Origin of the sequence: Amycolatopsis sp. NPDC098790 (assembly GCF_044759945.1) — a bacterium.
GTDB lineage: Bacteria > Actinomycetota > Actinomycetes > Mycobacteriales > Pseudonocardiaceae > Amycolatopsis.
On sequence record NZ_JBIWAI010000008.1, the window covers coordinates 298,078 to 511,908 of the forward strand.

General features: G+C 69.3%; 162 protein-coding genes, 1 tRNA gene and 3 pseudogenes. 98 read left to right on the forward strand and 68 right to left on the reverse strand.

Annotated elements, in window-relative coordinates:
- Positions 1–283 precede the first annotated feature (283 nt).
- Complete coding sequence (locus ACIQWX_RS44880) at positions 284–1,024, reverse strand: TetR/AcrR family transcriptional regulator (RefSeq protein WP_400884877.1); 741 nt, start codon at positions 1,022–1,024, stop codon at positions 284–286.
- Between the two features lie 70 nt (positions 1,025–1,094).
- Between ACIQWX_RS44880 and ACIQWX_RS44885 the strand changes: the two genes are divergently transcribed.
- The 11 genes and pseudogenes from ACIQWX_RS44885 to ACIQWX_RS44935 all read left to right on the forward strand — a co-directional run bounded on the left by ACIQWX_RS44885 (position 1,095) and on the right by ACIQWX_RS44935 (position 29,081).
- Positions 1,095–1,502 (forward strand): hypothetical protein, encoded by a 408-nt coding sequence (locus ACIQWX_RS44885; protein WP_400884879.1) that lies wholly within the window; start codon positions 1,095–1,097, stop codon positions 1,500–1,502.
- Positions 1,503–1,644: 142 nt separating this feature from the next.
- Positions 1,645–1,878, forward strand: coding sequence for a hypothetical protein (locus tag ACIQWX_RS44890; protein WP_400884881.1), 234 nt, complete (start codon positions 1,645–1,647; stop codon positions 1,876–1,878).
- 14 nt (positions 1,879–1,892) lie between these two features.
- Positions 1,893–2,651, forward strand: a complete 759-nt coding sequence (locus ACIQWX_RS44895) for an ABC transporter ATP-binding protein (RefSeq protein WP_400884883.1) — start codon at positions 1,893–1,895, stop codon at positions 2,649–2,651.
- Positions 2,648–5,197: an ABC transporter permease gene (locus ACIQWX_RS44900; protein ID WP_400884885.1), complete on the forward strand. Its 2,550-nt coding sequence runs from the start codon at positions 2,648–2,650 to the stop codon at positions 5,195–5,197. The genes ACIQWX_RS44895 and ACIQWX_RS44900 overlap by 4 nt, the downstream gene beginning before the upstream one ends.
- A 97-nt stretch (positions 5,198–5,294) precedes the next feature.
- Entirely contained in the window at positions 5,295–6,116 is an 822-nt protein-coding gene (locus tag ACIQWX_RS44905) for a nucleotide disphospho-sugar-binding domain-containing protein (protein WP_400884886.1), read from the forward strand.
- A 257-nt stretch (positions 6,117–6,373) separates the two neighbouring features.
- A pseudogene (locus ACIQWX_RS44910) lies at positions 6,374–11,503 on the forward strand (SDR family NAD(P)-dependent oxidoreductase); the annotation flags it as partial.
- A gap of 26 nt (positions 11,504–11,529) precedes the next feature.
- Positions 11,530–16,209, forward strand: coding sequence for a type I polyketide synthase (locus ACIQWX_RS44915; RefSeq protein WP_400885349.1), 4,680 nt, complete (start codon positions 11,530–11,532; stop codon positions 16,207–16,209).
- A gap of 14 nt (positions 16,210–16,223) precedes the next feature.
- The gene (locus tag ACIQWX_RS44920) at positions 16,224–26,492 is read left to right on the forward strand and encodes an SDR family NAD(P)-dependent oxidoreductase (RefSeq protein ID WP_400884889.1); all 10,269 of its coding nucleotides are present in this window, start codon (positions 16,224–16,226) and stop codon (positions 26,490–26,492) included.
- A 121-nt stretch (positions 26,493–26,613) separates the two neighbouring features.
- On the forward strand, positions 26,614–27,540 hold the full coding sequence (locus ACIQWX_RS44925; protein WP_400884891.1) for an ATP-binding cassette domain-containing protein: 927 nt from the start codon (positions 26,614–26,616) through the stop codon (positions 27,538–27,540).
- Entirely contained in the window at positions 27,537–28,367 is an 831-nt protein-coding gene (locus ACIQWX_RS44930) for an ABC transporter permease (RefSeq protein WP_400884894.1), read from the forward strand. Before ACIQWX_RS44925 ends, ACIQWX_RS44930 begins: the two co-directional genes overlap by 4 nt.
- A 135-nt stretch (positions 28,368–28,502) precedes the next feature.
- Positions 28,503–29,081, forward strand: a complete 579-nt coding sequence (locus tag ACIQWX_RS44935; protein WP_400884897.1) for a hypothetical protein — start codon at positions 28,503–28,505, stop codon at positions 29,079–29,081.
- 63 nt (positions 29,082–29,144) lie between these two features.
- Here the strand turns inward: ACIQWX_RS44935 and ACIQWX_RS44940 are convergent, their stop codons facing one another.
- Entirely contained in the window at positions 29,145–29,861 is a 717-nt protein-coding gene (locus ACIQWX_RS44940; protein WP_400884900.1) for a BTAD domain-containing putative transcriptional regulator, read from the reverse strand.
- Between the two features lie 330 nt (positions 29,862–30,191).
- Between ACIQWX_RS44940 and ACIQWX_RS44945 the strand changes: the two genes are divergently transcribed.
- Positions 30,192–30,806 carry a ScbR family autoregulator-binding transcription factor gene (locus ACIQWX_RS44945; protein WP_400884903.1) on the forward strand — a complete coding sequence of 205 codons (615 nt, stop codon included), beginning with the start codon at positions 30,192–30,194 and terminating at the stop codon, positions 30,804–30,806.
- 86 nt (positions 30,807–30,892) lie between these two features.
- Here ACIQWX_RS44945 and ACIQWX_RS44950 read toward each other — a convergent pair whose 3' ends face one another.
- Positions 30,893–31,522: a ScbR family autoregulator-binding transcription factor gene (locus tag ACIQWX_RS44950; protein ID WP_400884906.1), complete on the reverse strand. Its 630-nt coding sequence runs from the start codon at positions 31,520–31,522 to the stop codon at positions 30,893–30,895.
- A gap of 215 nt (positions 31,523–31,737) precedes the next feature.
- Between ACIQWX_RS44950 and ACIQWX_RS44955 the strand changes: the two genes are divergently transcribed.
- The gene (locus ACIQWX_RS44955; protein ID WP_400884909.1) at positions 31,738–32,694 is read left to right on the forward strand and encodes a ScbA/BarX family gamma-butyrolactone biosynthesis protein; all 957 of its coding nucleotides are present in this window, start codon (positions 31,738–31,740) and stop codon (positions 32,692–32,694) included.
- Positions 32,691–33,905, forward strand: a complete 1,215-nt coding sequence (locus ACIQWX_RS44960; RefSeq protein WP_400884912.1) for an NAD-dependent epimerase/dehydratase family protein — start codon at positions 32,691–32,693, stop codon at positions 33,903–33,905. Before ACIQWX_RS44955 ends, ACIQWX_RS44960 begins: the two co-directional genes overlap by 4 nt.
- 74 nt (positions 33,906–33,979) lie before the next feature.
- Here the strand turns inward: ACIQWX_RS44960 and ACIQWX_RS44965 are convergent, their stop codons facing one another.
- From ACIQWX_RS44965 to benA, 4 genes are read right to left on the reverse strand one after another with little or no spacing between them, the layout of a single operon-like run.
- On the reverse strand, positions 33,980–36,622 hold the full coding sequence (locus tag ACIQWX_RS44965) for a LuxR C-terminal-related transcriptional regulator (RefSeq protein ID WP_400884914.1): 2,643 nt from the start codon (positions 36,620–36,622) through the stop codon (positions 33,980–33,982).
- 16 nt (positions 36,623–36,638) lie between these two features.
- Positions 36,639–38,675, reverse strand: coding sequence for a benzoate 1,2-dioxygenase electron transfer component BenC (gene benC, locus ACIQWX_RS44970; RefSeq protein ID WP_400884917.1), 2,037 nt, complete (start codon positions 38,673–38,675; stop codon positions 36,639–36,641).
- Between the two features lie 9 nt (positions 38,676–38,684).
- The gene (gene benB / locus ACIQWX_RS44975; RefSeq protein ID WP_400884919.1) at positions 38,685–39,191 is read right to left on the reverse strand and encodes a benzoate 1,2-dioxygenase small subunit; all 507 of its coding nucleotides are present in this window, start codon (positions 39,189–39,191) and stop codon (positions 38,685–38,687) included.
- Positions 39,188–40,549, reverse strand: coding sequence for a benzoate 1,2-dioxygenase large subunit (gene benA / locus ACIQWX_RS44980; RefSeq protein WP_400884922.1), 1,362 nt, complete (start codon positions 40,547–40,549; stop codon positions 39,188–39,190). Before benA ends, benB begins: the two co-directional genes overlap by 4 nt.
- A gap of 169 nt (positions 40,550–40,718) precedes the next feature.
- Between benA and ACIQWX_RS44985 the strand changes: the two genes are divergently transcribed.
- From ACIQWX_RS44985 to ACIQWX_RS45015, 7 genes are all read left to right on the forward strand, one after another.
- Positions 40,719–41,624 carry a LysR substrate-binding domain-containing protein gene (locus ACIQWX_RS44985; protein ID WP_400884925.1) on the forward strand — a complete coding sequence of 302 codons (906 nt, stop codon included), beginning with the start codon at positions 40,719–40,721 and terminating at the stop codon, positions 41,622–41,624.
- Positions 41,624–42,727 carry a mandelate racemase/muconate lactonizing enzyme family protein gene (locus ACIQWX_RS44990; RefSeq protein ID WP_400884927.1) on the forward strand — a complete coding sequence of 368 codons (1,104 nt, stop codon included), beginning with the start codon at positions 41,624–41,626 and terminating at the stop codon, positions 42,725–42,727. Before ACIQWX_RS44985 ends, ACIQWX_RS44990 begins: the two co-directional genes overlap by 1 nt.
- A gap of 14 nt (positions 42,728–42,741) precedes the next feature.
- Positions 42,742–43,587, forward strand: a complete 846-nt coding sequence (gene catA, locus ACIQWX_RS44995) for a catechol 1,2-dioxygenase (protein ID WP_400884930.1) — start codon at positions 42,742–42,744, stop codon at positions 43,585–43,587.
- Positions 43,587–43,862, forward strand: a complete 276-nt coding sequence (catC, locus tag ACIQWX_RS45000) for a muconolactone Delta-isomerase (RefSeq protein ID WP_400884931.1) — start codon at positions 43,587–43,589, stop codon at positions 43,860–43,862. Before catA ends, catC begins: the two co-directional genes overlap by 1 nt.
- A gap of 85 nt (positions 43,863–43,947) precedes the next feature.
- Positions 43,948–44,838, forward strand: a complete 891-nt coding sequence (locus ACIQWX_RS45005; protein WP_400884934.1) for an alpha/beta fold hydrolase — start codon at positions 43,948–43,950, stop codon at positions 44,836–44,838.
- On the forward strand, positions 44,835–45,854 hold the full coding sequence (locus ACIQWX_RS45010; RefSeq protein ID WP_400884937.1) for a VOC family protein: 1,020 nt from the start codon (positions 44,835–44,837) through the stop codon (positions 45,852–45,854). The genes ACIQWX_RS45005 and ACIQWX_RS45010 overlap by 4 nt, the downstream gene beginning before the upstream one ends.
- Positions 45,851–47,404, forward strand: a complete 1,554-nt coding sequence (locus ACIQWX_RS45015; RefSeq protein ID WP_400884939.1) for a bifunctional 3-(3-hydroxy-phenyl)propionate/3-hydroxycinnamic acid hydroxylase — start codon at positions 45,851–45,853, stop codon at positions 47,402–47,404. Before ACIQWX_RS45010 ends, ACIQWX_RS45015 begins: the two co-directional genes overlap by 4 nt.
- Here ACIQWX_RS45015 and ACIQWX_RS45020 read toward each other — a convergent pair.
- From ACIQWX_RS45020 to ACIQWX_RS45040, 5 genes are read right to left on the reverse strand one after another with little or no spacing between them, the layout of a single operon-like run.
- The gene (locus tag ACIQWX_RS45020) at positions 47,394–48,002 is read right to left on the reverse strand and encodes a TetR/AcrR family transcriptional regulator (protein ID WP_400884942.1); all 609 of its coding nucleotides are present in this window, start codon (positions 48,000–48,002) and stop codon (positions 47,394–47,396) included. The two genes, ACIQWX_RS45015 and ACIQWX_RS45020, sit on opposite strands and share 11 nt — an antisense overlap.
- A 4-nt stretch (positions 48,003–48,006) precedes the next feature.
- Positions 48,007–49,530, reverse strand: coding sequence for a bifunctional 3-(3-hydroxy-phenyl)propionate/3-hydroxycinnamic acid hydroxylase (locus ACIQWX_RS45025; RefSeq protein ID WP_400885351.1), 1,524 nt, complete (start codon positions 49,528–49,530; stop codon positions 48,007–48,009).
- Positions 49,531–49,535: 5 nt separating this feature from the next.
- On the reverse strand, positions 49,536–51,404 hold the full coding sequence (locus ACIQWX_RS45030; RefSeq protein WP_400884944.1) for an acyl-CoA synthetase: 1,869 nt from the start codon (positions 51,402–51,404) through the stop codon (positions 49,536–49,538).
- Positions 51,401–52,330 (reverse strand): fumarylacetoacetate hydrolase family protein, encoded by a 930-nt coding sequence (locus ACIQWX_RS45035; RefSeq protein ID WP_400884947.1) that lies wholly within the window; start codon positions 52,328–52,330, stop codon positions 51,401–51,403. Before ACIQWX_RS45035 ends, ACIQWX_RS45030 begins: the two co-directional genes overlap by 4 nt.
- On the reverse strand, positions 52,327–53,451 hold the full coding sequence (locus ACIQWX_RS45040) for a VOC family protein (RefSeq protein WP_400884949.1): 1,125 nt from the start codon (positions 53,449–53,451) through the stop codon (positions 52,327–52,329). Before ACIQWX_RS45040 ends, ACIQWX_RS45035 begins: the two co-directional genes overlap by 4 nt.
- Positions 53,452–53,571: 120 nt before the next feature.
- Between ACIQWX_RS45040 and ACIQWX_RS45045 the strand changes: the two genes are divergently transcribed.
- Positions 53,572–54,258, forward strand: a complete 687-nt coding sequence (locus ACIQWX_RS45045) for a TetR/AcrR family transcriptional regulator (protein WP_400884951.1) — start codon at positions 53,572–53,574, stop codon at positions 54,256–54,258.
- Here ACIQWX_RS45045 and ACIQWX_RS45050 read toward each other — a convergent pair.
- Positions 54,201–54,854, reverse strand: coding sequence for a TetR/AcrR family transcriptional regulator (locus ACIQWX_RS45050; RefSeq protein WP_400884954.1), 654 nt, complete (start codon positions 54,852–54,854; stop codon positions 54,201–54,203). The two genes, ACIQWX_RS45045 and ACIQWX_RS45050, sit on opposite strands and share 58 nt — an antisense overlap.
- 110 nt (positions 54,855–54,964) lie before the next feature.
- On the opposite strand from ACIQWX_RS45050, the gene ACIQWX_RS45055 reads away from it, so the two are divergent.
- From ACIQWX_RS45055 to ACIQWX_RS45070, 4 genes are all read left to right on the forward strand, one after another.
- Positions 54,965–57,637: an MMPL family transporter gene (locus tag ACIQWX_RS45055; protein ID WP_400884957.1), complete on the forward strand. Its 2,673-nt coding sequence runs from the start codon at positions 54,965–54,967 to the stop codon at positions 57,635–57,637.
- Complete coding sequence (locus ACIQWX_RS45060) at positions 57,637–59,580, forward strand: YhgE/Pip family protein (protein WP_400884960.1); 1,944 nt, start codon at positions 57,637–57,639, stop codon at positions 59,578–59,580. Before ACIQWX_RS45055 ends, ACIQWX_RS45060 begins: the two co-directional genes overlap by 1 nt.
- A 19-nt stretch (positions 59,581–59,599) precedes the next feature.
- A complete protein-coding gene (locus tag ACIQWX_RS45065; protein WP_400884962.1) occupies positions 59,600–60,571 on the forward strand; it encodes an amidohydrolase family protein in 972 nt (323 codons plus the stop codon).
- A gap of 326 nt (positions 60,572–60,897) precedes the next feature.
- The gene (locus ACIQWX_RS45070) at positions 60,898–62,331 is read left to right on the forward strand and encodes an amidase (RefSeq protein WP_400884964.1); all 1,434 of its coding nucleotides are present in this window, start codon (positions 60,898–60,900) and stop codon (positions 62,329–62,331) included.
- Here the strand turns inward: ACIQWX_RS45070 and ACIQWX_RS45075 are convergent, their stop codons facing one another.
- From ACIQWX_RS45075 to ACIQWX_RS45085, 3 genes are all read right to left on the reverse strand, one after another.
- Complete coding sequence (locus ACIQWX_RS45075; protein WP_400884967.1) at positions 62,332–63,273, reverse strand: FkbM family methyltransferase; 942 nt, start codon at positions 63,271–63,273, stop codon at positions 62,332–62,334. It lies immediately after the preceding gene.
- A 52-nt stretch (positions 63,274–63,325) separates the two neighbouring features.
- Positions 63,326–63,907: a dihydrofolate reductase family protein gene (locus tag ACIQWX_RS45080; protein WP_400884969.1), complete on the reverse strand. Its 582-nt coding sequence runs from the start codon at positions 63,905–63,907 to the stop codon at positions 63,326–63,328.
- Between the two features lie 64 nt (positions 63,908–63,971).
- Positions 63,972–64,793, reverse strand: coding sequence for a helix-turn-helix domain-containing protein (locus tag ACIQWX_RS45085; protein ID WP_400885353.1), 822 nt, complete (start codon positions 64,791–64,793; stop codon positions 63,972–63,974).
- Between the two features lie 214 nt (positions 64,794–65,007).
- On the opposite strand from ACIQWX_RS45085, the gene ACIQWX_RS45090 reads away from it, so the two are divergent.
- The 3 genes from ACIQWX_RS45090 to ACIQWX_RS45100 are packed head-to-tail and all read left to right on the forward strand — an operon-like array spanning position 65,008 to position 72,455.
- Positions 65,008–65,577, forward strand: a complete 570-nt coding sequence (locus ACIQWX_RS45090; RefSeq protein ID WP_400884971.1) for a hypothetical protein — start codon at positions 65,008–65,010, stop codon at positions 65,575–65,577.
- Between the two features lie 6 nt (positions 65,578–65,583).
- Positions 65,584–67,593, forward strand: a complete 2,010-nt coding sequence (locus ACIQWX_RS45095) for a flotillin family protein (RefSeq protein ID WP_400884974.1) — start codon at positions 65,584–65,586, stop codon at positions 67,591–67,593.
- The gene (locus tag ACIQWX_RS45100; protein WP_400884977.1) at positions 67,590–72,455 is read left to right on the forward strand and encodes a DNA repair ATPase; all 4,866 of its coding nucleotides are present in this window, start codon (positions 67,590–67,592) and stop codon (positions 72,453–72,455) included. Before ACIQWX_RS45095 ends, ACIQWX_RS45100 begins: the two co-directional genes overlap by 4 nt.
- A gap of 278 nt (positions 72,456–72,733) precedes the next feature.
- Here the strand turns inward: ACIQWX_RS45100 and ACIQWX_RS45105 are convergent.
- A pseudogene (locus tag ACIQWX_RS45105) lies at positions 72,734–73,495 on the reverse strand (ROK family protein); the annotation flags it as partial.
- 414 nt (positions 73,496–73,909) lie between these two features.
- Here ACIQWX_RS45105 and ACIQWX_RS45110 point away from each other — a divergent pair.
- The 7 genes from ACIQWX_RS45110 to ACIQWX_RS45140 all read left to right on the forward strand — a co-directional run bounded on the left by ACIQWX_RS45110 (position 73,910) and on the right by ACIQWX_RS45140 (position 88,411).
- The gene (locus ACIQWX_RS45110; protein WP_400884980.1) at positions 73,910–74,905 is read left to right on the forward strand and encodes a beta-propeller fold lactonase family protein; all 996 of its coding nucleotides are present in this window, start codon (positions 73,910–73,912) and stop codon (positions 74,903–74,905) included.
- A 1,391-nt stretch (positions 74,906–76,296) separates the two neighbouring features.
- On the forward strand, positions 76,297–81,180 hold the full coding sequence (locus tag ACIQWX_RS45115; RefSeq protein WP_400884984.1) for a caspase family protein: 4,884 nt from the start codon (positions 76,297–76,299) through the stop codon (positions 81,178–81,180).
- Positions 81,173–81,505, forward strand: a complete 333-nt coding sequence (locus ACIQWX_RS45120; RefSeq protein ID WP_400884987.1) for a hypothetical protein — start codon at positions 81,173–81,175, stop codon at positions 81,503–81,505. The genes ACIQWX_RS45115 and ACIQWX_RS45120 overlap by 8 nt, the downstream gene beginning before the upstream one ends.
- The gene (locus ACIQWX_RS45125; protein ID WP_400884989.1) at positions 81,502–82,095 is read left to right on the forward strand and encodes a hypothetical protein; all 594 of its coding nucleotides are present in this window, start codon (positions 81,502–81,504) and stop codon (positions 82,093–82,095) included. The genes ACIQWX_RS45120 and ACIQWX_RS45125 overlap by 4 nt, the downstream gene beginning before the upstream one ends.
- Before the next feature lie 611 nt (positions 82,096–82,706).
- Positions 82,707–83,969, forward strand: a complete 1,263-nt coding sequence (locus tag ACIQWX_RS45130) for a tyrosine-type recombinase/integrase (protein ID WP_400884992.1) — start codon at positions 82,707–82,709, stop codon at positions 83,967–83,969.
- Positions 83,970–84,693: 724 nt separating this feature from the next.
- Positions 84,694–87,267, forward strand: coding sequence for an NB-ARC domain-containing protein (locus ACIQWX_RS45135; protein WP_400884995.1), 2,574 nt, complete (start codon positions 84,694–84,696; stop codon positions 87,265–87,267).
- 415 nt (positions 87,268–87,682) lie between these two features.
- Positions 87,683–88,411, forward strand: coding sequence for a transposase (locus ACIQWX_RS45140; RefSeq protein ID WP_400884998.1), 729 nt, complete (start codon positions 87,683–87,685; stop codon positions 88,409–88,411).
- A gap of 154 nt (positions 88,412–88,565) precedes the next feature.
- On the opposite strand, the gene ACIQWX_RS45145 is transcribed toward ACIQWX_RS45140, so the two are convergent.
- Genes ACIQWX_RS45145 through ACIQWX_RS45165 form a run of 5 tightly spaced genes read right to left on the reverse strand, consistent with a single transcriptional unit; the run spans position 88,566 to position 91,912 of the window.
- Positions 88,566–89,234 carry a hypothetical protein gene (locus tag ACIQWX_RS45145; protein ID WP_400885000.1) on the reverse strand — a complete coding sequence of 223 codons (669 nt, stop codon included), beginning with the start codon at positions 89,232–89,234 and terminating at the stop codon, positions 88,566–88,568.
- Between the two features lie 27 nt (positions 89,235–89,261).
- Positions 89,262–90,143: a hypothetical protein gene (locus ACIQWX_RS45150; RefSeq protein WP_400885003.1), complete on the reverse strand. Its 882-nt coding sequence runs from the start codon at positions 90,141–90,143 to the stop codon at positions 89,262–89,264.
- Positions 90,144–91,208 carry a WXG100 family type VII secretion target gene (locus tag ACIQWX_RS45155; protein ID WP_400885005.1) on the reverse strand — a complete coding sequence of 355 codons (1,065 nt, stop codon included), beginning with the start codon at positions 91,206–91,208 and terminating at the stop codon, positions 90,144–90,146.
- Positions 91,205–91,552 carry a hypothetical protein gene (locus ACIQWX_RS45160; protein WP_400885008.1) on the reverse strand — a complete coding sequence of 116 codons (348 nt, stop codon included), beginning with the start codon at positions 91,550–91,552 and terminating at the stop codon, positions 91,205–91,207. The genes ACIQWX_RS45155 and ACIQWX_RS45160 overlap by 4 nt, the downstream gene beginning before the upstream one ends.
- A 3-nt stretch (positions 91,553–91,555) precedes the next feature.
- Positions 91,556–91,912, reverse strand: coding sequence for an SAV_915 family protein (locus ACIQWX_RS45165; protein WP_400885010.1), 357 nt, complete (start codon positions 91,910–91,912; stop codon positions 91,556–91,558).
- 4,068 nt (positions 91,913–95,980) lie between these two features.
- Between ACIQWX_RS45165 and ACIQWX_RS45170 the strand changes: the two genes are divergently transcribed.
- Together ACIQWX_RS45170 and ACIQWX_RS45175 are read left to right on the forward strand one after the other, a co-directional pair.
- Positions 95,981–96,211, forward strand: a complete 231-nt coding sequence (locus tag ACIQWX_RS45170) for a hypothetical protein (RefSeq protein WP_400885012.1) — start codon at positions 95,981–95,983, stop codon at positions 96,209–96,211.
- Between the two features lie 91 nt (positions 96,212–96,302).
- Positions 96,303–96,764: a helix-turn-helix domain-containing protein gene (locus ACIQWX_RS45175; RefSeq protein ID WP_400885015.1), complete on the forward strand. Its 462-nt coding sequence runs from the start codon at positions 96,303–96,305 to the stop codon at positions 96,762–96,764.
- Between the two features lie 198 nt (positions 96,765–96,962).
- Here ACIQWX_RS45175 and ACIQWX_RS45180 read toward each other — a convergent pair whose 3' ends face one another.
- Positions 96,963–99,365: a choice-of-anchor L domain-containing protein gene (locus tag ACIQWX_RS45180; protein WP_400885018.1), complete on the reverse strand. Its 2,403-nt coding sequence runs from the start codon at positions 99,363–99,365 to the stop codon at positions 96,963–96,965.
- A 650-nt stretch (positions 99,366–100,015) separates the two neighbouring features.
- Between ACIQWX_RS45180 and ACIQWX_RS45185 the strand changes: the two genes are divergently transcribed.
- The gene (locus tag ACIQWX_RS45185; RefSeq protein WP_400885021.1) at positions 100,016–100,213 is read left to right on the forward strand and encodes a hypothetical protein; all 198 of its coding nucleotides are present in this window, start codon (positions 100,016–100,018) and stop codon (positions 100,211–100,213) included.
- Between the two features lie 886 nt (positions 100,214–101,099).
- On the opposite strand, the gene ACIQWX_RS45190 is transcribed toward ACIQWX_RS45185, so the two are convergent.
- The 3 genes from ACIQWX_RS45190 to ACIQWX_RS45200 form a co-directional block, all read right to left on the reverse strand.
- Positions 101,100–102,734, reverse strand: coding sequence for a hypothetical protein (locus ACIQWX_RS45190; RefSeq protein ID WP_400885024.1), 1,635 nt, complete (start codon positions 102,732–102,734; stop codon positions 101,100–101,102).
- Positions 102,734–104,305, reverse strand: a complete 1,572-nt coding sequence (locus ACIQWX_RS45195; protein ID WP_400885026.1) for a VWA domain-containing protein — start codon at positions 104,303–104,305, stop codon at positions 102,734–102,736. The genes ACIQWX_RS45190 and ACIQWX_RS45195 overlap by 1 nt, the downstream gene beginning before the upstream one ends.
- A 614-nt stretch (positions 104,306–104,919) precedes the next feature.
- Positions 104,920–105,669: an ANTAR domain-containing protein gene (locus ACIQWX_RS45200; RefSeq protein ID WP_400885029.1), complete on the reverse strand. Its 750-nt coding sequence runs from the start codon at positions 105,667–105,669 to the stop codon at positions 104,920–104,922.
- Positions 105,670–105,910: 241 nt separating this feature from the next.
- Here ACIQWX_RS45200 and ACIQWX_RS45205 point away from each other — a divergent pair, with 241 nt between their 5' ends.
- The 5 genes from ACIQWX_RS45205 to ACIQWX_RS45225 all read left to right on the forward strand — a co-directional run bounded on the left by ACIQWX_RS45205 (position 105,911) and on the right by ACIQWX_RS45225 (position 109,124).
- The gene (locus tag ACIQWX_RS45205; RefSeq protein ID WP_400885032.1) at positions 105,911–106,171 is read left to right on the forward strand and encodes a hypothetical protein; all 261 of its coding nucleotides are present in this window, start codon (positions 105,911–105,913) and stop codon (positions 106,169–106,171) included.
- Between the two features lie 443 nt (positions 106,172–106,614).
- A complete protein-coding gene (locus tag ACIQWX_RS45210) occupies positions 106,615–106,767 on the forward strand; it encodes a hypothetical protein (protein ID WP_400885034.1) in 153 nt (50 codons plus the stop codon).
- Positions 106,768–107,278: 511 nt separating this feature from the next.
- Entirely contained in the window at positions 107,279–107,653 is a 375-nt protein-coding gene (locus tag ACIQWX_RS45215; RefSeq protein ID WP_400885037.1) for an STAS domain-containing protein, read from the forward strand.
- Between the two features lie 600 nt (positions 107,654–108,253).
- Complete coding sequence (locus tag ACIQWX_RS45220) at positions 108,254–108,580, forward strand: ANTAR domain-containing protein (RefSeq protein ID WP_400885040.1); 327 nt, start codon at positions 108,254–108,256, stop codon at positions 108,578–108,580.
- 124 nt (positions 108,581–108,704) lie between these two features.
- Positions 108,705–109,124 carry an ATP-binding protein gene (locus ACIQWX_RS45225; protein WP_400885042.1) on the forward strand — a complete coding sequence of 140 codons (420 nt, stop codon included), beginning with the start codon at positions 108,705–108,707 and terminating at the stop codon, positions 109,122–109,124.
- Positions 109,125–109,141: 17 nt separating this feature from the next.
- Here ACIQWX_RS45225 and ACIQWX_RS45230 read toward each other — a convergent pair whose 3' ends face one another.
- The 4 genes from ACIQWX_RS45230 to ligD form a co-directional block, all read right to left on the reverse strand.
- Positions 109,142–109,369 carry a DUF2188 domain-containing protein gene (locus tag ACIQWX_RS45230; RefSeq protein WP_400885045.1) on the reverse strand — a complete coding sequence of 76 codons (228 nt, stop codon included), beginning with the start codon at positions 109,367–109,369 and terminating at the stop codon, positions 109,142–109,144.
- 75 nt (positions 109,370–109,444) lie between these two features.
- Positions 109,445–109,876: an STAS domain-containing protein gene (locus tag ACIQWX_RS45235; protein ID WP_400885048.1), complete on the reverse strand. Its 432-nt coding sequence runs from the start codon at positions 109,874–109,876 to the stop codon at positions 109,445–109,447.
- Between the two features lie 138 nt (positions 109,877–110,014).
- A complete protein-coding gene (locus ACIQWX_RS45240; protein WP_400885051.1) occupies positions 110,015–110,272 on the reverse strand; it encodes a YrhK family protein in 258 nt (85 codons plus the stop codon).
- A gap of 299 nt (positions 110,273–110,571) precedes the next feature.
- A complete protein-coding gene (gene ligD / locus ACIQWX_RS45245) occupies positions 110,572–112,635 on the reverse strand; it encodes a DNA ligase D (protein ID WP_400885054.1) in 2,064 nt (687 codons plus the stop codon).
- A 284-nt stretch (positions 112,636–112,919) separates the two neighbouring features.
- On the opposite strand from ligD, the gene ACIQWX_RS45250 reads away from it, so the two are divergent.
- Together ACIQWX_RS45250 and ACIQWX_RS45255 are read left to right on the forward strand one after the other, a co-directional pair.
- A complete protein-coding gene (locus ACIQWX_RS45250; protein WP_400885057.1) occupies positions 112,920–113,624 on the forward strand; it encodes a hypothetical protein in 705 nt (234 codons plus the stop codon).
- Positions 113,625–113,676: 52 nt separating this feature from the next.
- A pseudogene (locus tag ACIQWX_RS45255) lies at positions 113,677–114,111 on the forward strand (GNAT family N-acetyltransferase); the annotation flags it as partial.
- Between the two features lie 170 nt (positions 114,112–114,281).
- On the opposite strand, the gene ACIQWX_RS45260 reads toward ACIQWX_RS45255, so the two are convergent.
- The 4 genes from ACIQWX_RS45260 to ACIQWX_RS45275 are packed head-to-tail and all read right to left on the reverse strand — an operon-like array spanning position 114,282 to position 117,374.
- Positions 114,282–114,776, reverse strand: a complete 495-nt coding sequence (locus ACIQWX_RS45260; RefSeq protein ID WP_400885060.1) for an NUDIX hydrolase — start codon at positions 114,774–114,776, stop codon at positions 114,282–114,284.
- Between the two features lie 56 nt (positions 114,777–114,832).
- Positions 114,833–115,648 carry an endonuclease/exonuclease/phosphatase family protein gene (locus ACIQWX_RS45265; RefSeq protein ID WP_400885063.1) on the reverse strand — a complete coding sequence of 272 codons (816 nt, stop codon included), beginning with the start codon at positions 115,646–115,648 and terminating at the stop codon, positions 114,833–114,835.
- A complete protein-coding gene (gene tmk, locus ACIQWX_RS45270; protein ID WP_400885066.1) occupies positions 115,639–116,271 on the reverse strand; it encodes a dTMP kinase in 633 nt (210 codons plus the stop codon). The genes ACIQWX_RS45265 and tmk overlap by 10 nt, the downstream gene beginning before the upstream one ends.
- Complete coding sequence (locus ACIQWX_RS45275) at positions 116,268–117,374, reverse strand: radical SAM protein (RefSeq protein ID WP_400885069.1); 1,107 nt, start codon at positions 117,372–117,374, stop codon at positions 116,268–116,270. The genes tmk and ACIQWX_RS45275 overlap by 4 nt, the downstream gene beginning before the upstream one ends.
- A 176-nt stretch (positions 117,375–117,550) precedes the next feature.
- Here ACIQWX_RS45275 and ACIQWX_RS45280 point away from each other — a divergent pair, with 176 nt between their 5' ends.
- The gene (locus ACIQWX_RS45280; protein WP_400885072.1) at positions 117,551–118,591 is read left to right on the forward strand and encodes a LysR family transcriptional regulator; all 1,041 of its coding nucleotides are present in this window, start codon (positions 117,551–117,553) and stop codon (positions 118,589–118,591) included.
- Here the strand turns inward: ACIQWX_RS45280 and ACIQWX_RS45285 are convergent.
- The 3 genes from ACIQWX_RS45285 to ACIQWX_RS45295 all read right to left on the reverse strand — a co-directional run bounded on the left by ACIQWX_RS45285 (position 118,567) and on the right by ACIQWX_RS45295 (position 120,425).
- Positions 118,567–119,364, reverse strand: coding sequence for a Scr1 family TA system antitoxin-like transcriptional regulator (locus tag ACIQWX_RS45285; RefSeq protein ID WP_400885074.1), 798 nt, complete (start codon positions 119,362–119,364; stop codon positions 118,567–118,569). The two genes, ACIQWX_RS45280 and ACIQWX_RS45285, sit on opposite strands and share 25 nt — an antisense overlap.
- Positions 119,361–119,735 carry a hypothetical protein gene (locus ACIQWX_RS45290; RefSeq protein WP_400885076.1) on the reverse strand — a complete coding sequence of 125 codons (375 nt, stop codon included), beginning with the start codon at positions 119,733–119,735 and terminating at the stop codon, positions 119,361–119,363. The genes ACIQWX_RS45285 and ACIQWX_RS45290 overlap by 4 nt, the downstream gene beginning before the upstream one ends.
- 105 nt (positions 119,736–119,840) lie before the next feature.
- Complete coding sequence (locus ACIQWX_RS45295) at positions 119,841–120,425, reverse strand: AAA family ATPase (RefSeq protein ID WP_400885079.1); 585 nt, start codon at positions 120,423–120,425, stop codon at positions 119,841–119,843.
- Between the two features lie 193 nt (positions 120,426–120,618).
- Between ACIQWX_RS45295 and ACIQWX_RS45300 the strand changes: the two genes are divergently transcribed.
- Positions 120,619–121,878, forward strand: coding sequence for a helix-turn-helix transcriptional regulator (locus ACIQWX_RS45300; protein ID WP_400885082.1), 1,260 nt, complete (start codon positions 120,619–120,621; stop codon positions 121,876–121,878).
- Here ACIQWX_RS45300 and ACIQWX_RS45305 read toward each other — a convergent pair whose 3' ends face one another.
- From ACIQWX_RS45305 to ACIQWX_RS45330, 6 genes are all read right to left on the reverse strand, one after another.
- The gene (locus tag ACIQWX_RS45305) at positions 121,879–122,526 is read right to left on the reverse strand and encodes an HAD family hydrolase (RefSeq protein WP_400885084.1); all 648 of its coding nucleotides are present in this window, start codon (positions 122,524–122,526) and stop codon (positions 121,879–121,881) included.
- 40 nt (positions 122,527–122,566) lie between these two features.
- Positions 122,567–123,745: an amidohydrolase family protein gene (locus tag ACIQWX_RS45310; RefSeq protein ID WP_400885086.1), complete on the reverse strand. Its 1,179-nt coding sequence runs from the start codon at positions 123,743–123,745 to the stop codon at positions 122,567–122,569.
- 14 nt (positions 123,746–123,759) lie between these two features.
- A complete protein-coding gene (locus ACIQWX_RS45315) occupies positions 123,760–124,206 on the reverse strand; it encodes a hypothetical protein (protein ID WP_400885089.1) in 447 nt (148 codons plus the stop codon).
- A complete protein-coding gene (locus tag ACIQWX_RS45320; protein WP_400885091.1) occupies positions 124,203–125,327 on the reverse strand; it encodes an MAB_1171c family putative transporter in 1,125 nt (374 codons plus the stop codon). Before ACIQWX_RS45320 ends, ACIQWX_RS45315 begins: the two co-directional genes overlap by 4 nt.
- On the reverse strand, positions 125,324–125,875 hold the full coding sequence (locus ACIQWX_RS45325; RefSeq protein WP_400885093.1) for a hypothetical protein: 552 nt from the start codon (positions 125,873–125,875) through the stop codon (positions 125,324–125,326). The genes ACIQWX_RS45320 and ACIQWX_RS45325 overlap by 4 nt, the downstream gene beginning before the upstream one ends.
- 82 nt (positions 125,876–125,957) lie before the next feature.
- On the reverse strand, positions 125,958–126,368 hold the full coding sequence (locus ACIQWX_RS45330) for a helix-turn-helix domain-containing protein (protein WP_400885096.1): 411 nt from the start codon (positions 126,366–126,368) through the stop codon (positions 125,958–125,960).
- 221 nt (positions 126,369–126,589) lie between these two features.
- Here ACIQWX_RS45330 and ACIQWX_RS45335 point away from each other — a divergent pair, with 221 nt between their 5' ends.
- Together ACIQWX_RS45335 and ACIQWX_RS45340 are read left to right on the forward strand one after the other, a co-directional pair.
- Positions 126,590–128,878 carry a helix-turn-helix domain-containing protein gene (locus ACIQWX_RS45335; protein ID WP_400885099.1) on the forward strand — a complete coding sequence of 763 codons (2,289 nt, stop codon included), beginning with the start codon at positions 126,590–126,592 and terminating at the stop codon, positions 128,876–128,878.
- A gap of 1,085 nt (positions 128,879–129,963) precedes the next feature.
- The gene (locus ACIQWX_RS45340; RefSeq protein ID WP_400885102.1) at positions 129,964–130,302 is read left to right on the forward strand and encodes a DUF6355 family natural product biosynthesis protein; all 339 of its coding nucleotides are present in this window, start codon (positions 129,964–129,966) and stop codon (positions 130,300–130,302) included.
- Positions 130,303–130,388: 86 nt separating this feature from the next.
- Here ACIQWX_RS45340 and ACIQWX_RS45345 read toward each other — a convergent pair whose 3' ends face one another.
- Positions 130,389–131,012 carry a prepilin peptidase gene (locus tag ACIQWX_RS45345; protein ID WP_400885104.1) on the reverse strand — a complete coding sequence of 208 codons (624 nt, stop codon included), beginning with the start codon at positions 131,010–131,012 and terminating at the stop codon, positions 130,389–130,391.
- A gap of 162 nt (positions 131,013–131,174) precedes the next feature.
- Here ACIQWX_RS45345 and ACIQWX_RS45350 point away from each other — a divergent pair, with 162 nt between their 5' ends.
- From ACIQWX_RS45350 to ACIQWX_RS45435, 18 genes are all read left to right on the forward strand, one after another.
- A complete protein-coding gene (locus ACIQWX_RS45350; RefSeq protein WP_400885107.1) occupies positions 131,175–131,738 on the forward strand; it encodes a hypothetical protein in 564 nt (187 codons plus the stop codon).
- Positions 131,726–132,709 (forward strand): hypothetical protein, encoded by a 984-nt coding sequence (locus ACIQWX_RS45355; protein WP_400885110.1) that lies wholly within the window; start codon positions 131,726–131,728, stop codon positions 132,707–132,709. The genes ACIQWX_RS45350 and ACIQWX_RS45355 overlap by 13 nt, the downstream gene beginning before the upstream one ends.
- A 227-nt stretch (positions 132,710–132,936) precedes the next feature.
- A complete protein-coding gene (locus tag ACIQWX_RS45360; RefSeq protein ID WP_400885112.1) occupies positions 132,937–133,509 on the forward strand; it encodes a hypothetical protein in 573 nt (190 codons plus the stop codon).
- The gene (locus ACIQWX_RS45365) at positions 133,509–134,363 is read left to right on the forward strand and encodes a carbon monoxide dehydrogenase maturation protein (RefSeq protein WP_400885115.1); all 855 of its coding nucleotides are present in this window, start codon (positions 133,509–133,511) and stop codon (positions 134,361–134,363) included. Before ACIQWX_RS45360 ends, ACIQWX_RS45365 begins: the two co-directional genes overlap by 1 nt.
- A complete protein-coding gene (locus tag ACIQWX_RS45370; protein WP_400885116.1) occupies positions 134,360–135,712 on the forward strand; it encodes a CpaF family protein in 1,353 nt (450 codons plus the stop codon). The genes ACIQWX_RS45365 and ACIQWX_RS45370 overlap by 4 nt, the downstream gene beginning before the upstream one ends.
- The gene (locus ACIQWX_RS45375; protein WP_400885119.1) at positions 135,709–136,581 is read left to right on the forward strand and encodes a type II secretion system F family protein; all 873 of its coding nucleotides are present in this window, start codon (positions 135,709–135,711) and stop codon (positions 136,579–136,581) included. The genes ACIQWX_RS45370 and ACIQWX_RS45375 overlap by 4 nt, the downstream gene beginning before the upstream one ends.
- Entirely contained in the window at positions 136,578–137,468 is an 891-nt protein-coding gene (locus ACIQWX_RS45380; protein WP_400885122.1) for a type II secretion system F family protein, read from the forward strand. Before ACIQWX_RS45375 ends, ACIQWX_RS45380 begins: the two co-directional genes overlap by 4 nt.
- 21 nt (positions 137,469–137,489) lie before the next feature.
- Positions 137,490–137,684 carry a hypothetical protein gene (locus ACIQWX_RS45385; protein WP_400885125.1) on the forward strand — a complete coding sequence of 65 codons (195 nt, stop codon included), beginning with the start codon at positions 137,490–137,492 and terminating at the stop codon, positions 137,682–137,684.
- A gap of 1 nt (position 137,685) precedes the next feature.
- Entirely contained in the window at positions 137,686–138,108 is a 423-nt protein-coding gene (locus ACIQWX_RS45390; protein WP_400885128.1) for a TadE/TadG family type IV pilus assembly protein, read from the forward strand.
- Between the two features lie 17 nt (positions 138,109–138,125).
- Positions 138,126–139,001, forward strand: coding sequence for a hypothetical protein (locus tag ACIQWX_RS45395; RefSeq protein ID WP_400885131.1), 876 nt, complete (start codon positions 138,126–138,128; stop codon positions 138,999–139,001).
- Positions 138,998–139,456: a TadE/TadG family type IV pilus assembly protein gene (locus ACIQWX_RS45400; protein WP_400885134.1), complete on the forward strand. Its 459-nt coding sequence runs from the start codon at positions 138,998–139,000 to the stop codon at positions 139,454–139,456. Before ACIQWX_RS45395 ends, ACIQWX_RS45400 begins: the two co-directional genes overlap by 4 nt.
- Entirely contained in the window at positions 139,456–139,890 is a 435-nt protein-coding gene (locus tag ACIQWX_RS45405) for a pilus assembly protein TadG-related protein (protein WP_400885137.1), read from the forward strand. Before ACIQWX_RS45400 ends, ACIQWX_RS45405 begins: the two co-directional genes overlap by 1 nt.
- Positions 139,891–139,909: 19 nt before the next feature.
- Positions 139,910–140,317, forward strand: a complete 408-nt coding sequence (locus tag ACIQWX_RS45410) for a hypothetical protein (RefSeq protein ID WP_400885139.1) — start codon at positions 139,910–139,912, stop codon at positions 140,315–140,317.
- 99 nt (positions 140,318–140,416) lie between these two features.
- Entirely contained in the window at positions 140,417–142,891 is a 2,475-nt protein-coding gene (locus ACIQWX_RS45415) for a BTAD domain-containing putative transcriptional regulator (protein WP_400885141.1), read from the forward strand.
- A 1,018-nt stretch (positions 142,892–143,909) separates the two neighbouring features.
- Positions 143,910–145,136: an AAA family ATPase gene (locus ACIQWX_RS45420; protein WP_400885144.1), complete on the forward strand. Its 1,227-nt coding sequence runs from the start codon at positions 143,910–143,912 to the stop codon at positions 145,134–145,136.
- A 41-nt stretch (positions 145,137–145,177) separates the two neighbouring features.
- Positions 145,178–146,944, forward strand: a complete 1,767-nt coding sequence (locus tag ACIQWX_RS45425) for a VWA domain-containing protein (protein ID WP_400885146.1) — start codon at positions 145,178–145,180, stop codon at positions 146,942–146,944.
- Between the two features lie 44 nt (positions 146,945–146,988).
- Entirely contained in the window at positions 146,989–147,957 is a 969-nt protein-coding gene (locus ACIQWX_RS45430) for a hypothetical protein (protein WP_400885149.1), read from the forward strand.
- Positions 147,958–147,994: 37 nt separating this feature from the next.
- Positions 147,995–148,417, forward strand: a complete 423-nt coding sequence (locus tag ACIQWX_RS45435; protein ID WP_400885151.1) for a hypothetical protein — start codon at positions 147,995–147,997, stop codon at positions 148,415–148,417.
- A gap of 118 nt (positions 148,418–148,535) precedes the next feature.
- Here ACIQWX_RS45435 and ACIQWX_RS45440 read toward each other — a convergent pair whose 3' ends face one another.
- The 10 genes from ACIQWX_RS45440 to ACIQWX_RS45485 all read right to left on the reverse strand — a co-directional run bounded on the left by ACIQWX_RS45440 (position 148,536) and on the right by ACIQWX_RS45485 (position 160,895).
- Positions 148,536–148,835, reverse strand: a complete 300-nt coding sequence (locus tag ACIQWX_RS45440) for a hypothetical protein (protein WP_400885154.1) — start codon at positions 148,833–148,835, stop codon at positions 148,536–148,538.
- A gap of 245 nt (positions 148,836–149,080) precedes the next feature.
- The gene (locus ACIQWX_RS45445; RefSeq protein ID WP_400885157.1) at positions 149,081–149,707 is read right to left on the reverse strand and encodes a MarR family transcriptional regulator; all 627 of its coding nucleotides are present in this window, start codon (positions 149,705–149,707) and stop codon (positions 149,081–149,083) included.
- Positions 149,708–149,883: 176 nt separating this feature from the next.
- Positions 149,884–150,846, reverse strand: coding sequence for a C40 family peptidase (locus tag ACIQWX_RS45450; RefSeq protein WP_400885159.1), 963 nt, complete (start codon positions 150,844–150,846; stop codon positions 149,884–149,886).
- Positions 150,847–150,864: 18 nt separating this feature from the next.
- The gene (locus ACIQWX_RS45455) at positions 150,865–151,944 is read right to left on the reverse strand and encodes a replication-relaxation family protein (protein WP_400885161.1); all 1,080 of its coding nucleotides are present in this window, start codon (positions 151,942–151,944) and stop codon (positions 150,865–150,867) included.
- A gap of 20 nt (positions 151,945–151,964) precedes the next feature.
- Positions 151,965–154,460, reverse strand: coding sequence for a type IV secretory system conjugative DNA transfer family protein (locus tag ACIQWX_RS45460; protein ID WP_400885162.1), 2,496 nt, complete (start codon positions 154,458–154,460; stop codon positions 151,965–151,967).
- The gene (locus ACIQWX_RS45465; protein ID WP_400885165.1) at positions 154,457–156,283 is read right to left on the reverse strand and encodes a VirB4 family type IV secretion system protein; all 1,827 of its coding nucleotides are present in this window, start codon (positions 156,281–156,283) and stop codon (positions 154,457–154,459) included. Before ACIQWX_RS45465 ends, ACIQWX_RS45460 begins: the two co-directional genes overlap by 4 nt.
- Before the next feature lie 5 nt (positions 156,284–156,288).
- Positions 156,289–157,326 carry a PrgI family protein gene (locus ACIQWX_RS45470; RefSeq protein ID WP_400885167.1) on the reverse strand — a complete coding sequence of 346 codons (1,038 nt, stop codon included), beginning with the start codon at positions 157,324–157,326 and terminating at the stop codon, positions 156,289–156,291.
- A gap of 12 nt (positions 157,327–157,338) precedes the next feature.
- Complete coding sequence (locus tag ACIQWX_RS45475; protein WP_400885170.1) at positions 157,339–159,090, reverse strand: hypothetical protein; 1,752 nt, start codon at positions 159,088–159,090, stop codon at positions 157,339–157,341.
- A gap of 444 nt (positions 159,091–159,534) precedes the next feature.
- On the reverse strand, positions 159,535–159,822 hold the full coding sequence (locus ACIQWX_RS45480; protein ID WP_400885356.1) for a pilin: 288 nt from the start codon (positions 159,820–159,822) through the stop codon (positions 159,535–159,537).
- Between the two features lie 197 nt (positions 159,823–160,019).
- Positions 160,020–160,895, reverse strand: a complete 876-nt coding sequence (locus ACIQWX_RS45485) for a sigma-70 family RNA polymerase sigma factor (protein ID WP_400885171.1) — start codon at positions 160,893–160,895, stop codon at positions 160,020–160,022.
- Positions 160,896–161,280: 385 nt separating this feature from the next.
- Between ACIQWX_RS45485 and ACIQWX_RS45490 the strand changes: the two genes are divergently transcribed.
- From ACIQWX_RS45490 to ACIQWX_RS45520, 7 genes are all read left to right on the forward strand, one after another.
- On the forward strand, positions 161,281–162,159 hold the full coding sequence (locus tag ACIQWX_RS45490; protein WP_400885174.1) for a hypothetical protein: 879 nt from the start codon (positions 161,281–161,283) through the stop codon (positions 162,157–162,159).
- A 29-nt stretch (positions 162,160–162,188) separates the two neighbouring features.
- Positions 162,189–163,154: a TRM11 family SAM-dependent methyltransferase gene (locus ACIQWX_RS45495; RefSeq protein WP_400885176.1), complete on the forward strand. Its 966-nt coding sequence runs from the start codon at positions 162,189–162,191 to the stop codon at positions 163,152–163,154.
- Between the two features lie 1,377 nt (positions 163,155–164,531).
- Complete coding sequence (locus tag ACIQWX_RS45500) at positions 164,532–165,227, forward strand: hypothetical protein (protein WP_400885178.1); 696 nt, start codon at positions 164,532–164,534, stop codon at positions 165,225–165,227.
- A gap of 931 nt (positions 165,228–166,158) precedes the next feature.
- Positions 166,159–166,629: a hypothetical protein gene (locus ACIQWX_RS45505; protein WP_400885180.1), complete on the forward strand. Its 471-nt coding sequence runs from the start codon at positions 166,159–166,161 to the stop codon at positions 166,627–166,629.
- On the forward strand, positions 166,619–166,996 hold the full coding sequence (locus tag ACIQWX_RS45510; RefSeq protein WP_400885183.1) for a hypothetical protein: 378 nt from the start codon (positions 166,619–166,621) through the stop codon (positions 166,994–166,996). Before ACIQWX_RS45505 ends, ACIQWX_RS45510 begins: the two co-directional genes overlap by 11 nt.
- Before the next feature lie 359 nt (positions 166,997–167,355).
- Entirely contained in the window at positions 167,356–167,727 is a 372-nt protein-coding gene (locus ACIQWX_RS45515; protein ID WP_400885186.1) for a hypothetical protein, read from the forward strand.
- Positions 167,672–170,311 (forward strand): Hsp70 family protein, encoded by a 2,640-nt coding sequence (locus ACIQWX_RS45520; protein WP_400885188.1) that lies wholly within the window; start codon positions 167,672–167,674, stop codon positions 170,309–170,311. Before ACIQWX_RS45515 ends, ACIQWX_RS45520 begins: the two co-directional genes overlap by 56 nt.
- Positions 170,312–170,518: 207 nt before the next feature.
- Here ACIQWX_RS45520 and ACIQWX_RS45525 read toward each other — a convergent pair whose 3' ends face one another.
- From ACIQWX_RS45525 to ACIQWX_RS45535, 3 genes are all read right to left on the reverse strand, one after another.
- Positions 170,519–171,655 (reverse strand): hypothetical protein, encoded by a 1,137-nt coding sequence (locus tag ACIQWX_RS45525; RefSeq protein ID WP_400885191.1) that lies wholly within the window; start codon positions 171,653–171,655, stop codon positions 170,519–170,521.
- Entirely contained in the window at positions 171,652–172,185 is a 534-nt protein-coding gene (locus ACIQWX_RS45530) for a DUF4365 domain-containing protein (protein ID WP_400885192.1), read from the reverse strand. Before ACIQWX_RS45530 ends, ACIQWX_RS45525 begins: the two co-directional genes overlap by 4 nt.
- Positions 172,186–172,633: 448 nt before the next feature.
- Positions 172,634–173,254, reverse strand: a complete 621-nt coding sequence (locus ACIQWX_RS45535) for a DUF2625 family protein (RefSeq protein WP_400885195.1) — start codon at positions 173,252–173,254, stop codon at positions 172,634–172,636.
- 676 nt (positions 173,255–173,930) lie between these two features.
- Here ACIQWX_RS45535 and ACIQWX_RS45540 point away from each other — a divergent pair.
- Both ACIQWX_RS45540 and ACIQWX_RS45545 read left to right on the forward strand, forming a co-directional pair.
- On the forward strand, positions 173,931–175,217 hold the full coding sequence (locus ACIQWX_RS45540) for a hypothetical protein (protein WP_400885197.1): 1,287 nt from the start codon (positions 173,931–173,933) through the stop codon (positions 175,215–175,217).
- A complete protein-coding gene (locus ACIQWX_RS45545; protein ID WP_400885200.1) occupies positions 175,193–176,506 on the forward strand; it encodes a hypothetical protein in 1,314 nt (437 codons plus the stop codon). Before ACIQWX_RS45540 ends, ACIQWX_RS45545 begins: the two co-directional genes overlap by 25 nt.
- A 230-nt stretch (positions 176,507–176,736) precedes the next feature.
- Here ACIQWX_RS45545 and ACIQWX_RS45550 read toward each other — a convergent pair whose 3' ends face one another.
- The 3 genes from ACIQWX_RS45550 to ACIQWX_RS45560 form a co-directional block, all read right to left on the reverse strand.
- Complete coding sequence (locus ACIQWX_RS45550; protein ID WP_400885203.1) at positions 176,737–177,936, reverse strand: tyrosine-type recombinase/integrase; 1,200 nt, start codon at positions 177,934–177,936, stop codon at positions 176,737–176,739.
- Positions 177,937–178,056: 120 nt separating this feature from the next.
- Positions 178,057–178,377 carry a helix-turn-helix domain-containing protein gene (locus ACIQWX_RS45555; protein WP_400885206.1) on the reverse strand — a complete coding sequence of 107 codons (321 nt, stop codon included), beginning with the start codon at positions 178,375–178,377 and terminating at the stop codon, positions 178,057–178,059.
- A 1,054-nt stretch (positions 178,378–179,431) separates the two neighbouring features.
- Positions 179,432–179,504: transfer RNA gene (locus tag ACIQWX_RS45560), tRNA-Ala, on the reverse strand.
- 274 nt (positions 179,505–179,778) lie between these two features.
- On the opposite strand from ACIQWX_RS45560, the gene ACIQWX_RS45565 reads away from it, so the two are divergent.
- From ACIQWX_RS45565 to ACIQWX_RS45610, 10 genes are all read left to right on the forward strand, one after another.
- Positions 179,779–181,959: an RICIN domain-containing protein gene (locus ACIQWX_RS45565; RefSeq protein ID WP_400885207.1), complete on the forward strand. Its 2,181-nt coding sequence runs from the start codon at positions 179,779–179,781 to the stop codon at positions 181,957–181,959.
- Positions 181,960–182,108: 149 nt separating this feature from the next.
- A complete protein-coding gene (locus tag ACIQWX_RS45570; RefSeq protein ID WP_400885210.1) occupies positions 182,109–182,663 on the forward strand; it encodes an HdeD family acid-resistance protein in 555 nt (184 codons plus the stop codon).
- Positions 182,664–182,677: 14 nt separating this feature from the next.
- Positions 182,678–183,592 carry a ribonuclease Z gene (locus ACIQWX_RS45575; protein WP_400885212.1) on the forward strand — a complete coding sequence of 305 codons (915 nt, stop codon included), beginning with the start codon at positions 182,678–182,680 and terminating at the stop codon, positions 183,590–183,592.
- A 22-nt stretch (positions 183,593–183,614) separates the two neighbouring features.
- Positions 183,615–185,267 carry an FAD-dependent oxidoreductase gene (locus ACIQWX_RS45580; RefSeq protein WP_400885214.1) on the forward strand — a complete coding sequence of 551 codons (1,653 nt, stop codon included), beginning with the start codon at positions 183,615–183,617 and terminating at the stop codon, positions 185,265–185,267.
- Entirely contained in the window at positions 185,264–186,685 is a 1,422-nt protein-coding gene (locus tag ACIQWX_RS45585; protein WP_400885216.1) for an ATP-binding protein, read from the forward strand. Before ACIQWX_RS45580 ends, ACIQWX_RS45585 begins: the two co-directional genes overlap by 4 nt.
- Positions 186,685–188,178, forward strand: coding sequence for a carboxylesterase/lipase family protein (locus tag ACIQWX_RS45590; protein WP_400885218.1), 1,494 nt, complete (start codon positions 186,685–186,687; stop codon positions 188,176–188,178). The genes ACIQWX_RS45585 and ACIQWX_RS45590 overlap by 1 nt, the downstream gene beginning before the upstream one ends.
- An 82-nt stretch (positions 188,179–188,260) precedes the next feature.
- Positions 188,261–189,337 (forward strand): hypothetical protein, encoded by a 1,077-nt coding sequence (locus ACIQWX_RS45595; RefSeq protein WP_400885220.1) that lies wholly within the window; start codon positions 188,261–188,263, stop codon positions 189,335–189,337.
- Position 189,338: 1 nt separating this feature from the next.
- Positions 189,339–190,466 carry a toxic anion resistance protein gene (locus tag ACIQWX_RS45600; RefSeq protein WP_400885223.1) on the forward strand — a complete coding sequence of 376 codons (1,128 nt, stop codon included), beginning with the start codon at positions 189,339–189,341 and terminating at the stop codon, positions 190,464–190,466.
- The gene (locus ACIQWX_RS45605) at positions 190,463–192,067 is read left to right on the forward strand and encodes an extracellular solute-binding protein (RefSeq protein WP_400885225.1); all 1,605 of its coding nucleotides are present in this window, start codon (positions 190,463–190,465) and stop codon (positions 192,065–192,067) included. Before ACIQWX_RS45600 ends, ACIQWX_RS45605 begins: the two co-directional genes overlap by 4 nt.
- Positions 192,064–192,630 (forward strand): hypothetical protein, encoded by a 567-nt coding sequence (locus ACIQWX_RS45610; RefSeq protein ID WP_400885227.1) that lies wholly within the window; start codon positions 192,064–192,066, stop codon positions 192,628–192,630. Before ACIQWX_RS45605 ends, ACIQWX_RS45610 begins: the two co-directional genes overlap by 4 nt.
- 59 nt (positions 192,631–192,689) lie before the next feature.
- Here ACIQWX_RS45610 and ACIQWX_RS45615 read toward each other — a convergent pair whose 3' ends face one another.
- The 4 genes from ACIQWX_RS45615 to ACIQWX_RS45630 all read right to left on the reverse strand — a co-directional run bounded on the left by ACIQWX_RS45615 (position 192,690) and on the right by ACIQWX_RS45630 (position 195,772).
- Positions 192,690–193,502: an LmeA family phospholipid-binding protein gene (locus tag ACIQWX_RS45615; RefSeq protein WP_400885230.1), complete on the reverse strand. Its 813-nt coding sequence runs from the start codon at positions 193,500–193,502 to the stop codon at positions 192,690–192,692.
- A 336-nt stretch (positions 193,503–193,838) separates the two neighbouring features.
- Positions 193,839–194,093 (reverse strand): hypothetical protein, encoded by a 255-nt coding sequence (locus tag ACIQWX_RS45620; protein ID WP_284749574.1) that lies wholly within the window; start codon positions 194,091–194,093, stop codon positions 193,839–193,841.
- Between the two features lie 140 nt (positions 194,094–194,233).
- Complete coding sequence (locus ACIQWX_RS45625; RefSeq protein WP_400885234.1) at positions 194,234–194,695, reverse strand: transposase family protein; 462 nt, start codon at positions 194,693–194,695, stop codon at positions 194,234–194,236.
- A 183-nt stretch (positions 194,696–194,878) separates the two neighbouring features.
- Positions 194,879–195,772, reverse strand: a complete 894-nt coding sequence (locus ACIQWX_RS45630) for an ornithine cyclodeaminase family protein (protein ID WP_400885235.1) — start codon at positions 195,770–195,772, stop codon at positions 194,879–194,881.
- Positions 195,773–195,815: 43 nt separating this feature from the next.
- On the opposite strand from ACIQWX_RS45630, the gene ACIQWX_RS45635 reads away from it, so the two are divergent.
- The 4 genes from ACIQWX_RS45635 (at position 195,816) to ACIQWX_RS45650 (ending at position 200,484) form a co-directional block, all read left to right on the forward strand.
- Positions 195,816–196,427: a pentapeptide repeat-containing protein gene (locus ACIQWX_RS45635; protein WP_400885238.1), complete on the forward strand. Its 612-nt coding sequence runs from the start codon at positions 195,816–195,818 to the stop codon at positions 196,425–196,427.
- A 27-nt stretch (positions 196,428–196,454) separates the two neighbouring features.
- Positions 196,455–197,054, forward strand: a complete 600-nt coding sequence (locus ACIQWX_RS45640; RefSeq protein WP_400885240.1) for a sulfite oxidase-like oxidoreductase — start codon at positions 196,455–196,457, stop codon at positions 197,052–197,054.
- Positions 197,024–197,767 carry a ferredoxin reductase gene (locus tag ACIQWX_RS45645; protein WP_400885242.1) on the forward strand — a complete coding sequence of 248 codons (744 nt, stop codon included), beginning with the start codon at positions 197,024–197,026 and terminating at the stop codon, positions 197,765–197,767. The genes ACIQWX_RS45640 and ACIQWX_RS45645 overlap by 31 nt, the downstream gene beginning before the upstream one ends.
- A gap of 89 nt (positions 197,768–197,856) precedes the next feature.
- Positions 197,857–200,484, forward strand: coding sequence for a fibronectin type III domain-containing protein (locus ACIQWX_RS45650; protein ID WP_400885244.1), 2,628 nt, complete (start codon positions 197,857–197,859; stop codon positions 200,482–200,484).
- 467 nt (positions 200,485–200,951) lie between these two features.
- Here ACIQWX_RS45650 and ACIQWX_RS45655 read toward each other — a convergent pair whose 3' ends face one another.
- Positions 200,952–203,354, reverse strand: coding sequence for a LuxR C-terminal-related transcriptional regulator (locus tag ACIQWX_RS45655; RefSeq protein ID WP_400885246.1), 2,403 nt, complete (start codon positions 203,352–203,354; stop codon positions 200,952–200,954).
- Positions 203,351–204,481 carry a molecular chaperone DnaK gene (locus ACIQWX_RS45660; protein ID WP_400885249.1) on the reverse strand — a complete coding sequence of 377 codons (1,131 nt, stop codon included), beginning with the start codon at positions 204,479–204,481 and terminating at the stop codon, positions 203,351–203,353. Before ACIQWX_RS45660 ends, ACIQWX_RS45655 begins: the two co-directional genes overlap by 4 nt.
- Positions 204,482–204,783: 302 nt before the next feature.
- On the opposite strand from ACIQWX_RS45660, the gene ACIQWX_RS45665 reads away from it, so the two are divergent.
- From ACIQWX_RS45665 to ACIQWX_RS45675, 3 genes are all read left to right on the forward strand, one after another.
- Positions 204,784–205,773: an IniB N-terminal domain-containing protein gene (locus ACIQWX_RS45665; RefSeq protein ID WP_400885251.1), complete on the forward strand. Its 990-nt coding sequence runs from the start codon at positions 204,784–204,786 to the stop codon at positions 205,771–205,773.
- 101 nt (positions 205,774–205,874) lie between these two features.
- Positions 205,875–207,659, forward strand: a complete 1,785-nt coding sequence (locus ACIQWX_RS45670) for an isoniazid inducible protein IniA (protein WP_400885253.1) — start codon at positions 205,875–205,877, stop codon at positions 207,657–207,659.
- A complete protein-coding gene (locus ACIQWX_RS45675; protein ID WP_400885256.1) occupies positions 207,656–208,858 on the forward strand; it encodes a GTPase in 1,203 nt (400 codons plus the stop codon). Before ACIQWX_RS45670 ends, ACIQWX_RS45675 begins: the two co-directional genes overlap by 4 nt.
- Here ACIQWX_RS45675 and ACIQWX_RS45680 read toward each other — a convergent pair.
- Entirely contained in the window at positions 208,855–209,241 is a 387-nt protein-coding gene (locus tag ACIQWX_RS45680) for a RidA family protein (RefSeq protein WP_400885258.1), read from the reverse strand. The two genes, ACIQWX_RS45675 and ACIQWX_RS45680, sit on opposite strands and share 4 nt — an antisense overlap.
- Positions 209,242–209,333: 92 nt before the next feature.
- Here ACIQWX_RS45680 and ACIQWX_RS45685 point away from each other — a divergent pair, with 92 nt between their 5' ends.
- The 3 genes from ACIQWX_RS45685 to ACIQWX_RS45695 all read left to right on the forward strand — a co-directional run bounded on the left by ACIQWX_RS45685 (position 209,334) and on the right by ACIQWX_RS45695 (position 211,900).
- Complete coding sequence (locus ACIQWX_RS45685; protein ID WP_400885261.1) at positions 209,334–209,696, forward strand: winged helix-turn-helix transcriptional regulator; 363 nt, start codon at positions 209,334–209,336, stop codon at positions 209,694–209,696.
- A gap of 120 nt (positions 209,697–209,816) precedes the next feature.
- Positions 209,817–211,361 (forward strand): long-chain fatty acid--CoA ligase, encoded by a 1,545-nt coding sequence (locus tag ACIQWX_RS45690; protein ID WP_400885263.1) that lies wholly within the window; start codon positions 209,817–209,819, stop codon positions 211,359–211,361.
- On the forward strand, positions 211,361–211,900 hold the full coding sequence (locus tag ACIQWX_RS45695; RefSeq protein ID WP_400885266.1) for a TetR/AcrR family transcriptional regulator: 540 nt from the start codon (positions 211,361–211,363) through the stop codon (positions 211,898–211,900). Before ACIQWX_RS45690 ends, ACIQWX_RS45695 begins: the two co-directional genes overlap by 1 nt.
- Here ACIQWX_RS45695 and ACIQWX_RS45700 read toward each other — a convergent pair.
- Positions 211,897–212,292: a PPOX class F420-dependent oxidoreductase gene (locus ACIQWX_RS45700; protein WP_400885268.1), complete on the reverse strand. Its 396-nt coding sequence runs from the start codon at positions 212,290–212,292 to the stop codon at positions 211,897–211,899. The two genes, ACIQWX_RS45695 and ACIQWX_RS45700, sit on opposite strands and share 4 nt — an antisense overlap.
- Positions 212,293–212,451: 159 nt before the next feature.
- On the opposite strand from ACIQWX_RS45700, the gene ACIQWX_RS45705 reads away from it, so the two are divergent.
- Positions 212,452–213,657, forward strand: a complete 1,206-nt coding sequence (locus ACIQWX_RS45705; protein WP_400885270.1) for a glycosyl hydrolase family 8 — start codon at positions 212,452–212,454, stop codon at positions 213,655–213,657.
- Positions 213,658–213,831: the final 174 nt, after the last annotated feature.

Here is a 213,831-nt window from a genome sequence, read left to right on the forward strand (position 1 = left end):
GGTCCCCCCCCCCCCCTCCCCCCCGCCCGGGGCGGACCCCCCGGGGCGGCCCCCCCACCCCCCCCCCCCCCGGGGGGTGGTGGGCAAACCAGGGTTACAACCCTGTTTCCCACTCACGACCGGCCGCGGCAGATATGCCAGGGCGGCGCCCCTCCCTCCCCCTCGGGGCGCCGCCCATCCCGCCCGACGAGCAGGCCCGGGCAGGGCCGAAACGACGTGAATGACTCATTCATGTCACCACACGACATGAATGAGTCATTCACGTCATTCGAGCCGCAACCCCTCAAGCGCGGGAGGCGGTCAAGAGCCCCGCGATTCCGGCCAGAACCCGCTCCAACCCGAACTCCACCGAACCCGCCCCCGGGTACTCGCCCCGGGCGGCGAGCGCGGCCAGCCGCGGATAACCCCCATCCACCAGCAACGGCCGCAAAAACGCGCGTACATCCGAAACCCGTGTCGACGAGTCGACGGAATCCGGATCGGCCCGCGCCCGCAACCGATCAGCGGTCGCGCGAGCGAAGTCACCCAGCAGCAACGCGGACCCGAAAGCATCCACATCGGACAGTCCCGCCTCGGCCAGAACCGCCAGCAGCTGCTCGATCCACCGCAGCCGGTGCGGCGTCACCGCACTACCGCGCGACGGCAGGTCCAACAACCACGGCCGGCCCCGGTACCGCTCCAGCGCCGCGTTCACCCACTCCCGCGCCGCACCGCGCCAGTCCGGATCCGGTGACAGCGGGGGCGGCGGCCCGAACCCCGCGTCCCCCAGCAGGACCAGCAGCTCGTCCTTCGACCCGACGTACCGGTACAGCGCGTTGGTGGTCAGCCCGACCGAAGCGGCGATGTTGGGCAGCGACGCCGCCGCCAGGCCGTCGGCGTCGGCGAGCTCGACGGCGGCCGCGACGATCCGGTCCAGGCTGTGCGACGGCTTGGGGCCACGGCGGGGCCGCGGCGCGGCTCCCCACGCCGGGGCCAGCCCGGGCGGCAGGTCCGGACGGTCGTCCGGCTCGGGTTCGATCACCATCTATCGCTCCGCGGTCCGTTTCAGTAAACTGTGCAAGTCTTACACTAATCGGAGCTGGGGGCGAGTGCTTGTGAGCGAGAGCAGCCGGTTCGGGCTGGGCCGGGTCACCGAGCTGGACCGGAAGCTGGCGGCCACCGAGATCGAACACGGCCGAGCGACCGGAGCCTACGACGGCGGGGAGGCCGCCCGGCGGCTCGCCCGCGTCCGGCTGGCCACCAGCCAGGCCGCCCTGCGGGCCGCGGTCGCGGGGATGACCGACTCGGCCGCGCCGGCCGCTCTCGAAGCGGCCCCGCGGATCGCCGGCGCGCTGTGGGCGTTCGTCAGCATCACCAACTTCGTCGTCTGGCTGCTCATCGGGCTGATCGGCGGCCAGTGGGACCCGCTGTGGCTGATCTGGGTCGTGCTCGGCGGCGGCGTCCTGGCGGTCGGTGTCTGGGGGGTTCGGGACTGGGACCGCCGCATGCGCGTCGCCTCCTGACCTGCGGATTGTCCGGTTCGCCCTGCTCGGTCCGCCCCCTAATCGGGGCCACGCTTCCCCGTTCGGCGGTACTGCGCTAAACTGTGTAAGCCTTACACGATTAATCCGACCGTGCGGCCGGACGTCGACAAGGGGGAGATGGATGCCCGAAAGCGCAGGAGGAACCCGGTTCAACGGCGGGCTCGCCCGCCGGGTCGTCACGGTCGTGTGGGCGGTCGTCGGCGGCATCCAGTTCGTGATCTGGCTGCTCATGAGCCTGATCAGCATGTCGTTCAAGGCGCCGTTCTGGCTGTGGACGATCGTCGGCGGCGGGATCGTCCTGGCCGTGTGGTGGTACCTCGACCCGGCGCGCCGCGCCCGGGAAGGATCGGAGTGAACGACGTGCCCACGATGACTTCCGTCGAGTCGCCGGTCCAGCTGGACGCGGTGCACAAGACCTACGGTTCCGGCGAAAGCGCCGTCGAAGCGCTGGCCGGGGTCACCGTCAGCTTCCCGGCCGGCACCTTCACCGCGGTGATGGGCCCGTCGGGCTCCGGCAAGAGCACGCTGCTGCACTGCGCGGCGGGCCTCGACCGGCCGAGCTCCGGCCGCGTGACGCTGGTCGGCACCGACCTCAAGGGCAAGAGCGAGACGAAGCTGACCGAGCTGCGCCGTCAGCACGTCGCCTTCATCTTCCAGTCCTTCAACCTGATGCCGGCGCTGAACGTCGAGCAGAACGTCACCCTGCCGACGCTGCTGGCCGGCCACGAGCCGGACCGCAAGTGGGTCGACGAGGTGATCGCGCGCGTCGGGCTGACCCAGCGCGTCAAGCACCGCCCGGGCGAGCTGTCCGGCGGCCAGCAGCAGCGCGTCGCGATCGCCCGCGCGCTCGCCGGCCGCCCGTCGGTGGTCTTCGCCGACGAGCCGACCGGCGCGCTCGACACGAACACCGCGCTCGAGGTGCTGAACCTGATGCGCGAACTGGTCAGCGCGGGCCAGACCATCGTCATGGTCACCCACGACCCGGTCGCGGCGTCCTTCGCGGACAACGTCCTCTTCCTGGTGGACGGCCAGATCGTGACGCAGATGGCGACGCCCAGCGTCGAAGCCGTCGCGGCGACCCTGGCGCAGCTGGGTGAGCGGGCCAAGCAGGCACGGGGGCAGCGGTGAGTTCGCGGCGGGTGGTGCTCAACCTGGCGCTGGCGAGCCTGCGCTACCGCGCGGCCGCGTCACTCGCGTCGTTCGTCGCGATCCTGATCGGCTGCGGCCTGCTCATCGCGTGCGCCGGGCTGTTCGAGACGGCGATCGTGCTGCAGGCGCAGCCGCAGCGGCTCGCCGCGACGCCGGTCGTGGTCGGCGGTTCGTCGGCGTTCAAGCTGCCGGACGAAGAGTCCGAGGAGGTGCCCTACGCCGAGCGCGCCGGGCTCGCCGCGGACCAGCTCGTCAAGATCGGTGCGGTGCAAGGCGTCCAGCGCGTCGTGCCGGACGTCTCGTTCCCGGCCGTGCTGCTCAAAGACGGCGCGCCCGAGAGCACGTCCGTCCTTTCCGGACACGGCTGGGACTCGGCCGCGCTCGGCGGGTACGTCCTGCGTGACGGCACCCAGCCGCAGGCACCGGGCCAGGTCGTCGTCGACTCGGCCACGGCGGAAGCGACCGGGCTCAAGGCCGGCTCGCCCGTCGACCTCGCGATCGACGGCCGGAAGCTGACCTTCACCGTCGCGGGTGTCGCGGAACCCAGCCAGACCGTCAAGGCGCCGGCGTTCTTCTTCTCTGCGCCGGACGCGCAGCAGTTCTCGCCGCACCAGGGCCGCGCCGACCTCGCCGGGGTGTTCCCGGCCGAGGGCGTGGACGCGGGTGAGCTCGCCGCGCGCGTCGCGGAGCAGGTGCCGGGCGTCAGCGTGCTGACCGGCGACGACCGCGGTTCGGCCGAGTTCCTCGGCGTCGACGGCAGCCGGCTGCCCCTGATCCTGCTGGCCGCGGTGTTCGGCGGCATGGTGCTGGTGGTCATGGCGCTGGTCGTCTCCGCGACGATCAGCCTCACCGTGCGCCAGCGCCAGCAGGAACTCGCGCTGCTGCGGGCCACCGGCGCGACGCCGAAGCAGGTGCACCGGATGGTCGTCGCCGAGACGATGGCCGTCGGCGTGGTCGCCGCGCTGTGCGGTGTGGTCGCGGGCAGCCTGCTCGGCAACCGGATCTTCGACACGAGCATGTCGATCGGCATCGTGCCCGACGAGCTGGTGTTCCAGCAGGACATCATCGCGTTCGGCGCGGGCGTCGTCGCGACGCTCGTGATCGTCTACGCCGCCGCGTGGTTCGCCGCGCTGGCCGCGTCGCGGGCCCGGCCGATCCAGGCGCTGGCCGAGGCCGCGATCCCGGGCGCGAAGGTGAACCCGTTGCGGCGCATGGGAGCCGTGGTCTTCGGGGTCGCGACGGTGCTGCTCGCCGGCACCACGCTGTTCATGCCCGCCGACACCGCCAGCGCGATCGGCGGCCCGGCGGTGCTGACCGGCGCCATCGCGGTGGCCTTGCTGGGCCCGGAAATCATGGCGTACGTGGCGGACCGCTTCGGCCCGTTCGTCCGCCGCGTCGCGGGCCGGGACGCCACGCTCGCGGTGATCAACTCGCGGGCGCGGGCGGTCGCCTTCGCCGCGGTGCTCACGCCGATCACGCTGGCCACGGCCGTCGCGCTCGGCAACGTCTACTCGGAAACGACGGCGCAGAAGGCGCAGATCGCCGCCTACGCCGACCAGTTGAAGGCCGACGCTGTGGTCAGCACCTCGTCCGGCGGGATCGCGCCGGAGGCGCTGGCGCAGATCCGGAGCACGCCGGGCGTCGCGACCGCGTCGCCGCTGGTGACCAGCGCCGGCTGGATCGAGCAGCCTTACGACGGCAACGGCAGCGACCCGCTGCGCCTGCTCGGCGTCGCCGCCGAGGACCAGGGCGGCACGGTGCTCGCCACCGAAGTCACGCAGGGGTCGCTGAAGGACCTCAGGGGTGACTCGGTCGCGTTGCCGGAGGACGTCGCGGACGACCTCGAGCTGAAGGTCGGCGACAAGATCACCATGCGGCTCGGCGACGGGGCGCAGGCGCAGGTCACCGTCGTCGCGCTGCTCGACAGCCCGTCGAGCTACGCGAGCATGGTCCTGCCGGTGGAACTCCTCGCCGCGCACACCACGAGCGGCATGGCTTCGCAGGTGCTCGTGAAGGCGGCCGACGGCGGCGACGTGGTGTCGGGGCTGACCGACCGGCTGAAGGACTGGCCGGGCATCGCGGTCGGCGGCGACGACGCGCTGCTGGAGAGCTTCCAGGCCGGCGCGGACGTCGAGGCGATGATCAACTACCTGCTGGCGGTGCTGGCGATCGCGTACGCGGCGATCGCGGCGGTGAACACCCTCGCCGTCGCCGTATTGGCCCGGCGCCGGGAGTTCGGCGCGCAGCGGCTCGCCGGTGCGGACCGCGGGCAGGTCCGCCGGATGCTGTTCATCGAAGGCGGCATCGTGGCGGTGGCCGGGCTCGTGCTCGGCATCGCGATCTCGTTGTTCACGGTGCTGCCGATGGCGATCAGCACGGGCCAGATCATCCCGTCGGGACCGATCTGGGTGTTCCTCGCGGTCGTGCTCGCGGTGTTCCTGATCATTTGGCCGGTGACGTCGTTGTCCGCGCGGCTGGCGATGCGCAAGAGCCCGATCGAAGCGGTGACTTTACCCGGGCAATGATTGTTCTAGGGGTTCGCGGGCCGGACCGGCGTGGATAGTGTCGAATGCGACTGTCCGCACCGGGCCGGCCCGGTTTCCTTTTTCTGGAGTGGATCCCATGCGCGTACTCCTGGCCGCCGCGTCGTCGCCCGAGCGGCTGCACAACCTGGTCCCGCTCGCGTGGGCGCTGCGGACCGCGGGCCACGACGTGAAGATCGCCGGCGAGCCGTCGTTCGTCGACGAGATCCTGACGACCGGCTGCGTCGCGGCCGACCTCGAGCTGGCGGAGTTCACCGAGCTGTGGCGGCCCGCGGTGGTGGTGTCCGACGCGGCCGTCCCGGCGGGGTCGGAAGCGGTCCGGCTGCGGGGCCCGCTCGACGAGGCCGGCCCGGGTTTCGACACGGTGCCGCCGTCGCTGCGGGACCCCGTCGCCGGCGCCCGCCCGATCCGGCACGTGCCGTACTTCGGGCCGGTCGAGGTGCCGGGGTGGTTGCGGCGCAAGGCGAGGCGCAGCCGGGTGCTGCTGTCGCTGACGGACGCGACCCTGGCCGGCCCGGCGTTCGACGCGGTCGCGGGCCTGGACGCCGAGGTCGTGTGGGCGACGGACCCGGCGAGCATCCCGGCGGGCGTGACGATGCCGCCGAACGTCAGGTTGGTGGACGCGGCACCCCCGGTGGCGGTCCTGCCGACGTGCACGGCGGTCGTCCACGACGGCGACGCTTCGCTCGCCCTTGCGGCAGCGGCGCACGGACTGCCGCAGCTGTCGTTGACGGAGACGCCGATCGGCGCGCGCATCGCCGCGGTGGGAGCCGGGCGGGTGGGGCCGGCCTCGGCCGTGGCCGAGCTGGCCTCGCTGCGAGGGGCGGCGGAGGCGTTGCGGGAAGAGATCGCCGCGCTGCCGGCGCCGCGTGCGGTGGTGGCGGAGCTGACCCGCGCGTAGCAAGTCTCCCGCGGCTTGGTCGTGAGTGAGAAACAGTGTTCTAACCCTGTTTCCCACTCACGAGCCTGCGTGCGTCCGGAGCCGGGTAGGCAAGTGTGGGGGCGGGCGGGGCCGCTAGGGGTGGGTTGGCCCAAAGTCCGTCGGTAGCGTTTTCGGCGTGGCACCTTCCACCCCTTTCGCGGTTAGGTGGTCGATTACGTGAGTACCGTTTTTCCTGCCATTTCCCGGCTGCGCGCCGGAACGGGGGTAATGGCGTGAGCGCCGAAAACGAGCGGAAACTGCTCGACTACCTCAAGCGCGCGACCGCCGACCTGCGCGAGGCCAAGGGTGCCCTGCAGGAGGTCCGGCGGCGCGACACCGAGCCCATCGCGATCGTCGGCATGGACTGCCGCTATCCCGGTGGCGTCGAGAGCCCCGAGGACCTCTGGGAACTCGTCGCTTCCGGCACCGACGGCATCGGCGCCTTCCCCGCCGACCGCGGCTGGCCGCTCGACCGGCTCTACGACCCGGCGGGGGAGAAGCCCGGCACCACCAACACCCGCGAAGGCGGTTTCCTGTACGACGCCGCGGAGTTCGACCCGGAGTTCTTCGGGATCTCGCCCCGCGAGGCGCTGTCCATGGACGCCCAGCAGCGGCTGCTCCTGCAGACGTCGTGGACCGCACTCGAGCGCGCCGGGATCGTGCCCGAAACCTTGCGTGGCAGCAGCACCGGCGTCTTCGCCGGCGTGATGTACCACGACTACCTCGGCCACGCGGCCGCCGGCAGCGTCGTCTCCGGCCGGGTCGCCTACGCGCTCGGGCTGGAAGGTCCGGCCGTCAGCGTCGACACCGCGTGCTCGTCCTCCCTCGTCGCCCTGCACTGGGCCGCGCAGGCGCTGCGCCGCGGTGACTGCTCGCTCGCCCTCGTCGGCGGTGTCACGGTCATGGCCACGCCCGAGACCTTCGTCTACTTCACCGAGCAGCGCGGCCTGTCCGACGACGGCCGTTGCAAGGCCTTCGCCGCCGGTGCCGACGGCACGGGCTGGGGCGAGGGCGTCGGTGTCCTCGTCGTCGAGCGCCTTTCCGATGCCCAGCGCCTCGGCCACGACGTCCTCGCCGTCGTGCGCGGCAGCGCGGTCAACTCCGACGGTGCCTCCAGCGGCCTGACCGTCCCCAATGGACCCGCGCAGCAACGCGTGATCCGCCAGGCGCTCGCCACCGCCGGTCTGTCCACTTCGGACGTCGACCTCGTCGAAGGCCACGGCACCGGCACGAAGCTGGGTGACCCGATCGAGGCGCAGGCCCTGCTCGCCACCTACGGCCAGGACCGGGGCGAGCAGCCGCTGTGGCTCGGCTCGCTCAAGTCCAACATCGGGCACACCCAGGCCGCGGCCGGCGTCGGCGGCGTGATCAAGGTCGTGCAGGCCATCCGGCACGGCGTGCTGCCGAAGACCCTGCACGTCGACACGCCGTCGCCGCACGTCGACTGGTCGGCCGGCGCCGTCGAGCTGCTCACCGAGGCCCGCGACTGGCCCGACGCCGACCGGCCCCGCCGCGGCGCGGTGTCGTCGTTCGGCATCAGCGGCACCAACGCCCACGTCATCATCGAGCAGGCCGAACCCGCGGAAGAAGAACCCGCTGCGGCGAGCGTTCCCGTGGTCGCGTGGCCGATCTCGGCCGACACCGCGGACGCCCTCGCCGCCCAGGCACAGCAGCTCGTCGATCACCCCGGAGACCTGGCGGACATCGGGTTCTCGCTGGCCGCAACGCGTTCGACGCTCGATCACCGCGCTGTCGTGGTCGGCTCGACGGCCGACGACCTGCGTGCCGGCCTGACCGCCCTGGCGAACAACGAAGACGCCCCGAACGTCGTCCGCGACCGCCGCGGCACCGGCCGGACGGCCTTCCTCTTCACCGGTCAGGGCGCCCAGCGCGCCGGCATGGGCCGCGAGCTGGCGAAGTACCCGGTGTTCGCCGAGGCCCTCGACGCCGCGTGCACCCGCCTCGGCCTCGACCGCGCGGTCTTCGACGACGCCGATGCCCTGGCGCAGACCGGGTCCACGCAGCCCGCGTTGTTCGCGTTCGAGGTCGCGCTCTACCGGCTCCTCGAGTCGTGGGGCCTGAAGCCCGACCACCTGCTCGGCCACTCGATCGGCGAACTGGCCGCGGCGCACGTCGCCGGCGTCCTCTCACTCGACGACGCCTGCACGCTGGTCGCCGCCCGCGCCCGGCTCATGCAGGCCCTGCCCGCGGGCGGGGCGATGGTCGCCATCCCGGCCACCGAGGCCGAAGTGACCCCGCTGCTGACCGACGGCGTGAGCATCGCCGCCGTCAACGGCCCGGCCTCGCTGGTCGTCTCGGGTGCCGAAGACGCCGTCGAAGCCGTCGCCGCGCACTTCGAGCGCGCCAAGAAGCTGCGCGTCTCGCACGCCTTCCACTCGCCGCTGATGGAGCCGATGCTGGCCGAGTTCGCGGCCGTGGCGAGGAAGCTCACCTACGCCAAGCCCGAGATCCCGATCGCGTCCACTGTGGACACGGGCGCCGACCTGACCTCACCGGAGTACTGGGTGGAGCAGGTCCGCGCGACCGTCCGGTTCGCCGACGGCGTCCGCGCCCTCGCCGAGGACGGCGTCCGGACGTTCCTCGAGATCGGTCCGGCCCCGGTCCTGACCGCCGCCGCGAGCACCGCGCTGGACGACGACACCCGGGAATTCGTCCCCTCCGTGCGGCCGGACCGCGACGAGGCCCAGTCCGTCGTCACGGCGGTCGCCACCCTGCACGCCCGCGGGATTCCCGTGGACTGGCAGGCGTTCTACGCCGGCGCGCGACGCGTCGAGGTGCCGACGTACGCGTTCCGCCGCACCCGCTACTGGCTGCCCGCCACGACCGCGACCGGCGACGCCGGCGACCACGGCCAGCAGGCCGCCGCCCACCCGATGCTCAGTGCCGTCGTCCGGGTGCCGGAGACCGACACGGTCGTCCTCACCGGCCGCCTGTCGACGGACACCGTGCCGTGGCTGGCCGACCACGTCGTGCTCGGCACGGTCCTGGTGCCCGGCACCGCGTTCGTCGAGCTGGCCCGCGCCGCCGCCGACGAGATCGGCTACGCCGGGCTCGACGAGCTGACGCTGCACGCTCCGCTCGCCCTGACCACGGGTGCGGCACTCCAGGTCACCCTCGAATCCGAAGAGGACGGCCGCCGCCGGTTGACCGTCCACTCGCGACCCGACGGCGACGACGCGTGGATCCGCCACGCCGAAGGATTCATCACGGCCGAGGCGGCCGCGCCGGCGTTCGACCTCACCGAATGGCCGCCCGCCGGCGCCACCGAGGTCACCCTGGCGGACCCGTACGCGCAGCTCGCGGACCTGGGTTACGACTACGGCCCGGCGTTCCAGGGCCTGCGCGCGATGTGGCGGCACGGCGACGACGTCTACGCGGAGGTCGAGGTCTCGGAAGACGCTCGCGACTACGGCCTGCACCCGGCGCTGTTCGACGCCGCTATGCACGCCCAGCTGCTCGGCCCCGCGCCCGAGGACGGCGACGCGAAGCCGATGCTGCCGTTCGCGTTCAGCGGCACGACCTGGCACGCCGCCGGAACCGGCGCCGTCCGCGTCCACGTGTCGCCGACCGGCCCGGACACCATCACGCTGCGGATCGCCGACACCACCGGACTCCCGGTGCTGACGGTCGATTCCCTGGCCGCACGGCCGATCTCCCTCGACAAGCTGGCCCCGAGCTCACTCTTCCGCATCACCTGGGAACCCGCTACCGGCACCGAAGCCATCAAAGCGACCGTCCTGGAAGTGTCCACTCCGGACGGTTCCGTTCCGGAACGGGCCCGCGCGGCCACCCGCCAGGTACTCGCCGCCATCCGGGCCGCCGACGACCGCTTGGCCGTCGTGACCAGTGGCGCGGTGTCGGTGAACGGGGAAGACGTCGACCCGGCCCTCGCGACGGTGTGGGGCCTGGTCCGCGCGGCGGAAGCCGAGAACCCGGGCCGGTTCGTGCTCATCGACGGCGACGACGTCGAAGCTGCCTTGGCGACCGGCGAGCCCGAGGTCGCCGTCCGCGAGGGGAAGGCGTACGTCCCGCGCCTGGTCGCGGCGACGCCGTCCGGCGAGCTGGGCTGGAACCCCGACGGCACGGTCCTGATCACCGGCGGCACGGGCGGGCTCGGCGCGGTCGTCGCGAAGCACCTGGTGACGAACCACGGCGTCCGGCACCTGCTGCTCTCCAGCCGCCGCGGCGCCGACGCCCCCGGGGCGGCCGACCTGCGCGACGAGCTGACACGGCTCGGCGCCGAGGTGACCATCGCGAGCTGCGACGTCACCGACCGAGCGTCCGTCGCGAAGCTGGTCGACGGCGTCCCGCTGACCGCTGTGGTGCACGCCGCGGGCATCCCGTCCGCCGGCCGCGTCGAGAACCTCACCGACGACGAGCTCGACCGCGTCTTCGCCCCGAAGGTCGACGGCGCCTGGCACCTGCACGAGCTGACCGGGAACCTGGACGCGTTCGTCCTGTTCTCCTCGGCCGCGAGCACCGTGCTGGCCGCCGGCCAGGCCGGGTACGCCGCGGCCAACGCGTTCCTCGACGAACTGGCCCGGCACCGCCACGCCCACGGTCTCCCGGCGACCTCCCTCGATTGGGGCGCGTGGGCCGATGACGGCGGTATGGCCGGCGAGCTGACCGAACCCGACTTCCGCCGTCTCCGCCGCCTCGGCACCCCGCCGATGGCGACCGCGGATGCCCTGGCGCTGTTCGACGCGTGCCTGGTCGCCGACGACGCCGTGCTCGCGCCGGTCAAGCTGGACCTCGCGGCCCTGCGGTCCCGCGCGGACTCGCTGCCGCCGGTGTTGCGTGGCATGGTCCGGCAGGCACCCCGCCGCACGGCCGCGAAGACCGACGGCGCCGTCGCGGCCCGACTGGCCGCGCTGCCGGAGTCCGAGCGCGAGGCGTACCTCCTCGAGGTCGTCTCCGGGCAGGTCAAGGCCGTGCTGGGCCTCGGGTTCGTCGAGCCGGAGCGCGCGTTCCAGGAGATGGGCTTCGACTCGCTGACGTCGGTCGAGCTGCGCAACCAGCTGGGCGCCCTGACCGGCCTGAAGCTGACGGCGACGATCGTGTTCGACCACCCGACCCCGGCGGCGCTGGCCAAGCGGCTGCACGCGTTGCTGGGCCCGGCCCGCGGCGCGGCGGACTCCCTGCTGGCCGAGATCGACCGCCTGGAAGCGCTTCTCGCGGGAGCGGGATCGCTGAACGGTTCGACGGCGAAGGTGACGGCCCGCCTGGACGCGTTGCTGCGCAAGTGGACCGAGGCGAACACGGGCACGACCGAGGCCGCCGACCTGGACGAAGCCACCGACGACGAGCTTTTTGCCGTGCTGGACGAGGAATTGGGCATCTCATGAGCAACGAGGACAAGCTCCGCGACTACCTGAAGCGCGCGACGGCGGACCTGCAGGCGGCCCGGCGCCGGGTGCAGGAGCTGGAGACCCGCCAGACCGAGCCCATCGCCATCATCGGCATGAGCTGCCGCTACCCCGGGGGCGTCCGGACGCCGGACGACCTGTGGGACCTGGTCGACCAGGGGCGGGACGTCATCGGGGAGTTCCCCGCCGACCGCGGGTGGGACCTCGAAGGCATCTACGACCCCACCCCCGACCGGCCCGGCAAGACCTACACGCGCCACGGCGGTTTCCTCTACGACGCCCCGGGGTTCGACGCCGAGTTCTTCGGCATCAGCCCGCGTGACGCCCGCCGGTCCGACCCACAGCAGCGGATCCTCCTCGAAGCCTCGTGGGAGGCCTTCGAGCGCGCCGGGCTCGACCCGCACTCGCTCAAGGGCAGCCCGACCGGGGTCTACGCCGGCGTCATGTACCACGACTACAGCGGCGGCAGCCCCGACGGCAGCCTCGTCTCCGGCCAGGTTTCCTACACCCTCGGCCTCGAAGGGCCGTCGGTTTCGGTCGACACCGCGTGCTCGTCTTCGCTGGTCGCGCTGCACATGGCCGCCCAGGGCCTGCGTGACGGCGACTGCTCCCTCGCGCTCGCCAGCGGCGTCGCCGTGATGGGCACGCCCGAGATGTTCGTCGACTTCAGCGGGCGGCGTGGCCTGAGCGCCGACGGCCGCAGCAAGTCCTTTTCGGACGACGCCGACGGGACGTCGTGGGCCGAAGGTGTCGGCGTTCTCGTGCTGGAGAAGCTGTCCGACGCGCGCCGCAACGGGCACCGCGTCCTCGCGCTCCTGCGCGGCTCCGCGATCAACCAGGACGGCGCCAGCAACGGCTTCTCCGCGCCGAACGGGCCCTCGCAGGTCCGCGTGATCGAGGCAGCGCTGGCCGACGCCGGGTTGTCGCGGTCCGATGTGGACCTCGTCGAGGCGCACGGCACCGGCACCGCGCTCGGCGACCCGATCGAAGCGCAGTCGCTGATGGAGACCTACGGCCAGCGCACCACGGGCGAGCCGCTGCTGCTCGGCTCGATCAAGTCCAACATGGGCCACCCGCAGGCCGCGGCGGGTGTCGCCGGCGTCATCAAGATGGTGCAGGCACTGCGCCACGGCAAGGCGCCGCGCACCCTGCACGTCGGCACGCCCTCGACGCACGTCGACTGGACCGCGGGCGCGGTCGAGCTGCTGACCGAGCCGCGTGACTGGCCCGAGGTCGGCCGGCCGCGCCGGGCCGCCGTGTCGTCGTTCGGCGTCAGCGGCACCAACGCGCACGTCATCCTGGAGCAGGCACCCGAGAGCGACGCCGTCGAGCCGCCGCTGCCCGCGGTGCACCCGCTGGTCCTGTCGGCCAAGACCCCGGCCGCGCTCGCCGAGACCGCGGCGCAGCTCGCGTCCCGTGTGGACGGCAACCTCGTCGACGTCGCCCACACCCTCGCCACCGGTCGCGCGCAGCTCGACCACCGCGCGGTGGTCCTCTCGACGGACGCCAAGCAGGCCTTGGAGACGCTGGCCGCGGGCGGCTCGCGCCCCGACGTCGTCACCGGGATCGCCGACGTCCGCGGCAAGACCGTGTTCGTCTTCCCCGGCCAGGGCTCCCAGTGGACCGGCATGGCGACCGAGCTGCTGACGCAGTCGCCGGCGTTCGCCGCCCGGATGGCCGAGTGCGACGCCGCGCTGGCCGAGTTCACCGGCTGGTCGGTCATCGACGTCCTGCACGGCGAGCCGGGCACCCCGCCCGCCGACCGGGTCGACGTCGTCCAGCCGATGCTGTGGGCCGTGATGGTCTCGCTGGCCGCGCTGTGGCGCGCGCACGGCGTCGAACCGGACATGGTGATCGGCCATTCGCAGGGCGAGATCGCCGCGGCGAGCGTTTCCGGCGCACTGTCCCTTCAGGATGGTGCTCGCGTGGTCGCGCTGCGCAGCAAAGCGATCGGAGACGTCCTCGGCGGCCGCGGCGGTGGCATGCTCGCCGCCGGCCTGCCCGCCGCCGAGCTGCTGACCCGCCTCGACACCTGGGGCGGCCGGATCTCCCTGGCCGCCGACAACGGTGCTACCTCGGCCGTGCTGTCCGGCGACGGCGAGGCCCTCGACGAGCTGCGCGACCAGCTCGTCGCCGAGGGGTTCCGCGCCAAGCGCGTCCCGGTGGACTACGCCTCGCACTCGGCGCACGTCGAGCACCTGGCCGACCGCCTGCTCGCCGACCTCGGCCCGATCACGCCGGGCGCCGGCAGCGTCGCGATGACGTCCACGGTCACCGAGGAACCGGGCGCCACCATGGACGCCCGGTACTGGTTCACGAACCTGCGCACGACGGTCCGGTTCGCCCCGGTCGTCGCGAAGCTCGCCGAGGCGGGCTACACGCGGTTCGTCGAGGTCAGCCCGCACCCGGTGCTGGCCATGAGCATCCAGGAGACCCTCGACGAGGGCGGCCACAGCGGGTCCGTCGCCGGTACCTTGCGCCGTGACGAAGGCGGCATGACGCGGTTCGCGACGTCGCTGGCCGAGTACTCGGTCCGCGGCGGTGCGGCCGACTGGGCGTCGCTGGTGCCCGGCGGCCGGATCGCCGACCTGCCGACGTACCCGTTCCAGCACAAGCGCTTCTGGATCGAAGAGGAAACCGCCCCGGCTGCACCCGTACAGGGGGCCGATCAGGACTTCTGGCAGGACGTCACCAGCGGCGACGTCGACGGGCTCGCCGCCCGGCTCGGCGTCGAGGTGAACCCCCTGGCCGACATCGTCCCGGCGCTCGCGGCCTGGCACGGGCGGCGGACCCAGTTGTCCACTGTGGAGTCCTGGCGCTACCGCGTGTCCTGGGCGTCGGTGGCCGTGACGGGCGGGCTGACCGGCACCTGGCTGGTCGTCGTCCCGGCCGACGTCCCCGAGGCGGCCGAACTGGCCGACGCGCTCGCCGAGCAGGGCGAGGTCGTCCGGGTGATCGCGACGGCCGACCGCGAAGCCCTCAACGATCTGCTCACCGAAGCCACCGCGCTGCGGCCGTTCGACGGCGTGCTGTCGCTGCTCGCCCTCGACACCCGCGAGCACCCGGAGCACCCCGCCCTCAGCACCGCGGTCGCCGCCACCATCGCCTTGCTGCAGGCTTTGCGCGACACCGGCGTCGACGCTCCCGCCTGGGTCGTCACCCGCGGCGCGGTCGCGGTGGACGCCTTTTCCGACGCCGACCCGGCCGCCGCGGCGGTCTGGGGCCTCGGCACGGTCGCCGCGCTCGACCAGCCCGCCACCTGGGGTGGCCTGGTCGACGTCGACGGTCCCGCCGACGCGGCCCGCCTCGGCGCGATCGTGTCCGGTGTGGACGGTGAGGACCAGGTCGCGGTCCGGCCGTCGGGCGTGTTCGCCCGGCGCATGGTCCACGCCCCGCTGACCGGCACCGCCGACGAGTGGCAGCCACGCGGGACCGTCCTCGTCACCGGCGGCACGGGCGCGGTCGGCGCGCACGTCGCCCGCTGGCTGGCCGGTCGCGGCGCCGACAAGATCGTGCTCACCAGCCGTCGGGGGATCGACGCCGAGGGTGCGCGCGAGCTGGCCGAAGAGCTGGGCGCGACCGTGGTGGCCTGCGACGTCTCCGACCGGGAACAGCTGGCGGCCCTGCTGGCCGAGCACCCGCCGACGGCTGTCGTGCACGCGGCCGGTGTGCTCACCGCCGAGTCGCCGCTGACCGAAGTCACACCCGCCGAGTTCGCCGCGGCCACGAGGGCCAAGGTCACCGGCGCCACGCTGCTCGACGAGCTGCTCGGCGACACCGAGCTGGACGCCTTCGTGCTGATGTCCTCCGGGGCCGCGGTGTGGGGCACCTCGGGTCAGCCCGCGTATGCCGCGGGCAACGCCTACCTCGACGCCCTCGCCCGCCGCCGCCGCGCCGCGGGCCGCACCGCGACCGCGATCGCCTGGGGTTCCTGGGGTGGCGGGGGCATGGTCGACGCCGAGGCGAGCGACCTGCTGCGCCGCATGGGGCTGGCCGAGATGGCGCCGGAACTGGCCGTCGAAGCACTGGGCCAGGCGCTCGACCGCGACGAGACCCACCTGGTCGTCGCCGACATCGACTGGGCCGCGTTCGCGCCGGTCTACCAGCTCGCGCGCCCGCGGCCGCTGCTGCGCGCGCTGCCCGAGGTCGCCGAGGACAAGACGGAAACCCCGGCGGACAACGGAGACCTCCAGGCGAAGCTCGCCTCGCTCACGCCCGCCGAACAGAGGCGGACGCTGCTGGAGCTGGTCCGCGGCGAGGTCGCCGTGGTCGCCGGCTACGACGGCGGCTCGGCGGTCGAACCCGCCCGCGCCTTCAAGGAGCTGGGCTTCGACTCGGTCACCGCCGTCGACCTCCGCAACCGGCTCGGCGCGGCCACCGGCCTGAAGCTGCCGGCGACCGTCGCGTTCGACCACGTCAACCCCCAGGCGCTCGCCGAGCACCTGTGGACCCAGCTGGGCGGCGGCGAGGCCGCGGTCCCCCTGGAAGTCGAACTCGATCGGCTGGAAGGCATCGCGTCCACTTTGGACGCCGCCGAGATCGACCGGTCCCGGATCGTCGCCCGGCTGCAGGCGATGGTCACCACGCTGCACAAGACCCTGTCCGGTACGAAGAGCACCGAAGTGCTGGAGACCGCGACCACGGATGAGCTGTTCGCCCTCATCGACAACGAGCTCGGCGCCTGAGAGGTATCCCCACGATGACTGACGAAAGCAAGCTGGTCGACTACCTGAAGCGGGTGACCGCCACCCTGCAGGAGACGCGGGAGCGGCTGCGCGAGGTCGAGGCCGCCGACGCCGAGCCGATCGCCATCGTCGCGATGGGCTGCCGGTACCCGGGCGACGTCCGCTCTCCCGAAGACCTGTGGGAGCTGGTGGCGCAGGGCCGGGACGCGATCGGGCCGTTCCCGACCGACCGCGGCTGGGGCCTGGACAGCATGTTCGACGCCGACCCCGACAGCCCGGGCACGAGCTACGTGAGCGAGGGCGGCTTCATCCACGACGTCGCCCAGTTCGACGCGCCCTTCTTCGGCATCTCGCCGCGCGAGGCGCTCGCCATGGACCCGCAGCAGCGGCTCACGCTGGAGCTGGCGTGGGAGACCTTCGAACGCGCGGGCATCGCGCCGCACTCGCTGGCCAAGCAGCAGGTCGGCGTCTTCCTCGGCAGCGGCGACCAGGACTACTACGACGAGCTGCCGCCGGCGGTGCTCGCCGGCGAGGTCCAGGACTACCTGAGCACCGGCAACGCCGGCTCGGTCATCTCCGGCCGGATCGCCTACGCGCTGGGCCTGGAGGGCCCGGCCATCACCATCGACACGGCCTGCTCGTCGTCGCTGGTCGCGCTGCACCTGGCTGTGCAGGCATTGCGGCAGCGTGACTGCGCGCTGGCGCTCGCCGGCGGCGTGATGGTGATGTCGCGGCCCGGCCCGTTCGTCGCGTTCAGCCGCCAGCGCGGTCTCGCCGCCGACGGCCGCTGCAAGCCGTTCTCCGACAGCGCCGACGGCACCGGCTGGGCCGAGGGCGCGGGCACGCTCCTGCTGGAGCGGCTGTCCGACGCGCGCCGCAACGGCCACCAGGTCCTCGCCGTCGTGCGCGGCACCGCGGTCAACTCCGACGGCGCGTCCAACGGCCTCACCGCGCCCAACGGCCCGTCCCAGCAGCGCGTCATCCGCCAGGCACTGGCGAACGCGCAGCTGTCGGCGTCCGATGTGGACGCCGTCGAGGGGCACGGCACCGGCACCACACTCGGCGACCCGATCGAGGCGCAGGCCCTGCTCGCCACCTACGGCCAGGACCGCGACCGCCCGCTCTGGCTCGGCTCGATCAAGTCGAACATCGGCCACGCCCAGGGCGCGGCCGGTGTCGGCGGGGTGATCAAGATGGTGCAGGCGCTGCGCAACGGCCTGCTGCCGAAGACCTTGCACGTCACCGAGCCGAGCACCGAGGTCGACTGGACCGCCGGGAACGTCTCGCTGTTGACGGAGGAGCGTCCCTGGCCGGCGGGGGAGAAGCCGCGCCGCGCCGGCGTCTCGTCGTTCGGCGTCAGCGGGACCAACGCGCACGTGATCGTCGAAGAGGCGCCGGCGGTCGAGGTCGAGGAGACCACGCCGAACTGGCCTGCGGAAGTGCCGGTCCCATGGCCCCTCGCCGGGCACGGTTCCGCCGCCCTGAAGGCACAGGCGTCTCGACTGCTGTCCGTTGTGGACGGTGTGTCCCCGCTCGACCTCGGCTTCTCGCTGGCGACGTCCCGCTCGCCGCTGTCCCACCGCGCGGTGGTGCTCGACGGCAAAGCGGGTCTCACGGCGCTGGCGGTCGGCGAACTGGTCGCCGGCTCGCCCGTCGAAGGTCTCACCGCCTTCCTGTTCTCGGGTCAGGGCGCGCAGCGCGCGGGCATGGGGGCCGAGCTGGCCGCCGCGTTCCCGGTGTTCGCCACCGCGCTGGACGAGGTCTGCGCGGAGCTGGACCAGCATCTCGACCGTCCATTGAAGACAGTCGTCTTCGACAAGCCGCGCCTGATCAACCAGACCGGCTACACCCAGCCCGCGCTGTTCGCGATCGAGGTCGCGCTGTTCCGGCTGCTGTCCTCGTGGGGCGTCAAGCCCGACTTCCTGCTCGGCCACTCGGTCGGTGAGCTGGCGGCCGCGCACGTCGCCGGGGTGCTGTCCCTGGCCGACGCGGCGAAGCTCGTCGCCGCCCGCGCCAAGCTGATGCAGGCGCTCCCGACCGGGGGCGCGATGGTCGCGCTGCAGGCCACCGAGGACGAGGTCACGCCGCACCTGACCGACGGCGTCAGCATCGCCGCCATCAACGGCCCGGACTCCGTGGTGCTCTCCGGCACCGAGGACGCGGTCACCGCCGTGGTCGGGCAGTTCGAGGGCCGCAAGTCCTCGAAGCTCAAGGTGTCGCACGCGTTCCACTCGCCGCTGATGGAGCCGATGCTGGCCGAGTTCGGCGAAGTGGCCCGCACGCTCACCTACGCCCAGCCCGAAATCCCGCTGGTGTCCAACGTTTCCGGCGCGCTCGCCGGGCCCGAGGTCGCCACGGCGGAGTACTGGGTCTCGCACGTCCGCGCGGCCGTCCGGTTCCACGACGGCCTCACCGCGCTGAGCGACCAGGGTGTCTCGCGGTTCGTCGAGGTCGGCCCGGACGGCGTCCTGTCCGCGCTCGCCCGGCAGAGCTTCGACGCCGTGGTCGTGCCGGTCCTGCGCAAGGACCGTCCCGAGCCCGCCACCGCGCTCACCGCGCTGGCCGAGCTGTACGTCAGCGGCCTGGCCCCGGACTGGGCCGCGGTCTTCGAGGGCCGCGGCGCCCGGCGCGTCGAGCTGCCGACGTACGCCTTCCAGCGCAAGCGCTACTGGATCGACGCCCGCGCCAACCGCGACGAGGTGTCCGCCGCCGGCCTCACCTCCGCCGGCCACCCGCTGCTCGGCGCGGCCGTCGCGCTCGCCGACACCGACGGCGTCGTCCTCACCGGCCGCCTCTCCCTCGAGACGCACGCGTGGCTCGACGAGCACCGCCTCGGCGACGTCGCCACCGTGCCCGGCACGGCGTTTCTGGAGCTGGCGATCCGCGCCGGCGACCAGGTCGGCTGCGGCCGCATCGAGGAACTGACGCTCGGCAGCCCCCTGGTCGTCCCGGACCGCGGTGGCGTCCAGGTGCAGGTCACGGTCGGGGCCGCGGGGGAGAACGGCGTCCGCGCCGTCGGCGTCCACTCGCGGCTCGAGGACACCGACGACCCGTGGACGGCGCACGCCGACGGCACCGTCGCCCCGCAGACGCACCGCGGGACCGAGCTGACCGAATGGCCGCCGGCGGGCGCCGAGCCCGTCGCGATCGACGGTCTCTACGACGACTTCGCCGGCACCGGCCTCACCTACGGCCCGCTGTTCCGCTCGCTGCGCGCGGTGTGGAGCCGGGGTCGTGAGGTTTACGCCGAGGTCGCGCTGCCCGAGGACAGCGACGCCGAGCGCTTCGGCCTGCACCCGGCCGCGCTCGACGCCTGCACGCACGCCCTGCGCGTCGCGGGCGGGGGAGACGGCGGAGTCGGCCGCGTCCCGTTCTGCTGGACGGGCGTCGAACTGCACGCGACCGGCGCTTCGGCACTGCGGGTGAAGTTCACGCCGACCACCGAGGACGGTTTCGCGGTCGCCCTCGCCGACAGCACGGGCGCGCCGGTCGCCACGGTCGCCGAGACCGTGTTCCGCGCGTTCTCGACGCCGATCGCGACCGAAGCCCCGCTGTACCGGGTCGAGTGGCAGCGGATTCCCGCCGAGTCCACTGTGGACGCGTCGGCCGTCGAGATCTTCGAGTGCACGGGCAGCGAAACCCACGAGCTGACCCACCGCGTGCTAGGCGCGCTGCAGAACTGGCTCGCCGGGGAGCACCCGGAGGACGCGCGTCTGGTCGTCGTCACCCGCGGGGCCGTCGCGGCGGCCGGGGGCGTCACCGACCTCGCTGCTTCCGCCGCCTGGGGCCTCGTGCGCTCGGCGCAGGAGGAGAACCCGGACACGTTCGTGCTCCTGGACCTGGATGCGGAAAGCACCGCGGCCGAAGTCCTTCCGCAGGTCCTCGCCACCGGCGAGGCGCAGGCCGCCGTCCGCTTCGGGGCGGTCCTCGCCCCGCGGCTGGTCCGCGCGGCGGCGGGCGCCGAGCCGGCGTACTTCCACCCGGGCGGCACGGTGCTGGTCACCGGCGCGTCCGGCGCGATCGGCGGCGCGCTCGTCCGGCACCTGGCCGAGAAGCACGACGTCCGGCGGTTCCTGCTGGTCAGCCGCCGCAGCACGCCCGCGCTGGAGAGCCTGGGCGCCGACTTGGGCGTGCACGTCGACATCGCGCTCTGCGACGTCGCCGACCCCGCCGCCCTGGCCGGAGTCCTGGCCGGGATCCCCGCCGAGCACCCGCTCACGTCGGTGGTGCACGCCGCCGGCGTCCTCGACGACGGCGTCGTCACGGCCCTCACGCCCGAGCGCCTCGACACCGTGCTGCGGCCCAAGGTCGACGGCGCGCTGAACCTGCACGAGCTCACCCGCGACACCGCGCTCTCGGCGTTCGTGCTGTTCTCGTCCGTCTCCGGCGTGCTGGGCGCGCCGGGCCAGGGCGGGTACGCCGCCGCGAACGCGTTCCTCGACGGCCTCGCCGCCCACCGCGTCGCCCGCGGCCTGCCCGCGTTGTCCCTGGACTGGGGCCTGTGGGGCGAAGTCGGCGGCATGGGCGGCACCTTGACCGAGGCCGAGGTCGCGCGCCTGGCCTCGGGCGGCATCGTGCCACTGTCCACTTCGGACGCGCTCGACCTGTTCGACCGCGCGCTGTCTTCCCGCCAGGCCGCCGTCGTCCCGGTCAAGCTCGACCTGCCGGCGTTGCGGAAGCTGGACCGGATCCCGAAGACCCTGGAGGAACTCACCGGACGGCCCACCCGGCGCGTCGCGGCGAGTGCGTCCGCGGCCGCCGAGGACTCGTTCGCCGCCCGCGTCCGCGCCCTGCCGGAGGCCGACCGGGCCGACGCCGTGCTCGACCTGGTCCGCGGGCACGCGGCCACCGTCCTCGGCTACGGCGGCGGGCACGAGATCGAGCCGGCCGCGCAGTTCCAGTCGCTCGGCTTCGACTCGCTCACCGCGATCGAGCTGCGCAACGGCCTCACCGCGGCGACCGGGCAGCGCCTGCCCGCGACGCTGATCTTCGACCACCCGACGCCGTCCGCGCTGGCCACGCACCTGCTCACCGAGCTGACCGGCGGGGCCGACCAAATCGTCACCACGGCGTCCAAGGCGTCCGACGAGCCCATCGCGATCGTCGGCATGGCCTGCCGGCTGCCCGGCGGGGTCACCTCGCCCGAGCAGCTGTGGGAGCTCGTCGCCGGTGGCCGCGACGCCATCGGCGACTTCCCGGCCGACCGCGGCTGGGACGTCGACGGCCTGCTCGACCCGACCGGCCGCCGCCCCGGCACGACGTACGTCGCCCGCGGCGGGTTCGTCCACGACGCCGGCGACTTCGACGCCACCTTCTTCGGTGTCTCGCCGAAGGAAGCCCCGGCCATCGACCCGCAGCAGCGGCTGCTGCTGGAGGCCTGCTGGGAGGCGCTCGAGCGCGCGGGCATCGACCCGACCTCGCTCAAGGGCAGCCCGACCGGCGTCTACGCGGGCGTCCAGTACCACGACTACGTGGGCGCGAACAGCGCCGGCTCGATCGTCACCGGCCGGGTGTCCTACACGCTCGGCCTGGAGGGCCCGGCGGTCAGCGTCGACACGGCGTGCTCGTCTTCGCTGGTCGCGATGCACATGGCCGCCCAGGCCCTGCGCGGCGGCGACTGCTCGCTGGCACTGGCCGGCGGCGTGACCGTGATGGCGACGCCGGAGACGTTCGTCGAGTTCAGCCGCCAGAAGGGCCTGGCCGCCGACGGCCGCTGCAAGGTGTTCTCCGACGACGCCGACGGCACCACCTGGTCCGAAGGCGTCGGCGTGCTGGTGCTGGAGCGGCTGTCCGAGGCCCGCCGCCTCGGCCACCCGGTGCTCGCGGTGCTCAAGGGCAGCGCGGTCAACCAGGACGGCACGTCCAACGGCCTCACCGCCCCCAACGGCCCCGCGCAGCAGCGCGTGATCCGGGCGGCGCTGGCCGACGCCGGCATCACCGCGGCCGACGTCGACGCCGTCGAGGCGCACGGCACCGGCACGAAGCTGGGCGACCCGATCGAGGTCCAGGCGCTGCTGGCCACCTACGGCAAGGAAACCTCGGCCGACCGTCCACTGTGGATCGGCTCGGTCAAGTCGAACCTCGGCCACACCCAAGCAGCGGCCGGCGCGGCCGGGGTCATCAAGATGGTGATGGCCATGCGCCAGGGCGAGCTGCCCGCGACGCTGCACGTCGGCCGCCCGTCGAGTGAGATCGACTGGTCGTCCGGCGCGGTCCGCGCGCTGGTCGAGCCGGTGAAGTGGCTGCCCAACGGGCACACCCGCCGGGCCGGCGTCTCCTCCTTCGGTGTGAGCGGCACCAACGCCCACGTGATCCTGGAGGAGGGTGACCGCCGCGAGGTGACCGGCGGCGGGCACGACCACGACGGTCCCGTCGCGTGGCCGGTGTCCGGCCGCGGCGCGGCGGCGTTGCGCGCACAGGCCGAGCAGCTCATGTCCTATGTGGACGAGGACCCGGAGGGCAGCCTCGCCGACATCGGGTACTCGCTGGCCACCACGCGCAGCGCGTTCGACCGCCGTGCGGTGCTGATCGGGCAGCGGTCGCCGCAGTTCGTCCGCGGTCTCGCCGCGCTGGTCGACGAAGAGGAGGCTCGCGGGGTCGTCAGCGGCATCGCCAGCGCGGGCGGACGCACGGCGTTCCTGTTCGCCGGCCAGGGTTCGCAGCGTGCCGGCATGGGTGCGCGGCTGGCCGAGCAGTTCCCGGCGTTCGCGGCCGCGTACGACGAGGTCTGCGCGGAAGTGGACCGGCACCTCGACCGCCCGATCCGCTCGGTCGCCGAGGAACTGGACGAGACCCGCTACACCCAGCCCGCGCTGTTCGCGCTGGAAGTCGCGCTGTTCCGGCTGGTGCGGTCGTGGGGTGTCAAGCCGGACGTCCTCATCGGTCACTCGATCGGCGAGATCGCCGCGGCCCATTGCGCCGGCGTACTTTCCTTGGCGGACGCGGCGAAGCTGGTGGTCGCCCGCGGTGCGTTGATGCAGGCGCTGCCGACCGGCGGCGCGATGGTGGCGATCGAAGCGACGCCGGCGGAAGTCCGCGACGACAGCGTCGACATCGCCGCGGTCAACGGGCCGAACTCCGTCGTGATCTCGGGGGCGGCCGACGCCGTGGCCGCGGTGGCGGCGAAGTTCGAGCGCACCAAGCAGCTGAAGGTGTCGCACGCGTTCCACTCCCGCCTGATGGAGCCGATGCTCGACGAGTTCCGCGCGATCGCCGCGGAGCTGACCTACGCGTCGCCGCGGATCCCGGTCGTCTCGACGGTCGCCGAGGACGCCGACCTGACCTCGCCGGAGTACTGGGTCCAGCAGGTGCGCGAAGGCGTCCGGTTCGCCGACGCGGTCACCCGCGCCGCGGCCGAGGGCGTCAACCGGTTCCTGGAACTGGGCCCGGACACCACGCTCGCCGCGATGACCGCCGGCTGCCTCGACGAGCGGCCGGAAGTCCTCGCTTCGCTGCTGCACAAGGAGAACGACGAAGCCGTCGCCGCCTTGACCGGCATCGCGCAGCTGCACGTCAGCGGCGTCGACGTCGACTGGGCCGCGGTGTACGAGCCCACCGGCGCCCGGCCGGTCGCGGTGCCGACGTACCCGTTCCAGCGGCAGCGCTTCTGGCTGGAGAGCACCACCGGCTCGGTGAGCCAGGAGGACCACCCGCTGCTCGGATCGGCCCTCGAACTGGCCGGTGCCGACGGCCTGCTGTTCTCCGGCCGGCTCTCCGTGGGCACGCACCCGTGGCTGGCCGACCACGTCGTCGGCGGCGCGATCCTGTTCCCCGGCACCGGGTTCGTCGAGATGGCGATCCGCGCCGGCGACGAGGCTGGCTGCCCGCGGCTGGACGAGCTGACCCTCGAGTACCCGCTGGTCGTGCCGGAGCGCACCGGCGTCCGCGTCCAGTTCGCCCTCGACGCCCCCGGCGCCGACGGCACCCGCGCGTTCAGCGTCCACTCGCGACCCGAGGGCGCGAGCGGCGCGTGGACGCGGCACGCCACCGGCAAGCTCGCCAAGGCAGGCCAGAAGGCGAACTTCGACCTGACGGCCTGGCCGCCCGCCGGCGCCGAGCAGGTCAACCTCGAAGGCACGTACGAGGAACTCGCGGCCGACGGGCTGGCCTACGGTCCGGCGTTCCGCGGGCTCGTCGCGGCCTGGAAGCGCGAGGGCGAGGCGTTCGCCGAGATCCGGCTCCCGGCTTCGGTGTCCGATGTGGACCGGTACGGCGTCCACCCGGCCGTGCTCGACGCGGCACTGCACACCATCGGCGTCTCCGGCGCCGCGGGCAGCGAACCCGCCCTGCCGTTCGCGTGGGAAGGCGTGCGCCTGCACGCCGTCGGCGCGACGACGCTGCGGGTCCACGTCCGCCCGGCGGGCACCGGCGCGGTCTCGCTGGACGTCGCCGACGGTGCCGGCGCGCCGGTCGCTTCGGTGGAGTCCCTGCTGCTGCGCCCGATGTCCGCCGTTCCGCAGGCCGCGCCCACCGGGGGCGGCGACACGCTGTTCCGGGTCGCCTGGGAACCCACCGAGCTCGACGCCGTCGCCGAGGTCACCGACTGGTCGGTGCTGGGCGCGGACGCCTTCGGTCTCACGGAAGCGTTGGGTGCCAAGGCGGACGCGACCGGCCCGGCGGTGCTGCCGGTCGGCGGCGGCGACCTCCACACCGAACTGAACCGCGTGCTCGGCCTGCTGCAGTCCTGGCTGGCCGGCTCCGGGGAGTCGCTGATCGTCGTGACCCGCGGTGCGGTGGCGACCGAGGCAGAGGAGAACCCCGACCCGGTCGGGGCCGCGGTGGCCGGCCTGGTCCGCTCGGCGCAGGCCGAGCACCCGGACCGGATCACCCTCGTCGACCTCGGCGCGGGTACCCCGGCGGGCCGGACGCTCGCCGCGGTGGCGGCCTCCGACGAGCCGCAGGTCGCCCTGCGGGCCGGCGCGGTGCTGGTGCCGCGGCTGGCCAAGGCGGCCGACGCGGTCGCGGCCCCGGTGTGGGACGCCGAAGGCACGGTCCTGGTCACCGGCGCCACCGGCGCGCTCGGCTCGGCCGTGGCGAAGCACCTGGTCGCCGAGCACGGCGTGCGCAACCTGCTGCTGGTCAGCCGCCGGGGCGCCGACGCCCCGGGAGCGGCCGAGCTGGCCACGCTCGACGCGAACGTCACCATCGCCGCGTGCGACGTCGCCGACCGCGACGCCGTGTCGGCCCTGCTGGCCGGGATCCCGGCGGAGGCGCCGTTGCGGGCCGTGGTGCACGCGGCCGGCGTCCTCGACGACGGCGTCCTGACGTCGCTGACGCCGTCCCGGCTGGACACCGTGTTGCGGCCCAAGGCCGACGCGGCGTCCGTGCTCGACGAACTGACCCGGGACGCCGACCTCACGGCGTTCGTGCTCTTCTCCTCGGCCGCCGGCGTCCTCGGCGCACCGGGGCAGGGCAGCTACGCCGCGGCCAACGCGTTCCTCGACGCGCTGGCGGCCCGGCGCCGGACCGACGGCCTGGCGGGCACCTCGCTGGCGTGGGGCCTGTGGGCCGGCGGCATGGGCGAGGCACTGGAAGACGCGGACGCCCACCGCATCGGCGAGACCGGCATCACCGCACTGTCCACTGAGGACGGATTGGCGCTGCTGGACTCCGCGGCCGGCGGTGCGGAGGCACTGCTGGTGCCGATCGCGCTGGACACCCGCGTGCTGGCGTCGTCGGGCGACGACGACCTGCCCGCCGTCCTGCGCGGCCTGGCCGGCACCCCCGGCCGCCGTGCGGCCCAGGACGCGGTCGAGGACACCGAGTCGCTGGCGAAGAAGCTGGCGGGCCTGCCGGTGGCCAAGCGCGTCCCGACCGTGCTGACGCTGGTCCGCACGCACGCGGCGACGCTGCTCGGCCACGCCGGGCCGGAGGCGGTGGAACCGGACCGCTCGTTCAACGAGGTCGGCTTCGATTCGCTGTCCGCCACCGGGTTCCGCAACAAGCTCAGCCTCGTCACCGGCCTGAAGCTGCCGGTGAGCCTGATCTTCGACTACCCGACCCCGCGGGTCCTCGCCGAGCACCTGGTCGGCGAACTGGCCCCGGCCGAGGTCGAGGTGGCCGAGGAAGCCGTTACGGAACAAGGGGTTCGCGACGCGCTGGCGGGCATCCCGCTGGAGAAGCTGCGTGCCGCCGGGCTCCTGGACGGGCTGCTGGAGCTGGCGGGCGTCCGCCTGCCGGAGGAAGACACCGCGGAGCCGGAAGCCGTCGAAGAGGCCACGATCGACGACCTCGACACCGACGCGCTGATCAGCATGGCGATCGGCGGTGGTGACGACGACTAGTCGACCCCTATTCCGGCCCGCCCCGGCCATTATTGCCGCCGTAGACGCGGCTATGGCCCACTGGTGGGGAGAGTTTCCCGTGCTTCACGACGATCTTGACCCGAACGAGGAGAGGTAACCCATGGTCACCGGCTACGCAATCGAAGCACGGGGGCTGCGCAAGTCCTATGGCGACGTGGACGTCCTGGAAAGCGTCGACCTGAGCGTGCGGCGCGGCACGATGTTCGCGCTGCTCGGCCCGAACGGTGCCGGCAAGACCACGACGGTGCGGATCCTCAGCACCCTCCTGGACGCCGACGGCGGCACCGTGACGATCAACGGCCACGACCTCGCCGGGCCCAAGCGCAAGGTGCGCGAGCAGATCGGCCTCACGGGTCAGAACACCGCGGTCGACGAGCTGCTTACCGGCCGCGAGAACCTGGAGATGATGGCCCGGCTGTTCCACCTGGCGCTGCCGGCCGCGAAGACCCGCGCCACCGAGCTGCTCGCGCAGTTCGACCTGACCGAAGCCGCCGACCGCCCGGTCAAGACCTACTCCGGCGGCATGCGCCGCCGGCTCGACCTGGCGATCAGCCTGATCACCTCGCCGCCGGTGCTGTTCCTCGACGAGCCGACCACCGGTCTCGACCCGCGCAGCCGTTCGGCGATGTGGGACGCGATCCGGGAGCTGCTCGACGGCGGCACCACGATCCTGCTCACCACGCAGTACCTCGAGGAGGCCGACCAGCTCGCCGACCGGATCGCGGTCATCGACAAGGGCCGCGTGGTCGCCGAAGGCACGGCGGCCGAGCTGAAGCGCAAGGTCGGCACCGAGCGGCTGAAGCTCACCTTCGCCACCGCCACCGAGGCGGCGCGCGCGCACGACGTCGTGGGCGGCGTGCTGACCGACGACACCGTCAGCGTCGCGATCGACCAGTCCGCCCAGGTGCGGCGGGTGCTCAACCAGATCGCCGACGCCGGCCTCGAGACCACCGGGCTGGAGCTCTCCGAGCCGACCCTCGACGACGTTTTCCACACCCTCACCGGAACCACGGGAGAGAAGCGATGACCCAGACCCTGTCCAGGGAGGTCGAAGGGACGCAGCTCCCCGAGACCCCGAGCCGTTCGGCGTTCGCGCTGGTGCTGTCCGACTGCCGCGTGCTGATCGGGCGCAACGTCAAGCACATCCTCCGCAACACGGAGATGCTGTTCCAGGCGGTTTCGCTGCCGATCGTGCTCCTGCTGCTGTTCCGCTTCATGTTCGGCGGCGCCATCAACATGTCCGGCGGCCTGGCCTACATCGACTACCTGCTGCCGGGCCTGCTGGCCATCAGCATCGCGTTCAACTCGACGACCACGGTGGTCGGGGTGGCCGCGGACCTCACGCAGGGGCTGGTCGAGCGGTTCCGCTCGATGCCGATGGCCGGCCCGGCCGTGCTGGTCGGCCACGTGGTCTCCGGCGTGCTGCGCAGCATGCTTTCGTTCGTGGTGATGGTCGCGGTCGGCCTGGCCATCGGCTTCCGCCCGGCGGGCGGCGTGCTCGGCTGGCTCGGCGCGATCGGGCTGCTGGTGCTGTTCGCCTCCGGCGTCTTCTGGCTCGCCACGCTGCTGGGGTCGATCGCCAAGACCGTCGAGGGCGCGGGTGGCCTGGGCATGATCCTCGTGTTCGTCCCCTACGCCACCAGCGCGCTCGTGCCGACGGCGTCCATGCCGTCGGTGCTGCGGGCCGTCGTCGACAACCAGCCGGTGACCGTGCTGATCGACGCCGTCCGCGGCCTGATGAACGGCACCGACCTGGGCTCGACCGGCTGGCTGGCGCTGGCCTGGTGGGGCGTCATCACCGCCGGTGCCGCGTACCTCGCGATCCGGAAGTTCCACCAGCGCTCCCGCGGCTGATCCCTCCCGCGGTACCGGAAGCGGCCCGTGCCCTGCGCACGGGCCGCTTTCTCGTGCGCGCAAGGTCGACTTTAGGTCGGTCGGGCACTCTGCGTAGAGGAGATCAGACCAGTCCGTGAAGTGAGGTGGCTGCCGATGCCGACCCGCATCGCCGAGAACCCGGCCGTGACCCTCGACGCGTGGTCCGCCCCGCTGGCGGCCGACCCGGCCGGCGCGGCGGCGTTCCTCGCCGAGGTCGCCGACCGGGTCGCGCACCGTCCGCGCGTGCTCGCGCTGAGCGCGGGCCCGGTGGCGGACGAGCTGGCGGAACTCGGGTACGCCGTCGCGGAGGCGGGCCTCGACAGCCTGCCCGCGCAGCGTTTCGACGTCGTGTACGCCGGTGCGGACGTGCTTTCCCGGCTGCTCGTGCAGCGGGAGCAGGTACGCGCGGTCCGCCGGCTGGCGGCGCTGCTGCGGCCCGGTGGCGCCCTCGTCGTCCAGGGCCACCACCCCGACCCGGCAGGCTGGGCTTCGCACCCGCTGGTGACCGGGCACGACTGCGCGCGCCAGACGCTGTTCCTGGCCGACGCGCGGGTGCCGCTGCGGTACGTGTGGCCGTCGGAGCTGGACCTCATGGCCGAGCTGGCCGAGCTGGCGCTCGACAGCCGGTGGGGCGGCTGGTACGGCGAGGCCGCCGCGTGCGGCTCGCCGGTCGTCTCCCTCTACCGAAGCTGAAAAAGGGCCCGGTCCCCGCTGGTGGCGGTGGACCGGGCCCCTGGGAGCCGGACGCGGGCCGGGTCAGACCGCGTCCGACATCTCGCCGACGAGGATGCTGTGGTGCAGCTTCCGCAGCGAACTGCCGGGTTCGATGCCCAGTTGCTGGACGAGGTGCTGCCGGGCGGAGGCGAAGGTCTCTAGGGCCTCCGCACGGCGGTTCGAGCGCAGCAGGGCGGTCATCAGGTACTCGTAGAACGTCTCGCGCAGCGTGTGTTCCTTCGCCAGCGCGGACAGCTGACCGACGACCTCGCGGTGCCGTCCGATCAGCAGCTCGGTTTCCATCAGCAGTTCCAGGCACTCCAGCCGGCTCTCCTCGAGCAGCGTGGCGTAGGCCTGGACGTCGGGGGAGTCGGTGAAGCCGCCGAACGCCTCGCCGCACCATAGATTCGCGGCTTCGCGCAGGACGGCCGCGGCCTCCTTGTAGTTGCGGTCCCAGTACAGGGCCCGGCCGCGCTCGTAGAGGCGGGTGAAGCGGTCGGCGTCGAGCTCGCCGTCCTTGACGTGCAGTGAATAGCCGCGCGGGCTGGTGACGACGGGGCTGTCGTCGGCGTCGTCACCCGTGCCGCGCAGCAGCTTGCGCAGCTGCGAGACGTAGACGTACAGCGCGGCGCTCGCCCGGGCCGGCGGGTGCTCTCCCCAGAGCTCGCCGATCAGGTGCTCGGTGGTCGCGACCTGGTTGCGCTTGACCAGCAGCACGGCCAGGAGCGTCTCGATCTTGCGAGCCCGCGGGGCGCTCACGCCGGGCCGCCCCGTGACTCTGATCTGCCCCAGTATCCCGTAGTCCATTTCCAGTGCCCTCCGGTGTCCGCGTCGATCGGATCTGCCCGGCCCGGCGCCCCCAGTGTTGTCCTCCAGCGCCCAACTGCCCGGTCCCACTCCGGCAGCGTACTAAACCGACCTCCCGGTTTTCAAGACAAAACCGGGAGGTCGGTCGGTTTGTTCTGTGAGCGGTCGCGAATCCCGTTGTCAGGGGCCGGAAACTGGGGTTCCCCTAGTTGTAAACCGGGCGGTTGGTATGTAATCATGATCGAGACGCGCAGACCCCTGCGCCGGACGAGGGGACCGACGGTGACCAAGCAGGCACGCTCGGAACACACGCGGCGCCTGTTGCTGGAAGCCGCGGCCGAGCTGCTGCACCGCGACGGGTACGCGGCCACCAGCATGGTGGGCATCGCCCAGGCGGCGGGGGTCACCAAGGGCGGCCTGTACTTCCACTTCTCGTCCAAGGACGAGATCTGCGACGAGGTCCAGGCCGCGGCGACGGCGGTGCTCGAGGAGCACGTGAGCCGCCAGTCGGCGGGGCCCCGTTCGGCGCTGCCGAGGCTGGCGGACCTGAGCCGGGCGTTGATGCGCTGGCTCGACAAGGACCCGAAGGTGGGCGCGAGCTTCCGGATGGCCCGCGAGATGGGCTCGGTGGACGAGCGGTTCGTGGTGTTTTCCCGAGCGTGGCTGGCCCAGGTCCACGAGTACGTGGCGGAGGCGCTGGCCGGCGGCGAGCTGGGCGCGGACGTGCCGATCGAGACCGCGGAGCTGCTGGTGGTGGTCACGTGTGTGGGTCTCGAGTCGGTGGTGTCGAGCCGGATCGTGGTCCCGGACAGCGATTTGGCGGCGACACTGGGCAAGTTGTGGCGGTTGCTGGAGCTGTCCCGCCACCCGGCCGCCGCCCGCACGGCCCGCACCTGAGGGTTCGGCTGGCCGGCTCGCCTGCCGCCGCGGGCGTGAAAAAGGGCGGCCCGGCACCAGCCCGGCCGCCCGTTCCCCGAAAACCCTCAGACCGCGGCCGTCACCTGGGCCGTGCCCTCCGGGACGAACCGGTGCACCCGCCGCGGCGGGACCACCGAGCTCAACACCGTGGTCCACATGAACGTCACCCGCTCGAGCAGGTCGTTCCGCCCCGTCAGCACCTGGGAGCTCAGCTGGATCCCGGTGAACGACGCCTGGACGAACATCGCCAGGTCGTACGCGTTGATCTCCTTGCGCAGGTCGCCCGCGGCCTTCGCCGCGAGCAGGCACCCGTGGATCGTGTCGATCCAGCGCTTGTACGCGTTGCCCGCCGGCGCGATGAACGATCCCTGCTCGATGACCAGCCGGATGCTCGCCCGGACCCGCACGTCGGACTGCAGGCTCGCCGCCATTCCCTGGGTCAGGTCGATGACCGTCTGCAACCCCGGGTCGTCGATCTCCGCGAGTGGGTCCCAGACCGTGAACTGCTCGTCGATCAGCGCGTCGGCGAGGTCTTCCTTCGACTTGAAGTGGAAGTACAGCGCACCCTTCGTGACACCCGCCTCGGTCAGGATGTCCGAGAGGCTCGCGCCGAGGAAGCCCACGGCGTCGAACCGCGAGGCGGCCGCCTCGAGGATCGCGTTCCGTGTCTGCTCCGCACGCTCTTGGCGAGCCACGTCAGCCCCTCTCGCTCTGGCCGATCGGTCCACAGTAGACCATTCGGCGGTATCCCCGCGTCAGAGGGACAGTCTACGTCCCGGTGGCCGCGAAAGCCACTAAAAAAAACCGCTCGGTTGGTATGGTTTTGCGTGTCCGATTCCGCTAAAACTGATGTGGGGGGCACTGGGGTACTGGGGATGGACATTCTAGGAGGACCGTCATGGTCGGCATGATGCTTCAGGAGTCTGTGCGCGAAATACCGGAAACCAAGATCGACACGATCCCGGCGGTGAGCTCGGTCGACTTCCAGCAGACGATCCCGCGGAGCCTCGTGCACCGCGCGGCCGTCTCGGAAGTCTTCGTCACCGACCTGCACATCCTCGGCGAAGGCCGGTTCGAAGTCGGCGCGCAGTGGCCGCGCCGGCACAGCTTCTTCGGGCCGCGGACGCCGGTTTTCCACGATCCGATGCTCTACGCGGAGACGATCCGCCAGGCGGTGCTGCTGATCGCGCACCGTGCGTACGGGGTGCCGCTGAGCCACGGCTTCCTGTCGGACCACAAGGAGTACGCGGTCGAGCAGACCGGGCTGGCCACGCTGGGGCGGCCGGTCGACGTGGTCCTGCGGGTCACCGCGCACGAGGTCGAGTTCCGGGGCAAGAACGTCGGCGGCATGCGGCTGGACTTCGAGTGCTTCCGCGACGGGCGCCGGATCGGCACCGGCTCGGAGCGCTGGCGCTGCGTCTCCTCGGCGGTCTACCGCCGGGTGCGGGGCGACCACTTCGCGGCGACGCCGTTCCAGGCCGCGGTCCTGCCCGCGGTCGCGCCGGCCTCGGTCGGGCGTGACCGCGTGGAGGACGTCCTGGTGGCGGCGACGCCGACGGACGGCACCTGGGCGCTGCGCTTCGACCCGGACCACGCGGTGCTCTTCGACCACCCGGTCGACCACGTGCCGGGCATGGTGCTCGTCGAAGGGGCCCGCCAGGCGGCGCTGCTGGCGGTCGGCGACCCGTACGCGCTGCCCGAAAGAGCGGACTTCCGGTTCGACTCGTACGTCGAGTTCGATTCGGAGTGCCTGCTGGTGGTCGAAGCGGACGCCACCGGGCCGGGCCGCACCCGGACCGTGCGGGTCGACGTGCGGCAGAAAGGCACGACGGCCGCGAGCGGCACGCTGGCACTGCACTTGTCGTGAGAACCGGTGAGCCGGACCTGCTGGTCACCGGCGCGACCGGCTTCGTCGGCACGGCGGTGCTGCGCGAGCTGGTCGCCCGCGGCGAGGGCGCGCGGATCCGCGTCCTCGCCCGCCGCCCGCTACCGGGCTGGATGACCGCCGCGGGCGTGACGACCTGGCGCGGCGACGTCACCGACGCGGCCGGTCTGGTGGGGCTGTGCACCGGCATCACGACGCTGGTGCACCTGGCCTCGCAGGTGGGGGGCGACGCGGCGTTGTGCACGGCCGTCAACGAGGACGGCACGGCCAAGCTGCTGGCGGAGGCCCGCCGAGCGGGCACGGCGGAGGTGCTGTACCTGAGCACGTGCGCGGTCTACCGCGACGGCGTGCACCAGGGGGCGGCGGAACCGACCGGTTGGTTCGGATCGGGGGCGGTTCCGGGGCCGCCACCCGGCCGGGACCGGCTGGTGAACAGGGGGCAGGGGGCCGAAGGCGGCGAGCCGGGCCGGGGTCCGGCCGGCCACGGCGGACGGGGGTCCGGGCCCGCGGCGGGTGCGGGGCCGCTGACGGGGCGTGGTGGGACAGGTCCGGTGGCCGGTCGCGGCGGGGTCGAATCCACTCTGGGGATGGATTCGGGTTCGCGAACCGGTCACGACCACCCGGCCGGCGGGGCCGCTCCCGTGACGGGCCCGGCCTCCGCGACCAGCCGCAGCAGGCTGGCCGGCGAACGCCTGGTCCTCGCCGCCGGCGGGGTCGTCCTGCGGCCGCACCTCATCCACGGGGCCGGGGATCGGCACGTCGTGCCCGCCCTCGCCCGGTGGATCACCGCCGTCCCCGCGTGGGCGGCGGGCGGTGCGGCCCGCACGTCACTCGTCGCGGTCGCCGATCTGGCCGCGGCGATCGCCGTGCTGGCGCTCAACCCCGGTACCGGCGGGGCGGGCGAGGTCTTCCACGTCGCCGATCCCGATCCGGTTCCGTTGCGCGGCCTCATCACCGCCGTGTGCGCGCTGCTCGACCTGCCGGTGCCGGTCGCGGACCTGACCCTCCTCGAGCACCGGGCCCGCACGCGCGCGGCGCTCCCGGCGCTCACCGACCACCAGTACTCGCTGCTGACGCGGGACCACTGGTACGAAAGCACGCGAATCTGGGAACTGACGGGCGTTTCCCCGGGCCCGGGCTTCGGCCCGCGCCTCGCCGAAGCGGCCGGCTGGTACCGCGAATCCCTGGGTTGAGATGGACCGTCCACTGAGGACGGTCCACCGCAACGTCACGGCCGTGTCGTCGAGGCAGAAGACCGGGCGCTCGGTCAAGCCCCTTCGACGCCGTACCGGGCCGCGAGCTCGGTGCGTGAGCGGATGCCGAGCTTCGCGTACACCCTCGTCAAGTGGTACTGGACGGTCTTGCCGGACAGGAACAGCTCCGCGGCGACCTCCTTGTTCGACCACCCCTGGGCGACGAGCCGGCTGACGGCCTCCTCCTGGGGCGTCAGCCGCGAGCCGGAGCGGGTCAGGTGCACCCCGCCCGCCTTCAGCTCGCGGTCGCAGCGTTCGACGCAGGTCGTCGCGCCCATCGCCGCGAAGCCGTCGCGGGCCGCCGTGAGCACGACGTCCGCGCGTGCTCGGCGGCCGAGGCGGCGCAGCGTCTGGCCGTAGCCGAAGTTGATGCGGGCCTGGTCGTAGCGCAGGGGCAGGGTGCCGATCAGGTCGAGGGCGTCGTCGAACGACGTCGTCGCGGCGGTGACGTCACCGCGGGCGCCGTGCAGCCGGCCGCGGGCCGCGCCGAGCCGGGCGCGGGCCGAGCGGTGGTCGCGCTTGGCGGCCAGTTTCTCGTGTGGCAAAAGGAAAGCGTCGGCTTCGTCGAGCCGGCCGAGCAGGACCAGGGCGTGGGCGTACATGTCCGCCCACGGCCAGTGCCCGGGTTCGTCGGTGCCGGCGCCGGGCGCGGGCCGGGTCAGCGGGTACAACGCACGCAGCACGCCGGCGGAGTCGGCGCGCGCCTCGGCGAGGTGCGCCCGCGCGAGCTGGCTCGGCACCCGCATGATCGGGTAGTCGCCCGCGCCGATGGCGGCCCGCAGCAGCCCGGCTTCCGCGTCGTCGAAGTCGCCGCGCAGGGCGTGCACCGCCGTGGCCGTCCACTGCAGCAGCGGGCCGGTGAGCAGGATTCCGGTGCGTTCCTGCAGGTCGAGCGCGTCGCGGACGGTCGCCAGCGCCTCGGTCCACTCGCCGGTGAGGAACTGCGTGCGCGCGAGCCAGGCGCGTGCCCACAGCGAAATCCGGGCGGACCCGCCGAGGTAGCTGGTCGGGATCGCGCTTTCCAGGTCGACGCGGGCGTCGTCGAGCTGGTCGGTGAGCAGGTTGAGCCAGCCGCGGGCCATCGTCGCGCGCTGGGCCTGGGCGCCGTGGCGCAAGCGCGCGGTGAGCTGCTCGTAGTCGCGGCGAGCCTGCTTCGCGCGCCCGGTGGCGGCCAGGCCGAGACCGCGGATGGCGGCGGCTTCGACGGCTGGAGGGGTGTCGGCGCCGGCCAGCTCGATGGCGCGGTCGGCCCACCGCACGAGGTCGCCGCCGTCGTAGCGGGCGAGCGCGTCCAGGACGTACCGCTGGCAGATGAGCGCGGCGGTCTCCGGGTCGCGCTCGGCGTTGACGATGTCCCACGCCCGCCGCAGCCGCGTGCCGGCTTCGGCGGCCCGGCCGCGGACCACGGCCAGGTACCCGAGGACCGCGTCCCGCAGCGGGGTTTCGTGGCCGCTCTCCACTTCCGGCACCAGGGCCGCGGCGCGGAACACGTCGCCGGCGCCGATCAGCGCGTCGACGGCGCGGGTGAGCCGGGCCTGCCGGTACCGCGGGTCGTCGGTGAGCCGGCTCGCGTCGCTGAGCAGGGTCGCGGCGGTGCCCCACGCGCCTTCGGCGGCGCGCTCGCGGGCGAGGTCGTCGAGCCGGCCGGCCAGCCCGGGATCGGGTACCGGACTGGCGGCGACGAGCAGCCGCAGCGCCCGCACCGGGTCGTCGACCAGCCCGGCGGCCCGGCGCTGCAGCCCGGCCCGCCGCGCCGGGCCCAGCTCGGCCAGCACCGCGGCCCGGACCATCGGGTCGGGCGGGCCGACGTGGGTGAGGCCGCGCGGCGCGAGCCGGACGAGCCCGGCGGCGACGGTCTCGTCGATCAGCGGCAGCGGCTCGGCGTCCAGCTCGGCCAGCGACAGCACCGCGCGCACCGGCGTGTCCGCGCCCAGCACGGCCGCGGCTTCGGCGAACCGCCGCGCGCCCGGGGTGCACGCGGCGAGGCTTTCGCGCACGCGGGCGTCGGTGGCTTCGGGCGCGGGCAGGGCGGGGTCGAACCGGGACCAGAGCGCGCGGGGGAGTTCGGTGAGCAGCTCCACGGCCGGGCGCGGCCGGCCCTCGGTGTGCCGGCGCAGGCGTTCGGCCATCGTCGGGTGCAGCGCGACGCCGTAGGCCGCGGCCAGCTCGCCGACCTGTGCCGCGTCCAGCGGCGGGAGGCGCGGGACGTCGGTCGCGAGCTTCGGCAGCAGGTCCAGGACGTCGGCGGCGGCGCGCCGGTCACCGGTGTTCGCGGTCGCCACGACGTGCGGGCCGAGGTGGTGCCGGCGCGCGGAACCGAGGGTCTGCAGCGACTCGACGTCCGCGAAGTGCGCGTCGTCGATCACCAGGAGCGTTCCGGGTTCGACGCGGTCGGCGAGTTCCGCGGCCGTGCCGAGTGGGTCGGACACCGGCAGGTCCGGGATCGCCTGGGTGAGCAGGGCGTACGGCGCACGGGCTTCCCAGACGGCTGCGGTGACGCTCAGGACCGGGCCGTCGTGACGGCCGGCGAGGTGCCCGGCCAGCGCGGAAGTGCCGATCCCCGGTGGTCCGGCGAGCAGCACGAACCGGCCCGGGCCGGTCCGGAGCAGCCGCTCCAGGCCGGCCGCGAGCTCCGCACGCCCGATCAGCGGTGCCACGCTCACCTCACCGGTCTCAGCCGAGGTCACCCCCGGCCACGGGCAGGACGGTCCCGGTCACGTACGAGGCCTCGTCGGAGGCCAGGAACGCGATCGCCGCGGCCTGCTCGTCCAGCGTGCCGTATCGCTTGAGCAGCGACGACTCGAGCGTCTGGTCGATGTGCGCCTGGAACCACGCCCGCTCCCGGTCCGACTCGAGCGGCGACCCGCCGCGGGAGACGCGCCGGGGCGGGGCGTCCGTGCCGCCGGGTGCGGTGGCGACCACGCGGATCCCCGCGCCGGCGTACTCGACGGCGAGGGACGCGGTGAGCGCGTTGATCCCGCCCTTCGCCGCGGAATAGGGGATCCGGTGGACGCCGCGGGTGGCGGCCGAGGAGACGTTGACGATCACGCCGCCGCCCCGCCCGCTCATCGACGGCAGCGCGGCCCGGCAGGCGAACAGCGTGGTCAGCAACGACCGCCGCAGCTCGGCCTCGATCTGCTCGGGCGTGAACTCGGTGAACGGCTTGAACCAGATCGCCCCGCCGACGTTGTTGACCAGCACGTCGATCCGGCCGTGCCGGGCGAGCGCCGCGTCCACCACGGCCTGGGCGCCGGTCCACGTCTCCAGGTCGGCGACGACGGCTTGGGCGGAAAGTTCGCCGGCCAGGCCTTCGACGAGGTCCGAACGGTCGGCCAGCACCAGGTCGCCGCCCTCGTCGGCGATCCGGCGGGCGGTCCGCTCGCCGATGCCCTGGGCCGCGCCGGTGACGACGACGACCTTGCCGTCGAACCGGCCCGGCGTGACGAACCGCGGCCGCTCGCCGGCGGTCGCGGCCCGGCGGGTGGCCGGCGCGGGAAAGACCGCCTGCCCGGCGATCGCGCGTGCGGTGGCTGTTTCCTCCTCGACGGGCCGCACCGAGCCGCTCCTCAGCGCGGCGACGGCGGCTTCGGGGAAGACGGTCTGGCCGGCCAGCGCGCGGCTCGCGCCGGGGTGGTCGATCGGTCGGGCGACCACGGGCTCCGGCTCGGGCACCGCGACAAGCTGCGGCGCGACGGGCTGTGGCGCGGCGGCGAGAGCGAACTTCTCGTAGTGGAACCCGGCGGGCTCGAACCCGGCACCGGCGAAGTGCGTGCGCACGGCCTCGACCATCGGCGGCGGCCCGCACAGGTAGACGGCGACGTCGCCGCCGTGCAGGTGCTCGTCCCGGATGAGTGTGGTGACGTACCCCTTGTTCGGGGCCGCGCTGCCCGGATCGGCGACGCAGTGGTCCCACGTGAGGCCGTCGACCTGGGCGGCCAGCTCGGTGAGCGTCTCGACCTCGACGAGGTCGTCATCGGTGCTGACGCCGTAGACCAGGTGCGCCGGCCGGGTCGAGCCGGCCGCGCGCAGCGTGCGCAGGATGGACAGGATCGGCGCGAGCCCGGTGCCGCCGGCCAGCAACAGCAGGGGACTTTCGTTCTCCCGCAGGAAGAAACTGCCGTGCGGCCCGGTGAACGTCAGCTCGTCGCCCACCCGCGCCCGCTCGGTCAGGTAGTCCGACATCACGCCGCCGGGCGTGAGCTTTACCAGGAAAGTCAGGTGCTTGTCGTCGGGGGCGTTGCTGAACGAGTACGAGCGCGTCTCGGCCGTCCCCGGCACGGCGATGTTGACGTACTGGCCGGGCAGGAACGCCAGCTGGTCCCGCTCCGGCGTCTCGAGCGTGACCGCGACGGTGGTGGGGGAGAGCCGGTCGAGCGCGGTCAGTGTCGCCGGGTAGGTTGCCGCCTGGGTTTTGGCGACCGCCGACGTGCTCGCGATCCGCAGCACCAGGTCGGACTTCGGTTTCATGCTGCACGGCAACACATAGCCGCTCTCGGCTTCGTCCGCGGTGAGCGCGTCGTCGATGTAGCTGCCGCCGTCGTACTCGCCGGATTCGCAGAACGCCTTGCACGTGCCGCAGGCGCCGTCGCGGCAGTCCAGGGGGATGTTGATGCGCTGCCGGTAGGACGCGTCCGCGACGGTCTGGTCCGGCGCGCACGTGATGAACCGGGTGACACCGTCCTCGAAGGACAGGGCGATCTGGTGCGTCATGACGGGACCTCAGATGTGGTAGACGTCGACGACGTGGTGGATGTAGTCGTTCTTGAGCACCACGGTCTTGCGGCGGATCAGCGGCGCCGGGCCGGAGAAGTCGATGGTGTAGAAGGAAGTCCCGTAGTACGGGTCCACCGTCTTGTACCGGAAGTACATGGTGTGCCAGTTGAACCGGACGTCCACGACGTCCCCGTGCCGCTCGATCAGCTCGACGTTGGTGATGTTGTGGCTGGTCCGCGGCTCCGGGATGGACGTCGCGCTGGACCGCTCGGTGCGGATGCGGAACACGCGGTCCTCGAGCCCGCCCTTGTTCGGGTAGAAGATCAGCGAGACCGACGTCTGCGGGTCTTCGGTGAGCAGATCGTCGTCGCCCCAGGAAGGCATCCAATAGACGACGTCGTCGGCGTAGCACTCCAGCCACTTCTCGAACTCGCGGTCGTCGAGGTAGCGGGCTTCGCGGTAGAGGAACTGCTCGATGTCGTGCTGGGTGACGGTCTTTTCGGCGGTCGTCATCGGGTTTCCCCTCGCTCCGCGGCGATCGCGGCCCGCATGGTCTCGCGCCAGTAGCCGTGCTGGACGGGGTAGAGCCCCTCGTCCTCGTTCTTCTTGCCGGCGGAGATGACGCCCTTCATGCCGAGGGCTTCGGCGACCTCGTCCGGGCCGGTCAGCCAGTGCTGCGCGCCGCGGCTCATGTCGTTCCAGGGCGCGGCGGTGGCGCGGAAGGTGAGCTGGCAGGAGCGGAACTCCTCCAGGTCGTCCGGGGTGGCCATGCCGGAGGCGTTGAAGAAGTCCTCGTACTGGCGGATCCGCCACGCCCGCGCGTCGGCGCTCTCACCCTTCGGGGCGATGCAGTAGATGGTGACCTCGGTCTTGTCCGGCGCGATCGGCCGGAAGTGCCGGATCTGCGTGGAGAACTGGTCCATCAGGTACACGTTGGGGTAGAGGCAGAGGTTGCGGGAGCCGCGGACCATGAACTCGCCCTTGGCGTCGCCGAACTTCTCCTTCAGCTCGGCCATTCGATTCCACAGTGGACGGTCCTGCGGGTTGCCCGCCCACGTCCACAGGCACAGGTGCCCGTTCGGGTAGGACCAGTAGCCGCCGCCGGACTTGCCCCAGCTGCCCGCGTCGAGCGTCTTGGTGTCGTTCTTGGACTCGCCGGTGTTCCGGCGCGCGGTCGTCGCCGCGTAGTTCCAGTGCGTCGCCGTGACGTGGTAGCCGTCGGCGCCGTTCTCGGCCTGGACCTTCCAGTTGCCGTCGTAGGTGTAGGTCGACGCGCCGCGCAGCACCTCCAGGCCGTCGGGGGACTGGTCGACGAGCATGTCGATCACCTTGGTGGTGTCGCCGAGGTGCTCTTCGAGGGTCGAGACGTCCGGGTTGAGGCTGCCGAACAGGAAGCCGCGGTAAGAGTCGAACCGGGCGACGCGCGTCATGTCGTGCGAGCCGCCGGTGCCGAAGCTTTCCGGGTAGCCGGCGCCGTCGGGGTCCTTGACCTTGAGCAGCTTGCCGTCGTTGCGGAACGTCCAGCCGTGGAACGGGCAGGTCAGCGTGGTCCGGTTGTCGGTCTTGCGGCGGCAGATCATCGCGCCGCGGTGGGCGCAGGCGTTGACCAGGCAGTGCAGCTCGCCGTCCTTGTCGCGGGTGAGCACCACCGGCTGACGCCCGATGTGGGTGGTGAAGTAGTCGCCGGGGTTCGGCAGCTGGCTTTCGTGGGCGAGGTAGATCCAGTTGCCCTCGAAGATGTGCTTCATCTCCAGCTCGAAGACCTCTTCGTCGGTGAAGATCCGCCGGTTGGCGCGGTACACGCCGGCTTCGCGGTCTTCGACGACCGCGTCGGCGACGACGGCGGAAACGTGCTCCAGCATCTCTGTCATGGCTCCGAACCATGACAGGCCGTGGCGCCGGTCACCCCAGGCAAAAGCCTAGAGCTGACCTAGGGTGTGATTGAGAACTGCTGTTTATCAATCACGTGAAACCAGGTCTTTGTCTTCGATCAGCGGCGTCCTTACCGTGAGGAGACGAAGCACCGGGAGGAGGCCCGCCGTGGAACTGCGTCACCTGCGTTACTTCGCCACCGTCGCCGAGACGTGCCACTTCGGCCGCGCCGCCGAGCGGCTGCACATCGCCCAGCCGGCGCTGTCGCACACGATCCGCCAGCTGGAGGACGAGCTGGGCGTGGCCTTGCTGGCCCGCACGACCCGGCAGGTCCGCGTCACCCCGGCGGGGGAGTTCTTCCTCGGCGAGGTCCGGCGCGTGCTCGCGGCCGTCGAGGCCGGGGTCCGGGGCGTCCGCCGCATCGGCGACGGCCAGCTCGGCCTGGTGCGCGTCGGCTTCACCGGGACCGCCGCCTTCTCCCACCTCCCGCAACTGGCTCGTGCGCTCGCGCAGCGGGTCCCGCAGGTCGAGCTGGAGGTCACCGCCGACCTCCTCACGGCCGAGCAGTGCGCGCAGCTGCGTGACGGCTCGCTCGGCATCGGCGTCCTGCGGCCGCCGGTGACCGGCGACGACATCGACTACCGCGTGATCGAGGTCGAGCCGCTGGTCCTCGCCGTCCCGGCCGACCACCGGCTGGCCGTCGAGCCGATCGTCGCGGTCGCCGACCTGCGGGCCGAGCCGTTCGTCACCTACGACGGGCGCAACTCGGTCGTGCACGAAGCCGTGCTGCGCAGCTGCCGCGACGCCGGCTTCACCCCGGACCGCCAGCACGAGGCCCCGGGCACCGCGGCGCTGCTCGCGCTGGTCGCCGGTGGCCTCGGCGTCGGCGTCGTGCCCGCGTCGGCCCGGTCGCTGCCGCTGGCCGGGGTCGTCTTCCGGGACCTGGCCGGCGCGGCGAGCGTCGAGCTGGCGCTCGCCTGGCACCGCGAATCGTCATCGCCCCTGGTCACCACCGTCCTCGCCGCGCTCGAGGACGTGTTCCCGTCCGCCCGCCCACCAGCCGAGGTCACCTGATGAAGATCACCGGGGTGGAGGCGATCCCGTTCGCCATCCCCTACCGCAAGCCCCTGCGGTTCGCCTCCGGCGAGGTGCACGCAGCCGAGCACGTCCTCGTCCGCGTGCACACCGACGACGGGATCACCGGCCTCGCCGAAGCCCCGCCGCGGCCGTTCACCTACGGCGAGACCCAGGCCGGGATCGTCGCCGTCCTCGACGGGATCTTCGCCCCGCAGGTGGTCGGGCTCAGCCTGACCGACCGTGAGACCGTCCACACGCGACTGTCGCGGACGGTCGGCAACCCGGCCGCGAAGTCCGCTTTGGACATGGCGATCTGGGACGCGCTGGGCCGGACGCTCGACGTCTCGGTGACCGAACTGCTCGGCGGCTACACCGACCGCATGCGCGTCTCGCACATGCTCGGGTTCGACGAGCCCGCCGCGATGGTCGCCGAAGCCGAGAAGATGCGTGACACGTACGGCATCACGACGTTCAAGGTGAAGGTCGGCCGGCGCCCGGTGTCCCTGGACACCGCCGTGGTGCGGGCGTTGCGCGAGGGCCTCGGCCCGGCCGTCGAGCTGTACGTGGACGGCAACCGCGGCTGGACCGCGGCCGAGTCGGCCCGCGCGATGAAGGAGATGGCCGACCTCGGCCTGCTGTTCGCCGAGGAGCTGTGCCCGGCCGACGACGTCCTCGGCCGCCGCTGGCTCGTCTCGCAGCTGGACGTGCCGTTCATCGCCGACGAGTCCGCCGTGACGCCCGCCGACGTCACCCGCGAGATCCTCGGCGGCTCGGCCACCGCGGTCAGCATCAAGACCGCGCGCACCGGCTTCACGCGGTCGCAGCGCACCCACCACCTGGCCGAGGGGCTGGGCGTGGAAGTCGTGATGGGCAACCAGATCGACGGCCAGCTCGGCTCCCTGTGCACGGTCGCGTTCGGCGCGGCCTACGCGCTGACGTCCCGCCGCGCGGGCGAGCTGTCCAACTTCCTCGACATGAGCGACGACCTGCTCACCGAGCCGCTGTGCATCGCCGACGGCGAGCTGGCCGTCCGGCCCGGCGCCGGCCTCGGCGCGTCGATCGACCTCGAAAAGCTCCGGCGCTACCGCCAAGACCGTTGAATCAAGGAGGATTCATGACTGCCATCCACGAGAACGCCACCGCCGCGGCTTCGGGCGCCAACGCCACCGAGCGCTTCAAGTCCGACAAGCTCGCCGGCGTGGCCGCGACGCCGCCGGAGCGCGTGAGCCTGCTGGCGCGCGAGGTCCTCGAAGCGGTGCACGGCACGATCCGCCGGCACAAGGTCACCTACGACGAGTACAACGCGCTCAAGTCGTGGCTGATCGCCGTCGGCGAGGACGGCGAGTGGCCGCTGTTCCTGGACGTCTGGGTGGAGCACGTCGTCGAGGAGGTCGCGACCGAGCACCGCGAAGGCAACAAGGGCACGATCGAGGGCCCGTACTACGTGCCGGACGCGCCTGTACAGGACCGTGCGGTTCCCATGCGGGACAACGAACCCGGCACGCCCCTGACGTGGACCGGCCGGGTGACGTCGACCGCGGGCACGGCGTTGGCGGGCGCGAAGGTCGAGCTGTGGCACGCCGACGCGGACGGCTTCTACTCCCAGTTCGCGCCAGGCATCCCGGAATGGAACCTACGGGCGACGTTCCTCGCGGACGCGGACGGCCGGTTCGAGATCCACACGGTCCGCCCGGCGCCGTACCAGATCCCCACGGACGGCGCGTGCGGCAAGCTGATCGCGGCGGCCGGCTGGCACGCGTGGCGCCCGGCGCACCTGCACGTCAAGGTGTCGGCCCCGGGTCACGAGCTGTTGACGGCCCAGCTGTACTTCCCGGGCGACGAGCACAACGAGGACGACATCGCGTCGGCGGTGAAGCCGGAACTGCTGCTGAACCCGAGTTCCGTCGACGGCGGCGAGGCCATCGAGTACGGCTTCGTCCTGGACCCGGAGCGCTCCTGATGCTGTACCACGTCCGGATGGACGTCCGGCTGCCCGCCGATCTGGACGCTGCGACGCGCGCGGAGATCGTGGCGCGCGAGAAGGCGTACAGCCAGAAGCTGCAGCGGGACGGCAAGTGGCCGCAGCTGTGGCGGATCGCGGGGGAGTACGCCAACTTCTCGATCCTGGACGTGGCCGACCACGACGAGCTGCACGCGTTGTTGTCGGGGCTGCCGCTGTTCCCGTACATGGACATCGAGGTCACGCCGTTGGCCGCGCACCCGTCCAAGATCTGACGGCCTCCTTGACGGCATCTCTGCCCGCACCTTACCGTAGCGGTCATTCCAATTGGAACGATCACTACGGAAAGGTGGTGCGGCGGTGGACACGCTGGTTCCCGGCGAGGTCGTCCGGACCGAGCTGACCGTCCGGGCCGGGGCTCGCGACGCTTTCCTGACCGAAGCGGTCCCGGCCACGGGCGTGACGCGGGACGTCCCGATGGTGCTGCTGCACGGCGGCGGCCCCGGGGCCACGGGCGCGTCGAACTACGTCCGCAACATCGAGGCGTTCGCGGGCGCCGGCTACCGGGTCCTCGTACCGGACCTGCCCGGCTACGGGCAGTCGGCCAAGCAACTCGACCAGTCCGATCCCTTCGGCGACCTGGCCCTCTTCGTCCGCTGCCTGCTCGACGCGCTCGACGTCGAACGGGCGCACCTGGTCGGCAACTCCTACGGCGGCGCGGCCGCGCTGCGGCTCGCGCTCGACCGGCCGGACCGCGTCGCCCGCCAGGTGCTGATGGGCCCCGGCGGCGTCGGCACCACCCGGGCGCTGCCGACCAAGGGGCTCACCGCGCTGCTGAACTACTACACCGGCGATGGCCCGTCGCGGGACAAGCTCCGCGCGATCCTGCACGACCACCTCGTCCACGACGCCTCGGACGTGCCCCCGGAGCTGCTGGAACTCCGCTACCAGGCCAGCATCCAGCCCGAGGTCGTCGCGAACCCGCCACTGCGTCGTCCGAGCAGCCTCCGCACGCTGCTGAAGACGGACTTCACCCGCAGCCGGAGCCGGCTCGCGCGCTGCACGGTGCCCACGCTGGTCGTCTGGGGCACCGAGGACCAGGTCAACCGCCCCTCCGGCGGCCCGTGGCTGGCGCACGCCCTCCCGGACTGCGACCTGCACCTGTTCGCCCGCACCGGCCACTGGGCCCAGTACGAGCGGGCCGATCGCTTCAACACCCTCGTCTTGGACTGGCTGGCGGGCGGGGCATGATCACCCGGCCGGACATCTTCGGCGCCGCCCGGCTCGGCTACCTCGTCGTCGGGTCCGAGCGGCTCACCGACTGGCACCGGTTCGGTGCCGACGCCGTCGGCCTGCACGTCGACGAATTGACCCGCGACGCCCTGCGGCTGCGGCTCGACGACCGCGAGTGCCGGTTCCTCGTCGAACGAGGCCCCCGCGAGGACGTCACCGCGATCGGCTGGGAGATCGACGACCACGAGACGTTCGACGTCGTCCTGGGCCGGGTCCGCGCCGCGGGCCTGCCGATCTCGGAAGGCGGCGCGGAGGAAGCCGCGCTGCGCGGGGTGGACCGGCTGTGGCGGTTCCCCGGCCCGAAGGGCGTCGCGACCGAAGTCTTCACGCGGGCCCGGACCACCGCCGCGCCGCTGCGGATGCGCACCACCGCGTTCGTCACCGGGCGCTCCGGCCTGGGCCACGTCGCCATCACCACCACCCGCCCCGAGCAGCTGCACACCTACTGGAACACCCTGCTCGACCTGCGCCTGTCCGACCGGATCACCGAACGGGTCGGGCCGGCGAAACTGGCCATCCGCTTCCTGCGCAGCGGGCCGCGCCACCACTCGATCGCGCTGGCGAACGTCGCCGGGCTGCGGCTCGACCCGGTCCGGACCGCGGTGCAGCACGTCAACATCGAGGTGGCCCGCCTGGACGACCTGCTAGCGAGCTTCCACCGGGTGACCGAGCTCGGCTTCGCGATGGCCTGGTCGGTCGGGCAGCACACGAACGACCGGGAGCTGTCCTACTACTGCGTCACCCCGTCCGGGTTCGAGCTGGAGGTCGGCTGGAACCCGGTGGTGATCACCCCGGAGCTGGAGGCCACGTGGGAACCCGGCCACTACGACGCCATTTCGCTCTGGGGGCACACGACGGTCGGTGCGCGGGTCGCCACGCTGATGAGCGGGTTCCAGGCGACCGTGCGGTCCCTGCGCGAGCGGGAAGAGACCGTGCCGGCGCTGTCCACGATTCCCCGCGGGGTGCGGCGATGACAACCCACGATGTCGCGGTCATCGGGTACGGCCCGGTCGGTGTCACCGCGGCGAACCTGTTGGGGCGCCTGGGATTGCGCGTGCTGGTGGTGGAGCGCGACGCCGACGTGTACGCCCGCGCCCGCGCGATCTCCACCGACGAGGAGGTCGTCCGGATCTGGCAGCGCGCCGGCCTGGCCGACGCGCTCACCGCCGACATGCTCGCCGACCGGCCGCTCACCTTCGTCGACGCGGCTGGCCGCACGTTCCTGTCGTTCACGCCCGAGACGCAGGGCAACGGCTACCCGCCCCAGCAGTTCATCTACCAACCCGCACTCGAGCGCACCCTCCGTGCCGGCGTCGAGCGGTACGAGAACGTCGAAGTGTTGCTGGGTAACGAGTGCACGGCCCTGTCCCAGGACGCCGACGGCGTGGACCTCACCATCACGCCCACCGGATCGGCCGCACCCCGGCGGTTCCGCGCGTCCTACGTCATCGCCGCCGACGGCGGTTCCAGCCCCACCCGCACCCGGCTGGGCATCGGCTTCTCCGGCCGCACGTACGAGGACCGCTGGGTCGTCGTCGACACGCGCGTCAAGCGGCCGTGGCCGGAGGCCGACCGGCTGCGGTTCCACTGCAACCCGGCCCGCCCCGCCGTCGACTGCCCGACCCCGCTCGGCCACCACCGCTGGGAGTTCCCCGTGCTGCCCGGTGACGACGAAGCCGCGCTGGTCTCGTCCGACGGCGTCGCGGAACTGCTGGCCGGGCAGGGCATCGGGCCGGAGCACGTCGAGGTGCTGCGCGCGGTCGTCTACAACCACCACGTCCGGTTCGCCGACCGGTGGCGGGCCGGGCGGGTGTTCCTGGCCGGCGACGCCGCGCACGTCATGCCGCCGTGGATCGGCGAGGGCATGGCTTCGGGCGTGCGGGACGTCGACAACCTGTGCTGGAAGCTCGCCGCCGCGTGCGACCCGGCGTTGCCCGCCGAGACCGTCGAGCGACTGCTGGGCTCGTACGAAACCGAGCGGATGCCGCACGTGCGGGCGGTGACCAGGGCGGCCGTGTTCTTCGGCCGCGTGATCACCGAACGCCGTCCGCTCGTCACCGCGGTGCGGGACCGGACGTTCCGGCTCGTGTCCCGGCTGCCGGGCCTCGGGACGTACCTCAGCAGCGCCCGCTGGCTGCCGCCCACCGGCAGCCGGGACGGGTTCCTCGCGGCCGGTCCGGGAAAGCGGGCGACCGGCAAGCACATCCCCCAGCCGTGGGTCCTCGACCAGCGGGGGCGGCGCGCCCGGCTCGACGACGCCCTCGGCAGCGTCGCCTGGACCGTGCTCCACACCGGTCCGCGGGCCGGCTTCGACCGCTGGTGCGACGCCGGTGCGGCCGTCCTCGAGCTGCGCCCGGCCGGGCACGACCCGGACGTCCACGCGCTCGTCGACGTCGAGAACCGCTTGCGGGAGTGGATGCGCCGCCGCCGGGTCACCGCGATCGCGGTCCGGCCCGACGGGATCGTCTACGCGGCCGCCGGAACCGGCGAACAGCTCCCGCCTCCTGCCCTCCTCAGCCGGTGACACCCAGCTGATCGGCGGCGGTCAGGACCGCGCGGGCGTGGAGCTCGAAGAGCCGGACGAGGTCGACGCGGTCGCCGCCGATCTCCTTGGCGATGAACAGGCCGTCGGCGGCCGCGATCGCGTACGTCACCAGGAGTTCGACGGCTGATTCGTCAAGTTTTCCGTCGATGGAGCGGATGATGCCGGCGACGTAGGTGTGGGCCGTGTCGCGGACCCGCAGGAACACCGTGCGGGCGCTGGGATCCTGCGGCCGCCGCTCCAGCGCGAGCATCAGGCCGAGCCGGAGGAAGTCGGGTGCTTCCAGCAGGGCGTTGGCGACCGAGACGGCCAGCGTCTTGACGCGCTCGGCGGCCGGTCCGGTCAGGTCCGCGAGCCGGACCGCTTCGAGCCAGGTGGCGAAGCTGCGCTCGATGACCGTCGCGATCAGCTCGTCCTTGTCCTTGAAGTGCCAGTAGATCGAGCTGGCGGGCAGGCCGCACTTCGCGCTGACGAGGGCGATGCTGGTGCCGTCGTAGCCGCGTTCGCTCGCCACTTCGACGGCGGCGTCGAGGATCTTGCGGCGCGACTCCTCGCCGTCGGCGCGGCGCTGACGGGCCATGGGTTCACCTCCGCGGATTCCCGCCCAGTGTAGTGACCGGCGCGCGGCGGACCGGCAGCGCCGCGCGGAGGGCGGCCAGGTCGCGGCCGGCGCTGTGCACTGTCCCGTCTGGACGGACGACGGCGAAGCCGCGGCGCAGCCAGCGGTGCAGCGGGCTTCCAGGCCGGGCGACCACGAGCACGGCTCCTCGCTGTTCGACGTCCGCCCGCTGCGTGGGGGACGGCTCGGTGGTGGTGACGACGGCGAACCGGCCGGCCGCCACGTCGTCGAGGCGACGGCCGCCGTCGACCGGCGCGTTCGGGCATTGCCGGCCGGCCAGCGACCGCCGCAGGCGCGGACGCCGGACGAGCGCCGAACGCCGGAGTGGCGGGGTCTCGGTTTCGAGCACGCGCCCGCGCAGGCCGGGCACGCGGTGCAGGCGGGGTGCGGCGACGCGGCGGATGAAGGTGCCGAAGTCGCCGCCCTCGGTCATGGCGGTGCCCATCAGCTTGGCCAGCCGGATCATGGTGGTGGCGTGTGGTTTGCGTTCCGGCTCGTAGGTGCCGAGGACGGTTTCGGGGAGGGTGCCGTCGAGGACGCCGGCGAGCTTCCACGCGAGGTTGACCGCGTCGCGCAGCCCGGCGCCCATGCCCTGGCCGATGAACGGCGGGGTGAGGTGGGCGGCGTCGCCGAGGAGGAAGACCCGCCGGTCGCGCCACCGGTCGGCCACCTGGGCGCGGAAGGTGTACTCGGCGACGCGGACGACGTCCAGTTCCGCGGCCGGCACATCCCGCGTCCACGGCTTGATCAGGGGAAGCAGGTCGGCCGGCTCGCGATAACCGTCGGCGGTCTCGCCGTCGGCCAGCTGGAACTCCCAGCGGTGGCGGTTCGCCCCGACGCGCATGTAGGTGGCCGCGCGGACCGGGTCCGAGACCTGGTGCACGCCCTCCCACGCCCCCAGTTCGGCGTCGGTGCGGACGTCGGCGACGAGCCAGCGCTGCGTGAACCCGAGGTCGCGCATGACCGCGCCGATCGACGTCCGGACCAGGCTGTTGGCGCCGTCGCAGCCGAGGACGTACCGCGCGCGCACCGAGCCCGGCCGGCCGGACTCGGTGAACGTGACCCGCACGCCGCCGGCCTCCGGCGCGAGCGACGTCACCTCCGCGCCGCCGCGCACGGTCGCCGCGGGGTGCCGCTCGAGTCCGTTGCGCAGCAGCGCTTCCAGCTCGGGCTGGTCGAACATGCTGGCTTCGGGGTAGCCGTGCCTGCCGTTCGCGGCGTCGCGCTCGAACTCGGCGAGCACGTGCAGGTCCCGGTCCACGAGCCGCAACCCGTTGCAGCGCCAGGAGATCTTAGAGAACTCGTCGAAGAGGCCGAGCCGGCCGAGGATCCGGCAGACCTCGTCGTCGAGGTGGACGGCCCGGGGCTGGGGGTAGATCGTTTCCCACCGGTCCAGGACGAGGCACTCGACGCCGTACTGGGCCAGCAGCGTGGCGGCGGTGAGGCCGGTCGGGCCCGCGCCGACGATCACCACGGGCACCTCGGTCATCTCGGTCACGAGGCACCCGCCACGCGCCAGCCGATCGCGTACCGGCCGAGGACGGCCTTGACCGCCGAGTCGTCACCCGTGGTCCGCACGACCGCGACGACCGAGCCGTCGTCGACCTCGGCCTCGACGTCCAGTACGCCGGGGACCTCGGCCAGGGCTTCGGCGAGTTCGCGGCGGGTGGCGTCGGCGCGCAGCGCGGGCTTGTACGGCTTGCCCAGATCGGTCAGCGGCAGGGCGTCGAGCACCGTGACGGTCTTCGGCGCGGCCGCGGCCTCGGGGACCTGCTCGCGGGCCCAGTCACGCAGTTCCGCCTCGGTGACCGAGGTCCCGGCGGCGAGCGTGACGTAGGCGACCGGGACTTCGCCGGAGTGGGCGTCCGGGCGGCCCACCGCGCCGGCGGCGGTGACGGCGGGGTGGGCGAGCAGGGCGTCCTCGACGAGCGCCGGATCGATGTTGTGGCCGCCGCGGATGATGAGGTCCTTGGCGCGGCCGGCGAGGTGCACGAACCCGTCGGGGTCGAGGCGGGCGACGTCGCCGGTGTCCAGCCAGCCGCCGACGAGCTTGCCGAGGCCGTCGAGGACGTGGCCGCGTTCGTCGTGGCCGGTGACGTACCCCGGGAACACGGCCGGGCCGCTGATCGCGAGCACGCCGGTGTGGCCGGGCGGGAGGTCTTCCCAGGTGCCGTCTTCGCGGACGCGCACCGTTTTCAGCCGCTGGTAAGGCAATCGCTGGCCGACCGACCCCGGCCGGGGCGCGTCGGGGAAGCTGCGTGCGCTGGCGCAGGTCGCTTCGGTCAGGCCGTAGCCTTCGACGAGCGTGATGCCGGTGTGGGCCTGGAAGCTCTCGCGGACGGCGGCGGGCAGGGGAGACGCGCCGACCATGGCGAAGCGCAGGCTGCTGATGTCCGCGTCGACCGGGCACTGCGCGAGCACCGCGTAAACGGTGGGGACCGCGCTCATCGCCGAGATCCGGTGGTGCTCGACGATCTTCCAGAACTCCTGGTACAGCGCGAGGTCGCGGTAGCCGAGCGGCCCGGCCCAGACCGCGGCCTGCCCCTTGAACAGCGGCGCGAGCAGGGTGACGACCAGCGCGTTGACGTGGAACAGCGGCAGCGCGGCGAAGAGGGTGGCGTCCTCGCCGAGCAGCGAGTTGGCGGCCAGCATCCAGGCGTCGGCGACCTCGGCGGCGTGGGTGTGCGCGGCCAGTTTCGGCGCGCCGGTCGTGCCGCCGGTCGGGAAGAACGCGGCCAGGTCCTCCGCGCGTGGTGGCTCGCCGAGGAACGTCGACGAGTCCTGCGTCGCCGACAGCTCGCCCAGGTAGCCGGCTCCGGGCAGGTCCGGGGCCGGCTCGGTGGCGCCGGTGGGCCGGAGGACCAGGAGCGTGTCGACCGTGCCGTCGTCGGCGAGCGCCTGCGCCGTTTCCCAGACGGCCGGGGACAGTTCGGGCCCGGCGGTGACGAGGACCCGGGCGCCGGAGCGGCGCAGCAACTGGGTGAGGTGCCGTCGCGAGAGGCCGCCGTTGAGGGGCGCGGCGATCCCGGCGAGCTGCGCGGCCAGGGTGGCGGGCACCAGCTCGGCGGTGTTCGGCGACAGCAGCGCGACCGCGTCACCCCGGCGGACGCCGAGTTCGTGCAGCAGGTTCGCGTACCGGTGGACGTCGGCGAGCAACTCGCCGAAGGTGCGGTGCTCGGCTTCGCGCCAGCGCGCGGCTTCGGGCAGCACGGTGAGTGCGGTGCGGTCCGGCCACGTCGTGGCGGCGCGGACCAGCAGGGCGTAGGTGGACGCGGGGAGGCCGCGATCCGCCAGCGGCACGGCTTCGATCGCTTCGACGTCGGCGGGCCCGGAATACCTGGGCCACAACGGGTTTCCGGTCATCGGGCGTGCCTCACGACCGTGCGCTGGGTGCCCAGGTCGAGGACGCCGTCGTCGGTGGCCACGCCGGCTTCGACGACGTCACCGTCCTGGAGGTACCGGGGATTCCTTTCCTGGCCACGGAAGAAGAGTTTCCACTTCAGCGCGGGCGGCAGAAGGGAACCGAGGATCTCCACGGGTTTCGGCGGGGCGGACAACGCCGTGCCGACCGGGGTGCCGGTCAGCACGAGGTCGCCGGGATCGAGGCGCTGGAAGCGGGTGAGGGCCCGGAGGGCTTCGGCGGGCCGGTGGATCATGTCGGCGACCGTCCGGTCTTGGCGGACTTCGCCGTTGACGCTCAGTTTCAGCCGCAGGTCCGTGAACCGCTTGAACTCGTCGGCGTCGAGGAGGACGAGCGCGGGCCCGGTCGGGGTGAACGTCGGGTAGGACTTGGCTTCGTAGAACTGGGTCTGGGGCAGCTGGACGTCACGCGCGGAGACGTCGTTGGTCACGACGAGACCGGCGACGTACGCGGAGAGGTCGTCGCCGATTTCCGTGCCGACCGGGATCTCCGCGCCGATGACGAGTCCGATCTCGACCTCGTAGTCCAGGAGCCGCACGTGGGCGGGCCGCACCACGTCGTCGTGCGGGCCGCTGATCGAGCCGGACGCCTTGCGGAAGAACGTCAGCGGCACGGTGGCCGGGTTCCCGCCGGTGTCCTCGACGTGCGAGGCGAAGTTGGTCATCTGGGCGACCACGCGGCACGGCGCGGTCACCGGCGAGACGAGATTGAGGGTCGCCACGTCGACCGTGCGCTTGCCCGGCGCGGTGAGGGCTTCCCGGTCGGCCAGCAGCTGGGCGGTGGTCGTGGCGCGGGTGGCGACCTCGGCCGCTCCGGCGGGCGTGAGGACCCACCAGGCGTCGGCGGTGCGCAGGACGGAAATGCTCATGACACGGCAACTTTCAGCAGGCCGCGAAGGCGGTCGAAATCGAATTCGTTGTCCTCGCGCAACGCGCCGACGATCGCGCGCAGCTCGCGGAACGCTTCCCGGCCGGGTTTGACGCCGAGGAAGTCCTTGGTGGCGGGCGGGCCCCACTGGGCGAGGCCCGACGCGGTCATCGGCGCCCACCCCGGCTCGAGCGAGCTGTCGAACAGGTCGCCGTCGCTGAAGTGCTCGACGAGGAACCCGTCGGGGTCGCGCCAGTAGTCGAAGAGCTGGCTGCCCTGGATGTGCCTGCCGATGCCCCACGACCGGTGGTAGCCCTGGCCGAGCAGGTATTCGCCGCCGGCGGCGAGCGAGTCGAGGTCGGGGACCTGGTAGGCCGAGTGCACGTACCGGTTCGCCGGGCCGAGCACCATCGCCAGGGTGTGGTGGTCGGCCGGGGTGCCGCCGCGGTCGCAGCGGACGAAGCTCATGACCGGCCCGCGGGCGCGCCGGCCGGGGTAGTAGAGGAAGTCGCTCACGATCAGGCCCAGGTGGGCGAGGTACCAGTCGAGCGTTTCGCGGTACTTCCGCGTCTGCAGCACGACGTGGCCGAGCCGCTGCACCTTGACCGGCTCCCGCGGCGGGCGCTGGGTGGCGTTCACCCGCGTGACGTCGTGCCCGAAGTTGAGGGGCAGCGGCGCCGGCCCCGGCAACGCGGGCAGCTCGTGCGTGCCGGAGACCACGCGTACGCGCGCGCCACTCGGATCGGGCAGGTCCACGGTGACCCCGCCGAGGCTCTCCGGCAGGCGGGTCACCTCGTGCCCGGTCGCGTCCGCCAGGCGGAGCACGTCGGCGGGATCGGCGGCCTGGAACGCGGGGCCGGTGAACCGGGAGCGCGGGCCCCGGCGGATCAGGACGCAGGGCGCGCCCGGCTCGGTACCGCGCAGCTGCAGTTCGTCCGCGCTGCGCAGCGACGTCGTGAACCCGAAGGCGGTCGCGAACAGCTCGGCCTTGGCCAGGTCCGGTTTCTCGAACTCCAGCCACGCAAGGTCGTGGACCTTGATGACGGGGTTGGGTGCCCGCCCCGGGTGTTCCCCCGGCAACGCGCCCTGCTCGCTGTGCAGGTCGGCGTGGGGATCGCTCATGACCCCTCCCTTCGTGACTGACGATATCGTCACTTCCGATCGTATCGTCAGTCAAGAGGCTATCCTCAGTTTTGTGACGACCCGGCTAAAGTGGCCGCGGACCGACCTGGGAGGAGGGGCATGGCCGAGCAAGCGGACCGGTTGACGCGGCGGAAGGCGCGAACGCGCGCAGCGCTGCTGGAAGCGGCCCAGGCCTTCATCGCGGCGGGGACCACGAACGTCCCGATCCTGGAGATCACGCAGGCCGCCGACGTCGGGATGGGCTCGTTCTACAACCACTTCGAGAGCAAGGAGCAGCTCTACCAGGCCGCGGTGGAGGACGCGCTGGACCGCTACGGCGCCCTGCTCGACGAGCTGACCGCGGACGTCGAAGACCCGGCGCTGGTGTTCGCGCAGAGCTTCCGGCTGAGCGGCCGCCTGCACCGGCTGCGTCCCGAGCTGAGCCGGGTGCTGCTGAACCACGGCCTCGAGCTGGCGACGTCAGAGCGGGGGCTGGCGCCGCGGGCCCGCCGCGACATCGAGGCGGCGGCCGAGGCGGGCCGCTTCACGGTGCGCGACCCGGAGCTGGCGATGGTCACGGTGGCGGGCGCGCTGCTGGGCCTCGGCCGCCTCCTGCACGACCAGCCGGACCGCGACGCCGAGGCGGCGGCCGACCAGGTCGCCGAGGACCTGCTGCGCATGCTCGGCCTACCCGCCGAGGAAGCCCGCGAACTCTGCCGACGCCCACTGCCGGACGTCGAGGGTGCCGGTCACCCCGCCGGTTCGACCAGTGCGGTGAACAACCGCGGGAGGACGTCGGTCAGGTAGCGGCTGTCGGCCCGATCCGGCAGCGCGTCGAGGATCGCGCGCTGCAGCATCGTTTCGTACAGGGCCACGATCGTCACGACGGCGCTGCGCGGGTCGACCGTCAGCCGTAGCTCGAGCCGGCCGAGCAGGTGCTGCAGGATCTCCGCCAGCTCGTCGTGGAAACGCGCTTCCGCCGCGGCGGTCGGCTCGCGCAGTTCCGGCTGCCGCATGGCCTGGGCGCGGAACTCGGCGTTGAGCAGGTACCACGTCTCGTCGGCGGCGAGGGAGTTCATGAACAGCAGGCCGGCCTGCCGCAGCACCTCGTCGACCGGCCCGGCCGCGTCGGCCGCCGCTTCGACGGCGGCACGCAGCCGCTCGGCGCGCTCCCGCATCTCGGCTTCGTAGATCGCCAGGAACAGCTCTTCCTTGCTGGCGAAGTTGGAGTAGAACGCGCCGCGCGTGAAGCCCGCGCGGTCGCAGATCAGCTCGACCGGGGCGTCGCGGATGCCCAGCTCGGTGAACACCTCGTAGGCCGCCGCCATGACCCGGCGCCGGGTCTCGGCGCGCCGCCGGGTCATCGGCTTCGGACCGCCGAGGTCCGAACTGGTGGTCGCCATGCCGGTCACCTTACTTTCCCCGTCTCACCCGGGGGAGTGACGGGATCCACTGTGCATCGGATACATCTTGCATTACGATACACGACGTATCCAACCAGGTAGGAGTCCTCGTGTCGTCGTTCCTGTACCGGCTGGGCCGCGCGGCCGCCCGGGCGCGCGTGCTCGTGCTCGCGCTGTGGGTGGTGGTGCTGGCGGCGGCCGGCGGGGCCGCATTGGTGTTCAACCAGGGCACCGACGACACCTTCGCGATCCCCGGTTCCGAGTCGCAGGACGCGCTCGACCACCTCGGCCGCGTCTTCCCCGAGGTCAGCGGCACGTCGGCGCAGCTGGTGCTGGTGGTGCCGGAAGGCGCGAAGGCCGACACCCCGGGGAACCGGGCCGCCGTGGCGCAGGCCGTGACCCGGATCGGGAAGCTGGACCAGGTCGCCACCGTCGTGAACCCGTTCGACAAGGGCGTCACCGGCGCGGTGTCGGCCGACGACCGGGCGGCACTGCTCGCCGTGCCGCTGAAGGTGCAGCTCGCGCAGGTCGACCCGGCCACCAAGACGCAGCTGTCCGCGATCGCCGCCGACCTCGGGACGGCCACCGGCGCGAAGGTCTACACCGGCGGCGACGCGTTTTCGAACCGCGTCCCGAAGCTCAGCCCGACCGAAGGCATCGGCCTGGTCATCGCGCTGCTGGTCCTGGTGCTGATGTTCCGCTCGCTGATCGCCGCGGTCATGCCGCTGGCCACCGCGGTCCTCGGCGTCGGCGTCGCCGGCGGGCTGATCTACCTGGCCACGCTCGTCACGCCGATCTCGTCGACCGCGCCGATGCTGGCGGTGATGATCGGGCTCGCCGTCGGGATCGACTACGTCCTCTTCCTGCTTTCGCGGCACCGCGACCAGCTGGGCGATGGCCTGGACGTCGAGGAGTCGATCGCGCGCGCCACGGCCACCGCCGGGTCCGCGGTCATCTTCGCCGGACTCACCGTCGTCATCGCGTTGCTCGGCCTGTCCGTGGCCGGGATCCCGTTCCTGACCACCATGGGCATCGCCGCCGCGGTCGCCGTGGCGCTGGCGGTCGGCATCGCCGTCACGCTCGTCCCGGCGCTGATGTCGTTCGCGGGCAAGCGGTTGCGGCCGCGCGCGCCGAAACGCAAGCGACGCCGCCGGAAGCCGCGGATCGCGCGCTGGTGGGTCCGGCTCGTGACGAAGGCGCCGCTGGTCACCGCGGTGCTCGTCGTGGCGGGTTTGGCCGTGTGCGCGATTCCGGCGACGTCGTTGCGCTTGGCGTTGCCGGACAACGGAACCGAGGAGCACGGCAGTCCCGCCCGCGACACCTACGAGGTCGTCGGCGAGCACTTCGGCCCCGGCTACAACGGCCCGCTGATCGTCACCGCCGACATCATCACCAGCACCGACCCGATCGGCCTGGTGAACAAGCTCGCCGACGAAATCCGGCGGCTCCCCGGCGTAGCCTCGGTCCCCCTATCGACCCCGAACCCCAAGGGCGACACCGGCATCGTCCAGGTCGTCCCGGCGACCGCGCCGGACTCCGCGCAGACCGACGACCTCGTGTCCCGGCTGCGGGGTCAGGAGCAGCACTTCCTCGACGCCTACGGGACGCGGACCGCCGTCACCGGCATCACCGCGGTCGGCATCGACGTCTCCGCGCAGCTCGGCAGCGCGCTGCTGCCGTTCGGGATCCTCGTCGTCGGCCTCTCGCTGATCCTGCTGGCCATGGTGTTCCGCTCGATCTGGGTGCCGATCAAGGCCACGGCGGGCTACCTGCTCTCGGTCGCCGCGGCGTTCGGCGCGACGTCGTTCGTGTTCGTCCAAGGGCACCTCGCGGACGTCCTCGGCGTGACGCACACGGGGAGCGTGATCAGCTTCCTGCCGATCACCCTCATGGGTGTCCTCTTCGGACTCGCGATGGACTACGAGGTCTTCCTCGTCTCGCGGATCCGCGAGGACTACGTCCACTCTCGCGATCCGCGGCACGCGATCGAGTCCGGGTTCGTGTCCGCGTCCCGGGTGGTCGTCGCGGCCGCGGTCATCATGTTCGCGGTGTTCGCCGCGTTCGTGCCGGAAGGCAGCGCCACCATCAAGCCGATCGCGTTCAGCCTCGCGGTCGGGGTGTTCGTCGACGCCTTCGTCGTGCGGATGACGCTGGTGCCCGCGGTCCTGGCCTTGCTGGGCCGGCGAGCCTGGGGACTGCCGCCGAAGCTCGACCGCGCGCTGCCGGTGTTCGACGCGGAGGGCGACGCGCTCGTCCACGAACTGCGCTTGGCCGACTGGCCCGCACCGGACAGCGACGAGGCCATCAGCGCCCGCGGGCTCCGGCTCGAAGACGACCGGGGCCGGCCGGTCTACGCGGGAGCCGACGTGCACCTGCCGCGCGGGGAAGTCCTCGTGCTGCACGGCGCGGGCGCGTGCGGCAAGACGGCGTTGCTGTACACGTTCGCCGGGCGCGTCACGAAGTTCACCGGTGACCTCAAGGTGCTCGGGCGCGTCCTGCCGCAGCACACGCACGCGCTGCGCCGCGACGTCGCCGTCGTGCCCTGCCGTGACGAGCCTGACCCCACCCGGTGGATCGGCGACGCCGCGCTCGTGGTGCTCGACGACGTCGACCTCGTGCTCCGCCCCGACGTCCGCGACCGGCTGCGCGCGTTGCTCGCCGAGCGGGGGAGCACCACGTTCGTGCTGACCTGCCAGGACCCCGAGCGCGTCCGGGACCTGCTGCCCGCCGGCGCCACCCACCTGCACGCGCTCACCGCCGCCCAGCCCGCCGAGGTCGTCTGATGCTGAAGCCGTTCGCCAACTCCGCCCGCGCCTTGGCCACCGGCCCGCTGACCTGGCGCACCTGGACCGGCTTGATCGCCGTGCCGCTGATCGTCATGGGTCTGCTCACGTGGGCGTTCTGGACGCCGGACGCCAACCACGGCACGGCGAAGGCGGCCGTGGTCAACAACGACGAGCCGGTGCAGGTCAACGGCCAGACGATCCCGCTGGGCCGTCAGCTCGCCGGATACCTGACGCACAGCGGAGATTCGGCCTACGACTGGGTGCTCACCGACGCCGGCGACGCCGCGGCCGGCCTGGCCGACGGCAGCTACGCGGCGACGGTCACGATCCCGGCGGACTTCTCGGCGCGTGCGACCTCCAGCGCGACGGCCAAACCCCTCGAAGCCCGGCAGGCCCAGCTGCGCGTGCAGACGTCTGATGCCGCCGGGGTCGGCGATCCCGGCTTGGCGGACCACATCGCCCAAGCCACGCAACGGACGTTGGACCAGCAGGTCGTCGAGACCTATTTGGACAATGTGTACGTCGGGTTCACGACCCTGCACCAGCAGGTCGGGCAGGCGGCGGACGGTGCCGGGCAGCTGGCGGACGGCACCGAGCAGCTGGCCGACGCCGCCGGGCAGCTGAGCACCGGTGCCGACCAGCTCGCGGACGGGACGGCCCAGCTCGCCGCCGGTTCCGGCAAGCTCTCCTCCGGGCTCACCCAAGCCGAACGCGACACCGCGCAGCTGCCCGCGTTGACGCGTCAGCTGGCCACCGGCGCCGACCAGGTGGCCGACGGCAACGAGCAGCTCGCCGGTGTCGTCGTGCCGCTGGCCAACCGGATCATCGCCGCGATCGACGCCTTACCGTCGGCGGGTGGCGCGGCTCAGCAGTTCCGGCAGCTGGCCGACGAGTGCACCGGCACCGCGGCCTTCTGCGGCGAGCTGCGGCAGGCCGCGGACCGGTTCACGACCGACGCGGGGAAGATCGACAACGCCAAGGCGGCCGTCCGGGCCAACGCCGTCAAGGCCCGCGACTCGATCCAGGCCCTCGCCACCGGCGCCCGCAAGGTCGCCGACGGCAACGCCCAGCTGGCCGCGAAGTCGGGTCAGCTCGCCGCCGGGATCGCGTCGGCCGCGAAGGGCGCGCGTCAGCTCGACAGCGGTGTCCGGCAAGCGAATACGGGCGCGCGGAAGCTCGCCTCTGGTGCCGGGCAGCTGAACGACGGCGCCAAGAAGGTCGACGACGGCGCCCAGCAGCTCGCCACCCAGCTCGACAAGGGCCGCGACCAGGTGCCCAGCTACACCGACGCGGAGCGCGCGCACCTCAAGACCGTCGCCGCGGACCCCAGCACGGCCACGACCGACGGCACGCCGGTCGGCACGCTGGGGCTGACGCTGTTCGCCGCGCTGGCGCTGTGGGCGCTCGCGCTCGCGACGTACATCGTGACGCGGGCCGTCCCGGACGCCGTGCTCACCGCGCGCGAACCCACCTGGCGGATCATCCTGCGCGCGGCCATCCCGGGTGCGACCGCGGCCGCGCTCGCGGCGCTGGCCATCACCGCGATCGCCGTCCCGGTGCTGAAGCTCGGCTTCGCCGGCACCGTCGGGTTCCTGCTGATCGCGTTGCTGGCGGCGTCGGCGTTCGTCGCGCTCAACCAGGCGGCGACGGCGATCTTCGGCCGCGCCGGCCGCATCGCGTCGTTGGCGGTACTGGTCCTGGCGGGCGCAACCGGGGTCGTCTCGACGGTCCCGGGACCGCTGTACACGCTCGCGGGCTACCTGCCCACCCACGGCGCGGTGCTGGCGCTGCGCGCCGCGGCCACCGACGGCACCGGCCTGGCCACCGGCGTCACGCAGCTCGCCGCGTGGCTGCTGGTCGGCACGCTCGTGTCGATCCTGGTCACCGACCGCCGCCGCTACCTGTCCGCCAAGAGCGTGCGGCTGCCGGCCGCCGCCTGATCCCGAAAGGACTCCTTCGATGAGCCGAGCTCAGCGCATCGACACCCACCAGCACATCGTGCCGCCCCGCTACGCGGAATGGCTGCACGACAAGGGACTCCGCCCCGGCGGCGTCGACCTGCCTGAGTGGTCGGCCGCGGCGGCGGTGAAGTTCATGGACGGCCACGGCATCCGGACCGGCGTGCTTTCCCTGTCCACACCCGGGGTCTGGTTCGGCGACGGCCCGGAAGCCCGCCGCTGGGCCCGGCACGTCAACGAGTACGCCGCATCGGTCGTCGCGGACCGGCCCGACCGGTTCGGCTTCTTCGCCACTCTCACGTTGCCCGACGTCGAGGGAGCGCTGGCCGAAGCCGAGCACGCGCTGGACGTCCTGCACGCGGACGGAATCGTGTTGCTGGCCAACAACGACGGCCGCTACCTGGGCGACCCGGAGTTCGAGCCGCTGCTGGAGTTCCTGCACGAGCGGCAGGTGGTGGTGTTCGTGCACCCGGGCGAGCTGCCCGGCCCGGACGTGCCGGGCATCCCGTCGTTCACGGCGGACTTCCTCCTCGACACGACCCGCACGGCGATCAGCCTGATCCTGTCGGGAGCCATGGCGAAGTACCCGGGGATCAAGTTCGTCCTCGCGCACGCGGGCGGGTTCGTGCCCTACATCTCCTACCGCATCCTGCTCACGATCATGAACACGAAGAACAAGGCCCAGCAGGCGTGGACGCTGCTCGACCAGAAGCACCAGGTGCCGAAGCAGCTGGCGGTGCTGCGGCAGTTCTACTACGACATCGCGCTGTCGTCCTCCCCGGCGGCGCTGCCGAGCCTCTTGGAGGTCGCGGCCCCGGACCACATCACGTACGGCAGCGACTTCCCGTTCGCCCCACCACCGGCGGTGTCGTTTTTGAACAAGACGTACGAGCGCTACCCACTGGAAGACAACCTGCGCGCGGCCATCGACCGCGGCAACTCGGAGAACCTGTTCCCGCGCCTCAAGGGGTGACCGTTCGAGACGTGCGGCGGAACCGACCGCACGGACGGCGCCGGACACGTGACCGATTGCAGGCGCACCACACCGACCAGCACGCGGCGCCGCCACCACCCGCCCCGCGGTGCTGACGAGCGCGACGCGGGAGATCGCTGACGGGCACGACCGCCGCCCCAGAAGCAGCGGCGTCAGGCACGCGGCTGGAATTGAGACGTCCATCCCATTGCGCGGTGCGGCGTTTCATGACTACCCCGGTGGATGCGACCCCCGGCCTGCCCGCCTTTCTCGTTGCGCGAACCGGAATTTCGTGCCCTCCCCGACACGTCGCTAGCTTCCGAACCATGGATCGGAACTTTCACTCGGCTGAAGAACTCGCCACCGCAATGCGTGCCGGCGAGGTGACATCGGAGGAACTCACCGAAGAGGCGATCGCCCGCATCGAGCGCGAAGACAAGGCGATCAACGCGATCTGCGTGCCGGACTTCGACCGGGCCCGCGCCGCCGCACGCGACGCCGACCAGGCCCGCGCGCGTGGCGAGGACCGGCCGTTGCTCGGTATTCCAGTTACGGTCAAGGAGTCCTACGACATCGCCGGGCTGCCCACCACCTGGGGCATGCCGCCGCACCGGGACTTCGTGCCGGCCGCGGACGCGGTCCAGGTGTCGCGGCTCAAGGCGGCGGGCGCGGTGGTGCTCGGCAAGACCAACGTCCCGTTGGGACTGCAGGACATCCAGAGCTTCAACGAGATCTACGGCACCACGAACAACCCGTGGGACCACGGCCGCACGTCGGGCGGCTCGTCCGGCGGATCGGCGGCGGCCCTGGCGTCCGGGTTCGGCGCGCTGTCCATCGGTTCGGACATCGCCGGCTCGCTGCGCACGCCCGCGCACTTCTGCGGCGTCTACGCGCACAAGCCGACCCTGGGGCTGGCGGCCACCCGCGGCATGGTCGCGCCGTCCGAGCCGGCGTTGCCGGTCGACCTCGACCTCGCCGTCGTCGGCCCGATGGCGCGCACCGCAAGGGATCTCACGCTCCTGCTCGACGTGATGGCCGGACCGGACCCGCTGACGCACGGGGTGGCGCACCGGCTGGCGCTGCCGCCCGCCCGCCACGACCGGCTCGCCGGCTTCCGCGTCCTGGTCCTCGAAGACCACCCGCTCATCCCGACCGGAGCCGCGGTGCGGGCAGGGGTGAACCGGGTGGCCGCGGCGCTCGCCGAGGGCGGCGCCCGAGTCGAGCGGCACAGTTCGCTGCTGCCCGATCTGACCGAAGCCGCGACGCTCTACATGCAGCTGCTGATCTCGGGCACGATCGCGCGGTTCCCCATCGAATCACTGGAGCTGCTCCAGGCCCAGGCGAGCGGCCTGGACGCCGTCCGGCTGAACGCGATGGCGTTCAGCCACAGCGACTGGCTGCGGGCGAACCACGGCCGCGAACTCCACCGCCAAGCCTGGCGCCGGCTGTTCACCGAGTTCGACGCGGTGGCGTGCCCGATCACCCCGACCCCGGCGTTCCCGCACGACCACCACCCCAACCCGATGGAACGCACCATCGCCATCGACGGGGTGGAGTACCCGTACTTCGACCAGCTGGTCTGGGCCGGCCTGGCCACGATGCCGGGCCTGCCCGCCACGGCCGTACCGGCGGGCCGCTCTCCCGAGGGCCTGCCGGTCGGCGTGCAGCTGATCGGCCCGATGTTCGAGGACCGCACCCCGCTGCGGCTGGCCGAACTGCTGGAGCAGCGGATCGGCGGCTTCCGAGCCGACTGGTCGTAGTCAGTCCCGGCGCTTCGCCGACAGCGCGGCGAGGTCGTATTCGAGTTCGCCGAAAAGGGAATCGCGATACCGGCCGTGGCTGACGGGGACGGTGAAGTCCTTGTCGCGCGGATCGAAGGAGACGGCGATGAGACCGTCACCGCTGGCGGATTCCCCGACGGTGTGCTCGGCGATGACGTGCGCGCCGGCGTCGAGCAGGTTCCGGAGCGCGTTCTGGTGGGTGAGCGGATCACCGGAGATGGAGTGGTGGTGGGTCGAGACGATCAGGAACCGCACCCGGCCCGCGTCGAACACCGCACGGGCACGGTCGATCAGGATCGTCTCGGCTCCCTGGACGTCGACGAGGACGAGGTCCGCACGGGGCAGTTCGGCGTCGTACATCAGCGATTCGAGGTCGTACTGGCGGACGGTGTGGGTCCGGCCGTCGCTTTCGGCTTCGAACTCCAAGGGTTCGCCGGGAGTGTCTCCGATGGCGGCGTGCACGAACCGGACGCGATCGGTGTAGCCGTTGAGCGCGGCATTGCGCCGCCCGACTTCGAGGTAGGCGGGATCGGGTTCCACGGCGACGACGTGCCCGCCGGGCAGGGAGTGGCAGAACCAGAGCCCGTAGTAGGTCCAGAAGCTGCCGAACTCGATCATGGCGGGCGCCCCGCCGTCGGCGGCAAGCCGTTCGACGACCCGGTGGAAGACGAGCTCTTCCTGCGGTTCGTGGTGGCCGCGCAAGGCCCGGATGGCCTCGGTCATCCAGGGCCCGTAGTAACCGCCTTCTTCGACGAGCAGGCCGTTGTGCATGACCTGCACGCGGCCCCCGAGGTGGTCCCGGCACTCACCGGCGTGCTCGACTTTGGGGATGTCATCGGCATCGGTGCAGGCGACGGTGGTCAGCAACCGCCGGGCCAGCGCCGGATCGAGCCCCGTGACGTCGGGAACCAGCCGCTCCACAGCACCTCCAAGAAAACCGCGGAACCCGAGCCTAGCGGCGAAGCAGCATCGGTCAGCGGCGCACCCGATACCGCACGTGCAGCACCCGGTTGCCCTGGACGACGACGTCCGGATCCTCCAACAGGTGCTGCGCCTGGACGGACCCGAAATAACGCTTACCGGACCCGAACACGACGGGGACGACGTCCATCCGCACCTCGTCGACCAGCCCCGCGGCAAGCACCTGGCCCCCGACGTCACCGGCGGCGACCTCGACCAGGCGGTCACCCGCGAGCTCCCGCGCCTTGGTCACCGCTGCCTCGACGCCGTCGACGAAGTGGAACGGCGCCTCGGGGTCCCAGCCCTCGGGCGCCGGCCGGTGCGTCACGACGACCACGTGGTCGACCCCGCCCGGCGGCTTCCCCTCCCAGCCTTCGGTCAGGTCGAACACGTGGCGGCCGACGATCGTCGCCCCGATCCGGTCCCAGTACGGCCGGGTGTAGTCGTAGGACGTCTGCGACACCTTCAGCGCGCCGCTCTCGTCCAACGGGACGTCACCGCCGGACAACCAGTCGAACAGCGGTCCCGGCTGATCTTTCTCGTCCGCGACGAAGCCGTCCACCGACACCGAGCTGTACATGACGACCTTGCCCACTGCGCTCTCCTCTGCTTCGGAGTGCCCAAATTAGCCTGCCGTGCGCCGTCGCTCTTGTAAGAAATCAATCGGCGGGCAGCGACCAGCCGTCCAGGACGTGGCCGGGGTGTTCGCGCAGGAACCGTCGCCGGACTTCGACGTACCGGGTCGGCGTGAGCCCGGTGAACGCCCGGAACTCATGGCCGAAGTGGGCCTGGTCGAAGTAGCCGGCGCCACCGGCGAGGCCGCCCCAGTCGACCGGTCCGGCGGGGTCGATCGCGAAGACGGAGCCGGCGAAGCGGTAGGTGCGGGCCAGCCGCTTCGGCGTGACGCCGACGAGTTCCTTGAACCGCTGTGCCAGATGAGTGCTGCTGACACCGGCCGCCGCGCTCAGGTCGCCGATCGCGACCGCCCCGCCCGCCGCGGCGATGAGGCCGCTCGTGTGGCGGACCAGCCCGAGGCCGGCGGCCTCGCCCAGCCGCCGCAGCAGCTCGTCCTCGAGCAGCGTCAGCATCTCTTCCGGTCCGCCGGCCGTCGCGAGCCGGTCTCGCAGCTCGGCACTGGCGCGCCGGCCCCAAACCTGCTCGACGGTGACCGGCCGGTCACACAGCTCGGCCGCGGGCATCGCCAGGAACGGCGCAAGCCCCCACGGCTTGACGTGCACCCCGACGGACCGGGTCGGAAGCGGGTAGCCGAACTCCAACGCGCGGGTGCGCATGGTGATCACACAGCCGTCGACGTACTCGGCCGTCTCGAGATCCGCGCCGGCGCGAATGCGAAACGGTGCCCCGAGGTTGAAGATGAGCAAGGCGGCCGGCGCCGGCGGCAGCACCAGCCGAGCGTACGGCGGCGAACCCGCCAGGTAGTAGAGGTCGTCGACCAGCCCGTCCAGCGGCGGCCGCGGCACTCTGGACACGTACTCCACCCCCACAGCATCGCCGACGCGAGCGGGGATCGCATGCATTGACGAGACGTGATCACCCGCAAGCGAAGTGTCACGTTCAAGCGGACTCGCGCGTGACCGCTTCGTGTCCGAATTGTTCGCCCGCTCTCCCGCGCGCCGGATATAGTCGCTGGCCAGGGCCTCGCGCTGCCGGGCCCGTCCTTGGGGGAAGGAAACGATGAGCGGGTTCGTGTCCGCGGCTTTGGCTTTTCCTGCCGTGCTCTTCAGCTTCCTGCTGGTCGTCGTGATCGGCTACTGGGGGCTGGCCCTGCTCGGCGTCCTCGATGTCGAAGACGGCGACATCGGCTTCTTCGGCGGCGTCCCGCTGTCCATCTCGCTGTCGCTGCTCGTCGCCTTCAGCTGGTTCCTCAGCCTCGTCGGCACGGTCCTCATCGAAGGTGCGGCCCTGCGGGTTCTGCTCGGCTTCGTGGTGCTCCTGGCCGCGCTCGTCGGCGGGGCGCTCGGGACCCGGCTGGTCATCGTGCCGTTGCGCCGGGTCTTCGCCGGGGCCGAACCGACGCGGCAGGACTTCGTCGGCCGGGTCGCCGTCGTGCGGACGTCGAGCGTCACCGAGGACTTCGGGCAGGCCGAAGCCGCCGCGGCCGACGGCTCGTCGGCGATCGTCCAAATTCGACTGGCGGGCGAAGGCAACCTCGGCGTGGGCAGCCGCGTTGTCCTCTACGACTACGACTCCGCGGGTGAGTTCTTCTGGGTCAGCCCCCTGGAACTCGAAGCAGAAAAGGACTGAACTGGAATGGATGCCATCGGCCTGGGGGCCGGCGTGTTGATCGCCGTCGTGGTCCTGATCGTCCTGGTGCTGCTGTTCGTCGTGAGCCGGCTGTTCCGCAAGGTGCCGCAGGGCAAGGCACTGATCATCTCCAAGGTGCGCAAGGTCGACGTCACCTTCACCGGCGCGGTCGTGCTGCCCGTGCTGCACAAGTCCGAGGTCATGGACATCTCGGTGAAGACGATCGACATCGAACGCACCGGCCAGGAAGGCCTGATCTGCCGCGACAACATCCGCGCGGACATCCGGATCTCCTTCTTCGTCCGGGTCAACAAGACCGTCGAGGACGTGGTGAAGGTCGCGCAGGCGATCGGCACCGAACGCGCGAGCGACCAGGGAACCCTGCAAGAACTGTTCAACGCCAAGTTCTCCGAGGCGCTGAAGACCGTCGGCAAGCAACTGGACTTCGTCGACCTCTACACCAAGCGCAACGAGTTCCGCGACCAGATCATCCGCGTCATCGGCACCGACCTCAACGGTTACAGCCTGGAAGACGCGGCGATCGACTACCTCGAGCAGACCCCGATGGCGTCGCTCGACGCGGCGAACATCCTGGACGCGCAGGGCATCCGCAAGATCACCGAGCTGACGGCGATCGAGCACGTGCGCACCAACGAGTTCCGCCGTCACGAGGAAAAGGAGATCACGCGCCAGAACGTGGACGCGCGTGAAGCGATCCTCGAGCTGGAACGACGCCAGGCCGACGCGGAAATCAAGCAGCGCCGCGAAGTCGAGACCATGCGGGCGCGCGAAGAAGCCGAAATCGCGAAGGTGCAGGCGGAGGAGCGGCTCAAGTCCCAGGCCGCGCAGCTGCGCACCGACGAACAGCTCGGCATCCAGCAGCAGAACCAGCAGCGGGAGATCGAGGTCGCCGGCAAGAACCGCGAACGCGTCATCGCCATCGAGTCCGAGCGGATCGAGAAGGACCGCCTGCTCGAAGTGATCGGCCGCGAGCGCGAGACCGAGCTGTCCCGGATCGCGAAGGACAAGGAACTCGAAACCGAGAAGCGGTCGATCGCCGAGGTGATCCGCGAGCGGATCGCCGTCGAGAAGACCGTCGCCGAGCAGGAAGAGAACATCAAGAAGCTGCGCGTGGTCGAGGAGGCCCAGCGCACCCGCGAGGCGGTCGTCATCCGCGCCGAGGCCGAAGCCCAGGAGAACCTGGTCAAGGGCATCAAGGCCGCCGAGGCCGCGGAGCAGGCCGCCAAGTTCAAGGCCCGCGAGGAGCTGACCCTCGCCGAGGCGCGCCAGCAGGCCGCCGAGCTGGAGACGCGGGGCAAGATCCGGCTCGCCGAGGGCATCCAGGCCGAGGAGGCCGCCGCCGGGCTCGCCGCGGCGCAGGTGCGGGAGCGCGACGCCGTCGCACTGGAGAAGGTCGGCCGCGCCGAGGCGATCGTCGAGCGCGAGAAGGCCGTCGTGATCGCCGAAGCGTTGCGCGACAAGCTGAAGGGTGAAGCCGAGGGGTTGACCGAGAAGGCCGCCGCGCTGGCCGCGCTCGACAGCGCGAGCCGCGAGCACGAGGAGTACCGGCTGCGGCTGGACGCCGAGAAGGAGATCCGGCTGGCCGCGCTCGACGTGCAGCGGAACGTCGCCGAAGCGCAGGCGGTCGTGCTCAGCGCCGGCCTGGAGAAGGCGGACATCGACATCGTCGGCGGGGAAACCGCGTTCTTCGACCGGATCGTCGGCTCGATCGGCCTCGGCAAGAGCGTCGACGGCTTCGTGCAGCACTCCGACGTCGTCGCCGGACTCGCCCGGCCGTACCTCGACGGCTCGGCCAGCTTCACCGACGACCTCGCCAAGCTGATCGGCGCGGTGAGCACCGAGGACGTGAAGAACCTGACGCTGTCGGCCTTCCTGGCGAAGCAGCTGCAGGCCGGCGGGCCGGACAGCGACAAGCTCCGTCAGCTGATGACCACGGCGCAGCAGCTCGGCCTCGCCGAGACGTCGGTCGCCACCGTCGTCGCCGCGAAGCAGTGACGGCGGCCGCAACGGAGCTGGACGCGGGCACCTATGACGTGCTCCGCGTCCGGCTGGCCGCCCAGGCCGCCGAGCTGGCGAAACGCGCGGACGAGCTGAACCTGCGGCGGCTGGAGGTGTTCGGCAGCGCGCAGCTCGCGCTGGTCGGCACCGAACGCATCCGCACCGCCAACAACTGCGTGCCCCGGGACATCGTCGCCGTCGACGGCCGGATGTTGTTCGGCTACAACGTCTTCATCGGATTGAAGCCCGAGACGGCGATCGACGACGTCTTCTCACTGCAGCGGTTCAGCCGCGACGAAGACGCGTTCCGCTTCGACGACGTCAGTGCCGACGAGCTGCCCGAACTGCTGCGGGACGAGCAGTTCGGGCGGGACTTCGGCGAGCTGTACCGGTACTACCGGCAGGCGAAGCTGCTGCAGCTGCGCCGGCTGGACGGGAAGCTGCTCGCGGTGTTCCAGATCGGCCCGCGCACCGAGGACATCCGGGTGCTGCGCTGGGCCGTCGCGGCCGACGGCACGGTGTCCTACTTGGACAGTCGTGGCGAGCGGGACCACATCTTCCCGCCGTCGCACGACTTCGAGTGGGTCGAGACGACCCGCGAGGACCACGTCCTGGGCCGGCACCCGCACATCTCGATCGAGAACGAGGTGTTCGTCGAGACCGTCGGCGGCAACCTGACGGTCAAGGTCGAGAACAACACCGAGACCGGCGCCGGCGTGTACGCCGAGCCGGTGGACGAGCCGCTGCAGAGCCTCGCCGACGCGGAGGTCGCCTACGCCCGGATCGGCCCGCTGATCCTGTTGCGCATGCTGCCGTACAAGGAAACCGAGTACCGGTACCTGGTGTTCAACACGCGCACCCAGGACGTCGTGCGGCTCGACGGCATCGGGCAGGCGTGCCAGCGCCTCCCGGAGGACCACGGCATCATCTTCCCCGGCGGCTACTACCTCGACACCGGCGTCAGCAAGACGTTCGACACCACTGTGGACGGTCTAGAGTTCGAGCGCGTGATCCGCTCGCCCAACGGCGAGGACGTGCTCTACGTCTTCCACGCGCGGGCCGAGGGGCGTTCACTCCTGTTGCCGTACAACGTGATCCGCAAGGAGGTCGCCAACCCGATCCCGTGCCACGGGTACTCGCTGTTCGACGACGGCACGATGATCCTCTTCCGCGCGTTGTCCGACGAACCGAGCAGGGTCCACCCGATGCAGGTGTGGCGGACGCCGTTCCAGTCCGACACCTACGCCGCGTCGCAGCCGGCCGGGACCGGGCCACTGGAGCGGGTCGGGAACCCCGACCTCGTCCGCGGGATTTCGGACTGCCTGTCGATCACCAGGATGATCGGGGAAATGGCGCCGTCGGCGGCGGTGTTCGAGGCGCTGATCGCCGCCTGCGCGCGGGTTTTCGACCACTACCACTGGCTCGGCGAGACGGAGCTGGGCGACCTGCGCTCGCCGCTGTCCGACGTCCGCGTCACCGCCGAGCAGGTGCTGGACGAGTTCGAAACGGTCACCTCGCTCACCGCGCAGGCGGCCGAAGCCGTCGACACCGCGGCGGCCGACACCGCGTCGCTCGTGCGGCGCGTGCGGGGTGAGGCGCTGAACGCGGCGGACGCGTGGGTGCTGCGCCTGGCCGAAATGCACCGGGCGCGCGGGCGCCTGGTCACCGTGCGGGAGCTGCGGTACGCCGACACCGCCCGCGTGGACGAGCTGATCACCGGTTTGGACACGGAGTTTTCCGAGGCCGCGCAACGGGCCGTGCGGTTCCTGCAGGGCGAGGAGGCGTTCACCGGCTACCACGCCGAAGTGGACGGGCTGATCGCCGCGGCGGGTGCGATCAAGACGGTCGCCGAGGCCGGCTCGGTCGCCGAGCGGCTCGACGAGCAGTCCGCCGGCCTGGAGGTCCTGACCGACGTCGTGGGCGGGCTGGACATCGCCGACGCCGTCGTCCGGACGAAGATCCTGGAGCGCGTCGGCGAGGTGATCGGCGCGGTCAACCGCGCGCGGGCCACCCTCGACGCGCGCCGCAAGGAACTCCTGGAGACCGAAGGCCGCGCGGAGTTCGCGGCCGAGTTCGCGCTGCTCGCGCAGGCCATCACGGGCGGGCTCGCGGTCGCGGACACGCCCGAGCGCTGCGACGAGCAGCTGGGCCGGCTGCTGCTGCAGCTGGAGAACCTCGAATCGCGGTTCGGGGAGTTCGACGACTTCCTGACCTCGCTCGGCGAGAAGCGCACCGACGTCTACGAGGCGTTTTCTTCGCGCAAACAGGCCCTGCTGGACGAACGGGCGCGCCGGGCGGACAGGCTGGTTTCCTCCGCCGACCGGATCCTCGGCAGCGTGACGCGCCGGGTCGGTTCGCTCGGCTCGGCGGAAGAGATCAACACCTACTTCGCGGCCGACCCGATGGTCTCGAAGCTCCGTACCGTCGTCGAGGACCTGCGGGCGCTCGGCGACCAGGTGCGGGCCGAGGAGCTGGAAGGCCGGGTGAAGGCCGCCCGCCAGGAGGCCGGCCGGGCCCTGCGCGACCGGCTCGACCTCTACGGCGACGGCGGCGAGACGATCCGCCTGGGCCGCAACACCTTCGCCGTCAACACCCAGGACATCGACCTGACGCTGGTGCCGCACGACGGCTCGATGAAGTTCGCGATCACCGGCACCGACTACCGGGCCGCGGTGCGTGACGCCGCGTTCGAGGCGACGCGGCCGTACTGGGACCAGCTGCTGGTTTCGGAGTCGCCGGAGGTCTACCGGGCCGAGTACCTCGCGACGTCGATCCTCGCCGAACGGCCGGCGGCCGAGCTGGTCGAAGCCGACCTCCTGGAAGTCGTCCGGAGCGTGGCTGGGGAGCGGTACGACGAGGGGTACGCCCGCGGGGTGCACGACCACGACGCCGCCGCGATCCTGGCGGCCCTGCTGCGGCTGCGGTCCGCGGCCGGGCTGCTGCGCTACCCGCCCGCGGCCCGGGCGGCGGCCCAGCTGTTCTGGGCGTTCGGCGCCGACGAGCGTGCGCGCGCTGCTTGGACGACGCGGGCCGCTTCGCTCGCGCGGGTGCGGGAGGCGTTCGGTTCTGCTCCCGCGCTGGACGAGCTGGCACGGGAACTGGGCGACGCGATCAGGGCGTTCACCGGCGGGCTGGGGCTCGACACCGAGTTCGCCGGGGAGTACTTGGTCGAGGAGATCGCCGTCGCCCAGCCGGGGTTCGTCACCAGCGGTGGCGCGCGGGCGGTGCTGGACAAGTTCCGCCTCGACCGGCGTAGCTTCGCCGAAGACCTGGGCTCCCTCGACGACCTGGCGGACCGCTACCAGCTCGCCGATGCGTGGCTGAGGTCCTTTGTGGATGCAGCCGGGCTGCCGGCCGACGAGCTGCCCGAAGCCGTCGCGATCGAGCTGTGCGACCTGCCTCGGTACGACTCGTCGGCGACGCTGACGGCCACTGTGGACGGTCTGCTCGGCGCGCACCCGCGGCTGACCGGCCGATCGGTGACGGTCCGGCTCGACGAGACGCTCGCCAGGACGCACCGCTTCCGCCGCGACCGCGTGCCGGGTTTCCGCGCGTACCAGCGGCTGCGCAACGAGCTCGTGGCCGCCGAACGCGACCGGCTCCGGTTGGAGGAGTACAAGCCGAAGGTGATGAGCGCCTTCGTGCGGAACCGGCTGCTCGACGAGGTCTACCTGCCGCTGATCGGCGACAACCTGGCCAAGCAGCTCGGTGCGGCCGGCGACGCCAAGCGCACCGACCAGTCCGGTCTGCTGCTGCTCATCTCGCCGCCGGGGTACGGCAAGACGACGCTGATGGAGTACGTCGCCAGCCGCCTCGGGCTGGTCTTCGTGAAAGTCAACGGCCCGGCGCTCGGCCACGACGTCACCTCGGTCGACCCGGCCGACGCGCCCAACGCAACCGCGCGGCAGGAGGTCGAAAAGATCTCGTTCGCGCTGGAGCAGGGCAACAACGTGCTGCTGTACCTCGACGACATCCAGCACACGTCCCCGGAACTGCTGCAGAAGTTCATCTCCCTGTGCGACGCGCAGCGGCGGATGGAGGGCGTGTGGGAGGGTCGCACACGAACATATGACCTGCGCGGCAAGCGGTTCGCGGTGTGCATGGCGGGCAACCCGTACACCGAGCAGGGCAAGCGGTTCCGCATCCCGGACATGCTCGCCAACCGCGCGGACGTCTGGAACCTCGGCGACGTGCTGTCCGGCAAGGAAGAGCTGTTCGCGCTGAGCTACATCGAGAACGCACTGACGTCGAACGCCGTGCTGGCGCCACTCGTGTCCCGGGAGCGGTCCGATGTGGACGTCCTGGTCCGGATGGCCCGCGGCGACGGTTCCGTGCGCGCCGACCAGCTTTCGCACGCGTACTCGGCCACGGAGCTGGAGCAGGTGCTGTCGGTGCTCCGGAAACTCCTGCGGGTGCAGCGAACCGTGCTGGCGAACAACCGGGCGTACATCGCCTCGGCGGCCCAGGCGGACGCCTCGCGCACCGAGCCGCCGTTCCAGCTGCAGGGGTCGTACCGCAACATGAACAAGCTCGCCGAGCGCATAGTGCCGGCGATGAACGACACGGAGCTCGAGGCCCTGATCGACGACCACTACGCAGGCGAGGCCCAGACGCTGACCTCGGGCGCCGAGGCCAACCTCCTCAAGCTGGCCGAGTTGCGGGGCAGGCTGTCCCCTTCGCAGGCCGAGCGGTGGGCCGACGTCAAAGCCGCATACCTGCGTGAACAGGCATTGGGCGGAGACGGCGAGGATCCGCTTAGCCGAGCGGTCGGCGCGGTGGGCCTCCTGGCCGACCGGGTGGCCGCGGTCGAGACGGCCATCGGGCGTGCGGCCCAGCGGCTGGCGAGGGAAGAGGTTTGATCGACGACACGGAGGACACGCCGCGTCCGGATCACCGAGCGGTCGGCGAAACCCGCGGCAGTTCGCGCAACGGATCGTGCAGCAGCCGCTCGAATCCCAGCTCGCCGGCGCCGATCAGGGTGGCGTCGTCCCGAGAGCCGACACACTCGAGCGCACTTCTTCCTTCGCCACCGGCAGCACGTTGCGCGCGACGCGACCACGTACTCGCGGTAGTACACCCAATCCCCGACGTAGTCGAGCGCGTCGCGAGCGCCGGCATCGCCCGCGGCAGCGTCGTCGGCCACCGCCCGCACGGCGTCGCGACCGAAGACCTCCGGCGGCCGGTGTGCGGCGTCCAGCAGGGCCCGTTCACCGGCTTCCGCCTCCAGGCACCCGCTGGAGCCGCAGCCACAAGGTCGCCCGCCGTGCGGGTTGACGACCATGTGGCCCAGCTCGCAGCCGTACCCCGCGTCGCCGTCGAGCACCGTGCCGCCGACGATGATCCCGCCACCCACGCCGACGTCGCCGTGCAGGTAGACCAGGTTCTGCACCCCCACGCCGGCCCCGCGAAGGTGCTCCGCGAGCGCTCCGAGATGCGCCTCGTTTCCCACCGGCACCCGCAGCCCCAGCCCCAGCCCCAGCCGGCGGGCCAGTTCGGCGCCGAACGCCTGGTCGACCCAGCCGAGGTCGGAACCGAACCGGACGGTCCCGTCGCCGGGACGGATCATTCCGCAGTACGAGGCCCCCAGCCCCACGCAAGCCGACGTCGGCGGCGCCGCCTCGGTCAGCTGACGGCCGAGCTCCGCGAGCGTCGTGACCACGTGGTCGAGATCGACTCCGGACCGGCGCCGGGCGGCGACTTCGCGGTCCAGGACGACACCGCCGAGGCCGATCCGGGCGGCGACCAGCCGGTCCACCGCGACGTCGAACGCCAATACGTGGAAACGCCGGGTCTCCGGCCGCACAACGGGCGACGGGCGGCCCTGGTGGCGATGGTCCGTCTGCGACACTTCCCGGACCAGGCCCGCCGCGCTCAGTTCCGCCGTCAACGCCCTGGTCACTCGATCGAGCGAGCGCCCGCGTCAGGATTGTCGCAGCGGCGTCGGCAGGCCCGGCCGTCCACCGGCCGGGGCTCACGGCCGTCCGGCGGCAGCGCATCACGCAATGCGGGAAATCGCCGGAAATTCGCCTGAAATCGCGGTGCACACCGTTTCCTCGGCCTCGGTGACACACGGACGGGTTGAAAAGGTTTATGCGGGCCATCAAAGCTTTCCGCCGCCGTGTTCACTCGTCAAGGCGATCATGATCTTGTTCCGGTGGCAGCTTCGCCCGGCCGTCGGATAGCGTGATCCCGGCCGGGAACGGCGCGCCACAAGCGCTTCGCCGACCGGCTTCCCCGAAGGCGTCCGATCAAGAGATCCGAAAAGCCTTCATTCTCGAACAAGGCACGGTTGCCTGCTGAACCGGAGAGAACAATGTCATTCGGCCATGACGCGGCGACAGTTCCGCGCCGGCGGCGGCCCCGCACCGGGCGTGCCGGCGGAGTGCTGGCGGCGCTGCTGCTCGTCTTCGCTTCCGGCTGCCCGGACGCGCACGCCTACCCCGCGCGGGTGCAGGTGTTCGTGGCGAACAGCGGTTCCGACAACGTCACCGTGTACGACACCCGGATGCAGGAGGTGGTCGCCACCGTCCGGGTGGGCCGGTCGCCGGTGGGCGTGGGCGCGGCGCCCGGCGGGGACCGCGTGTACGTCACCAACGAGCTCTCCGACACCGTCTCGGTGATCGACGCCCGCACGTATTCCACCCTGGCCACGGTTCCGGTGGGCCTGCACCCGTTCGGCGTCGCGGTCGCCGGCTCGCACGCCTACGTGACGAACTTCGGGGCCGACACCGTATCCGTGATCGACACCGCGAAGAACACCGTGGTGCGGCAGATCCCGGTCGGCCGGTTCCCGCACAGCCCGGCCGCCAGCCCGGACGGGCGTCGGGTGTACGTGACCAACAACGGCTCGGCCTCGGTGTCGGTCATCGACGCCGGGTCGAACCAGGTCGTGGCCACGCTGCCCGTGGGCCGCTTTCCGGCCGGAATCGCGACCAGCCCGGCGGGCGACCGCGTCTACGTCGCGGCAACCGGCGCGAACAGCGTCAACGCCATCAGCGCCTCCGGTCCGTCGTTGATGACGACGCAGCCGGTCGGGGAGGTGCCGATGGGGGTCGGGGTGACCCCGCGCGGGCAGGTCTACGTCGCCAACGCAGGCTCCGACACGGTGTCCCTGCTGGGCCGCAACCCCCCGGTGACGATCCAGGTCCAGGACGAACCCGAAGGCGTAGCGGCGGCCCCCGACAGCAGCTACGTCTTCGTCACGAACTCGGCTTCGGGATCGATGTCGGTGATCGACATCGCAACGAACACGGTAGTGGCAACCGTGCCGGTCGGCAGTGAACCGGAGGGCCTCGCAGTGACGTCGTGACCCCGGCGCCGGCCTCGGGCCCTGCGCACGGTCGAGCGTCCACTCGCCGCCTTGCCGGCTCAGCCCTGCCGGCTGGGCCGGAGGTGAGGTCAAGGCGCTCAACTCGGCTGCCGACGGTCCGACTCAAGATCCGGTACAAACGAAAAACCGCCCTACCTGGATCTTTTGGATCCGGTGGGCGGTGTTTCGTCATTGTGGAGCTAAGGGGACTCGAACCCCCGACCCCCTCACTGCCAGTGAGGGTCGATCATGACCCTGACCTGCGGCGATAGAGAATCGCCTAGTCAAATGATGCGGTTGAATGCGGTTGTTGGCAACTGTGTGTCGTTTAGTGCAGTTGTACCAGGGGGTTTGCCCCAGCTGTGCCCCAGTGAAATCACTGAGAGGAATGGTCGCGGCCGTATCGAACATCCGGCGCAGCCAGCAGGCGACTTGGGCTTGGATTCAACCCGGCAGGACCACGCCGGGCCGCTGCCGTGTAGCCCGGCCGCTGGCTGACGGGACGCACGCCTTGCGGCAGAAGAGTACGTTGCAGGTGCCCCATGCTCCCCACCGCTTCGAACTGACAAAGTTGCACCATGTAGAATAGCAACGACGGACTTCGGGCCGGCGACGTCACCTTCCGGTTGGCCGATGCGGGCCTGCGCCCAGTGATTGAGAAGTTGGGCCAGCTGGAACGGCACGACTTGTCGCAGTTGACGGAGACCTACCGGGCCTGAAGGGCTGTCCGACTTTCCGTGACTGGCGCGGTTCTTCACCGACGCAGACCACGATGCCTATTTGATCTACTCAGACGGACGGCTCGCATGCTCTGCCTGACCCGCCGCTTCGAAAGCGCGGCAAGTTCACCCACGCGTTCTTCATAGTTCGCGCTGTGTGGAGTCAGGGCGCCGGCCTGGCAGCCGCCACCGATTTGATGCAGTCACGCCGAGGAAGCTGGGCCGTCGCCTTGCTTGAAGAGAACGTGCCGGCCGCACGTTTCTGGAGGCAGGCGGCAATCGAGTCGTCGGCGAGAAGTGGGCTCAGAAACTCCGTCGCTATCCGGACGGTGCCCACACCTTCACCCCTCATCCACGTCGATGTCGATCACGACGGACGCAGTCTGCGCTGACCGCATCCGCCGACGCCGGCCGCACTATCAGTCATGAGAGTTGTCTGTCATGGCTTGTGATCGTGTGCGTAACAGCATGGTGGCTTGAAGCGACTAGCCATCACGCTGGGGTCGAAGCATGAGTGGACGCTGCGGCGTGGTCTGAGTATGTGGCTTGTCGGGTGTTGCATCTCGCGGTGGAGATGCGACCGTTATGGAGACATGGTGGCGTCGGTGTGTGATGAGTTGCTCGTGGCGGCTTCAGATGTTCGTATAGACGACTTAAGCTAGGGAGACGGCCTTGACGGATCGGCTCGCACTGCTGATCGGGGTCCCTTCCTGTGATCACGATCTTTTCGAAGCCCTGCATGATGTCGTGGCTGCCGACATCAGCCGCATGGCGGACGCATTGGTCCAGTCAAACTACGAGGTCCAGTACTGCGGAGTCGGCGACAAAATGGGCCGGGAGCCCACCGGAAACCGGATCCGTTCGGCCACGATGAGAGCCTTCAGGGACATCTCTCCCGGCGGCACCCTGCTGCTGTACTTTTCCGGACATGGTGTCACGATCGATCGCAAGGGTTACCTGGTTCCTCAGGATGCCTACGCCGGTTCCGAAGGGCCCGATCCGGAAAGCCTGGTCTCGCTGATCCCCAGCCGCCTCGGCGAGTGTCGGGCAGGTCTCGTCATCTTCGCCGTGGATGCCTGCCGCGATGATCAATCCAGTTCACTGGCCCGATTGCCCGGCGGCGGCGAGCTAACGTATCCATCGGACGGCGCATTCGTCCTGTTCAACAGCTGCAAGCCCGGGGAACGCAGTCAACACGGCGATGACGGCAGCTATTTCACCCAGGCGCTCGCGGAGGTGCTGGATCGGCGCAACTCCGCCCGCACCCTCACCGAGGTACACGCCGAGGTAATGCGGCGGATGACGCGCAAAGCGGCCAGGACCGAGGGGCTGGAACAGACACCAGAACTGGTGATCGCACACCGTTCCGATGGCGCAACGAAGCCCGGAGATTTCGTGATCTGTGCGGGCGATCAGGTAGGCGAGGCCTGGCGGCGGGCGATCGAGAACACCCCAATGTGGAAACGCTGCGTTCAGGAAGACGCCTCACCACGGCAAGCACGGGAGGTGGTTCTTCGTGTCGTTGACCAATGCGCCAAACAATGGCTGGAGGCGCAGGAGTTCCTCACCACCCGCGCCCAGATCGTCGATCCCTGGACGGCGCAGGACTATCCGGTCCGGGTACTGGCCGCCGTAGACGAATGCCTCCCGCGAGAAGCCCAGTTGACCTCGGTCGAGCTGACGACGCTGATCTCGGCGCCGTTCCTCCGCGAGGCTGCGCTGAGTGCCGGCATTCGGCTCGCCGCGACCATCGCGCCCACCGATTTCACCCGTACCTTCCGTGACGGTGCCAGAAGCGACCTCGAGACCACCCACGCCATCTACGAGCACGTGTGCCGCCGCGCGGAAGGACTGGCCCGCCGCAACCGGACGGAGCCCAGAGACGCGCTGGGTATGTGGCTGGTGCACCAATGGCTTGCGGTCCGGCCGTCGCTGTGGACCGAGCCGAGTGTCGATCAGCTGTGCGGGCAGCTGGCCCGGGCGGCAGCCGGGTGGGGCACCGCGTCACTGACCGAGAACGAGCTCTGCTCGACGATCCACACCCTCGTCGAGTGCGTGGACGCCTCAGCGGACGACCACCGCCTCGTGGACCTGGTACGGCAACGGCTGTTCGACCAACGCATGCGCGCCCTGGCCGCCGCATTGTGGCTGGGTGGTGTGATGGCCGCCGATCCCCGCCGTGTGTCGACCGTCGTGGTGGACCATCTGGGTATCGGCGCCGAGGTCCAGCTGTCCGCGCTGCACGCAGCGACCGTCAACGCTCACTGGGAGCACAACGGCACAGATCTCGAACTGCACGCGGTCTGTGATCACCCCGCCTTGCATGCGGCGTTCACCGACCTCGCGCACCGCGCCGATGTAGTGCTCAAGACCGTCCCGGCTTTCGATCCTGCCGGAGAGTTGATCGATCGGCTACCCGCCGGAGCGAATTGCGTGGGTCTCCGGCCGGAGACCCAGGACGGGCTGCCGGTGTTCGACACTCCGCTGCTCCGATTTCGGCTCTCTGATGACAAGGTGCGCGAGCTGCTGATGGGGCGTCAGCTCTACGGCGAGCCCGACCTGGCGATCCGCGAGCTGTACCAGAACGCGCTGGACGCGTGCCGTTACCGCGATGTCCGCAGGCGTTACCTCACTAGACTCGACCGCTCTGTTGTGGACTGGTCGGGGCGGATTTCGTTCTGGCAGGGCACCGATGCCGAAGGACGGGAGTTCATCGAGTGCACCGACAACGGCGTCGGGATGAGTAAGGACACGATGATGAGCACGTTCGCCAACGCGGGCGAACGGTTCGTGTACCGGTCGGGATTCCGCTCGGAACAGATGCGCTGGCAGGAACTCGATCCGCCGCTGCGGCTCATCCCCAACAGCCAGTTCGGCGTGGGGGTATTTAGCTACTTCATGATCGCCGAGGAAATCCACATCACGACCCGTCCGGTCAACGAAGACGACGTGGTCGGTTCTCAGGCGTTCAGCGTGCGCATCGCCAGCAGCGGCAGCCTGTTCCAGATCACCCAATCGAACGAAATGCCGGCTGGCGGGACTCGGATCCGGTTGTACTTGACCGGCGAAGACTCGCTGTCTGTCCTGCGTACCCTGCGACGCTTGCTCTGGATCGCCGAGTACACGGTCGACGTGGCTGAGGCCAACGGATCACGTGAGACTTGGCAACCCGAGTTGCTGCGGTTCCCCGATGCAATCGTGGAACCGCTCAAACATGGCGACGACCTCTGGTGGGTCCCCGGAGAGGGCGGCTTCGCCGCCGACGGTGTCCGTACGAACGAGGAAAGCCACGGCCTCATCGTCAACCTCCGCGGGCCGCACCGACCTCAGTTTACCGTCGACCGAAATCGGCTACGGCAGTGGGACAAGGACTGGATCAGGCACCAGATCCTCGAGTCGCTGCCTGCTCTGCAGCAGTGGGCCGGGCTGACCCTGCCCTGGCTGTGGGACGTGTCGGAAAGAACTCCGGCGATCGCCGAGGACGTATTCACCTTCTTGGTCGCCCAGAACCACGACGTGTCCGTGCAGGGAGTCTGGGGGCGTACCAGCGCACCCTTGGGTCAGGTCGGTTGCTTACCGATCGACCGTGAACTGTTCACCGGCGAGATGATCCCCTGGCGCGGCGGTACGAGGGACTGGTGGATATCGGCCTGGCGTGTCGGCGCGTGGAGGGGTGGCCCTGCCTTCGCCGGTTCGGAGCACGTGGCCGAACCGGCGACAATCGCAGGCTTTCCCGTCGTTAGCCCCATGGATGCCAACGTGCTGGGAACCATTTACTCGTCCGGCCGCTACTACCGGCGTACGGGCCAGTTCGGACGTCCATCGCTCGCCGAAATCCTCGAGGCGGCGGCGGACAAGGACGAGTCACCCGCGGAACGGATCAAGCGTCTCCGCCGCTACGCGATCACGGGGATCGATCTTTCCGCCGCGCGCGACATCCCCTCGATCGATTACCGTTTCATGGACAAGGACGAGGTTCTACCGGAATCCACCGAGGAGCGGGCTCTGCTCGATGCGGTTGCCGCTCTTGTGCCGACCAACGAGGATGGGCTGGCCGTGGGCTGCAGCCTGGCGAGGGCGTCGGCCGAGCTTCGGGTCCCGCTCGGCGAAGTGGTCAGGCGGGTAGTCGCCTTCATCCCTTCCGATCGTACCTACCCCCTGTTCGACCGCCTCGGCGAGTTGGGCGATCATGTCTTCACCGGTGGAGAAGTGGAGCTGTTCACCCAGGACTTCTTCTTCAGCTCTCCCTGGGTGTGCTCTACCATTTCCCCTGCTCACGTACTGCGGGCGAGTTCGAAGCTCGGCCAATCGGTAGGCTACGTGCTCAAGTTCTTGGACCGCTTCACCGCGCTCGGATACGAGGTCGCTGACAGGCAGTCGTACCCCGAGGATCCGACCCCTCCTGAACAAGAGGCGCTGCGGTTTGCGGAAACGCAGGGTTTCGAGCTCTCTTGGCTGCACCTCGTTCAGATCGCTGGCAAACTCGGCGAGACTGTCCAGAGTGTCTTCTCCAACCTGCGCGGTCTCGCCGATACCGGAATGATTCGCCTGCCCGATAGCGGTTCGCCTCCCGAGTCGCTGAACGAAGACGAGCGGTCCCTCATAAACGGCGAACTGTATCAATTCGACTGGTACGCGCATCGTCGTGTCATCGCTTCGGGGTGGCTTGCTGTTATGGTGCTGATCCGTGGGGTTGGGGCCAGTGAGTTTCACGACTATGAGGAACGGTTACGTCGTCGCCGACGTCTGCTCGATATCGTCGACCTGGGTCGGCCGGTCACGGTACCGGAGATCCTCCAGTTGGCTTGGTATCTCGACTACGACATCGCGAGGTCCATCGAGTATTTCAGAACCATCTACCCCGACACGGCCGATCTGACGGCCCTGCCGCCGGCCGCGTTCGACGCAGCCGACTTGGCGCCCAGATCTGAGGAATGCGTCGCGTTGTTAGGTTCTCGCTACAATCTTCTTCTCGATCAGAAGGGAAACTTCGAGGTGAAGTGGTCGTTGCGCCCCGGTGACATAGTTCGGGCTGCGACAATCGCAAGACAACCGATCTCAGCCCTGCTCGAACGTTTGGAACCCTATTGTGCCCTCGGTGCCCCCCTTCCCGTGATCGATGCGGTCGCCCGGAAGTCGCTGCCTGGAAGGCCTGCGGACCGGTACGACCTCGCGATGCTGTCCTCGGTGGACGAGCTGGGAAGACGCTCCTATGTCGACACTGTGACGCCGCTGTGGCTTGTGCAGACCGCGGGGCGGCTGGGCTGGCCGCTGGCCGAAGCGCACGCTCGCTTCGCCGCGTTCGAGCCGATCGGGGTGTCGTGGACCTACGACCCAGCTGCGTGTTTCGCGGACATCGTTACCTGGCAGGATCTTCTGATCCTCACGCAGCATCTGGACGGCCAGGAACCTGCGATCTCCGGGACGATCACCGATGAGCATATCGCCGCAAGTGCCCGCGAAATCGACGAGACCGAAGCGATGATCCGGGACCGCCTGCATCGCTATGCACCGCTGTTCGGATACAAACTCCACACGGAGGATTTCGTTGACTGAGGATACTCCGATTGAACACCACCGGGCGATCTCCTATCAGGTCAAGGACTACGAGCTGCAACCCGAATTCAGCACTCAACGTTTAGTTGGCGGGCACGGGATCAACGTTACCGGAATCTGCCCCGGCTGCGGCGGGAGAACAACAACGAACTGGTACTACGGCACCGGAAACGGCTACAAGGCGTTCCGGCGAAAGAAGGAACCGGTCACTGAACCTGCCGACGGTCGGACGGTCTGCTGCGACTGCGGCCACGGCCACGCGGACCGTCCAGCCGACGAGCCATTCCAGGGCTGCGGTGCTCACTGGCGGGTGAAAATTTCGTGAGCACAGAGCGGTTGCTGTGGGCGCGGCGCGCACAGGAACTTCGGTTCCATCAGTTGGAGGCGGTGCGCAAGCAAGCGGAATCCTGGAGGGCCGGCCTGACCGGCCTGACTGGACTATTCAGCGCCGTCCTGGTGATCAAGGGGCGCGACAATCTGAACAGCCTCTCCTCTCCCTTCGCCCAGTTGGTGGCGGCTCTGTTCGCCCTGGCTCTCCTCATGTTCGTCGTCGCTACATTGTCGGCAGTCCGCGCGGCATCGGGTGCACCTGGCGACACGTGTCTGCTCGCCGGCGAGGACCTGGAAACCTGGACCCGCAAGGAGGCGACCAAAGCCGGGCGGAAGATTGTAGTCGCCCGCCGGACCTCCCTGTTCGGAGTGTTTCTGGTCGCCGCAGCGACCGGGCTGGCCTGGTTCGCGCCAGCGCAGAGCGGCACGGAGCCCGCCGTCACCGTCGAGTCGACGAACGCGCAATACTGCGGGGGCCTGACCGGAGTTTCGGGAGGCTCGGTCATCATCCACTCGCGTGAGACGTACCAGGTCATCCCATCGGAATCCATCATTAAGATTCGCCCCAGTAAGTCCTGCCCTTGACGCTCACGGGGCGTGCGCGGTGTGAGCGAGTGCTGTTCGTGGATGCTGCGATCGAACCGACGGCCAGGCACAGGGCATCTACCTCCTCACCCAAGATGCTGGACCAGCTGGCTCATTGTCGCGACGGTGGTCGACGCTTATAGCAGCAACCAAGTTCGACATCACTTGAATGCGCGGCCCTTACTAAACGTCAGGAGAATTCGTTTTCACTAGCGCGCTCATCGGCCACGAGAGTGCTCTTATCGGTGGTCTGCGGCTGCGAGTTCCTTCGCCGACCATCGAGCGGCCGGTTACGCCCGTCTTTGGGAACTAAGACACCTTTCGGTACGTGAACTGGACATCGCGGGCGATGGTCGGCCAAATGCTTTCTTACAGCTGCGGGGCGACGTTGGAGGCATCTGCGCCGGGGAACTCTACCGTCGGGGCCAACGCATCGTTGGTCTCATCCAGGTGTGAAGGTCGTTGTGGCGTGGGTGGAGCAGTGCGGCAACAGGACGTAGCGCGTGAGATACCGACGGCAAGGTTCCGGCGTTCGGTCAGTGCCTTAATTTGGTCCGCGGCGTGATGCTGTGGCTTATGCGTCCGGGTTGGAGGTGGATCGACGTCGGCGGGTGGGGATCGATCCGGCGGATAGTGTGATCACGGTGGCCCAGTGGGTGGCGCGGTGGTTCCGGTCGCTGGAGCCGTGGACGATCGAGAGCTATCAGAGCCGGCTGCGGTGTCACATCCTCCCGAAGTTCGGGGACACGTCGTTGGGTGCGATTACGGCGCTGGGGGTGACCGAGTGGGCTCGGGAGCTGGAGCGAGCGGGGTACGCTCCGTCGACGGTGAGTTCGCAGCTGAACCTGCTGTCAATGCTGCTGACCGACGCCGCCGACGAGCAGCTGATTCCGTTCAATCCGGTGGGCCGGCGGAGGCGTCGTGTCAGGCGGTCACGACGGGCAGTGCCGGAGCGGATCTGGGCGACGCCGGAGCAGGCGGTACGAATCGCTAAGCAGGCCGGTCTGCTCGGCGGCCCGATTACACGGCTGCTGGTCATCACCGCGGCCTGGACCGGCTGCCGTTGGGGCGAACTCGCCGGACTCCGTCGCGACAATGTCAACCTCCGACGTGGCGTGATCGTAATCGATCCGCTGGTGGGTGTGCTGCACGAGTCGGGGTCGATGCGGTGGCTGGGGCCGCCGAAGACCCGGACTTCGGCGCGGACGATCGCGTTGCCGCCGTTCCTGGTCGCGCTGCTACGCGAGCATCTCGCGCGGCACCGGTACGAGTTCGTGTTCACCACGCCGAGCGGGACGCGGCTGTGGCGCTCGACGTTCCTGCGACGCGTCTTCCGCCCGGCAGCCGACGGCAGCGAGGTGTCCGGGACCAGGGCGGGCTGCGCGGCGGTCCGGCCCGGGTTGACCTTCCACGGGCTGCGGCACAGCCACAAGACCTGGCTGATCGCGGGCGGCGCTCCAGAGATCGCGCAGGCCCGCCGGCTCGGGCACCACCTGGACAACCGGGTCATCGAGACCTACTGCCACGTGGCCCCGGAGGTCGAGCAGCGGCTGCTCGACGATCTCGAGCGCCGCTGGCACACGGCGGCGCCACTACCGCCGACGCCGTCACCGAGTGTGGTCGACAGTGGGCGGGTGGCGCCGGTTTGTCCCCTCTTCGTCACGGAGGGGGTTACCCGCCGACCGAGCCGACGAGCAGCGAGAACACCGGGCGGGTGCCGTGTCGGGCCAGGGGCAGTGCTCCAGTTTCGCCCCACCAGGAGCACAAGATCACGCTGTAAGCCGATCACCGATGATCGAACCCGGAACGCAGAAACCCCTCCACCCAGCCCGAAAGGCCGAAACGAAGGGGGTTCTTCGAAAGAGTGGAGCTAAGGGGACTCGAACCCCTGACCCCCTCACTGCCAGTGAGGTGTGCATGGCCGTCTGACCTGCGGTGTTCCTGATTCCGCAGGTCGGCTGGGGCAATCTGGGGCAGTTGGATGCACTTCAGCGCGGTTGTGTGCGCTTCTGGAAGGGGCTTTGCCCCAGCTGTGCCCCAGTGAAATTGGTGAGAGGATCGTCCGCATTCGGCTCGAACAGCTGTGCGGTCATCACTGACCCCAGGCTTGGAGCCAACCCCGCAGCATCAAAGTCGAGCGCCGCTGTGCAGTCGGGGCCCACAGTGACGAGCTACGGCAATCGCGTGGCCGGTCCCCGCGTTGAACTGCAGAGCGTGGCGTGCCGAGACGCACGCTCTGCGGCAGAAGCGGACGTTCGGACATGACGATTGGTGGGGTCGCCCCTGCTCGGACGACCCCACCGAGGGTGATTACAGGTCGAGGTGGTGCAGGATCCAGGTGAGGAAGGTTCGCGTAACGCCGGAGACGACGCCTCCGAGAACGGCGTAAGTGACGCGATGGTGCTTCGAATCCTTGGTGCCAGGCATGACTGCTCCCGGTTCGTGGTGAATGTTGTCGATGACTACTGTGTGCCACAGGGCCGTTGGCGCGTATCGTTCTCGGTCGTTCTCGGTCGTTCTCGGTTGCATCGGCGTTATGCCTGGTGGGAGCTTCGCTCGATAACCGGAGGTCGGTGGTTTCTGGTGGGAGGAGGGGCTGTGGGGGAGCTGCAAGGGGCTTTCGCTCGTGACTTGAACCTGCTGCGGCTGCATGCCGGACTGTCGATCAAGGCGCTGGCTAAACGTTCGGGGATGTCGAGCTCGTCCCTGGGTGACTTGTTGCGGGGTAAGTGGGTCAAGGTGCCACCGCTTGAGCGGGTGTCCGCAGTTGTGCGGGAGTGCCTGGGAGCGATGCAGTCGACTAGATCCGGGATGCCGACCGAGGAGGTGCAGCGGCTCATTGATCTGGATTGGTGGCGAGAGCAGCACGCGGACCTGGTTCGTAGGCTTGAACGCTCAGCGAGGCCAGCGAGCTCTCGAGAAGGTCCGCCGATTCGTGCACTTCCCGAACGTGCGCCTTCGCCACTGAATCGGCCGCATCGACAGGTCTTGCCCGTTGCTGATCGCCTCTCGAAGGCAGCGGCAGCACCTGAACGGCGTCCCGGCGAAGTAACAGAGCCGTTCGAGTTCGAGGGACGTCAGAGCGTCTCCGCAGCCTGTCTGGAGGCCAGCGCGGGACGGCGTAGGTTCGGTGTGGTGCCGCTGCGTGCTGACGCATTTCAGGGTCGGGCCGTGACGGATGTTTTAGTCCAGACCGCGCCGGTAGAAGGTTCAACGGCGCGCACTGGCAACAATGTCTGGTCGGTAAGTGTGCTGACCGGGCTGGGCGGAGTGGGCAAAACCCAACTGGCTGCCGACTATTCCCACACTCAATGGGCGAAAGGACGAGTAGATCTACTGATGTGGATCGACGCTCGCACGCGCGATGCCATCACTGCTGCTTACGCTGAGGTCGCGGCAGACCTCCTCGGCCAGAATCCCGCCAATCCGGAGCGGACGTGGCGGCGGTTGTTGGAGTGGCTCGCTGAAACCAGCATAACCTGGTTGGTTGTGCTGGACGATCTCCAAGCTCCGGCCGACCTATCTGGGCTGTGGCCACCCCTCACGGCCAATGGTCAAGTAGTGGTAACGACTCGCTGCCGTGATGCTGCGTTGCAAGGTCATCGGCGCCGCATCATCGAGGTCGGCCTCTTCACGCCAGTCGAGGCGGTGGCTTACCTTGCTGAGAAACTCTCCGATCGCGCGAGCATTGATGCTGCGGACAGAGACCTCATCGGGCTTGCAGATGACCTGGGGTATCTGCCGCTTGCGTTGGCGCAATCGGCCGCCTACTTAGGTGACAAACCACTCCTCTCATGCGCGGACTACCGCGTCAAGTTGGCTGACCAGCGCACAAAGTTGCGGGAGGTGCTGCCGAAGGACCGGGAGTTGCCTGATGAGCACGAGCGAACGGTAGCTGCGACGTGGTCGTTGTCCATCGACGCCGCCAATCAGCTCCATCCCGCAGGTCTCGCCGGCGCGGTGCTGGAGCTCGCGTCGGTGCTCGATCCCGCAGGCATTCCCGCAGCGGTCTTCGCCACTCGTGCCGCTGAGAACTTTTTGACCGCTCGACTTGATCGTGACATCGACACTGATGAAATCCGGGACGGACTGGAGTATTTGCGGCGATTTAGCCTGGTGACTCTCGATCCTGGACAACCCCACCGCGTAGTCCGCACGCACGCCCTAGTTCAGCGCGCGGTCCGTGACACTATTTCTTGTGAGACCAGCAGGGACCTTGCGTGGGCTGCGGCAGATGCAATAAAAGCCGCGTGGCCCTCCATTGAGACCGATGAAGATACAATTCAGAGTCTTCGGTCGAACGTTATCGCACTCCAAGACGCAGTGGAAGAACACCTATGGCAACCTCGCGGACATCCCGTGCTTTTTCTCCTGGTGAGAAGTCTCGGTGGAGACGAGCTTTTCGAATCGGCAGTCGCTGCCTCGGAACGACTGCTCCGGCAAGCAAGCACGCGCCTTGGCCCCAATCACCCTGACACCTTTTCTGCTCGTCAAGACGTTGCTATCTGGCGTGGTGCGGGCGGCGATCCGGCAAGCGCGAAAACTGCACTCGAGGAACTGCTTGTCGACGCGCTGAGGGTTCTCGGCGCCGACCATACTCTCACGCTCGAGACCCGTGGCTACCTAGCTCATTGGTGCGGTGAGGCTGGAGACCCGGACGATGCGGTCCATAGACTTGAACAACTAATTCCGGACTTGCAGCGCGTGCTGGGCACTAATCACCACTGGCCGCTCCTTGTTCAACATAGTCTTGCCACCTGGAATAAGCGGGCAAAAGGCTTATCGGGTAGGAAAATTTTGGAGGAACTGTCGTCAGAATTTGTTCGAGTTAAGGGGTCAGAGGATTTCGATACGCTCGCCGTTCGATACAGCCTTGCTGTCTCGCTCGGAGAGGAGGGAGATATAACCGGTGCGATGGCCGCTGTTGAACAAATGCTTCCTGATCTGAAGCGCATCCTGGGTCCAGGGCATCGTCTTACTCTCGTCGCCCGCAGCAGGCTTGAAATGTGGCGCGGTGAAGCCGGAGATCCAGCTGCGGCAGTTGCTGCCCTTGGGCAACTAGTTCCTGACCTCATTCGAGTCCTGGGCGCCAGCCATCCCTATGTCCTCAACGTCCGCAACTGTGTCGCCACTTGGGGCAGCGTCATATTTGGCGATGAAAAGACCACCTAGGGGAATCGCACTCGCATGTATTGTGGTTCGCCTCCGGCATCAGGCTGCGGATCGCTTTCGTAGTGGACGTCGGAGTTCCTGTGTTGATCGGTCGGCATCGCCTGGGGCGAATAAGGGCTGCTGGTAGCTTGCTGTTCGGATTCTCTGCACGGCTAGCTTGTCGCTCGCTGCCGCTTGGCGCCGCTCGTCGGCTACTTAGACTGGGCGGCAGGACCGGGGTCCGGCCAGACTCTGGTCCAGGTGCTCGGTGAGTCGCTCTCTCACGTCGGCTGCCCGCCGGTGTTATTGGTGTGGCTCTCTCATGGCATGCGTCTCGCCGAGCACCGTGCGAGGAGTGGCTGGAAAGGGGTCTGTTCTGCTCGAAGTAGCGGTGCCCTCCTTGCTGACATTGTCGCGTTGAGGCAAGGAGAGTTGCATGCCAGTGATTATCGGGATGGACCCGCATAAACGCTCGGCCACGATCGAGGTGATCAACGAAGTCGGTGACGTACTGACGACGGGAAAGTTTGGCACGGACCGAGTCGGATATGCCGAAATGCTGGCATCCGGGCGCCGGTTCAGTGACCGGGTGTGGGCGGTCGAGGGCTGTAACGGCGTCGGCCGGCATATCGCCTACCGGTTGGTCCACGACGGTGAGACGGTGCTGGATGTGCCGGCGAAGCTGTCGGCGCAGGTGCGGGTGTTCGCCACCGGCAACGGCCGCAAGACCGATCCCGTGGACGCGCACTCGGTCGCCTTGGCCGCGTTGCGTGCCCCGAACTTGACCCGTGTCCAGGCCGATCCTGAGCTGGTCGGGATGACCATGCTCGTCGACCGTCGTGACGAGCTCGGCCGCGCCAGGACGCAGACGGTCAACCGCCTTTATCGCCTGCTGCTGGAACTGTTTCCCGGCGGGGCAAAGAAGTTTCTGTCCGCGGCGGAAGCACGTGCGCTCGTGGGGACGATCAAGCCACGGGACGTCGTGGGCAAGACCCGACGTCGGCTGGCGGTCGAGCTGATCACGGAGCTGGAGACCATCGACAAGAAGATGGTCTTCATCGTGAACGGTACTGGCTGCCCCCAAGCGGAGCAGACGGCGGAGGCAGAACGCCATCGAGGCGTCGGCTCCCTGCGTGAGCCTCGTCTACTCCGTGAGCACGGTTAGCAACCGGGCTCGGTCGAAGCGTCTGGCGGCCAGGTCTTCGTGGCGGATCAGGAAGCGGCCGACGTGTACCTGGTCCTCCAACTGGAGCTGGGCCAGCGGTATCCACTCGCTCGTCAGCCGGGTTCGTCTCCTCCACCACGTGCAGCCTGTGGCCTCAACAGGAAGTATCGGGGGTGCCCAAACGCTTGACGGGGACGGCGTCGATGATCGAGACGCCATCGTCTTTCAAGTCGCGAAGCAGATGCTTAGCGGCTACGAACTGCGGATTGGCGTATTTCTCCTGCTTGTCTGGAGGAACTCTGTAAAGAACCACTTCGAATGGTGCGTCGAAGTCGCCTGCGGCTCCAACATATACTGGCGCGGCTAGCCACTGGACGTTCTCGCCAGATATTTTCTGGGCCTCCCGAGGTAAATAATATGTTTCGGGATTAAAAGTGTGCACGCCGACGCGCCATGTATCGCCACTGGCAGGAGCGCCCCTACCTTTGACGGTTATGCAACGGGGAACCGTTGCATAACGCGTTGGTGTTGTGATCAGCTTTGCTGATGCCCCCGACGAGGCAGGAGTGCTGATTGTGGGTTGTGTGCCAGGTGTGGTGGCCGAAATTGGCGGCGCACTAGTTGGTGTGATCGACTCGTTTGTCGATTTAGATGGCTGATTCAGTGAGTTTATTACTGCTGCGATGATCCCTCCGGCCAGTGTCAGTACGGCGACGATGATCGCTCCCAGGCGAGTGATGCGAGCGGCCGATACAACGGGATCCGAGGACTTCTTCTCGCTGGAGCTCCCGCTTTCATTCTTCAGCGGGTCCGCGTCAGACATTGTGATCTATCCTATCCTTTGGGACTGTCAGGGTTTGGGGATGATGACGGTGCGGTGGTCGGTCACTGTGACGCCGTCGCCGCCGGGCAAGCCGATCTTGTCGCGCGGATCGGATCGGTTCGCCAGTGCACAGCGGCCGTTCGCGCAGTCGGTGCGGTTCTGGTCCAGCTGTCCACCGGAGTACAGGTCTTGGACAAAGTTGCGGGCCTGGGTGGCGGTCACGCTGAGCACGGTGAGTGTCACAGTCCGATCGGTCTTCTTGTCCTGCGCCAACGTGATGGGGCACTTGAACGTGTTGTTGCCGACGTCTACTGAGCAGAGGCCGCGCAGGAGGGTGAACTTCTTCGATCGGTCGGCGTCGGGATTGCCGCCGTCGTTGGCGAACACCCACAAGGTGTCTCCCGGGCGGAGCGGGGTCAGGAACGTGCCTTGCAGTTCGAAAGGGCCGGTCATCCGCTGATTTCCCTCAGGAGACTGGATCTTCAAGCTCGTCTCGGTACTTGCGCTCGGGCCAGGTGCGGGAGTCGATATCGAGGGCCTGTTGAGGTTGAAGATCGATACGGTGGTCAGGATGCTGCCCACGGATCCGGTGAGGACGCCGATCAGCAACAGCCAGGTTGTGAGCTTCTTCTTCGCGATCGCCCAGATCGTGGTCACCAAACTGACGACGACCAGTCCGGTGCCGACGAGCAGGCCCTGGACAGGGTTGTCGCTGTAGGGCCAGATGTTGTGGGCTTGGGCAAAGTTGAGGCAGGTCACGGCGGCTGGGGCGGCTCCTAGAACCGTCACGAACGGAGCGATCTCCTTGACCGTCTCGGGCATGGAGCGCTTGGCGGGATCAGTCGCGGCGGGCTGAGGGTCGTTCCCGTCGGCTGGCGGGGGCGTGACAGAGGTTTGGTTGGTGCTCATCTACTTCCAGACCTGGTCGATGGCGTAGCCGGTGCCGGCGCCGGCGATCGACCCGGCGACGATCAGCACGGCGATCCCGACGGGGCCGGTGCCGACGCCGAGAGCGACGAGCCCGGCCATGGCCAGGCTGCTGGCGGCGAAGCTGGCGCCGCCTTTCACGCCGGCCTTGAGCGGTGGGGTGCCGGAGGCGACGTCCAGGCCTACCCCGACTGCGACGAGGGCGCCATTGGAGACCGACACGGAACCCGCCAGGGATCCCATAGCGGCGCTGGCGGGTTTGACGTAGTTGCCCAGGCCGTAGGTCAGGGGTGCGCGCACGGCTCGCGTGGCGTCGTCGGCGGCGACAGCGGGGGCTGTGGTGAAGAGGTGGTCGTAGGCGGCCGAGCGCATACCGCCATGGGAGTTGTCGGCGATAAACGCAGCGGCGCGCATCGACTGGGTGCGGTTCGCCACCTCGTCGAAATATGACTTGGTCCCGGTGGAGAGGGTGAAGATGCTCTTGCCCACGCTGTAGGGCCGCGTCTTCGAGAACAGCGTGTCGAGGAACGTCTGATGTTCCTTCAGCGCTGCGGCCAGGGCGTGGTGGGCGGCCTGTTCACGCTGCCTCGCGGCGGAGACGAGCGCCGTGACGGCGGCGCTGGGGCCGCTGTGGGCAGGATCGGCCAGCAGGATGGGGAATTGGATGGCGGTGTCGGTGACGCGGGCGCCGGTCCGGCGGGCGAGGTCCTTTGCTTCGGCGATGGCGTTCTTGACTGCGGTGATCTCGTCGGCGAAGGCGTGGACCGCGGTGGAGTAGTCGTTTGCGACGTGGTGGAGTTGGTCGGCGTGGTTGCGCTGGCGGGTGAGCGTGTGGTGGAAGATCTCGCCTGCGGCGCCCTGCCAGCTCGACTCCGCTTGGCGGGCTGAGGTGGTCAGGTCGTCGGCAAGCGTCGCTTCGGCGTGGGCGAGGGTCGAGAACCAGGTCGCGGTGACGTGGAGCTGGCTGGGGTCGCCGTCGACAATCACGCTGATGCTGTGGGCGCCCGAAGCCACGGAGATGGTGGGCAGACCGGTGGGTTGTTTCACGGAACCTCTCTGCCGGGATCGATGGGGGTGGGGTAGAGACCGGGTGGCGAGCTCTTGCCGGTGATGGTCTGCAGGACGTCCCCGCGGGCTTGTGCGTCGGCGTTCTCGTACCAGGCGCGGGAGTGTCCGAGTGCGCCGATCATCTCGGCGAGGTCGTCGAGCTGCCCCGAGGCGCCGGCGATGACGCGCTGCAGAGCGTCGCTGAGTATCTCGGTGCTGATGCCGGCGTTGGTCGGGCCCGGCGGGAGGTGATTCCGCTGCTCGTTGAGGACGTCGCCGGCGCCGTGAATCCTTTCGGAAATCACGCTTAGTTCACCGGTGTCGACGTGGAAGCCACTGCTCATGACTTACCCTTCACTGCGCCGGAGTTCGGGTGGGAGTTCGGTGTCCCAGAGGACGATGTCGGCGCGCGCCATCATCTGTAGCCGCTCGACCGGAAAATCGGATTTAATCGCGACCCATGGCTGGACCTTGCCCATGCAGGAAACTAACCGGCCCAAGGAGGAGAAGGCAAGTAAGGCTAACCTTCCGTCTTCGAGTGAGAAGATTTCCGTGGCTGCGTTGCCGTCTGCGTCGATGGTCGCCGGCAGAAACGTCGAGCCGGCCACGAGGGTGATCGGGTCGTCGTCGACGCGCGTCAATTCGGCGGGATCGAACGCGTCAGGCAGACCCTCCTCCCAGAACGTCTGTCTCTGCTGGTTCACCTGTCGGCTCCGATCAACTTACCGTGACGTGATAGTCATCGTGGCTGTCGGGTGTGTGACTCCGCTATCTGACCGATCGTTATTGAAGGTAGATTTAAGGTACTGATCAGTTGCTCAGCGGCGCCTTCAAGATCGCGAGCGTGTATGCGCAATAATTTAGGTAGGTTATGCAACGAACATGTCTCGCTGACGTTCGGTGAAGATACACGTATTCGTAGCTGCGCAAACCTCGTCGGCGGTGCAGTGCAGGGGCTGGTAGGTGCCGGAGTTGACCGCGCACCCGGCCAAGATACTGCCTGCCGGCACCATGCACGCAGTCAAGTACTACACGGAACCGGGGAAGGTGGTGCCGGACCCGATGTGCAGGACCGGCACTTCGCTGGTCGAAGCGATCGACCTACATCGCCGTCGGTGATATCAGTGCTGGTCGTGACGGCGGCAGAGCATCCGAATCCATTCACGACACCGAAAGCCGCGCCGGTGAGGCGAAGCACGGTGGCCTGGTCTGCGTACGCGCCCTCATGGTGCTGGACCTGCCCAGGTGATGGTGGTAAAGCTGCTCAGGGGCGACTGAACCGGTCAGCGCGCGCGTGACGTCTGTCGACCAGCGAGGACACTGGACAAAAACTGGACAGTTGGGTTCTTGGTGTGGAATTTATCGGAACTCAGTTGTGTCACATGGGCATCGAGCATCATCGACTACTTGCGAGGCGTTCCATATCGTTCAACAACGCTGTCAAAATCGATCCAAAACGGTTCATCGGGACAGTCAACTTGCATCGCGCCTCCAGTGGGAGGCATAGTCGCACTCAGCACCGCCGGGTGTGAGGCGGCAACGCCGAGTACATCCGCGGTGGCTCAATCCGGCGCGACGACCAGCCGAAGGAGGAGTTCATCGTGAGCACAAGCATCGTGTGCGTGGTGACAGCCGCGACTTGCAGCGCCATCACTGTGGGCAAGCATGCAGTTCAGCGGACTTGCCTTCCCGCTGCTTGTGCACTCGAAGGTGGTCACGCCGAATTCCAAGAACTTCTGGTGTCGGTCAAATGAGTCGCCAAGATGTTATCGTGCTCCTTGGTTCGTGTGCCGAGAAGTTGTGGTCTTCGGAAATGCGTCTGGATCGGCGGGCCCAACTTGCGGCGTGTCAGCGCCTCGAACTCTGGTGCATGGCAGAGCTTGAATGGCCCTTGGCTAATGGATCCAAAAGTATCTCCAGGATGGCCGGCGGTCGTCGACTCCTTGGGCGGAAGGCTCTCAACTTTTTTTTCTATGAAAGTGTGATTAATTCTGTGGCGGGCCACAGTGCTTCATCTTCGTGCTGTGTCGCGGACAAAGAGCTGTGTGATGGTTATTGCTCGCGCGGAGGTCGCGGTAGCTTCTCGTCGCAGATGCGGCTAAGCGGCGTGGTGTGGCGTTGTTCGGCGGATCAGTGCCTTGCGTGCACTGGATCGCTGTTTGCGGATATGCCGATCGCGACGGCGCTGGCCTCTTGCGCCGCTCATCGATCCGATGCGGGTATCTATGGCGTGAGGCCGAGCCATCGTCCGATGCACGCGGGAAACCTCGGCAACGTCTACGGATCCGAAGTACCGCCGAAGGATCGCACGCGTAGACCGCATCGCGCAGGGTTGCGCTTGACCACGTGTGTTGGTTTGTCTGGATGGCCGCGTGCTGATTTCGGCACGAGTTCGGCGGTTGTCTCACTCGGGCATCAGGTGATCAGTTTCGTCGGCGCCTCAAGAGGTAGCGGCGTCGGTGCTGGTCTAGTGCTTGGCTCGGTCTGCGTCGAGCTTGAGAAGGTCGACGATTATCTGATCAGGTACCAGGGCACCTCACTTGCGAGCGTGTCGGGTGAATGGGGGCAGTCACCTGCCGATCATCGTCAGGTGGCAGGTTGCGGAGCCGGCGGCGGTCGAGGCCTGTCAGGCGAGCCTCAGTCGGTGTATCCGGCGGTCGGCGGGGGCGCGAAACAGCTGGCGAAGCGAAAGCGTGCCCGGTTCGCCATTGCCGAATTCTGGCTGGCTGGCTGGAAGCTGTGCAGGTGCTACAGGTCGCATATCGTGAGCCTGCTGCTAGGACCTCGATCCTTCGGCGCCGCGTCGCGGCCATGTCTCGGTGCGCCCGACCAAATTGCTGCAGCCGCCGGTGGAGCAAGCAAGGTGATATCCACGTCGCGCGAACTCGTGCAGGAATTGCGTGTGCTGTCGAAGGGCCGGGGTATGCGCAGCCTGGTGATCGCCTCGTGCGACGGCGCTGGTTGTGCGACGTGCACGCTGCTGGGGATTGCGGCTGCTGGATCTGGATGGCGCGGTCGCTCGCGCTGCGGCCATGATCTGGGGGGTGGTTGCAGCCGGTGCAATGTGCAGGCGTTGTATCGACGGGGTGGGCGCGCGCGTGTGCTCGATCGAGTCTCACGTCACTGTCGCCGCATAGCCGTCCTTGTTTCGGTGCTTGCTGCTGCCGCCCTCCGCGGCGGGGCGGTGGGACAGAGCCGCTCCTCGTGCGGCGGAGATCCTGCTCAAGCGGGCCGAAGTGTCGGAGCGCAACAGCTGCTAAGCGAAGGTCTCTTGACTCTTGTGGTGGTCTTCTCCGCGTTGTTTTACCTGCGCGGTGATGGCCTGCAACATGTACTGCCAGCCGCCAGGGGTCGTCCGAAGGGAACTCCTGTTCGATCCGCTGCGCAGTCCATACCTGGCGGATGGTCGACCTGGACGTCAATCGACGTCGCTCGGTCGCGGGGGGGTGACACCAGGCGGTTGCTGGCCATCGCGACAGGGCCGGCTTGCTTCAAAGCTCATCGCGTCACCGCGACGACTGCAAGAAACTCTCGCCCTGTCGGGCATACTAAGCAGCAGCTTGCTCAGCCTTCTGCAGGGATCACTCGTCGCAGGTTACAGCCTAAACCGCAGCTCATACGACGTTGTGACTCGCGTCGACGCCGTCGAGGAAGCTGTGCGCAGTCCGCGCCGTTGAACGTCGATTCTCGCGGTAGCGGAGCAAGGCCAGGAGTCTTGCCCGGGGGCGCGGCAGGCACTCTTGCCGTGCCGTCCAGTCCCCGCAGTCAGTCAACACGATTCGGTGACGTCACCCGACGGGTTTGAGCCAGCACGGCAGGTTAGACTGTGACTGCCGGTGACTCCTCGTGAACTTGGGCGCCTTTCCAGATGGTGGTCAACGACATTGCAACGTGGTCGCGTCGCGCGGTAGCGTTGATGGCTGCCCACGGCTTGGCGCGTTGGCTGCCAACTTCACAGATTTCCCGTACTTGCCTCTTGCTGGGAGTAGGTAGCGGGAATACGGAGGTCCCCTCGTGGTCGGACACGGGGGGACCTTCCTCGTCTGCGGGACACCTCGCCCTTGGCGGCGCGCTCCGGGCGGACCTTCGGTCACTGGATCCACATGCTGTAACGCTGTGGGTGCCCGCGCAGTTCCCGCTATCTCCTTATTACTTTCGGGTAGTTTGAGTTTGAGACTATCCAAGTGATGGTCCTGGGTCTTTGAAGATCAGGCTGACTCGATTTCCGCCAACCTCCTATCGTTGGCTTTTGTGCATCAAGTGTGAATACGGTTCACATTTAGTTCAGGTGTCCCTCTTTTGTCCACTATCTGTCGTCTTTCGGGTCTTCGGTGGCAAGTCTTGAGGGCTTGATGGCGATAAAACCTTTGATTGTTCAGGGCTCAACTTGATTAAGGGCAGACGGGTCGCCGGGAGAAGTATCCACAATAGACTGATCAAATTTCTAGGCTGCCGCAGTATTCTAAGCAGGCGCTTACGCAGCAAAGCCTCCCCTTAGTTAAAGTCCTTGGCTAGATTCGACGTTCCAGGTTGGTGTCATTTCGTTTATCGGCGCCGTGGCGGCCTCGATCCAACTCCCGTTGTGCGGGACGAGGTGGGTAGTATGACCGGCGGAAGGTCCCCTTGATGCCCCCTGGCTTCCGACGGCCGGGTGCAAAGAGGGGGACGGGAACACGAGGACGGAGATCAACTCCCGCCGGCTCCTATGCCGGATTCCGCAAGGCAGCCCAAGTTTCCCGGGCTAAAACCTACTCCCAGCAAGGGGTATAACCATGAACCGCATCTGGAGGGCCTTCGCGGCCTCCGGGCTGGTGTTCGTGTTCGACGCCGAGATCTTCGGCCTCGCGCTCGACCACGGCATCGGCCTCGACGGCGCCCTGGCAGGCGCCGGCACGGCGACCTTCATCGGCATCGAAGTCGTCCGCCGACTCTTCGGCATGGACGACAACGGCGATGGCGGGCCGTTCCTGCCGGCGACCTTCCCGAAGCCCATCACGGGCTAGCGCCACCAGCGGGCCCCGTCGCTGCACCGCCAGCTTCAGCGACCGGGCAGCGGCGAGGCCCGCCTCTCCTCCCTGCGAAGGAACTCCAACCATGAACCTCCGGAACCGAAAGCGCGAGATCCCGGATCTCCCGACGTTCCAAAGCCAGCTCGCCCAAGCCCGGCTCGAAGCCGGGCAGCCCTCCTACTACGAGATGGGCAAGGGCTCGATTCTCTCGAAGCCGACGATCCACCGGATGCTGAAGGGCGATGCCATTCCGACCTGGCGGACTGTCGAGGCGTTCCTCGCCGTCTGCGGGATCCCGGCCGAGGAGATCGGGACCATGTGGAAGTCCCGCTGGGTCGCGGTGAAGCAGACGTCCATCAGCCAGTCGCCGACACCGGCGCCGGTCACGCGGACGACCCCTGAGCCGACGGTGCCCACCGGACAGACCTGCGGTGAGTGTGGTTGCTGGGTCACGGACTTCACGCTGCACCGGGACTTCCATCAGCGCTACGAGCTGCGCGCTAACCGGCCGTTAGTCGCTGTGCCTGGTGGGCAGCCCGCGGCCTAGGCCTCAGCCCGGGGCGTCCGGTAGCCGCCGGACGCCCCGGCGCGAGGGTAGTCGTTCACACAGTCGCGTCCGGCATGGGCGGTCCTGTGCAGGTTTCGCGGCTTCGTCGATCAGGGGTCGGCGCTATCCTCATCCGGCTACGCGCAATTCTGGCCGGCCGTCGCGAGTCGGCGACGGCCGGCCAGCTCGTCTTACGCGTCAGTCGGTCCAGATGCCGCCGTCGACGAGCGCGACGGCGCTGTCGAGCACGCCGTCGGAGCTGTCGGCGACGGAGATCCTCACCGTGACCGGCTGGCCTGGCGTGACCGGGACCGAGCAGGTCAGCGGCGTCGTGAGGCCGTCCATGCTGGTGGAGTAGCCGGCAGCGCCGGTGGAGTTGTCGACGTAGTAGGTGCTGTTGGTCTTGTCGTTGACGGTGTTGACCGAGACGGGGTCGTTGGTGCCGGGCACGGTGGCGCAGTTGGTGCCGTTGACCCAGACCGCCATGACGTCGTTGTACGCGCTGCCGACGAACTCGGGGTACTCCTCGCTGGCGAACACGTACCGCACATGCAGTGTCGTGCCCGTCGGTACCACTTTGACCTGGTAGGTCGCCGCGTCGTACGTCGGACGTCCGGACAGGCCGCTCAGCAGATCGTCGCCCGGGGTGCCGAGGCTCGTGCTCGCGAACTTGTCGGGGGTGCCGATGACGTCGTTGATCGATCCGGTGCTGAGCACCCACGTCTTCTGGCCGGGTGCGAACCCGTCAACGTGGCCCCACTGGCCGGCGCCGCCGATGATCGTCTCGTCGACCTTGGTCACGCCCGACCCGAGGAGGGTATCCGGAGACGACGGGGGAGCGAGGTCCTTGCAGCCGCCCGGGACGTACCAGGGCGATCCGCCGTACTGGTGGGTGCCGTGCAGCGCGTCCAGGACGATGGTCTTGCTGACGTCCCAGTTGCCGATCCACGCCTTCGACGACATGTCCAGCCCGATCGTCGCCTTGGCCTCGATGGTGGCGCACGCGTTGTAGCGGGCGTCGCCGACCGGGAAGTACGGGGTGAGGCTGGCCTCGAGCGGATTGAGCTGGCCGTCCAGGCCGGCGATCACGGCCGCGTCCTTGGTACCGATGCCGGGTCCGAGGAGCAGTTCCGCGCCGACCTTCATCGTGACGCTGCCGTTCTTGGTGATCTGCGGCGTCAGCGGGGTCGCGCTGGCGATCGGGTTGCCGGAGAACGACACGCCGTTCTTGACGCTGAGCGACCCGGCGACCTGCACACCGGCGGTGGCGGTGAGGCCCAGATTCGACACCGTGCGGGCGCCCTCGATCCCGAACTCCGCGCCCGGCTTCAAGGACACCGCGATGGGAACGGGGGAGACCGTCAGCATCTTGAACACCTCGCCGATCGACACCGAACACTTCAGGCTCGCGGTCGTCTCAATCGCGGCCGCGCCCGAGACGGTGGCCGCCACGGCGAGGTCGATCGAGGCGCCGACTGGGATGTCGGCGCCCAGGATGCTGTACTTGTCGACCTTGGTCTTGAAGTGGCCGGCGACGGAAACGCCGGCTGAGTACGAGACCTTCTCCGAGGCGCTTCCTCCGCAGCCAGCCTGGGCGGCGGCGATTTTCGCCGTGACGCCGCCGCGCTGGGACTTGGCGATGGCCGCCGGCGCCGCCGGGGGCGGTGGCGTGGAGGCGGTGAAGTCGTCGATGGCGATCTCGTAGTAGTCGAACGCGTCGCTGAGCCCGCCTGCCCGGAGGTCGATGGTGTGGCCGTCGCCGGACAACGCGGTGACCACGCCGAGGAACCCGCCTGGAAGGCCGGCCGAGACCGGGAGGACGACGCCCGCTCCGAGAAGGGGCGCCGGGACCTCGTTCTGCAGGACGACGTGGACGCCGTTGCCGGTCGTCGTGGCCGACGCGATGTTCGCCGGTTGGGCGAGCAGGGTCGAGGGCGCAGCGATGTAGGCCGCCTGGTCGGAGCCGGCGGCCGGTGCGGTGCCTGCGTTCACGGTAATGGGGCCGTACCAGCAGTTTTTGACCTGGGTGAACAGCGCGTAGGAGTACTGGGTGCCGGGCTTGAGCTTGGTGTCGGTCACCGTCGTGCCTGTGACGGGCACGTCGACGCCGTCGAAGACGTGTGTCGCGGGTTTGGTTCCCACGGTGCGCCGGAGCGCGAACTTCGCGCCCTTCGGCGCGGCCCAGGTCAATGTCACGCTTGACTGGCTGATGGCAGTGGCGTGAAGGTCGTGCGCGCCGGGCTCGGCGGTGTAGCTGACTTTCAACGGTGTCGTCTTCCCGGGGAGAACCACCGTGAAGGGGATGAGCAGGTGCGCCGTGTAGGCGGTCCCGCCGAAGGTGATCCGAGGGAGGTCCACCCGGTACAGCCCGGTGGGCATCGTCAGATTTACGGTCGTGGCGGTCCCGGCCGGCGGCTTGGCCACGACATGCTGGGTCTTGCCGGTCAGGGTGATGTTTGCGGGCACCCCGGCGGGCGTGGTGATGGTGACGCGCGCCGTCCCGTTGGGTGGCGTTCCCGACGCTGCCGCTGCTGACGGCGTGAACATCGCCGCTGTCAAGGCCGCCGCGGAAACTGCGGCAGCCCACATTCTTGCTCTCACTGAAGTCACCTCTCGTCGGCATCGTCGCGAGGTTGGCGGGGGTTGCCCCGTGACAGCGATGCTCACGAAACAGAAACCGGACGATCCCTTTCGTCTCGCTGTTAGTCAGGGTCGGAGACGAAGTCGGGAAAAGTTTGGACGGTGTTACGCCTCAAACCGTATCTCCTCGATCGGATGAAAAGCTGGAGGTAAATAACCTGATTCTTCAATGTTGAGCAAGCGTCAGGCGCCCTAGTGCGATTTTGGGAAAAAAATTCGCAGGACTCGGTCGCTTGTTGTGAGCGCGGAAGAAGAGCGGTCAGTACGACGGCGTCAAGTTCAAGGGGGGTGCTGGGCGCGCTACCTGCGGCCTGGTCTACGACGTTTCCTTGCGGCTGTTTGATGTTCGCCGCTGGTCGCCGCAGGCTCCCTCTGCTGGCTGTCCACGCTGGTGAGGCGCCCGGTCTGCTGCAAGTCCGTGTCTGGCGCCTACGCAAGGGTCGACGTCGGTGCCATTCCGCTGCTTGATCGGATTTCCGAGCCATTTCGTCGTAGTAAACGATCATGATCGCTTGGCTGAGCGCTAGCTCTTCGAGTTCGACGGCGATGTGTTCGGACGGGCGCCAGGGATAGAGGCGTACTGCGACCAACGAGTCGACGTCGCTACCCAGGTGATCGAGGAGCGGGTCGAGATATCCGTGGACTTGGCCAATGTGTCTGCGGAACAGCTGGCGTCGCGCTGGTTCCCACAGGGCACCGATGCCGAGCTCGGACGGCGCCTGACCAAATCCCTCCCGTGCGCAGCTACGAAAGCCGAGACGGAAGGCGGACACCGCGAAGCCCAGTTGATCACCCGTTGCGAGGAATGAGCAGCCAGCCAGTGGCGCAGCTCACGGGCACGAAGATCATATTGCCGGGCACTCTCGCGTGTTCACTGCCTGCCCATATTGCTACACCAAGTCGCACTCTGCCGCGGCGAAGAAACGCCGCGTGGCCCACCATGACCCTCGCGTCGATCGGTCAGCGCCCGTCTCCGCAGGTCAGCTGAGTCAGCGAAGGGGAAAGTGAAGGTTTTTGTAACTTATCCGGCGGATGGTGCAACAATGCCACTGGCAACACAACCCCCCCGCCGTCGAGCCAGCCCTTGATCAACCTGAACGCCTGCTGTGAATGAGTGGCTAGACCAGTATTTCCCCAAACTGAGCAAAACTCTGGCCGTGAACACGTCAAACCATAGGCTGACACGGGAAAGCAGCGGTACGCTCCACAGCAAGCGGGGCGCCCGGGTCTCTGACCACCCGGACGCCCCTTACGTGACTACAACCCTCTAACTGCCATCAGGAAGTGGTGCCACGTGTGCAACTGTACTGGACCGGTCGTCGACTGCGTAGAAGAACGAGCGATTTCTCCGACCTCACTTGGCGCAACTGTCGACAATATGCTGCGTTGCGGCGTGAGGTTCCGACGGTTAATCATCTTCACGGCAGTCATCGGTGTGCTCCTCGAGTCGGCATGGTGCTTCAGCTGGTACGTGCTACTGAAGGACCAGGACGCGCTTGCCGTGCTCATACAGTTATTGCTCAATACGTAGTCGACGTCTGGGCTGGCATTACAGGACGTACCCCTGACATGTTGAGCGGCTGTTGTGGCGGGCCCGAGCGCGTTCGAGCTGGCGCTGCAAGCTCGACGGCATCACATCGAGCCGGTTGGCGACGTTGACTTGGCCTAGCCCGCGGCCGCTCAGGATCTGAGCTGTCAGTCGGGCACGGCGGTGGCGATGACGTTGTCCGAGATCTTTGTGCGGGTCCCGTTGACTTCGGAGTACAGCGTCCGGGTGTAGGTGGTCGGGTCGGGGTTGCCCAGGATCGCGCGGAAGCCTGGAGCGACTTGGCGGGCAGAGCCGGTTTCTCGCTGCGTCCATTTGGCGTTCCTGAGCTGCCAGTGGCTTTCGGGCAGGGTCGTGGTCTGAGGGCCACCGCTGGAGTCGCATCGCCATGATGAGTAGACCATGTTCAGGGTGCCGTCTTTGTCGTACCAGAGGTCACTGACGCCGGCCCCGTCGTCGTTCGGGTCGCCCACGCTGGGGGTGTCCTTCTGCGTGCCCGTGGCGGGGTCGAGCAGGACGACCGACGCCCGGGTTTGACAGGCACTCGCGTGACCCGCGGCGACGTAGGCCACTGAGCGGCCGTCCGGGGAGAACGTCGCCCCGTAGATGGCGACGTTGCCTTCGGCGATGCCCAGCGGGGTCACCTTGCCACCCGTGCGCACGAGATACAGGTTCTCGTTGCCGCCGCCGTAGGCGGATACCCCGTCGGGCGCGGAGACGAGGATATTCCCGTCCTTGCCGGCCAGGATCCGCAACGGCAGGACCTGACTGGCTTCGTCGACCTTCCGGTCGGGCAGGAGGGTGACGCCCGCAGTGGGCTTGGCCCTCGCGTCGGCGAGGTCGAGGGTGGTCATGACGTTGCCGGCCAGCCAGCTGACCGTGCTCTTGCCCACCGGGACCGCGTCCTGGCAGCTTCCGCACGGCACCACCCTGGTGGCACCGGACCTGACGTCGATGGTGGTGATGCCTGCCGCTGTCACGGCGAACGCGAAGAGCCCGTCCGCGGAGTAGTGCAGCGTGTATGTGCTTGTGAACTCGCCGGCGGCCTGTGCGACCACCGTCGTTCCGCGGACGACCTCGAGGCGGCTGGCGGTCAGGAACGCGTAGCTCGGCTCCGGCGCCGGAGGGCTGAGGCTGAGTGAAGCCGCGTCGGGTGAGTTCGGGACGACGAGCCGGTCGAGGACGACCTTGAGGTCGTCGGCACTGTCCGCGAAGGCGGCGTTGGACGCGAACTTCGCCAGCGTCGCCTTCCGGTCCTCGGGGACCTGGAACCCGACGACCCTGATGTCCAGATCCAGTCCCGCCTTGGCGATGCGGTCATCGATGGACTTGCGGGCGCCGACGGGGTCGTTCGTGCAGGCGTCGGCACCCGAGGTGGAGATGACGACGATCCGGTTGCGGACGCTGCCGCGGCGGGTCAGCAGGCCGCTGAAGCTGTCGATGGCCGCCACGACACCGTCGACCATCGTGGCCTTACCCGACGGCGACAACGCGCCTACAGCCTGAGCGACTCCACCAGGGCTGTCCGCTACCTCGGACGTGTCGCCGGGGTTGCCGCACTCGCCGCCGAAGCGGCGCACGCTCAGCGCGTCGGAGTCGCCGCTGTTGCCCGCGACTGCCCGCACGGCCGCCCCGAGCTGGGCGAGGCCGGTGCCGGGCGCCGACGTGTCGACCAGCACCACCGTCCGGTAGGCCGGCCGCGAAAGGACGAAGAAGTAGACCGCCGCGCAGGCCGCGACGACCAGCAGGGCCACCAGCGGGATCAGGACCGTACGCCGCTTCATCAGTGTCCTCCCGGACCACTGGCCCGCATGCGGGCCAAGAGCTTGTTCAAGGTGTCGACCTCGCTGTTGTAGAGGTCGGCGTCGTGGCGGAACGCCGCCAGCTCGGCACCGAACGGCTTGCCGGCTTTGGCGAGGTCGAGCAGTGTCCGCACGGCGGACACTGCACTCTTCTGCCGGTCCCGCAAGCTCACGGCGTGGTTGTTGACCTCGACGGCGTCCGGTGTCTTCGCCCGGCTTGCGAGGTTGGCGAACTCGGTGTCCGCGGTGGCGGGCTTGATCGTGGCCAACGCCCGTTCGGCGACGTCCAGCCGGCCGTCGACGACGGACTGAGCCGCGTCGTTGAGCTGCTTGGCGACCGGGTTGAGCGTGTCGACGACGTCGTGCGCCGAGCGCAGTACTGGCTCGACGTTGGTGATCCAGTCGAGCGCTGCTTGCAGCTGCGCGGCATCCTGGGTGAGCACGGGTGGTGGTGCGGACGCGCTTTCCGCCAACCGGTCGAGGACGGGCTGATCCTTGTCGGCCACGCGATATCCGACGAAGCGGAACTCGACGGCCAAGCCCGAGGAGGCCAGCCGGTCCCGGATTTCCCGCTGGACGTAGCCGGTGTCGTCGTCGCAGGCGTCGGCCCCGTTGCGCGTGACCACGACGATCCGGTTGACCTGCTTGGCATTCTGCGAGAACGGCGCGCTGAAGTCCTCGGTCGCCCCGATCAGGCCCCGCACCAGCGTCGCCGCCCCGCTCACCGCGGCACCGCCGATCGCGGTTCCGATGTCGTCGCGATGGCCCGTCCCGAACCCGACCACCTGGTCGGTGTTGCCGTCCGATCCGCACTGGCCGCCGAAGGTTCGTAGCGCGACGGCGTCGTCGTCACCGGTGTTCCCGATCGCCTTCCGCAGCGAGTCCCGGCTCTCCGCCACCGCCGACGGGTCGGCACCGGTTGCGGACAGGTCCACCAGGAACTCGGTCTTGTACGTGGGCGCGAACTCCGGCAGGACCCACGTCACCACGGCGGCGACCGCACCGCCGACCAGCGCGGCCACCAGCACGACGATGATCAGGTTGCGTACCGAGCGGGGCATCGGGATGCTCAGGAAGGTCCCCATCCTGATCCCGCCTCGGATGTCCCGGCGCGCTTGGATCGTCGCGCCGGAGCCGGTGTGCGAGCGCAGTTCTGACGTCTCCTCCGGGTGGAGGACATCGGATTCGCCGGGCACCGGCTCACTTCCTGGTGACGGGACGCTGGTGAGGACGGTCTTGCCGCGGATGTCCCGGCCCGCCTGGATGGTGACACCCGAGCCGTGGTGCGATCTCAGCGCGATGGCCGCCGGCATGCCCTCTTCTGCAGGCGTTCGCTCGGAGTTCGAGCGTCGCATCCAGTTGAGGACGGACGGCACGGCTACCCAGAGGAACGCGAGGACGCTGGCGGGCCAACTCAGGGCTTCCAGCACATTGCGTACCGGATGCTGGTTGGCCAGCATCCAATCCGGGACGCCGTAGCCCACCAGCCACGACACCAGTACCACCACCAGCAGCACCACCAACCCCACCCGCCACCACGTGGTGCGCGCCATGCTCGTTACCCCTTAGCCTTCTCCGACCGGTTCACGGTCCGAGGTCGCATTCCCGGCCGCTCCAGTTACGCGATACGCCTTCGCCATCGGCAATGTCCCCCGAACAGCCCAGCCGATCAGGTTCGGTGAGGAGCTCACTGTGGTAGGCCTCGGAGGATGACGTCGACGCCAGGGCATCGAGGACGTCGTAGCGTCCGTCGTCGATGTCGGCCTCGTGAATGATTTCGGCGGTGCGCTACCGCACCGACCGGTGATCGGCGGGTTCGAAGCCGAGTGCGCGGTGAGCCCGGCGCTGGCGTCGTTCGGGAGGGTCATGCCCTCGCCGGCATCCCGGCTGGCCGCTGCACGGTCTCGAGTCCCACCCCGAGTGCAGATGACTTACCCGCCGGCCATGGCGTTCAACATCCGGCGTGGTTTCGGACCCGAGAAAGCACGGTCGGGCAGGCCGTTCGGTTCGAGGCCGTGGTCGTGCGGTTCCGTAGTCGTGCTCATTTGCGCATTCCCACTCCGAAGAACCGTCACCGGTGGCGAGCTGATCGTGGACACATCTGCGTCCTGGCTGCCCCTTTCAGCCCAGTCAGGATAGCGGCTCGCACGCGGCACCGAACCACGCTTCAGGAGTCAGCTGGGGTGTTGAGGATGCCGGCAACGAACTGCTGGGCGACTTCCCGCAGCTTCACGTTCCGCTGCTGGGACTGGGTGACCAGCAGTTCGAACGCGGCCTCGGCGGAGATGCGGTGCAGAGCCATCAGCATGCCCTTGGCCTGGTCGATCACGGCACGAGAGGTCAACGCGGTGCGCAACTGCCCGATGGTCTCCTGGGCGGCCTCGAAGCGGCGGGCGCTGCGCAGCGCAGCCTCGGCCGCGGTGGTGAAGAGCTCCAACAGTGCCGCGTCGAGCAGGCTGAAGCCGTCGCTGTCGGTGCCGTAGAGGTTCAGCGACCCCTGATACGTCTGGTCGATGAACAACGGCGCGGCCAGATAACTGGTCACGGCGGCCTCGTCGGCCGCCGCGGCGAACTGCGGCCACCGTTGCGCGGCCTCGCTCACCTTGACCCGCTGGGTCTTGCCGGTGCGGGCCGCCTCCAGGCACGGCCCCTCGTCGGTGTCGTACTGCGCCTGGTCGATCCGGCGGGCCCGGTCGCCGGTCGCGGTCGCGGTGTAGGGAACGTCCTCGCGCAGCAGCGTGACGCTGGCCATACCGGTGTCCGGCACCGCCCGCACCACCTGCTGACACACCCGGAGCAAGACCGCGGGTAAGTCCTCGTCCTGTTCCAGGTTGCCCGTCAGCCGCTCCAGCGCGGTGGTGACCTCGTCGACGCGGCGAGCCACGGTCTCCTCGACGACCTCGTCGCGCCCGCTCATGAGTGTCCCTTCGTCACAACGACATCGTGCTGGTCATCATCCGGCATCGGTCCGAAGGCGACCGGTCACGGTGGCTGATCCCGCCACTGCCGGAGCCCGGCACCCGGCCGCTGACGCTCCGTGGAACTTCAACGCTTGCTCACGCTGCCAGCGTGGTGACGATGTGTAACGGTCGGTTGGGTGACAGCGACTGGTGCAGCGGCGCGGTATCCCGCACACTGTGCTCGATCGAGGTGATTGCATGATCTTGTCCACCGCTGGAAGTGATCTCTTCACACGCGCATGCGGACGTCCGGGCGCTGCACCGTGGGCTTTCGCCGTCATGGGGGCGGTGCTGGTGGCGTGGTCACAGTCCGTGCTCGCCGGTCTGCTGGTCACCGCTGTCGTCGCGACTGTCGTCGCTGCAGCAACCGCGTTGCGGCGCGCCGGTCGGCAGCTGGAGGCCATGGTGGCCGAAGAACTCGAGCCCGACCCAAGCAGCGGCGTCGGCCCGGGAAGCTAAAGGGGGGCGGCTCCCGGGCCGACTCATGCACTATCGGCCACAGCGGTGTTCGGCAACCAGGGCCACACGGCCCGGTCGGCCAGAGCCGCTCGGCCGGAGAACGATCGGTCGTCCGACTGCCGCGCGGGTCCGCAAATATCCGTGTCTTACGACAAAAGTGTCTATGCCGGTAACTGGCACCGCCCGCGTCACGATTCCACATGCGGAGGAGGCGACACCGTTAGTTCTTCGCGGACAGGAAGCGCACCATCGATGGTCGAATTGCCACGCCGGGTCCTCATGCGAGCCGAGCACCGCAGCGTCACTATCGACAGCTCGTTGACGTCCGGCGTCGGAGAAGAGGCTGCCGGCCAGCTGGCGAGCGAAGGACGCGGGCAGCTTCGGCTCGCCTACGCCGGGATCATGCTGACGCGCCTTCGCGGCACCGTGCCGGATACCGAAACATGGCTGCCAATGGGGAGCGCCCGACTTTCGCCGACGACGAGAAGCTGATTGCTGCCCTGCATGAGGCACTGGTTTGGGCAGCGGCTCCCGAGGTCATCGCGGTCGAAGATCGTGACGATGGCGACGACAGGTGGCTGATCGAACCCTGCTGAACTACCTTCCGGCTGATCTTCCGGGAAGGCGGTGGTCCGTGATTTTCCCGGCCGAGGCTGACCTCGTGAGCGCTTGCCCAGACCTTACTGGTGCTGTGCAGCCGACGGTTGGTGGCGACAAACGACCAAGGCCAGCGAGCCGCAGACCGTGCCCGAATATCGGACCCGCCAGCCGGTCGCAGAGGTCGGCGAAGGCTTGGTCGTCGCCGGGTGCCACACGGGCGACCAGGGCTTCCGAACCGCTCGAGGATCCGGGTATCGGACCGGGGCCGGAGTGACTGCCCCGGCGGCCGTTCGACCGGTTGTGCAGGATGTGGAGTGGTGACGCGCCGGTGTCGGCGTGTCACCGGAGATTCCTGCCGCCGTGCGCAGCGGATTTGGTGACGTCGCAGCGTGCATTCGAGACCGTGGACCGGCCCGCTGTGTTCTCTACACGATGAGTACAGAAAGTCGTCGCGATATTCCTCCCTCGGATACGACTGCCTGCCGTCGCGCAGGGCATAGTGAGCGGGTGACCTTTTCCGAATCGGCAGCCGACGGCCCTCGCGTCGAAGGTACGGCCGTCTTCGCGTCAAGCCGACGCGTCGACGGAACTCTGGTTCTGTCGATCGGAGGCGAAATAGACCTGGCGGGCGCGCCCCGGCTGCGTCCCGCGATGGATGCGGCTTTGGCGCAAAAGGCCGCGGTCCTGATCGTCGACCTGACCGAAGTGACCTTCCTGTCGTCGTCCGGGATCGGTGCCTTGGTCGACATCCGGCGGCGTGCCGGCCAAGGCACCGCGGTGCGAGTGGTGGCCACAACGGTCGCGGCGCGGCCGATCTCCCTCACTGCTGTCAACCAGCTCATGCCGGTGTTTGGCACGCTGGCCGAGGCAATCCGTGGTTGATGCCCGCTGTGCGGGCCAGGCCGCTGGAGCGTCACCGCCGTCGACCAGGTGATGCCCAGGTCGTGACCTGGTGCGGGCGAGGACGTGAGACCGTTGTTCGGGTGGACGCTTCGGAACATCCCGGTGCCGCTGCGGCGGATGCTGCGTACTACGCCGCCCGACGTGCTGCCGATCTTCGTCGGTGGCTGTGGGACCTGCGAAACAACGCGCGCCGCGGGGCCGTCGGTGGACTTGACCTCCACGATCGAGTGGCGCGAGCAAGCGAAGGTCGACTTGGGCGAGGCCCAGCAGTGTGAGGAATTCGCGCGGGGTCGCCTTCGGAGCGGGTTGCTGTGCTCGGCGCAGGCGCACGACCGTGTCGCAGAACGGTATGAAGAAGCCGCTCGCTGCGGGGATGCTGCAGCGCCTGAGCGTCGGCGCACGGCCGAGGCGCACCGGTCCGGCGCGGAGGCCGATCGTCGCGATGCCGCCGGTATCAGGACCGCTGGTGAGCGCGAGCGACCTGTGTAGGTGCGGAAATGCGCGCGATACCGAGGTCGCGCGATCTCGTGTCGTTCCCCCCGCGGTCGTTGGCTGACATTGACCCGCGTGTGCTGGGATATGGATGTGGAACACGATCTTTACCGAAGATCCGGCGAGCGCGCTGATCCGGCGGTCGAGAACGAGCAGTTGCGCGAGGCATTGTCGACCCAGCCGTCGATCGAGCAAGCCAAAGGCATGCTGATGCTGCTGCGCCGCTGGACCGCCGCGGAGGCGTTCGAGGCGCTGGTCGTCGTGTCCCAGCACACCAACGTCAAGCTGCACGATGTCGCCACCGTCGTCGTGTCCGCCGGCAGCCGCGCCGAGGGCGGACTCGGCGATTCGGAGGTGGAGCGTGTTGTGCTCGCCGCACTCCGTACTCACGTCGGTAGCGCCTCGGTCTGGTAACACAACCTCGGCGACAGGCGATTACCGAACGCGACCATGTTCGATTAGGCGCCTGCGCTGAGGGTAGCCCCGTCGGACGAGGCCGCACTCGTGTTGGGGGCACGGTGGCGGAAGGAGTCGCGACGTGCAAGTGACCTGGGACAACGCAGACCGGTCAGGATGGGACACCTTCGACCTGAACGGAACCGAACCGGCGGATTTGTCCCAAGCGCGGCAGTGGGTGCACGACCGGCTCGACACGCTTGGTGAAGCTCACCGAGTCGACGTTCTGATCGTGGTCAACGAGCTGCTCGAGAACGCCTATGTGCACGCTGGCGGGCCTCGCGAGCTGCGGGTCCACCACGCCGACGACCCTTGTGAGGTGACCGTCGCGGTCGCCGACGCGACACCCGCCGAGCCGCGAACCCGTGTCCCCGATCTCGGCGGTGGCCGTGGTCTGGCATTGGTCAAACAGCTCAGCGCCGCGTGGGGCGTGAGCCACCACGACGACGGCAAGCTGGTCTGGGCACGTGTCGCGTGCCCCTGGGACGAAGCCGGTTGCTGAACGACTCCTGAAGCGGATCAGCCGGGGATGTTGCGGGGATCGCGGCTGCGCGGGTAGGTGTTGCGTTCGCCGATCTTGCCGTCGATGTTGCGGATGATGTGCTCGACGCCGCGTTCCTTGGCCATGTCACGGCCCTTGGCGGTGGCCTCGTCCTTGGTGCCGGCGGTGTTGGCGGCGCGGCTGCTGCCCTCCACCTTGTTCTTCCACTGCCCGTTCTCGTGGTAGGTCTCGATGTCGCCTTTCACAGCGCGCTCCTTCCTCGGACGTGTACTGCGCGTGGTGTACCCGATCTCGTCGGCTGAAACACCTGCCGATGCAGCTCAGGAGGTCGGCGCGGGGTCGCGCAGCCGCGCCACCAGGGACAGCCATGCGTGGGCCTCGGCGTGGTCGTGGTGGATCGGCAGAATCCGGCCGAGCTGGAGCAGCTCGACCGGCCGGAGGATCGCACGATGGGTGGCGATGATCGCGGACGGGATCCCGCGGGCGTGCGCGGTAGTGACGGCGTCGAGCAGGACGGCCAGTGCACTGGAGGAACAGAACGTGACGTCGGTGAGGTCGAGGATGAGCGCGGCGGGGGACAACCGCAGCTCGGTGGTCACTCGTTCGTGCAGCTGCGTCGTGACCGACAGGTCGAGTTCACCCGTGACGGCGACGGTGGCGTACTCGGAAGTGGTGGTGACGGTGATCCGCGCGAGCGCGCCGTGGCCGGTGTCGAGGTCGTCGTGCCTGGCGGCGGCGGTGGGGGTGAGCATGAGGCCTCCTCGTCGACGCGGGAAGCCGGTGCGGCCTTCCCGCGCGGCCGGACTGCCGGTGAGCGGGCCCGGACGGGTGCGGTGGCGGCTGCAGTTTCAACCGTGGTGCACGGTGGTACTGCCCAGCCGGTGTCAGGTTCAACCGGGTACGCGGGAGCGCTCCTGCCGGCGGGCGCCGGGTGCGCCGTTGAGGCGGTGGCGTTCGTAGGTGTAGAAGGCCTGGCCGACGGCGCCGAGCATCATCCCGAACGAGCCGATGATGAACAGCCAGATCGCGAGCGTTTCGGTGGTGGGCCAGATGAACAGCACGCTGCCGACGAAGAAGATGACGTTCCCGATCACACCGATGGCGAGGTGGATGGCCGGGAACTCCCGGACGAAGAACCGGATGGTCACTGCAGCAGTCTCCTTCCGCAGAGTGAACACGATCTCGCGACCGCGTACCCGGCGAGGCCAGCCGTTACACAGTTATGTGCCGCAATAGTTTGACTTAGCAACGAATCTGGAACGCTGCTCTCCGGTGAATGTGGTTGAGAGACCGATGCGGGCGGGTAGGTCCTCAGGAGACACGTCTGGATGCGGACGATGTCCGGGGTAGGCGGCGGCCCGCCGTGGTGATCACCCTGCCGTCGGGGCGGCAGGTCGCACGGTCACTGCGGCAGGCCGCCGCCATCGTCACCGAGTGTTCCAGACCTTCAGGGAAGAGCGACGCGCTTTTCGTGAAGGGTGTCTAGCAGGTCGCCGTGGTCGTTGATGCGGGCGAGGACGTCGTCGGCGGTGAACACCAGCTGGGCGGTGTGCCGGCACGCTTCGACCTCGTCCCACATCAGCGGAGTCGATACCGTGGGGTGCTCGCGGCCGCGGAGCGAGTATGGGGCGACGGTGGTTTTGCTGGGGTTGTTCTGCGACCAGTCGATGAACACGCGGTTGGTGCGCTGGTTCTTCGCCATGACGGCGGTGACCGAGTCGGGTGTTTCCCGGGCCAGCCGTTGCGCGAGCTTTTTGGCGTAGGCGGACGGCGCGGCCGGATCGTTGGTGTCGATCGCGGCGTAGAGCTGCATTCCCTTCGAGCCGGAGGTCTTCGCGAAGGGGGTCAGGCCGTCGTCGCACAGGACGTCGCGCAGTCGCTCGGCGACCCGGGCGCAGTGCACGATCGCGGTGCCGGGGCCGGGGTCGAGGTCGAACACCAGCAGATCCGGCGGCAGCCGGTGACCGTCGGCGTCGACGCGCCATTGCGGGACGTGCAGTTCGAGGGCGGCCAGGTTCGCCGCCCACACCAGGGCGGCAAGTTCGTCGAGCAGGGCGTACTCGATCTCGCCGTCACCGCGGCCGGAGCGGCTGCCGGTGCTGGGCAGCCGGACCGTGGGCAGCCAGTCGGGGGCGCCGTTGGGGACGTTCTTCTCGAAGAACTGCTGCCCGCCGACACCGTCGGGAAACCGGATGAACGTCACCGGCCGCCCCGCCAGGTGCGGCAGCAAGACGTCAGCGATGCGCGAGTAGTAGTTGATCACCTCGCCCTTGGTGAACCCATCCGGGTACAGCGGCTTGTCCAGATTGGACAGGGTGAGACGTCGTTTCCCCGCCTGCACGGGAATCTTCTTCCCCAACGTCGGCGGCGCGTCCGGTGCTGTCGCCGCCGAGGCGGTGGACGAGCGCTTCCGCGCGGCGGTTGTCCGGCGGGTGGGTTCCGGTGTGGTCTCGGTGGCGACGCGTTCGCGGGCGCGCGGGGCGAGCACCTCGCCGGGTGCACGGTCGTCGCGCAGGCCGCGCCAGGCGGTGTGGCGCAGCCGGCCGGCGCCGCGGGTGAACTGGCGGTAGACGACCTCGCCGACCAGCTCGGGCTTGACCCAGTGCGCGCGTACGGTGTCCTCCCGCGGCGGTGTGGTCGCGAAGGGGTGCTTGCGCTGCTCGAGCTCCTCAAGCTGAGCCAGCAGGCGAGCGCGTTCGGCTTCGCTGAAGCCGGTGCCGACGTCGCCGATGTAGACCAGGTCCCCGGTGTCGGCGTCGTGACCGCCGAGCAGCAGGCCGCCGAGGCTGCCCGACAGCCGGTTCTGCCCGGGCCGCCACCCGCAGATGATCACCTCGGTGGTCTGGATCAAGGCGTGCTTGCACCAATAGTCCGGGCGTTTGCCGGGCGCGTAGGGGGCGCGTAAGAGCTTGGCGACGAGCCCTTCGTGGCCGGTGACGGCGACGTGATCGAGCAGGTCCTGCGGGGTTCGACGGTCGGCGGCCAGCTCGGTAAAAGTGAATTGCCGGACGACGGAGATCCGGTACGGGTCCGGCATCCCCAAGCCGGCCAGCAGGCCACGGCGTTCTTCGTAGGGCTGGCGCAGCAACGACTTCGTGCCGAGCTGCAGCAGGTCGAAGGCGAGGAACCGGACCGGGACGTCGTCGAATGGCTCGTCGCGGCGCGGGGAGCTGCGGTGGGTCTGGTAGCGGCCACGGCGTTCCTGCAGGAACCCGAAGTCGATCTGGCCAGCCTCGTTGTAGACGACGATCTCGCCGTCGAGCACCGCCGCCCGACCGTCGAGAGCAGGGGCGAGGATACCAGCTAGGTCGGCGAACTCGTGGGTGAAGTCGATGCCGTTGCGGCTGGTAAGCATTGTGGTGCCGTCCGAGGCGATCTGCATGCAGGCCCGGTAGCCGTCCAGCTTGTACTCGTACGCCCACTCCGGGCCGGCTCGTAGCCGGCCGCCGTCGGGCTTGGCCAGCATCGGCGTGATCCAGCCGGGCACCTGAGAGGCGGCACGTACAGCCATGGCCAGCCTCCCGAGGTCGAGGGATCATCGCTGGCTCGACGGTAACCCGGCTGACCCAATTCCGCTGTGTTTGCGCTGGTCAACACCCTCCTCGGTGACAGCGGGTACGAGGATGAGTGCCCTACGCTGCGGCAGCGTCGCGGCGGGGTGAGATTGCCTGCCCCGACTTGACAGCGCTCTTGCTGTCTCGCAGTATCCGAACAGGTGTTCGATTAGTTCGGGTTCGCTCGCGGCTCCCCCTCGTGGGCGTCTCCGGTGCGTGTTCGTGGTGCTGGAGGTGCGTGGTGGCGGTGCCGGATGCGGTGGCCGGGCTCGCGGCGATCCCCGGCGTCGGCACCGCCGCGCAGCTCGCCGAGCCGAGCCCGGACCCGTCGGCGTCCGTCGGGTCGCTGCCGGTGACGTCGGCGCTGGCCGAGCTGGTGCCCGAGGGCCTGCGGCGCGGCACAGCGGTGTCGGTCTCCGGCTCGACCGCACTGGTCCTGGCGCTGCTCGCCGAGGCGACCCAAGCCGGATCGTGGGCAGCGATCACCGGTATGCCCGAGGTGGGCGCGGCAGCTGCCGCTGAGCTGGGCGTCGAGCTGGAGCGGCTCGCCCTCATCCCCAACGCCGGGGCCGAGGTCGCCGCGGTGCTCTCGGCGCTGATCGACGGGTTCGATCTGGTCGTTCTCGGTCCCTCGATCGCCCGTGGCATGCAGGCGCCGCTGGCGCGCCGGCTGGCCGGACGCGTCCGCAACCGAGGTGCGGTCCTGCTCGCCGCCGGCCCGTGGCCGGGCGCGGACCTGCAGCTGAGCGTGTCGAACCGCCGGTGGCGCGGTCTCACCGACGACGGCTTCGGCCACCTGGAGTTCCGCGACGTCGTCGCGACCCGCCGCGGGCGGGGCGCCGCGACCCGCCCGAGCACCGTCGCGCTGCAGCTTCCGGGCCCCGGCGGTGCCGTCGCGGCTGGCGAGAAATCTGCCGGCCGCGGGCTACACGGGGTCGCCGGATGATCTGCACGTCGCAGCGGCACTCAAGCGGCTCGGGACCCGCGCGAGACGTTCGATGATCGGCGAAGCCGTCCGCTCGGGTGCGCGCGGCGAGTTCGGTGCGTTGGTTCCGATCCGACCGGCGGCGAAGGAGACCGAGGGGTGCTTGCGTGGGCACTGGCTCACCCTGGATCTCTACGACAAGCTCGCACCCTTCAACCAGCGCTACCGGCTGCACGGCTGGCTGTGCGAGGTCTGCCGCGGTCAGGAAGCGTGCGAGCCGCAGGCTCGGCGCCTCGCTGAGTGGGCGCTGCTCGACGTCACCGTCCAGCACCCGCCCGACGCGGCGCGGACCGGCGGGCTCGTCCTAGTCGCCCATCCACCGACCGCGGGAACGCTGGCAGGTCGGATCACACTCCACCTGGACGGCACTGAGGTAGGAGCGGTGACGGCGAGCCCGTGCGGGAGGTGCCGGACGGCGACCCTCGACTACGTCCACGTTGCCGCCGAGTACCGGCGCCTAGGCTTCGGTCGCACGCTGGTGGCGGCAGCGGTGGCTCGGGCGCCGTCCTATCGGTGGGACGGCTCCGCTGCCGGACGGCCCGGTGGCGCAATCCTTCCGGGCCCGAATCGCCATGCGCCGCGCTGGTCCGCCGTGTGCGCACGCCGGAGCTGCCGAGTTCAGGCAATGAGAGCCAGGGGAGTGAGCGGGAAGCGATCGTCGAGGAGAGCCTGCAGGAGACCCGGCAGCTCAGCGGGCAGCAGCTTGTCGCGGCACGTCGAAACCGCGGCGGCCGACCACCAGCGGCGCTCGATCAGACCGACGCGCTCGTTGGCGGAGTGCCGGAGGGCGACCTGCGGTGCGTCGTGGTCGGTGCGGGCGAGATAGACGTGGTCGAGGCGGTGATGGTCGCGGCCGCGGTAGGTGAAGCGGCTTTCGCGGGTCCAGAGCTTGCGGCCGATCTCGCCCAGGACCAGGCCGGTCTCCTCGGCGATCTCCCGCCGAGCGGTGTCCTCGAGCTTCTCGCCGGGATGCTGGCCGCCACCGGGCTGCTCCCACCAGTGGTGGTCCGGATTGTCGGGGTCGCGGGCGTGGATGAGCAGGACCTCGTCGGCGTTGTTGAGGAGCAGGACGCGGGCACCGACCCGCAGGGCCGGTTCGCTGGCGACGGTCATCCGGTGGGTCCTCGTGCTCGGCGGCTGGCGTGGCGGCCGGGCACGAGTACCCAGATTCAGAAGAGCGTTGCCTCGTGGTCCGCGGCCGGGTCGGACGTTATCAGCGGCGCGGTCGCGGTGAGCGTCAGCTGGACGGCGAGTCCCGAGTGGTCCGTGAGCGCTGGTTTCCCGGAACGGGTGTCGTGGACGTACGAGCAGCCGGCGAGGTGGGGGAGAAGTCGTATCGAGGCGTGGGCGTGGTCGTAGCGGTAGCCGAGTTCGGCGCGGCGGGCCCAGCTGTGCTCGACGGCGGTCGGGTGCAGGGTGCGGAAGAGGTCGGTGAGGCCGTGCCGGTGGGTCAGCGCGGTGTAGAGGGCGGTCTCGAACGGCGCGAACTGCCCCGGATGCGGCGGCACGTGCCCGGGCTCAAGAACGTTGAGATCACCAAGAAGGAGAACCGCGGCTTGGTCGCTGGTGGCGTCGTAAGCCTGGTGGAAGGCCTCGATCCATTCGCGCTTGCGGGTCGTCTTCACTTCGGTGGCGTCGCGGGAGGGGACGTAGGCGCCGAGGATGCGCAGCGGGCCGTCGTCGGTGTCCACCGCGATGCCGGCCAGCCGCGCGGGCAGGTAGGACATCGCCGCGTTGATGGGGTCCACGGTGCACTCGAACCTGGCGAGCAGCATGACGCCGCGTTCCTTGTCGGGGTGCTCGGGGAATGTGACCGACCAGCCGGCGTCGCGGTAGGACTCGGCGATCAGCTGGGTGCCGGGTCCGGAGCCGGTTTCGGTGAGCACGAGGACGTCCTCGTTGCGGCGGGCGAGCCAGTCGCGTTGGCGGCGGGCTCGTTCGACGGCGGGGTTGCCGACGTTGAGGGTGAGGACGTTCAGGGGCATGCCGGGCTCTCCGTGAGGGTGCGGTTGATCAGGTCGACGATGGTGCCAGCCGTGGTCCGGGGATCGTCGCCGCACTCGATCACCTGGACGGGCCAGCCCTGGTCGCGCAGGAATGTCGTGGCCGCGAGGTAGCCGTAGCTTTCGCGGAAGCTGCTCCCTGCGGTGCGCTCGAAGCGGCTGTGCCCGCCGCGGGCGCGAAGGCGTTGTTCGACGGCTGCTGGGGCCGCGCTGAGCGTGCAGACGAGGTCGGGCCGGTACACATCGTGGTTGAGCGCCCAGACGACATCGAGGGGGATGTCATCAATTCCCTGCAGGACCAGCGACGATGCCACGTATCGGTCGCACAGCACGACCTTGCCCTCGGAGAGGGCCGGGAGGATTTCGGTTGCGAGCTGGTGATGGCGGTCGGCCGCGCACAGGCAGGCCAGGGCCATGTCGCGGTAGGTGTCGGTGCCGTGCCGGGCCAGCTCGCCGAGGGGTGTACGGGACGGCTGGATGGTGGCGTGCGCGGGGACGCCGTTTGCTTCGAGGAGTTCGGCGACCAGCGCGGTGATCGTGGTCTTCCCGATGCCGCCGGGGCCTTCGAAGGTCACCAGCTTGCCGGGCAGTCGCGGCGCGCTCATGCGACGTCCAGAGGCAGAAGCCGGTGGGCGTCGGCGGTGACGGGGCACTGCTCGGCGTCGACGTCGCCGATGCGTCCGCCGGCGGCAACAACGGCTGCTGGGCATCCCTTGCCGCACCGGGGCTCGAGGCTGCACGACGTGCACGTCGGGTTCGCGCCGACTTGGAACCGGTCGTGGAAGCGGTAGTTGTCGAGGCGGGCGGCGAGGTCGCGGTCGGTGAAGATGTTGCCGACGATGAAGTCGGTGTCGGGGTGGCGGGAGATCGGGGTGCGGGCGGCGAAGACGAGGTAGGGGCAGACGGTGACCTCGCCCGAGGTGAAGACGTAGATGATCGTTCCGGCTTCGCAGCCGGCGAGCGGTTTGCGGTCGGTGTTGGGGAAGCGGATGTGGGCGATGTCGAGGTCGGGGCCGTCGAAGGGGGCGGTCAGCTCGAAGATCTCCTGCATGTGCATGGTGGCCTTCGCGAGCTTCCGCTGGGACTTCACGCCGCGGCCCATGCTGCCCAGTGGGTTGAGCAGGACGTAGCGGGCGCCGTTCTCGCGGGCGAATGCGCACAGGCGGACGTACTCCTCGTTGGAGGCCAAGGAGTTCGGCGTGCACAGCAGCCCCTGCAGGAGGCCGGCCGCGGCGAGCTTGCGGACGTTCGCCACGGTGACGTCGAACGAGGCGCGGTCGCCGCGGAACAAGCCGTGGGAGTCGGCGGCGAACCCGTCGAGCGAGACGTTGACGTGGACTCCGGCCGTGGCGAGCTGCTGGATGAGCCTGTCGTCGAGCTCGGTGGCGTTCGTGCAGATGCCGACGTCGATCCCGGCGTTGCGGAAGGCGTGCACGATGCCGAGGAAGTCCGGGTGGATGGTCGGTTCGCCGCCGGTCAGCGTCACCCGCCGAACCCGGGCGTCGGCCAGCCGGGGGACGACCTTCTTCACGACTTCGGTCAGCGGCATGTCCTTGCCACGCTTTGTCGCGGAGACGAAACAGTGCGCGCAGCGCAGGTTGCACCGCTCGGTGATCTGGACGAGCGCCTTGCGATACGGGGTATCGACGGTGGTGCGGAAGTAGCAGCTCGAGGCCTGCTCGTCGACGGCGATCGGACGGACGGTCATCGTTCGGTCCTCCAGGTCAGGCGAGCAGGTGGCGGTGAAACGAGTAGACCACTCAATGCTCGCTAGAACAACAATTAGACTCTTAATGCTCGAAAGAAAATTTCCGAGCATTCTGGTTACCATTGCTCGAACTAGAACTGGAACTACCCGAGCGGAAAACAAGTGAGGAGACGCTGGTGAAGGACTCGGAAGTCGCCGAGCTGCTCAGCTTCCCCGCGGAGCTGCTTGACACGAGCCTCGACCAGCTGCGGACGCTGGCCGTCGTGCACGCCACCGGCAGTGCGCAGCGCGCGGCCCGGGTCCTACAACGGTCGCAGTCCAGCGTGCAGAAGCAGCTCGACACGCTGAACGATGCGGCGATTCGGCTGATGGGTGAGGCGCTTGTCGCGAAGCAGGGGCGCGGGAAGGACTTCCTGTTCACCGGCTCCGGCGACGAGGTCGTCGCGCTGGCCACGAGCACGCTGCGCGCCTGGACCGAACGCGTCCACGGCGCCCGCCGGCGGGTCGGGTCCACCATCACGGTGGGTACCACCGAATTCACCGTCGAATTCCTCGGCGAGGTCTGGCCACAGCTGCGCGACACCTTCGAACGCCGAGGCATCCAGCTCAAGATCGAGCACGTCCGGACCCGCGACCTGAAGACCAAGCTGGACGCCGAGCAGGTCGATCTCGTGTGCGGCTCGTTCGCCGCCGAACACGACCGCGGTCCGGACGTGCCGCACGAATTCCTCGAGTGGCACCGCGAACGCGTCGCCCTGCTGACCAACCTCAGTACCCGCGAGGTCCCCGACCGGCCGGTGACGCGCGCCGCCCTCGCCGACCTGCCGCTGCTCGCGCCGACCGCGGGTCTCCTGGCCGACTTCCTCACCCGCTGGTACGGCCCGGAGTACCGCGGCAAGCTTCATGTGGTCGCCGACATCGACGCCCTCAACTACGGCCTCAACCTGCTCAGCAGCAAGCTGATGTTCGGCTGCCTGCTCACGACCGAGCGGGTCGCCGACGCAGCGATCGAAGGCCGGCTGCCCGGGGTGAACCTCCGCAAGATTCAGCTCGGCACAGGCTACGAACCTGAGCTCGAAATCGTCACGGGAATCTTCGCTCGCGCAGGCGAACGACAGCGATACGCCGCTGATCACCCGCTCAACTTGCTCTGGGACGCCTTCGCGGCTGCCGCTCCGGCAGGCCGTGACGCTCAACATGAGGTCGCCGGGTCATAGGCGACAGCTACCCGCTGGAGCGCATCGAACGTCGACCTGTAGCGCCTCACTGTCGTCAGGTCGGACAGGTAGACCGTCGAGTGCTCGTGTCTCAGAACGACGGTGAAGGCCTTCTCTGCGGTCTCGTAGATGACGAAGGACTCGATCGACGGAGAGATGGCCGCGTCGGCCGGGACGATCCGGGTGTCCACCCGCCACCGGTTCGGTGAGTTGGTGATCTCCTGAAGTTGCGCCTGCACGACCTCCGGCGGGATGCCTTCCAGGGTCAACGCGGCCGAGCCCAGCAGGAGGGTGTGCCGATGTCGGGAATCTCGATCGACCTGTCGGACGCGGCGCGCGAAGATCTCCTGGTCGACGTCGTCGGGCCTGGTGCGCGCTCCCGGAAGCGCGTGAGCGTAGCCGAACGTCTGGAGGAGGTCCGGGACGACCTTCGGTGCCCATTCATAGGTGTGAAGGGTGTATCGGTCGTACGCACGCTGGAGGCTGATGTCGCCGGAGTCGTTCCCTTCGACGTAGCTCGCACGCTCGGATTCTGCGTGAAGTCGGCTGAGGAGATGGCATCCGGCGGGCGGTACTTCGAGCAGACCGAGTGCCCAGCCCAGCGGCACTGCTGGAATGCGTCGTTCTCCTGTCTCCCAACTCGAAAGGAGACTTGGGTTGGTGCCCATCAGGCGGGCCAGCTTCCGAAGGCTCATGTTCCGAGCCATTCGATGTTCCCGGATCGCGCGGCCGACCACGTAGAAGCCTGGGTAGCGCAAGGATGTGTCGGTCATGCCGAGTACCGTTCTGCGAGAAGAAGATCGTGCGAAACCTGCACGATGCCCGCGTCCATGTCAGCGGCATGGGACTGCAGTATTTCCGACAGCTCCTCGAGCTTGTCGGCGACCTGCCGCTGCTCGTCCGTTGTCGCCGTTCCGTCCTGTAGCTGCCGCACAAGCAAGCTGATTCGGACCTGCGCTGTTCGCAGGGAGTCGACGAGTCGGGTGGTTTCGCGGGACATCGGTGCTCCGGTCGATCGTGGTGGTGATTCCGAATAGGACAGACGACGTAGGCCGGCAAGCACGCGGCAGAGAAGCACATACTCCGCGTCTTCTGCGAGAAGCAAGTCGGCGTCGGAGGGCCACTGGACTTCGTTCGGTGCCATGGTGGTTCACCCCGGGCATAGCTTCGGTCGAGACCTGGCGTCTGTTTGCTTGGGGTGGCGGCGGAGTTGCGGTCGGGGGCAGCAACTCCGCCGCCGGTCTGCGTGCTATCCGTGCTCGATCACATAGCTGACGGCGAGTTCGAGGGCGGTGTCGTGGTCCGATGAAGGCACGGGAACGTTGGTGACCTCAAGGCTCTCGGCCACCCGGCGCACCCAGCGATCAGCGAGGCGCCGGAAATCCTCGTCGTCCGCTTCCCCGTCGGTCGCGTTGGTTTCGAGCGTTGTTCGGAAAAGCAGGTTGTAGTTCGAACTGTGGCTCCGGACCAGGCTCTCGAGCTGAGCGATCTCCGTCGAGCGGGGCTCTTCGCCACGGTGTTCCAGCGCCGCGTGGTAGTACGCCAGAGCGTCGGGGACAGCACCGTTCACCAAGATGACGTCAGCATGGACCCATGCCTCCAGCTCATCGCTGATGCCCCTGGTGATGAACCACATCGTCGATGCCCAGGAGTGATTGTGCAGGATCGGTATCCCGAGCCGTTGAGCCCGCTCCACGAGCGCGGCGATGGTGGCGACCTGATATCCGTTGCGCCGAAGTTCCAGGGCCAGGCGGGAAATGAACGTGCTCTTGCCCGTCAGGTGCGGGCCCGTGATTCCGATGGTCAGCGGCCGGTCGGAGGCTCCGGGCATCATCGGGCCCGTCCTTCCGCGTTCCTCAGATCAGGTAGTGCTTCGCCGGATACCGGCATGGCGGTTGTGGTCACCGGTTCCCTCCTGCATTGTGACGTCGGAACGATCACCATGGGACCCTGACCAGCTACGATGCGGGAAGGGGGTAAACGCCGAACCCGTCGATTTACCCCCTGCCGACGGACCGGAGAACGACGTGACTGACGAGCAGGCTGAGAGGCGGTCAGCCGCCGACCATCTCGTGCGGGAGATCCGGCGCCTCCGATTGGCCGCGGACCTGAGCCAGTCCGAGCTGGCCCGGCGGATCGGCTACACGCGCAACTACGTGTCGCTGGCCGAGCGGGAGGGGCGAAACCTGCCGTCGCGTGAACTGGTCGATGCGCTCGACCGCGGCTTGCGCACGGGTAGCGAGTTGCGACGGCTTTGGGAGGCCGCGAAACAGGAACAGGCGGAGCTGCGGCGTGAAAACCGATCCCAGCGCACGACTCAGCTCAGGGACGATGCAGTGCGGGCCGGCATTCCGGCACTGCGGCGGGCGCTGCTGGCCTGCGACGAGCCGGACGACGGCCCTGTTCGTCCGGCGCACGTTCTGCAAACCGCGGTCGCCAAGGTGACGGAGCAGCGTGTTCAGGCGCGCTACGCGCAACTGGTCGTCGAGCTGCCTGATCTCCTGATGGAGTTGGGGCGGGCGCGCCACATGGCAACCGGTGAACAGGAACGCAGTAACACAACGGAGCTGCTCATCCTGGCTTACCGAGCCGCTGACGGCTTAGCTTTCAAGTACGGCTATACCGACCTGTCGGGCCAGATCATCACCGCCATGCGACTGGCCGGATCACAGGTCGACAGGCCATTCCTGGACGCCGCAGTCGCCTATGTGCGTACTGAAATGTTCTTCGCTGCGAAGGACCTGGAAACGGCGCACCGCTCGCTCATCCGGGCCATCGACCGGATACCGGCTTCCCGATCCACAGTGGACAGCGCGGTCGCGCGCGGATCGTTGGCGATGAGGGCTGCTGTCGTTTCCGCGCGTGCTGGCAAAGCAGAAGAGGCCAGCGATCATCTCGCGGATGCCTACCGAGCCGCCGAGGGCACGCCTGAAGGCGTCTACCTCGGAACGGCTTTCGGCCCCGCTTCGGTCCGGATCCACGAGGTGGCTGTTGCGCAGGAGCTCGGCGACAGCCCAACGGCGGTTCAGCGCGGTACCGGCTGGCACCCACCTCGCGAGCTTCCGGCCGAGCGGCGATCGCACTTCTACATCGACCTGGCTCCGGCGCAGCTCGAGGTCGGGCGGCTCGACGACGCCTTCGCGTCCCTCCAGTTGGCCAAGCGCGTCGCGCCGCTGCACACCCGGGAGCACCCGCGAGTCAAGGCGGCGCTGCGGTCGCTGCTGCGCGGACAGCGGTCGGTCAGCGATGAGCTGGCGACGTTCGCCGCCTGGGCTGACGTGTCGTGATCAAGTTCTGGCGATCAGGCGGGGCAGTTCGTTCAGCGAGTCGATGACCCAGTCGGCGTTCGCCAGTACTGCTGGGTCGTCAGCCCACAAGTGTCCCCAGGGGCCGCGGCGGATCAACGCGGTCCAGAGCCCGGCGGCGTGACCTGCGACGACGTCGTTGTCGCGGTGGTCACCGACGTAGAGCAGCTCGTCGGGAGTGACGCCGGCCAGCTCGACGACGCGCCGGAAGAAGGCGAGATCCGGCTTGGCGACGCCCCACTCAGCCGAGGTCGCGATCGCGTCGACCGGGAGCTCGAGCTTGCGGAGCAAGCTCGCGGCCTTGGCAGTCTGGTTGCCGGCGAGCCCGACCCAGAGCCCGCTCTGCTGGAGCTTGGCGAGGGCGGGCCGGACATCGGAGTAGAGGTCGCTCTCGTCGATGTGCTCGCCGTTCCCGGCGTCCTCGCGACGCTGCCGCTCGGCGGCGACGTCGAAGTCCGGCCTGAAGTACCGGAACGTCTCGACGTTGTCCTGGCCGGACGCGGTGACCGCCCCGAGAACGGTCGAGAACGTGTGCCTGCCGACGCCGATCCAGTCCGCCCAGGCGTTCCACTCGCGCGTGTCGTCGAGCACGGTTTCCCCGATGTCGAGGACGACCGCCCTCACCGGCATGGCGCTTCCTTCCCGTCGAGACCTTCCACGCTCGAGTCTGTCACTTCGCCAGTGCCGTAGTGGGCCGCCCCCTGAACAAGACCAGCTGTAGCTGCCCGAGGTTGGCCAGGCGGGAGAGCGGGTCTCCCCTCGTGACCAGCAGGTCCGCCGACAACCCCGGCGTCAGCTGGCCGGTCGTGCCGCCGAGGCCCAGTGCTTCCGCGCTCGTCGTTGTCGCCATCTCGATGACGTGACCGCGGTCGAAGCCGAGGTGTTCGTAGAGCTGGAGCGCTCCGGCGTAATCGTCAAAGCTCGAGTTCGTCGCGCCGGCGTCGGTGCCGGGGATCATCCGGATACCGTGGTTGGCCATCCACTCGAAACGGGCGGTGATCAGATCGGCGCGTGCGGCTCCGAAGCGGCTCATGAACCCCCGCCAGTCCGAGGGCCAGGCGACGCAAGCGAAGATCCCGCGCTCGGCGATCTTCTCGGCGACGTCGTCCCGCAGGTCGTAGCCGCCTCCGCCGGCCCGCAGCCAGGTGCAGTGCTCGATCGTGGCGACGCCCGCCTCGGCGGCTGCGGCGATCGCGTCCGAGCCGTGGGCGTGCGCGGCGACCGGCAGCCCGGCCTTCGCTGCCTCGTCGACGATGACGGCCAGCTCGCGCTCGGTGAACTGGCTGTCCCACATCGACGGTGAGTTCGGGGTGATCTGGCCACCCGATGCCATGACCTTGATGACGTCGGCGCCGAGTTCGGCGTTGTGTCGCACACGCGCGCGGAGCTCGGTTTCGCCGTCAGCGGCGCCCCCGAGAAACCAGCAGTGCCCGTCCGGAACGGTGATCGGTGGGCCGGACGCGACGACTCGCGGCCCCAGCACGTGCTGGTCTCGGAACTGGATGGCCAGTCCATCGCGGTCACCAAGGTCCCGGATCGTCGTGACGCCCGAGCGAAGGAGGCGCTCCGCTCGCGCCGCCATCTCGATCTGCGTCGTGTCGGCCGCAGCCTGCACCGGGTCGGGCCCGGCATCGAAAACGAGGTGGACGTGGCAGTTGATCAGGCCGGGCAGGATGGTGCCGCCCGGGAAGGCCTGTCGCTCGGCAGTGGGTGACGCGATCCCTTCGACGGCCGCGCGAGGGCCGACGGCGAGGATGATGCCGTCCTGGAACAGCACGGCCCCGTCGTGGATCCGGTCGCTCGCCGGGCCAGGGAGGACCTGGTCGGCGATGAGAAGCTGCTGGCGCACGGTGGGGGGACCTTTCAGGCGGGAAGACGTAGCTGGAACACGGCGATCTGCTGGATGAAGGGCAGGACCTGTTCCGGCGGCGCGTCACCCGGGAAGGGCCATTCGTCGGAGACCCGGGGGAGACGCCCCAGGTAGCGGGAGACCGCGGCGGCACCGTTTCCGTCTTCGACCAGCTCTGCCTCGCGAAGCTCGTGCTCGTCGGGCTCGATGACGCATCGGCCGGACGCGAGCAGGTTGCGCACCCAGTCGCGATGGCGGTCCGGCGAGCAGACGTACTGGATGCCGCCGAGCTGCATCAGGGCGATCGGCAAGGATCGTGGCTCGCCGCTGGTGCGCCCGGCGACCGTCATGACCCGCAGCGCGTAGTGGCCCTCGCGGTGTGGCTGCGGCTCCTGCGAGCGGATCCGCTCGAGCATCTGCTGATTGCGGTGGCGGATCTCGGCGTTCGAGGCTGTGGTCACGAGGCTCCTTCCCGGGCGAGCGCCCGCGAGAGGTGGATGAGCTGCCGGACATCGGAGTTGATGCCCGCGTCTTCAGGGGCCGCGACGAGCACGGCTGTCCGGTTGGCTGCTCGGCGGCCGCTGGCTTGATGCTGGAGTGCGCGCCGAAAGATGTCGAGCTGCTCGTCGGCCGGGCGGTTGGGATCGAAACCCGCGTCGAGCAGCTGCGGGCTGAGCTGAAGGAGGCCATCGCGGATCTCGATGACGCGTCGCCAGTACCGGTGGCCGACCTGGTGGGGGAGGAGCGTGTCCAGCCAGGCCCGTCGCGGCGCGTGATCGAGGGTGTCGGCCGGGAACACGGCGTGGAGCGCGCGCCACAGCGGCCAGAGCTCAGCGTAGACACGACGCCGTCGCAGCCAGGTCTTCAACGCGGCGAAGCGAGCCGCGAGACCGATCGAGAACACGCCGGCGAGGAAGACGAAGATGCTGATCGGAGCCAGCCGGTTGGTCAGTTCCATCACGGAGGCACCGAAGCCCGGGTGCCCCGCCCAGCGGACGACCGTGACGACGGTCCGGGTGCCGGTCGTGGCGGCCGCACAAACGAGCGCGACCGCGACGACACGAAGTCCGAAACGGGCTCGGCGGCTGGACTCGGCGGCGTACCGGAGGGCCCAACGGGTCGTCTGCACGGCGGCGTAGAAGGTGTAGCTGCCGCCGATGATGTAAAACGGCGCCACGCCGGGGCGGCGCATGTCGTTCGGCAGGACCGCGGTCAGCGGGTAGGCGGTGTCACGGAGGCCAGGTGGCAGCGCGAGGACCGCAGCGGTCATCGCCGCGCAGACGCCGACGAGGATCGCCGTCTCGATCCGGACTCGCCGCCACGAGCCGCCAGCCGAAATCAGGAAGAAGACCAGCAGCGCGTAGCGCGACGTGTTCAGCGCGAGGTTGGTCAGCAGCTTGACGGTGCTCGACGAAGGCAACTCGCCGAACACCGTGCGGACGAACGAGACGAACGTGGACGCGCCGAGCAGCTGGAACGTCACGCAGACGACGACGGCCCACAGCGCCGGATCGCGCGGTGAACGAGCCAGCCGGTAGAGGAACCACGCCAGCACGAGCAGGAGGAAGTTCGTCAGGTTCACAGGACGTCGACCGGATCGCCGAGGGACGTCTGCGCGCGGCGTGCCCGCGGCGATCGCCCCGGCAGGTTGATCTCCTGCGCTTTGAGGGTCGCCTCGAGCAGGACGGTCGCGAGGGCCTCGGCCTCTTGCTCGTACACGCTCTCGTACGAAGTGCGGCGGCGCAACGCCTTGCGGATGACGTCCGGCGGGATGTCGGGCAGCAATTGGCGCCACATCGCGTCGTCGCCTTCGTCCGAAGGATGATCGGCGAGCAGGTGACCCAGCTCGTGGGCGATGATGTGCTCCTGGTGGAACCGTGTGGTCCCCGTCTTCTGGTAGAGGATCATGTCGACCGTCGCCGTTTTGATCCACAAGCCGAACGGCCCTGGAACCTCCATCGGCACGCCGAGCAAGCGAATGGGCTTTCCGCGGTGTTCGCCGAGCCGGGCGCAGATCTCGGCCATCGGCGTCGGACCTTCGACTCCGGCGGCGCGCAGCTCGGATCGCAACCGGCGACGTAGGCCGGCCGTCCGCCGATTACGACGCACCCGCTGAACCAGGCTGCTCACGACGGTCCTCCCAGCCCGCTGATGATCACCTTCGAACGATCGTCGCAGATCAGGCCAAGTGTTCGGCCGGTTGGACGACAAGTCACCCGGACGTGTGGTTCTCGCTGTCGCGGTTGGCCTGGAATTCGATGAAGTCCAGGACGGTCGACAGGGCGTTCGGTGACAGCTCGCTGGCCCGGTAGGCGAGGTCGCTGATGCCTTGCTGGGACAGCCGGGCGAGGAGTGCGTACTGGTTCTGGATCTCGCGGGCTCGCTCGCTCGTCCCGAAGTACTCGAGTTCGACCCCGAGGTTGGCGGCGAGCTGTTGCGCGACCCGCAGGCTGGGATCGTTGGAACCGTTGATCATGCCGTAGATGTGGCTCTTCGAGATGCCGACCTCTTCGGCGACCTCGGCGACGGTGTAGGGCCGGCCGTCATCATGTTTCTTGAGGCGGATGAGCCGGTTCAGCAAAACCCCGAAGGGCTCGACCGCCGGCTCAGCTGGTTCGGACACGCCTACCCCCTTCGGACCGCGAGTCCGAAATACTGGACTGTTGGTCGCAGTGCGTCCGGTTCGGTTGACTCTCCATCCGGTCTTTCGTACCGTTCGTGTTGATCATTCCAACGTATCGGACAGCCCGGCCTTCAGGAACTGTCGAAGCCCGCTGTCGCTCGATCGGGTCCCCGCCCAGGTAGACGCGTCATCCGACGCGTCTCGGTGCGCGGGGAGGCGCGATGAGAACGATCGACAGCTTCGCGGCGGCGGTGCATCGCAAGCGAAGGGAGCAAGGCCTGACGCTCGGCGAGGTCGCGACGAAAGCCGGCTACAGCGCGAGTTACCTCTCGAAGCTGCTGCACGGCCACCGCATGCTTCTGCCGGCGGTGGTCCACGACCTCGACGCTGCCTTGGAGGCCGACGGCGAGCTGGACAAGATCGCCGCGGCGCAGCGCGGCGATGCGAAACCGGTGGCCCGTCCCGTCCAGCTCCCGCCTGCCTCGGCGGACTTCGTCGGGCGCGAAGAGCAGCTCCAGACCATGGACCACGCGTTGGTGGTGCAGGGCCGCCCGGGCGCCACGGTCACCATCGTCATCGAAGGCGGCTTCTGGACGGGCAAGACGGCGCTCGCGGTGCACTGGGCGGCAGGCATACAGGCGCGCTTTCCGGGCGGGTGCTTGTTCACCGATCTTCGCGGCCTCGCGCCCGGCGCGCCGGCCGATCCGGAGGAGGTCTTGGACGGGTTCCTGGTCGCGCTCGGTGTGAGCCAGGCTGAGCTCGGCGCGGCCAGCCTGCAGGCCAGGATCGCCCGATACCGGTCGTTGCTCGCCGAACGGCCGGCGGTCGTGATACTCGACAACGTCGCGAACTACCAGCAAGTCGAGTGGCTCCTGCCCGGCGCCGGCAGCATCGCGCTGGCGACCAGCCGGGAACGACAATCCGGCCTATTGGCGCGCACGGGCGGCACGGTGATCGAGCTGCCGCCTTTGACCGCCAAGCAGGCACTCGACTTGCTCGGACGTCGCATCGGCGAGGCCCGAGTGCGAGCCAGCGCGGCCGCCGCCGAGCTCGTCGTCGAGCGGTGCGGCTGCTTACCCATGACCGTGCTCATCGCCGCCGAGCACCTCCAGCGGCACCGTGAGACGTCCTTGACCGAGCTCGCCGAGTGCCTGGACTCCGAGAAGACCCGCCTCGATCTCTTCACGTCGAACGATCCGGCGGTGAACATCCACGGCGTCGTCGACGTCTCGTACCTGGCGCTGCCCGCGATGGTCAGGCGAGTGTTCCGGTACCTCGGCATCGGCCCGGCCAACGTCATCGGGGCCGAGTCGGTGGCCGTGCTTGCCGACCTGGAGCCCGAACGTGCCGAAGAGGCGCTCCGATCGCTGGCCGAGGCACACCTGCTGGAGTCGTTGCCGGACGGCCGGTACCGGATCAGCTTTCTCCTGCGGGCATACGCACACCAACGTGCTTTGGTGGATGAGCAGCTCTCCGAGGTGGAGCGGGCCCATGACCGGACCCTGCGGTGGTATGCCGCCACAGCCTGGGAAGCCAACAACACGTTGATCCCCAACTGGGCGGACAGCGGAACTACTCCGCAGAACCTGTCCGGATTCGAACCGATGTCGTTTAAGGTGGGCGGGTTCGAATCCGCGATGGCCTGGTGCGAGCTGGAGGTGTCGACCGCGCTTCAGGTTGCGCGCAACGCCCGGACGTATGGGGCGAAGGACATCTTGTGGCAGCTGCCGACGGCGTTCTTGCCGTACTTCGTGCTGACGCGCAGCTGGAACACCTGGTTGGTCGCGGCCCATGATGGGCTCGCCGCGGCACGCGCGGCCGGCAGCGAAGCGGGGATCGCTCGAAGCCTCGAGGCACTCGGCTGGGTCGAGCACGAACTGGGCCGGACCGACGAGGGCGTCCTGCACCTTGAAGAGGCACTTCGCCGTCACGCCGACCTCGGCGACGATCGGTCACGCGCCTGGACCGCGTACGGCCTCGGGCTCGCTTACACCAGCTGCGGGCGCCTTACCGAGGCGCGCGAACTCCACGAACTCGCCGACCGTCTATTCGCCGAGTCCGGGGTCAAGATCGGTCTCGCGGTGAACCGGGCAGCGCTCGCCGGGGTTTGCGATCTCATCGGCCAGGCGGATAAGGCGATGGAGTACGCGCTCGACGCGTTGAACCGCGCGCATACGTTCACGTCGAAAGCTGTTCTCGGCATTGCGCACCAACGTATCGGCGTGCTGCTCAGCCGCCACGGCCACCACCGGTCGGCGCTCAAGCATTTCGACGAAGCGTTGGCCGTCCGTGGTCGGGACTGGCAGCGATGGGGAGCCGCTGAAACCCTGATCTCCCGGGCGGAGGCGCTCGAACACTTGGGTCAGTTTGAGCAAGCGCGCGAAACTTACGCGCGAAGCCTTGAGATCCTGGACATTGCGTGCGATGTCCGGACACTGGACGTTCGGGCTCGGCTGGCATCCCTAGATGCCCGCAGCGCTGGACTGGCGGGTGTAGAAAAGTTTGCTTAGGGCTGACGAACGCCCGTCGCAAGGGCCCGCCCCGCATGCTCCTGATTTATTTAAAGAAAAACCGACGGGTCCTCTTGCATCCGCCGGCTTTGTCCCGGTAATGGGAGTCACTGAAACGTCAGCGAGCAGCCAACTATCTCCCCGGTCGCCTTCTGTGTCGATCGGGAGGCTGACTCAAACGCAAAGGAATGCGGAATAACGGCGACTTGCAATCACCCAAGGGGAGGCCGCATCTCCATGCGAACATGAGTCCGAGGACGAAGATGATTTCTACCACGAGAGCTGCGAAGAGGCCGAGTATGCCGGCCTCCCCGAAGATGAGGAGAACCGGCGTCATTTATTCCGCCAGCCAGGGGCTGTTGTTCCTCACGTCCACCACCTTTCTGTCCTCTCGGTCACGCCCTCCTTTTGATGACGAGCCAGGAGGACTGACCTATCTTCAGTGCGCGATGGCTTCCAGTCAAGGCATGTGCCTCGATTGGTCGAGTCCGGTAGCTTATTTGTAACGATCCATCTCGTGGAGTAACAGGCGTGAGTTAATACCCAATCGGGACCACTGCTGACTCGGTAAATTGATCAAAGATCCTTTGGGGGTGCCAGTTTGGCGTGTCGCGACTCGCTGTATTTGGTCCTTATGAATTTCCGTGATCACGGCCGAGGTTGATGTGCTTGTTGGCGCGTTGCGAGTCAGTGTCCTACGGTGCTGCTCGATCGCCAGACGGGGTCCGGCGGTCGACGCTGCTACGGGAATTTCATTTGCGTAGCGCTGGTGTTGGCTTCGCGCATCGAGTGCGTAACTGGTTGACCGGTGGTGCCGGCCGCTGCTGAGTCTGCGGGTTCGGGGCGGTAAAGCTGGTGCGCTGTCCTCGTGGGGGCCGTTTTGGGGTGATAAGTGATCAAGCGGGCGCACTGACCGTCGATCTTGGAAATGGTTCTCGTCTTGACAGGATCGGCACAGTGGCGGCACTGGTTCAGTACAACGCTGGGTTGCTGTTCTAGTTCCATTGCAGAGTGTCTCGAGTCAAAGTGGATTCATCGGAGAGCCTCTAAATCCTCTTCGACTCAAGAAGAACCATGGAGGAAGAATGAGTCCGCGTACTTTGCGCTCCAAGGCTGCTCTTGTCTTTCTTATCTCCACAGTGGCGCTGGTTGCAGTCGTAAGTGGTGCGAACCCGGCGGTTGCGGCGCCAAAGATTCAGCTACGCGAGCAGTGCGGCTACCTCGGCTGGGGCGAATACCGGCACTGTGACGGCGGGACCGGCACGACGGTGGACCTCGACGTCCAGGACGTCTGGGGGAATCTCTACCGCTACTGCGTCGGGCCGGGCAAGACCGACCTCCAGCCCGTGATCCGGTGGAGAGTGACCGGTGCCTGGTGGAACGGCGGCGTCGGGTGTTACCCGGGTTTCGAGGGGCCGGCGTAGCCAGCGACTCGAGGACGGCTCCCAGTCCTCGGCCAGTCGACGCGGCGGGCGTCCGTGCCCCCTCTGTGATGCCCGCCGCGTCGGCGTCAACCTGCGACTGCGATCACCGTGGTCATCCCCACCAGGAGACACGGTCCGAACGGCACGGCCTTTCGCAGGCTGCCTCGGCGAGGAACGAGCAGGAGAAGCAGCCCGGCGACGGAGGCGATCACCAACGCGCCGGCGACCTCGGGCCAACCCGACCAGCCGGTCACCAGACCGACGACAGCCGCGAGGCTCACGTCACCGGAGCCGACGCCGCCCTCGACCAGGACGGCGAGCAAGAGGTAGAAGACCGCCGCCGCGAGGGCTGCCCACAGGGCTCGCAGGACAGGAGCCGGGTCGGAACGCGCGACGCACAACACGGCAAGCCCCAGAGCGGCGCCAGCCAGCTGGGGAAGCACAACGATCCGAGGTAACCGATGTTCGACCCAGTCGATGACGGCCAGCGGCACGCCCAGCGCCAGAACGTAGGCGTAGATCGCCAGCTCCCCTCGAATGCCGGTGCGCCAACCAGTGAGAGCCAGCAGCGCCGCGGTGATGGCCGCACCGAGCCACCAGGAATGCGCGACGCGAGCCGGCTGCCGCAGCAATGTCTTGGTGATCGAGCTTGCAGCAGCGCCCAGCACCAGGCCGACAGCCGCGCCTCCCGCGGCGAGGCAGGTATTCACGGCGCCACCGGCATTTCGCTCGCGCTGCCTTCCGTCCCCATGGGGCCATGCTGGCCAGCTCGGCGCCGCGGCGCATCGCTCGTCCTTCCAACGAGTGAACCTCCGCCGCGGTGGTGTTCCCGACCCGGTGGCCAGCTGATCATCGTAACGGGAGGGGAATCCATGAACCTGCGTGAAGCCGTCCGTATCACCGTCGCTTCTTCCGCGGCCGTCGTTCTGCTCGGCGGCTGCAGCGCAGCCGAGCCGAGCCGGCCGACCACGTCGTCGAGCATGCCGGCGACCACAATCGCGGCCCCGCGCCCGGCCGACCTCGCGAAGCAGCGCGCGACGGCCGCCTACCTCGGCATGTGGAGCGACATGGCGGACGCCGCGACGACTTCCGACTGGCAGTCGCCCAAGCTCGCGCAGAACGCCACCGCCGAGGCATTGCAAACCATCTCGCGCAGCCTCTACGCCGACCACTACAACGGCCTGATCACCAAGGGCCGACCGGTGAACCATCCGAGCGTCCAGGCAGCGGAGCCTCCGGCAGATCCGACGAGCGTCACCATCTCCGATTGCGGCGACTCGACGAACTGGCTCAAGTACCGCGCCGACAACGGGCAGCCGGCCGACGACGGCCCCGGTGGCCACCGCCGGATCGAAGCGCTCGTCAAGAAGGCGGTCGACGGCTCCTGGAAGGTAACCACCTTCGCCGTCCACGAGGTCGGATCATGTTCAGGCTGAGCAAGGCAGCGCTAGCCGCGGCCGCGGTGCTCGGATTCTGCGTGGTGCTGACGTCGTCTGCGCGCGCCGACGGCTGGGGAGAAGTCCATTGCGGACAGGGCGGGAACCCCTCCTGCGACGTCGGTGCAGGCCGTGGCGGCGGTAAAGCACCACAGCCTCCCGGAGCGCCCGGCAAGCCGGGGCACCCCCACCCGGCGCCGGGGCAACAGCAGCCCTGGGGCGACAGCATCATCGGTGGCAACGACACCGCGGCGAAGTGCTCGTACTTCCGGAGCAACTACCAGCCTCCGGTGAACGGCGTGCAGACCATCGCGTTTCACGACGTCCGGCGGAGCGGTGCCTCGGTGACTTACGCGGAACTCCGCCGCCAACAGCCGCCGGCAGGCGCCTGGTACGTCTACCGTTGTTCTGGCCCAGGTGTCCACGACAGCCTGTACCGGGCTCCGATCTGGCTTCCGGACGGTCAAGCTCCGGCTGCCGTCGCGTTGCCTTCGCCGCAAGAGCTGGCCGACCAGGCGCGGGCACAGCTGCGGCTGCCGACACCACGGATCGAGGCGAATCCGCCCGGCGACAAGCTGGTGAGCTTGCCGACGTGGATGTGGTTGGACCGCGGCAGCTGGGGCGCCCAGCAGGCCACTGCCGCTGTACCGGGCGTTTCCGTCACCGCGGTGGCCCTGCCGACCACGGTCTCCTGGTCGATGGGCGACGGTGAAGACGTGACCTGCTCGGGTCCCGGAACTCCCTATCCGGCCGCCGGAGATCCGCGTGCGCCTTCGCCCGACTGCGGCCACACCTACCGCCGCTCGTCGGCTGTGGTGCCAGCGCAGCACTTCGCCGTCAAGGCGACCGTGCACTGGACGGTGACCTGGTCGGGCGCGGGAGCCAGCGGCACGTTTCCGGACCTGACCACTTCGGCAACCGCGGCCTTCCGAGTGGCCGAAGTGCAAGCACTCGGTACCGGTCACCGGTGAACTAGTCGATTCTGCGGCCAAACGAAAACCAATTCTTGCTGCGCATCAACGCTTTCGGTGATGCGCGGTGCGGTCGAACCATGCCTGGGAGGCACGCTATGACCAGCACTAGTGAACGCAGCTCCGGAGCTAACGCTTTCGTGGCGTGGCTGGGGAAGAATGGCCAGCTAGCTGCAGTGCCGACCGGTCGCCGAACGCGACGGCGCCTGCCGCACCTACTGGCAGGCGTGCTGCTCATCGTGGTCTGCGTCGGCGGAGCGCTCTGGTGGGCAGCCAGCGCTCAAGGCCGCGTGCCAGTGCTGGCTATCGCTCGGCCCGTCGGCATCGGACACGTTCTCGAGCCAGCCGACGTCCATCAGGTCGAAATCTCCGCGGCCGACGGGGTCGCCACCATCTCGTCCTACCAGGCGGCCACCGTGCTCGGCAAGCCGATGGCCACCAGCCTCACCGCGGGCGCCCTGCTCACCCCGGGCAGCCTCGGGCCGTCGACGATCCCCGCTGCCGGCCAGGCGGTTGTGGCGGTGGGACTCAAAGCAGGCCAGTTTCCGCTCGAGCTCGCTCCAGGGGCTCCCGTCCTCGTGGTGCTCGCTACGGCATCTTCGCCTACGACGTCGCTCCCTGTCGCGCAAGGCAGCGGCGACGGGTCGACCTGGGCGGCGACGGTGACCGGCGTCGCCAAGGCGGAGAGCGACCAGACGACGGTGATCTCGCTGCAGCTGCCCAGCGCCACCGCGCCGACGCTCGCTCGCGTGCCGGCCGGGCAAGTCACGCTGGTCATGCTCGCGGGTGGTGAGCGCTGATGTTGATCGCCCTGTCCAGCGTGAAAGGTTCGCCCGGCGTCACCACCTTCACCGTGGCGCTCGCCGCGAACTGGCCGTCCGCCGTTCGCCGGGTCGTGGTCGAGTGCGACCCGTCCGGGGGAGACCTCGGCCAACGCTTCGGGCTCGCACTCTCGCCCGGCCTGCTCAGCCTTGCCGCTGCGGCCCGCCAGCCCATCGAGTCCAGCGCCTTGTGGAACCACACGCAGCTTCTCGCGGACGAGCTGCCGGTCGTTCCCGGGCCGGCCGGCGGACCGCAAGCTCGCGCAGCATTGAGCACCCTGGTGCCGGCCAGCTCGCCACTTCACCGGACTGCTCGCGAACCCGGCGTGGTGATGTTTGCCGACTGCGGTCGCATGGACCCAGGGTCGCCGGCGGAGCTGATGATCCGGCAAGCCGATGCGTTGCTCCTGATCTCCGGTACGCACAGCGACGAACTCGCGCACGTGGCCGCTCGGCTTCACGAGCTGGGGCAGGTAGCTACCCGGCCGTCTCTCGTCCTCGCGGGCCGGGGCCACCCGACGAAGGAGGTCGAGCAGGAGCTCGGCATCCCGGTCATGGCCAGGATCCCTTACGACCCGACCGCGGCCGCCAGCCTCACCGGCCACGCGATCCCGGGACACGCGCGCAAGGGCGGGCTCGTCCGCGCTGCCGTCGAGGTGGCGCGAATCCTCGCGGCCGGAGCGCCGTCGATACACGCTTCCGGGCCGACCGTCGGGCAGCACGTGCCGGGCGTCCCACCTCAGCGCGTCCCCGCGTACGGGGTCCGGATCGCACCAGAACTGCACAACGGACACCACAAGGTCGTGCTGCCTGACAGGGAGGTTTCGCCATGACCGTGCTCGACGAACATCGCCGCCCATCCGCGGTCAACCCGGAGGGACGGCTTCGCGCTGTCCTCCACCACGCACTCGCGACCGAGCTGCCGAACCGGGCCGAAGCCGAGAAGACCCCGATCACTGCAGAGCGCCGCCGTGAACTCGCCGGGGAACTCCTGCGATCGACCGCAGCTGCACACAGCGAGGCCGAACTGCAGGCAGGCCGCGTGCTCCTGCCGCCGGAGGTCGAGCGACGGATCGCCGAGGCCGTCCTCGACGAGGTTTTCGGGCTGGGCGGGCTGCAGCCGCTGCTGGCGAATCCGAAGGTCGAGACGATCAACGTCAACCGCTTCGACCGGGTCTTCGTCCAGTACGCCGACGGCTCGCGGGCGCAGGTCGCCCCGGTCGCGGCCTCGAACGACGAGCTGACCGACTTGGTCCGGACGCTCGCGGCCCGCGCGTCCTCGGAGGAGCGCCGCTTCGACCGCGGCTCGCCGGCGCTGAACCTCCAGCTGCCCGGCGGCGAACGCCTCTTCGCGGTGCTCGGGCTCACGACCGACGGGGTGACGGCGTGCTCGATCCGCCGGCACGGCTACCTGACCACGAGCCTCGCGCAGCTGCGTCGCCGCGGCACCCTCGACGTCGGCCTCGAGCGATTCCTACGCGCCCTGGTCCGGGCGCGGAAGAACATCCTCATCACCGGCGGCGCCGGGTTCGGCAAGACGACCTTGCTGCGCGCGATGGCCGCGGAGATGGACCCGCTCGAACGGATCGTCACCGTCGAAGACGCCTTCGAACTCGGCCTCGGACTCGACCCCGAGCTGCACGCCGACGTCACCGCGCTGCAGGCCCGCGAGGCGAACATCGAAGGCGCCGGCGCAATCAGCCAGGCCGAGCTCGTCCGCTGGGGCCTGCGGATGTCTCCGGACCGCGTCATCGTCGGCGAGATCCGCGGGCCCGAGGTCATCCCGATGTGCAACGCCATGTCCCAGGGCAACGACGGCTCGATGGCCACCTTGCACGCGAGCAGCTCGAGGATCGCGTTCACCCGCCTCGCCTCCTACGCCGCGCAGAGCGTGGAGCGGCTGTCGCTGGAGGCGACGGCGCTGCTGGTGGCCTCCAGCGTGCACTTCGTCGTGCACCTCGACAAAGCCGCCGACCGCACGAGCCGGGTGATCTCATCGATCCGCGAGGTCGTCGACGCCGATGGTGGCACCGTCGTCTCGAACGAGGTCTACCGACCCGGCATCGACCGCCGGGCTCGCCCAGTCGCCGGCGCACTCTGCACGGAGACCCTCGACGACCTCGTCGAGGCCGGGTTCGATCCCGACCTGCTGGCCGAGCCTGACGGGTGGTGGGCGACATGACCACCGCCGTCGTCGCCGGCCTGGCCGGGCTCGGTACCGCCGTCGGGTTGTTGCTCGTCCTCGTCGGCTTCCGTGGCCCCGAGTTGGCTCGCCGTACTCGGTCGGCGCCGCCCTGGCGCGTCGATCGGACCTGGGGCCCTCGGCTGGCGCTCGCGCTGGGCGCCGGTTTGCTGGCCGGTGTCGCGACCGGGTGGCTCGTCGGGGGCGTGCTCGCTGCCGGGGTGGTCTGGTTTCTGCCGCGGTTGGTCGGCCCCGATCGAGTTCACGTACGTCGGGTCGCGCGGATCGAGGCGGTCGCGTCGTGGGCGGAGATGCTGCGCGACACGCTTTCGGCCGCGGCCGGGCTGGAACAGGCGATCCTGGCCACCGCTCCGCTTGCGCCCGCCGCGATCCGCGATGAGGTGGCCGGGCTCGCATCACGGCTGCAGAACGGGCACCGGCTCGCTCCGGCGCTTCGGCAGCTGGCGGAGGAGCTGGCCGACCCGACTGCCGACCTCGTCATCGCCGCGCTGGTCTTGGCCGCTGAGCACCAGGCGCGGCAGCTCGGCGAGCTGCTCGGTTCCTTGGCCGAGACGGCGCGGTCGCAGGCGGCGATGCGAATGCGCGTCGAGACCGGTCGCGCCCGGACCCGGACGTCGGTGCGGGTCGTCGTCGCCACCACGGTCGCGTTCGCGGTGGGAGTCGTGGTGTTCAACCGCGCCTACCTGACGGCTTACGACAGCGCCCTCGGCCAAGTCGTACTGCTCGTCATCGGCGGGCTGTTCGGTGTCGGGTTCGGCTGGCTGGTCAGGATCGCCGCCGGCCGCGCCGCTTCTCGGGTGCTGTCGCTCAGCGAGCCATCCGAACCACAGGGCGGTGACCGCGCATGATCACGGTCATCTGCCTCGCGCTGGGTACTGCCCTTGGATTGTGGATGCTCTTGACTTGGGCAGTCCCGACGCAACCGTCTCTTCGACAACGGCTCTCCACGGCGGGCTCCGAACCGGCGGCCTCCGTGGGAAACGTGATGGACGCCAGCTGGGCAGTGGCCATGACGCGACCGCTCCTCCCCGTTCTGCAGGCCCTTGGCATGCCGGGCAAGAAGCTCGAACGCGACTTGCGAGTTCTTGAGCGGGGCGCCGACGCGCACCTTGCCGTCAAGGCCGTCCTCGGGTGCGTCGGCCTGGTAGCACCCCTCCTGCTTCAGGGCTTGCTCGCGCTCGCCGAGTTGCCGGTGGACGCCGAAGTTCCCTTGGTCACAGCGCTTCTACTCGCCGCTGCCGGGTTCGTCGCCCCCGACATCGAGGTCCGCGCCAAGGCCGCGCGAGCACGTGCAGACTTCCGCGGTGCGCTTTCGGCCTTCCTGGACCTCGTCTGGATCACCCTCGCCGGTGGTGCCGGCATCGAAGCGGCGTTGCTGGCAGCCGCAGCCGTCGGACGCGGTCTCGCGTTCGCCCAGCTGCGACGGGCCCTCGACGCGGCCCAGCTAACCCGCACCACCCCGTGGTCGACGCTTCGCCGGCTCGGCGACGAACTGGACATCGCCGAACTCGCCGAGCTCGCGGCATCGATCTCCCTCGCCGGCACCGAAGGTGCCAAGGTCCGCACCTCCTTAGCGGCGAAAGCCAAGGCGTTGCGGACCCACCTGGTCGCCGACGCCGAGGCCGATGCCCAGGCCGCCACCGAACGGATGGCCTTGCCGGTGACGTTGCTGTTCCTCGGCTTCCTCGGGTTCATCGCCTACCCGGCCGTCACCCAGGTCCTCAACGGCCTCTAACGAAAGTCCACAGGAGACACCATGCTGACTTACTATCGAACGCTCTGTGCCCTTGTCGTCGCTCGCATCGTGTTGCTGCGCAGGGACAACGACCGCGGCGAGATCACGACCACCGTCATTGTGACCGCCCTGATGGCGGTGCTGGCCATCGCGCTGATCGCGATCATCGCCGCGAAGCTGACCGCGAAAGCCAACAGCATCGACCTCGGCGGCTGAAATGTCAGCGAATCGGTTCACCGCTGGCGCTTGGCGCGTTCGCCAGGCCTTCTCCGGAGAGCGCGGCACCGTCACCGCCGAGCTGGTGATCGCGACACCGCTCCTCCTGCTGGCGCTGTTGGCGATCATCCAGTTCGCCCTCTGGTCGCACGCAACCCATGTTGCTCAAGCTGCGGCCGCCGAGGCGGTCGCTGCGGCTCGTGCCCAGGACGGCACCGCTGCGGCCGGCCAGGCCGCCGGCCTGCAACTGCTTGCCGACCTCGCGCAGGGGCCGCTGCGGTCGTCGCAGGTCGACGTCGAGCGGACCGTCGCGTCGGCTTCGGCGAGCGTGCAGGGCGAGGTCGTTGCGGTGTTGCCCGGCGTGCACCTGCACGTGCACGCAGAAGCCACAGGCGAGGTCGAAAGGTTCGTCCCGGACGCCTGATCGAAGGGGGAAGACCAATGCCACTGCTGGAAAGGCCGGATGCCGTGACCGCCTGCGACTTCGACGATGGCCCCGACATCATGCTGTGGAATCCCGCTCTCACATCGAAACGATGGCGTAGGCAGTGCCGTCGCGTCTTCGTCGCGCGACTTTTCACCACCCGCGGCGCCGTAGGACTGCTGGCGCTGGTCTTGCTGCTGGATCTGCACGCCACGGACAACCTCGCCGGTGCGCTGGCGGTCGGCGGTGCCATCGCGCTCCTGCTGAGCGCATTCTGCGACGCGGGCATCACCGCGGCCTGCCTGGCGACCGACCATCATCACGGACGCCGTTGCAGGCTGGAGAGGTGCCCTGGCGAGTTCTTTTTCCGAAGTGACGACTTCGTCGACCTCGGCGCAGCGGCGCACCACGCAGCCGGGACGCTGATCGACCTCGTCGGCGAACTCCATGAAACCCCGGCGCGCGCCTGGCTTGACCCCGAGCTGCCGATCCGAGCTCACCAAGTAGTCTGGGACGGCCTGACCCGCTTGAGCCGGACAGCTGCCGCTCGTCGACACGCCACGCGGCTGGCCGCGACACCGGGAGAGACCGACCTCGCGGCCGCCACCGCGACGGCGATCGCCGAATTCGACGCGCTGCTCGGCGAGCTTCTCTTCCACCTCCAGGGGTGCGTGACACTCATCCGGGAATGGGAAGCCAAGCTTCGCCACATCGAGCTTGTCGAGCGCACCGACACCGTCCAGTTCGACCTGCAGGCCGAGGCGATCCGCTCGATGGTCGATGACGCGGATGAGCTGCAGAAGTCCGTCTTCGCGTACATCACCGCAGCTCGAGACCTCACAGGCGCTGGCCGGTTTCCTTGGGAACCCACATCAGCGGAGCCGGTTCCGTGACCGCCGGAAACGTTCTCCGAGCAGCAGGCTGGTGGCGGGCCGAGCGCGGCTCGGTGACCGCCGAGACGGTCCTGCTCGCGCCGATCCTTGTCATGCTGTTGGTGTTCGTCGCGGTGGTTGTCCACCGCGGCGTCGACGCCCGGCTGCGGCTCGACGACGCCGCGCACCAGGCCGCGCGGGCCGCGAGCCTGCAACGCACACCGACGGCCGCCGGCGCCGCAGCGCGATCGACCGTCACCTCGGCGCTGGCCCACGCCGGCCTGGTCTGCCGTGACGCAGCGGTCAGTACGACGACCTCGTCGAGCCCGGGCAGCACCGTCGTGGTCATCGTCCGCTGCACCGTCGACTTCGGCCAGGCCCTCGTGCTCGGCGTCCCCGGAAGCCGGGTCCTCAGTACCGAAGCCACCGAGGTCATCGACACTTACCGATCCCAGCCGACCATCGGAGGCGCGTGATGGACGCCCTCCGCACAGCTTGGTGGCAAGAAGAGGAGGGCCGTGTCTCGGCGTTTGTCGTCGTACTGATGCTCGGGCTCATGGCGTTGGCCGGCCTCGGGCTCGATGGCGGTCTCGCGCTCGCCGCGAAGGTCCGAGCAACCGGCCAGGCCGAGTCGGCTGCTCGCGCCGGCGCGCAAGCTGTCGATCTCGCCGCTTACCGGGCGACCGGCGCGCTCCGGCTGCTACCCGGAGAAGCCGACGGTCTCGCCCGCCGCTACCTCGCCGGCGTCGGTGCCACCGGCACGGTGATCGCCACGGCCGAGGCCGTGACCGTCACCGTCACGGCGAGCCAGCGCACCCAGTTGCTGTCGCTGATCGGCATCCCGGCGATCGGCGCCCATGGCGTCGGTGCGGCCCATCCCCAGCGCGGCGTCACCGAGCTGGAGCCATGACCACCGGAGGAGGAGAACGATGATTGCGACCGACGAGATCGAAAGGCGCGTCGAGAAGGCGGACGCGGAGAAGAGCGCGAAAAGGACCGCGGCCGCGCGCGAAGTCGGGGAGCTCGCGCACCGGCGTGCCGCGCTGGCCGAGGAACTGGCGGAGGTCGAGCGCAAGCTCGGCGCGGTGCTCGTCGCGGCGGTCGACGTCGTCAGCGTCGACGAGCTGGCCGAGTTCACCGATGTCCCGGCCGCCGAGCTCACCAGGTGGCTCACCGCCGGCAAACCTCGCGCCCGCCGAGGTCGACCGCCCGGCAGCCGCCGGACGAAGCCTGAGGCTCAGCCCGGGGCCTCGCTGGCGCTAGCGCCGCCGGAATCACGACCGAGGCCGCCGGCGGCGAGTATGCAGCCGGCGATCGCCCAGGACGAGCGAAGCTAGAGGGACGCTGTCGTGCCTGCAGGAGGGCGGACCGGAACCGGCACGCGGCGAGTTCTTCGTGCGCTCGCGCGAGGTGCCGGGCGGCTACTGCGGGCCGGCGTGGCGCTCACGCTGCTGTCGGGGTTGTGTGCCGCGCTCCCGTGGGCGCTGGTGCGGTTCATCGGCTGGCCCCTTCCGGATCACCTGCCCACCGTGACGGAACTCGGTGAGGTGCTGCGGGCTCGGCTGTCGACGAGTCTGCTGCTTGACGTGCTCGCGTGCGGCGCGTGGCTGCTGTGGGTCGCGTTCCTCGTCGAGCTGGCCAGGTGCGTGCGCGACCTCGTTCTCACCGCGGGCCGGCCGGACGCGGCCTGGCGCGGCGGCCCGATCCGGAGGATCGCCGCGGTCCTCATCACCGCCGTTGTCGTGTCGTTCGTCAGCCGCACCGCCCTCGCCGCGTCCAGTGGAGGCAGCGCAGTTCAGGCCGGCACGAGTTCGTCGATCACCCCGCGATCGGCTGTCGATGCTGCCGCGGAGGAAGTCGAGCTGGTGCGTCCACCGTGGGACGGTGCCCACGATTCGCTGTACCGAATCGCCCAACGCCGCCTCGGCGACGGCGACCGATGGCCGGAGATCTGGCGCCTGAACGCCGGTAGCGTCCAGCCCGCCGGTCGCACGCTGACCTCGCCCCGCCTGATCCATCCCGGCGACCGGATTCGTCTACCGCCGGCGACCGGGCATGTCGGCCCCAAACCACTGCCGCAGACGCCGCCAGCTCCGCCTGCGACTTCCTCACCGCCGACTCCGACAGCACCTTCCGTTTCTCCGAGCCCAGGCGCGTCGTGGGTGCCCGGCGTTTACGTCGGCCTGGGCTTGGCTGGCGCTATCAGCGCGGCGCTGCTGATCGTTCGGCGACGTCACCGTGCCGGTTACCGGCCCGGCAGCGGCCAACGTGGCGACGACCTACCCGTTGCGCCGGTCGTCTACCAGCTGCACCTGGCACATCAGCACGTCCAAACCGGACTCGATGACGCTGAGGCAGAGGCGGAAGGCGACGTTCCCGAGCGGGGTACGGGGCTCGAGCTGGGGGAGCCCGCCGATGAGGCGGCCGCGGAACTGGCGCTGGACCTCGCGGGAACGCACGGCCTCGGGCTCGTCGGCCCAGGCGGCCACGCCGCGGCCCGCGCGCTGCTGCTCACGGCCATGACCTCCACCCGCCACCCGGAGGTCGTCGCGCCGGCCGCCGACCTGCGTAACCTGCTCGGCGTCGCGGAGCCCGGCACCGAACTGCCGGCCTGCGTCCACACTGTCGGCGACCTCGCCACCGCGCTCGCGTGCCTCGACGGCGGAGACCCGGCCACGAGCGCAAGCTGGATCCTCGTGGCAACCGCGCCGGCTGACGAACCCGATCGCACTCGTCTGCAGCACGCCCTTGCCGAACGCGGTGTGAACGCGAGTGCGCTTCTGCTCGGTCAGTGGCATCCGGGCGTCACGGTCTATGTGGACGCCGCGGGCGCCATCACCGCGACTTCACCCGGTCCGGGTGATGCGTTGCGCGGTCGGCGAGCATTCTCCCTCCCCGAGTCGGCGACCCGGGAGCTGTTCGCGCTCTTCGATGTTGCCCATGGCGATCGGGACGAGCGCCCCGAACCTGCTCTCGAGCGTGCCCAGGGGTTGGAGATCGCGGACTCGCCGGCCGTCGACGAACCTGACGTGAAGGCCGAGCCCGTCACGGCACTTGTCGTCGACGCCCAGCAGTCCGTTGCCACGCCGCTGGTGCTGTCGGTGTTCGGGCAGCCGAGGTTGTCGTGGCGACGGGACATCACGCGTCCGGACCGCGCGGTCGAAATCACCGGCAGCCTGTCGCGGCGGCTGTGGGAGCTGCTGCTCTACCTCGCCCTGCACCCACACGGAGTTCCGCGGGCCGCGATCATCGACAGCCTGTGGGCCAGTCGCCCTGCGCAGGACCCTGCCGCGGTGCTGCGCACCGTCCTGTCCCGCCTTCGCAGCACCATCCAGAAAGCCACCTCGCCCGACATCGGCGACCTCGTCGTCGCCGAGCACGGCCGATATCGCCTCGCGCCCATGGTCGTCGAGGTTGACTACTGGTCCTTCGCCGACGCACTCGCTCGACGCCGCACCACGACCGACGAGCAGCAGCGCGCCGCGGCCAACGCCGCGATCGTCGCCGGCTACGGAGGCGAGCTGGCGGCCGGCGTCGAAGCCGAATGGCTCACCGCGCTGCGGGAGGGCGTCCGCCGCGACGCCCTCGATGCCGTCGCTGCGCTTGCGCGCGGCCGAGTCCAGAACGATCCCGAGTCCACGCTGGAGTTGCTCGAATCGGCACGGGACTTCGACCCGCACAACGAGTTGCTCTACCGCGACATCATGCGTCTCGAACACAACCTCGGCCGGCGCCACGCGATAACCAGAACGCTCCGCCTGCTCGAAGCGCGCCTCGCCGAGATAGGCGAAACGCCGACACCTGCGACAATCCGGCTCGCCCAGCGACTCCGAGGGCTCGATATCGGTGTCGCAGGCGCGAACGCTGAAACGTCGTGTCGGCGCGGTCAAAATGCCTCGACGCTGGAATAGCTGATCAGCCGTGATGGATGTTAGTGTCGATGTGCTGATCATCATCGCGCAGAAAAGCCTCTTGGTGTTCCTCTTGAAAGTTCTTGTCGTTCGTCGCGTCGCCATGCGACGACTGGCTGAGACGGACGCGACGCCGCGTCGACGTGCCGGACGGTTCTTTCGCGCGATGCTGTCGAGGTCGGACGCCGCCCCTTCGTCGTCTGGTAGCCGCCGGGGGTTCCTTCGCACCTTCCGATCGACCCGGCGCTCTGCGGACCGCCTAAGGCGGATCCTCTATGGCTGGGCATACGCCCAGGTCGGGCCCGCTATGAGGGGATCCGCTGATATCCCAGACTCGCTTGGCGACAAGCAGGGAAGCACATCAGGCCCGCCATGTCAGGCCAGGCTGCTGCATTCATGTTTCGCGACCCTGCTTTCACGGTCTACTCGCCTCGCATCGTGGTCGTTTTTCTATCTCATTTATTGCAAAATAAATAGCTACTCGCTTTCGACTGTTGTGACTTTCGTCGGCATGCGGGCGTCCCCTCTGGCCTGCGCAAATGTTTCGGCAAGACTCTCTGGAATTTGTTTATTGTCACGGAATACGTCACCCAAATGGGGTGCGAAAAGACTATTGCGCACGGTCGGTTTGTCGAGCTACTTTTGTTGTGTCGCCGGGATAACCGGAAATCAAAAGTGCAACGCCTGACGTTGGTGCTGCCAATGAAGCGGGGAACATCATGTCAAACGACCCGGGGATCGACCCCATTGTCATCCGAAACCTCGATGGCGTTCCCGAAGTGGCCTACCGGGCACCTTCGATGACCGAAAAATCACCGTGCACGGCCCGGGCGGCCCCCGCACCCGGACGTGCCGCCGCCGGAACGGCTACGCGCAAGACGCCATGCTCCGGGAAATGGGTTACAGCGGCTTGTTCGCGCTCTGCACCGACGGCACCGACGACTACTTCTGCTACACGCACCCGCTGGCGCGCTGACCGCCACGAACCCCCACCCCTTACGTTCGAAAGGAACCCGCGATGACCACGCCCACCACGGCACCCGCTACCGGGCCGACCACTCCGGCAGGTGGGACGGCGACCCGGCTACGCAACGGTGAACTCCGCGCGATGGTCGCCAAAGTTCTTGCCGACGACCCCGGAACCATCCACACCCCCGGTGGCATCGCGCACACCCTGAACCGTTCATCCGGCGCGGTCGGCAACGCCTGCAAAGCGTTGGCCGACAGGGGAGAAGCCGAACTCGCCGCGACGGCGCCACTGGGCTACCGGGCAACCGCGACAACGGCCGCCGCCGCCGCGCCCGCCATCACCCCCGCACCGCCACGCACACCCCGCGCGCCGCGCCGCACGCCGCCCGCTACGGCACCCGCCGCTTGCTCAGCTGCCCCCGCTCCGTCCGGCGCCGACAGCACCACCACGCCACCGGCGCGCAAGGTCACCGGTCCGGTGAAACGTCCGAACGGGATGGACTACCACCCCCGGCTGTTGTCCGGCATGCCGGATGTGACCGCGCTGCAGCGGCTGCGGGATGCCGGGGTCGCCGCCCTGCTGTACGGCCCGCCCGGCACCGGGAAAACCTCGGTGGTGGAAGCGGCGTTCAACGACTGCCTCACCGTGCAGGGCGACGGCGACACCGTGGTCGCCGACCTGGTGGGCGACTACACCAAAACTCCCGACGGCGACTTCGTGTTCGTCCACGGGCCGCTGGTCCGCGCGATGCGCGAGGGCGTGCCGCTGTTCATCGATGACGCGACGCTGATTCCGCCGACCGTGCTCGCCGTGGTCTACCCCGCGATGGACGGACGCCGCGAGATCGTGATCAAGGCCAACGCCAGCGAAGTAGTCAAGGCCGCCCCGGGGTTCTACGTTGTCGCCGGGCACAACCCCGGCGTGCACGGGGCCATCCTGACCGACGCGCTGTCCTCTCGGTTCTCCGTGCACATCCAGGTATCCAGCGACTACGCCCTCGCCGAACAGCTCGGGGTCGACAAGAAGGCCGTGCGGGTGGCGCGCAACCTAGCGACCCGGCAGGAGAAGGGCGAGATCGGGTGGGCCCCGCAGTTGCGCGAGCTGCTGGCGTTCAAGAAGCTCGCCGACGCGTGGGACCTCGACGCCGCCGCCGGAAACCTGGTCGGCATCGCACCGGAAGAGGACCGCGCCACCGTCGCCACCGTCGTGCGCGACGTCTTCGGCAAGACCGTCACCCCGCTTGCCCTCGGTGCCCGCATCACCACCAAACCCTGAACCCGCCACGCCCCGCGAACCGTCGCGAAAGGACTTGCGCCATGAGTGCCCACTTCACCGCCGACCCGACCGCCACCGGTGCCGCCGTGTTCCCCGCCCAGCCGGAATGGCTGACCCTGTCCGCCGCGTTCGCCGACGAGGTTCCCGTGATCGCCGACCGCGACGACCTCGTGGTCAGCGTCGCCCCCGGCGCGGGCGGCGGTGCCCCTGCCTGCTTCTACCCACACCGCGCGCTGATCGAAGTCGACGGCGACCACCTCGGCGTGGACCCCGCCACCGTAGATCCCGCCAACCTGTCCGACCGCGCCCGCTACGCCCCGGCATGGGGTGCCCTCACCCACGAGTGCGGCCACGCCAAACACACCGCGTGGGACCCACCGGCCGACGCCCCGCCCGCCGTGGTCGCCGCCGCCATGCTGCTGGAAGAGCCGCGCATGGAAGCGGCGCACATCCGCCGCCGCCCGGACGACCGGCACTGGCTCCGGGCATGCGTAAAAGGCATCGTCGCCACCGACCTGCACCTCTACGCCGACCCGGCGACCGCCCCGAAGATGACTCCCGCCGACGCCGCGCGGTCCGCCGCGCTGCTGCTGGGACGGGCAGACGGTGGGGTCCTGACCCACGCCGAGGTCTACCCGGTCGCCCGGGTCGTCGAAGACGTCCTCGGCAAAGAGGTCCTCGGCAAGCTGCGGGCGGTGTGGCGGCAAGCGCTGCTGACCGCCGACGACGCGGGTGAGGAGATGCTCGACCTCGGGCGGCAGTGGTGCGAGATTCTCGGCACTGACCCCGACAGCACGGACTCGACCTCGCCGGCCTCGCCCGGAACCTCGGCCCTCTCGCCCGGCCCCGGGGCGCCCGCGTCCCCATCACCGCTGGCGGATGCCATCGCCGCCGTACTGGGCGAGGTAGCGGCGAAAGTCGTGAGGGAGAAGGCGCCTGAAGATCCAGCCGCCGTCTCGGCCGCCGCGAAGGAAAGCGAAGACGCCGCCGGGAGGAAAGCGGAAAGGGTGGCTCGTCGGGTGTTCGGTACCGACGGACCCCCTGACGGCGACACCCTGACGGCGGGCACCCGGGAGCCCACACCGGAGGAACGCACGGCCGCGCGGGTCCTCGCGCGGGCGCTGGACACCGCTGGAACTCGGGAACGCATCGCCGTGCGCTCGACCTCGGAGGTGCCACCGGGCCGGTTGCGGATGCGCGGGGTGCGTGCCGCCGAAGCCCAGCGTGCCGCCGGGGCCGTGGTGACCGCCGAACCGTTCACCCGCACCATCCGCACGCCGGTCACCGTGCCGCCGCTGCGGGTCGGGATCGCGTGCGACGTCTCCGGCTCGATGGGCTGGGCGCGCGCCCACGTGGCCTCGGCCGCCTGGATCTTGGCCAACGCCGCCCGCCACACCCGGGTGCCCGCCGACACCGCGAGCGTCATCTTCGGACACCACGTGCGCCCGCTGACCCACCCGGGCAAGCCGCCCACCGAGGTCACCGAGTTCCGCTCCTGCGACAACTACGAGGACATCCCCCGCGCGCTCGACGCCCTCGACGGCTCGCTCGGCCTGTCGCGCCCCGGCGCGGCCCGGCTGGTGGTCATCGTGTCCGACGGTGAGTACCGCCTCACACCGCGCCGCGATGGGCAGAAGAAGCTCGACCGGCTGCGCGCGTCGGGGTGCGCGGTGCTGTGGCTGACCACCAGCGACACCGACACCCCGCTCGCCGGGGCCACCGTCCACGTCCTGACCGACCCCACCACGGCCGCCCGCGCCATCGGACACGCCGCCACCACCGCGCTGCGCGCCGCCGCTCGCCGCTGATCCGGACACCCGACCCGCCCGCACCGAAAGCCAAGGAGATACTCATGCTTGTCAATGCGCCCGCCGTGCCCGCCAGCAACCCAGTCCTCCGGGACGAGACGGTGGGATCCGAAGCGATCACAGGACGAGCCGGATTCTTCCGGGGCCGGGGTCCCGGCGCGACCGCGCGGGCGGTGTTCACCTCGGCCGCGCCGAGCCCGCCACCCGACCCGTTCACACTGGCGACCCTGCCCGTCGGCAAGCGGTTGTTGGGTGCGACCACCGCCGAGGCGTTCGACAGCGCCCTCGTCGAGCTGGCCACCGCGTGGACCTCGGCGGGCTACGGAGATGCCAAGGTCCGTGACGACGGCCCGCTCGACCCGGACCCATTGGGAGTGCCGCCGCGCGACGGACTGCCGGAAGAGGACTGCCTCGGAATGGACGACTGCGGCGAGTGCGAAGCCCACCGGGAACCGGAACCGACTCGGTGGGCCTGGTACCGGTACGCGTTCGACGAAGGGCAAGTGCTGTGCTTCCTGCCCCGGGCTTACCACGCGACGATCCACGCCGACGCCTGGAACACGATCCACCTTCCGGCAGAAGTTCCGTCGCACATCGAGCTCACACCAACGGGACGCACCTACGGTGAGGCCTATCTCGCGACTGCGGCGCTCGACCTCCCCGCCGTCGCGGTGTGGATCATGGCCGAGCTGACCACCCTCGGCCGCAGCGCCTACTCGCCGATTTGGCCTCACGTCCGCTACGGCGCGGTCGTCAACACGACGCTTAACGAGATCAAACTCTGCCTGTACGGCCTCGAAGCCGACGAGCCGGCGGTCTCTCGCCGCGCGTTCCGGGAGATCGAGGCAGTCGCCCGCGCCCACAACTGGTCGAACCGGATCGTCGGCGACGACCGGCGCTTCCAGCTCTTCAACCACGTGGTGCCGAAAGACGCGGTAATCGAGTACCGCCGCCAAGGACGCGCTCCCGGCACGGTGACCGTCGTGACCGACGACCATCCCTTCTGGCAATAGAACCGGAAAGCCAATCGACATCAGCTAAGGAGAACGCATGCTCATCGAATCAGGTTGGAAGCCCGGTGTATGGATCGACGGCGACCACTCCTCAAAGCCCATCAACGGCGACGTCTTCGGCACGTTCGCCCACCTCGTCCACGACGACCTACTGGCCGTACGTGCCGCCGGACGCATCGCGACGCACGTCGAGATCACCGTCAGCGCTTCTACCATCCGGCCTCTCTGGGGAGATGAGCCGCCCGTGTGGCTGCTGCACATCAGGTTCGCAGGACTCGCCGACCCCCGATGCGCCATCGCGCGGGATGAATTGGCGTTCGACGCGTTGTCCATTCTAGACCGACGTGAGCGGGACCAGTTGCCGGTCGACATGGTCGACCGCTATGGCGTTCGGTTGTTCTTCGTGGACGAACACGGGAGCCCTCTGTGTAGCCGCACGCACGCGCTCCGCACCCCTTAGGACGAGTGACGGACGTGGAAGCGCGATTGCGATCGCGGGGGAGCTGGGTACACCTCGCGCCGAGTTGCGGACGCATTTAGGGGCCTGACCGCCGAGCGTTGGCGCGATCTGGCCTGGGCTAGAAGGCGTACACACCGTGCCGTTCGTCGAGGATGCTCCGCCATTGGGTGATCAGAATCCGTCCGCGCGCGACGACAGTCCAACTCTCGTGGAGCGCGCGAATGGTCACGGCGTCAAGGTCGTGCCAGTCGGCCTGACGCTGGCACGACGGGCACAAGTTCGGGTTGAAGCTGGCCCCGCGCGCTTTCGGTGGGCGGGGCTTGAGCTGTGCGGCGAGCCCGTCGAGACCGGCCTCGACCAGAATCGAGCGGGCGGTATCGACGGCGTTAGGCTGATCACACGTCACCAGCTCGCCCACGCGAGGTTGGTGGAAGGGCCTCATGGCGAACACCCACGTCAGGCGATGGTTACAGAAACGGCAGGGATAATCGTAACCCCAGACTTCGACGAACAACTTGCCGTCGCCCAATGCCTTCCCCCAAGGATTCCAACGTTATGTTGCGCTTCATCGTACGGGAGGCGGAGGTGAATCGTCACCATTGACGCGTGGTCCAGTCGCCGGGATGGCGCCCGGGCCACGCGTCCGCCGGTGTTGCCCGCGAGTCAGCTTGCGGTGAAGCGCTTCGGTGCCTCGCACGTCTTCGTTGCCAGGCCATCGACGACGAGCTTCTCGAGGGCGTTGTTGACGGCACCGCTGGATCGGACCAGCTCTGTGCCGATCTTGGCTGGTCCGAACTCTTCGCCGGGGTGCGCCTGCAGGAATCCCCTTACCAGCTCGTAAAGCGCGCCCTTGGGCAGGCGTTCCTTCTTCGGCGTTCCGGCCGTCGAGTCCTCCGAAGTTTTCGGGTCAGGGAGACTGCTGGCGGCGGCAGGCGAGGTCGAGGAATCGGCTTCCCGTTCGTCGGTGTCTTCGGCGGGAGTACCGCTTTCCCGGTCGGCAGTGGGGGCCGCGTCTTCGCTGTCCGTTGCGACGTCGACCGGATTGTCGTTCTGTTCGTCGCGCCACGTCCACGTGACGGGTACCGACTGGTCCTTACCGGTGGTCCGGGTCACCAGTCCTTCGGCCGCCCAGCGCGACAGGAGTTTCGAGGCGGTGGAGCGCCCAACTCCGGCTGCAGCAGCCAGGTTCGCCGTCGTCTCGCCGGGATGGGCCTTCAGGGCGCGGCGAACCTTCGTGTCGGCGGTCTCGGGCTTGGTGTCGTTCGGTTGGGTGTTCTGGGTTTCGGGCATGACGGGCTCCGTCTCAAAGGAAGCGATGGATGGTCATGCCCCGGCCGGGGCGTTCGCCCGCCGGTGCGCGTCCGGTGGTTCGGGCTACCCATTTATGGACGCTCCGTCAACCGCTTCATGTCAAGCCATTGTCCAAACAAGACAGGTGTATCGCCCAGAAGTGCTTACGTGGGTGCTCACGCGGATGCCGTTGGCCTGGTTGCGCCGATGTAGTCGTCGCCGGGATGACGGTAGGGCTCGACCTTGACGGCCTGTCCGAAGTCGGGTGCGTCGATCATGTTCCCGCCACCGATGTACAGGCCAACGTGGTGCACGCGCCCGGCGGTGGCGTAGAAAGCGAGGTCGCCAGGCAGGAGCGGTGCGCCGGCGGGTACACGAGGTCCGGCGGCGTACTGGTCGCGTGATGTCCGCGGCAACGCGACACCGGCGGCGCCGTAAGCGGCTCGGGTCAGGCCGCTGCAGTCGAAGCCGGCGTCACCGTTCTCGGGGCCGTTGCCGCCCCAGACGTAGGGGAGCCCGCGTCGCCCGCAGGCGTAGTTGATGGCGGTGAGCGCGGCGGACGTCGGCGCGGTGATGGTTCCGCAGTCCCCACCCCCGGTGTGCTCGCAGGTCACTCCCGCGACCGCGGCCACGATGGCTTCGGCGTCTAGCTGATGCTGGCCGTAGGCGTAGGGTGTCCCGGAGCGCTGGACGGCCTGGGCGGCGTCGTTGAGGCTCATCTGCTGCCACCCGGCAACGGCCTGCAGATGCCGGTAGAACTGCGTCGCCGCGTAGGTGGGGTCCATGATCCGCTGAGGCGTGCCCCAGCCTTGGGACGGGCGTTGCTGGAAGAGGCCGAGGCTGTCCCGGTCGCCGTGGTCGAGGTTGTGCAGCGTGGATTCCTGGATGGCGACTGCGATCGCGATGACCCACCCGGGCTCGGGGATCTGCAGCTGCTCGCCGACCGAGGTGATGATCGCGGCGTTGGCGAGCTGATCGGCTCCGTAGCCGGGCACTCCGTCGGAGGTTGCGCCGCTGGGTGTGCAGGTCGTGCTTCCGGTGTCGGTGAGCGAAGTGACGACGGCTTGCGGCACAGCCCCGAGCAGCACCGGGAGCGTCGCGAGCACTAGGGCGACGCCGACCGCGATCTTCGATCCCATGACGCACTCCTCGCGTGATCAGGCACCGGGCCGGCGCGAGCGGCTGGGTGTGGCGCTCGGCGGCATCGGAGACGGCGGCGGCAGCCGGTAGGCGACGGCTTGGCCGGACATCGGGCCGGTCGCGTCGTCGAGGCCGGAGGACGCTGTCGGCGCGAGGGCCGGCCAGGCATGCGGCAGCTCGCTGAGCGCGTGCCGCGGCGAGGTAGCCCGGTTCGATGACCTCGCGTTGAGCGGGAGCCAGACCTGGTCGGCCGGGCTCGGGCACGCCGCGCTCGGATCGAGGAGGTCGGCGGCCGCGGTGGCGACGGGGACGTCGGCGCTCTGGTCGAGGTCGGCGTGGATCCGGGCGAGTGCGGTGCGGGCGCCGGCTTCGCGGCGGCTGGTCGGTAGCCAGAAGAGGACCGGGGTGGCGATGCCGGTGGAGTCGGCGAGCCGGGCGTAGGCGAGCAGCTTGCGGGCGAGTTTGGTCAGCGACTCGCTGCCGGTGTCGTATTCGAGGAAGAACTCCAGCTCGCCGCCGATGCCGGCCCAGCGGCCGTAAGCGTCGGGGATGACGAGGTCGCCGAAATGGCGGGCGCAGCGGGCCTCCGACCACCAGGCCGTGACCCCCTCACCATCTCGAACAGGGTCACGACGTCGGCTGCGCGCGATCAGGGAAGTGAAGAAGTCACCGACGCCGACGGTGTGGGCGAGACGCTGGTTGTGGGCGATCGCCATCGCGCGGTCGTGCCGGTAGCCGAGGTCCTTGACCTCCAAGCCGTGTTCGGCGGCCAGCACGGCGGCGCCGGCGGGCCCGAGGACGTAGTGCATCGGCGCCGAGCCGAGCTGGCGGAAGGGCTGGAATCGGCTGACCGCCCGCCAGAGGTACAGCTCGCGCAGCCGCTGACGGGTCGAGCGACCGGAGGGGAACGCGGCGTCCTGGATCTGGGCCGAGGTCAGGACGCGGTGCTCGAAGAGCAGGGCCAGCAGCCATTTGTCTCGGGCGGTGAGGCGGGCCGCGAGCGCCGCCTGGTGCTCGACGGAACTGGCCGCACGGGCGGCCACCTGGCCGGGGAGATGCTGCCGCAGCTGGTGCTGGCGTGTCGTCATGGTGATCAAGGGAACCTCCGAACTGGACGTCAGAGCCGGGCGCGACGCGGGTCGGTCTTGCGGTCTCGCGTCGGCCGGCTCGGCGGAGCGGTGGCGCCGGCGGGCCTCGACGGCGAAGGCCCGCTTTTGCGGAGGGCAGCGCGGATCTCCTTGGCACGGCCGGGAACCGCAGGGCGCATCGGGGTGGTGGTCATGGTGAACGGCTCGGTCTCGGCGCCGTTGACGACGAGCCGGGCGGCGACGTGGTAGACGCCGAGATGGGCGAGGTCGTGTTCGGACAGCCGCGGCGCGGTGTGGCGGGCGAGTTCGCGGGCGTCCTCGGGGGAGGCGTTGAAGAAAATCTTCGACCGGGCGTTGGTCGAGATGCCTTCCTTGAGCTCGCGGGGCAGCTGGCCGAGGTGCTGATGCGCGAGCGTCATGGCCAGCCGGAAGCCGCGGGCCTCGGCGAGCATGTCCTCGAGCGGGTAGGGCAGGTTGAGGAAGTTGTGGCACTCGTCGATGACCAAAGAGGCGTCCGGGCGTTCGCGCTGCGGCACGCGGGCACGCCCGGTGGTGGCCTGCCAGGTCCGAGCCACGACCAGGGACCCGACGAGCCGGGTCGTCTCGTCCCCGAGCGAACCTTTCGAGATCCGGACCAAGCAGATCCCGCCCTCGTCGAGCACCTCGTTCAGGTCGACCGTGGAGCGGCCGCCGGCGATGGCGTCCTTGACGAACGGGCGCAGCAGGAAGGCGCGGAGCTTGTTCATCAGCGGGGAGATGACCTGGCTGCGGCTGGACTCGGTGAGCTCGTCGTACCACTCCCAGAACCCGGCCAACACTGGGTCGGTGAGCCCCCCGGTGATCCGGGCGCGGAAGGCTTCGCTGGTCAGCAGCTTGGGCAGGTCGGCGAGGGTGGGCACGCCGTCCTGGGCGCGCAGGGTGAGGCAGGCGGCGCGCATGAGGTCGTCGGTGCGCGGTCCCCAGAACGCGGAGTAGACGCGACGGAACACCGAGACGAGGTTGTCGACCTCACGGTCGGTCTCTCCGCCTTCAAGGGGATTGAGGCAGGGCGGGCGTTGCCGGGAGTCGGCATCGAAGAGCACGACCCGATCCGCGGCCTCTCGCGGGAGCCGGGAGAGAACGTCGGTGACCAGGTCGCCCTTGGGGTCGATAAGCACGACGCCGCGGCCGGCATCCGCGTCGTCGAGAATCAGGTTCCCGAGCAGCGTCGACTTCCCGGAGCCGGTAGCGCCGAGGACGTGCAGGTGGTGGCGGGCGTCGGGCACGCGTAGCCCGATGGGGCGGGCGTGTCCGGTGTCGGCGACGCCGAGCGGCTTGACCTCCGGACCGGGTACCGCGACGCCCGGAGGCGGCGCGACGGCCTTGGCTCCGGCGCGCTCGATGCCCGGGATCTCGGCGTCGACCGGCAGGTGCGCGATCACGGCCAGCTCCGGGACGGACAGCAGGTCGCCGCGGTCGAGACGGCGAATGCCGAGCGTGCGAGATGGGTGGTGAAGTCGGACTCGGTGGAAGTGGTTGTGCTCGGTGTAGGCGGCGAAGCTCGCGGCGAGCGCGTGCGCGCGCCCGCGGGCGGTGTCCCGTGTCCGTCGGACCTCGGCCTCGGTGGCGTCGGCCGGAAGGTGGGTGGTGACGGCGTAGCGGACGACGACCTCGTACTGGGAGCCGCGCTGCTTGCCGACGATCGCCCGGTTCTGCGCGGAGTACTCCAGCGACAGCTGCGGGTCCTGGCTGATCCGCCGCGCGTCACGAGTCCGCCCGGGACGAGTTGCCGACGCGCCTGGTGTGACGAGGTCGAGCACGCGGCCGCTGAGCCGGCCCGACGCGCCGGCATGCACCCGCCGGGCGGCGCGACGCGCTCGGCTGACCCGTCGACCGGTGACCGGCCGGGCAAGAACCTGCACACTCGCGTACTCGCCGCGGCGGAGCCCGACCGGCGCGCCGAGCAAGCCGCGGATCGGGTCGGCGTCGAACCCGGTCCGGATCGGCAACGCCTCCGGCCGCGCGAGCCGCAGCTGACCGCCGACGGTGATCGCCCGCAGACCAGCCTCTGGCTCCGGCAACGGCGGGTCGGCCACGACCGCGCGGGTGTGGGCGCCGGGCCAAGCAGCTTCGACCGCCCGCTCGACCAGCCCCGGCGGGATGACACCCGGGACCCACAACCGCAGGCTGACGCCGTGCTCGGAAAACCGGTACTCCCACGCAAGGTGCGGCTGGCCGGCCAACCACCGCCGCCACCCTGGCCGCAGCAGGCCGACGAGGTTGGACCACAGCAGGACGCCACCAGCAGGATCGACGGTCGGCGGGGCGAGCACGATGACGCACCGCGCGTCAGCCAGCAGCGCGGCATGGCACCTGCCTCGCCACCAGCGTCGACCCACCGCCTGGCCCGCTACGACGATCATCAGCACCGGAAGCGCAACCGGCGTCCACCGCAACACCTCGTCGATGACGTCGGCGAGCAGCTGGTGCGTCGCGCTCCACGGATCGGTCAGGTAGTCGCCGATCCACCCCTGCTGCCAGATCAAGGTGCGACCTCCGACCTGGCTGGGCCGAGGTCGATGACGTCCTCGACTGCGGGGTCGCCGAAGTCGTAGGCGATCTCGGCGAGTTCGGCGGGATCGGTCGTGACCAGGACGTTCTCTGTCGGTGACGCGAGCGCCTGGAAGGCGACCCACTCGGTGCCGGAGCCGAGCAGGCCTTGGCCACGGTCGGCGGTGAGCAGGAACTGGCGCTGCCCTTCGGACATGTTGAAGGTGGCCGCGATCTGGTCGATCGCCTGCGGGGACTGGCGCAGCAAGACGCTGGTGGCGGCGTTGGCCACGATCGCGCGGCCGAGCTCGCCGCGCAGGAAGTCCTCGATGTCCTGGGTGGCGACCGTGAGCCCGGCCCAGTGCTTGCGGAACGTCTTCGCCATCCGGTGCAGGAACTTCGCACCCTCCGGTGACTGCATCAGCAGCCACGCCTCGTCGACGACCACCAGCCGCCGGCGCCGGTCGGCCGGGTTGGACACCCGCCGCCAGACCGCATCGAGCGTCAGCAGCGTGCCGATTGCCTTGAGCTCGTCGGGCAGGTCCCGCAGGGAAAACACGACGAGATGGCCGTCCGGGGTGGTGGTCGTGGGGCCGGAGAACAGGTCGGCGAAGGCGCCGTCGACAAACGGGTGCAGCCGAGCGGCGAGGTCCGCGGCCACGACATCGCCGGCAGCTGCGAGGACGTCGCGCAGGTCCTGCATCAACGGCGCTGGCCGAGTCCAGGTGCGCGGATCGGTGGTGATGCCGGCATTCGCGTAGGTCGTGATGAGGGCGGTGTCGAGGACAGCGCGTTCGCCGGCAGTCAGCTCGGCGCCGAGGCACACGGCCAGCACGGTGTGCAGGAACAGCGCGCGCCGGTTCAGCGCGTCCTGCGGTGCGGTGCGCCGCCCGGTCGCGGTGGTATGGATGGGCAGGTCGAAGGGGTTGAGCCGGACGCCTCCGCCGCCGAGGTGGACGTAGGCGCCGCCGACCTGGGCGGCGAGGCGGGCGTATTCGTCTTCGGGATCGATGACAAACGCTTGGATGTCCCGGTACAGGCTGCGCAGGGTCTCGAGCTTGACGAGATAAGACTTGCCGGAGCCGGACCGGCCGAGGACGACGGAGTTGTGGTTGTCGCAGGCGAAGCGGTCCCAGTGCACGAGGCCTTGGGAGCCGACGTTGTAGCCGTAGAGCACGCCGCTGGGCGAGGTCGACGTCGGATCGACGGTGGGCAGGTCCGGTGATGTGAAAGGAAACGCCGCCGACGCGGCGGCAGTGTCGAATGTCCTCTTGAGACCGAGGGAGTCCAGTCCGAGTGGCAGGGTGGTGACCCAGCCTTGCAGCGACCGGTAGGTGGCGGGTTTGGCGTCCAGCAGCAGGGACGCGCACAGCGACCGCAGGCCCGAGACCTCCTCGGCGAGCGCTTGCTCGTCGGGGGCGTGGATGGTCAGGTAGAGGCCGAATTTGAACAGCCGGCCTTCGCCGCGGGCGATCCGTCGGGACAGGTCGGCGGCGTCGTCGGCTGCGGCGTCGAGGTCCGGGTCGTCGAGCTGGTCGTGCCGGGCGTGGTGGCGGCGGGAGGACTCCAGCCGAGCTCGCTGCTTCTTCAGTCCGCTGGCGGCGGTGACCGGGTCGACGGGCTGGATGTGGACGGAGACGTCGAGGCGGGCGGGATACGTGAGCAGCGGGGCGAGCCAGCCGGGGTAGACCTCCTGCGGGTAGCCGGTGACGCCGAAGGAGGCGACCCATTCGTTGCCGACCTCGAGATGACGCGGGCCGATCGACAGCGAGTCCGGAGTGAACGCCTCCGCCGAGCCGGGATGCCGGGTGCGGGACATCTCGCTCACCTGCCTTCGAAGTCGTCGTAGAAGTCGGCGGCGGTGACGATGTCGCCGGCGCCGGCTAGCGCGGCCGAGGGCGGGAGGAAGGTGTCGGGGTTGCATGCCGCGGCGAGCACTCCGGTCGCGGTCGTGGCGTCCAGCGCGGTGACGACGATCCCGGCCGCGGTGAGCAGCTCGACCGCCTCGTTGAGCCGGCGGGCGAGGCGCTGCTCAGCTGCCTGTCGTGTCGCCCGGTCGGCCGCGGGTGCTGTAGGGCGTCGGCGGATGCGTTCCAGGGTCGAGCTGACGCTGTCAACGACGGCGGGGCGCGTGGGTTCGCGGAGAACGAGCAGCACTTGGCGGCGCAGTAAGTCGGTGTGCTGGCCGAGCTGGGCGAGGTAGTCGGCGTGGTCGAGCGCGGCGGCTTCGAGGGCGGGGTGGGGGAGTCCGCCGGCGCGGTCGCGCAGCTCGGTGATCTGCGGGGCGAGGTCGAGCCGTTCGGCCCGCACGAGGAACTGCACGGGCGCGGTCAGCGAGTGCAGGTAGCGGGCGAACGAGCTGACGAGCGCTTCCTGTTCGGCGGGCGTGCGCAGCGAGAAGTTGACCGTCGAGCACGCGGCGATCACGGCGAGACCGTCGTCGCCGAGGTCGACGACGCCGGCGTTCATCCCGTCGTCGACCCCGCGCGCGGGCAGCTCCAGCGGCGCCGGTGCCACGTCGTCCTGCTCGGACTCGGCGGCCAGCCAGGCCGGCACCGGCCCAACGCCTTCCGGGGCGGAGACCTGGCGGCGGGGGGTGCAGCGCTGACGGACCGCGGCCACCAGCAGCCGGTCGAGCGGGACACCGTCCCGGCGGCCGAGCGCGACCACCGTGACCGCGAGCCCGACGGGGACCGCGACGAGCAGGAACAGCGGCAGCGGTAGGAAGCTGCGGGTGGCGCCGTAGAGGGCGTAGAGCAGCAGGCCGGTGACGCCGAGGATCGTCAGCTGCCGCGCGGTGAGCGGGCCGAGCACGCGGTCGGGGCGGTCGACGTCGGCGGGAATGCGCACAGGACGGGACATGACCTCGCTACCTCACTTCTTCGGACGGCGTCGCCGCGGCGGCAGATTCAGCGGCAGGGGCAGCTGCTTCCCGGTGCGCTTGCGCAGTGGTGCCGGTGCTGCTGGCGATTCGGGTTTCGGCTGGCGGCGGAGACCGAGGGGGAGTGGGTACTGCCCGGACGCGAGTGACCAGTTCCCGCTGAAGGCATCGGGCGCAGGACGACGGTGGGCGCGTGCCGCACGGTTGATCTGACCGGCGGGTGTGATCAGGCCGGGCCCGGTCTGCGGTACGCGGTTGGTTCGGCCCGGGTTGCCGAGTTCGTCGGCGAGGCTGCGTCGTGCGGGCCACGGTGTTTGCGGCGGGAGGTGGATCGGCAACATGCCCGCGCTCGGCGCGATCAGCGCGTTCGGCAGCTTTGCCGGCGGCCGTGCGTTGCGGTTGATCCGCCCGTCCGGCGTCAGCAGGCCCGGCTGCCGCGGTGGTCGAGCGGTGGGTGTCGGTGCGGCGAGGTCGTCGGCGAGCGTGCGTCGCGGGGTGCGGTCGGGGTCGCGGCGCACGGTGATCGGCAACCCGAGCTGGTCGGCGGGCAGTGCGTTCGGCAGGTCCTTCAGCGGCAGCGCGCGCGGGTTGGTCCGGACCGTCGAGTCGCCGGTGCGCGCCGTAAACAACGACAGCTGACCCGGCCCGGGTACTCCGTCGAGCGCTCCGGCGCGGGCAAGTTCGTCCCACCCGCGGCGCGGGTTGAGGCGCGAGTGGGTGGAGCGTCGCAGTTTCATCGGCAGCATGAACTGCCCGGACCGCGTCGCCGGCGGATCCGGCGGCGCGCTCGGTCCGCCGACGCGAGCCCGCGAGGTGGCGCGGCTGGCTGCTGCGCCGGAGAGCAGGCCCATCGTCTTGTAGGCGATGACGCCGCGCGCGATCCGTCCGAGCAGGGAAGGGCGGCCGGAGCGCAGCGGGGCGAGGAACCAGAACGGGATTTTGATGAGCACGTACATCAGCGCGATGCACAGCAGCAGGTTCATCAGCGACGAGAGCGACGGCCCGAAGAGGGTGAACCCGCCGGGTGCGAAGAACACCCGCACGGTGACCACGAGCGTCAACGACTGACCGACCTGGATGGCGAGCACGCCGCCGGAGCCTTTCCACCAGAGGTAGGCGATGCCTTCGGTGTGGGGGAGGGCGTGGAACATCAACGCGATCGGCGCCGCGGCGACCAGCAGGATCGTCACCACCACCCGCACCACGAACACCACCAGCAGGACCAGCAGCATCGCCACCAGGCCGAGCCCGAGAATGCCGAGGAAGATGCCGCCGCCGTGCAGGGAGCCCTGCACCATCGTGATCAAGCTGCGCGTCATCTGCGCCTGATCCACGCCCTCGCCGAGCACCGCGGCCGACAACGCGTTAGCGACCTGGACGCCCTTGGTCATCAGGAACAGCGACATCGTCCCGGCGAGAAAACCCACGACGAGCCGCGGGGCGAGTTCCTTGATGGTGTAGCGGGCCTGCAGCGTCTGGTAGCTCAGGATGATCAGCCCGGCCAGCAGCACGAGGATCACGTAGGCGGTGAGCAGGATGTGCCACGAGCCGACCCACACGGCGCCGAGGCCGGGGAGCTGATCCGGCTCCGGGGTGGTGAGCAGTGTCTTGCCGAGCAGGTCCAGCAGCGGGTTCATCCCGGCGGCGACGACCGCGGCGAGCAGTGCGCTTGCGGCGACGACCATGCAGCCGGTGAGGTCGGTCAGGCCGCATTCCGCGGCGTCGCCGCCGGCGCCGTCCGGCACCCAGGCCGACGGTGGCGTGCTCGGCACGAGCGTGGACGGCTGAGGGATGCAGTTCGGGCCCTGACACGGCGAGCTGGTGGCCGGCGCACAGCCGGGATCCAACGAGCCGGGGAAGCAAGACGGCGGAGCAGGCAGCGCGGTGATCGGCGGCAGGGGCGTCGCCGGAATCGGCGGGGCCGAGCTCGTGCTCGGAAGGTGGCAGGCCGGTTCCGCAGAACCTGGCTCGCATCCCGGGTTGGGTGGCAGCGGCAACGGCGGCGGCTGTGCCGGAGCGAGCTGGACTGCGCCGGTGTGTCGTGGGCCGGCGGCGGCTGCGGACGCGACGCCGCCGAGCACGGCCACGAGTACTGCTGCCAAGGCGACGAGCCAGAACGAGCGGCGGCGACGCGACCGGACGGCGTTCTCCGGTATGACCATGCGGCGTGCGGCTTGCGTGGGCATCGTCTACGCCCCGCCGACGATCGTCTTGAGGATCTCGACGACGAGCGGTGCGAGGGCGGCGAGACCGAACCCGATCCCGGCGGCCTTGAACGCGCCCTTGGCCTTTTCGATCTCGCCGGGGTCGTTGGACGCCATCAGGTAGCGGAGACCGCCGATGGTTAGGAAGACGAGCGCGACGCCGGCGAGGATGCCCATGATCCACGAGCGGATGTTCGACAGGACCTGATCAACGGACTGGGCGAGCGCGACGTACTGCACGGTCTCCGCGTGCGCCGCGGAACCACCGAGCATCAGCGCGGCTATGGCCAGCGTGCAGCCGAGCACGATGACGGGGCGACGAGACGATCGCGCCGGAGAGATCGGAGCTATCGGCACAGAATCGAGCTGGCGGCAGCTCGTCGTGTGAGCTGAAACTCGGACTGTCGCGTGGTGGTTGTGCCGGTTCGGTGGCTGGCGGGTGGGTGTGCGGTGGCCGGGGCGGTGGGTGATCAGTCGCATGAGGACGCCTCCTGAACGGCGCCCGGTTCCGACGTGGACCGGGATAGGCGAGGGCGGGCGGGCACTCGCGTCCCGCGGTCACCAACTCCGGATTTCGGCGGCCGGGGAGACACCGGACGCCGCGTCTTCTCCGGCTCGCGGGCGACAGTGCGCCGCCTCTTCGGGCGCGTTGCCGTGTCGCTCTCGCTCAGGTATTCGGCGAGCTTGCGTTCGGCGCGGTGCCGGGCCTGCTGCGTCGCCTTGTATGTCTGGCCTCGGGCCTGCGCCGCCTCGGCCAGCGACATCTCGCCGAACCTCGTGTCACCGATCAGCGCGGCTTCGGCGGCGGCCAGGACACCGGCGTCGACGGCGGCGAGCAGCACGAAATCGGGGTGTCCGCCGGCGTGCTCCGGCCCGGGCGCACGAGCGCCGAGGTCGGCGACCGGGGCCGCGGCGCCGAGCGCCTCCCGCAGAGCGCGGTGGCCGGCGCGGTAGGCGGCCCAGCGCAGCCGCACGAGGATCGCGGGCCGGGTGAGGTCGACGTCGAGGAGTGCTTCGAGGAAGCCGGTCAGCACCGCGGCGTGGACGTCGTGGACCTCGCCGCGGAACCGGTTGGTCAGCTTCGCCGCGACCGGCAGCAGCACCGGCAACGCGAGCCCGACGCACGCGACAGTCCACGTGCCGCCCTCAGCACGCGACCGCGTCACAAGTGCCGTCCACACCGCGTCCCGCGTCTGCTGTGGACATCCCTTCGCGACGGTCAGCCGGCCGACTTCGTCCAGCGGCACCCGCCGCGGCGGCAGCCCGCGGACCTGGTGGCCGTCGAGAGCGACCGGATGCGGTCCGGTGACCAGCCAGGCGAACGCGGTGCGGGCGGTATCGAACACGCCGGGCTCGCCACGCGGACGCGTCGTCGGACTGGTTGTGGGGTGTTTCGGTGACGAGGGCTGGTCCATGGCGGCACTCCTGAGCGAGCGGAAGCTGACGTCGCCAGGAAGCCCGCCGGGGCGCCTCAAAACCGCTTCAAGCCCAGGTCAGAGACGTGACAAAGCCGCCTCAAAGCCGTTTCACACCTGCACCCTGACCTCGAAATCGCAGGCGCGACCTGCTAGCTGACCAGCTCGGAATCCGCCACCGAGGTTCGGCCCCCGGAAGAAAACACGGATCCGGCGTGACGGTGTCTCTTGGCCACCTCGTTGCCGGAGTTAGCCAGCGACCGCGCAGAAGCCACCCGACTCGATCGGTCGGTGGCCCGCCCCGGAGGTTCCGCTCGTGACTCGACGCCCGCCGTCTTCGACCAACCGGCCGTCCAATCGAGACGACTCGACCCGCCCGCAACGCCCTCGATCCGTCAACGGCACCCCGTACCCGGGCGCTCCGGATCCCGTCGACTCGAGCGCGCGCACTCGCCGGGCCCCGAAGCGAGCGGCCACCAGCCGCGAGCTGGCGCCGATTCCGCCGACGGTGTGGACAGCCGGGCCCGACCCGATCGACCCGACAGCCGCCTGGCCGGTGCAGATCATCGAAACCATCACGACCAGCTTTTCGGCGCCCGGCGCTCGGGTCCTGCTCGCACCATGGCCGACCGCTGAGGAGGCCGCGAGCCGCGCCACCGGCGCCGGCGAACTGGACGCGGCGCTCGACGCCGTGCACACGCTCGGCCGCCACCCCGCGATCACGAAGCTCGAACCGCTGACCGCGAACGAGGTGCCCATCAGCGGCGAGGCGACGTCGGCTTGGTTGTCGGCCGACGAGCGAGTCGACTTGATCATCACGTCGCTGCCGACGGACCGCGGAACCGACAGCTCGACGGAGACGCTGGCGATCACGGCCAGCCGGGCGCTCGCCTTCGGCGGCATTCTCGCGGTCTACACCCACAGCGACTGGTCAAGCGGCCGCCTCACCGACCCGTCAGGCCCGATGATCACTGCAGCGCAAAACGCCGACCTGCTCTACCTCCAGCACATCGTCACCCTCCACACCCCCATCCAGAACGGCCGCCTGCAACCACCCACCGCGACAGACGGGACCGCCCTCGCACCCGGCGGCCGAGAACTCGCCGCACCGATGACGCACGCGCGAGTGCACGGCGACGTCCTCGTCTTCGCCCAAGCCCACGCCGACCCCGCGCAGCCGGAAGACCTCCGATGACCAGCCGACCGAAAGGCACGGGCACTGCCATGACCACCACCCAGCCGAACACGCCACCGTCAAGGGCCGACGAGCCGACCATGCCGCTGTCCCGCGCGTACATCGACGCCCTCGACACCACCCCGCCCGCCGACGAGCCGACGAACTTCGGTGAGCTGCCGGTGTCGGTGTGGGCGACCGCGCAGACCTCGCCGGCCGCGCAGCGCAGGGACCGGTACGTGCCGGAGTCGACCGCGCACCCGGCAAAGATGCTGCCCGCCGTCGCCGCGCACGCCATCGAGCACTACACGAAGCCGGGGGAGGTGGTGCTGGACCCGATGTGCGGGATCGGCACCACGCTGGTCGAGGCGATCGACCTCGGCCGCCGAGCGGTCGGCGTCGAGTACGAGCCGCACTGGGCCGACATCGCCCGCGCGAACCTCCGCCTCGCGCGCAACCGTAGCCATGATCACGACGGCAAGGTCGTCCGCGGCGACGCCCGCCAGCTCGAGAGCCTGCTGCCGGCCGAGTACGTCGGCCACGTTGCGCTGGTCGTCACCTCGCCGCCGTATGGCCCGTCGGTGCACGGCCTCGTCAACACGAACCGGGAGTCCGGCGTCAACAAGGTCAGCAAGCGCCACTACCGCTACGGCAGTGCACTCGACCGCGGCAACCTCGCCAACATCGGCCACCACCGCCTGCTGGCCGGCTTCACCCGCATCCTCACCGCCTGCGCCCGCGTCCTCCGCCCCGGCGGCCACGTCGCGATCACGGTCCGGCCGTGGCGCGAACACGCCGAACTGATCGACCTGCCCTCGCAGGTCATGGCGTGCGGCGCCGCGGCCGGCCTGGTCCCGGTCGAGCGGTGCGTCGCCCTGCTCGCCCGCGTGGCCGACACCGAGTTGGTCGCGCGCGGCAGCTTCTTCCAGCGCGACTTCATCCGCAAACAGCGTGAGACCGGACTGCCGCTGCACCTGATCGCACATGAAGACGTCATAACTATGCGGCTTCAGTGAAGGGTCAGGCCAGCGCCGACCAGAAACCTCGCCGTTCGAACCCTATGCCGCTGAAAGTCAGGCAACTGATCGACCAACTCGATGCGCAAGCCGACTATGCAAGCGCATCAGCACGTGCATTAGCTCGTGAAGGTAAGAGATATCCGTCACACTCTTCGGTGACAGGCTGCTGTCTATCCGTGTTGCTACCCTACGTAGCGTTACCTTGAGATTTGATTACTGAGCGGAAGCTTAGCTTCATTCGCTCACGTGAATGCAACGAGCTGAGATGGATGGTGGGAGGTTATCCCAGTTCAGAGGGCCTTCTTCGCAATAGGCCCTCGAACCTTCGCGCAAAGTCTGCGGCGGCACTTGCCTTGAGGTGAGTCGCGGGGTGAACCAGCGCGCAACACTTTGGAGCGTGGCGCTGTGCACAGTCTGTCGGTGTGCCCCTGTAGGGTGCTTGTTTAGCGGATCTCCCGAAGGGCAACTTTCGGTCCTCGCGCGTCACGGCAGGCCTTCTGCTGTGACGCAGGCCTTGCCGGGTCGAGGCTGGCTGTGGCCGGAGGGGGATGCGCGACCTTTGAGTCGATGTGTCCGTCTGGCGCTGAAGCTCTGAGGGTTGAACCGGAGGTTAGCGCGATCCGTCGTCGCCTGATGCACCGTAACAAACGCGGAGCGTTGGGGTGGTCTTGCAACAGTGAGGCCCTGACGTGGATAGTCAGGGCCTCACGGTGTTGCAAAGCTTGACTCGCTGATTCAACGCTCGTGGTCCGTGCGTCGGTGCATGTCAAGTCGCTTCAAGTTGAAAACGAGGATTCCGTCGTGGCGTACGTGCCGGTGCGTCACGACGGATTTCTTGTGTCCAACGCTCGATACCGGCAAGTATCGTAAGTCGAACACCGTCGCCAGTGCGAATCGACGAGTCGATCTTCACCGTGTCGGTGGCGGCTGGCTGATGGGCGCAATCATGCGCCATCGAGAAGCTCCAGGGTAAGTGACTTGCGTCACGTTATGACAAAGTGATCCATGACTCTAAGTGTGTAAACATGTACTTTGAGTGAAATTGTCCAGTAGTTGTCATCTATATCGTCGCGTTTCCTGCTGCTAAGCGGGCTGTCGGCACTTCGGCGGGCGGGGCTAGATTGCTTGCGTGTTTGGCGCTGACCGGGCTTGTGCGCGGAAGCGTCAACAGACTATTGACGTAGCATGTCAATGAAATGTTGACGTTCAGACGGGTTGCTCATGAGATATTCGACGACTGAGCTGCAGGAGCTTGCAGCGCGGGCAAGTGGCTTGGCTCGCCGTATCGGTGCGCGCCGCTTCGCAATGCGTCCCGGCAAGTTAACTCAGTTGCTCAACCAAGTTGGCGACCCTGGTGTACCGCAGGCTGGCCGAGTGGGCGTGGATGAGGTCGGTGATGCCCTGAAGCTGCTGCCCTTGGCTCAATATCAACTGGAACAGATTGAACTTCGCCTGATCGCAGAAGCTCGTGATCGGAAGATGAGCTGGGCAGAGATCGCGGAACACCTCTCCATGCGCAGTCGGCAAGCTGCGGAGCAGCGATACCTCCGGCTGAAGGCAGCTCACAGCACCTCAGATGGTGGTCGCGATGTCGTGCCGGCTCGTGCACAGAGGCGGCGGCGCAATGAGCTACTTGAACTCGTGGAGGCGAGGCGGACGACGTTCCTCCGTCTGGCGAGGCTGTTACCCGCTGCCATTGAGGAAGATCTCTACGCGACGGCGACTGGCCCGACTCCAAAGAACGCTGGCCCAACTTGGGACCGTCTTCCGGTCGACGAGCGCGCCACGCAGCGTGACCAGCTCATGGGTCAGCTTGCGCCGCACCTTCGGACGCTTCGAGCTTCCATTGCAGAGGAGGCCGCAGAGCCGCTTGACCTGTTCCTTGCTCTCGGATATCTGATCGTGCAGTTAGATCGAAATGGCTATCAGTTCGAGAATCTCCCGTCTGAACTCGCGGCGTCGCTCGACGAAGTCAGGAGCGTCATGGCGAGGTTTGGCTCACGCGCCTTCACCGTTGCGCCAGCTGCGCCAGCTGCGCCAGCTGCGCCAGCTGCGGATCGCCGGTACTGAGGAGTCTATCTGCTGGTCGAGCTGCTCATGGCGAGCAGTGTGCGAGCGCGAGGTCATAAGTGGGAGGCCGCGCTTCACGTGCCTTTCGACGCGTCTCCTCGGTCTCGCGCGTGGCTGGCGACTGGGCGCGTCGTTCAGTATGACAAAGCCCTCGGGGGGCCGTCGTCTGAACGGCGCCCCGAGGGCCTTCATCTCACTGTTGCCAGCTGGTTGTCATCGTTGTCAGAGCTACCTGGGGATGAGAACTTGCTGTGTCTCGTCGCCTTTGCGCAGGAGAAGGTCCATGCCTTCGTCCACGACCTTTTGATGGACCAAGAACCCCAAGCTGACTAGCCGTCGGAGCGCTTCGGTGATCGTCAGGTTCTCTGAGTCCACCATGTGCTGCAGGGCCTCGGCAGTCGCAGGACCGATGTTCACCGTAAGGCGCGTGACGGACCTAGCGTCGGTGGCTAGCTTGGTCCGAGCCTTTCGTGGAGGATTCGCAGCTTGTGTTTGCTGAGTCGAATCGGCCATGCAGAACTCCCGTGGTCGCAGTCTTACGCTGGCGAGTGCCGCCGCCAGACGCCTGTCTAACTTCTGGGATGTAGACGGCTGTAACCATCGACATCCCAAGGTTGAGCCGGACGCGCGCGGTTGCCGCCACCCACGTCCGATCGCCAGGTCAGCAGTTGCCGCTGCTAGCACCTGGCGGTCTCGGTGTCAACCTTACCCTGTTGGCTGCGTCAGTATGACACGCCGGTGTATGCAAGTCACCACACTTCCGCACAGTTGCTGTAGGGGAGTCGTGCTATAGGCGGGCCGTGTTACACCTGGATGCGACAGATGTGCGCATCCGAGCCGCCCTCCCGCTAGGAGCGTCCGAAGGTCGGAGTATCCTCGCGTCTCAAAGCTTGGGCACCCGGCCCGAGCCTGACGCCTGAGGGGCTCACGGATGGCGTACCACGGTGGAGAGCAGGACACGGAGCCGGCAAAGCAGCCGGAGCAGCCACCCATCGTCGCCATGCGGTCTGAGTTCGAGACGCCCGCTGACGCCGCGGCGAACCGAGATTTGCCCAAGAACCCTCTCGTGGTTCGTTCGGCTCACCTCGCCCCCTCGCCCGCTTCGTGTGGGCACGCCGATGAGTTGGAACGCGCGCACAAGGAGATGGACAGGCTGCGGGATCAGAACCGCCGGCTGCACGAGAAGTACGAATCAGTGCGGGCTGAGCGGGACAGCGCCGAGCAGTTCATCGAGGACCTCCGAGGCGCCGTCATCGAGGCGCTCGCGAAGGCACGGGAAGTCTCGCAACGAAAGCTCCAGGGAGTTGAACTTCGAGTCATGATGTCGGAGCTTCCCGCGTTGCCCGCCCGGACGTCCGACAACCCGCCGTTCGACAAGCAGAGTGGTCAGCGTGGCAACTAATGAGGAGGCGGCAGCTCAAGCCGCCGTATCAGCAGATGGGGAGACGCAGGCCCGCGCCGACGAAGCGGAGCGAGCTCTTGTCGCGTACGACGCCGAAAACGACGTCCCTGTCGATGCTCAGGGCGGGGGAGCTGGCCTACAGGTCGTCCAGGTCAAGCCGGACGACCAGCTTCGCAAGCTGCTCGTCTACCTGTTGTTTGGTCTGATTGCGCTCTCCCTGGCCGTAGTTTGTCTCGGTCTCGCGTTTCACTGGTTTGACTCGGAGTTCGGAAAGACGATTATTCAGGTGATCATTGGTCCCGTCGTCGGAGCGCTGACTGCGGTGATCGGGTACCTGTTCGGAGAGCGCAAGCGCGACAGTCGGTGACGGTGAGCCCGTGACGCAAACAGGCTGTCCTCTGCGGTGCGTTCTGGTGACAGCGAGGTTGCACCGATGCGTCTGCGCGCTCCAAATCGGAGGCGGCCTCGGGCTCAATGGTGCGACGGCTGAGGTCAAGGCCGGTGTGAACGACCTGCGGGCATCATCCCTGCGGTGGGCAGCGAGGCTTGGACGTAGCACGCTTCCAGCCGGCCGGAGTCGTACGCCAGCGTTCGTCACAGACAACGTGCCTGGTCGAAGCGTTGAGGCGCCGCTCCCGGCGGATACGTCTTTCAGGGGACGTAACACGGCCGCGCGATCGCCGACTATGAGAAGACCTGGTCGTTTACGTCCCTGCGGGAGCAGCTGTGTCGCGACGCGAAATCGAACTCATCGTCAGCGGATGGGAAGGTGACCTCGCCGAGATCGCTGACGCGGGAGACCGGCTCTGCGAAGAGCTGGACCTGCTTGACTTTGACCGCCTCGACCGGCCGGAAATCCCGAGTAAGCCTGGCACCCGCTCCGGTGCGGCGGCAGCGGCAGGAACGTTGGTCGGGCTGATGTCGTCACCGCTAGTGATGCGAGCCGTCGTCGACGTCGTCAAGAGCTGGCTCGAGCGACAGAAACGCGGATCGGTCACGATCAAATGCGGCGACGACAGTATCGAGCTCACGGCCGCTACCCGTGCGCAGCAAGACGCGCTCGTGGAGGCATTTCTGGACCGTCACGCTGGTAGCTGATATGGCTCGCCGCTGCCTGATCGTCGCAAACCAGCGCTATCAAGACCCGGCGTTCGCCGAGCTTCCGGGCGCGGCCGAGGACGCGGACGCACTGGAGAGGCTGCTGACACAACCGGCAATCGGCGGCTTCGAGGTTGAGGTGGTGCTCGATGGTGGTGGCGTTGCTGTTCGCCGTGCGATCGAGCTGTTCTTTCAGCGGGCTGAGCGCGCAGACGTGCTGTGGCTGCACATCTCCTGCCACGGCATGAAGAACCGTGACAACCGCTTATTCCTCGTCACTGCCGACACAGAGCGCGACTTGCTCGCCTCGACCGGCATCGACTGCACGTTCATCAACGACCAGGTCGACAGCTGTCGGTCCGCTCAAATCGTGGTGTCCCTGGACTGCTGTTATAGCGGTGCGTACAGCCGGGGCATGCGGACCCGTTCGACCGATAACTTGGTGGATGTTGCCGAAGCGTTCGGCGGCAAGGGCCGCGTTGTGATCACCGCATCCAATGCCCTGCAGTTCAGCCACGAGTCGATCGCAACCAGCCGCGACACCGCCAAGCCGTCGATCTTCACGCAAGCGATCGTCAAAGGCCTGGCCACCGGCGACGCCGACGTCGACCTGGACGGTCTGGTCAGTGTCGACGACCTGTATGACTACGTGTACCGCGAAGTGTGCGCGCAGTTACCGAATCAGACACCGACCCGCAGCGTTTCCAGCGCCGAAGGGACGATTCTGCTGGCCCGCAACGTCCGCGTTGGTGCCTCGTGGCTTCCCACCGAAGTGGTCAGAGCAAGCCGGAGCCGGCAGGTGTGGCAGCGCCGCGGCGTCGTGGACGAGCTGGATAACCTGCTTGATAGCGATGACATCGAGGTGCGCGGCGCGGCCGTGGAGCTGCTGGCGACGTTGGCAGCCGATCACGACTCGACTGTGGCCGACCGAGCGCGCGTGATGTGGTCCGCTCGTGGCCTCGGCAAACTTCGAGCACCCATAGCACCGAAGAACTGGCCGCCCGACCACCGCGCCGCCGCCGTCGGTGGCCCGCCGGCATCCAGTCCGGTCGACGAGTGGCCGAAAAGCTCTCTGCCGGTCGGCATCGACTTCGGCACCACCACCTCGTCTGTCGCTGTCTACGTCCGTGGAAAACATCGATTGCTGCCGAACGAATTCGGCAATCTGACCACGCCCAGCGTTGCCGCACTGAGTTCAGGTGGCGAGTGGCTGGTGGGCGAACGAGCCCGGAACCAAGCTGTCACCAACGCGCTACAGACTTTTTTCGGAATCAGGAACAAGCTCGGATCGGATTGGGTCACTGCGATCGGCGGTCGCCGGCTGACCGCTGACGACATCGCGGCTGTGATCCTTGGGCACCTCAAGCGCGATGCCGAACGAGCGATTCAAGGTCGCATCCACGACGTTGTCATGACGGTGCCCACCTATTTCGGGTTGTCCGAGCGTCGTGCGCTCGTCAATGCGGCACAGAAAGCCGGCCTGGCGGTACAGCGCCTCGTGACCGAGCCGATCGCTGCAGCGATGACGCTGCAGCGGAACGAGAGCGACTCCCAGCAAACGATTTTGATAGTCGATCTCGGGGGCGGGACCTTGGACGTTGCACTCGTCGAGGTCGGCTTTGGCGCCAGCTCGGCGGGGCCAGACGACCAGTGGGTCGCGGAAGTGCGAGCGGTGAGGGGCCGGAGACTCGGCGGCGACGACTGGGACGCCCACATGGTGAACTTCCTGCTTACCCGGCTACGGGAAACTCACGACATCGATCTGCGAAGTGACCCAACGGCGATGCGGTGGCTTCGCGATACCGCCGAACGAGTGAGGATCGAACTGTCCGATCTCACAGAGACAACAGTCAGTCTTCCCTACCTGGGGGCCGGCGTGGCAGTGACCGAGACGATCTCACGGGTCGAGTTCGACCGCATGACAGCTGACCTGGTCGACCAGGTCACACGGCCGATCAACGCTGTCGTGCGTGACGCCGGCATCAGCATTGGCGATATCGAGGAGACCCTGCTCCTCGGCGGCGCCGGGCGGATGCCCGCGATCAGCGCGTGCATCTCCGGGCTGACCGGTCGCACGCCGCGGCTAGGTCTCTTTCCCAATGGTGTCGCCCACGGCGCAGCATCCCAAGCGGCCATCTTGCACGGTCGCAACCACAATAGTTTGCTCTTGGATGCCATCCCGTGGTCGGTCGGCATCGAAACGAATGGCGGGGTATATAGATTAATTGAGCGCAACACCACAGTGCCGACGAAAAGGATGGAAGTCTTCACCACGGTCGAAGATAGTCAGACTGCTGTCCAATTGCGGATTTTTCAGGGCGAACTTGACGTCGCTGCCAGCAACCGTCAACTAGGCACTATCATGCTGGCCGGCCTCCGGCCTGCCCGCCGAGGTGCCCTCCGCATCGAAGTCGCAATTGAGGTTCATGTCGACATGTCCGTGGAAGTGCGCGCAGTTGACCGCGACACTGGTACCGCTCAGCGGCTGATGATGGACGCGGACGCAGTGCGATTGATAGCACCACCTATTCGGCACGCCGCCGTGGCACACGTTCCCTCTCCTAAACCATCTGTCAAGCGATGACCCGGGGCGTATGGAGCCGGAGGCGGCCGTGACCAGCGGCGGTGAGCACGATCCGTGGGATGCCCTGGACGCGTTGTGGACTAGGGGAATGTTAAAGCCATTCGATGGGAATGTGGATGCCACTGCGTTCTACGGCCGATGCCCCACGGAGGACAACCAGTCACGTAGCCCTATCGGGTCATGTCCGGACAGGCGCGCTAAGCGCAGTTAGTCGTCGAGTGCAGCTAGTGAAAGCTCGTCCGTAGGTATACAACGGACAGGTTGAAGGATGAAGCTTCTGCCTTGGAACGGTTCGACCTTTCCTTCGATTGTCAGTGGGCGTACTTGGGCGTGCCACTGTAGTGCGTTCATGTAGATATTGACTGGCACGCGGGCGGTTACATCGGCAGCTTTGCCATTTCGTACAGTTGAAATTGTAATGTCACCAAACTCCTCTTCTTGGCGGTGGTGTAAGCCAACAATTACGCCCGAAAAAACCCTGGACGGTTCGATTTTGATCGTTTTGAGTAGATTTGCGGCCCACTGTACGAGTTCGACTCCCTCTGCTGGTATGGTGACAGCGGTAGGGATTGTGCTCGGCGCTCTTACGGATGGCGCCCATTTGAAGACGGTCTCTAGTTCGCTAATAGACGGCTGCACAAGAATGTTGCTGATTGCGTTGCAGAGTTGGCGACTAACGCCCAGTTCGACCGCTGCGTGGAGGCTTCTAGCTGTAGGTTGGACTCCTGGATCTACAATTACCGATGACACGGCGTCAAGAGCCTGAGCAAGAGTTCTCATCGTTCGTCGCTCGAACGGTTCGGGAGCACTTCTGTGTATCTCGACGAGCGAAGACTGTTCTGCTGGTGCGGGCGATTGTACTCGTGAGAGCGGTACGATAATGGGAATGATGAAGGACCCGCGCTTGGTGTGGGCCATGCGCGCTGCTGATGTGAAGTTTCGAGCAAATGGTCCGTAGCTATTTCTTAGGTCACCGCGCGGGCGGGTTGAAGTCGCGGCGGCGCTCTTTAGTAGCGACTTTGCCGATGACGTGACTGAAATGGCGGCGTCTAGGCTGATCGTGTCCGCAATGCTGGAATCGATTTGGGATCGAAAGTCGGCGACATCCATTCTTCGAAATCGAATCTCCTCTGACATGCGGGAGATATTGATGCGGTTCGCGACGGCAAGCCTCTCGATAACGCCCTTCACGAGATCTCGATCGTTATCGCTGGGTACTGCCAGGTAGCGTTCGCCTTTAGACCACAGCTCGCCAGACGTGCCGCTTGATATCGGGGCCCAACCCTCATCATGCATGTACTCAATGAGATCTTCTCTGTCTGGAAATGCGACGGTCTCTGTCATGCCGACAAACCCTCGCTGGAATCAACAAATCGGGCGAGTAATTCACGTCGCCATATCAGCAGAGTCTCCCAGCTAAGTCTGTTCTCTTTGGGAACGTGAAGCCTGGTGGTTTCGGCGATATTGTCAACTCGAACCCAGAATGCGGCGGACTGATGGCTTGTCCCGCTTGACTCCTGGGTAACCCACTCCGGACGCAGATCGGGGTCGAGAATTACTAGAACGAAGTAGACGGGAACCTTGCTGCGATTCCATTTATCTCGCCATATTGGCTCAATATGCCAACTGGCTGAATTGCCTCCGATTTTGAATCCGCCAGTGCATTTAACTTGTACGCTGACGGTTCCTTCGGGGAACTTGACGTCGGCGTCCACGGCGAAGACATCCTCGTCGGGGGAAGTCTCGTTAAAGCCAACGCCAGCTTGACTGCAGATCGACCGGAGGTACGCCAGTCCGTAGCGAGCCTTAGCGGTCGTGTCACCAAAGAAGGCGATGCTTTCAACTAGCGTCAGCCGTGCGTCCGACGGAGTCATCCATACTCTCCCGATCTGGCATAGTTCGAAGCTTGTCGAACTTGGCTCTATGGGATCAAGGGCGCGCCGCCGGGCGGCGCGCCGGTCGGCTGGCGTAGCTGCTCCCGTTGGCGACCACGCCCGTGCCCGGCACGGCCGGCTCCGCTCCGCTCTGCCGACCGGCCGTGCGGCGTGGCGGCCTTCGGTGCAGCTGTGCAGCGCCGCCCGCCGACGGCGCGTCTGAGCCATTCAGCCAACGTCGAGCCTCCCTCGTCGATGAGTCGTACAACCCGGGTCGTCGTCAGAGGTCACCGCGTTACGCCCGTTCGGCGGTAAGCACCATCCCGAAGCTTGATCGTGACAACGGCCGGTGGCGTCGGGTCAAGGCTGGAAAGCGTGCCTTGACCCGACGCCGCCGGCCGCGTGTTGGCTTCGTATCGGGATGTCGGAGGAGGTGTGGGCGGTGAGGTCAGGGGTCCTGGCCGGTCAACTGTCGCGCGGCGTCCTGGTGGAGCGACACCAACTCGGGCAATGCGACGACCGCGCGCGACACCGTCGAGAGGTCGTGGCCCTCCTGGCTCCAAGGCGGCGGAAAGGTGTGAATGCCCTGGTTGGCCGTGACTGCGCCGACCTCGTTCTCCCAGCCGGGCCAGCGCAGATTCTCGTAGAACCTGTCGAGCGATCCGGCGAGCACCGCGTGCAGCCAGTCGGCGTAGCCCTGCTCCAGGTCTTGCCATTCGAGGAGGTCCGGCCCGAAGTAGTGGATGGTCGGCCGGCCCGCAGGGTTGACAGCCCAGACGTACACGCCGCCCAGCACGTCGTAGGCGACTGGCAACGTGCCGGAGCCTGGTTCGGCGCGATCCAAGATGTCGGGTAGCGCCTCAGTGCCACTGCCGAGCACCCGCAACCAGCCGTGGTCCACCAGCAGCCCGCCCGTGTGGCCGACGACGGCACCCAACCACGAGGTAGTCGTGATACCCAGCTCGCGCAGGCAGCGGGCAGCGCGTTCGCTGTCCGAGTCGAGCACGACTAGTGGGTACGGTGCTGCCGCGACTACTGCGGACACTTCGTCCCATGCCGATGTCGTCACGTCGAAGAGCCTGTCAGACGGCGGTACGGTGGACGTGCGCGAGTGGGTGGCTCGATCGCCGAGACGGCATGATCACCTCCCGGTTTTCCCCGGGAAACGACGAGAACCAGCGACCGACCATGATCGGCTGGCGCGGACGTACATGCAGGTGAAGACCGGTATCGACAGATGACGAGAACTAGCCGCTGACTCTGCGTGTTCGCTGTAAACGGGCAACGGTGGCCTTGCTGATCCTCGTTGGGGGCTCCTTTTCGTTCCGTTCGCGCTGACGTGCCGGACATCGGCCGGGTGTCGCCGACGCGGCGCGGACGGAATGGCGCCCACCTGTTGGTGCGTTGAGTGCGGGCGGGCGCAACAGGGGCCTGGAACGTGCCTGATGTCGGCCCGGCAAGCTCGCCGAGCCTGAGGTGAGTCACTAGCAAGGCGATTTGGTGATCTCCATTGACTCCCTGCGCGGAGGGCATCGCCAACGAGCTCGGTCAGGTGTTCGTTGGGAGAAGTGGGACTCTAAGGGTGACCAGCCCGAAAGCACTAGCGCGTCTCCGTGCCGACCAAGCTGACCAGGCGCGGGTGTTCGTGGTGCTGAATAGTTGGCGCCTAGTGCACGGTTTCGCGGTTGCGAGGGGGTGGATAATTCGATAGGTCGAGGTGTACACGTAGATGGGTGGTAGGGCCTGTGGATGATCAGACGCGCGGCCGGTGGCTGTGCGCGATCGGCAAGCACGTGATTCGGTTCCAGCAGGACGACAAGTCGACATATGTGCACGCGACTCTCCGCACCTCGCAAGAGGCTGACCTGCTGAAGCGGCTGCGTCAGCAGGGGCGTGTCTCCGGCGCGACAGTCAAGGCGTTCGCCCGCGAATGCGGGATTCCCGTCCAGGAGCTCGCTGACATCCTGCGGGCGCAGGACGAGGCGGGGCTGTTGGACGTCGAGATAGATACCACTGGACAGGTCGTCTCCCTGACGGAGAGCATCTTCACGGAAGCTGCGGTGTTCCGTTATGCCGCAGCGCGGTTCGAGCAGCGTCAGCCTGAGGTGGCGGAGCGCGCCCTGGTGCCCTTGATGGAGGTGCTCAGCAGGCTGCCGCTCGATGAAGGACAGATCGTCGACTGGCTTGCACGTGATGGCTTCGATGAAGCGACTGTTCGCGAAGCGATCGAGCTAGCTGCAAGTTTTTCACTTTTGCAGCGGCGTGACGTGCCCGACTTCGGCACCACCCTGCTATACAACGAGTATCTGTGGGCGCACAAGATGGACCGGGTTCAGGCGGTTCTCGCGGGTCTCCGGGACCGGGACACGAACGATCTCCTTGCCTTGATGGAGGAGATCGGGCAGGCTCAAGGTGCTCCGGCGGAAACCCTGACCGCAGCTCCTCGGCATCTGATCAACATGGCGACCAGCGTCGGCCTTGTCGACGGCATCACCATCGAGACCTCGTCCGGGCAGGCCAAGACATTCACCTTCTCGCCGCAGTTCGATGGGCTTGGAGCTGGCCGCGCTAACCTTGAGCTGGCTGGCATCTCCGACCAGGTCAAGTTGCTGGTGGCATCCATTCAGTATGGAGTTCGGTACTCGGAGGACTTTCGCCTGTACTCACCGCTGGCGTTCATGAACAAGCTCGTGAATGCTGGCACCGCAGGGGATGCCACGCCAATCGGGCGCGACTACGTTCTGGTGGAGAAGGAAGGCATCCTCAAGACCGTGCCGACTTCAGGTGACCGCGCACGGTTTGAAGTGGTCAAGTCTGACATCGTCATCGCTGCCCGAGACGCCCTCGCGCAGGGTCAGCTCGGCGGCGGAGGCAGTTACGGTGGCCGGACCCTCGTCGATCAGCGCAACTACAACTCTCCCGAGGACATCCGTATTCGGCGGCTGGCGGACCCGGCCGGCGCGAGCAAAGTGCTCGAAACTAAGCATCTTGCTGCGATTCGTGAATCGTGGCAGAACGGATCGTGGCTGTGATGAATGAACGGCGCGTCCGCGGTGGGCGCGAGGCGAACGAGGTCGGCGCGCTATGGGAGTATCGCTTGTGCCGACTCCGGTTCGTGCAAGGGTTCTTCGTCCGGCGATCGATTGATGTCTGGCCTGACGGCCTTCAAGGTAACAAACTGGGCGAGCTCGATGTAGTATCAACCAGTTTCGATCCGCGACTTGGCACGCGCACGGAGGTCATCGAAGCAAAGAGTGGCGCCGGTGCCAAAGAGATCGATCGTGTCATGTGGCTGAGAGGTATGGCCGGGTATGCGGGAATGGACGAGGCGACTTTTGCGAAAGTGCGCGTCGATCCGCGGGTACGAGCTGTTGCCCGTCGCCTTCGCGCCAATATTCTCGACGAGGCCGCGGTAGCTGCTGCTGAACGGGCCGCAGGGATCAAGCCCGATGATTGGGTGGGTTTCGCTGACCCTGACCTGGGAGAGCGGGTCATCAAGCGTGCCCGGGCGCATCTGACGTCAAGCGAGCCGTTGCGTCGGGCCGGGAAATTCCTATTCGGCAGTTTCTGGTTCACAGACGAGTTTGCGCGGATCAATCAACTTCGGACCCTCGCGGATCTGCTCGCAGAGCATCACGCCGAAGTTGACCCTGCAGCCTTGACGCTCGCGTGCAGCGAAGTGGTGTCGCTTACTGCTGTGGCCACGCTGAAAATTACCAACTGGCGGGGACAGTATGAACCTGACGAGTTTCGGAAGTTTGCCGCGGGGCAGCTGTCGAGTGGCTTCGGTCAGCAGGTTGGGCTCCGCCGTGTTCTTCAGCAAGTTGACTCGATGACAAGAGATTTTGTCGAGGGTCTGCACGACGATTATACGGCCGCGGGTGTCGCCCGCATTAGTCGACGCGTCCCGCAACTGGAGTACGAACTTCTACGCGTGCCAGAGTGGGCGGAGGCTTTTATGGACCTCTCGGCCAGAATGCAGGAGCGTGCTGGCATTGCGATGCATGTGTTGAGGCTTCTCGACCTCCGCGCGGCCGAGCGTTTGGGGAGCAGGCAAGACACCAGCAAGGTCCGGGACTCGTGGGCCGGGCAATCACGGCAGGTCGAGGATGCAGCGAATCTGCTTGAGAAGTTCTGTGTTTCGGTGTGGGGTTTGCCTGCTCGTGGCCTTCAAATGATTACCCGCGACGTGATGGTCGCGAAGACCGATTCTTCGCCGTCAGCCTCAGAGGCGGGTGCAGAGGTCACGGAGGGGCAACATCAGTTGACCTTCGACGACGGCGAACGCAAAACAGATGCAGACCCGTCAGAGTCCAAATGATCGGCAGGTTGAGATGGGAAAGGATTGGTGTGTAGAAACGTCTGCATTCTGGCTGCCGCCGCTTGCCGACGCGTCGACATGGCCGCTCCCCGGCCGACGACGACGCGACGCCCTGAACGGAACCTAGCCCGAGGTCCCGCCGCGCGGAGTCGGAGGTTCAGGGACGCCGGTCGAACCGATCGAAAGCATCTCGGTGTGGTGGCGGGCCGCATCTAGGCAGTTTCGTTGGCTCATGCGCATGCGCGCCACATTGCGTCTGCAGCGGTAGTTTTGGAGTCGGCGACTGCCTTGTCCCATCGTGCTTGGAGGCTGTCGAGGAGGCGTTGTTCGACTGCGGCGGCGACGTGGGAGTAGGTCTCTTGGACTTTGTCTTGGAGGACGTGGCCGAGGCGGAAGGCTTGAGCGATTTCGGGGATGCCGTCGTCGATCATCCAAGTCTTGTGGCTGTGGCGGAGGCCGTGGAAGGTGAGGCCAGGCTTGGCTGGCTGGAGACGGATCGCTGGGTTGGGGATGTGGAGGTTCCCGTCGGCGGCGGGGCGGAAGGCGCGGCGAGAGAAATTGCTGCGTCGGTGCCATTCGAGGTTGGGGGTGACGAAGACCTGGCGATGGTTGTGGGTGGTCAGGTGCCAGCGCAGGAGGCGGACGAGGAACGGGGGGAGGCTGATGGTGCGTTCGGACTCGTCGGTTTTGAGGTGGCCGAGGTAGAGCGGTCCGCTGCAGGGTTCGTGGAGGGCGCCGACGTCGGGGTCGAGGTAGATGTTGCCGGTGTCGTCGTCGTAGAGGTGGACGTTGCCGCGATCGAGGCCGGCGAGTTCGCCCCAGCGGGCTCCGGTCCAGCCGCCGGTGACGATGAGGACGGCGCCGCAGGGTCCGTATTTGAGGGCGGCTTGATCGGCGACATGGAGAACTTCAGCGGGTTCACCCCAGATCTTGCGCGGGGTGCGCTGCGCGCGGCGGCGGCGGCGCCCGCGGCGACGTGCAACTAGAGGATTTGCAGCAATCAGCTTCTCGGGGACGGCGTCAGAGAGGAGAAGCGAGAAGCACTTGATGATGCTGTCGACCGTGGTCTTGGCCAAGCCCGAGGCGCGGAGTTTCTTCTCCCAGGTGCGGATGCCGAGGTTGGTGAGCTCGGCGAAGGCGGTGTCGCCCCAGCGGGGGAGGATGTGGACTTTGAGGAAGCTGCGGTAGTTCTCTTCGGTGCGTTGGTCGATGTCGAGGGACTCGAGCCACGCGGGGGCGAATTGGGCGATGGTAGTGCGGCCGTCTTCGGGGTCGATCCAGGTTCCGGTGCGTTGTTCGTGGAGCATCGTGCTGATGTGGTCTTCGGCGGCTGTGGCGTCGGGGAAGCCGGAGATGGCGCCTTTGGTGCCGTCGGCGCGGCGGTAGCGGACTCGCCAGGTGTCGTCGCCGGCAGGTTCGGTCCAGGGCACGGTGAACTCCTGCGCTGTGGTGAGGGGGTCGCGTGGTGGTGCGGTGTCCAGGACCGCTCCATAAGCGACAGAGGGGAAGCGTGTTTGGCGAAGAACCTCGTAGCGGAACCGGAACGGGTGTCAGCGACGCGTCCGGCGTCGGCGTCCGGTGAGCCCGGGCTGGTCGCGATTACGCGGCCTCCGTTGGCCGGCGGCGACGATGGCGCGCAGGTCGTCTTCGGTGAAGCGCAGGTGTTTGCCGATGAAGGTGCAGGGGATGAGGCGCTGCCCAGCTTTGCGGCGAAGCCACGACTCGCCGACCGTCAGCCGCTCGGCCGCCACTGCGGGCGTGAAGAGGAGTCGTCCGGCATCGCCAGTGAGAGAGCCTGCAGGCCCGCGCTGGCTCGATGGCGCGGGCGGCAAGGAGTCGGGGTGGCGGATGACATCATCGTCGGTCTGCATGGCGGCCTCGAAATGAGCGAAGGACACTGTCGCCGCTAACTCCGCCCAACGGCAGCTTGGGAGACAACATGCAGTTGATCTCACTGGATAGGCTTGCACACATGTAGGCAACGGTCGAAGCGCTTGTACTGCGCCAACTTCGGGCGAATGAGTGCATGCCTGTGGGCTTGATCTTCCAGGGGAAGATCAAGCCCACAGGAGAAGCTCTATTGATCTTTATTGGACCGGTTGGGCAATTGATCTTGCTGGCGGTTTCGCTTCACCTCCTCTCGGGAGGCTGGGCGCCCACGTCGCACAAACTCACGCAGTTCGCGCAACACGGGTGTGAACTCGCGCAATGACCTTGGGTCGTTGGTCAGCTTGACCAACCACCTGCAGTACCCCAAGATCAACGCTACAACGAGGATTCCTCCAACGGTCGGGATCGCGATCCCGGCTACAACTAGTAGCGCGTTCACATAAATGCTTCTCGGTTTCCCAGCGCCTACGAACCTGTGGTGAGGGTCAGGATCGGGGTCCTGGCGCCGGCCGTCTCAGGCCGGCGGGCGAGTCCGACGCACGGCGCGTCTTCGTCGTCCCCTCGTCCCTGTCCGGAAATGCTTTCGCTCGGGGTATGGGTCCGGGGATCCGTTGGACAGGGCTAGGCGCTACGGATTCCCGGTCGTGCTGGTCGGTCGGGGCCAACCACGGCTGAGCATACGGTGTCGGCCGTCACAGTTGTTCGTCGGCCGCTGACTGGCAGCCGACCTATGAGGGTGGGTACGTCGAGTTAACGGTCGAGCCTGCAACGTGACGCTACGTTGATGAAGAGCCGCTCCGGGTGGAAGTGGCGGTCGACGACGCTGGACGAAGTAGCTCCGATGATCACCTGTCCAGGGGGTGCTACTGGGGCACTTTTCGTGACCCCATTTCGCCGCCTTCGGACCGGTGCCCCAGTTTTGCCCCAGCTGCCGACCGGTAGCTGAACTTCCTCTTGACGAAACTCAAGATTCGGTACAACGAAAAAGCCGCCCTACCTGGATCTTCGGATCCGGTGGGCGGTGTTTCGTCACTGTGGAGCTAAGGGGACTCGAACCCCTGACCCCCTCACTGCCAGTGAGGTGCGCTACCAGCTGCGCCATAGCCCCGGAGCGGAGTTCAACTCCGCATCTCGTGTGTCCATACATTACACCCCGCCCAACCCGCCTCCACTCGGGGGTCCCCACCGTCGCCACACCCCTCTGACCTGCCTCTTTACACCTTATTTTTAGTCGTGTATTGACTCCCGGTGTGGCCGCCGTTACATTTTGCGCGGTTGTGACGCCGAGGTCCCCGCCCGTTACGCCGCGTCTACCCAGACCGGGCACGCCTCTGCCGTTTCCTGCTCTACGAACGCCGCCCAGGCGGCAGAGGAGGTTTCGCATGAAGAGGGTGATGACGTTGCTCGCCGCAGCGTCTGTCCTGGTCGGGAGCGGGGTAGCGGCCGCTCCGGCAGCGCAAGCCGCCATCGTTCCCGATGGCTGGTACACCGTGACCGCCGCCAACAGCGGCAAGTGCGTCGACGCCCGGGCCGCCGGGACCGCCAACGGCACCGTCGTGCAGCAGTACTCCTGCAACCAGACCACTTCGCAGCAGTGGCAGTTCCAGTCCACCGGTGACGGCTACTTCCGCGTGAACGCCCGCGGCAACCCGGCCGCCGCCTGGGATGTCTCGAACGTTTCCACTGCCGATGGCGGGCTCGTGCAGCTCTGGACCTACGGAGGCGGCGCCAACCAGCAGTGGCAGGCCGTCGACGAAGGCAGTGGCCGCTACCACTTCGTCAGCCGCAACAGCGGGAAGTGCCTCGACGTTCCCGGTGCCTCCGCCGCCGACTCCGTGCAGCTCCAGCAGTACGCCTGCAACGGCACCGCCGCCCAGTCCTTCACCCTGAACCCCGTGAACACGACCCAGCCCGGCCAGCCCGACTTCGGCCCGAACGTCGTCGTCTTCGATCCGTCCATGCCGAGCTCCACCATCCAGAGCCGGCTCAACAGCATCTTCTCCCAGCAGGAACGCAACCAGTTCGGCAGCCAGCGCTACGCCGTCATGTTCAAGCCGGGCACCTACGCCAACGACGTCAACGTCGGCTTCTACACCCAGGTCCTCGGGCTCGGCCTCAGCCCGGACGCGGTCAACATCAACGGCGCCGTGCACGTCGAGGCCGACTGGTTCCCGCCGCAGAACGCCACCCAGAACTTCTGGCGGGGCGCCGAGAACCTGTCCGTGACCCCGAACGGGGGAGCCGACCGCTGGGCCGTCAGCCAGGCCGCGCCCTACCGCCGCATGCACGTCCGCGGCGACCTGCAGCTCGACGACGGCGGCTGGGCCAGCGGCGGCTGGATCTCCGACACCAAGATCGACGGCCAGGTCCGCTCCGGCTCGCAGCAGCAGTGGATCTCCCGCAACTCGCAGTTCGGCAGCTGGAACGGCTCGAACTGGAACATGGTCTTCGCGGGCGTCCAGGGCGCCCCGGCCAACACCTTCCCGAGCCCGCCCTACACCACGGTCGGCCAGACGCCGGTCGTGCGCGAGAAGCCGTTCCTCTACATCGACGGCGCCGGCAACTACCAGGTCTTCGTCCCGAGCGTGAAGACCAACGCCTCCGGCACGAGCTGGGCCAGCGGCGCCGCGCCGGGCACGTCGATCCCGATCGACCAGTTCTACATCGCCAAGCCCGGCGCCACCGCCGCCGACATGAACGCCGCGCTCGCCGCGGGCAAGAACCTGCTGGTCACGCCGGGTGTCTACCACCTGAACCAGACGCTGCACGTCACCCGGCCGGACACCGTCGTGCTCGGCCTCGGCATCGCCACGCTGATCCCGGACGGCGGCGTCACCGCGATGAACGTCGACGACGTCGACGGCGTCAAGGTCGCCGGCCTGCTCATCGACGCCGGCACGACCAACTCGAACACCCTCATGCAGGTCGGCGCGGCCGGCTCGTCCGCGGACCACGCGGCGAACCCGACCTCCCTGCACGACGTCTTCTTCCGGATCGGCGGCGCCAACGTCGGGAAGGCGACGAACAGCCTGGTCGTCAACAGCAGCAACGTGGTCGGCGACCACATGTGGATCTGGCGCGCCGACCACGCCGACAACAACGCCTACGTCGGCTGGACCACCAACACGGCCGACACCGGGCTGACGGTCAACGGCAACAACGTGACGATGTACGGCCTGTTCGTCGAGCACTACCAGAAGACGCAGGTCGTCTGGAACGGCAACGGCGGCCGCACGTACTTCTTCCAGAACGAAATGCCCTACGACGTCCCGAACCAGGCCGGCTGGATGAACGGCTCCACCAAGGGCTACTCCGCCTACAAGGTGGGTCCGAACGTCACCAGCCACGAAGCGTGGGGGCTGGGCAGCTACTGCTACTTCAGCACCAACCCGTCCGTGGCCAGCGCTCACGCGTTCGAGGCGCCGAACACCCCGGGCGTGAAGTTCCACGACATGGTGACCGTGTCGCTCAACTACCAGGGCACGATCACGCACGTCATCAACAACACGGGTGACACGACCCCGACCGGCACCAAGCCGGTCAACCTGGTCAGCTACCCCTGAGCAACCGGCGTGCGCCGTGGTGGCGGCCGCGGCGCACGCCGGTCCTATGTGTCCGGACACAGTGGACGCGTGGCCCGAACGGGTGGTGAATCGCGCCAACCAGCCGTTCTGTCGCGATACTGGGTGCCCCGACACCCGAGGAGCGACCCATGACCTCCTTCGCAGCGTTCTCCGTCGTCGAGCCCCGCAAGGCGTGGCCGATCGCCGCCGTCCGCGGTGTGTTCGCCGTGCTGTTCGGGCTCTTCGCGTTGATCTGGCCGGGCGCCACGGTGCTCGTGCTGGCGGTCCTGTACGGCGTGTACGCGATCGTCGACGGCATCGGTGGCTTGATGCAGGCCTTCCGCCCGGGTGACGCCGCCCACCGCGCCGCCTACGGGGTCCTCGGCGCGCTCGGCATCGTCGCCGGGATCCTCGTCCTCGTCTGGCCCGGCATCACGGTCCTGCTGCTGGCCCTGCTGGTCGGCCTGTGGGCGATCGTCACCGGCATCGCGGAGATCGCCGCCGCGATCCGGATCCGCAAGCAGATCCGGGGCGAGGCGTTCCTCATCGCCGCCGGCGCGCTCTCGGTGATCGCCGGCATCCTCATCGTGATCAACCCGATCGCCGGCGCGTTCGGCATCGCGCTGCTCGTCGGCATCTACGCCCTCATCTACGGGATCATGCTCCTCGTTCTGGCGTTCCGGCTCCGGAAACTCGCGGGCTGAGTAGCGTCGCGGGCGTGTCGACCCGCGAACTGGTGGTGCTGGGCACCGCGAGCCAGGTGCCCACGCGCCACCGCAACCAGAACGGCTACCTCCTGCGCTGGGACGGCGAGGGCCTCCTCTTCGACCCCGGCGAGGGAACCCAGCGCCAGATGCTGCGGGCGGGCGTCGCCGCCACGGACATCACCCGCCTCTGCGTCACGCACTTCCACGGCGACCACAGCCTCGGCCTCTCCGGCGTGATCCAGCGCCTCTCGCTGGACAAGGTCCCGCACCCGGTCCACGCCCACTTCCCGGCGTCCGGCGCGCACTACTTCGAACGGCTGCGGCACGCGACGGCGTTCTACGAGACGGCTGACCTGCGCGAACACCCGATCACCGGCGACGGCCCGATCGCCGGCGGCAAGTTCACCCTCGAGGCCAAGCGCCTGAGCCACCCGGTCGAGGCGTTCGGCTACCGCCTGACCGAGCCCGACGGCCGCACCATGCTCCCCGCGAAGCTGGAGGAACACGGCATCAGCGGCCCGGACGTCGGCAGGATCCAGCGAGAGGGACAGCTCGGCACCACACACCTCGAAGACGTCAGCACGCCGAGGCCCGGCCAGCGGTTCGCGTTCGTCATGGACACCCGCCTCTGCGACGCGGTGTACGCGCTCAGCGAAAACGCGGACATGCTCGTCATCGAGTCGACGTTCCTCGCCGATGACACCCACCTGGCGCGGGACTTCGGCCACCTGACCGCCCAGCAGGCGGCCCGCGTCGCCGCCGAATCCGGTGTCCGGCAACTGGTCCTGACGCACTTCTCGCAGCGCTACCCCGATCCGGCGCGCTTCCTGGACGAAGCGAAAGCCGAGTTCGACGGCGAGATCGTCGTGGCCGCGGACCTGGAGCGGGTCCAGGTGCCGAAACGGCGGTCTTCCCCAACGGCCTGAGAAGCGCCGTAGGCTGCACCTCGTGAGCCAGCCGATCCTGATGACCGTCGACGACGATCCCGCCGTGTCCCGCTCGGTCGCCCGCGACCTGCGGCGCCGGTACGGGAAGGACTACCGCGTCATCCGCGCCGACTCCGGCCCGGACGCCCTCGACGCGCTGCGCGAGATCAAGCTGCGCGGCGACGCCGTCGCGGCGATCCTCGCCGACTACCGGATGCCGCAGATGGACGGCATCGCCTTCCTCGAGAAGGCGATGGACCTGTTCCCGCACGCCCGTCGCGCCCTGCTGACCGCCTACGCCGACACCGACGCCGCGATCCAGGCGATCAACGTCGTCGACGTCGACCACTACTTGCTCAAGCCGTGGGACCCGCCGGAGGAGAAGCTCTACCCGGTGATCGACGCGCTGGTCGAGACCTGGAAGGCGGTCGGCGACCGGCCGGTCGAAGAGGTCAAGCTCATCGGCCACCGGTACAACTCGCCGTCGTTCCACCTGCGTGACTTCCTCGCCCGCAACGCCGTCCCGTACCGCTGGTTCTCGGTCGAGGACGACGAAGGCGCGCGGATCCTGCAGGCCGCGGACGCCACCGAAAAGGACATCCCGGTCGTCGTCACCCCCGACGGCACGGTGCTCAAGAACCCGACCGGCGGCGAAATCGCCGACGCCGTCGGTTTGTCGACGCGGCCGGCGCAGGAGTTCTACGACCTCGTCGTGATCGGCGGCGGCCCGGCCGGCCTCGGCGCCGCGGTCTACGGCGCGTCCGAGGGCCTGCGCACGGTGCTCGTCGAAAAGAAGGCCACCGGCGGCCAGGCCGGCACCAGCTCCCGCATCGAGAACTACCTCGGCTTCCCCGACGGCGTCTCCGGCGCGCAGCTGACCGACCGCGCGCGGCGCCAGGCGCAGAAGTTCGGCGCCGAGGTGCTGACCGCGCGCGACGTCGTCGGCCTCGAAGCCCGCGGCTCGTCGCGCGTGGTCACCTTCGGCGACGGCAGCGAGATCGCCGCCCACTCGGTGATCCTCGCCAGCGGCGTGACCTACCGCGCCCTCGAGGCCGAGGGCATCGAGGAGCTCACCGGCCGCGGCGTCTACTACGGCTCGGCCGCGACCGAGGCGCCTGAGTGCAAGGGCGAGCACGTCTACATCGTCGGCGGCGCCAACTCCGCCGGCCAGGCCGCGGTGTTCTTCTCCCGGCACGCCAGCGACGTCACGATCCTGGTGCGCGGCGCGTCCCTGGAGGCGTCGATGTCGCACTACCTGATCGAGCAGATCGCCGGCATCGAGAACATCCACGTCCGGACGCACACCACGGTCAAGCAGGCCCACGGCGACGAGCACCTCGAGCGGCTCACGCTGTGCGAGAACGGCGTCACCGAGACCGTCGAGTCCGGCCACCTCTTCATCTTCATCGGCGCCGCCCCGCGCACCGACTGGCTCGGCGAGGGCATCCACCGCGACGAGCACGGCTTCGTGTGCACGGGACCGGACCTGACGGCCAACGCGCAGCGGCCGGCCGGCTGGGCGCTCGACCGTGATCCGTACTACCTCGAGTCGTCCATCCCCGGCGTGTTCGTGGCCGGTGACGTGCGGTCCCAGTCGGTCAAGCGGGTGGCGTCCGCGGTCGGCGAGGGCGCGATGGCCGTGACGCTGGTACACCGGTACCTGGAGGAACAATGAGCGCACTGCCGCGGGAAGAGCTTCGCGGGCTCTTCCTTTTCGAACACCTTTCCGAGGACCAGCTGGACTGGGTCGCCGCCAACGCCGTGCTCGAGGAGTACGAGGGCGACTCGACGATCATCAGCGAGGGCGGCGAGGCGACCTGCTTCTACGTCCTGCTCGGCGGCGCCATCCGGATGACGCGCCTGGTCAGCGGCACCGAGGTGGAGACCAACCGGTCCGACCAGCGCGGCGCCTACTTCGGCGCGACGCAGTTCTTCGTGCACCAGGACGACGACCACCGCTACGGCGCGACCGTGCGCGCGCTCTCCGACGTCACGCTGCTCGCGCTGCCGTCGAAGGAGTTCTCCGTCGAGTTCCGCAGGTGGTTCCCGATGGCGACGCACCTGCTGGAGGGCATGTACCTCGGCTGGCGCAACAGCGACACGGTGATCGGGTCGCGGCGCCGGCTGCTCGCCCTCGGTGAACTGTCGGCCGGCCTGACGCACGAGCTGAACAACCCGGCCGCGGCCGCCGTCCGGGCCACGTCCGCCCTGCGCGAACGCGTCGCCGGCATGCGCCACAAGCTCGCCTTCCTGGCCAAGAAGGACATCGAACCCGAGCTGCTCTACCAGCTCATCGACGTCCAGGAACGCCTGGTCAAGCAGGTCGCGCAGGCCGAAAAGCTGTCCGCGATGCAGCAGGCCGACCGCGAGGACGAGATCGGCGACTGGTTCGACGACCGCGGCATCGACGGCGGCTGGGACCTCGCCGACATCTACGTCCGCGCCGGGCTGACCACGGCCGATCTGGACAACGTCCTCGAGCAGGTCGGCGACACCTTCATCGACGGTGCCGTCCGCTGGCTCGCCTACGCGCTCGAGACCGAGATGCTGATGGGCGAGATCGAGGACTCGACCACGCGCATCTCCGCGCTGGTCGGCAAGGCCAAGCAGTACTCCCAGATGGACCGGGCGCCGCACCAGTGGGTCGACGTCCACGACGGCCTCGACTCGACGCTCGTGATGCTGTCCGGCAAGGTCGGCACCGGCATCCGCGTCGTCAAGGAGTACGACCGCAGCCTGCCGAAGATCCCGGCGTACCCGGCCGAGCTGAACCAGGTCTGGACGAACATCATCGACAACGCCCTCGGCGCGATGAAGGGCGACGGCACGCTCACGCTGCGCACCTGGCGCGTCGACGACCAGATCCGCGTCGAGATCGGCGACACCGGCCCGGGCATCCCGGCGGACATCAAGCCGCGGATCTTCGAGCCGTTCTTCACGACCAAGCCGGTCGGCGAGGGCACCGGGCTGGGCCTGGACATCTCGTGGAAGATCGTCGTCGAACGCCACCAGGGCGACCTGCGCGTCGAGTCCGAACCCGGGAACACCCGGTTCGAGGTCTGCCTGCCGACGGTCGAGCAGGCCTCGCTCTGATGGCTTCCGTCCCGACGGTCACGACCGAGCTCGGGGCGCTGGTGGGGCTGGCGGGCGACGGCGTCCGCGCGTGGCGCGGGATCCCGTACGCCCGTCCGCCGGTCGGCGGGCTGCGGTGGAAGGCGCCGCAGCCGCCCGCGTTGTCCGGTGGCGTGCACGTCGCGACGGAGTACGGGCCGCACGCGATGCAGTCGCCGGACCCGATGAACCCGGCCGCGGTGTGCGACGAGGACTGCCTGTACCTCAACGTCTGCACCCCGGACGCCCCCGCGCCCGACGGTGGCTGGCCGGTGCTGTTCTGGCTGCACGGCGGCGGCTACCGCGTCGGGCACGGCGAGCAGCTGGGCGACGGCGAGGAGTTCGCGCGCGCCGGGATCGTCGTCGTCACGATCAACTACCGGCTCGGCTCGCTCGGCTTCCTGCACCTCGCCGGTGTCTTCGGCTCCGCGGAGGAGGACGCCGGTGTGTGCGGGTTCCTCGACCAGGTCGAGGCCCTGAAGTGGGTGCGGCGCAACATCTCCGCGTTCGGCGGCGACCCGGCGCGGATCACCGTCTACGGCGTCTCGGCGGGTGCGAAGAGCGTCGGGAACCTGCTGGGCAGCCCGCTGGGCCAGGGGTTGTTCGCGCGGGCGATCAGCAGCAGCGGCGGCGCCGACCACGTGGCGACGCCGGAAGCCGGGACCGCGCTGGCCCGGCGGCTCCTCGACGAGGTCGGCTGCCACGACATGGGCGCGCTCAGGGCGTTGCCCGCCAAGGAGTTCGTCGAGGCGCAGGAACGGATCCTGTCCGGGCTGCAGGCCCTGTGGCTGTGGCGGCCGACGCTGCACCCGCGCGTGCTGCCGGAGGTGCCGATCGAGCCGATCCGGCGGGGGAGCGCGGCCGGGATCCCGCTGCTGGTCGGCTGCAACAGCAACGAGGGCAGCACGTACGCGCTCATGCTCGGCGACGACGTCGCGACGGCGCCCGCTTCCAGTGTGCTCGAAGGCATCCTCGGCGGCGAAGGCACTTCGCACCTTCTCGAGACGTACCTTCGCCGCGTCCCCGACCTGAAGTCCGCGAAGATCGCCGCGATGGGCGACGAGCGCTACGGCATCCCGACGCAGCGGCTCGCCGACGCGCAGTCCGCGCACGCGCCCGTCTACCGCTACCGCATCGACATCGCCGCGCCCGGCGTGCCCGAGCAGCTCGACGGCGGCCACGGCACCGAGACGACGATGGCGTGGAAGACGCCGCTGCCGCTGTTCGCCGAGGCGACGCAGGTGAACCCGAAGCGCGAGCGGGCGGCGTTGCTCATCCACCGCGCCTGGGTGCGCTTCGTTCGCGACGGCGTCGCGGACGCGGACGGTCCCGAGTGGCCGCCCTACGGCCCCGAACTCCGGCCGGTGCTGGTTTTCCGGGAAGACACCGATCTGGTGCTCGATCCACGCTCCGACGAGCGAAAAGCCTGGGGCGACACGGAATGGGCGTCCGGGACCTGGTTCCCGGTGACCTGAGACCGTTCCTTCACCTGCCGTTCACTTCGAACCGGCTCGCTCCCGCGTCCAATGAGCGAAGGCCCGTCGAGGGGAGTGGTTCGTGAAACGCCGGTTGTCGATCGGCTTGGCCGTGGTGCTGGTGCTGGCCGTCGCGGGGGTGATCATCTGGGGGCGCGGCGACGACAGCGCCGCGGGTTCCACGACGACGGTGCGCGGGGTGATCGGTTCGGAGAAGCAGGCCTTCTTCACCGACCAGCGCGTCGTCGACGCCTTCGCGAAGCACGGCCTGAAGGTCGAAGTGGACACCGCGGGCTCGCGGCAGATCGCGACGACCGTCGACCTCGGGAAGTACGCTTTCGCGTTCCCGTCGTCGTCGCCGGCGGCGCAGAAGATCCAGCGCGACCGCAAGGTGACCACGGTCTACACGCCGTTCCAGTCGCCGATGGCCGTCGCGTCCTTCGAGCCGATCGTGGCGTTGCTCCGAGCCAACGGGGTCGTGCACAAGGGCGCCGGCGACTACGACGTCCTGGACATCGCGAAGTACCTCGACCTCGCGAAGGCCGGGACGCGCTGGGACCAGCTGCCCGGCAACACCGCCTACCCGGCGCGCAAGAACGTCCTGGTCACGACGACCGACCCGCGTGAGTCGAACTCCGCGGCGATGTACCTGTCGATCGTTTCCTTCGTGGCCAACGGGAACGCCGTCGTCAGCTCGCCCGACCAGGAGGCGAAGGTGCTGCCGTCGGTGGCGAAGCTGTTCCTCGACCAGGGGTACACGCAGAACAGCACCGAAGGGCCGTTCGAGGACTACCTGTCCGCGGGCATGGGGAAGACGCCGCTGGCACTGATCTACGAATCGCAGTTCGTCGGCCGCGTGGTGAGCGGCGACGGCTCGATCCGGCCGGACATGCGGATGCTCTACACCGCGCCGACGGTCTACTCGAAGCACACGCTGGTGCCGCTGACCGGCGACGGCGACAAGGTCGGGCAGCTCCTCAGCACCGACCCGGAGCTGGGCAAGCTCGCCGCGACGTTCGGCTTCCGCACCAACGACCCGAAGCTGTTCGCCGAGGTCGCCGCGCCCGCCCACGTGCCAGCCGACCTCGTGGACGCCGTCGAACCGCCGTCGTTCGAGACGCTCGAGCGGCTGCTCGACGCCGTCGGCAAGCAGTACTGACATGGACTTCGCGCTCACGCCGCCCGAGCCGGTCACCGCGATCCCCGCCGAGCGCGCCGCCGGGCTGATCACGCTCAGTTCCGATACCCGGACGGAAATCACCGTTCGCGCTTCGGAGTTCGCGTCCCGGCTCGAAGCCCTCGACGTCCGGTCGCCGGAGTTCACCGACCTCCTCGACGAGCTGCTGACCGTCGGAGAGGCCGACATGCGCGCGGCGGCCGGCGTCGCCGGGACGATGCTCGACCGGTCGTTGCGCAGCACCGCGTCGCCGCAGGACGGCGTCACGACGAGCCTGGCGAGCCTGCGCCGGACCGTCGCCGAGCTGGACCCGGCGAAGCTGCCGCTCACCGGCCGGAAACTGCTGGGGATGTTCCCGGCCGCGGCCGGCGCGAAGCGGGCGCTGGACCGCTACCGGGCGGCGAACGAGCCGGTCAACGCGCTGGTCGTCGACCTGCGTGGCCGCCAGGACGTCCTGCGCCGTGACAACGCCTCGATCAAGGGCGAGCGCGAGCGGCTGTGGAAGGTGATGGGGAAGCTCGCCGAAGCGGCCGCGCTCGCCGAGGCCGTCGACAGCGCGATCGAAGCGCAGGCCGGCGTCTTCGACTTGACGGATCCCGGGCGCGCCAACGCGTTGCGCGCGGACGTGCTCTACCCGATCCGGCAGCGGCACCAGGACCTGCTGACGCAGCTGGCCGTCAGCGCGCAGGGCTACCTCGCGCTGGACCTGGTGCGCAAGAACAACGACGAGCTGATCCGCGGCGTCGAACGGGCGGTGTCGACGACGGTGTCCGCGCTGCGGGTCGCGTTGCTGGTCAGCGGGGCTTTGGCGAGCCAGCGGGACGTCCTCGACGAGGTCGCGGCGCTGCAGGCGACCACCGACGGGCTGATCCGCGCCAACACCGAGCTGCTGGACCTGCAGTCCGCGGAGATCCGCAAGGCGAGCAGCGACCCGGCCGTCGCGACCGAGACGATCCGCGCGTCCTTCGACCGGATCTACGCCTCGATCGACGCGATCGACGGATTCCGCGCCGACGCAGTCCGCACGATGGCCGCGACCGTCGAGTCGCTGTCCGGCGAGATCCGCCGCGCCGAGGACCACCTGCGGCGTTCGCACGAGGGGGAAGAATGATCAGGAAGGTGCTGGCGCTCTTTGTGGGTGCCGCGTTGCTGGCGGGGTGTTCCGAACCGTCGTCGGCGCCGCTGGGCGAGCCGGAGCCGGGGACCCTGCGGATCCTCGCGGGCAGCGAGCTGGCGGACATGCAGCCGGTGCTCGACGAAGCCGCTCGCGCCACCGGCGTGCAGGTCAAGTTCACCTTCACCGGCACGCTGGAAGGCGCCGAAGCGCTGGCGAACGGCAGCGTCGACGGCAAGTACGACGCCGTGTGGTTCTCGTCGAACCGTTACCTCGCAGGCATTCCCGACGCGGCGAAGCGGCTCGGCAACCAGGTCAAGATCATGAGCTCGCCGGTGGTGCTCGGGCTCGCGACGTCGGTCGTGCAGCGGCTGGGCTGGGCCGGCAAGCCGGTCAGCTGGGGCGAAATCGCCGCGCAGGCCGGGAAGAAGGCGTTCAGCTACGGGATGACGGACCCGTCGGCGTCGAACTCCGGGTTCTCGGCGCTGGTCGGCGTCGCTTCGGCGCTGGCGGGAGCGGGCAACGCGATCGACGCCCAGCAGATCGCTTCGGTGACTCCGCAGCTGACGCAGTTTTTCAGCGCCCAGGCGCTTTCGGCCGGCTCTTCGGGGTGGCTGTCGGACGCGTACACCCGGCGCGCGACCGGCCCGAACCGGGTCGACGGGTTGATCAACTACGAGTCCGTGCTGCTCTCGGCGAACGCGTCCGGGAAGCTGCCCGAGCCGCTGACGCTGGTCTACCCGAGCGACGGCGTCGTCACGGCGGACTACCCGCTGTCCGTGCTGGCTTCCGCCGGTGACGACGCGCGGTCGGCGCACCAGCGGCTTTCGGACTACTTGCGGACGCCCGACGTCCAGAAGCGGATCATGGAGACCACCCAGCGGCGTCCGGTCGTGCCGGGGGTCGCGCTGGGGCCGCAGTTCACCGCGCGCGACCTCGTCGAGCTGCCGTTCCCGGCGACGCAGCAGGCCGTGGACGCGCTGCTCCAGGCGTACTTCGACAAGATCCGGCGGCCGTCGCGGACGCTGTACGTGCTGGACACGTCCGGGTCGATGAAGGGCGACCGGATCGACTCGCTGCGGACGGCGCTGGTCGGGCTGACGGGGGCGGACAACTCGCTGACCGGCCGGTTCCGGCGGTTCCGGAGCCGCGAGGAGGTGACGATGCTGCCGTTCAACACGGTTCCTGCGCGGGCCACGACGTTCACCGTGCCGGAGCAGGATCCCGCGGCCGAGCTGGCGCGCATCAAGGCGTTCGCCGAGGGGCTGACGGCCAACGGCGGGACGGCGATCTACGACAGCCTTTCCGAGGCCTACCGGGTGCTGGAACCGTTGCAGGCGCGCGATCCGGACCGGTTCACCTCGATCGTCCTGATGACCGACGGCGAGAACGCGAACGGGTCGTCGCTGGCGGACTTCCAGGCGTCGTTCGGCTCGGTGCCGGCCGCGGTGAAGCAGGTGCCGGTGTTCACCGTGCTGTTCGGGGAGGGCAGCAGCGACGAGCTGACGCAGGTGGCGACCTTGACCGGCGGAAAGGTGTTCGACGCGCGGAAGGTCCAGCTGTCCGACGTCTTCCAGGAGATCCGCGGGTACCAATGATGCTGCGTTATCTGGGGTCGACCAAGAACCTGCTCGGCTGCGTCGGTGGCCTGGTCGGCGTCGTGCTGTACGTGACCGGGGTGGTCGGGTGGTTCTGGCCGTTCGTCGTGGTGGCGTTGTACTTGGCCGGTGCTTTGGTGGCGCCCGCGGAGAAAGTTCGGTTGGTGCCGGACACTTCGGCGGAGCTTCGTTCGTCTTTGGAGACCTTGGTTTCGCGGGTGTCTTCGCAGGCGTCCCGAATGCCCGCGTCTACTGTGGACACTGTCGGTCGGGTCGCTTCGATCCTGCGGGACTTGCTGTCGGATCCCGTGCGGCTGGCCGCCGATCCCGATCTGCAGCACGCCGTCGTCCGTCTGGTGCGGACGGATCTGCCGCTGTCGCTGGAGACTTACTTGAATATGCCGTGGTGGTTCGCCGCGCGGCGGGCCGGCGCGGGTGAGGAGCTGGTGGCGCAGCTGGGTTTGCTCGAGGCGGAGGCGCATCGGGTGGCCGAGCGGTTCTACGCTTCCGAGGTCGACCGGCAGGCCGATCACACGCGGTATCTGCGAGACCGGGACGTGTGAGTTTCCGTCGCCACCTGTGTGAGTGATGACGTTCGAACGGGCGTTCGAGTAGCTTGGCCTTATGGACGCGAACCGAGTTTCGGCAAGGTCAGGGTCACCGCAGCGGTGGTCAACCAGCTCAACAGATCGGCGAGAGGAATGCGGGAAAGCCGTTCCGGCCACTCATTCGCGACGGTGTGCAGCACGAGTTCGTCGTGCCGGGGTTCCACCTTCGTCAGCTTCAACCCGGGCGGCAGTTCCGGCAGCGGAAGCACGATGGGGTGAAAGCGCTTCGGCGGGCGCAGCCGTCGTTGTCCTATGTGGAGGGTCCGAGGCACGAGCACGACGGCGTCGTCGCCCACCTGGGCCTCGAGGGTCAAGTGGCCCCAGTGGGGTTTCTTGGCCCAGTGGATCTGGAGCAGCCCGCTGCCGGCCGGGGCGGCCACGATCCCGGGCCGGACCCGCGCCACCCTTTCCCGGAGCACGTCCGCGGAGACGGTGATCCGCAGGTCCACGCGGGCCGGCTTGGCGGAGGGAGTCGGCAGTGAGCGGAGGCGCACGTCTTCGGCGAGCACGGTGACCCGGCGCAGCGGAATGCTGCTGCCATCGGGTTCGGGCCAGTCGACGTCTTCGGCGACGATGCGCACGTCGCCGACGCGTCCGGTGGCCAGCCGCAGGCTGTCGGCGGGGTAGTCGAGTTCGGCCAGGGTCAGGCCGACATCGCGATCCCCGACCTTGGCGGTCAGCCGCCGCCCGACGAGCTGTTCGGTGACGGTCCGCACAAGGGCGGCGGGCGTGACGGGAACGTTCGGGAGAAGGGAGCGACCGGCAGCGGCCAGCCCGGCCAGCTCAGGCCAGGGCGACCAGCCGTCGAACCACCTGCCGTCACTCATCAGCCCAGTGTCGCGCAAGGCGAGGCAGACCGCCGACGCCAGGTAACACAAAAGGAGGTTTCTCACGCGGCAGGGGAGTATCCGGCGCTGCCGGCCGGCCGCCAGTCACCGGCTTCCCGCCGGGCCGGCTGGCAGCTTCCAGTCATCAGCCGCCAGCAGTTACCCAGCTCCGGCCCACTCGTCACCCGCGGGTGGTACGGGATCGCGCTCGCAATCCCGTATCCGTGCGACATCAACGCTCGATCCACCGGCAGGCAACCGTTCGTGAGCCACCTGCCGCCACTGGAGGGGTCAGTGACGGCAGGCGGCAGCTCGAAGGGCGACGTCGCCCGTCGGTCACCGGCCCGCGAAGCGGGCGATGATGCCGGTGACGACCAACCAGAACACCGCGGCCAAGCCGAAGTCGAGGATGACCTGCAGGCTGGCGTTGTCCACGTTGAACAGCCCCGGCCAGAACAACGCGAGGGGGACGGCCAACGACTTGATGAAGATGAAGAACGCATTGCCGGCGTTGGCGCCGGCGAGCACCATGATCATGTAGAGAACTTCGATCCCCGCGAAGATCGCGCCGATCGCCGTGATGACCCGCACGGCCGTGTTCCGTCTGGTGGTGGTTCGCCAAGGAGACATGTCGCGAAAATTCCCGGATCGGGTGACCGATCAAACGCTCCATGCCCAAGATTGCGCCGTTCGGCCGCTTACTGTTGCTCTCCGCCGCCCCATTCGGACGCTCAGTGAGGGTTCTCAGTAGCGGCTCTGGTGTTCGTGATGGGTGAGCACCAGGGCCGCTTGGATGATGGCGCCGATACGTTCCGGCGGAGGCTGATGCGGTGCAGGGCTAACCAGCGGGTTTTGAGGATGGCCATGGCGCGTTCGCCGAGGGCGCGTGCTCGTGATTGCACCAGGTTGTAGACCCGTTGCCGGGCGTTGAGTATGGGCTGAGCTGCGGTTTTCTTGAACGGTGTGCGGATGCCGATGCCGGCGGAGTGGTAGGCCTTGTCGGCCAGTGTCAGCAGGCCTTCGGCTGCGGCGGCGGTCAACGTGCCGGTGATGCCGAAGTCGCGGGCGGCGGAGAGGTCGTTGCGGGAGCCCGGCAGCGCCGCAGAGACCCAGAGCGGGAATCCGTCGGCGGTGGCCAGGAACTGGACGTCCTCGCCGAAGGCGCGGTGCTTGCCGGAGTACCACAGGTGCACGATCCGGCCGCGGTTCTTGCCTTTGGTTTGATCGTGGTCGCCGCGACCCGGTCGCAGGGAATGAGGGCGCCATCATTGATCACGTGGGGCCTCTGGAACCTCGGACTTGATCTTCGCAAATCCAGTCCTACCAGGGGCCCCACGTCTCATCGAAGGACCGGCCCGGGCCTTACTGAGAAAACCTCAGTGAGGCCCGAGCAACCTCGCGATGGCCCAATCCTGCACCGCGAGACCCACCGACTTGAACACCGTTCGCCCACTCACGGACGGCGGCGCACCCAACGCATCCCCGAGTTCGACCAACGAAGACCGCTCCACCAACCCGGCGTCCACCGCGTGGATCACCTCACCGGCCTCCTCGAGCACCGCCTCGACCTGATCCACGACGACACACGAGGCACTCCCGAGCAGCTCGGCCGGGAGCTCCCGCATGGAAGGCAGGTACGACCCGATCGCATTGACGTGCACCCGCGCAGGCAGATCGTCCACATCGAACAGAGGAGTCGAAGATGACGTAGCACAGCAAACGATCTCCGCATCGGAGACGGCGTCCGCGGCCGACGAGGCCACCCGCGTCGTCACGTCCGGGAACTCGGCGCCCATCCGCTCCGCGAAGGCGTGCGCGCGCGAAGGGGAACGGCCGAACACCGTCAGCTGACGAACCGGCCGCACCGCCGCCACCGCCCGCACCTGGTCGGCGGCCTGCGCGCCGGTGCCGAGGAGCGCCAGGCGACCGGCGGACGGCGGGGCGAGCAGGTCCGTCGCGACGCCGGATGCCGCGCCCGTGCGGAGCGTCGTCACCTCGATCGCGTCGGCGACCACCTGGCCCTCGGCCGTGTTCCACACCAGCGTGCCGAGAATCATCGGGGTGCGGCCGGCGACCAGGCTGAGCGTCTTCACGACCGTCGTCGACGTCGGGGTGTGGCACGCGCTCATCACCAGCGTCGTGCCGCCGCCGAAGGACAACCGTTGCGGCACCACGAAACGGCCGGCGGCGAGGTCGAGGAACGCCTCCCGGACCGCGTCGACGGCGGCGGTCATCGGCACGGCGGCCCGGACGGCTTGGGCATCGAGCATGCGCGGACCCTTCGACGTCGGAAACTCCCGCTAGCCTGACGCGGTGCCCGATGCCACGCAAGATCCACCCGTCCAAGAACAGCGGTTCGTCCGCGACGACTGGTACGGAGAGGAGATCACCGGACGGCACTACGTGCGCTGCGAGTTCCTCGAGGTCGACCTCTCGGAGGCGCAGACGCGGAACTCGGTCTTCACCGACTGCGTGTTCGGGAACGTGCGGTTCAACGCGTCCCGTCACACGGACTCGGCGTTCACCGGCTGCGCCTTCAAGCGGTGCAACTTCTTCGACGCCGAGTTCACCGGGTGCAAGCTCGTCGGCGCGACCTTCAGCGAGTGCGAACTGCGCCCGCTGCGGGTCACCGGCGGCGACTGGTCGTTCGCCGGCCTGGCGGGTGCCGACCTGCGGTCGGTCGCCTTCCACGGGGTGCGGATGCGCGAAGCCGACCTCACCGGGGCGAACGGCGGTGACGCCGTGTTCACCGACGTCGACCTCTCGGGCGCGATGCTGCACGCCGTCAAACTGCCGCGCGCGGACCTGCGCGGCAGCGACCTCTCGGCGCTCGACCCGGTGAACGCCGACCTGGCGGGCGCGATCGTGTCACCCGAACAGGCTGCGGTGCTCGTCACGTCGCTCGGGCTGCGCGTCCGGGCGTAGGCTCGGGCCGACCGGAAGGAGGGCTGCATGGGCGTCGTGACTCCGGGGTTCCGCGGCCGGGCCCGCAGCGGCAACCCGCGCCTGCCACCCGGGCAGTACCTCGCCGAGGACTTCCCCGTGCTGTCGGCCGGGCCGACTCCGCGCGTGCGCACCGAGACGTGGGAGTTCACGGTCACCACCGAAGCCGGCGAGAAGCACTCCTGGAACTGGGCCGAGCTGATGGCCCTGCCCAGCGAGAAGCCCACAGTGGACATCCACTGCGTCACCCAGTGGTCCAAACTGGACACCCGCTGGCGCGGCGTCGCGGTGGACACGCTGGTCGGCGGGCTCGACACCGCCGCCGACTACGTCATGGTGCACTCCTACGGCGGCTACACGACGAACCTGCCGCTCGCCGACCTGCTCGACGGCCAGGCCTGGATCGCCTACGAGTACGGCGGCCGGCCGCTGACGCCCGAGCACGGCGGCCCGGCGCGGCTGCTCGTGCCGCACCTGTACTTCTGGAAGTCCGCGAAGTGGGTGCGCGGTCTGGAGCTGAAGACCCGGGACGAGCCCGGCTTCTGGGAGAACGTCGGCTACCACGACTACGGGGATCCATGGCGCGAACAGCGGTATCAGGGCGACTAGCCTGGCGGGTCGCCCGCCTGGCCGAAATCCGCGACGAGACCCCGACGGCCCGCACGCTCGTCTTCGACCTGCCCGGCTGGCCGGGGCACCTGGCCGGCCAGCACGTGGACGTCCGGCTGACCGCCGCCGACGGCTACCGCGCGCAGCGCAGCTACTCGCTCGCCGCGCCCGCCGACGGCGACCGGGTCGAGCTGACCGTCCAGCGCGTCGCCGACGGTGAGGTGTCCGAGCACCTGACCGGTCCGTACGCGGTCGGCGACCCCGTCGAGATCCGCGGCCCCGTCGGGGGCTGGTTCGTCTGGCGCCCGACGGACCCCGAGCCGGTCCTGCTCGTCGCGGGCGGCTCGGGCATCGTGCCGCTGATGGCGATGGTCCGCGCCCGCCGGGCGGCCGGCGTCCGGACGCCGTTCAAGCTGATCTACTCGCTGCGCACCCCGGCCGAGCAGTACTACGCCGACGAGCTGCGCACGCCGGTCGCGGGGCTGGACATCACCTACGTCTACACGCGCGAGCTGCCGGAGGGGCGCCCCGGTATCCCGCGGCGCATCGACGTGGCCACGATCAACACGGCGGGCTGGCCGGCGGAGTTCGGGGCGTCGTGCTTCGTCTGCGGTCCGACGGGCTTCGTCGAGACGGTGGCCGACATCCTGGTCGCCCTCGGCCACGACCCGCACCGGATCCGCACGGAACGGTTCGGTCCCAGCCGCGACTGACGGACACCCATCTGATGAATAGGTGACAACGCGCCCCGCTGAGCGGGAACTTGTCGACATTGCGGCGAAGAGATCCTATGTTTCGTCCCATGCTGACGAAGCACGGCTCGAAGCGGCGCCGCACCGTGGTGACCGTTCTCCTGGGGGCGGGCGCGCTGCTCGCCGCGACCGGCCCGGCCGCCGCCGCGGAGCCGGACTCCGCCGATCGGGACGTCTACGTCTCGCCGACCGGCTCCGACCACGCCCCGGGCACCGCGCACCGGCCCGTGCGGACCCTCGGCAAGGCGCGCGACCTCGTGCGCCAACGCGCGCCGCACCTGACGCGCGACCTCACCGTGCACCTCGCGCCCGGCGTCTTCCGGCTGACCGAGCCGCTGCGCCTCGACGCCCGGGACTCGGGCGGCAACGGCCACCGCGTCATCTGGCAGGGCAGCGGCAGCGGCGACACCGAGCTGAACGGCGGCGTGCGCGTCACCGGCTGGCGGCCGGTCCCGGGCCGTCCCGGCCTGTTCGCGGCGGCCGCTCCCCGAGGACTCGACAACACCCGGCAGCTGTACGTCGACGGCGTCCGCGAACAACGCGCTCGCGGCCCGCTGCCGGTGACCGTCAAGGCCACCGCCACCGGCTACACCGCGAGCGCCGACACCCTCGCGCACTGGCGCAACCCCCAGGACATCGAGTTCGTCTACACCGCCGGCGAAGCACTGTGGAACATCCAGCGCGACGGCCTCGGCCAGTGGACCGAGCCGCGCTGCCCGCTCGCGGCGGCCGAGGGCACGACCATCACCATGGCCCAGCCGTGCTGGGACAACTCGACCAAACGCGTGCTCTTCCCGGACATCCCCGGCCGCAGCGTCAACATGGTCGGCCCGGCCGACCTCACCAACGGCCGCCACCCGACCTACGCGGAAAACGCCTTCGAGCTGCTCGACACCCCGGGCGAGTGGTACCTCGACCGGTCCGCCCACGTCGTCTACTACCTGCCGAAGCCGGGCCAGGACCTGCGCCGCGCCGACGTCGAGGTGCCGGTGCTGGAAAAGCTCGTCGACGCGCGGGGGATCCACGACGTCGCCTTCCGCGGGTTGCGCTACTCGTACGCGACGTGGCTGACGCCGTCGTCGCCGGAGGGCTTTTCCGAGATCCAGGCGGGCTACACGATCACCGGCGCGAACGGCTGGGCCACGCAGGGGCTCTGCCAGTTCGTGCCCGGCGGCACCTGCCCGTACGCGTCGTGGACGCGCGAGCCCGCGAACGTCTCGGTGTCGCACGGGCAACGCGTCGAGTTCAGCGACAGCGTCTTCGCCCACCTCGGCGGCGCCGGGCTGGACCTCATCGACGGCACGAAGGAATCCCAGGTTCGCGGCGACATCTTCACCGACATCTCGGGCAACGGCGTCCAGCTCGGCGGAGTCGACAAACCGACCACGGACACCGACGCCGACGTCGTGCGCGACATCGCGGTGACCGACAACCACCTCTACGGCCTGCCAAGGGAATTCCACGGCGGCGTGCCGATCGTCAACGGCTACACCGTGCGGAACACCCTGTCCCACAACCAGATCGACCACGTCGGCTACTCGGCGATCTCCGTCGGCTGGGGTGGCTGGCCGGACAAGATCAAGCAGCCGGCGACGCCGAACCTTTCGCACGACAACACCGTCTCGGACAACCTGATCTTCGACTACATGCTGATGCTCGACGACGGCGGCGGCATCTACACCCAGGGCATCACCGGCACTTCCCTCGACGACGGCGAGAAGGTCACGGGCAACGTGATCCACGGCCAGTGGGGGCTGGGCAAGGGCGTCTACACCGACAACGGCAACACGTACGAGACGATCCGCGGCAACGTGTTGTACGACATGGCATACGCGAACGTCGGCACGGTGCACGTCGACTACCGCGACGGCCTCGGCAACAACGACCCGACACTGACGGAGGGCAACTACTGGGAGCAGGGCGACCGCGACAAGGTGGACAAGGGCGCGATCACGCGCGGCAACAAGCTCCTGGCCAGCCCGTCCGACGCGCCGGCAGCGATCGTCGCGAACGCGGGCCTTGAACCGGCGTACCGCGGTCTCCTCACCCGCCGGGTGGGCGGCCCGGCCCCGGCCGAAGCCCCGTCGCGAGTGGGCACGTTCGCGGTCGCGGGCAAGCTGTACGCGACGTGGAACCCGACGTACGCGTTCAACAACAGCCCGGTGACAACCTACGTGGTAACGGCCACCGGCGGCGGCCGGACTTTCTCGGCAACGATTTCGGCGGCCGACTTCGCGAAGCGCGCGTACGCAGAGGTCCCGGGCCTGACGGACGGGACGCCGTACACGGTAACGGTCGCGGCGCGCAATGCGTACGGCACAAGCGAACCGTCCCTGCCAGCGGCCCCGGTAACGCCGGGCCCGAAGCCGGGAGCGCTACCGGGAGCCCCAACGAGCGCCCGGGCATTGCCGAGCACCACGGCGGCTTCGATCCGCTGGAACCCACCGGCGGCCACGGGCGACACCCCGGTCCTGGGCTACACGATCACGGTGTCCGACGGCCGCACGATCAGGGTGGAGGGCCGCGACGCACTGGTGACCCAGCCGACGATCAAGGGCATGACAAGGGTGGTGAACAACCTGAACCCGGCAACGACGTACACGTTCACGGTGTCAGCGGTAACGGCAACGGGAACCGGCCCAGCAGCCACGTTCACCACCACGACGGCGGCCGCCTGACCGGATTCCTCACACCTCACGGCGGCCGCCGGCGCGCAACGCACGGGAGGCCGCCGCGAGTCGAGTTGTGCACAGCCCAACCGTGATGTGGACAAAGCAGCCCGGCCGGCGGTCTTCATGAGCTTTTCGTCGGGCACCCCCGATACGCTGGAAGCGGGGCCGGCCCCCAGGGAGGGCGGGGGCTGCTTAGGGGGCGTCCGGCCGGGAAAGCACCTCCCGCAGCGTCGCGAGCAGCTCGCGCCGGTTCCCAGGGAACTTTGCCGATGCTGAGCTACGAGCCGCTCCCCAACCGGTTTGAGGCGCCGAAACATGCGCCGAAGAAGGTGCGGGCCGCGTACGGAAGCCCGTGAGGCACGGCGAACTACGCCAGCGACGCGGAAGGTCATCGCGGGAACGCGACGACCGCGTCCGCCTGACAGGACGCGAAGTGGCGTCGGGCCGGGAACGCGACGACGGCGGCCTGAAAGCTAGGGGGCGTCCGGCCGGGAAAGCAGCTCGCGCAACGTAGCGAGCAGCTCCCGCCGGTCCGCCGCCCCCAGCTTCCCGCGGATCCGGGCCATGTGGTGCTCCACCGTCTTCCCGGAAATGAACAGCTTCGACCCCGCCTGCTTGTACGTCAGCCCTTCCACCACCAACCGGGCCACCTCCAGCTCGCGCTCGCTCAACGCCGCCAAGCCCGTCCCCGCCGACGCCGGTTCCGTTGTTCCCGGCTCGCGGCGGGCCGCCGTTCCCTGGAACTGGCGGGCCGCCTCCAGGAGCTGGACCATCGCCTTGCGGTCGGACGTGCGGATCGCCGCCTGGCCCGCCAGCCGGGCCGCGTCCCAGCGCAACCCCAGGTCGTGCATCTCCGCCGCCGCTGCGGAAATCGTGTCCGGCTCGAACTGGCCGCCCAGCACCGACAGCCAGCACCGGGCCGCCGTCGCCAGCGCGCTCGGGTAGCGGCCGCAGTGCGCGTGCGTCGCCAACGTCGCCAAGTGCGCCTTCGCCGCTTCCGCGTCCTCCAGCGTGATCGCCGCGTGCAGCTCGTGCCACACCAGTGAGACCGTCCACAGTGGAGGCTCGCCGAGGCGGGCCAAGAGTGCGTGCGCGCGTTCCAGCTGGCCCGAGATCTTCGCGAACGCCCCCGTGCGGGCCGCCGCGATCGCCAGCTCGCCCAGGGGCAGCAGGCCGAACAGGTCCGTCTGCTGGCGCATCGACGCCTGGTACGCGCGGTTCCACGACCGCTGCAGCCCGACGAGGTCGCTCGCCCGCCGCGCCAGGCCCAGCTCCAGCGTCGCGAAGAACAGCTCGTCGCGGGCCTCCAACGGTCTACCGGCCACGGCGTCGCGGTGCTCGGCCGCCGTCGCGAGGTCGCCCGCCGTCATCGCCACCCAGCCCAGCAGCAGGCGGTGGCGGACCGCCAGGAGGTCGCCGCCGATGCCGCTGTCGAGGGCTCGCGTCAGCACCGACTCCGCCAGCGCCAGTTCCCCCGTGTGCAGCGCGGCCAGCGCGGCGAGCGCCGCCGGGCTGTCCGGCAGCAGCGTGCCGCCCAGGGCCGGCTCCAGCATCGCCGCCGCACCGAGCAGCGTCGACAACGTCTCCGTCGCGCAGCCGTCCACCGAATCCGCTATGCCGCGGGCCATCCGGGTCGCCGCGCCGGCGAACAACGTCGGCGCCACGCCGGGGGCGGGGGAGTCGAGCAGCCGCTGGGCGCCCGCCCGGTCGCCGGTGCCGACCAACGCGATCGCCGCGAACGCGTCGGCCCCGGCCCAGGCGCCCGCGCCGTCCGGAGAAGTGCGGGACGCCCAGTGGTAGAGCTCCGCGCTGCGGGCCAGCTCGCCGCGGTGCGCCAGCACGGTCGCCGCGATCGCCGCGCCGGCCGCGCGGGTGCCCGCGTCCGGGTCGCCGAGCATGCCGTCGCCGAGGCGCAACGCCGTGTCGAGGTCGCCCGAAAGCGCCGTCGCGCGTGCCCAGCCCGTCGTGACGGCCGACGAGCGGTCGCCCGCTTCGGCGGCCGCCTCGAACAACCGCGTCGCCAGCTCGGCGTCCGACGGCAGGGCTTCGGCGGCCGCGGCGGCGAACGCGGCCGCGGCGGACGCGCCCGAGCTGCCGGTGCCGAGCAGCGACCGGGCCAGGTCGAGCACGGGCAGGCCGTTCGCCAGCTGCAGTTCGACCAGCCGCTGCACCGTCGTCAGCCGGCGCGCGGGCGGCCCGTAGTCGCGGACGGCGGCCGCGGCCAGCGGCGGCAGCGTGTCGTCCGGGCCGAGCAGCCCGGTCGCGCGGGCGGCGTCGACGATCGCGGGCAGCCGGTCGGGGCCGCGGTCCAGCAGCGCGCACAGCAGGTCGAGGTTGCGCCCCGCCCCGGCTTCGGCCGCGATCAGGTAGCGCAGGACGTCGTCGTCGAGCTCGTCCAGCTCCGGCCGGAAGTCTTCCAGCCGCCTGAGCAGCTCCCGCTCGGCCAGCCGGGGCACGCCGCCGCTGCGCGCGTGCAGCTCGGCCGCCGCGGCGGGATCGGCGGGCGCACCCGTCACGACCGTGATGAGCCGCGCGACGTCCTCGACGCCGAGCGGGCCGAGCTGCAGCAGCGTCCAGGTCGCCGACACCGGGGCCGGCCGGTGCGCGACGACGATCGGCCCGTCGGCGCCGGTGAGCAGCTCCTCGAGCTGGTCGGGCGCCAGCCGGTCGGCGTCGTCGACGAGCAGGGCTTCGACGCCGGCTTCGCGGTAGCAGCGGTCGAGCGCGGCGAGCAGCACGCTCTTGCCGTACCCGCCGGGCGCGACGACGGCGAGCCGCAGCGGCGCGGCCGGGGCGGCCGCGACCTGGTCGAGCAGCTGCCGGGCCGCCGGGTGCACGGGGACGAGCGGGGAGACCTGCGTGAGCAGAGTGTTCAACAGTGACCTTCACCGGAGGGGGCGCCGGGACCGGCGCAGTGGCTCGGGGCGGGGGAGGTGTCGGGGCCGGCGGTGGCTTCGCGGGCGGTGAGGGTGATCACGACGGCGGAGATGGCCGCCGCGACCACGAGGACCGCGGCGGCGAGGGGGCGCCGCCGCCGGAACAGGTTGAGCGGGGTGGCGCGCTCGGGCAGTTCGAACGGCGTGATGTCGACCGGCGGCCGGGGCGGCCGCTCGCCGAGGTCACCGAGCGTGTCCACCTGGGGGAGCAGGGTGGTCTCGACGGCGGGGGGTTCGTGCGGGGTACCCCGGTGGTCCGCGCGCAGCGCCGCGAGGGCGGCCGCGCCGAGGGCGGCGGCCGCCGGCGGAACCGGTCCCGCGAACACCGGGCACGGCGGCCGGGCCGGCAGCGCGTGCGGCGGGACGTCGCCGCAGAACACCACGCCGGCGAGCCCCTTGGGGGACGTCGAAGCCGCGCCGGCGAGGGCGAACAGCGTGCTGAGCGCCGCGGCCGGGGCGACGCCTTCGGCACCGGACGCGGGCTGCCACCCGCTCGCGCCGGTGGCCGTGGCCAGCGTGACGTTCACGCCGTCGGCGCCGAACTCGCACACCCCGGCGAACTGCGCGCCGGGACCCGGGACGGGCAGGTGCGCCCCGAGCGCCGCGACCGAGCCGGGGACCAGGGTGACCGCGGTGAACCCGGCGTCGGCCAGTGCGCGGCGCAGCACGTCACGCCGGTAGCCGCCCCAGTCCGCGGGGTGGGTCAGCACCAGGTGCCGCGGGGGGCCGCCGAGCAGGTTCGCGGCGTGCTCGGCGATGCCTTCGACGAGCACGGTGGTCAGCGTCTCGGGCGGGAACGGCTCGCCTTCGACGAGCATCGGCACGTCGTCGCCGATCCGCCGGTGGAAGCCGGTGAGCAGCCGGGACGGGACCCGGGCACCCGCCTGCGCGGCCGCGTCGCCCGTCAGCAGGTACCCCTCGTCGTCCAGGAACAGCGCGGACGCGGCGGCCGGGGTTCGTTCACCCAGCCAGAGGGGTTCGGGCTCGCCCCAGCCGGGGCCTTGACGACGGCAGGTCGCGGCGTGGGTCCGCCCCTGTGCCACATCGATCCCGAGGACGTAGGGCAACGGCGCTTCCTCCTCACCTCGCGGGGCCGATCGGGGGCGCGGAATCCCCCTAGGGCTCGGGGCATCCTCACCCAAACGGGTTAGTCAAGCAAGTGGTTGGAGGGATTTAACCCAACTGAGTGCGTCTCGGATGAGCCCCTAACTCCCTAACGATGACATATCGATCCCCTATCGGCTGACTGGCCCGCAACTCGGAGTGATCCCCGATGTGCGTGGGGGGACCGGATCCCTAGCTTGATGTCGGAGCAGCGGTCCCTGCGGCCGATGCTGTCCCCCGAACCACCGGACCAGGAGAAATCCCCATGGACTCCGTGCAGACGTTGCACGACTTCGCTCTGAACCTGCTCAACGACCCGACCGCCCTCGCGGCCTTCGGGACGGACCCGCAGGGCGTCCTCGCCGCCGCCGGTCTCGGCGACGTCAGCGCCGCCGACGTGCACGAGGTCATCCCGCTGGTGCTCGACTTCGTCCCGGTCGACAGCCTCCCGGCCGTCGGTGGCCTCCCCGGCGTCGGCGACCTGCTGCCGGTCGGCACCGACGCCCCCGGCATCCAGGGCGCGATCGACCAGCTCACCGCCCTCACCGCGGGCCTCGGCCTGCCGGCCGTCCCGGAGCTGCCGGGCGTCGGCGACCTCGGCGTCGGCGAGCTGCCCGCCGTGGGCCAGCTGCCCGCGGTCGGCGCGCTCCCGGGCGTGAACGACCTCACCAACGTCGGCAACGTGACCGCGCTGGCCGGCAACGTGCTGGGCGGCGACCTGGCGAACGGCCTCGACTCGGCCGCGCTGACCAACCTGACCGCCGCCCCGGCGTACCTGACCGACGCCAACGACGGTGTCGTCGCCGGTGCCGTGGACCAGGGCTACCAGGCCGTCGGCGGCGTCGTCGACCAGGCGCACCAGGCCGTCGGCCTGGCCAACGCGCAGGTCCACGAGGTCACCACCGACGTCCACGACGTCACCAGCGGCCTCGGCGTCGGCGACCTGGCCGGCAACGTCACCGGCCACATCGGCGACTTCACCGGCATCATCAAGGGTGCGGCCGACCTCGACGTGAAGCACGTCACCGGCGAGATCTCGCACAACGTCGGCGACGTCACCGGCGTCGTGACGAACGCCACCGGCATCAACGTGGACCACAACGTCGCGGGTGCCGTCGGCGACATCGCCAGCGGCAACAGCGCCGGCACCGCCGTCCACGACGTGGTCTCCGACGTGGCGGACGTCAGCCACAACGCGCTGGGCAACCTGCACATCGGTGACATCGCGTCGAACGACATCCACCTCGGGCACTGATCCCCGAACCGGTCACCGGTGCCCGTCCCGCGGTCTGGGTGCAGCCGCGGGACGGGCACCCGGTGTGCGCACGGGGAGTAAACCGGGGACACTCGTCCGCTGTGACCGCACCGGCTTGGCTCGAAGTGCTCAACGAGACGCTGGACGCGTGCCGCACGCACGGCCGCGCCGATCTCGCCGAGCGCCTCCGCAGACGTCGGGACGCGCCCGAGGGGCAGATCCGCCTCGGCGTCCTCGGCTTCCCCAAACAGGGCAAGGGATACCTGCTCAACGCGGTGCTGAACGCGCCCGTGTGCGCGGTCGGCGACGCCGCCACCCCCGAGGTCCCCACCGAAATCGGCTACGCCGCCGAACCCGCCGCCACCCTGGTCGGCCGCTCCCGCGAACGGACCCCCGTCGCGGTCGAACGGCTCAGCGGTGAACTCGGCGCCCGGCCCGCCGGCACGCTCAGCCGCGTCGAGGTCGGCGTGCCGCGCGAGTTGCTTTCCGCCGGTCTCGTCCTGGTCGACACCCCGCCGGTCGGCGACCCGCGGTCGCCGCGCACCGCCGCGGCGCTCGACCTGCTCGCCGAAGCGGACGCCATCATCCTCGTCTCCGACGCGACCGCGCCGCTCACCGCGGCCGAGCTCGCGCTCGCCCGGCATGTGCGCACGTGGTGCCCGCACGTCGTGCTGGCGCTGACCAAGATCGACGCTTCCCCGGGGTGGCGCGCGGTCGCCGAGCGCAACCGCGGGATGCTCGCCGAGGCCGGGATCGACGCGCCGGTCCTGCCGGTTTCCGCCGTCGTGCGCCAAGCCGCCGCGAAGGCGGGCGACGCCGAGCTCAACGCGCGTTCGGGCTTCCCCGAGCTGCTCACGTGGATCGCCGAACAGGCCGCGCGGCCGCCGGAGCAGTCCCGCGCGCTGCTCGCCGCCGTCGGGGTCCGCGCCGCCGCCGCGGAGCTGGTCGAGTCGCTGCGCGACCGCGTCGAGGCTGCGGGGCAGGACGCCGGGCTCGGCCAGGCCGCGCTGCTGCAGCGCGCGCAACGCCGGGCCGACGACCTGCGGCGGCAGAACACCCGGTGGCAGAACCTGCTTTCCGACGAAATCGCCGACCTCATGGGTGACGTCGAGTACGACCTGCGCGAGCGGACGCGCAAGATCGTCAACACCATCGACCAGACCTTCGACGAGGGCGACCCGGCGAAGGTCTGGGACGAATTCGCGCCGTGGCTGGACAATTCGCTGGCCGAAGCGATCGAGACGAACTACGCGTGGCTGACCGAACGGGCGCAGTGGACCGCGCAGGCGGTCGCGGCGTGCTTCGGCGCGCAGTACGACCACGCGCTGCCCGACCTGCCGCTCGACGGCTCGGGCATCGACCACCTCGACGACGTCCGGCGGCCGAAGATCGAGAAGTTCAAGATCGGCCAGCAGGCCTTCACCGGCTTGCGCGGTTCCTACGGCGGCGTGCTGATGTTCGGTCTGGTGACGAGCCTGCCGTGGCTCGGCCTGCCGCTGATCAACCCGGTCTCGATCAGCGCCGGCGCGGCGTTCGCGGTGAAGACGATCCGCGACGAGGGCGGGATGCGGCTGCAGCGTCGCCAGGCCGTCGCCAAGCAGGCCGCGCAACGGCACGTCGACGACGTCTTCCTGCGGTTCAGCAAGGAAAGCCGCGACGCGATCCGCGTCGTGCAGCGGCGGCTGCGCGACCACTTCACCGGCCTGGCCGAAGACCTCGCGGACGAGCTGACGCGCGAACGCGAGACGATCATGGCCGGCTCCGCGGAACGCGAGCGGCGGACCGTCCACATCAGACGCGAGATCGACCGGCTGGCCGGCCTGCACCAGCGCGCGGGCGAGCTCGGCACGATCGCCGGCCGGAAGCGGCGGGAGCTTTCGGCGTGACCCAGGACGTCCGCGACCTGCTGCACGCCGCGGCCGGGCTCTACCGCGACGACCCGCGTGCTTCGGCGTTGCTGCACGACTGCCTCGACCGGCTGGAGCAGCCGCTGCGCGTCGCGTTCACGGGGGCGCCGTCGTCGGGCAAGACGACCCTCGCCGCCGCGCTCGGCGAATGGCCGACGCGGGCGCTGCGCGACCTCGTGCTGCTCGACGACCCGGGCCCGGCAGGCGACTTCCCGGACGCGACCGTCCGGCTGGTGCGGCACCTCGAGCCGGACGAGCTCGCGGCGGCGCACGCACCGGGCGGGTCGCCGTTCGCGCGGCAGAGCGCGGTCAACTCGGTCCTGGTGCTGTCGCGGGCCGACGAGGTCGGCGCGGGCCGGATCGACGCGTTGCTGACCGCGAAGCAGCTCGCGCGCCGGGCGTGGCGCGAAGACCCGCTGTGCACGGGGTTCCTGGGCGTGATCGCGGTCGCGGGCCAGCTGGCGTACGGGGGGCGCTCGCTGCGCGACGACGAGTTCGACCTGCTCGCCGCGTTCGCCGCGGTGCCGCGCGAGGAGCTGGAACGGCACGTGTTGTCGGTGGACTCGTTCACCGACCCGGCGTTCCCCGGCCCGATCCCGGTCGAGACGCGGCGCTCGCTGGTGGTCCGGTTCGGCGTGTTCGGCGTCCGTCTGGCGCTGACGCTGATCCGCACCGGCTGCGACGACCGGCTCAAGCTGTCGGCGGAACTGGTGCGCCGCAGCGGTCTCGGTGAACTGCGGGACACCCTGGCGGGGTGTTTCGTGGCGCGGGCGGAGGCGTTGAAGGCACGCACGGCGGTCATCCGCCTGGAGGCGCTGCTGGCGGCCCAGCCCCGCCCGGGCGGCGACCGCCTGGTGTCCCGGGTCGAGCGTTTCGCGGCGGCGGCGCACGACTTCCGCGAGCTGCGCTTGATCGCGGACATCACGGGCGGCCGCACGGCGTTGTCCGGCGAGCCCGCGGAAGAGGCGATCCGGCTGCTGGGCGCACAGGGCACGTCCCCGGCGGACCGGCTGGGGCTGGAGCCGGACGCGGACCCGGGCGACATCTACGACGCGGGCTTGGACGCGCTGCGCCGCTGGCGGCACGAGGCGGAGAGGCCGGACAAGCCGCACGCCGAGCGAACCGCGGCGCACGTGGTGGTGCGGTCGACCGAGGGGCTGCTGGCGCTGTTCGCTTAGAGGACCGCGGTGGCTTCGACCTCGACCAAGTGCTCGGGCACGTCCAGCGCCGCGACGCCGATGAGGGTGGCCGGCGGTTTGGCGGTGGTGCCCAGCTTTTCGGCGGCGCGCGCGATCCCGGCGAGCAGGTCGGGCATCTTGTCCGGTGTCCAGTCGACGACGTAGCAGGTCAGTTTCGCGACGTCGCCGAAGGAACCGCCGGCCGCGGACAGGGCCGTGGCGACGTTGACGTAGCACTGCTCGACCTGCGCGGCGAGGTCGGGCTCGGTGTCCCAGGCGACCTGCCCGGCGACGAAGACGAGCTTCGTCCCCGACGCGATCGCCACCTGGTGGTACACGTCGATCTCGGGCAGTTCCGGGGCATTGATCAGGGTGACGGCCACTTTTCCTCCGTGGTCTCTTGTCGTTACTCAGGAACCATAGGAGAGTGTTGGACCATGCGGAAGAAGGCACTTTTCGGTGACGGGGGAACCAGATGGTGACCAAGCAGGACGCGGACCTCTCCCGCGCGGATTCCCTGGCGCGCGAGATCTTCTCCGACGTCGCCAACAAGTGGGCGTTCCTCATCATCGAGACCCTCGGCGACCGCACCCTGCGCTTCAGTGAGCTGCGCGACGCGGTCGAAGGCATCAGCCACAAGATGCTCACCCAGAACCTGCGCATGCTGGAGCGCAACGGCCTCGTCGAACGCGAGGTGCACCCGACCGTGCCGCCGCGGGTCGAGTACACCCTCACCTCGCCAGGGCAGGGGCTGCGCGCGACCGTCGACGCCATGTGCGGGTGGACGCAGCGGTTCCTCGGCGACATCGAGACGGCCCGGCGCCGGTTCGAAGCCTGACGGCAAGAAGAAACCGGCAATCCGGGCATCCGGGTCATCGCTGTCCGGTGTTGACTCCCGGTTGCGCCCGCCGCACCATAGATCGGTCTATGGTCCAGCGCCGGCCCGAGGAGTCCTCTGATGCCCGAAGACGTCCGCCCCCGCGTCCGGTTGTTCGGCGAGCTCCTCGCGCACTGGGCCCGGGAACGGCCCGGCGACACCGCGCTCATCTTCGGCGACCGGCGGTGGACCTGGGCGGAGTTCGACGAGCGCGTCCGGCGGCTGTCGGGTGCGCTCGCGACGGCCGGGGTCGGCAAGGGCGACCGGGTCGCCTTCGTCGACAAGAACCACCCCGCCTGCTTGGAAACCACCTTCGCGGCCGCCGGGGTCGGGGCCGCGAACGCCGTGGTCAACTGGCGGCTCTCCGGTGACGAACTCGCCTACGTCCTCGAGGACGCCGGCGCGAAGGTCGTCTTCGTCGGCGCCGAACTCGTACCCGCGCTCGACGCCGTCCGCGACCGGCTGCCCGCCCTCGAACGCGTGGTCGTCGTCGGCGGCGAACACGACGAATACGAGGCCTTCCTGGCCGGTGCGGCGCCGCGCACCGCGTCCGATGTGGACGCAGACGACGGCGTCCTCATCATGTACACCAGCGGCACCACCGGCTTCCCCAAGGGCGCGGTGCTGACCCACCACAGCGTCATCGCGCACGGCCTCGCCGCCGGCACCGCGTTCCCGATCGGCCCCGGCGACGTCAACCTCGTCGCGATGCCGCTGTTCCACGTCGGCGGCAGCTGCTACGCCGTTTCCGGGTTCCTCTACGGCGAACCGTCCTACCTGACGCGCGAGCCGGACGCGGCGTCGCTGTTCGCCGCGCTGCAGGCCGGGATCACGCACGCCTTCCTCGTCCCCGCCGTCGTCGCCGGGATCGCGCAGGGCGGCGAGGCCGCGCTCAAGGCGTTCTCGCGGCTGAAGTACCTCTGCTACGGCGCGTCGCCGATGCCGCTTCCCTTGCTGCGCACGGTGCTCGCGGCCTGGCCGGACGTCCGGTTCGCGCAGGTCTACGGCATGACCGAGCTGTCCGGCGCGGTCACCGCGCTCGACCCGGAGGCGCACCGGGACGCGTCGCGCCCCGAACGGCTGGCGTCGGCGGGCACGGCACTGTCCGGTGTGGACATCCGGATCGTCGACCCGGTCACGCAGGACGACGCCGAGGTCGGCGAAGTCTGGGTTCGCACCGAACAGAAGATGGCCGGTTACCTCGGCAAGCCGGAGGCGACCGCGGAGACCATTGTGGACGGGTGGGTGCGCACCGGCGACGTCGGGCGCCTCGACGACGGCGGGTTCCTGTTCCTCGAAGACCGCGTCAAGGACATGATCATCACCGGCGGCGAGAACGTGTACTCGCCGGAGGTCGAGCGCGTCGTCGCGGAGTTCCCCGGCGTCACCGAGGTGGCCGTGATCGGCGTGCCGGACGACCGGTGGGGCGAGCAGGTCAAGGCCGTCGTCGCCGGCGAGGGGCTCGACGCCGACAAGCTGGTGGAGTTCTGCCGCGAGCGGCTGGCCCACTACAAGTGCCCGCGCAGCGTCGACGTCGTGGAAGCGTTGCCGCGCAACGCGACCGGCAAGATCCTCAAGCGTTCGCTGCGCGAGCCGTACTGGCGGGACCGGGACCGGAACGTCTGATGCCCGCGGTCACGCGGCAGGCGTACTTCGAGGCCGCGCTGGACGTGCTGGCGGAGCACGGGTTCACCGAGCTGAACGTCGGACGGCTGTGCCGCGCCCTCGGCGTCACGAGCGGTTCGTTCTACCACCACTTCGGCGGCTGGCCGGGGTTCGTCGAGCGGCTCCTCGAGCACTGGGAGAATCGGCAGGTGCTGATCCTGCGCGCGCGGAACTTCGGCACCGGCGGGCCGTCGGCGGACTTCGCCGCGCTGATGGACCTGACGCTCGGGCTGCCGCACGAGGCCGAGGCGGCCATCCGCGCGTGGGCGGCGAACGACGAAACCGTGCGGGCGGCCCAGAAACGCGTCGACTCGGCACGGCTGCGGACGGTCGGGACGGTGGTCAAGGGGATCGTCGGCGACGGCGACCTGGCGCGGACGCTGACGTCGCTGGGCATGGCGGTGCTGGTGGGGCACCAGCAGCTGGCGTCGGCGGGCGAGCACAGCGAACTCGCGACACTGTTGGCGGAGTACACCCGGCTGGTGCACTCACGGGCTTAGGCGTTGCCGAGGATCCGCGTGATCGCGATCTCCAGGACCACCCGCTGCGGGTTGGGCTTGGGTTGCCGGTAGCGCGCGGCGTAGCGGTTTTCCGCGTCCCGCACGGACTCCGGGTCGTCGCGCAGCACCGCGCGTCCCTCCAAAGTGGACCACTTCGGGCCTTCGAGCTGGCAGACCGCGACGGGAACGCCGGCGTCGCCCGCGGCGCGGATCATCCGGGCCTTGACGGACGTGCCGAACGTGATCACGCGCGCGATCCCGGCTTCGAAGTCCACGGTCACGCCGACCGCGACGACGTGCGGGGTGCCGTCCGGCCGGACCGTGGTGAGGGTGGCCAGCCGTCGCTCGGTCCAGAACGCGCGGAAGTCGGAGCCGTGGTCGTCGATCTTCATGGGGTCCACGCTAGTCCGTCCGGGTGGCGGAACGCTCGTGAGACCACTCACGGTCATAGTAAGGAAAGTTTCCTAACAGTCTTGACCTGGTCTTGAACCTTCTGCCACGCTCTGATCACCCTCGCCGCAGCCAACGATGACTGTCTTTACGGAGGACCGATGAAGAGAATCGTCCGGGCGGTGGTGGCCACGGCCGCGCTCGCCGCCGGGCTGCTGAGCGTGCCGGCGACCGCGTCCGCGGCCGGCACCCCGTACGTGCCGGGGACCCTGCGGCCGTCCGCCTCGCAGGCCACGCAGGATGCCGCGCTGCAGAAGTACTACGACTTCTGGAAGAAGAACTTCCTGACGACCAAGTGCGGCAGCGGCACGTACGCCGTGCTGTCCAAGGACGCCGACCACTCCTTCGTCGCCGAGGGCGAGGGGTACGGCATGACGATCTCGGCGATGATGGCCGAGAAGGACCCGCAGGCCCGGGCGATCGTCGACGGGATCCTGAAGTTCGTGAAGGCGCACCCGTCGGTCAACAACAAGGACCTGCACGCGGCCGAGCAGGATTCGAACTGCAAGAGCGTCAACGGCAGCGACTCCGCCACCGACGGCGACCTCGAAATCGCCTACGGCCTGCTGATCGCGGACAAGAAGTGGGGTAGCGCGGGCTCGGTCAACTACAAGGCCGAGGCCGTCCGGATCATCAACGCGATCAAGAAGTCCGAGGTCAACGGCACCACGAAGTTCACGCTGCTCGGCGACTGGGGCAACGACGCGGAGTACAAGAACAGCTCGCGCTCGTCGGACTGGATGCCCGGGCACCTGCGCGCGTTCGCCACGGCCACCGGCGACAGCTTCTGGACGTCGGTCCGCACCCGTTCGGAGACGGCGGTGAGCCAGCTGCAGTCGTCGTACGCGCCGAACACGGGGCTGCTGCCGGACTTCGTGGTCAACACGAACTCGACGCCCAAGCCGGCCCCGGCGGACTTCTTGGAGGGTCCGTACGACGGAAAGTACAGCTGGAACGCGTGCCGAGACCCGTGGCGCCTGGGCGCGGACGCCATTTCTTTCTCGGGCAGCGCGGCGGCGGCACAGGTCCGCAAAATGAACACGTGGATCAAGTCCGCAACGGGCGGCGACCCGGCGAAGATCCAGAGCGGGTATTCGCTGTCGGGCTCGAAGACGGAGAGCGGCCAGCACCCGTGCTTCACGGCCCCGTTCGCGGTGGCGGCGATGACGGACGCGGGCAGCCAGGCATGGCTGGACAAACTGTGGACGGCGGTCTCGACGTGGTCCCCGGACGCGACGGACTACTACGGGACGGGCATCACGGTCCAGGTGCTGTTGATATTGAGCGGTAACTACGTGGCCGCGTAACTACTCCTGCCGCGGAGGGGCGGGTCCGACCTCCCCCGCCCCTCCCGTGGGATTTTCAGCCGGCGGGGGGGGGGGGGGGGGGGGGGGGGGGGGGGGGGGGGGCCCCCCCCCCCCCCCCCCACGCCGGTGGACTGGGCGCGGGCCGTGGCGGCGGTGCCGGTGAACGCGCTCGCG

Excerpts from the sequence above, each read along its gene's own strand:
- ACIQWX_RS44880 (WP_400884877.1), bottom strand. The coding sequence starts at position 1,024 with ATGGTGATCGAACCCGAGCCGGACGACCGTCCGGACCTGCCGCCCGGG.
- ACIQWX_RS44890 (WP_400884881.1), top strand. The coding sequence starts at position 1,645 with ATGCCCGAAAGCGCAGGAGGAACCCGGTTCAACGGCGGGCTCGCCCGC.
- ACIQWX_RS44895 (WP_400884883.1), top strand. The coding sequence starts at position 1,893 with ATGACTTCCGTCGAGTCGCCGGTCCAGCTGGACGCGGTGCACAAGACC.
- ACIQWX_RS44905 (WP_400884886.1), top strand. The coding sequence starts at position 5,295 with ATGCGCGTACTCCTGGCCGCCGCGTCGTCGCCCGAGCGGCTGCACAAC.
- ACIQWX_RS44920 (WP_400884889.1), top strand. The coding sequence starts at position 16,224 with ATGACTGACGAAAGCAAGCTGGTCGACTACCTGAAGCGGGTGACCGCC.
- ACIQWX_RS44925 (WP_400884891.1), top strand. The coding sequence starts at position 26,614 with ATGGTCACCGGCTACGCAATCGAAGCACGGGGGCTGCGCAAGTCCTAT.
- ACIQWX_RS44930 (WP_400884894.1), top strand. The coding sequence starts at position 27,537 with ATGACCCAGACCCTGTCCAGGGAGGTCGAAGGGACGCAGCTCCCCGAG.
- ACIQWX_RS44935 (WP_400884897.1), top strand. The coding sequence starts at position 28,503 with ATGCCGACCCGCATCGCCGAGAACCCGGCCGTGACCCTCGACGCGTGG.
- ACIQWX_RS44955 (WP_400884909.1), top strand. The coding sequence starts at position 31,738 with ATGCTTCAGGAGTCTGTGCGCGAAATACCGGAAACCAAGATCGACACG.
- benC (WP_400884917.1), bottom strand. The coding sequence starts at position 38,675 with ATGACGCACCAGATCGCCCTGTCCTTCGAGGACGGTGTCACCCGGTTC.
- benB (WP_400884919.1), bottom strand. The coding sequence starts at position 39,191 with ATGACGACCGCCGAAAAGACCGTCACCCAGCACGACATCGAGCAGTTC.
- benA (WP_400884922.1), bottom strand. The coding sequence starts at position 40,549 with ATGACAGAGATGCTGGAGCACGTTTCCGCCGTCGTCGCCGACGCGGTC.
- ACIQWX_RS44990 (WP_400884927.1), top strand. The coding sequence starts at position 41,624 with ATGAAGATCACCGGGGTGGAGGCGATCCCGTTCGCCATCCCCTACCGC.
- catA (WP_400884930.1), top strand. The coding sequence starts at position 42,742 with ATGACTGCCATCCACGAGAACGCCACCGCCGCGGCTTCGGGCGCCAAC.
- catC (WP_400884931.1), top strand. The coding sequence starts at position 43,587 with ATGCTGTACCACGTCCGGATGGACGTCCGGCTGCCCGCCGATCTGGAC.
- ACIQWX_RS45010 (WP_400884937.1), top strand. The coding sequence starts at position 44,835 with ATGATCACCCGGCCGGACATCTTCGGCGCCGCCCGGCTCGGCTACCTC.
- ACIQWX_RS45015 (WP_400884939.1), top strand. The coding sequence starts at position 45,851 with ATGACAACCCACGATGTCGCGGTCATCGGGTACGGCCCGGTCGGTGTC.
- ACIQWX_RS45020 (WP_400884942.1), bottom strand. The coding sequence starts at position 48,002 with ATGGCCCGTCAGCGCCGCGCCGACGGCGAGGAGTCGCGCCGCAAGATC.
- ACIQWX_RS45025 (WP_400885351.1), bottom strand. The coding sequence starts at position 49,530 with ATGACCGAGGTGCCCGTGGTGATCGTCGGCGCGGGCCCGACCGGCCTC.
- ACIQWX_RS45030 (WP_400884944.1), bottom strand. The coding sequence starts at position 51,404 with ATGACCGGAAACCCGTTGTGGCCCAGGTATTCCGGGCCCGCCGACGTC.
- ACIQWX_RS45035 (WP_400884947.1), bottom strand. The coding sequence starts at position 52,330 with ATGAGCATTTCCGTCCTGCGCACCGCCGACGCCTGGTGGGTCCTCACG.
- ACIQWX_RS45040 (WP_400884949.1), bottom strand. The coding sequence starts at position 53,451 with ATGAGCGATCCCCACGCCGACCTGCACAGCGAGCAGGGCGCGTTGCCG.
- ACIQWX_RS45045 (WP_400884951.1), top strand. The coding sequence starts at position 53,572 with ATGGCCGAGCAAGCGGACCGGTTGACGCGGCGGAAGGCGCGAACGCGC.
- ACIQWX_RS45050 (WP_400884954.1), bottom strand. The coding sequence starts at position 54,854 with ATGGCGACCACCAGTTCGGACCTCGGCGGTCCGAAGCCGATGACCCGG.
- ACIQWX_RS45060 (WP_400884960.1), top strand. The coding sequence starts at position 57,637 with ATGCTGAAGCCGTTCGCCAACTCCGCCCGCGCCTTGGCCACCGGCCCG.
- ACIQWX_RS45065 (WP_400884962.1), top strand. The coding sequence starts at position 59,600 with ATGAGCCGAGCTCAGCGCATCGACACCCACCAGCACATCGTGCCGCCC.
- ACIQWX_RS45070 (WP_400884964.1), top strand. The coding sequence starts at position 60,898 with ATGGATCGGAACTTTCACTCGGCTGAAGAACTCGCCACCGCAATGCGT.
- ACIQWX_RS45090 (WP_400884971.1), top strand. The coding sequence starts at position 65,008 with ATGAGCGGGTTCGTGTCCGCGGCTTTGGCTTTTCCTGCCGTGCTCTTC.
- ACIQWX_RS45095 (WP_400884974.1), top strand. The coding sequence starts at position 65,584 with ATGGATGCCATCGGCCTGGGGGCCGGCGTGTTGATCGCCGTCGTGGTC.
- ACIQWX_RS45110 (WP_400884980.1), top strand. The coding sequence starts at position 73,910 with ATGTCATTCGGCCATGACGCGGCGACAGTTCCGCGCCGGCGGCGGCCC.
- ACIQWX_RS45140 (WP_400884998.1), top strand. The coding sequence starts at position 87,683 with ATGCCAGTGATTATCGGGATGGACCCGCATAAACGCTCGGCCACGATC.
- ACIQWX_RS45145 (WP_400885000.1), bottom strand. The coding sequence starts at position 89,234 with ATGTCTGACGCGGACCCGCTGAAGAATGAAAGCGGGAGCTCCAGCGAG.
- ACIQWX_RS45150 (WP_400885003.1), bottom strand. The coding sequence starts at position 90,143 with ATGAGCACCAACCAAACCTCTGTCACGCCCCCGCCAGCCGACGGGAAC.
- ACIQWX_RS45160 (WP_400885008.1), bottom strand. The coding sequence starts at position 91,552 with ATGAGCAGTGGCTTCCACGTCGACACCGGTGAACTAAGCGTGATTTCC.
- ACIQWX_RS45170 (WP_400885012.1), top strand. The coding sequence starts at position 95,981 with ATGAACCGCATCTGGAGGGCCTTCGCGGCCTCCGGGCTGGTGTTCGTG.
- ACIQWX_RS45175 (WP_400885015.1), top strand. The coding sequence starts at position 96,303 with ATGAACCTCCGGAACCGAAAGCGCGAGATCCCGGATCTCCCGACGTTC.
- ACIQWX_RS45190 (WP_400885024.1), bottom strand. The coding sequence starts at position 102,734 with ATGAAGCGGCGTACGGTCCTGATCCCGCTGGTGGCCCTGCTGGTCGTC.
- ACIQWX_RS45195 (WP_400885026.1), bottom strand. The coding sequence starts at position 104,305 with ATGGCGCGCACCACGTGGTGGCGGGTGGGGTTGGTGGTGCTGCTGGTG.
- ACIQWX_RS45200 (WP_400885029.1), bottom strand. The coding sequence starts at position 105,669 with ATGAGCGGGCGCGACGAGGTCGTCGAGGAGACCGTGGCTCGCCGCGTC.
- ACIQWX_RS45205 (WP_400885032.1), top strand. The coding sequence starts at position 105,911 with ATGATCTTGTCCACCGCTGGAAGTGATCTCTTCACACGCGCATGCGGA.
- ACIQWX_RS45210 (WP_400885034.1), top strand. The coding sequence starts at position 106,615 with ATGGCTGCCAATGGGGAGCGCCCGACTTTCGCCGACGACGAGAAGCTG.
- ACIQWX_RS45220 (WP_400885040.1), top strand. The coding sequence starts at position 108,254 with ATGGATGTGGAACACGATCTTTACCGAAGATCCGGCGAGCGCGCTGAT.
- ACIQWX_RS45235 (WP_400885048.1), bottom strand. The coding sequence starts at position 109,876 with ATGCTCACCCCCACCGCCGCCGCCAGGCACGACGACCTCGACACCGGC.
- ligD (WP_400885054.1), bottom strand. The coding sequence starts at position 112,635 with ATGGCTGTACGTGCCGCCTCTCAGGTGCCCGGCTGGATCACGCCGATG.
- ACIQWX_RS45260 (WP_400885060.1), bottom strand. The coding sequence starts at position 114,776 with ATGACCGTCGCCAGCGAACCGGCCCTGCGGGTCGGTGCCCGCGTCCTG.
- ACIQWX_RS45265 (WP_400885063.1), bottom strand. The coding sequence starts at position 115,648 with ATGCCCCTGAACGTCCTCACCCTCAACGTCGGCAACCCCGCCGTCGAA.
- tmk (WP_400885066.1), bottom strand. The coding sequence starts at position 116,271 with ATGAGCGCGCCGCGACTGCCCGGCAAGCTGGTGACCTTCGAAGGCCCC.
- ACIQWX_RS45275 (WP_400885069.1), bottom strand. The coding sequence starts at position 117,374 with ATGACCGTCCGTCCGATCGCCGTCGACGAGCAGGCCTCGAGCTGCTAC.
- ACIQWX_RS45285 (WP_400885074.1), bottom strand. The coding sequence starts at position 119,364 with ATGACCGACACATCCTTGCGCTACCCAGGCTTCTACGTGGTCGGCCGC.
- ACIQWX_RS45290 (WP_400885076.1), bottom strand. The coding sequence starts at position 119,735 with ATGGCACCGAACGAAGTCCAGTGGCCCTCCGACGCCGACTTGCTTCTC.
- ACIQWX_RS45295 (WP_400885079.1), bottom strand. The coding sequence starts at position 120,425 with ATGATGCCCGGAGCCTCCGACCGGCCGCTGACCATCGGAATCACGGGC.
- ACIQWX_RS45305 (WP_400885084.1), bottom strand. The coding sequence starts at position 122,526 with ATGCCGGTGAGGGCGGTCGTCCTCGACATCGGGGAAACCGTGCTCGAC.
- ACIQWX_RS45335 (WP_400885099.1), top strand. The coding sequence starts at position 126,590 with ATGAGAACGATCGACAGCTTCGCGGCGGCGGTGCATCGCAAGCGAAGG.
- ACIQWX_RS45340 (WP_400885102.1), top strand. The coding sequence starts at position 129,964 with ATGAGTCCGCGTACTTTGCGCTCCAAGGCTGCTCTTGTCTTTCTTATC.
- ACIQWX_RS45350 (WP_400885107.1), top strand. The coding sequence starts at position 131,175 with ATGAACCTGCGTGAAGCCGTCCGTATCACCGTCGCTTCTTCCGCGGCC.
- ACIQWX_RS45355 (WP_400885110.1), top strand. The coding sequence starts at position 131,726 with ATGTTCAGGCTGAGCAAGGCAGCGCTAGCCGCGGCCGCGGTGCTCGGA.
- ACIQWX_RS45365 (WP_400885115.1), top strand. The coding sequence starts at position 133,509 with ATGTTGATCGCCCTGTCCAGCGTGAAAGGTTCGCCCGGCGTCACCACC.
- ACIQWX_RS45370 (WP_400885116.1), top strand. The coding sequence starts at position 134,360 with ATGACCGTGCTCGACGAACATCGCCGCCCATCCGCGGTCAACCCGGAG.
- ACIQWX_RS45375 (WP_400885119.1), top strand. The coding sequence starts at position 135,709 with ATGACCACCGCCGTCGTCGCCGGCCTGGCCGGGCTCGGTACCGCCGTC.
- ACIQWX_RS45380 (WP_400885122.1), top strand. The coding sequence starts at position 136,578 with ATGATCACGGTCATCTGCCTCGCGCTGGGTACTGCCCTTGGATTGTGG.
- ACIQWX_RS45385 (WP_400885125.1), top strand. The coding sequence starts at position 137,490 with ATGCTGACTTACTATCGAACGCTCTGTGCCCTTGTCGTCGCTCGCATC.
- ACIQWX_RS45390 (WP_400885128.1), top strand. The coding sequence starts at position 137,686 with ATGTCAGCGAATCGGTTCACCGCTGGCGCTTGGCGCGTTCGCCAGGCC.
- ACIQWX_RS45395 (WP_400885131.1), top strand. The coding sequence starts at position 138,126 with ATGCCACTGCTGGAAAGGCCGGATGCCGTGACCGCCTGCGACTTCGAC.
- ACIQWX_RS45405 (WP_400885137.1), top strand. The coding sequence starts at position 139,456 with ATGGACGCCCTCCGCACAGCTTGGTGGCAAGAAGAGGAGGGCCGTGTC.
- ACIQWX_RS45410 (WP_400885139.1), top strand. The coding sequence starts at position 139,910 with ATGATTGCGACCGACGAGATCGAAAGGCGCGTCGAGAAGGCGGACGCG.
- ACIQWX_RS45420 (WP_400885144.1), top strand. The coding sequence starts at position 143,910 with ATGACCACGCCCACCACGGCACCCGCTACCGGGCCGACCACTCCGGCA.
- ACIQWX_RS45425 (WP_400885146.1), top strand. The coding sequence starts at position 145,178 with ATGAGTGCCCACTTCACCGCCGACCCGACCGCCACCGGTGCCGCCGTG.
- ACIQWX_RS45430 (WP_400885149.1), top strand. The coding sequence starts at position 146,989 with ATGCTTGTCAATGCGCCCGCCGTGCCCGCCAGCAACCCAGTCCTCCGG.
- ACIQWX_RS45435 (WP_400885151.1), top strand. The coding sequence starts at position 147,995 with ATGCTCATCGAATCAGGTTGGAAGCCCGGTGTATGGATCGACGGCGAC.
- ACIQWX_RS45445 (WP_400885157.1), bottom strand. The coding sequence starts at position 149,707 with ATGCCCGAAACCCAGAACACCCAACCGAACGACACCAAGCCCGAGACC.
- ACIQWX_RS45450 (WP_400885159.1), bottom strand. The coding sequence starts at position 150,846 with ATGGGATCGAAGATCGCGGTCGGCGTCGCCCTAGTGCTCGCGACGCTC.
- ACIQWX_RS45465 (WP_400885165.1), bottom strand. The coding sequence starts at position 156,283 with ATGTCCCGCACCCGGCATCCCGGCTCGGCGGAGGCGTTCACTCCGGAC.
- ACIQWX_RS45470 (WP_400885167.1), bottom strand. The coding sequence starts at position 157,326 with ATGTCCCGTCCTGTGCGCATTCCCGCCGACGTCGACCGCCCCGACCGC.
- ACIQWX_RS45480 (WP_400885356.1), bottom strand. The coding sequence starts at position 159,822 with ATGCTCGGTGGTTCCGCGGCGCACGCGGAGACCGTGCAGTACGTCGCG.
- ACIQWX_RS45495 (WP_400885176.1), top strand. The coding sequence starts at position 162,189 with ATGACCACCACCCAGCCGAACACGCCACCGTCAAGGGCCGACGAGCCG.
- ACIQWX_RS45505 (WP_400885180.1), top strand. The coding sequence starts at position 166,159 with ATGGCGTACCACGGTGGAGAGCAGGACACGGAGCCGGCAAAGCAGCCG.
- ACIQWX_RS45525 (WP_400885191.1), bottom strand. The coding sequence starts at position 171,655 with ATGACAGAGACCGTCGCATTTCCAGACAGAGAAGATCTCATTGAGTAC.
- ACIQWX_RS45530 (WP_400885192.1), bottom strand. The coding sequence starts at position 172,185 with ATGACTCCGTCGGACGCACGGCTGACGCTAGTTGAAAGCATCGCCTTC.
- ACIQWX_RS45555 (WP_400885206.1), bottom strand. The coding sequence starts at position 178,377 with ATGCAGACCGACGATGATGTCATCCGCCACCCCGACTCCTTGCCGCCC.
- ACIQWX_RS45565 (WP_400885207.1), top strand. The coding sequence starts at position 179,779 with ATGAAGAGGGTGATGACGTTGCTCGCCGCAGCGTCTGTCCTGGTCGGG.
- ACIQWX_RS45570 (WP_400885210.1), top strand. The coding sequence starts at position 182,109 with ATGACCTCCTTCGCAGCGTTCTCCGTCGTCGAGCCCCGCAAGGCGTGG.
- ACIQWX_RS45585 (WP_400885216.1), top strand. The coding sequence starts at position 185,264 with ATGAGCGCACTGCCGCGGGAAGAGCTTCGCGGGCTCTTCCTTTTCGAA.
- ACIQWX_RS45590 (WP_400885218.1), top strand. The coding sequence starts at position 186,685 with ATGGCTTCCGTCCCGACGGTCACGACCGAGCTCGGGGCGCTGGTGGGG.
- ACIQWX_RS45600 (WP_400885223.1), top strand. The coding sequence starts at position 189,339 with ATGGACTTCGCGCTCACGCCGCCCGAGCCGGTCACCGCGATCCCCGCC.
- ACIQWX_RS45605 (WP_400885225.1), top strand. The coding sequence starts at position 190,463 with ATGATCAGGAAGGTGCTGGCGCTCTTTGTGGGTGCCGCGTTGCTGGCG.
- ACIQWX_RS45610 (WP_400885227.1), top strand. The coding sequence starts at position 192,064 with ATGATGCTGCGTTATCTGGGGTCGACCAAGAACCTGCTCGGCTGCGTC.
- ACIQWX_RS45615 (WP_400885230.1), bottom strand. The coding sequence starts at position 193,502 with ATGAGTGACGGCAGGTGGTTCGACGGCTGGTCGCCCTGGCCTGAGCTG.
- ACIQWX_RS45630 (WP_400885235.1), bottom strand. The coding sequence starts at position 195,772 with ATGCTCGATGCCCAAGCCGTCCGGGCCGCCGTGCCGATGACCGCCGCC.
- ACIQWX_RS45640 (WP_400885240.1), top strand. The coding sequence starts at position 196,455 with ATGGGCGTCGTGACTCCGGGGTTCCGCGGCCGGGCCCGCAGCGGCAAC.
- ACIQWX_RS45645 (WP_400885242.1), top strand. The coding sequence starts at position 197,024 with ATGGCGCGAACAGCGGTATCAGGGCGACTAGCCTGGCGGGTCGCCCGC.
- ACIQWX_RS45650 (WP_400885244.1), top strand. The coding sequence starts at position 197,857 with ATGCTGACGAAGCACGGCTCGAAGCGGCGCCGCACCGTGGTGACCGTT.
- ACIQWX_RS45665 (WP_400885251.1), top strand. The coding sequence starts at position 204,784 with ATGGACTCCGTGCAGACGTTGCACGACTTCGCTCTGAACCTGCTCAAC.
- ACIQWX_RS45685 (WP_400885261.1), top strand. The coding sequence starts at position 209,334 with ATGGTGACCAAGCAGGACGCGGACCTCTCCCGCGCGGATTCCCTGGCG.
- ACIQWX_RS45690 (WP_400885263.1), top strand. The coding sequence starts at position 209,817 with ATGCCCGAAGACGTCCGCCCCCGCGTCCGGTTGTTCGGCGAGCTCCTC.
- ACIQWX_RS45695 (WP_400885266.1), top strand. The coding sequence starts at position 211,361 with ATGCCCGCGGTCACGCGGCAGGCGTACTTCGAGGCCGCGCTGGACGTG.
- ACIQWX_RS45700 (WP_400885268.1), bottom strand. The coding sequence starts at position 212,292 with ATGAAGATCGACGACCACGGCTCCGACTTCCGCGCGTTCTGGACCGAG.
- ACIQWX_RS45705 (WP_400885270.1), top strand. The coding sequence starts at position 212,452 with ATGAAGAGAATCGTCCGGGCGGTGGTGGCCACGGCCGCGCTCGCCGCC.